We start from the raw sequence: 222,361 nt of genomic DNA on the forward strand, positions 1-222,361 counted from the left end.
TCACAGCTCACTCCGAGGCAAGCCCCCGATCAGCCGCCTGTGACCAACGTGGTGGCCGGGTACAGCTAGCGGCCGCCGCCGCCGTTGCCGCCACCGTTGCCGCCACCGGGCGGGACGCCGCCCTGGCCGGGCGGGGTCCCGCCGCCACCGGTGCCACCACCGCCGGTGTCTCCGCCGCCGTTGTTCTCCGGCGGCGGCTGGTAGACCACCCCGGTGGAGGGGTAGATCGTCACGATCGCGCCCGAGGACGACAGCGTCCCGGAGCTGGGGGAGGTGTAGGCGACCGTGCCGTAGCTGTAGCCCGAGTCGCGGTACTCGTCGCTGACCACCACGCTGAACCCGGCGTTCTCGAGCGCCTTGGTGGCAGCGGAGATGGTCATGCCGCCGACGTCCGGGACGGTGCCCGGGGCGCCCTCGATCGCGCTCAGGTCGGGCGACACGAAGGCCTCGTCGGGCAGCATGCCCTCGATCGCCTTCATGGCGTCACCCCAGATCGGGCCTGCCGTCGTCGAGCCGAAGGCCGAGGCGATCGTCGTCCCGCCGATGGTCTGCCCGTTGAGCGTGGTCTGGGTCCCGTCGAAGTTGGCCCCGGCGACCATCGCGGCCGCCGCGAGGTTCGGCGTGTAGCCGACGAACCACACCGCCATGTTGTTCTGGATGGTGCCGGTCTTGCCGGCGTCGGGCTGGTTCATCGAGATGCCGGCGTCGTAGCCGAAGCCGCCGGGGTCGAGCACGCCCTTGAGGATGTCGTTGATCGCGTCGGCCTGGGCCTCCTCGAGGAGCCGCGTGCACTGCGGCTGGTACTCCTTGAGGGTGTTCCCGTTGGAGTCCTCGATGGAGGTCACCGCGCGGGTGTCGCAGTGGACCCCGCGGGCCGCGAAGGTCGCGTAGGCCTCGGCCATCTCGAGCGGGTCGGTGTTCGCGACGCCGAGCGTGAACGACGGGACCATCTGGCTGTCCTCGGAGTTCGGCGGGGTCAGCGTGATGCCCATGGCGCGGGCCAGCTTGTAGGGCTCGCACAGGCCGGTCGCCCGCTCCAGCTGGGCGTAGAAGGTGTTCACCGAGTGCTGGGTGCCCGTGTAGAGGTTGAAGGTGCCGGCCCCGGTCGAGTTCTCGACGTTCCAGACCTGCGTCGAGGGGTAGTTGCCGTCGCAGGTGCGGAAGCTGCCCTGGTTGAGGGCGAGCGTCTGGGGCGAGTAGATCGAGGTGTTGAGCGGGATGCCCTTCTTGATCGCGGCCGCCAGGACGAAGGCCTTGAACGTCGAGCCCGCCTGGAAACCGCCGGAGTCGCCGTACTCCTTGGGCACGACGTAGTTGAGGTAGGTCTGGCCCGCCTCGCGGTCGCGTCCCATCGGCCGCGACTGGGCCAGGGCCCGGAGGTCGCCGGTGCCGGGCTCGACCATCGCCAGGCCGCCGATCGCGCGATCGGTCGGGTAGACGTGGCTGGAGACCGACTTGTCCGCGGCCGCCTGCATGTCGAGGTTGATCGTGGTGTTGATGGTGAGGCCACCGGTGCGCAGCAGCTGCTTGCGCTCCGCGACCGTCTTGCCCAGGGCGGGGTCGTCGGCGAGCACGTTGAGCACGTAGTCGCAGAAGAAGGGGGCCCGGGAGTAGACGCAGCCGTTCTTGGCGCGCTGGACGTGGAGCCCGAGCCCGGAGTCCTTGGTCTTGGCCGCCTGCTGGTCGGTGATCACGCTGAGCTCGGCCATCCGGTCGAGCACCACGTTGCGGCGCTTGAGCGCCTCGTCGGGGGAGTTGGTGGGGTCGTAGCCCGTCGGGTTTTTCACCAGCCCGGCGAGCATCGCGGACTGCCGGAGGTCGAGGTCCTTGGCGTTGACGTTGAAGTAGTGACGGGCCGCGGACTGGATGCCGAAGGCGCCGTCGCCGAAGTAGGCGATGTTGAGGTAGCGCTCGAGGATCCAGTCCTTGGAGTAGTTCTGCTCGAAGGCGATCGCGTAGCGCAGCTCGCGGATCTTGCGGGCGTAGCTCTCCTCGGTCGCGGCGAGCCGCTCCGCGCGTGTGTTGGCCTGCGAGACCAGGGTCAGCTTGACCATCTGCTGGGTGATCGAGGAGCCGCCCTGCACGGTCGAGTCGCTGGCCTGGTTGGTGATCAGCGCGCGCAGCGTGCCCTTGAGGTCGAGCGCGCCGTGCTCGTAGAAGCGGGAGTCCTCGATCGCCACGATCGCCTTGACCATGGTCCGCGAGATCTGGCTCAGCGGGACGTTGACGCGGTTCTCGTCGTAGAGGGTGGCGATCACGTCGCCGTTGACGTCGAGGATCCGCGTGCGCTGCGGGAGCGCCTCGGTCTTGAGCTCGGTCGGCAGGTTGTCCATGGCGCGCGAGACGTCGCGTGCGGCGAGCCCGGCCACGCCCGCGAACGGGATCGCGAGCCCGGCGACCAGCAGGCCCACCACGGCGGCGACCGCCGCCATCACGCCGAGGTGCGAGAGCACCCGGCTGGCGGGGAGTCGTTCGTCGGGAGGCACGGCCATGCGGCCGAGAATACGGGAGTCCCGGGTGACCCGACGATTCGTGGCCCCCGGGAACTAGTCACAACGGACTACGGGAATTGGGCAGTACGGACCTTCTGCGGGGACCCTTCCTTCTTTTAGTTTTTCGTCAAGAGGGGGACCCGTGGGTGATGTCAGTGGGGATGTCACCTTCTCGGACGGATGTGGGGAACGTCGACATGTGGATTGAAGACTGGGCTCCGTCGGCTGCGTGCCGACAGGCCTCGCCGGACGCGTTGTTCGTGCGTGGTGCGGAGCAGAACAAGGCAAAGCAGCTGTGCACCGGTTGCCCGGTGCGCACCGAGTGCCTGGCAGAGGCTCTGGACAACCAGATCGAGTGGGGTGTCTGGGGAGGGATGACGGAGCGCGAGCGTCGTGCGCTCCTGCGTCGCCGTCCGAACGCCTCCTGGCGAGCCGTCCTCGAGGCGGCCCGCGAGAGCGGCCAGAAGGTGTCTGCCAACGCGTGACACCTGTGTGATCCTGCTGCGCCGGCGGCGGTGCCCTGCCTCTTCCTAGGCGGGAACGTCGCCGGCCAGCAGGTCACCGACCCGGCGGAGGCCGTCGAGGTCGTGCACGTCCCCGGCGAGCGCCGGGACCACAGCGGTCGGCACCGTCGGGTGCGCCGTGGCGAAGCGGTCGCGCAGCGACTCCTCCCGGACGACCATCCGGGTGCGGTCGGCGTGCAGCCGCAGCAGCCCGCCGGCGAGCGAGCCGGGGTGCTCGCGCCACAGCCGCTCGGAGGCTGCCATCGCCTCGTCGGCCGACAGGTCGCCACGGGGCGCCGGGCTCGCCCGGTTGACGACCAGCCCGGCCAGCGGCATGTGGTCCTCGCCGAGCCGTTCGACGAAGTACGCCGCCTCGCGCAGCGCGTCGGGCTCCGGTGCCGCGACGACGAGGAACGCCGTCCCGTCGGCCTGGAGCAGCTCGAACGTCTTCTGCGCGCGCTGGCGGAAGCCGCCGAACAGCGTGTCGAAGGCGGCCACGAAGGTCTGCATGTCGCGCAGCACCTGCGCGCCGATGATCTTGGTCAGCGTGTTCGTGATCATGCTCAGCCCGGCCGTCATCATCTTCGCCGGGCCGCGCGCGGGCGCGAGGAGCAGCCGGATGAACCGGCCGTCGAGGAAGCTCGAGAGCCGCTCCGGGGCGTCGAGGAAGTCGAGGGCGGAGCGCGAGGGCGGGGTGTCCACGACGATCAGGTCGTAGGTGCGGTCGCGCTGGGCGTCGCGGTGGATCTGCCCCAGCTTCTCCATCGCCATGTACTCCTGCGTGCCGGCGAAGGAGCTCGAGAGCGCGATGTAGAAGGGGTTCTCCAGGATCTGCCTGGCCTTCTCCGGCGAGGCCTGGCTCTCGACCACCTCGTCGAAGGTGCGCTTCATGTCGAGCATCATCGCGTCGAGCGCGCCCCCGGCCGTGCCGTCGACGCCGACGACGGGGCGCGGGGTGTTGTCGAGCTGCTCGATGCCCATGGACTGCGCGAGGCGGCGGGCGGGGTCGATCGTCAGCACGACGACACGGCGTCCCCGCTCGGCCGCCCGCAGCGCGAGGGCCGCGGACGTGGTGGTCTTGCCGACACCGCCGGAGCCGCAGCACACGACGATGCCCGTGCCGGGGTCGTCGAGCAGCTCGTCGATGTCGAGGTCGGGCGCCTTGGCCGCCGTGCTGGCGAGCGGTCCGTAGCGGGCGCGGTGCTGGGTGGGTGCCACGTCTACCCCAGCCCCTGTGCCTTGAGCGCGGCGGCGAGCTCGTAGAGGCCGCCCATGTCGACGCCGTCCGCCAGGCGGGGCAGCTCGTACGTCGGCGCGTCGAGCTCCTCGACGAGAGCTCGCTGGGTGTCCTCGAGCTCGCGCCGCTCGGCGTGGTCGGCGGCCTCGGCGAGCAGTCCGGCGACCAGGTCGTCGTCGGCGTCGACGCCCGCCGACTTGAGCTCGGCGGCCAGGGCGGTGGGGTCGACCTGCTGCTCGCGGATCGCGGCGACCGTGGCGTCGTCGAGGTCGCGGGGCCGGACGAGGTTGACGATGACGCCGCCCACGGGGAGGCCCTCGCGGCGCAGCTCGGCGATGCCGTCGGCCGTCTCCTGCACCGGCATCTCCTCGAGCACCGTGACCAGGTGCACCGCCGTGCGCGGCGAGCGGAACAGCGTCATCACCGTGTCCGCCTGCGACTTGATCGGCCCCATCTTCGCCAGCCCGGCGAGCTCGCTGTTCACGCCGAGGAACTGCGCGATCCGCCCGGTGGGCGGCGCGTCGAGCACGACGGCGTCGTACTGGCGGACGTTCTTGCCGCGCCGGCCCTCCTTCGCCGCCTCGAAGACCTTGCCGGTCAGGAGCACGTCGCGCACGCCCGGCGCGATCGTCGTCGCGAACTCGACGACGCCGAACCGGTCGAGCGCCTTGCCGGCGCGACCGAGCCGGTAGTACATGGCGAGGTACTCCAGCAGCGCCGACTCCGGGTCGATGTGCAGCGCGTAGACCGTGCCGCGGCGGCCTGGGTGGTCGACGTGGGGGTCGGCGAGGCCGGCGGCGATCCGGCGCTCCTCGTACGGCAGCGGGTCGACGTCGAACATCCGGGCGATGCCCTGGCGCCCCTCGACCTCGCACAGCAGCACGTTGCGCCCGTGCGAGGCGAGCGAGAGGGCGAGCGCGGCCGCGACGGTGGACTTCCCGGTGCCGCCCTTGCCGGTGACGATGTGCAGCTTCACGCGCGGCCAGTCGCCGGCCGGCGGTGCAGGTGCGGGGGTCACGCGGCAAGCCTAGGGGGCGCCCCTGCGCGGCCCGAGGGGCGAGAAGTGCGTGTGGCTAGGATCACGAGCGGTTGCCGACGGCGAGGAGGGTGTGGTGGACAAGGTCGTGGCCAGCGCTGCTGAGGCGGTGGCGGACATCCCGAGCGGGGCTCGGCTGGCAGTGGGTGGGTTCGGCCTGTGCGGGATCCCGTCGGTGCTGATCGAGGCGCTGCTCGAGACCGGCGCGGACGACCTCGAGGCGGTGTCGAACAACTGCGGCGTGGACGAGTGGGGGCTGGGACGGCTGCTGTTCGCCAAGCGGCTGCGGCGGATGATCTCCTCCTACGTCGGGGAGAACAAGGAGTTCGCGCGGCAGTACCTGCACGGCGAGCTCGAGGTCGAGCTGACGCCGCAGGGCACGCTGGCCGAGCGGATGCGGGCCGGTGGCTCGGGCATCCCGGCGTTCTACACCGCGACCGGTGGCGGCACCCAGGTCGCCGAGGGCGGCCTGCCGTGGAAGTACGACACCGAGGGCAACGTGGTCGTGTCGTCCCCGCCGAAGGACACCCGGGTCTTCGAGACCCACGAGGGGCCGAAGGAGTTCGTGCTCGAGGAGGCGATCGTGGCCGACTTCGGGCTGGTGCGGGCCTGGAAGGGCGACCGCCACGGCAACCTCGTCTACCGCGACTCCGCGCGCAACTTCAACCCGCTCGCCGCGATGTGCGGCCGGGTGACCATCGCGGAGGTCGAGGAGCTCGTCGAGCCCGGCGAGCTCGACCCCAACAACGTGCACACGCCCGGGGTCTACGTGCAGCGCGTGGTCGCGCTGACCCCCGAGCAGGCCGCGGACAAGCGGATCGAGCGGGTCACCACGCGCCCGCGGCCCTCTGTCGCCAGCGGGACCGATGAGCAGGGGAGGAGCTGACATGGCCTGGTCGCGTGAGGAGATGGCCGCGCGGGCGGCCTCGGAGCTGACCGACGGGTCCTACGTGAACCTCGGCATCGGCCTGCCGACGCTGGTGCCCAACTACGTCGACGACGACGTCGAGCTGGTGCTGCAGTCGGAGAACGGGATCCTGGGCGTGGGCGCCTACCCGTTCGAGGGCGAGGAGGACCCCGACCTGATCAACGCGGGCAAGGAGACGGTCACCATCCGCCGCGGGGCGTCGTTCTTCGACTCCGCCACGTCGTTCGGGATGATCCGCGGCGGCAAGATCGACGCCGCGATCCTCGGCGCGATGCAGGTCTCGGCCTCCGGCGACATCGCGAACTGGATGATCCCCGGGAAGATGGTCAAGGGCATGGGCGGCGCCATGGACCTCGTCCACGGCGCCAAGCGGGTGATCGTGCTGATGGAGCACGTCGCCAAGGACGGCTCCTACAAGATCGTCGAGGAGTGCTCGCTGCCCTACACCGGCCGCGGGGTCGTGCAGCGGATCATCACCGACCTGTGCGTCCTCGACGTGACCCCCGCCGGGCTCAGCCTGGTCGAGCTCGCCCCCGGCGTCACCGAGGACGAGGTGCGGGAGAAGACCGAGCCCGAGGTGCTGACTTGAGCATCGCGCGCTGGCAGGACCTGTGCGTCGACGCGGTGGACCCGCGCCGGCTGGGAGGGTTCTGGGCCGGCGTGCTCGGCCTCGAGCTGCACGAGCGCGAGGACGGGCTGGTCCACCTCGACGGCCCGACCCCGCAGCACCGGGTGTGGGTCAACCGCGTGCCAGAGCCGGTCACCGTCAAGCAGCGCGTGCACCTCGACGTGCACACCCGGTCGGTGGACGACGTGCTCGCGCTCGGGGCGACGCCGCTCGACACCACGTCGTTCCGCTGGCAGGTGCTGCGCGACCCCGAGGGCGGTGAGCTGTGCACGTTCGAGCGGCCGGAGGTCGCGTCGTACCGGCTCTACGAGGTGGTGGTCGACTGCGCCGACCCCGAGCCGGTCGCCCGGTGGTGGGCCGAGGTGCTCGGCGGGCGGCTGGGCCACGAGCACGACGTGGCCTGGTGGTGGGTCGAGGAGGTCCCCGGCATGCCGTTCGACGGCCTGGTGTTCGTGCCGGTCGAGGAGCCGAAGACCGTCAAGAACCGCATCCACTGGGACGTGCAGACCGACGACCTCGACGCCCTCGTCGCTCACGGCGCGCGGGTGCTGCGGCCGCGTGACGACGACATCTCGTGGACGGTGATGGCCGACCCTGACGGCAACGAGTTCTGCGCCTTCGGGGTCGGCTGACCGGTCCGGCGATGAGTCACCGGCCGGTACCCGGTCGGTCCTGCAGGACCCGACGCAGGAGGGCAGCACCATGGCCAAGGTCATCGCCGGCATCACCATGTCGCTCGACGGCTACGTCACCGGGCCGGACGACGGACCGGGCAACGGTCTCGGGACCGGCGGCGAGCGCCTGCACCACTGGGTGTTCGGCGGCCCCTGGACCTACGCCACCGAGCGGTCGGCCGGCTCGATGGGCGGGGCCGACAAGGAGTTCTTCGACAGCCTGGTCGCGACGGTCGGCGGCGGGCTGGTCGGCCGCGGGATGTACGACGCGGCCGGCGGCTGGGGCGGCCGCAACCCGTTCCCCGGGACGCTCGTCGTGCTCACCCACCGGGTCGAGGACCAGCCGGCACCCGGGGCGGGCTTCGAGTTCGTCTCCGGCTGGGACGCCGCGCTGGCCCGGGCCCGCGAGCACGCGGGCGACCGCGACGTCTCGCTCGGCGGGGGTGCGGACGTGATCCGCCAGGGCCTGGCCGCGGCCGTGGTCGACGAGCTGGCGGTCTCCGTGGCGCCCGTGGTGCTCGGGGCCGGCAAGCGGCTCTTCGAGGGCTTCACCCGCGACCTCGACCTCGAGATCCTCTCCGTGCACCACTCGCCGTACGCCGTGCACACGCGCTACCGCGTGCTCCGATGACCGCGGCTACCCCATCCTGATGACGGCGCGCGCCTGACCGACGTGTGACACTCCCGGCGTGGCACGACCGGTCCCGCGTCGGCGGGCAGCACCGAGCTCGGGTGGTCCCGGCTGGGGGAACGTCCTCCTCGACGCGCTCCTGCTGCTGGTCGTCGTCGGGGTCGGGGTGGGGATCGCGGAGGCCCTCGACTGGCGCAGCCGCTCGTTCCGCGTCCTCTTCTTCGGGGTGGTCCTGCTCGGGCTGGTCGTCGGCTACGCCGTGATGATCGCCTGGAACGCCGCCCACGAGGGTGACCGGTCGCGGCGGTCCGCCCGCCACGCCCGTGGCCGGCGGGCCGCCCGTCACCAGCACTGACGGGTCAGTGGCGTTCCTCGAGGCCGGTCGCCCCGCGCAACCGGCGTACGGCGTCGCCGTGGTCCGGCTCGTCGTTCGCGCGCGAGGCCATCAGGTCGGCCACGATCACCGCGAAGAACGGCGCCCGGCTGACCACCTGGTTGACCGCCTCGACGGACTTCTCCAAGGCGCCGCGGCCGTCGCTCGGGTGCCGGTCCCGGGCTGCGTCGCTCCTGTCCACCGCCTCACCCTCGGGCCCTCCTCCCGCCGGAGTAGGGTCCCGGCATGACCAAGTGGGAGTACCTGACCGCGCCGATCCTCACGCACGCGGCCAAGCAGATCCTGGACAACTTCGGGGCCGAGGGGTGGGAGCTCGTGCAGATCGCGCCGGGCATGAGCCCCGAGAACCTCGTCGGCTACTTCAAGCGCCCGGTGGAGGGCTGAGCCATGACGCACCCCGAGGAGCAGCTCGCCGCCCTGGGCCTGGCGGTCCCCGAGGTCGCCACGCCGGTGGCCGTCTACGTCCCGGCCGTGCGGTCGGGCAACCACGTCTACACCTCCGGCCAGCTGCCGATGCGTGACGGCGCGCTGATCACCACCGGCAAGGTCGGCGGCGCGGTCACGCCCGAGCAGGCCGTCGAGTGCGCGCAGCAGTGCGCCCTCAACGCGCTGGCCGCGATCAAGCAGGTCGTCGGCGACCTCGCCGAGGTCAAGCGCGTGGTCAAGGTGGTCGCGTTCGTGGCCTCCACGCCCGAGTTCACCGGCCAGCCTCAGGTCGCCAACGGCGTCTCCGAGCTGCTCGGCCAGGTCTTCGGCGACGCGGGCGTGCACGCCCGCTCGGCCGTCGGCGTCCCGGTGCTGCCGCTGGACGCGCCGGTCGAGGTCGAGCTCCTCGTCGAGGTCTGATGCACCGCCTGGCCCTGCCGCCCGAGCTGGTCGCGCAGGCGGCGTCGTACGCCGACGGGTCGGCCACGCCGGCTGAGCCACGCAACGCCGCGACCGTGGTGCTGCTGCGCGAGCCGGGCGAGGCGGCGGCCGGGCCCGAGGTCTACCTGCTGCGCCGCCAGGCGTCGATGGCCTTCGCGGCCGGGATGTGCGTCTTCCCGGGCGGTGGCGTCGACCCCCGCGACTTCGACCACACGGTGGCCTGGGCGGGCCCCACCCCCGCGGAGTGGGCGGCGCGGCTCGGCGTCGACGAGGCCCTGGCCCGGGCGCTGGTCTGCGCCGCGGTGCGCGAGACCTTCGAGGAGTCGGGGGTGCTGCTCGCAGGGCCTTCGGACGATGAGGTCGTCGCCGACACCACCGGTGACGACTGGGAGGCCGACCGGGTGGCGCTGGAGGGGCGCGACCTCGCGTTCACCGAGTTCCTCGACCAGCGCGGTCTGGTGCTGCGCAGCGACCTCCTCGGCGTCTGGTCGGGGTGGCTGACGCCGGTCTTCGAGCCGCGGCGCTACCGCACGTGGTTCTTCGTCGCGGTGCTGCCCGAGGGCCAGCACACCCGCGACGTCTCGACGGAGTCGTCGTCGGTGACCTGGCTGCCGGCGATCCGCGCGGTCGAGCAGGTCGAGGCCGGCGAGATGTTCATGCTCCCGCCGACCTACCTCACCTGCCTCGACGTCGCCGAGCACGCCCACCCCGACGCGGTGCTGGCCGAGGCCGCCGGTCGCGACGTCGAGATGTTCACCCCCGAGGTCGTCGAGGACGGCGAGGAGTTCGTGCTCTCCGTGCCGCCGCGGTACGCCGACCTGCTGGCGCGGCGGTGAACCGGTGAGCGCGGTGCCGCCGGGGGCCTGGCACGGCGGCACCTTCGGCGCACGCGGCACCTGCGTGCTCGCGCCCAACCCCGACATCATGACGCTCGACGGGACCAACACCTGGGTGCTGCGCGAGCCCGGCGCCCGCCGCTCGGTCGTGGTCGACCCGGGGCCCGAGATCGTGGCCCACCTCGACGCGGTGGCCGCGGTGGCGGGCGACGTCGGCGTCGTGCTGCTCACCCACCACCACCTCGACCACTCCGAGGCCGCCCGCACCTTCGCCGAGCGGGTCCGGTGCGGCGTGCGCGCGCTCGACCCGGCGTACCGGCTGGGCGACGAGGGCCTCGGCGCCGGCGACGTCGTCGAGGTCGACGGCCTCGAGGTGCACGTGGTCGCGACCCCCGGCCACACCGCCGACTCGCTCTCGTTCCTGCTGCCGGCCGAGCACGCCCTGCTCACCGGCGACACCGTGCTCGGGCGCGGCACCACCGTGGTGGCCCACCCCGACGGCCAGCTCGGCGCCTACCTGGACTCCCTCGACCGGCTGCACGCGCTCGCCGAGGCACGCGAGGCCACCACGATCTGGCCCGGGCACGGCCCGGTGATCGACGACGCCCTGGCCGCGCTCACCTACTACCGCGACCACCGCGCCGAGCGGCTCGCGCAGGTCGAGGCCGCGGTCGCGCAGCTACGCGACGCCCCGCACCCCGAGGGCCTTGCGGTCGACGAGCTGCCACGCCGGGTGGTCGAGATCGTCTACCAGGACGTCGACCCGGTGCTCTGGGGCGCGGCCGAGCTCTCGGTCCGCGCCCAGCTGGCCTACCTCGCCGAGCGGAGCTGACGACGGGCTTGCGTCATGCGCTCTGCCGGTCAGGACCGGCGGGGCGTATGACGTCCTAGCGGGCGCGGCGCTGGAGCCGCTCGACGTCCATGATCACGACCGACCGCGGCTCGAGACGCAGCCAGCCGCGCGAGGCGAAGTCGGCGAGCGCCTTGTTCACGGTCTCGCGGGAGGCGCCGACCAGCTGGGCGAGCTCCTCCTGGGTGAGGTCGTGGTGGACGTGGATGCCGTCGTCGGCGGTGCGGCCGAAGCGGTCGGCGAGGTCGAGCAGCGCCTTGGCCACGCGGCCGGGCACGTCGGAGAAGACGAGGTCGGCGTTGACGTCGTTGGCCTTGCGCAGCCGGCTGGCGATCTGGGCGAGCAGCCCGCGCGCCACCATCGGCCGGCCCTCGAGCCAGCGCAGCAGGTCGTCGTGGGAGAGCGAGGCGAAGGTCGCGTCGGTGACCGCGGTGACGGTAGCCGAGCGCGGGCCCGGGTCGAAGAGCGACAGCTCGCCGAACATCTGGCCGGGGCCGAGGATCGCGAGGAGGTTCTCGCGGCCGTCGGAGGAGGTGCGGCCGAGCTTCACCTTGCCGTCGAGCACGATGTAGAGGCGGTCGCCGGAGTCGCCCTCGTGGAAGAGCACGTCGCCACGCTGGAGCCGGCTCTCGCTCATCGAGGCCCGCAGCGCGGTCGCGGCCTCGTCGTCCAGCGCGCTGAACAGCGGTGCCTGACGCAGTACGTCGTTGTCCACGACGGATCCTCCTCGGGTCCTCGGGGCGAGCCGCTCCCGGCGCCGGGGCGCGGTGGCTCAAGTCACAGTGCGATGCATTCTTGCACCAAACGGTCGGGGTGCGGACCACGGTGCGCCACGGCGGCCCCGACGCCGCCCACCGGCGACGCGAGGAGGAGGGTCACCCGAGCGCACCGAGGGCGTAGCCGCACACCGCGGCGGCCGTGCCCACGAGCAGGCTGACGGCGACGTTGACGACCGCGTGGCGGACAGCGCCCTCCTCCACGAGGCGCACCGTCTCGTAGCCGAACGTGCTCCAGGTCGTCAGGGCGCCGCAGAGCCCGGTGCCGACGACGAGCAGGACGGTGTCGGGGACGTCGTGGGTCGAGGCGAGGCCGAGCAGCACCCCGAGGACGAACGATCCGACGACGTTGACCACGACGGTCCCCCAGGGGAGGACGCTGTCGTGGCGGGCCTGCACGGCACGGTCGACCAGGTAGCGCCCCGGTGCGCCCACGGCAGCGCCCAGGCACACCCAGAGCACGCCGGTCACGGTGTCTCCCCGTCGCGGACCGGCAGCACGGCCCGGGCCAGGACGACCCCGGCGACCACACCGGCGAGCGCGAGGACGAGGGTGCCGAGCCAGTAGGCCAGTGCCAGGCCGGGGTGCCCCGTGCGCAGCAGCCCGGCGGTCTCGGCGGTGTAGGTCGAGAACGTGGTGAAGCCGCCGAGCACGCCCACGCCGGCGAAGGGGCGCAGCAGCGGGTGGGCGCCCTGGATCTCGACGACGACGACCATGAGCACGCCGATCAGCAGGCACCCCGACACGTTGACCACCAGCGTCGACCACGGGACGGCGCCCTGCGGCGGCGGCCAGGCCTCGCCGGCGGCGTAGCGGGCGGTGGCGCCGACCATGCCCCCGACCGCGATCACGGGGAGCACGAGGCGGTGCCGGGTCAACTCGGTGCGCTGGTCGCTGTCGTGGAGGTCGACGTCCGGGTCGACCGGCCCGTGGTGGTCGTGGGGCTGCATCGCGTGCGCAGCGTACCCAACGCACCGCTGCCCGACAGGCACTCAGAGGTAGCGCAGCCAGAGGTACGGAACGCACAGGCCGACGGTGACGGCGGTGACCACCACGCCGTACCGGGTGAACTCCCAGAAGCCGATCCGGTGGCCCTCGCGCTCGGCGAGGCCGAGCATCACGACGTTCGCCGACGCGCCGATCGCGGTCGCGTTGCCGCCGAGGTCGGCGCCCAGCGCCAGCGCCCACCAGAGCACCTGGCCGTCGGGCCCGGCCTGGTCGACCAGCTGGGCGACGACGGGGCTCATCGTCGCGACGTAGGGAATGTTGTCGATGAGGGCCGACAGCAGCGCGGAGCCGCCGAGGAGGAGCATCGTGGCCAGGCCGAGGCGCCCGTCGGTCACCTCGGCCAGCCGGTCCGCGATGCCGCCGACGACTCCGGAGTCGACGAGAGCCCCGACCATGATGAAGAGACCGGCGAAGAAGGCGAGCGTGGGCCACTCGACCTCCCGCATCGCCTCGCCGACGGGGACGCGGGTCACGAGCAGCAGCAGTCCCGCACCGAGCAGCGCGACCACCGACGGCTCGTAGTGGAGCACCGGGTGCAGGACGAAGGCGATGACGACGAGGGCGAGCACGCCGAGCGAGATGGCGAGCATGCGGGGGTCCTCGATCGCCTGGCGCTCGTCGAGGTGCATCACCGCCTCCGCACGCTCGGGGTCACCCACGAGCTGGCGGCGGAAGAGCCAGCGGCACAGCAGCAGGAAGACGCCCATCAGCACGACCACGATCGGCGTCATGTGCACGAGGAAGTCGTTGAACGTCAGGTCGCCGCGGCTGGCGATGATGATGTTGGGCGGGTCGCCGACGAGGGTGGCGGCGCCGCCGATGTTGGAGGCGAAGACCTCCGCGATGAGGAACGGCACCGGTCGCAGCCCGAGCTGGTCGCAGACCAGGAACGTCACCGGCGCCACCAGCAGCACGGTGGTGACGTTGTCGAGCACGGCGGAAGCGACCGCCGTGAGCACGCAGAGCAGCACCATCAGCCGGTAGGGGCGTCCCCGTGACCGCTTGGCGGCCAGGATCGCGAGGTACTCGAAGACGCCGGTACGCCGCAGCACCGCGACGATCACCATCATCCCCAGCAGCAGGAAGATGACGTTCCAGTCGACCCCGGTCGACTCCTCGAAGAACGCGCGGCGGGCGTCGCTCAGGTGGAGGAGCAGCATCAGCGCGGCGCCGGTGAGGGCGACCGTCGTGCGGTGCACCCACTCGGTGGCGAGCAGGACGTAGGCCCCGGCGAAGATCAGGACCGACAGGACGGCGACGGTGGTCACGGCGGCTCCGGGGTCGGGGACAGGACGCCGACCAGACTTCCCGGCACACCGGTCACCACCCTAGCCCTCGCGCGCGGAGGTAGCCTCGCGGCGTGCAGGCACACGAGCTCGCCACGCCGTACCCGACGGTCACCCTCGAGACGCCCGCCGACGAGGCGGCCCGCGTGCTCACCGAGCACCGCCGTCCGGGCCTGATCGTCGTCGACCGCCGCGGCCAGCCGCTCGCGGTGCTAGGCGCCTCGCAGTTCCTCAAGCTGCTGGTGCCCGGCTACGTGCAGGACGACCCGGCGCTGGCCCGGGTGCTGGACGAGAAGTTCGCCGACCAGTTCTGCGCCCGGCTCGCGGAGAAGTCCGTGAAGGACCTGATGCCGAAGGAACCCGCGCCGCTGCCCGTGGTGAACCCCGACGACACCGTGCTCGAGGTCGCCGCGATCATGGCCGCCCGCCGGAGCCCGCTGGTGGCGGTGGTGGCGCGCGACGACGACGGACCGCGTCTGCTCGGGGCGATCAGCGTGGCGGCGCTGCTCGAGCACGTGCTGCCTCCGCAGGTGTCCTAGGGCCCTTCTAGGCTGGTGGCCATGACGACCGCGGCGGACGACCCCGCGCCCTCGCGCACCAGCCTGGTCCGCCGCGCCCGCAAGATCGACCGGGTCCTCGCGGAGACCTACCCCGATGCGCGGTGCGAGCTCGACTTCGACGACCCCTTCCAGCTGCTCGTGGTCACGGTGCTCTCGGCCCAGACCACCGACAAGCGCGTGAACGCCGTCCGGCCGGTGCTCTTCGGCGCCTACCCGACGCCGGCGGCCATGGCTGCTGCCCCGCGGGACGACCTCGAGCGCATCATCGGCCCGCTCGGCTTCTTCCGCGCCAAGACCGAGTCGCTGCTCAAGCTCAGCGCCGCGCTGGTCGAGCGGTACGACGGTCAGGTCCCGCCGCGGCTCGACGACCTGGTCACGCTGCCCGGCGTGGGCCGCAAGACGGCGAACGTCGTGCTCGGCAACGCCTTCGACGTCCCCGGCATCACCGTCGACACGCACTTCGGCCGGCTCGCCCGGCGCTTCGGGTGGACCGAGGAGACCGACCCGGTCAAGGTCGAGCACGCGATCGGCGCACTCTTCCCCAGGCGCGACTGGACGATGCTCAGCCACCACCTGATCTGGCACGGCCGCCGCCGCTGCCACGCCCGCAACCCCGCGTGCGGCGCCTGCCCGGTCGCGCGCTGGTGCCCGGCGTACGGCGAGGGGCCGACCGACCCGGTCGCCGCGGCCAAGCTGGTGCGCACCGAGGGTCGCGCATGAGGCGAGCGCGCCGCGCGGCGGGTGCCGCCGCGGTCGGGCTCGTCCTGGTGGCGGGGCTGGCCTCCTGCGGCGACGGCGGCGTCCCGGTGCCCGGCGCGGCCAAGGTCGACGTCGACACCCCCGAGCTGCGCGCGGCGAAGAAGGCGGCCGGCGTCGAGGACTGCGTGCCCGGCACGGGTGAGCCGGTCGAGGGCGGCCTGCCCGAGGTGACGCTGCCGTGCCTCGGCGGCGGCCCCGACGTCGACCTGGCGGCGCTGCGCGGCCCGCTCGTGGTCAACCTCTGGGCGTCCTGGTGCGGGCCCTGCCGCAAGGAGATGCCCGAGATCCAGGCGTTCTTCGAGGCGCACGGCGACCGGGTGCCGGTGCTCGGGATCGACTGGGAGGATCCCCAGGTGGACGCCGCGATGGAGCTCGTGACCGACACGGGGGTGACCTACCCGCTCGTGGCCGACCCGGGCGGCGACGTCGCGGTCGTCGACGACATGGTCGTCAAGGGGCTGCCCGGCATCGTGCTGGTCGACGAGGACGGCGAGGTCGTCTACCGGGCGCTGGAGGTCGTCGAGTCGCCGCAGCAGCTCGAGGACCTCGTCACCGAGCACCTCGGGGTCGACCTGTGACCCGCGATCCCCGCGCGGTGCCCGACTGGCTGCGACCCGTGGCCGACGCGGCCCGGTCGATCACCGCGGGTGACCTGACGAAGTTCCTGCCGCCGCCGGGCAGCGACGCGCGGCGCGGGGCGGTGCTGATGCTGTTCGGCGAGGGCGACTCGGGTGGCGAGCTGCTGCTGACCGAGCGCGCCCACCACATGCGCTCCCACCCCGGCCAGGTCTCCTTCCCCGGCGGCTCGGTCGACCCGGGCGAGACCGCCGAGCAGGCGGCCCTGCGCGAGGCCGAGGAGGAGGTCGGGCTCGACCCGACCGGCGTCGTCGTCTTCGGCGAGCTGCCCGAGCTGTGGCTGCCGCCGAGCAACTTCGCGGTCACGCCCGTGCTCGGCTGGTGGGCCGAGCCGCACCTGGTCGAGGTGGTCAGCCCCGACGAGGTCCACGAGATCCACCACGTCGCGATCGCCGACCTGCTCGACCCCGACAACCGCATCTCGGTGCGTCACCCCCGCGGCTGGGTCGGCCCGGGCTTCCTGATCGGCCCCGAGCGCGACGTGATCCTCTGGGGCTTCACCGCGGGCATCATCGCCCGCCTCTTCGACTTCCTCGGCTGGTCCACGGCCTGGGACGAGACGCGCGCGCGCGACCTCCCGTCGTACATGCTCACGGGCGACCCGGGACGGGCCGACTTGCCGCCGTCGCACCGGGCCTCCCACGAGGACGGGGACGGAGACCCGCGGTGAACCTGCTCGACTGGCTGCTGGTGGTGCTGGTCCTCACCTACGCCCTCTCGGGCTACTGGCAGGGCTTCGTCACGGGCGCCTTCGCCACCGCGGGGCTGCTGCTCGGCGGCCTGTTCGGCGTCTGGCTGGCGCCGCTCCTGCTCGGCGACACCTCGCCGTCGCTGCTGGTCTCGCTCGCAGCGCTCTTCATCGTGATCCTCACCGCCTCGCTCGGGCAGGCGGTGCTGCAGTACACCGGCGCCCGGATCCGCGACAAGATCACCTGGCAGCCTGCCCGCGCGCTCGACGCCGTCGGCGGGGCTGCGCTGAGCGCGGCCGCGGTGCTGATCGTGGCCTGGGCGCTCGGGGTGGCGGTGGCGGGCTCGGGCATCAGCGGGATCACCGGCATGGTCCGCAACTCCGCGATCCTGGCGCAGGTCGACGAGGTGCTGCCCGACGCGGCCGGCAACACGCTCGCGGCGTTCAACGACGTCGTCGGCACCTCCTTCTTCCCGCGCTACCTCGAGCCCTTCGCCCCCGAGCGGATCGTCGAGGTCGGGCCGGGGCCGAAGCGGATGCTCACCGACCCCGACGTCGAGGCCGCGCAGGCCAGCGTGCTGAAGATCCGCGGCTCCAACTCCTGCGGCCGTGGCGTCGAGGGCTCCGGCTTCGTCTACGCCGAAGGTCGGCTGATGACCAACGCCCACGTGGTCGCCGGCGTCGACGACCCGGAGGTGACGATCGGCGACAGCGTCGTGGACGCCGACGTCGTCTACTACGACGAGGACATCGACGTCGCGGTGCTCGCGCTCGACACCTCCGGCATCACCCCGCTCCGCTTCGACCAGTCGGCGCAGGCCGAGGACGGCGTCGCGATCCTCGGCTACCCCCAGGACGGTCCGTACGACGTGCAGCCCGGCCGCATCCGGGCCGAGCAGCGCCTGCGCTCGCCCGACATCTACGGCGACGGCACGGTGATCCGCGAGGTCTTCTCGCTGCGCGGCCTGATCCGCCCCGGCAACTCCGGCGGCCCGATCGTCACCTCGGCGGGCGACGTCGCGGGCGTGGTCTTCGCCGCCTCGGTGACCGACCAGGACACCGGCTACGCGCTCACCGCCGAGCAGGTCGCCCGCAGCGCCGCCCTCGGCGTCTCCAACACGAGCCAGGTCGACACCGGCGACTGCGCCCGCTGAGGGGGGGTCTGTGAGTTTCAGCGCCTGGGCGGAGAAACTCACGAGGGGCCGAAACCGCTCAGTGCTCGCCCTTGAGGGCGCGGGGGATCTCCTGCGCCTGGGCGATCGCCTTCTCGGGTGCGCGCACCTTCTGCACCTTCTTCACGCCGATCCAGCCCAGCAGGGCGGCGATCAGCACGTAGACGGCGAAGACGATGAGGAAGGCCCACTGGAGCGCGAGGCCGTCGCCGTTCCAGTTGATGAGGTAGGCCAGGGCCATCGAGAACATCACGATCGCGAGCAGCACCAGGAACGCTGCACCGGCGAACAGGCCGATCCCGGTGCCACCGGCCCTGACGCTGACCTTGAGCTCGGACTTCGCCAGCTCGATCTCCTTGGAGATCAGCGTCGAGATGTCGCGGGTGGCGTCGGTGACCAGCCGACCGATCGTCGGGTCGTCCGGCGAGGGCCGGACGACGTCGCTGGAGCTGCGAACAGGTTCACTCGCCATGCGGCCGACCCTACAGGGAGGCGAGGGCTGCTCCGGCCGGTAGCATCCCCCGTGGTGAGCCGGGAAGCCTGGTCGGCGCGTCCGTGGGCATGCGCGGGCGGGTTCCCTACGCCGGAAGGTGCTGTGCATGGACGCCCCTCGTCGCGCGATCTTCCCGACACCGGGCTCGGAGGAGTCCTCGTTCCTCGGTGACCTGTTCCGCCAGGAGACCGTCGGCGGGATGCTCGCGCTGCTGGCTGCGGCCGTCGCCGTGGTCTGGGCCAACTCGCCGTGGAGCGCGTCGTACACCGAGCTGCTGCACCTGCAGGTCGGCCCGCTCGACATGGAGCACTGGGCCGCCGACGGCGCGCTGACCATCTTCTTCTTCGTCGCCGGCCTCGAGCTCAAGCGCGAGCTGGTCGTCGGCTCGCTGCGCCGGCCGGCCGACGCAGCGGTGCCGGTGGTCGCCGCGATGTGCGGCGTCGCGGTGCCGGCGCTCATCTACGTCGTCGTGAACCTCGTCGCGAACGACGGCCGCCCCGGCGGCTGGGCGATCCCCGCGGCGACCGACATCGCCTTCGCGCTCGCGGTGCTGGCCGTGGTCGGCTCCAACCTCCCGACCGCGCTGCGCGCCTTCCTGCTGACGCTCGCGGTCGTCGACGACCTCATCGTGATCATCATCATCGCGGTCTTCTTCACCGAGCAGCTGCACTGGCTCCCGCTGCTGCTCGCGTTCGTCGCGTTCGCGGCCTTCGCCCTGCTGCAGCGGTTCCGGGTGACCTCGCCCCTGCTCTACGTGCCGATCGCCGTCGCCGCCTGGTGGCTGGTGCACGAGAGCGGCATCCACGCGACCATCGCCGGCGTCGTGCTCGGCCTGCTGGTCCGCGTACGACGCGACCCCGGCGAGGAGCAGGCTCCCTGCGAGCGACTCGAGCACCGGCTCCAACCGCTCTCGACGGCCGTGGCCGTCCCGTTCTTCGCGCTGCTCTCGGCCGGGGTCGCGCTCGACCTCGGCTCGGGGCTGCTGGGCAACCCGATCGTGGTCGGCATCGTGCTCGGCCTGGTGCTCGGCAAGCCGATCGGCGTCTTCGGCGGGGCCTGGCTGGTCGCCCACCTCACCCGTGCCGAGCTCAACGAGGACCTCTCCTGGCGCGACGTCGGCGGCGTCGCCGTCCTCGCCGGCATCGGCTTCACGGTCTCGCTGCTCGTCGCCGAGCTCTCCTTCGAGGGCGACGACCGCAACCTGGCCAAGGTCGCCGTCCTCGGCGGCTCGGTGATCGCCGCCGTCCTCGGCGCGCTCGCCCTCGGCCACCGCGACCGCTTCCACGCCACCCCGTGAATCCACGCTGACCCGCCGTTGGTCAACGGCGGGTCAGCGTGGATTTGCCGGGCTCAGGCGTCGGCGGCCGGGCCCTGCCCCGAGGTCAGCCTGTTGGAGATCAGGTCCATCACCGTGGAGTCGGCGAGGGTGGTCACGTCGCCCACGTCGCGGTGCTCGGCGACGTCCTTGAGCAGGCGCCGCATGATCTTGCCGGACCGGGTCTTGGGCAGCTCGGGGACGATCATGATCTGGCGCGGCTTGGCGATCGCGCCGATCTCCTTGGCCACGTGGTTGCGCAGCTCCTGGACGAGGTCCTCGGACACCGCGCCGGTGTCGTCGGTCGCGGACTCGCGCAGGATCACGAACGCGCACACCGCCTGGCCCGTGGTCTCGTCGGCGGCGCCGACGACGGCGGCTTCAGCCACCCGGGGGTGCGAGACCAGCGCCGACTCGATCTCGGTCGTGGAGAGCCGGTGGCCCGAGACGTTCATGACGTCGTCGACGCGCCCGAGCATCCAGAGGTCGCCGTCCTCGTCCTTCTTCGCGCCGTCCCCGGCGAAGTAGAAGCCCTTGGCCTGGTAGCGCGCCCAGTAGGTGTCGCGGAACCGCTGGTCGTCACCCCACAGGGTGCGCAGCATCGCCGGCCACGGCTCGGTGAGCACGAGGTAGCCACCGGAGCCGTTGGGCACCGCGTTGCCGTCGTCGTCCACCACGTCGGCCCCGACGCCGGGCAGCGCCTTCATCGCCGATCCCGGCTTGCCGTGGGTGACGCCGGGCAGCGGGCTGATCATGATCTGCCCGGTCTCGGTCTGCCACCACGTGTCGACGACCGGTGCCTGCGAGGCGCCGATGGTCTCGCGGTACCAGATGTAGGCCTCGGGGTTGATCGGCTCGCCCACCGAGCCGAGCAGCCGGACCGAGGAGAGGTCGAACTTCGCCGGGATGTCCGAGCCCCACTTCATGAAGGTCCGGATCGCGGTGGGTGCGGTGTAGAAGATCGTCACGCCGTACTTCTCGATGATCTCCCACCAGCGGCCCTTGTGCGGGCTGTCGGGGGTGCCCTCGTACACGACCTGCGTGACGCCGTTCGCCAGCGGCCCGTAGACCATGTAGGAGTGGCCGGTCACCCAGCCGACGTCCGCGGTGCACCAGTAGACGTCGGTCTCGGGCTTGAGGTCGAAGACCGACCAGTGCGTGTACGACGTGCCGACGAGGTAGCCGCCCGTCGTGTGCAGGATGCCCTTGGGCTTGCCGGTGGTGCCCGAGGTGTACATGACGTAGAGCGGGTGCTCGCTGTCGTGCGGCTCGGCGGTGTGCTCGGCCGACTGGCCGTCGACGACGTCGTGCCACCACACGTCGCGGGTGTCGTCCCACGCGACCTCCTGGCCGGTACGGCGCACCACGAGGACCTTCTCCACCCGCTGGCCCTGGCTCGCGGCCTTGCCGACGGCCTCGTCGACCGCGGGCTTGAGCGCCGACGGGGCACCGCGGCGGTAGCCGCCGTCCGCGGTGATGATCACGCGGGCCTCGCAGTCCGCGACCCGGTTGGCGAGCGCGTCGGCGGAGAAGCCGCCGAAGACGACCGTGTGGGGGGCGCCGATCCGCGCGCAGGCGAGCATCGCGACCACGGTCTCGGGGATCATCGGCAGGTAGATCGCGACCCGGTCGCCCTTGCTGACGCCGAGCTCGAGCAGCGCGTTGGCGGCCCGGCAGACGTCGTCCTGCAGCTGGGCGTAGGTGATGTCGCGGGTGTCGCCCTCCGGCTCGCCGACCCAGTGGAGGGCGACCTTGTCGCCGCGCCCGGCCTCGACGTGCCGGTCGACGCAGTTGTACGCCGCGTTGATGGTGCCGCCGACGAACCACTTCGCGAACGGCGGGTCGTCCCAGTCGAGGACGCGGTCCCACTTCTGGCCCCAGTCGAGGCGCTCGGCCTGCTCGGCCCAGAACGCCTCGCGGTCGGAGGCGGCGCGGTCGTAGGCCTCCTCCTTCACGTTCGCGTTCGCGGCGAGCTCGGCCGGCGGCTCGAAGCGGCGCTCCTCGTGGAGGAGGTTCGACAAGGTCTGGTCGGTCATCTGCTGCTCCTGGCTCCTGCTCACTCTGGGTGGACGGCGCGTGGTCTCGAACCTAGCGCCGAAAGCGGGCCCGGACGACCCTCCCCCGGGGGAGGGCCGCCCGGGTGCGTCGGCGGTCCGTCAGTGGATGACGGCCTGCTCGGCCCCGGCGCCGGTGAGGGCGCGGACCTCGAGCTCGGTGTAGCGGTCGAGCGCCTCGGGCTCCTTCGACGTGACGCTGCCGAGCCAGCCGAAGAAGAAGCCGAGCGGGATCGAGACCAGGCCCGGGTTCTCCAGCGGGAACCACGAGATGTCGATGCTGGCGGGCAGCAACGACAGGTTCGCCCCGGTGACCGGGTCGAGACCCTTGCCCGACATGACCGGCGAGAAGAACACCAGGATCAGCGACGACGCGAGGCCGCCGTAGATGCTCCACACCGCACCGCGGGTGTTGAAGCCCCGCCAGAACATGTTGTAGACGATCGCCGGCAGGTTGGCCGACGCCGCGACCGCGAACGCCAACGCCACCAGGAAGGCGATGTTGAGGTTCTGCGCGGGGATCGCGAGCACGATCGCGATCAGGCCGATCACCCCGGCCGCGATCCGGGTCATCCGGATCTCGTCCTTCTCCGAGGCCTGACCGTGCTTGATCACGCTGTTGTAGATGTCGTGCGCGACCGACGCCGACGAGGTGAGGGTCAGCCCCGCCACCACCGCCAGGATCGTCGCGAACGCCACCGCCGAGATCAGCGCCAGCAGCACGGCGCCACCGGTCGACCCGGCCCCGCCGCCCACGGCCTCGGCTAGCAGGGGCGAGGCCAGGTTGCCCTTGCTGGTGGCCACCTGCTCGGCCTCGTCACCGGACAGCAGGGCCGCGGCACCGAAGCCGAGGACCAGGGTGAACAGGTAGAAGGTGCCGATCAGCCCGATCGCCCACAGCACCGACTTCCGCGCGTCGCGCGAGGTCGGCACCGTGTAGAAGCGGATCAGGATGTGCGGCAGCCCGGCCGTGCCGAGCACCAGGGCGATGCCGAGGCTGAGGAAGTCGAGCTTCGACGTCGTGGTCACGCCGTACTTGAGACCGGGCTCGAGGAACGCCTGGCCCTTGCCGGAGTTGCTGGCCGCCGTGCCGAGCAGGTCGGAGACGTTGAAGTCGAACTTCGCGAGCACCAGCACGACGATGAGCGCCGAACCGGCCATCAGCAGCACGGCCTTCACGATCTGCACCCAGGTGGTGCCCTTCATGCCGCCGACCGTGACGTAGAAGATCATCAGGGCGCCGACACCGAAGATCACGAAGTTCTTCACGGCCTGGTTCTCGACGCCGAGCAGCAGGGCGACCAGCGTGCCGGCGCCGACCATCTGCGCCAGCAGGTAGAAGATCGACACCACGACGGTCGAGGTGGCCGCGGCCGTGCGCACCGGCCGCTGCCGCATGCGGAACGCCAGCTGGTCGGCCATCGTGTAGCGCCCGGAGTTGCGCAGCATCTCGGCCACGAGCAGCAGGGCCACCAGCCAGGCGACGAGGAAGCCGATCGAGTAGAGGAAGCCGTCGTACCCGGCGAGCGCGATCGCGCCGGAGATGCCGAGGAACGACGCGGCGCTCATGTAGTCGCCGGAGATCGCCAGCCCGTTCTGGAAGCCGGAGAACGAGCGACCGCCGGCGTAGAAGTCGGCGGTACCCGACGTCTGCCGGCTCGCCCAGAACGTGATCCCGATCGTCAGCGCGACGACGGAGAGGAAGAGCAGCGTGGTGAGGGCCTGGGTGTTCATCGCCCGACCTCCCGGCGCTCGCGGTTGTACTCCTCGTCGAGCTCGCGGGCGAGCGGGTCGAGGCGGGCGTTGGAGAAGCGGCTGTAGAGCCACGCGAGGAAGAACGTCGTGACGAACTGCAGCAGCCCGAAGACCAGGCCGACGTTGATGTTGCCGATGACGTCCTGGCTCATGAAGTCGTGGGCCCACATCGACATCACGACGTACAGCAGGTACCAGGACAGGAAGGCGACCGTCGCGGGGAACACGAAGCCGCGGTAGCGACGGCGCAGCTCGACGAAGGTCGGCGTGGTGTGGAGGTGGTCGTAGACCGGGTCGTGCCGGCTGGCGTGGTCGTGGGCTCGTACTGTCACCGCTGACCCCTTTCGTGGGTGGTGGTCCTGCAGCGTTGGCTGGGTACCCGCGCGGGCGGGTGTGACGCGCTTCACGCTAGGAACGGCACCGCGCGCGGCGGCAGGGGTGCGTGCGGACCACGCGACCAGCGGGTGCGGCCGGTCGGCCAGCGGTCGGTCCCGTACGACGAACGGTCGGCGTGCAGCCGGGCCAACGGACCGCCCGGGACGGCGCGGGACGGCGGCGAGGGACGGCGGCGCGGGGTCGTGCGCCCGCTCGGCGTCGGGGAAGAGCCCGACGGGCAGGAAGCGCAGCAGGGAGCCCTCGCCGCGCACGACCACGACGTGGCGCCCAGCGCGGCGTGTGTGGCACGTCGCCTCCGGAAGGAGAGGGGCGCCCAGATCACGGTGAACGCAGCCAGGAAGACCACCAGCGGTGTCCACGTCGGCAGGCCCACGGCGGCCCGGCAGAGGTCGTCGAGGTGGTGGGGCTCGGCGACGAGCCGGCAGTGCCGCGCGTCCGGCGACCCGCCCGGGATCGAGGTCATGGCGCGGATCCTCGGGCCGCGCCCGGGTGGCCTCCTCAGCCGCGGTCGAGCACGACCGACTCGGGGGTGTGCAGCCGCACCATGAACCGCATCGTGTGAGCGGGCACCCGGTCGCGGGTGGCGAGGCTGACCAGCACCATCGTGAGCACCGCAGCGGGCACGCTCCAGGCCGCGGGCTGGCCGAGGAGCACGGCGTCCCAGCCGGAGGCGTCGGGGTACATCAGCGTCCAGCCGACGGCCAGGCCGGAGCCCGCGCCGCCCATGAGCAGGCCCGCCACGGCGCCGGCGGCGGTCAGCCGGCGCCACCAGATGCCGAGCAGCAGCAGGGGGCAGAAGGTCGACGCGGCGACGGCAAAGGCCAATCCCACGGTGCGGGCCACGCTGACGTCGCTGGCGGCCAGCGCGGTGACGCACGGCACCAGGATCGCGAGCACGGCGCCCAGCCGGAACGCCGCGACGCCCGACAGCCGCCGCTCGCCCCAGCGACGGCCGGTGACGTCCTGGCTGAGCACGCCGGCGACCGCGATCGCGAGCCCGGAGGAGGTCGAGAGGAACGCCGCGAACGCGCCCGCGGTGACCAGGCCCGTGAGCACGTCGCCGGCGGGCCCCTCGATCATCAGCCGCGGCAGCTCGAGCACGAGCACGTCGCTGCGGCCCTCGTCGACCAGCTGGTCGGCGTACACCCGGCCGAGCGCGGCGTACACGGGCGGGATGACGTAGAAGAGACCGAGCAGACCGAGCACCACCAACGTCGTACGACGGGCTGCGCGGCCGTCGGGGTTGGTGTAGAAGCGCACCACGACGTGGGGCAGGCCCATGGTGCCGAGGAAGGTCGCCACCATCAGCGAGTAGGTGACGTAGAGCCCCGCTCCGCCGCCGTCGCCCACGGGCAGCGACCACAGGTCGCCGCCCGGCGGGCCGCTCTCGGCGGGCAGGGGGCGACCGTCGTTCGCCCACACCGCCAGCAGCACGGCCGCCGGGACGAGCAGGGCGGTGAGCTTGAGCCAGTACTGGAAGGCCTGCACGAAGGTGATGCTGCGCATCCCGCCCGACGACACGTTGGCGAGCACCACCACCGCCACCACGACCGCGCCGAGCCACGGCGGGGCGCCGGTGGTGGCTGTCAGGGTGACGCTCGCGCCCTGGAACTGCGGCAGGAGGTAGAGCCAGCCGATCACCACGACGAGCACCGAGCAGACCGCGCGCACGCGGCCCGAGCCGAGGCGGGCCTCGGCGAAGTCGGGGAGGGTGTACGCCCCCGAGCGGCGCAGCGGGGCGGCCACCAGCACCAGCAGGACGAGGTAGCCGGCGGTCCAGCCGACGGGGTACCAGAGCATGTCCGCGCCGAAGGCGAGCAGCAGGCCGGCGACGCCGAGGAAGGAGGCGGCCGAGAGGTACTCGCCGCCGATCGCCGACGCGTTGAGCGCCGGGCGCACCGACCGCGAGGCGACGAAGAAGTCGCTCGTGGTGCGCGAGAACCGGAGCCCCCACGTGCCGATGACCAGCGTCGCCAGGGTGACCAGCGTGACAGCGACGACGCTGGGGGCGGCGTTCACGGCGTGCTGCCGGCGCCGGGGTCGCCGACGAGGTCGGAGAAGTCGCGCTCGTTGGCCTCCGCGCTGCGGATGTAGCGCCAGCCGAGGAAGCAGAACAGCGGGTAGACGAGGAAGCCGAGCACCAGCCAGGTCACGGAGACCCCGAGCAGCTCGTGCTCGGCGAGGCGCGGGGCGAGGTGGAAGACCAGCGGCAGCGAGCCGACCAGCACGAGGACGACCCCGACGGTGCGGAGCGCGAGCCGCAGCTGCTCGCCCACGAGGGAGGCGACGTAGAGCGAGCCCACCGGCGTCTCGGCGTCGATCTCGCGTGCCCGGGCGCGGGACCCCGGGACCTGCCTCCGCGGCGGACCGGTGACCCGGACCCGCTCCGGGCGGTCCTGGCTCACGAGCCGCCCCGGCGCAGCAGGAGGTCGCGCAGCTCGCGGGTGTGGCGGCGGCTGACGACGAGCTCCTCGCCGCCGACCACGACCGAGCAGCGGCCGGACTCCATGCGCACCTCGTCGACGTGGGCCAGCGAGACCAGCAGCGACCGGTGGATCCGCACGAAGCCGGCCGAGCGCCACTCCTGCTCGAGCGTCGAGAGGGGCGTGCGCAGCAGGTGCGAGCCCTCCGGTGTGTGCAGGCGCGCATAGTCCCCGTGCGCCTCGACGTGGGTGATCTCGGAGCGGCGCAGGAAGCGGGTCACGCCGCCGCGCTCGACCGGGACCTGCTCGTCGGGCGGCTCCGCCTGCCGCGCGGTGCCCTGCACCACGCGGCGTACGGCCTCGGCGAGACGCTCCTCGCGCACCGGCTTCAGCACGTAGTCGACGGCGTCGAGGTCGAAGGCGTCGACCGCGTGGCCCTCGTGGGCGGTCACGAACACCACCGCCGGCGGGGTGCGGAAGCGGGCGAGCACCTGCGCGAGCTCGAGCCCGGAGAGGCCGGGCATCTGGATGTCGAGGAAGACCGCGTCGACCTCGAGGTCCTGCAGCATCCGCAGCGCGTCGGTCGCGGAGTCGGTCGTCAGCACCTCGCCGACGCGCTCGTCGCGGCGCAGCAGGAAGGCGAGCTCGTCGAGCGCGGGACGCTCGTCGTCGATGACGAGCACGGTGAGGGGGACGCCGGGTGGGGTGCTCATGCATGGACTCCCGGGGCGAACTTGGGGACACGGACGATGACGCGGGTGCCCGCGCCCCGGGCCGTCTCCACGACCAGGCCGTAGTCGTCGCCGAAGGCGTTGCGCAGCCGCCCGTCGACGTTGCCGAGGCCCACGGAGTCGAGGCCGGAGTCCCCGGCGAGGGCACGTCGTACGCGCTCGGGGTCCTCGCCGACGCCGTCGTCCTCCACCTCGATCAGGCACTCCTGGTCGAGGTCGCGGGCCACGATCCGGATGTGTCCGGCGCGGTGGTCGCCCCCGGCGGTGCCCTCGAGCCCGTGGCGTACGGCGTTCTCGACGAGAGGCTGGATGCAGAGGAACGGCACCGCGACCGGCAGCACCTCGGGAGCGATCTGCAGGGTGACCTCGAGCCGGTCGCCGAAGCGGGCTTGCTCGAGGAGCAGGTAGCGCTCGACCGAGCGGAGCTCCTCGGCGAGTGTCGTGTACTCGCCGTGGCTCCGGAACGAGTAGCGGGTGAAGTCGGCGAACTCGAGCAGCAGCTCCCGGGCGCGGTCGGGGTCGGTGCGCACGAACGACGCGATCGCGCCGAGCGAGTTGTAGATGAAGTGGGGGCTGATCTGCGCACGCAGGGCCCGCACCTCGGCCTCCATCAGACGGGTGCGGGAGGCGTCGAGCTCGGCGAGCTCGAGCTGGCCCGAGACCCAGGTGGCGACCTCGTCGGCCGCGCGCACCAGGCCCGCGGTGGCCGTGGGCGCGAAGACCTGCAGGGTGCCGACGATCCGCTCGTCGACCACGAGTGGGCTGGCGACAGCGCTGCGGACGACGCAGCCCGGGGTGAGGCAGGGCAGCTGGCGGGCGTCGCTGATCCGGGTGGCGCCGTGCTCGACGACCTCGTGGGCGACGGCCCCGGCCTGCTCGCCGTGGTGGCTGCCGAGACCGTCCCACGCGAGCAGCGCGGAGGTGTCGGTGAGCGCGGCGGCGGGGGTGCCGAGGAGTGCGCGCAGGTGTCGCAGGCTGCGCTCGGCGCTGCTGGCGGTGAGGCCCTCGCGGAGCGCGGGGGAGGCGAGGCTCGCGGTGTGCAGGGTGCGGAAGGTCGCCCGGTCGGACTCGGTGCCCAGGTGGCCCCGCCCGAACCGCCTCATGGCGCGGACGCTAACCAGCGGTCCGGCGGGTTGTCGACCACGGACTAGCGGAAGTCGATGAGCAGCAGGTCGGAGTCGCCACCGTCGTCGCCGTCCGTCGGCGGTTCGGCGGGTGGCGAGCCCGGACCGCGGTCGGGCCCACCCGGCTCCGACTGGTCGCCGGTGCGACCCAGCAGCTGTGCGCGGTAGCAGTGCGCGACGTACGGCAGCTGCATGCCGTCGTAGCCGCGGCCGAAGTCGTCGTAGAACGCGACCACCTCGGCCAGACGGGCCGCCCGGTCGTGCTCGTCGAGGGTGGCGATGTTGGAGCGCGAGAGCACGAGGTCCTGCAGCGACTGGCGGTTGATCTGCTGCCAGTGGGTGAAGGACGCTTCCTCGACGTAGCCGAACTGCTCGGCCAGCACGAGGGGCTCGGCGGAGGCGCTGGCGACCTGGTCCTGGCTGCCGATGAGGCGGCCGAGGCGGCGCACCCACGGGATCCGCTCGTCGCGGGAGTTCCACACGAGGGCGACGTGGCCGCCCGGCCGCAGGACGCGCGCGAACTCGGCGAGCGCGCGCTCGTGGTCGAACCAGTGGAAGGACTGCGCGGCGACCACCACGTCGACCGAGCGGTCGGGGACGGGGAGCTCCTCGGCGGAGGCCCGGGTCGCCCGGGTGTCCGGGAGGTCGCGCTGGAGCACGGCGAGCATCTCGGGGTCGGGCTCGGTGGCGTGGACGTCGTGACCGAGGGCCACCAGCTGCTGGGTGAGCTTGCCGGTGCCGGCGCCGACCTCGAGCACGACCGCGGCGTCGCGACCGACCAGCCAGGCAGCGGCTTCCCGGGGGAACGACGGGCGCCCGCGGTCGTAGGCCTCGGCCACCGAGCCGAAGGAGCGCGCGTGGCGCAGGATCTCGTCGTCCATCGCTCGCAGGCTATCGGTCGGGTGGGGGTGGACGGGCCACCTGCCCGGGCGCTGCCCTAGCGTTGCGGCCTGTGAGTGACGACCCGCTGGCCGGACTGGCCGCCCTCGAGGGGGTCCCGTCGGCGTACGCCGCGGCCCGGGACGGCATCGACGCAGTGCTGCGCGACCGGGGGCTGCGGCGCACCGACCCCGCGACGACCGCCGAGTCGCTGCTGCGCGGGGCCCACGCGAGCGCGGTGCTCGAGGGCTCGGACTCCTCGCTGGAGGACCTCCGGGCCGGGTCGGGCGACGCAGTGGGACAGGCCGCGCTGCGCGTCTCGACCGAGCTGCTGGGCCAGGCGCCGGTGCTGGTGCGCTCGCCGCTCCAGGCGCTGGCGCGCCTGCACGCCCTCGCGACCCGCGGCGAGCTCGACGACGACCGGCTCGGGCGGCCGCGCGACGCCGAGGCCGCCCAGCGGCTGCGGCGGGTCGCGGACCTGGTGCTCGCTCCGACCACCGCGCCGGCGCTGCTGCAGGCGGCGGTGGTGCACGCGGAGCTCGCGACGGCGGCGCCGTTCGCGTCGCACAACGGGATCGTCGCGCGGGCCGCGGAGCGGCTGGTCCTGGTCGCCCGCGGGGTCGACGAGAAGTCGCTGGTCGTGCCAGAGGTCGGGCACCTGGCGCACCGCGCGGCGTACGAGTCCAACCTGCGCGGCTACCGCGACGGGGGGCCGGCCGGCGTGCACTCCTGGCTGCTGTACGCCGCGGAGGCCTACGCGGCCGCGGCCGAGGCCAGCCCGCTGCGCGACTGAGCCGCTGGCCCCGGCAGGGACCGGCGCCGCACGTGCGAACGGCACCCGAGCATGTCGGGTGCCGCCGCTGACACGTGGAGCCCGGCTACCAGGCGTGCATCACATAAGTTGCTGCCCCGGGAGCTTCCCGTTGACAGGCGCCCTGTAGGAAGGGTGGATCGCCGCGTGGGTACCCGGCTCACGTGCGGTGTTCATTTCTGATTCATGTCTACGCCCGCCCCGCAGCGACTTCAAGGCTTGACTTCCACCGGTGTGGACGGGCCGGGCGTGTCGCGGGCCGGTCAGGCCCCGGCCGCCCTCCGGCGGCGCGCGTTGGTCCACAGCACGCCGCCCACGGCGACGACGCCGCCGACCGCCAGCGCGGTCAGCGTCGGCCGGACCGGCGGCAGCGGGACCCGGCTGCGCAGCGCCACGGGCTTGGTGAAGACGAGCACCGGCCACCCCTTCGAGGCCGCCACCCGGCGCAGCTCCCGGTCGGGGTTGACGGCGTGCGGGTGGCCGATCGCCTCGAGCATCGGGACGTCGGTGACCGAGTCGCTGTAGGCGAAGCTGGCCTCGAGGTCGTAGCCGACCTCCCGCGCGAGCTCCTCGATGGCGCGGGCCTTCTCCTCGGCGTAGGCGTAGTACTCGATGTCGCCGGTGTACTTGCCGTCCTCGATCACCATCCGGGTGGCGATCACGCGGTCGGCGCCCAGCATCTCGCCGATCGGCCCCACGACCTCGGCGCCCGACGTCGACACGATCACGATGTCGCGGCCGTGGAGCCGGTGCTCCTCGATCAGCGAGACCGCCTCGTCGTACACGATCGGGTCGACGACGTGGTGCAGCGTGTCGGCGACGATGTCCTGCACGGTGGCGACGTCCCAGCCCGCGCAGAGCTGGGACATGAAGGCGCGCATCTTCTCCATCTGGTCGTGGTCCGCGCCGCCGACGAGGTAGACGAACTGCGCGTACGCCGAGCGCAGCACCGCGCGCCGCGAGATCAGGCCGCCGGCCTGGAAGGGCCGGCTGAAGGCGAGCGTGCTCGACTTGGCGATGATCGTCTTGTCGAGGTCGAAGAAGGCAGCGGTCCTGCCCCCCGACGTCGCACGCATGCCGTCATCGTAGGAGGGTGCGGCCCCTGGGCGCCGGGGTATCGCCGGGGAGTCGGCCCGCGAGACGTCCACAGGGCTGCTCCGTGACCGCCTCTCCACAGGTCGGCCCACGGCGTCAGCGGGGGCGGGCCGCCCGCGGGCAGGGTGACCGGCATGGACACCCCCAGCGTCTCGCCACCCGCGGTCATGCCCCTCGTCGTCACCGGCGACGACGGCCTCCTCGACGAGGTGCTGCGCCTCGCGGCGGCTGCCGGGTGCACGCCCGAGGTGGCGGGTGACGCGTCGGCGGCCCTGCGGGGCTGGTCGGGTGCGTCGGTCGTGCTGGTCGGTGCGGACCTCGCCGCCGACCTGGCCCGTGCGGTGCCCCCGCGACGTCCCGGGGTGCACGTGGTGACCGCGACGGACCCGCCGCCCCCCGACCTCTTCCCGGCCGCGCTCGGCCTCGGTGCCGAGAGCGTCGCGGCCCTCGACGCGGCCGGGGAGTGGGTCGTCGAGGTGCTCACCGACCTCGTCGACCCGGGCACCGCGCGGGGGCTGACGGTCGGGGTGATCGGCGGGTCGGGCGGGGCAGGGGCGAGCACGCTGGCGTGCGCACTCGGCCAGGTGGCGGCCCGGTCCGGCCCGGCGGTGGTCGTGGACCTCGACCCGCTCGGTCCGGGCCTCGACCGCGTGCTCGGCCTCGAGGACCGCGACGGCATCCGCTGGGACGACCTCGCCGTCACCACGGGTCGCCTGGGCGCCCGGGCCCTGCGCCACGCGCTGCCGGGGCGGGGCGACCTGCGCGTGCTGACCTGGCCGGCCGCGCCGGGGGTGCCCCCCTCGCCGGCCGTCGTGCGCGAGACGCTGACCGCAGCCCAGCGCGGCCACGAGGTGGTCGTCGTCGACCTCCCCCGGGTGGACGCGGACCTCGACGAGGTCGCGGCCCGCTGCGACCTGCTGCTCGTGGTGGCCGTCGGCTCGGTCCCCGGGGTCGCGTCGGCCGCCCGTCTGTGCACGACGCTGCCCGATCCGCGCCGGAGCTGGCTCGTGCTGCGGCGGGCGGCCGACCCCGCGGCCGTGGAGGCGGCCGTGGGGCTGCCGGTGCTGGTCGCCATGTCCGACCAGCGCGGTCTCGACGAGTCGATCGACCTCGGGCTCGGCCCCGTCCGCTCCCGGGGCGGTCCGCTCTCGCGCGCGAGCCGTGAGGTCCTCGCCGCGCTGGCGGCGGCGTGACTGCGCCCGCGCCTGCGCCGGAGGTCCTCGACGAGGTCCGCGACCGCCTGGCCACCACCCCCGGCCCGCTCACGCCCCAGCGCGTCGCGACGGCCCTGCGCGAGGCCGGACGTCCGGTGGGCGACGCGACCGTGCTCGCCGTCCACGAGGCGCTGCGCCGCGAGGTGGTCGGCGCGGGTCCGCTCGAGCCGCTCCTGCGCACCCCCGGCGTGACCGACGTGCTGGTCAACGGTCCCGACGCCGTCTACCTCGACCGTGGAGCCGGGCTCGAGCCGACGGGGGTGCGGTTCCCCGACGACGCCGCGGTGCGCCGCCTCGCGCAGCGGCTCGCCGCCACGGCCGGGCGCCGTCTCGACGAGGCGACGCCGTACGTCGACGTGCGGCTGGCCGACGGCACCCGCTGCCACGCGGTCCTGGCGCCCGTGGCCCGGCCGGGCACCCTCGTGTCGCTCCGGGTGCCGCGCCCCCGGGTGTTCACGCTCGAGGAGCTCGTGGCCTGCGGCACGGTCACGGCCGAGGGCGCCCGGCTGCTGGCGGCCGTGGTCGCCGGACGCCTGGCCTTCCTCGTGTCCGGCGGCACCGGCAGCGGCAAGACGACGGTGCTCGGCGCGCTGCTGTCGCTGGTGCCGGCCGAGGAGCGGCTGGTGCTGGTCGAGGACGCCTCCGAGCTGCGGCCCGACCACCCCCACGTGGTGGCGCTCGAGTCCCGCCCGCCCAACGTCGAGGGCGCCGGCGCGATCGGCCTGCGCGAGCTGGTGCGGCAGGGGCTGCGGATGCGTCCCGACCGGCTCGTCGTCGGTGAGGTGCGCGGTGCCGAGGTGGTCGAGCTGCTCGCCGCGCTCAACACCGGCCACGAAGGTGGGTGCGGCACCCTCCACGCCAACTCCGCCGCCGACGTCCCCGCCCGCCTCGAGGCGCTGGCGCTGGCCGCGGGTGTGGGGCGCGAGGCCTGCCACAGCCAGCTTGCCGCGGCCCTCGACGTGGTGCTGCACCTGCGTCGTGGCGCCGACGGGGTGCGCCGGCTGGCGGAGGTGGGGGTCCCGGTCCGGGGGCGCGACGGACTGGTGTCCGTCGAGGCGGCGGTGACGTTCCCGCCGGGCGGTCCACCGGAGCCCGGTCCGGGCGCAGACACACTCGCGCGGCGGCTGCCGCCGTGACGGGCGTGCGGGCGGCCGCGCTGGTCGCCGGCGCCGCGGCTGCGCTGGCGGTCCTGCTCCTGGCGCGTCCGGCGCCGTCGTGGGTCCGGCGCCGCGCGCGCCCCGCCGCCGGCGTGCCCACGGTCACGGGGGTGGTGGCCGTCGTCGTGGGCGCCGGGCTGGTGGCGCCGGGCTCGGCCGCGCTCGTCGCGGTCGTCGCCACCGCGGGGGTGGCCGGGCTCGGCCTGCTGCGGCGCCGGGCCCGACGACGACAGGCCGTGGCCGCCTCGGCGCGGGTGCTCGAGTCGTGCGAGCTCCTCGCGGCCGAGCTGGCCGCCGGACGGCCACCGGGGGCAGCCCTCGCCGACGCCGCCCGTCAGTGGCCGGTGCTCGAGCCGGCCGCCGAGACCCTGGGGCTCGGGGGCGACGTCGCCGGCGCGTTGCGGCGGTTGGCCGCCGAGCCGGGTGCGGGCGACCTCCGCCTGGTGGCCGCGGCCTGGGCGGTGGCCCACCGCACCGGCGCCGGGCTCGCCGACGCCCTCGGTGCCTGCGCCACGGGCCTGCGCCAGGCCCGGGCCACGCGGCGGGTGGTCGAGGGCGAGCTCGCCTCGGCCCGGGCCACGGCCCGGCTGATCGCCGGGCTCCCGCTCCTCGCGATGGCGATGGGTGCGGGCAGCGGGGGCGACCCCCTGGCCTTCCTGCTCGGGACGCCGCCCGGCCTGGTGTGCCTGGCCGGAGGCCTCGCGCTGGGCCTCGCGGGCCTGACCTGGATCGAGCGGATCGCGGCCGACGTCGAGGCGACGTGAGCCCGCCGACCGCGGCCTGGGTGGCCGCACTCGCCGGCGGCGGTGCCGTGCTCCTGCTGCTGCCGCCCCGACCACGCCCGGTCTCGGTGTCGGCGGTGGCCGTCGCGCGGGGGGACGCCGGGGCGGGTCGCACCTCCCTCCTGCCCTCCCTGCTGCCCTGGCTGCTGGCCGGGCTCGCCGGCGCCGCCACCGCCGCCGTGCTGCGGGGCCCCGTCGGTCTCTGCGCCGGAGGCGCCGTCGCCGTGCTGTGCTGGCGCCGCCTGGTCCGCCTCGAGGGTGCCGCGGCGCGCCGCGAGCGCGCGGCCGTCATCCGTGACCTGCCGCACCTGGTCGGTCTGCTCGCCTCCGTCCTCCGCACCGGCGCCGCGGCGGAGGAGGCGGTGCGCACCGTCGTGGGCGCGCTCCCGGGCCCGGCTGCCGACCGGCTGGGCGTGGTCCCCGAGCGGCTGGCGGTCGGCCTCGACCCGGTGCGGGTCTGGTCCGACCTCGCCGAGGATCCCGGGCTCGCCCCGCTCGGCCGCGCCCTGGCCCGCTCGGCGGCGACCGGAGCACCGGTGGCGGCCGTCGTGTCCCGGCTGGCCGACGACCTCCGCGACGACGCCCGGTCGCGGGTGGAGGAGCAGGCCCGTGCTGTCGGCGTCCGGGCCGCGGTCCCCCTCGGCCTCTGCCTGCTCCCGTCGTTCCTGCTCCTCGGCATCGTCCCGCTCGTCGCGGGACTCCTGGCGGGCCTCTCCTGGTGACGCGGGGGCGTATCACGCCCCTCACCCGGACGCTCCTCATGACGAGAGGGTCCGCCGGGCCCGGAGCAGAGGGGAAGCATGATGTGTCGTCAACCGTCACCGGGCGGCCACCTGCTCTGCGCCAACCCGACCTGCGAGGGCCGCTCGCACGTGTGGGTGCACGAGTCCTCCGCGCCCGACGGCAAGCGTGACCGCGACGGCCGCGATGACGACGGGTCCTGACCCGACCCGCACGCTGCCGGTGTAGGAGTGCTCAGCCCGCGTCGGCCGAGGTCAGCGCGGCACGGCCGCGGCTCACGACCGCGGACGGCCGGGGCAGCCACGGCACGAGCGGGGCGGTCGCGGAGCTGGATCCGTGGGCGAGCAGGGCCAGGAACACGTCGCACACGGGCAGTTGTCCAGATCAGCATGGCGACGCCGGAGTGGGGCAGGGAGCCCCGACCTGGCGGGGACGAACGTCCCGGCCGGAGGGCTGGTCGGCCCGCGGGACGTCCACCGGCCCGCCCCGGTGCACCGCTGTCCACAGCCCGCCCGTCGAACCGCCTGCGACACCCCCGCGGCGCCCGACGATGCAGGTGTGGGTCCGCACCGGGCGGGCCCGGGAACGGAGGAGCCATGCACGACAGCCGCCACACCACCCGCGCGCCGCGCCGCACGCGGCGCGACCAGCGCGGGATCACCACGGCGGAGTACGCCGTCGGGACCGCCGCGGGGGCGGGGCTCGCGGGCCTGCTCTACACGCTGCTGACCGGCGGCCTCGGCAACCGGCTGATCACCACGCTGTTCGACCACGTGCTGAGCCTGCTGGGGCTCGGGTGACCCGCGGCCCGGCGGCCGGGGAGCGGGGTGCCGTCACCGCCGAGCTCGCGATGGTGGTGCCACTGCTGGTCTCCCTGGCTGTCGGGCTGGTGTGGCTGCTCGCCGTCGGCGCCGACCAGGTGCGCACGGTCGACGCCGCGCGCGAGACCGCGCGGGCGCTGGCGCGCGGCGAGTCGGCGGGCGACGCCGTGGCGCTCGGGGAGCGCATCGCCCCGGCGGGCGCCCGCGTGTCGGTCTCCGAGGAGGGGGAGCAGGTCAGGGTCACGGTCACCGCCGACCTGACCGGTCCCGGCGGAGTGCTCCGGGCCCTGCCCGGTGTCGAGCTCAGCGCCGACGCGGTGACCGTCCGGGAGCCGTCATGACGCCCCCGCGGCGGGGGCGTGGCGGCCGGGGCGCTGCCACGGTCCTCGCCACCGCGGTGCTCGGGGTCCTGGTCGCCGTCGCGGCCGGGCTCGGGCTCGTCACGTCGGTGGTCGTGCACCACCGCGCCGCGCAGCCGGCGGCCGACCTCGCCGCGCTGGCCGCAGCGGGTGCCGCGGTGCGGGGCGAGGACGCGTGCGCGGCGGCCGAGCTGGTCGCCCGGGCCAACGACGCGTCGCTGGTCGACTGCCGCGCCGAGGCCTCCCGTGAGGTGTGGGTGCTGGTGCAGGTCACCGGGCCGCGCTGGCTCGGCCAGGGCGTCGACCCCACCGCCGAGGCGCGCGCCGGTCCTGCGTGAGCAGGCTCGACCGGCCGCTCAGCCGCGTTCGTCGTCGCGCGCGCCGTCCTCGGCCCGCTCCGCCTCGACGCGGTCGAGCTTCGCCGAGAGCTCCTCGAGCTGCTTTCGCTCGCGCCGCTGCCGCAGGGAGCGCGCGGTGCCGTACTTGAGGATCCAGAGCCCCCACATGATCGCGACACCGGCCCCGAGCCCGAGCAGGAAGATCGTGAGCGCGGTGAGGTCGTTGCCGAGCATCGCGGCCGTGCCCTCGGAGGAGAAGACCGCGGTCAGGATCACGAGCGCGCCGGCCGCGATCAGGAGCAGCCCCAGGATGAGCATGGTCGGAGGCTACCCGGCCGGCGTCTCCGGGGGCGGGGCCGCGGCGAGCAGCAGGTCGAGGAGCGCCCCGGCGGCCTCCTTGTCCAGCGGGTGGTTCTGGTTGCCGCACTTGGGCGACTGGATGCACGAGGGGCACCCGTCGACGCACTCGCAGTCCGCGATGGTCTGCCGGGTGGCGACGAGCCAGGCCCGAGCCGCCCGGTACCCGCGCTCGGCGAAGCCGGCGCCGCCGGGGTGCCCGTCGTACACGAAGACGGTGAGCTGGCCGGTGTCCGGGTGGAGCGCGGTCGAGACGCCGCCGATGTCCCAGCGGTCGCAGGTCGCGAACAGCGGCAGCAGGCCGATCGCGCAGTGTTCCGCGGCGTGCGCGGCGCCCGGGAGGTCGCGGGTGGTGATCCCCGACTCGTCGAGGACGTGGTCGGGGACGGTCCACCAGACGGCGCTGGTGCGCAGGGTGCGCGGCGGTAGGTCGAGCGGCTCCTCGCCGATCACCTCGCCGGAGGGCTGCCGTCGGCGGAGGAACGCGACCACCTGGTGGGTGACCTCGACCTCCCCGAAGGAGAGGCGGCACCCGCCCCAGGCCTGGTGCTCACGTTCGCCGACGATCCCGATCTCGGTCAGCTCGCGGGCGGTGGTCGAGTAGTCGACCTCGGTCGGGGCGATCACCGCCACGTGGTCCTCGAGGTCGAGCGACTCCACGAGCCACGTCTCTCCCCGGTGGACGTAGACCGCACCCCGGTGCGCGGTGCCGTGCGCACTGCTGGCGTCGACCGTGCCGATCACCCGCCCGGTCACCGCCTCGACCAGCTGCACGGGCGACCCGCCGGTGGAGCGGATGTCGGCGAGGTCGGAGGCGCGGGCGCGGTCGGTCCAGAACCACCCGCGGGGACGCCGCCGCAGCAGCCCGCGCTCGGTGAGCCCGTCGACGACCCCGCGCGCGGTCGGACCGAAGAGCGGCAGATCCGCCTCGGTCAGCGGCACCTCGTGGGCGGCCGCGCACAGGTGCGGCCCCAGCACGTAGGGGTTGGTCGGGTCGAAGACCGTCGCCTCGACCGGTTGCCCGACGAGGGCGTCGGGGTGGTGGACCAGGTAGGTGTCGAGGGGGTCGTCGCGGGCGACGAGGATCGCGAGCGCGTCCTGCGCTCCGCGACCCGCCCGGCCGACCTGCTGCCACAGCGCCGCCCGGGTGCCGGGGAAGCCGGCCAGCAGCACGGCGTCGAGCCCGTGCACGTCGATGCCGAGCTCGAGGGCGTTCGTGGCGGCCAGCCCGACCAGGTCGCCGCGGCGCAGCGCCTCCTCGAGCTCGCGGCGCTCCTCCGGGAGGTAGCCACCGCGGTACGCCGCCACCCGCCCGGCCAGTGCGTCGTCGACCTCGGCGAGGTGGCCCGCGGCGGTGATCGCGACCTGCTCGGCACCGCGGCGCGACCGCACGAAGGCGAGGGTCCGCACGCCCTCGACGACGAGGTCCGCCAGCAGGTCGGCGGTCTCCGAGGACGCGGCCCGGCGAACCGGTGCGCCGTTCTCCCCGGTGTACGACGTCAGTGGCGGCTCCCAGAGACCGAGCGCGAGCCGACCGCGGGGCGAGTCGTCCCGGGTCACCGGCAGCACGTCGAGCCCGGTGAGGCGCCCTGCGGTCACGCCCGGGTCCGCCATGGTCGCCGAGGCGAGCACGAAGGTCGGCTCCGCGCCGTAGCGCGCGCACACCCGGCGCAGCCGCCGCAGCACGTGCGAGACGTGCGCGCCGAAGACACCGCGGTAGTGGTGGGCCTCGTCCACGACGACGTAGCGCAGCGTCGACCAGAACGACGACCACCGCTCGTGCCCGGGCAACAAGGAGCGGTGGAGCATGTCGGGGTTGCTCAGCACGTACTCCGCGTGCTCGCGGGTCCAGTCCCGCTCCTCCCGCGAGCTGTCTCCGTCGTGGGTGGCCACGCGCACGTCGAGCCCCAGCCCGTCGATCCCGGCGAGCTGGTCGCGCGCCAGGGCCTTGGTCGGGGCGAGGTAGAGGACGGTCGCGCCGCGCTCGCCGCGCACACCCCGGGCGGCCATGATCGCCGCCAGCGTGGGCAGCTGGTAGGCGAGCGACTTGCCGGACGCCGTGCCGGTCGCGAGCACGACGTGCTGCCCCGCCCAGGCCGCGTCGGCGGCCACGACCTGGTGCCGCCACGGCGCGGTGACACCGCGGCGGCCGAACGCCGCGACCACGTCCCCGGGTGCCCAGTCGGGCCACGCGGCGGGCACGGCGGGTCGCGGGGGGAGCAGCTCGAGGTGCACCAGCCGGTCCTCCCGCCCGGCGGGGGCGACGAGCCGGTCGACGAGCGCCTCGACCCCACCCGCGCGCCCGTCCACCGGGTCAGTCTGGCAAAGTCGCCCGGCGACCCCGTCCGCGGCGCAGAGGACAACTTGACGCGCGATACGGGGGAGCGTGGTTTGATATTGGGCAGTACGAGCTTCTTGGCGTGCGGGGTCGAGGTGTATTGGGCACCTCAGCCGCGCTCGCCCCGATGGGGAGACACCGTGGATCTGACCTTGGCGACACGCGAGGCCGACGGGAAGACCGTCGTGACCGTCGGTGGCGAGATCGACGTCTACACCGCACCCAAGCTGCGCGACAAGATCACGGAGCTGGTGGCCGCCGGCGTCTACGACATCGTCATCGACATGGGGGGCGTGGAATTCCTCGACTCGACCGGTCTCGGCGTCCTCGTCGGCGGTCTGAAGAAGGTCCGGGCGCACGACGGCTCGCTCCAGCTCGTCTGCAGCCAGGACCGCCTGCTGAAGATCTTCCGGATCACGGGCCTGGCCAAGGTCTTCGTCATCCACGAGTCGGCCGACGAGGCGCTCGCCGCCCACTGAGCCAGACATCCGGCCGCTCCCCTGCGGCCGCCGTTCCACCTTTCCGTGTGGGACCCCTCACACCGGTGTGACCTCCCACCGGGTGCTGTGCGTAGACTCCGCGGCGTTCGTGAGACCCGAATCACTCTCCCAGGAGGACACACATGACCGGGATCACTCCGGCCGTCGTGGACGTCTCCGGAGGCAACCTCGTCCTGGTCGTCGTCGTCGCGCTGATCGCGCTCGGTGCCCTGGGCATGGCGTTCAAGTTCCGCCAAGAGGTCCTCGCCGCCGGTGAAGGCACCGACAACATGAAGAACATCGCCCAGGCGGTGCAGGAAGGCGCCAACGCCTACCTGACTCGGCAGTTCCGGACGCTCGCGGTCTTCGCCGCCATCGCGTTCTTCCTGCTGCTGGTCCTGCCCGCCGACGACGCCACGGTCCGGATCTTCCGGTCGGTGTTCTTCCTCGTCGGTGCCGGCTTCTCGGCCACGGTCGGGTACCTGGGCATGTCGCTGGCGGTGCGCGCGAACCTGCGCGTCGCCGCGGCCGCGCAGAACGAGGGCCGCGACGTGGCCATGAACATCGGCTTCCGCACCGGTGCCCACGTCGGCATGCTGACCGTCGGCCTCGGCCTGCTCGGCGCCAGCGTCGTCGTCCTCCTCTTCCAGGACGAGGCACCCAACGTCCTCGAGGGCTTCGGCTTCGGCGCCGCGCTGCTCGCGATGTTCATGCGAGTCGGCGGCGGCATCTTCACCAAGGCGGCCGACGTCGGTGCCGACCTGGTGGGCAAGGTCGAGCAGAACATCCCCGAGGACGACCCGCGCAACGCGGCGACCATCGCGGACAACGTCGGCGACAACGTCGGTGACTGCGCCGGCATGGCCGCCGACCTCTTCGAGTCGTACGCCGTGACCCTGGTCGCCGCGCTGATCCTCGGCTCGCAGGCGTTCGGCGACAAGGGCCTGGTCTTCCCGCTGCTGATCCCGGCCATCGGCGCGCTCACCGCGGTCGCGGGCGTCTACCTGTGCAAGCCGCGCGCCGGCGAGAACGGCCTGGTCACCATCAACCGGGCCTTCTACATCTCGGCCGCGATCGGCGCCGTGGCCAGCGTGGCCCTGTCGTTCATCTACCTCCCGACCAGCTTCCCCGAGCTCGACAACATCTCGATCGACGCGGACGGCAACCCGGCCCTCATCGCCTCGATCGCGGTGCTGATCGGCATCGTGCTCGCCTCGATCATCCTCAGCCTCACGGGCTACTTCACCGGCACCGACTACCGCCCGGTCAAGGACGTCGGGCGCACCTCGCTCACCGGTGCGGCGACCGTGATCCTGTCCGGCCTCGCGGTCGGCTTCGAGTCCGCGGTCTACACGACGCTGGTGATCGGCGCCGCGGTCTTCGGCGCGTTCCTGGTCGGCGGCGGCTCGATCCCCGTCGCGCTGTTCGCCGTCGCCCTGGCGGGTTGCGGCCTGCTGACCACCGTCGGCGTGATCGTGGCCATGGACACCTTCGGCCCGGTCTCCGACAACGCACAGGGCATCGCGGAGATGTCCGGCGACGTCGACGAGAAGGGCGCGCAGATCCTCACCGAGCTCGACGCGGTCGGCAACACGACCAAGGCGATCACCAAGGGCATCGCGATCGCCACCGCGGTCCTGGCGGCGAGCGCGCTGTTCGGCTCCTACACCAACGCCCTCGGAGAGTCGCTGCAGGACGTGAAGCTGACCGAGGCGCCCAGCGACCTCACCCAGCTCGCGTTCGCGTTCGACATCTCCTTCCCCAACGTCCTCGTCGGCGCGCTGCTCGGCGCCGCAGCGGTCTTCCTGTTCTCGGGTCTCGCCATCAACGCCGTCGGCCGCGCCGCCGGCGCGGTGGTCTACGAGGTCCGTCGCCAGTTCCGCGAGATCCCCGGGATCATGGAGGGCACCGGCCGTCCGGAGTACGGCAAGGTCGTCGACATCGTCACCAAGGACTCGCTGCGCGAGCTCGCCACGCCGGGCATCCTGGCGATCCTGGCGCCGATCGCGGTGGGCTTCGGCCTCGGCGTCGGGCCGCTCGCCGGCTTCCTGGCCGGCGCGATCGCCACCGGCACCCTGATGGCCGTCTTCCTGGCCAACTCCGGTGGCGCGTGGGACAACGCCAAGAAGCTCGTCGAGGACGGTCACCACGGCGGCAAGGGCTCGGAGGCCCACGCCGCGACCGTCATCGGTGACACCGTCGGTGACCCGTTCAAGGACACCGCCGGCCCGGCGATCAACCCGCTGCTCAAGGTGATGAACCTGGTCTCGCTGCTGATCGTCGGCGCGATCGTCAAGATCTCGGTGGGCGAGGACGAGAACACGCCGCTGCGGATCATCATCGCGCTGGCCGCCTTCGCGGGCATCGCCGCCGCGGTGATCATCGCCAAGCGCCGCTCCTCGGTGATCGGCGACGACGAGCCCGGTACGCCGGCCGAGCCCCCGGCCCCGCCGGCCCCGGCCGCCGACGAGCCGATCGGTCACGAGCCCGGCTCCACCCAGCAGTTCGAGCCGGCCTCGCCGCCCTCGAGCACCCAGCAGTAACGCCCCACCACGCTGACCCGCCGTTAACTAACGGCGGGTCAGCGTGCATGTGGGAGTGGGTTGTGGATGGGAGGATCGGCGGGTGGGGAACTCGGCACCGGAGCGGATCGCGCTCGTCTCGGACGTCCACGGCAACCTGACCGCGCTCGTGGCGGTGCTCGCCGACATCGAGGCGCGCGGGATCACGCGGATCTTCAACCTCGGGGACTACGTCGGCAAGGGACCGCGCGGCCGCGAGGTCGTGGAGCTCTGCCAGGAGCGGTGCGAGGTCAACATCCTGGGGAACTGGGACGACTTCCTCCCCGACCCCGACCGTGCGCACGATGACGACGCCCTGCGCTGGTGGCGCGACGAGGTCGGCGAGGCGCACGGGAAGTGGCTGCGCGACCTGCCGTTCTGCCACGACTTCCTGCTCAGCGGCCGCCGGGTCCGGCTGATGCACGCCTCGTCGGAAACCGTCCACCGTCGCGTCCGCTACGTGCACGACGGCGAGGAGTTCCTCGGCCAGTTCGCGAACACCCCGGCCACGATCGCGGCGGTCGGCGACGGTACGGAGCCCGACCTGGTCGGGTACGCCGACACCCACGACCCGGCGTACGAGACCCAGCTGCGCGGCCGCACGCTGTTCAACACCGGCAGCGTCGGCAACTGCATGGGTGACCCCACCCCGCTCTACTGCATTCTCGAGGGCGTCGTCGGCAGCGCCGAGCCCGCGCCGTGGGCGCTGTCGTTCGTCCGCGTGCCGTACGACGTCGACGCCGAGCTCGCCGTGGCCCGGCGCCTCGGCGTCCCGATGTACGACGGGTACGAGGCGGAGCTGCGGCACGGCGTCTACCGGGGCGCGATGCACCTGTTCGCGGCAGGGCGCAGCCTCGACGAGTACTACCACCTGCCCCGCGACTGAGCGCGCGGGTCAGCGCACCCGCAGCGACACCCGGCGCGCGGGGTAGCGGACCCCGGCGTCGAACCACCGGTGGAAGTGCCGGGTGAGCTGGCGCAGCGATGCCGGGTCCATCTTGATGCACCCGTGCGAGCGCCAGTCGTTGACCTTCGGCGCCTCCCAGCGGCAGATCTGGTCGCCGGGCCGGTTCGCGCACTGCCGGTTGCGGTCGCCGGTCTCGGTGTGGAGGAAGAGGTCGGTGCGCAGCGTCCCGTCGGGGCACTCCTTGGCGCCGAGGAAGAATGCCCGACCGTGGATCAGGCTCCCCTGGTAGTTGGCGTGCTGGGTGACGCGGTAGCGCCCGTCGGGCAGCCACCCCACGTTCCTCACGCACGGGTCGGTCGTCGACCCGCCGCCGAACCCCGAGCCGGCCCGCCACGACTTCCGGTCGCGCAGCACGACGTCGCCGTCCGCCTGCCGGCGGGTGACCCGCCAGACGACCTCGCTGCGCCACGGGTGGTCGTAGTCCTTCACGAAGACGATCCGCGCCTTCAGCCGGGGCCCGTCGCCGGCCGGTGCCGAGGTCGGTCCGCTGGTGGCGACCGGTGCACCCGCGTCGGCGGGCAGCGCGGGCGCGGCCACGACGAGCGCGGCGAGGAGGAGGGCGACCAGGGCCCGGACCCGTGCCATGCCGGCATTGAAGCACCGCTGGGAGGATCGGCACCATGACCGAGGACCGACTGCCCGGCCCCGACCTCGCCGCACCGCTGCGCGACGCGTTGCTCACCGCCGGCTACGCGTACGACGCGGTGGCCGCGCTGCTGGGCGAGCGCGCGCACGCCGCCCTCGGGCGCAACGAGACCACGCCGGGGCTGGCCGCGACGACCGACGGCTCGCCGCTCGCCACGCTGGTGCGGCTGTTCCTGCTCCAGGCCGTCGTCCCCGCCGACCGTGCCGAGCGGGCGCTCCCGGGCCTCGGTGACCGGCTCCTCGACGCGGGCGTGCTGGCCCGCGACGGCGACGAGGTGCGCGCGCTCCTCGACGTCCGCCCCTATGCGACCGGCGACCTCGACCTGCTCGTGGTCAGCGACCTCACCCCGGGTCTCGACGGCGGGCCGCAGGCCGTCGCAGGCGACCACGTGCTCGGCATCAGCCCGGCCGCCACCTCGCTCGCCCAGCTGACGATCCGCGAGCCGGTCGGCCGCGCGCTCGACCTCGGCACCGGCTGCGGCGTGCAGGCGCTGCACCTCGCCGAGCACGCCGGGGCCGTGATCGCCACCGACGTGAACGAGCGGGCGCTGGCACTGACCCGCTTCAACCTCGCGCTCAACGAGGTCGCCGGCGTCGAGGCGCGCGCGGGCTCGCTCTGGGAGCCGGTGGCCGGTGAGCAGTTCGACCTCGTCACCACGAACCCGCCCTTCGTGATCTCCCCGGCCACGGGCGAGCGGCTGGTCTACCGCGACTCCGGCCTGCCCGGCGACGAGGTCGTCGAGAGGGTCGTCCGGGGTGCCGCCGCCCACCTCACCTCCGGCGGCTGGGCGCAGGTGCTCGCGAACTGGGCCGTGCTCCGCGGCCGGCCGTGGCACGAGCGGCTCGCCTCCTGGGTCGACCCGGCCTGCGACGCCCTGGTGGTGCAGCGCGAGACGCTCGACCCCGCGGCGTACGTCGAGCTCTGGCTCAAGGACGCCGGCCTGCACGGGGCCCCCGACTACGTCCGACGGTACGACGCGTGGTTGCGGTGGCTCGACGAGCAGGAGGTCGAGGGCATCGGGTTCGGGTGGATCAACCTGCACCGGACCGACGCCGCCACGCCCCGCCGCGAGCTCCTCGACTGGCCGCACGCGGTCGAGCAGCCGGTCGCTCCGGCCGTCGCGGCCTGGGGCGCGGCGGTCCGTGCGCCGGTCGGCGTGGACGACCACCTCGTCCGGCGCGACGACCTCGTGCAGGAGACCCACGGCCAGCCGGGCGCGGCCGACCCCGAGACCGTCGTGCTGCGCCAGCAGCGCGGGCTGATGCGGGCCAGGCGGGCCGACACCGTCGAGGCCGCGCTCGTCGGCGCCTGCGACGGTGACCTCACGGTCGCGCAGGTGCTGGACGCGCTGGCCCTGCTGCTCGACCGCGACGCCGCCGAGCTCCGCGCGACCTACCTGCCCGTCGTCCGCGAGCTGGTCGACGAGGGCTTCCTGCTCGCGGACCCGCGGTAGGCGCCTCACGCGGCGGCGTCGCGGGCGGCGACTGCGCGGTCGCGCAGCCGCACCAGCCGTGCCCTGGTGGTCGACACGAGCAGGTCGGCGTGACCGAGGGCCTCGAGGTCCGGCACGCCCGGGACGCCCGGCACGCCGTAGCGCCACCCTGCCGCCGGCAGGTCGCGGAAGCCGCGCAGCGCGCTGCGCACCCGCTGGCCGGGGCCCGACGGCGAGGAGCCGAGCGCCAGCGCCTCCTGCACACGGCCCATCGCGAGGTCGCCCTGCGGCCGGAACCACCCGTTGGCCTTGCCGACCGCCCAGCACACCCCACCGGCGACGTGTCCGGCCGTCGTCGGCCGCAGCACCACCTCGGGCTCCTCGGCCCACACCCGCAGCAGCGCCCGCCGCAGCGCGCACCCGGCCTCCGCGTCGAGCAGCCGCCCGGCGACGGCGTCGAGCAGGTCGGCGGTCGCCTCGAGGCGGGCCAGCTGGTGGCGGTCGGGCACGTCCGGCAGCGCGACGTCGTCGTCGTCGAGCGGGTCGGCGTCGAGGGCGGCCACCGCCGCGCAGCCGCCGCAGACGTCGGCCAGCCAGTCGAGCACCCGCTGCCAGGGCGGCGGGGGAGGCCCGGGGACGGGGCCCCGCTCGCGGTCGAAGCGGGCGGCGTGGTGCTGCCAGCGGGTCTCCTCCACCGGCTCCGACCAGACGTCGACAAGGCGGCCGTCGACGAGCACGAGGTGGGTCAGGCGCAGGGCGACGTCGACGCCGGGCGCGTGGTCTTGGCAGGGAGGGTCCCACGGCTGGTGGCTGCGGTCGACGTCGTACATCGGCTGTCTCCTGGTGTGTCGGGGCGAGGTCGGGGCGGCGTCCCTGCGCACTCGCGGGCCCCCACCGTGGCACCGCGCGCGGCTCGACGTCGGCGGTCATCCACAGGTCCACGGGGAGGGGCTGCCGCGGAGACCGATTGACAGGTCGCGCTACCGTGATCGGCCGTAGAGCGCCCGACCCCCGGGCGGGACCAGGAGACGCGAACCCCAGTGGCACACAAGTTGGTCATCGTCGAGTCACCGGCGAAGGCCCGCACGATCGGCGGGTACCTCGGCGAGGGCTATGTCGTCGAGTCCTCCATCGGCCACATCCGCGACCTCCCGAACTCGGCCGCCGACACCCCCGCGAAGATCAAGGACAAGCCGTGGGGGCGGCTCGCGGTCGACGTCGAGAACGGCTTCGTGCCCTACTACGTGGTGCCGCGCGACAAGAAGTCGCACATCGCCAAGCTGAAGACCCTGCTCAAGGACGCCGACGAGCTCTACCTCGCCACCGACGAGGACCGCGAGGGCGAGGCCATCGCCTGGCACCTGCTCGACGAGCTCAAGCCGAAGGTGCCCGTGCACCGCATGGTCTTCCACGAGATCACCAAGCCCGCGATCCTGGCCGCGGTCGAGAACCCCCGCCAGATCAACGACGACCTCGTCGAGGCCCAGGAGGCGCGGCGGATCCTCGACCGGCTCTACGGCTACGAGGTCTCGCCCGTGCTGTGGAAGAAGGTCATGTCCGGCCTCTCGGCCGGCCGTGTCCAGTCGGTCGCCACCCGGTTGGTCGTCGACCGCGAGCGCGACCGGATGAAGTTCCGTGTCGCCTCCTACTGGGACCTCGAGGGCACCTTCGACGCCGGCAGCGACCACGACCCGCGCATGTTCCCGGCCAAGCTGCACTCGGTCGACGGCGCCCGGGTCGCCCGCGGCTCCGACTTCGGCTCCGACGGCGCCCTGAAGTCCAGCGCCCAGGGCAAGGTCGTGCACGTCGACCGCACCCGCGCCGAGGCGCTCGTCGAGGCGCTGCGCGACACGTCGTACGACGTGCGGTCGGTCGAGTCCAAGCCCTACCGCCGCTCGCCCTACGCGCCGTTCCGCACCACCACGCTGCAGCAGGAGGCCTCCCGCAAGCTCGGGATGAGCGCCTCGGTGACGATGTCGGTGGCCCAGCGGCTCTACGAGAACGGCTTCATCACCTACATGCGCACCGACTCGACGACGCTGTCGGGCTCCGCTGTCAACGCCGCGCGGTCGCAGGTGCGCGAGCTGTACGGCGCGGAGTACCTCCCCGACTCCCCGCGGGTCTACGCCTCGAAGGTGAAGAACGCCCAGGAGGCGCACGAGGCGATCCGTCCTGCCGGCGACAGCTTCCGCACCCCCGCCCAGACCGGGCTGACCGGCGAGCAGTTCCGCCTCTACGAGCTGATCTGGATGCGCACGGTCGCCTCGCAGATGAAGGACGCCGTCGGCCAGTCGGTCTCGATCCGCCTCGGTGGTGCGTCTGCGACCGGCGAGGACGTCGTCTTCTCGGCGACCGGCCGGGTGATCACGTTCCACGGGTTCCTCAAGGCCTACGTCGAGGGCACCGACGACGCGTCGGCGGCCAAGGACGACGCCGAGACCCGGCTCCCCGCGCTCACCGAGGGCGACGCCGTCTCCGCCGCGTCGGTGTCCGCGTCGGGGCACGAGACCAAGCCGCCGGCCCGCTACACCGAGGCCACGCTGATCAAGGAGCTCGAGGACCGCGAGATCGGCCGCCCCTCGACGTACGCCTCGATCATCAAGACGATCGTCGACCGCGGCTACGTCTACAAGAAGGGCACGGCGCTGGTGCCGGCCTGGCTGGCGTTCTCGGTGACCCGGCTGCTCGAGGACCACTTCCCGCGCCAGGTGAGCTACGAGTTCACCGCGGGCATGGAGGACGTGCTCGACGAGATCGCCGCCGGGCACAAGGACCGCGCCACCGAGCTCGGCGAGTTCTACTACGGCTCCGAGCGCGTGCAGGGCCTGCACACGCTGGTCACCGAGCTCGGCGAGATCGACGCCCGCGAGCTCGCGACCTTCCCCATCGGCGGGCCCGACTCGGGCATCCACCTGCGGGTGGGTCGCTACGGGCCCTACCTCGAGGGTCCCGACGAGGAGGGCAACCCCACCGGCAAGCGGGCCAACGTGCCAGACGACCTCCCGCCCGACGAGCTGACGCTGGAGAAGGCCGCGGAGCTCTTCGCCAACCCGGCCGGCGAGGAGATCGACCTCGGCCAGCACCCCGACACCGGGCTGCGCATCGTCGCGAAGAACGGACGCTTCGGGCCCTACGTCACCGAGGTCCTGCCCGACGACGCGCCGAAGTCGGCCAGGCCGCGCACCGGGTCGCTCCTGAAGTCGATGAGCCTCGAGACGGTCACGCTCGAGGACGCCCTCAAGCTGCTCTCCCTGCCGCGCGTCGTCGGTGTCGACCCCGAGAACGGCGAGGAGATCACCGCCCAGAACGGTCGCTACGGGCCGTACCTGAAGAAGGGCAGCGACTCGCGGTCCCTGGCGACCGAGGAGCAGCTCTTCACGGTGACGCTCGAGGAGGCGCTCGCGCTGTACGCCCAGCCCAAGCAGCGCGGGCGCGCGGCGGCGGCCCCGCCGCTCAAGGAGCTGGGCAACGACCCAGTCTCCGGGCAGCCGGTCGTGGTCAAGAGCGGCCGGTTCGGCGAGTACGTCACCGACGGTGAGTACAACGCCACGCTGCGCAAGGACGACACCGTCGAGTCCATCACGATCGAGCGGGCCGCCGAGCTGCTCGCCGAGCGACGGGCCCGCGGCCCGGCGAAGAAGACGGCCAAGCGGGGCGCCAAGAAGGCTGCCAAGAAGACCACCAAGAAGACCACGGGCACGAAGTCGACGACCCGGAAGTCGGCGGCCAAGAAGGCCACGACGAAGAAGGCCGCCGCCAAGAAGTCCTGAGAGCCGGTCCGCGCCATCGCCGCGAGGTTGCCCGAAGTCCCGCGCGGCGGGCCGGACAGCCCCCATACTCAGCGACATGGACCGGAGCATCGGGAGCCGGATCGCCCTGGTGGTGCTGACCGCCGCGACGATGGTGGGCGCCTACTACCTGCACTTCTTCTTCCTCGTCCAGAACTGCTACCTGGGCGATGCGGGGCCGGTGCCTGCCCTGGCCTCGACCCAGGGACGGTTCTGCGGCGACCCCGACTCACCGCTCAACTTCATCCTGCTCGGCTTCGAGGCGGGCGCCGTCCTGGCGCTGATCCTGTTCGTCTCGGCCTACCGCAGCGCCAAGGGCTGGATGGGCAAGGTGGCCTCGTTCCTGGTCCCGGTGCTGGTCATGGGCTTCACGTGGGGGCTGCTCGCCCTGCCCCGCGACACCTGCTCGCGGGCCGCCGAGAAGTCGGAGCCGGCGTACCGCTGCGCGACCTCGATGAAGTAGCGCGGGGCCCTCGGTCCGTGACTGGACCGGACCCGCGCTGGTCCCTGGGGGTGGCACCACGTAGGTTCGCCGCAGACGTCGGCACCACGTGGAGGAGATCCCGCTGAGCGAGCACCCGGGGCGGTACGCCGATCGCGGCGTCTTCGTCTGCTTCGAGGGCGGCGAGGGCGCGGGCAAGTCCACCCAGGCCGCGGCGCTCGAGGCCTGGCTGACCAGCGAGGGGTACGCCGTGCGGCACACCTTCGAGCCCGGCGACACCGAGGTGGGGCGACGGGTCCGGCAGATCGTGCTCGACCCGGCGACCGGGTCGCTGGCCGACCGCACCGAGGCGCTGCTCTACGCCGCCGACAAGGCCGAGCACGTCGAGACCGTCGTCCTGCCCGCGCTCGCGCGGGGTGAGGTGGTGGTCACCGACCGCTACGTCGACTCGACGCTCGCCTACCAGGGCGCCGGCCGCACCCTCGACGTCGCCGAGGTGGAGCGGGTCGCGCGCTGGGCGACCGGCGACCTGCGCCCGCACCTGACGGTGCTGCTCGACCTCGAGCCGAGCGCCGGTCTCGAGCGCTTCGAGGGGCGTGACCGCATCGAGCAGGAGTCGCTGGGGTTCCACCAGCGGGTGCGGGCCTCGTTCCTCGCGCTGGCGGCCGCCGACCCCCAGCACTACCTCGTGCTCGACGCGCGGTGCCCGGTCGAGGAGCTCACCGCCGCGGTGCGTGCGCGGGTCGAGCCGCTGCTCGGGCAGGCGACGCGATGACCGCCCCCACCACCACGCCCCCGATCTGGCACACCCTCGTCGGCCAGCGCCGCGCGATCGCAGCCTTGAGCGCGGCGGCCGGGGGCCACGGCATGAACCAGACGTGGCTGTTCACGGGGCCGCCGGGCTCGGGCCGCTCCAACGCGGCGATCGCCTTCGCCGCCGCGCTGCAGTGCGAGCAGCAGGGGTGCGGGCAGTGCCACGCGTGCCGCACGGTGCTGGCCGGCTCCCACGGCGACGTCACCGTGATGCGCACCGAGCTCCTCTCGATCGGGGTCGGGCAGGTGCGCGACCTGGTGCGCCGGGCCGCGCTCGCGCCCAACGGCGAGCGCTGGCAGGTCCTGATCATCGAGGATGCCGACCGGCTGACCGACCAGGCGTGCAACGCGCTGCTCAAGGCGATCGAGGAGCCCAACGCCCGCACCATCTGGCTGCTCTGCGCACCGACGGCCGACGACATGCTGCCCACGATCCGCTCGCGCTGCCGCCTGGTCGCGCTCACCACCCCCGTGCCCGAGGAGGTCGCGGAGTTCCTCGTCCGCACCGAGGGCGTCGGCGACGCCCTCGCGTCCTACGCCGCCCGGGCGAGCCAGGGCCACATCGGTCGCGCCCGGGCCCTGGCCCGCGACGAGGGCACGCGCAACCGCCGGCGCGAGGTCGTCTCGATCCCGGCCACCCTCGGCACCCTCGGCGCCTGCATGACCGCGGCCGCGAACTTGGTGGACGTGACCAAGGAGGAGGCCGACCTGATCACCAGCGACCTCGACCAGCGCGAGAAGGCCGAGCTCGACGCGGCGTACGGCGTGGTGGAGCGCGGTCGGCGGCCGCGCGAGTACGGACCGGCCCTCGCGGCCCTCGAGAAGGCGCAGAAGACCCGGGCCAAGCGCCGCCACCTCGACGTGGTCGACCGCGGGCTGATGGACCTCGTGTCGGTCTACCGCGACGCGATCGCCCTGGCCACCGGCGCCGCCGGCGCCCTGGTCAACGAGGAGATCCGCCCGGACGTCGAGAAGGTCGCCCGCGAGTCCACGCCCGAGCTCAACCTGCGCCGGATCGGCTGGATCTTCGAGGCGCGCGAGCAGATGCTCGAGTACAACGTGAAGCCCGAGCTGGCCCTGGAGTCGATGATGGTCGCGCTCAAGGTCCCGGAGGGGCGCGCGTGAACGACTCCACCAAGCGGGTCACCGTGGCGGTCGTGGTCGTGGCGATGGTGCTCGCCGCCGCGGGCTTCGGCATCGCCGTCGTGGTCTCCGCGCTGCGCTCCGGGTCCGACGGCTCCTCGTCGAGCCCCCCGTCCCCGTCGATGCCTCCCCCGGTCGCAGCTCCCGAGCCGGGCTCGACGATCGCGCCCGCGCCCGACCTGAGCCGGTTCTACGGCCAGCGCCTGCGCTGGGAGCCGTGCCGCGGCGGCTTCTGGTGCAGCACCCTCACCGTGCCGCTCGACTACGCGAAGCCGCGGGGCCCGACCATCGACCTCGCGCTGCTCAAGGTGCCCGCAGGCGACCCCGGCCGCCGCCTGGGCAGCCTGGTCGTCAACCCCGGTGGCCCCGGCGCACCCGGCACCGACTACGCCGCCTCGGCCGGCCTGGCGTTCGGCGCGCCGCTGCGCGAGCGCTACGACATCGTCGGCTTCGACCCGCGCGGCACCGGCAGCAGCGACCCCGTCGACTGCCTGTCCGACAGCCAGCTCGACCAGTACATCGCCAGCGACCCCGCGCCCGACACCGCCGCGGAGCGGCAGGAGTACGCCGGCTGGGTGCAGGCGATCGGGCGCGGCTGCCCCGCCCGCTCCGGCGCCCTGGCCTCGCACGTGAGCACGGTCGAGGCCGCCCGCGACATGGACGTGCTGCGCTCGGCGCTGGGGGAGCGCAGGCTCGACTACTTCGGGGCGTCCTACGGCACCAAGCTGGGCGCGACCTACGCCGAGCTCTTCCCGCGCCGGGTGGGGCGCTTCGTGCTCGACGGCGCCGTCGACCTCTCGATCGGGACCCGGCAGGCCGGGCTCGAGCAGGCCGAGGGCTTCGAGACCGCCCTGCGCGCCTACGTCACCGACTGCGTCGAGAACCAGGACCCCTGCTTCCTCGGCGACTCCGTCGACGAGGGGCTGGCCACGATCTCCGACCTGCTCGACCAGATCGACCAGGACCCGCTCCCGACCTCGCTCGGCCGCGACCTCGAGGTCGGCAACGCCTTCTACGGCGTGGTGACCCCGCTCTACGTCCGCGACTACTGGTACCTGCTCAGCCAGGCGCTCCAGCAGGCGATGGACGGCGACGGCACCACGCTGCTGCGGCTCTCCGACCTCTACTCCTCGCGCGGCGCCGACGGCTACACCGACAACTCCGCCGAGGCGATCTACGCGATCAACTGCCTCGACGATCCGTGGGCGATCCCCCCGGGCCAGGTGCCGGCGCAGTACGCCGACTTCGAGCGGGCCTCGCCCACCTTCGGCCGGGTCTTCGCCTGGAGCCTCACCGGCTGCGACGGCACCCGCGTGCGGGCCGAGGAGCCCTTCCCCGAGGTCGACGCGAAGGGTGCCGCGCCGATCGTCGTCGTGGGCACCACCCGCGACCCCGCCACGCCGTACCAGTGGGCCCAGCACCTCGCCGCCCAGCTCGACTCCGGTGTCCTGGTCACCCGTGACGGCGACGGCCACACCGGCTACAACGCCGGCAACGAGTGCGTCGACGATGCCGTGGAGGGCTACCTGCTGCGCGGCGAAGTCCCCCGCGACGGCCTGCGCTGCTGACCAGGCGACCGGCGTCCCGCTCCCGTGGGGACGCCGGTTTCGTCCGCCGGACCGGTGCTCCGTATACTTCCGCGGGCGCCCGGCCACCACCGGGTGCAGGCCGCCTTAGCTCAGTCGGTAGAGCGATTCACTCGTAATGAATAGGTCGTCGGTTCGATTCCGACAGGCGGCTCACAGCGTCCCCGTGCGTGGCTCCGGCCGGCGCCGGACCCCCACGGTCAGCGGGCCGAGCACCCACCCGAGGGCGGCGATGGCCAGGCCGGCCGGCACGTCCACCGCGAAGTGCCAGCCGAGGTACACCGTGGCAACCATCGTGCCCGCCAGGAAGACCGTGAGCACGATCGTCGTACGACGCAGGCGGTGCCACCACGCCAGCCCGACGATCGCGGCCGCGATGCCGACGTGGAGGCTGGCGAAGGCCGACACCTGCGCGAAGGCGTCCCCGGCGAGCGGGTGCGCGAGGAAGTCCCCACGCTGGGCCATGTAGCGCGCCTGCGTCTCCTGGATCGACATCGGCGGCAGCCCCGCGAAGTCGCCCGGGCTCTCGTTGAACGGGCCGAGCGACGGGATGGCGTAGTAGCTGGCCGTGCCCAGGATCCACGTCCACATGAGCGCGGCGATCCCGGCGTAGGCGTCCTTGATGCGCGTCGCGAGCACGACGGCGGCCGGGAACGCGACGAGCACCAGGTAGGGGAACGTCTCGTACCAGATCGCGAGGACCCGCGCGGCGACGTCCTGGCCGAGCAGGTCGTGCAGCAGCACGGCCGGGCTGTGGCCCAGGAAGAGCCAGGAGTCCCACCGGGTGAGCATCGCGTCGCGGGGGGTGTTGAAGGCGTCCCAGCTCTTGAGGTTGCGGTAGACGGCGTAGGTGACGTGGTAGGCCAGCAGCGCGCACCACACGAGCGCCAGGCGGGTCGGCGTCCACCGGGCGCGGATCGTGGCCGCGAGGGCGCGCCACGACCGTCGGCTCGGGCTGCGCAGGAGGACGTCGACCACGACGAGGCCGAGGAAGATGCCGGCAGTCAGCTCCACGCGGCTGAGCAGCCAGGCCCCCTCCGGGTCGCGGAACGGCACGCCGACCTGGATCGACCTCGCGATCCCGACAACGGCGAAGCAGGCCACGACCGCCCAGAGACGTGCCGCCCGCCGCCACTCCGTGCGCAGCTCCTCGGCACTCTCGGCGGCGGGGTCGGGACCTGACGGCGCGCCCGAGCGCTCCCGGGTCTGGTGGGTCTGCTGCGTCTGCTCGGGCATGCCCTCCATCATGCTGGACGCGGGCCGGCAGGGCGACGAGGGGGCGTGCGTGCCGTCACCAGGGGACGTGCGGGTGTGCCCGCGAGAGCGGTCACGGCACGGTGCACCAGCGGGCGTGCCACGGCGTAGGTCGCGAGGGCGACGGCTGCGCCCACCAGGAGACCCGCCGCCACGTCCAGGGGCCAGTGGGCCCCGACGTACACCCGGGTGAAGGCCATGAGCACGGCCAGGGCGGCCGTGACCAGCCCGAGCGTCCGGTCGACCAGCAGCACCCCGGCGGCGACCGCTCCCGCCATCACGGCGTGGTCGCTGGGGAACGAGTAGTCGGTGCTGCGCGCGACCAGCACCAGCGCGTCGGGCAGCACCGCGTACGGCCGCGGCTCGGCGAACACCGTGCCCAGGAGCTGGTTGACCCCGACCGCGACGAGGACACCGACCGGCGCGCACAGCGCCGCGGTCACGCGCTCCGGCCCGTCGTCGCGCCGCGCCACCCACCACGCGAGCAGCAGCGCCGCCGCGAACAGCACGACGCCGTACACCGCGAACAGGCGGGCGGGCGTGTGCAGCCAGGGCGTCGCCCCTGCGACGCGCTCGAACGCCCCGAACCAGCTCTCCTGGACAGGGGCCCACAGCACGCCGGCGTCACTCGTCGCCACGATCCTCCCGTCGGTCGTCCCGGCTGCGGCCGGGAGGCGACCGTACGCAGGGCGACATGAAGGGGGGATGAAAGGCAGCCGTCCGGCTGGCAGGATGGAGGGCGTCGGACCCACTCCCGGACGGAGGTCACCGTGCTGCCAGTCGTGGTGCTGCTCGTCTTCGTGGCGGTGGTGCTGGCCCTCGCCGTCCGGTTCGCGCCCGAGACCCGGGGGCGCTCGTGCTGCGCGCCGGTCGACCCCGACCTCGACCTCCGGATGCGCGGCGCCTGAGCCTCAGGCTCCCAGCCACACGACCGCCGCCAGGACCACCAGGCCGACGGCGAGCGTCGACGTCGACGCCACCAGTCCCTGGCGGAACGCCGACTGCCGCGCGAAGGGCGTCGATCCCGCCCGCCGCCAGAGGAGCAGCGCTGCGGAGGCCACGCACCCTGCGACCCACCACGGCACCGCCGGACCGAGGACGAATCCCGGATCGGCGAGCACGGACGCCCAGAAGCCGGGGGGCTCGGGCCAGGGGCCGAAGAGCGGAGGGACGAAGGGGAGCAGGAGGGTGATGAAGGCGTACATCACCCAGGCGCAGACGAGCGCGACGGCCAGGGTGCCGATCGTGGTGAGTACCAGGGTCCAGGCGAGGGCGCGGCGGGTGCTCATGCGCCCAGCGTCGACGTCGGCGCCGGCCCGCGCCTGAGTGCACGTGCTCAACCCGCACCACCCACTCGTTGCCCGTGTCCCGGCCGCTGAGGACTTTGGACCGTGCCGCGGGCTGCGAGTCGGACCTACCGTCGAAGGACGGACCCCGACCAGCGGGGATCCCGACCGAGACGAGGTGAGGTCATGGGCGCTGTCGTGGTGATCGTGCTGGTCGTCCTGGTGCTGCTGGTCGGGGGCGCCATCGCGGTGCGCAGCATCAGCAAGGACGAGGCCGTGCACGAGGAGCACGTGAAGTCCGGTGGCGAGTACCTGCGCTACCGGATCCCCGAGGGTGCCGATCCGGCCGCGATCGTCGTCGCGCTCCGGCACGGCGGGTACGACGTGGTGAACGACCACGAGCTCCACGGGGAGGAGCTGCTGATCAGCTGCCCGGGCGGCCCCGACCAGCACCGGTCTGCGGTGCGCGAGCTGCTCCGCGACGTCCCGGACCTCCAGGGCCAGTCGCACGGCGCGGTGAACGTGCAGTTCGCCGACGAGTGAGGCGGCGCTCGGCGACGACTAGAACACGTTACAGTTCGGACGCGTGAGCCCCGACGTCCTCGCTCCGGCCACCCTCGGCCCGGTCGCGCTGCGCAACCGGACGGTCAAGGCCGCGACCTTCGAGGGTTGCACCCCCGAGGGCCAGGTCACCGACGCGCTGGTCGACCACCACCTCGCGGTGGCCCGGGGCGGGGTCGGGCTGACCACGGTGGCCTACCTCGCGGTCGCCCCCGAGGGGCGCACCCACGCGGAGCAGATCGTGGTCGGGTCGCGCTCCCGGGCTGGGCTCGAGCGGCTGGCGGCGGAGGTGCACGGCGCCGGCGCGGCGATCGCCGGCCAGGTCGGCCATGCCGGCCCGGTCGCCAACGGACGCTCCAACGGCGTGCACGCGATCAGCGCCTCCCGGATGCCGAGCCCGCTGTCGATGCAGATGGTGCGGGCTGCCACCGAGGCCGACCTGACGCGGGTCACCCGGGCGTACGTCGACACCGCGCGGGTGCTCGTGGCTGCGGGCTTCGACGTGCTCGAGCTGCACATGGCGCACAGCTATCTCGTCTCGTCGTTCCTCGCGCCGGGGCTCAACCGCCGTCACGACCGGTGGGGCGGGTCGCTGGCCAACCGGGCGCGGCTCGCCCGGCAGGTGGCCCGCGCGGTGCGCGACGAGGTGGGCGACGCCGCCGCCGTGACGGCGAAGGTCAGCGTCGGCGACGGGTTCCGCGGTGGTCTCGGCGGCCAGGAGGCCGTCGACCTCGCCGTGCTGCTCGAGCAGGACGGCTGCCTCGACGCCCTCCAGCTCAGCGGCGGCAGCTCGCTGATGAACCCGATGTACCTGTTCCGCGGCGACGCCCCGCGGCGGGAGTTCACGGCCGCGATGCCGGTGCCCGTGCGCTGGGGGATGCGCCTCGGCGGCGCGCGCTTCCTCAAGGAGTACCCCTTCGAGGAGGCCTACTTCCGCGAGAAGGCGCTGGTCTTCCGGCAGGCCCTGACGATGCCGCTGATGCTGCTCGGCGGGATCAACCGGCTCGAGACCATGCAGCGGGCGATGGCCGACGGCTTCGAGTTCGTGGCGATGGCGCGGGCCCTGCTGCGTGAGCCCGACCTGGTCGCCCGGCTCGCGTCGGGCGAGGCGGAGTCGGGCGTGTGCACCCACTGCAACCGCTGCATGCCGACGATCTACTCGGGCACCCGCTGCCCGGTCGCGGCGGGCGAGTGATCCGGATCGGTCTTCCGCCACACTAGAACCTGTTCTAGATTGTCGCCATGAGTGCCCCTGCTGAGGTCCGCAAGCCCCTGCGCGTCGTCGCCTGGTCGACCGGGACGGTGGGCCGGCACGCGATCGCCGGCATCGACGCCCACCCCGACCTCGAGCTGGTCGGCGTGTGGGTCTCCAGTGCCGAGAAGGAGGGGCGCGACGCCGGGCGCCTGGCCGGTCTCGACCGCGACCTCGGCGTGCTGGCGACCCGCGACCGCGACGCCCTGATGGCCCTGGCCCCCGACTGCATCGTGCACACCGCGATGGCCGACGACCGGGTCTTCGAGTGCATCGAGGACCTCTTCGGCTTCGTCGAGGCCGGCGTCAACGTCGTCTCCAGCGGACCCGTGCTGCTGCAGTGGCCGGAGAAGATCCTGCCCGAGGAGATGCTCGACCGCCTCGCGAGTGCCGGCGCCCGCACGGGCGCCAGCCTGCACGTCAACGGCATCGACCCGGGCTTCGCCAACGACGTGCTGCCGCTCAGCCTGACCAGCCTGTCGCAGCGGATCGACGAGGTGCGGGTCCAGGAGCTCGCGGACTACTCGACCTACTACCAGCCCGTCGTGATGCGCGAGATCTTCGGCTTCGGCAAGCCGCTGACCGAGAGGCCGATGCTCTGGGAGCCGGGCATCCTCAGCATGGCGTGGGGGTCGGTGGTGCGCCAGCTCGCCGCGGGGCTCGGCATCACCCTCGACGAGCCGCTCACCGAGGTCGTCGACCGCCGGCCCGCCGACCGTGACATCTCGACGGTCTCCGTCGACATCCCCGAGGGGACGATGGCGGCGGTGCGCTTCCAGCTGATCGGCACGGTCGACGGCGTGCCGCGGGTGGTCCTCGAGCACTGCACCCGCACCTCGCCGGAGCAGGAGCCGGACTGGCCCCGGCCGAGCAGGGCCGACGGCTGCTACAGGGTCGTCATCACCGGTGAGCCGATGATGGAGCTGGAGCTCACCCACCGCGGCGAGCACGGCGACCACAACGTCTCCGGCATGATCGTGACCGCCCAGCGCCTCGTGAACGCCGTGCCGGCGGTCGTCGCCGCCCCCGGCGGGCTGGTCACCGCGCTGGACCTGCCGCTCGTCACCGGGCGCGGGCTGGTCACCTCGTGAGCATCCTCGACCGCTTCACCCTCACCGACCACGTCGCCGTCGTCACCGGGGCCGGGCGCGGCATCGGCGCCGCCACCGCCGTCGCGCTCGCCGAGGCGGGCGCCGACGTCGTGGTCTCCTCGCGCACCGAGTCCCAGCTCGAGCAGGTCGCCGAGCAGGTCCGCGCCAGGGGCCGCCGGGCGCACGTCGTCGCGGCCGACCTGAGCGACCTCGACGCGGTCGCCGGCCTCGCCGCGGCGGCGTACGACGTCTTCGGCCGGCTCGACACCGTCGTCAACAACGTGGGCGGCACGATCCCGAACGCCTTCCTCGACACCGACGTGGCCTACCTCGAGGAGGCCTTCCACTTCAACGTCAGCACGGCGCACGCGCTGTCGGTCGCGGCGGTGCCGCTGATGCTGAAGGGGCCCGACGACGCGCAGCGCTCGATCGTCAACATCAGCTCGATGATGGGACGTGCGTCGGGCCGCGGCTACCTCGCCTACGGCACGGCGAAGGCGGCGCTGGCGCACTGGGCACGGCTCGCCGCCCGCGACCTCGCGCCCCTGATCCGGGTCAACGGCATCTACGTCGGCTCGGTGATGACCAGTGCGCTCGAGTTCGTCGCCGGGGTGCCGGAGATGAAGGAGCAGATGGAGCGCAAGACGCCGCTGGGCCGGATCGGCGAGGCCGAGGACGTCGCCGCGGCGGTCGTGTACCTGTCGTCGCGGGCCGGGCAGTTCGTCACCGGCAAGATGCTCGAGGTCGACGGCGGCATCCAGGAGCCGAACCTCGACCTCAACCTCCCCGACCTCACGTCCTAGGGTCGGCGCGTGGCCCCGACCCCTCCGGACACCGCCCACGCGGTGTCGCCCGACTCCGGTGAGCACTGGACCGAGCCGGGCGCGTGGCCCGTGGCCGATGGCATCCACCGGATCCCGCTGCCGCTGCCGATGGACGGCCTGCGCGCCGTCAACGTCTACGCCATCGAGGCCGGGGACGGGCTGACACTGGTCGACGGCGGGTGGGCGATCGCGGAGAGCCGGTCGTTGCTGGAGTCGTCGCTGGCCTCGGTGGGGTACGACGTCCGCGACATCACGGCGTTCCTGGTCACCCACGTGCACCGCGACCACTACACGCAGGCGGCGGTGCTGGGGCAGGAGGTGGGCGCGCACGTCAGCCTCGGGCTCGGGGACAAGCCCACGCTCGACCTGATGCACCACGTGGAGTCGGTCGAGGAGGACCCCACGCTCGTCGTGCTGCGGACGGCCGGCGCGCTGGCGATCGCGGAGGAGTGGCGGCGCTTCACCGACGGGCGGGTGCCCGACGTGTCGACGTGGGGCTACCCCGACGCCTGGCTCGACGGCGACCAGGTGGTCGCGGTCGGCCCACGGTCGCTCGACGCCGTGCACACCCCCGGCCACACCCAGGGGCACTTCGTCTTCGCCGAGCGCGCGGCCGGGCTGCTCTTCGCCGGCGACCACGTGCTGCCGACCATCACGCCCTCGATCGGCTTCGAGCCCGTGCCGGTCGAGCAGCCGCTGCGCGACTTCCTCGGCTCGCTGGCCAAGGTCCGGGCGATGCCCGACCTGCGCCTGCTGCCCGCCCACGGCCCGGTCGCACCGTCGTCCCACACCCGGGTCGACGAGCTGCTCGCGCACCACGAGCACCGGCTCGCGCTCTGCCTCGAGGCGATCACCCACCGCCCCGGCACGGCGTACGACGTCGCGGGCGAGCTGCCCTGGACCCGCCACGAGCGCACGCTCGCCGAGCTCGACGTCTTCAACGCCGCGCTCGCCTCGATGGAGACCAAGGCCCACCTCGAGCTCCTCGTTGCCCGCGGTCAGGCGACCCGCGAGGTCACCGGTGGCGGCGTGGTCTTCGCGGCGGTGGCGGGGCCGGTGCAATTCACGGGTTAACTCGCGATTTGTGCACTGTCGGACCGTAATAGCCGTCTGAGAGTGACCAATTCACGGGTTCACCCGTGAATTGTGTGGCTACCGGGACGACCCCACCCGCCGCATCGGCACGTGCGGGATGCCGTCCTCGAGGAACTCGGGGCCGCTGGCGGTGAAGCCGAAGGTCGCGTACCAGCCGGCCAGCGGCGACTGGGCGTCGAGCACGATGTCGCGCTCGGGGTCGGCCTCGGCGCAGCAGGTGAGTGCGGCGTCCATGAGCCAGTCGGCCAGGCCGCGGCCGCGGGCGGCCGGCACGAGCACCACGCGCCCGATCCGCCACACGTCGCCGTCGTCGAGCACCCGGGCGTAGCCCAGCAGCCGGTGCTGCCGGTCGTGCAGCCGCACGTGCCGGGTGCCGGGCTCGTCGTCGCGGCCGTCGAGGTCGGGGTAGGGGCACTGCTGCTCCACGACGAAGACCTGCTGCCGCAGCCGCCACACGTCGTACGCCGCGCGGGCGTCGAGCTCGTCGAAGGAGACGTCGGACATCGAGAAGCCGGTGATGCGCTCGTTCACCCCAGGAACTCCAGCACCTGCTGCCACGCCTCGCGCGCCTCGGGGATGAACGGCAGCAGCGGGTAGACGTGCAGCAGCCCGTCCCGCTCGACGTAGGTCAGCGGCCAGCCGGCCTCCTGCGCCCGCCGCACCAGCAGCCGGCACCCCGGGTTCAGCGCGTCGCGGGTGCCGCAGAGCACCAGGGCCGGCGGGAGCCCGGTCAGGTCGCCGAGCGCGGGCGACACCTCGGGCCGCTCGAGGTCGGCCTCCGAGCCCGCCCACCAGCGGGCGTAGAGCCGGATCTTGCCGATGAACAGCCACGGGTCGGTCAGCGAGACCGCCTCGGTCTCAGGCGTCGTCTCGGCCAGGTCGACCCACGGCGCGTGCAGCACCAGGTGGGTCGGCTGGGGCCCGCCCCGGTCGCGCAGCGCGAGCGCGAGGGCGAGCGCGTAGCCGCCTCCGGCCGAGTCGCCCGCCAGCACCAGCCCGCCGGGGTCGCTCGCCCCGCGCACGGCCAGGTCGAGCATCGCCGGGAAGGAGTCCTTCCACGTGTGCTCCGGCGCCAGCGGGTAGTCGGGCACCAGCACCCGCGCCCCCAGCGCGTCGGCCAGCCGCGCGACGTACCGCACCTGCCACGGGTCGATCGGCGCCATGTAGCCGCCGCCGTGGACGTAGAGCACCGTGCGCGTGGGCGCCACGCCCCGCGGCGTCACGGCGTACGTCGGGAAGCCGCCGCTCTCCTCGCGCACCAGCGCGAACCGCCGCTCGAAGCGCGGCACCAGCCGGGTCGGGAAGCCGCGGTCGAGGCCGCGGTGCCACTCCTCGATCCGCGCCCGCTCGGCGACGGGGTCGTCGAGCTCGCGCGACTTGCGCAGGCGCGGCACCACCCTGGCCAGCAGCTCGTGACGACGACTCGGCATGCGCACACAGTAGGTCGGCCCCGGACCTGTCACAGACGCGGTCCGGCCGGTGTCCCATGCGCGACAGGACGCACACCGCCACCGACCCGCACAGGAGGACACCGTGCCCAGCACGTTCCGCATCCCGAAGGCACCCGTCGCCGGCCTCTACGGCCGCGCCCTGGTCGCCTACGCCCGCCGCACCTTCGGCCAGGTCCCCGACGGCGCGTGGGTCTACTTCCACCACCTGCCGCTGCTCAAGGCGGTCTACGGCTTCGAGCGCAAGGTCGCCCGGTGGGACCGGCTCGACCCCACCCTCAAGGCCTACGCCGAGCTCGCCAGCGCCGCGACCATCGGCTGCTCGTGGTGCATGGACTTCGGCTACTACGTCTCGCACACCAAGGGGCTCGACCTCGCCCGGCTGCGCGAGGTGCCCCGCTGGCGCGAGTCGGACGTCTTCAGCGACACCGAGCGGGCCGTGATCGCCTACGCCGAGGCGATGTCGCAGACGCCGCTGACCGTCACCGACGGCATGGTCGCCGACCTCCTCGAGCGCCTCGGGGCCCCGGCGGTCGTGGAGCTCACCCAGATGGTCGCGCTCGAGAACATGCGCTCGCGCTTCAACTCCGCCGCGGGCCTGCAGAGCCAGGGCTTCTCCGACGTGTGCGACCTGCCCCTCACTACGCTCGGGGGTGCCGCCACCGGGACCAGCCCGACGGCGGCGCCGTGACTCCCATGACCCAGCCGACGCCCACCGACACCTTCGTGCGCCACCGGAACCTCCTGTTCACGGTGGCCTACGAGATGCTCGGCTCCGCCGCCGACGCCGAGGACGTCCTCCAGGACACCTGGCTGCGCTGGGCCGACCTCGGCGCCGAGGCCCACGCGCAGGTCCGTGACCAGCGGGCGTACCTCGTCCGCATCACCACCCGCCTCGCCCTCAACCGGATGCGGACCAACGCGCGCCGGCGCGAGTCCTACGTCGGGCCGTGGCTGCCCGAGCCGCTGCTCACCACGCCCGACGTGGCCGAGGACGTCGAGCTCGCCGACAGCGTGTCCACCGCGATGCTGGTCGTCCTCGACACCCTGCCCCCCACCGAGCGGGCGGTCTTCGTGCTGCGCGAGGTCTTCGACGTCGGGTACGACGAGATCGCGGCCGCCGTGGACAAGTCGCCGGCGGCCGTGCGCCAGATCGCCCACCGGGCCCGCGAGCACGTCGACGAGCGCCGCCCCCACGGACGGCAGGCGACGCCGAGCCAGCGCGAGGAGGTGGTCGCCCGCTTCCTCGGCGCCACCGCCACCGGCGACCTCCAGTCGCTGATGGACGTGCTCGCCCCGGACGTCGTGCTCCTCACCGACGGCGGAGGGGTGAAGAAGGCGGCCCTGCGCCCGATCCTGGGCCGCGACAAGGTGCTGCGGTTCCTCGACGCGGTGGCGCCCGAGCAGGGGCTCGACGCCGCGGTGGTCGAGGTCAACGGCGCTCCGGCCTTCCGGATCACCGTCGACGGCGAGCTCGACGCCGTGGGCTCGCTGCTGGTCGAGGACGGGCTGGTCACCGGCATCTACTTCGTGCGCAACCCGGCCAAGCTGGCGCGGCTCGACGAGGCGGTGGCGCTGACGCGGTGACGGCGCGCCGCGGGCGGCCAGCGATGCTGGGCTACGCTGGCGCCACAAGACAGGGGAGCACCACCCGCCGACGGCGGAGGCGTGCTGAGAGTGCGGAGCTGCCGCAGACCCTCCGAACCTGATCCGGTCAGCACCGGCGTAGGGAGTCATCCTCGTGCGTCCCAGCCTCCTCCGCACCGCCCGCCGGGCGCTCGTCGCCGCCGTCGCGGTCTCCGGCCTCACCGCCTGCAGCCTCGTCGGCACCGGCGACGGCGACGACAGCAGCAACGCCGGACCGTCGGGCAGCACCGGCAGCCCGGGCAGCACTCCGGCCGGCGGCGGCGAGGTCGTGCTGGTCACCCACGACTCCTTCGCGCTGCCCACGTCGCTGGTGCAGCAGTTCGAGGCGGAGTCGGGCTACGACCTCGTCGTCCGGCGCTCGGGGGACGCCGGGGAGCTGACCACCAAGCTCGCGCTCACCGCCGACGACCCCACCGGCGACGTGGCCTTCGGGGTCGACAACACCTTCGCCCAGCGCGCCCTCGCCGAGCACGTCTTCGCGCGCACCGACGTGGCCCTGCCGCCGGGGGCGGGCGACTACACCGTGCCCGGCGCGGAGGACATGCTGCTCCCCATCGACCACGGCGACGTCTGCGTCAACGTCGACACCACCTGGTTCCGCGACCACGACCTCGCGCCGCCGGCCGACCTCGCCGACCTGACCGACCCGGCGTACCGCGGCCTGTTCGTCACGCCCTCGGCCCTCACCAGCTCGCCCGGCCTGGCCTTCCTGCTCGGCACCATCGCCGAGTACGGCGACGAGTGGCAGGGCTACTGGGAGGACCTGATGGCCAACGACGCGCTCGTCGTGGACGGCTGGACCGACGCCTACTACGGCGAGTTCACCCAGGGCGGCGAGCAGGGCGAGCGGCCGGTCGTGCTGTCCTACGACTCATCGCCCGCGTACACGGTGCCGAAGGGCTCCGAGGAGTCGACCACCCGCGCGCTGCTCGACACCTGCGTCGAGCAGGTCGAGTACGCCGGGCTGCTCGCGGGCGCCGCGAACCCCGAGGGTGGCCGCGCCCTGCTGGAGTTCCTGCTCTCCGACGACGTGCAGGCCGCGCTGCCGACCTCGATGTACGTGTTCCCGGTCGTCGACGGCACCCCCCTGCCCCGCACGTGGGCGCAGTTCGCCGTGCAGCCGGACTCGCCGTACCGGGTGGACCCGGTGGAGATCGGCGCGAACCGCGACCAGTGGCTCGAGCAGTGGCGGGAGATCGTCACCCGGTGAACCGGCGCGTGCTCGGACTCCTCGGGCTGGCCCTGGTGCCGGTCGCGGCGTTCGGCGTCTTCTTCGTGCTGCCGGTCTCCGGGATGATCGCCGTGGGGCTCTTTCCCGACGGCACCTTCGACCCGGGCGGCGTCGCCGAGGTGCTGGCCCGTCCGCGCACCCACCGCGTGCTGTGGTTCACGGTCTGGTCGTCCGCCCTCGGCACCGCGCTGTCGCTGCTCCTCGGTCTCCCGGCGGCGTACGCCCTGCACCGCCTGCGGCTGCCCGCCCGCCGGGTGCTGCTCGCCCTGCTGCTGGTGCCCTTCGTGCTGCCGACCGTGGTCGTCGGCGTCGCCTTCCGGCAGCTGCTGCGCGGCTCCGGGGCGCTGGGCTTCCTGGGGATCGACCAGACGGCGATCGCCGTGGTCGCCGGCCTGGTCTTCTTCAACGTGGCCGTCGTGGTGCGCACGGTCGGCGTCTCCTGGGAGTCGCTCGACCCGCGACCCGCCGAGGCGGCGGCCACCCTCGGCGCGCGCCCGTGGCAGGTGCTGTGGACGGTCACGCTGCCCGCGCTGCGCCCGGCGATCGTCTCGGCCGCCAGCATCGTCTTCCTCTTCTGCGCGACGGCCTTCGGCATCGTGCTCACCCTGGGCGGGGTGCGGGTGGCGACCGTCGAGACCGAGATCTACCTCCTCACCACGACGCTCTACGACCTGCAGGCCGCCGCCGCGCTGTCGATCCTCCAGATCGTGGTCGTCGTGACCCTGCTGCTGGTGGGACGCCGGGTGCGTGCCGTCCCCGACCCGACGGTGAGCCGCACCACCCCGCGCCTGCGCCGGCCGGGACGTCGTGACCTGCCGGCAGTCGCCCTCACCGGCCTCCTGCTCGTCTACCTCGCGGTCCCGATCGCGGCACTGGTGGTCGGCTCGCTGCGGGTGGGTGACGGGTGGTCGCTGGAGAACTACCGCGCGCTGACCACCCGCGGCCAGCACCAGGCGCTGCTGGTGCCGGTCACCGAGGCGTTGCAGGTCTCGCTGCAGACCGCGGTCGACGCCACCTGGATGGCGGTCGGCGCCGGCCTGTTCATCGCGCTGCTGGTCACCCGGCGGTCCCGCACCCGCACGGAGCGCCGGCTGCGCGGTCTGCTCGACGGGCTCTTCCTGCTGCCCCTCGGGGTCTCCGCGGTGACGCTGGGGTTCGGCTTCCTGATCACCCTCGACCAGCCGCCCCTCGACCTCCGCGACTCCCGGCTGCTGGTGCCGGTCGCGCAGGCCCTGGTGGCGCTGCCCCTCGTCGTACGCACGCTGGTGCCGGTGCTCGCCGGCATCGACGACCGTCAGCGACAGGCCGCGGCCTCGCTCGGCGCGCCGCCGTGGCGCACGCTGCTGGTCGTCGACCTGCCCGTCGTCTGGAAGCCGCTGCTCGCCGCCGCCGGCTTCGCCTTCGCCGTCTCGCTGGGGGAGTTCGGCGCGACGTCGTTCCTCGCCCGGCCCGAGTCGCCGACGCTGCCGGTCGTCATCGTCACGCTGCTGGGCCGCCCCGGTGACCTCAATTACGGGATGGCGCTCGCCGCGTCGGTGGTCCTCGCCGCCGTCGTGGCGGCCGTGGTGCTCCTGGTCGAGCGGTTGCGGGTGCGCTCCGTGGGAGCCTTCTGACGATGCTCGAGCTCGACCTGGCCTCCGTGGCGTACGACGGCAAGCCCGCCGTCGTGCGCGCCTCCCTGCACGTCCCCGACGGGCAGGTGCTCGCGGTGCTCGGACCGTCGGGCTCGGGCAAGTCCACGTTGCTGCGTGCCGTGGCCGGCCTCGAGCCGCTGACGTCGGGCCGGGTGCTCTGGGACGGCGCCGACCAGGCGCGGGTCCCGACCCACAAGCGCGGCTTCGCGCTGATGTTCCAGGACGGCCAGCTCTTCAACCACCTCACCGTCGCGCGCAACGTGGCCTACCCGCTGCGCCTGCGCCGCGCCCGCGACACCGACGAGCGCGTGGCCGCGCTGCTCGACCTGGTCGGCCTCGCCGGGTACGACGAGCGGCTGCCGTCGACCCTCTCGGGCGGGGAGCGGCAGCGCGTCGCGCTGGCCCGCTCGCTGGCCGTGCAGCCGCGGCTGCTGCTGCTCGACGAGCCGCTCTCGGCGCTCGACGCCGGCCTGCGCGAGCGGCTTGCCGGAGAGCTGCGGGGCATCCTGCGCAGGGCGGGCACGACCGCGCTGATGGTCACCCACGACCACGACGAGGCCTTCGTCATCGCCGACCGGCTCGCGGTCATGCGGGCTGGACGCGTGGTGCAGGAGGGCGCCATCGACGACGTCTGGCGGCGCCCGGCCGACGTCGACACGGCGCTGTTCCTCGGCTACGCCCGCGTGCTCGACGGGGCTGCGGCCGCCACGCTGCTGCGCTCGATCGGTCGACGTACGGGCCCTGCCGTCGCCCTGCGGCGCTCCGCGCTCGCCGTCCACCACGACGGCACGATCTGGGCGCGGGTGCGCTCCTCCCGGGTGACGCCGGAGCAGGTGCGGCTCGAGGTCGACGCCGACGGCCTCGGCGTCGTGGACGCGGTCGCGCCGCTCGACGTGCACCCCGGACCGGGTGACGTGGTCCGGCTCACCGTCGACCGCACCCGGCTGGCGCTGGTCCCGCGCCAGTAGCCCCGTCTCCTAGACTCACCCGGGTGTACCGCCGTGCCCACGTCCTGCTGATCAGCCTCGCTGCGATCATGGGCGTGCTGGCGGTGATCGCGGCGGTCTCGCTCGACAAGTCGCTGGCCGACCCCGAGGGCTTCCTGGGCCCGAGCTGGCTGCGGCTGCCCCTGCTCCTGCTCGGCGCCTTCCTGCTCGACATGCTGCCGCGGGCGCTGTGGCTCTCCCGCCTCGACCCCAGGAAGATGCCCGGGATCGTGCGCGACCGGGTGCGCGACCACTGGACCCGCGAGCGGCTGACCCTGGTCGTCATCGGCCTGGTGAGCTTCTACATCACCTACGTCAGCTACCGGAACCTCAAGTCGCTGCTGCCCTTCGTCATGGGCGACAAGAAGTACGACTACGAGCTGCACCTGCTCGACGAGGCCCTGTTCTGGGGCCACGACCCGGCGATCGTGCTGCACTCCGTGCTGGGCACCGACGTCGCCGCGCACTTCCTCTCGCTCATCTACCTGTGGTTCCTGCCGCTGGTGCCGCTCGCGGTCACCGGGTGGTTGATCTGGTCGCGCGAGATCTCCTACGGCTACTGGTTCGTCAGCTCGCAGGTGGTCTGCTGGACGCTCGGCACGGCGTCCTACTACGCCCTGCCGACCCTCGGCCCGGGCTTCGAGTACCCCGCGCCCTACTTCAGCCTCGCCCACACCCCGACCGCCGACCTGATGAAGTCGCTGGCCTACTCCCGCCAGGGCGTCCTGCTCGGCGGCGTGGAGGGCGCGGTGCAGTCGGTGGCCGGGTTCGCCAGCCTCCACTGCGGGGTGACGCTGCTGGTCGCGCTGATGGTGCAGCACACGATCCGCAACCGGGTGGTGCACTGGATCTTCTGGGCCAACTTCGGCGTCACCATCGTGGCGACGCTCTACTTCGGCTGGCACTACGTCGCCGACGACGTCGCGGGCATCCTGATCGCCCTGCTGTCCTTCTACGTCGGGGGCGTCGTGAGCGGCCAGAAGTTCATCAAGCACCACGTGGTGACCACCGAGGACGCCGAGCGCGCCCGGCTGGCCGCCGCCGCCGCCGGCGAGCCCACACCCTCGGGCAGCACGACCGCCTGACTGCGGGGACCTTCTCCTCTTGCGGGTCGCAGGCCCCTCACGGTGCGCTGGTGCCAGGTGCGCAGCCACCTGGAGGAACCATGTCCCGCACCCGTTCGAGCGCCCTGGTCCCGACACTGCGGCCCCTGTCGGTCGCGGTCCTCGTCGTGGTGGTCCTGGCCCTCGCGCAGGCCGCCGCCGTCTCCCGGCCGGCCAGGACGACCGCCCCGGGCCTGGGTGACTTCGTGCTGGTCGACACCGGCCTTCCCGACGACGTGGAGGGGGTGCAGCTGGCTGGCATGACGCCCGACGGGCGGTACGTCGTCCTCGCGTGGGAGACCGCCCACCTCACCGGCATCTCCGTCCTCGACCGCGGGCAGGACGAGCTGCTGCCCGTGACGGTCGAGCCGGACGGCGACTGGTCGTCCGAGCCCTCGGAGTTCGACGACATCACGCCCGACGGTCGCCACGTCCTGTTCACGTCGTACGGACCTCTCGTGGCCGGCGACACCAATGACCATGACGACGTGTTCGTCCGCGACCTCGTCAGCGGCACCACGGCCCGCGTGTCGGTCACGTCGCGCGGCGCCCAGGTGCCGGGATACAAGTACGGCGGCGGCATCAGCGACGACGGCAGCGTGACGTCGTTCATGGCCTACTCGGGACGGTTCACGCCCCGTGACCCTCACCGCGGCATGGTCTACGTGCACGACGCCGTGACCGGGCGCACGGAGCGTGTCTCCACCAGCAGACGCGGCCACCCGGCCGACCGGTCGTGCAGCATCACCACCGACATCTCGGCGGACGGCCGCTTCGTGGGCTTCGACTCGGGCGCCGCCAATCTCGGCGGCGACCGCGACCACGGCAAGTCGGACGTGTTCGTCAAGGACCGCCGGACCGGTCGCGTCCACGCACCCAGCGTGGGCAGGTCGGACGTCTACGACCACCGGGCCAGCTTCGCCTCGCTCTCGGCCGACGGGCGCCGCGCCGGCTTCGACATGGGCGCCACCACGCCCCACTCCATCATCTGGCGACCGTACGTCCGCGACCTGGCCACGGGCCGGCTGTTCCCCCTGGCCGTCGACACCGCTGGCAACAACCGGGACGGTGAGGTCGCCGCGCTGGTCGGTGGCGCGGCCCGCTGGGCCCTGTCCACGTCGCGCCGCGACCTCACCGGCGAGGAGGGCCCCCGGGCGCGCAGCGACGTCGACACCTACCTGGTGCGCCTGGCCACGGGCGAGACCTACCGGCTGACCGGTCCTGCGGTGCCCGTCGTGCCGCCGGCCTCGGAGCAGGGCACCGCCCACCTGTGGCAGTCCGCCATCACGAGCGACCGGACCCTGTTCCTGGTGAGCACCTTCGACCCGCTGGTGGCCGGGGACGACGACGGCTTCGACGACCTCTACCAGCGCCCGCTGGCGTGGTGACGAGCCGGGCCTGCGGACGCGGCGCGGGGACGAAGGTCGGGAACTACAACGGTGTAGTTCGCAAGTCGACACGCCGTGCGAAAGTGAAAAAGTTGGGCAAAATGTTCCTTGTGTGACGAAATCGCACTAGCGTGCCTCGAGTGCCGGGGGTGAATTGCCCGCTCCCGGTGCCCGACCGCAGTTGCTGAGTCCACGAGGAGAGCACGCCGTGCGCGCACTGGTCCTGGCCCCCAAGGTGGCCCTGGTGGTGGCCCTCGTGCTGTCCGCGGGCGTCGCCTCCGCCGACGAGGACACCCCCTCGCGCCACGACGTCCGGGCCGCCCGTGACGCCGCCGCCGCCAAGGAGCGCGACGTCGCCTCCGTGCAGGCCGACCTCGCGCTGGCCAACCAGCGGTTGCAGGAGTCGGCGATCCGCGCCCAGCAGGCCACCGAGGCCTGGAACGGCGCGCGCTACGAGTTCCTGCAGGCCCGTGCCGCCGCCGCCGCCGCCGACCGTGCGGCCGGCATCGCGTCGGCCGACGTCGACCGCCAGCGCCAGGCGTACGGCGACGCGATCGCCACGTCCTACCAGATGGCGCCGGGTGTCACCGCGCTGGCCGCCATCGTGCACTCCGACGGCATCAGCACCGTGGCCGAGCGGACCACGACCATGCAGGAGGCCGAGGAGGCGCTCGACGGCAACTACGACGCCTTCCGCGCGTCGTCGACCCTGGCGCAGGTCGCCGCGCAGCAGGCCGCCGACGCCCGCGCCGAGGCGCAGGCCGCGCAGGACAAGGCGCGGGCCGCCCGCGACGCGGCGCAGGTCGCCGAGGCCGCCGCCGCCGCCGACGCCCAGTCGATCGCGCAGCAGAAGGACGCGCTCATCGGCGAGCTCGCCCGCCTCCAGCACATCAGCAAGTCACTGGCCGCACAGCGCCAGGCCGACCTCGAGGCCGCCGCCCAGGCGGCCGCCGCGCAGGCCGCGCAGGAGGCGGCCCAGCAGGCGGCCCAGCAGGCGGCCCAGCAGGAGCAGCAGCAGTCGCAGCAGCACGGTTCCGGCGGATCTGGTGGGTCCGGCGGATCTGGTGGCTCGGGCGGTTCCGGTGGCTCGGGCGGTTCCGGCGGCGGTGGTGGTCCGTCGACCCCGCCGTCCCCGCCCCCGACGCCCAACCCTCCTGCTCCGGGCGGTGGCGCCTCGGCCGCGGTGGCCTTCGCCCGCGCCCAGATCGGCGAGCCCTACGTCTGGGGCGCGGCCGGACCGGACTCGTGGGACTGCTCCGGCCTGACCATGGGCGCATGGGCCGCGGGCGGCAAGTCGCTGCCGCACTACTCGGTCGCGCAGTACGAGCAGTCGACGCCGATCTCGGCCTCGTCGCTGCAGCCGGGCGACCTGGTGTTCTGGGGCTCCTCGAGCTCGCCCTCGTCGATCTACCACGTCGCCATGTACGTCGGCGGCGGGATGATCGTGCACGCTCCGCGCACCGGCGAGAACGTCGGCGAGGTGTCGATGTACTACTGGATCACCCCCAACTTCTACGCCCGGCCCTGACCTCGCGGTCGGCGGCGTAGCGTCCGGCGGGTGAGGAACCCCTTCGGCCACTGGAGCCAGGACCCGCTCTGGGCGCCGGTCTACGGCTGGACCGTCGACCACCCGGGCGTCGGCGGTGCGCTGTGGCGGCTCGGCATGGGCTCGGACCTGCGGCTGCTGTACGCCGCGGCGGACGAGATCGGGCGGCAGCCGGCCGGCGCCACGGTGCTCGACGTGCCGTGCGGCAGCGGCGTCGCGCTGCGGGGGCTCCGGCCCGGCCAGGGCGTGCGCTTCCTCGCCCTCGACATCTCCGACGCCATGCTCGTCCGGACCCGTGCGGCCGCGCGCCGGCTCGGCGTCGCCGACCAGGTCGAGACCGTGCACGGTGACGTCGCCGACCTGCCGCTCACCGACGGCGAGGTCGACCTCGTGGTCACCTTCACCGGCCTGCACTGCTTCCCCGACCCCCGGGCCGCGGTCGCCGAGCTGGCCCGCGTGCTGCGTCCGGGAGGCGTGCTCACCGGCAGCGCCCTCCTCGAGGACACCGGCCTGCGCTACGAACCGGTCCGCCGGGCCGGCCGCCTCGCCCACCTGCTCGGCCCCGGCTGCACGTCGTACGACGTGCGGACCTGGCTCGCCGAGGACGGTCTCACCGACGTCACCCTCAAGACCAGCGGCGCGATCGGCTACTTCCGCGCGGTGCGTCCGCCGGCCTGAAGTCGGGGACTGTCTCCCCAGGAGCTCGTCAGTGCGGCTGCTGGCGGGCCCGCTCGAAGGACGCGCGGACCTCTTCCTCGGCCTCGACGCGGCCGACCCAGTTGGCACCCTCGACGGACTTGCCGGGCTCGAGGTCCTTGTAGACCTCGAAGAAGTGCGCGATCTCGAGGCGGTCGTACTTGGAGACGTGGTTGATGTCGCGCAGGTGCTCGAGGCGCGGGTCGTGCGTGGGGACGCAGAGCACCTTGTCGTCGCCGCCGGCCTCGTCGGTCATGCGGAACATGCCGATCGCGCGGCAGGCGATCAGGCAGCCGGGGAAGGTCGGCTGCTGGAGGATCACCAGGGCGTCGAGCGGGTCGCCGTCCTGGCCGAGGGTGTTCTCGATGTAGCCGTAGTCGGCCGGGTAGGCCGTCGCGGTGAAGAGCATGCGGTCGAGCCGGATCCTCCCGGTGGCGTGGTCGACCTCGTACTTGTTGCGCTCGCCCTTGGGGATCTCCACGAGCACGTCGAACTCCAGCACCGCTGCTTCCTCCACGTCGTCGACTCTCCGGTTCGGGTCTCGTCTCCGGTGGCCCGGATCGGCCCTGCGGGTCAGTCTCCCGCAGAATGGCCGCGAACGCCGAGTCGGAAGGGGTCGTCAGTGCGCAGACGTGACGGACGTCATGGGAACGGTGCCGCCTGGCGCTGGGTCCCCGTCGTCCTCGTGCTCGCGGTGCTCGCGGCTGCCGTCGCCGGCTGGCGCTACGACCTCGGGCCGCGCTGGTTCGGCACCGGCGAGCCCCCCGAGCCCAGCTCGCCGGCCGCCGTGCCCCCGCCGCCGGGTCTCGAGCTGCCCGCGCCCGAGCCGCCCGAGCCGGTCGCCGAACCAGCCCCGGCGACCCCGACGGCCGACCCGGCCAAGGTCCAGCGCGTCGTCGACCGCTACGTCGACAAGAAGAAGCTCGGCCGGTCCGTCCACGTCGTCGTCGGGGACCTCTCCGGCGGCCGCCCGCTCGTCTCGTACGGCGCCGACCCCGCCATGCCCGCCTCGACCACCAAGCTGCTGACCTCGACCGCGGCGCTCGAGGTGCTCGGCCCCGACCGCACCTTCGCCACGACCGTCGTCCGCGAGGGCCGCGAGCGGATCACGCTCGTGGGCGGCGGCGACCCGCTGCTGGCCCTCCGCCCCGACCCCGACGTCCGGCCCGTCCGCGCCGACGTCGTGACCCTGGCCCGCCGCACGGCTGCCGCGCTCGAGGCCGACGGGGTGCGCAAGGTCCGCCTCGGGTACGACGCGAGCCTGTTCACCGGCCCCGCCTACAGCCCCACCTGGCCGCCGACCTACCGGCTCGACGTCGTCTCCCCGATCTCCGCGCTCTGGGTGGACGAGGGTCGCGCGCCGGTCTACCCGGGGCGCACCGACGACCCTCCGGCGTACGCCGCGACGGTGTTCTCCGCGGCCCTGGCCAAGGCCGGGGTCAAGGTGCAGGGCGCCCCGCAGGAGACGAAGGCCGACCCGGACGCCGAGGAGCTCGCCCGGGTCACGTCCCCGACCGTCGCCGACATCGTCGAGCACGTGCTCGCGGTCAGCGACAACGAGGGCGCCGAGGTGCTCGCGCGCCAGACCGCGCTCGCCTCCGGGGAGCCGGGGTCGTTCACCGGCGGGGCCGCGGCCGTCACCGCGGCCCTCCAGGGGCTGGGCATCCGCACGCCCGGCCTCGAGCTCCACGACGGCAGCGGCCTGTCCCGCGACGACCGCATCGATCCCGACACCCTCGTCGACGTCCTGCGCACGGCGTCGGCCGACGACCGGCCCGAGCTGCGTGCGGTCGTCTCCGGCCTGCCCGTCGCCGGCTACACAGGCTCGCTGGCCTACCGCTTCGCCGACGCCCGGCACCCGGGCCGGGTGCGCGCCAAGACCGGCACCCTGATGCACGTCAGCGGGCTCGCCGGGCTGGCCACGGACCTCGACGGCGTCCCGATGGTCTTCGCGCTGATCGCCGACAAGGTGCGCTCGGTCGACGAGTGGGAGGCGCGCGTGATCCTCGACGACCTCGCCGCCGCCCTCGGCGCGTGCCACTGCAGCAGGTGAGCCGGTAGGTCGCGCACCGTAGGGTCGGCGCATGACGAACTCGATGGTCGACTGGGGCCTCGCGGTGTCGCTCGGGTCGCGGGTCGCCGGCGAGGGGCCGACGGTCAGCCGCGCCGAGGCCGACGCGGTCGTCGCCGAGCTCCGCGCGGACGCCGACCGGTCGACCGGGCTGGTGCGTGACTTCACCGGGCTCGAGGCCGGTGAGCGCACGGCTCCGGTGCTCGTGGTCGACCGCCGCGGCTGGGTGCAGGCCAACGCCGACGGCTTCGCCACCGTGCTCGCGCCGGTCGTCGAGAAGCTGACCGAGAAGAAGGGCCGGCCGACCGGCGCCGCGCTCGCCGTGGGCTCGCGGGTCACCGGCGCCGAGGTCGGGCTGCTGCTCGGCTTCCTCGCCGGCAAGGTGCTCGGCCAGTTCGACCCGTTCTTCGCCCCCGCCGGCCGGCTCCTGCTGGTGGCGCCGAACATCGTCCACGTCGAGCGCGAGCTCGACTGCGACCCGACCGACTTCCGCCTGTGGGTCTGCCTGCACGAGGAGACCCACCGCGTGCAGTTCACGGCGGTGCCGTGGATGCGCGACCACCTCTTCTCCGAGATCGAGGCGCTCTCCGACACGATGGACGCCAGCGGCCTGCTCGAGGGTGGCCTGCAGCGCATCGCCGAGGCGGCCCGCGGCGACGGCAACCTCGCGGAGGCGCTGAGCACGCCCGAGCAGCGCGAGATCCTCGACCGGATCACCGGGGTGATGTCGCTGCTCGAGGGCCACGCCGACGTGGTGATGGACGGCGTGGGCCCGCGGGTGATCCCGAGCGTGGCCTCGATCCGCCGCAAGTTCGACCAGCGGCGCAAGGGGATCGGCACGCTCGACCGGCTGCTGCGGCGGCTGATCGGGCTCGACGCCAAGATGGCGCAGTACCGCGACGGCGCCATCTTCGTCCGCGCGGTCGTCGACAAGGTCGGCATGACGGAGTTCAACGCAGTGTGGCAGGAGCCCGCGCACCTGCCCACCAAGGCCGAGATCACCGACCCCGATGCGTGGGTCACCCGCGTCCTGTGAACCGCCGGTGACCCTCGACCCCGCCGTCGCCGCCACCCGTCTGGCCGTCCGCACCACGCTCGCCGACCTCGAGCCCGGGTCGGTCGTGCTCGTCGCCTGCTCGGGCGGGGCCGACTCCCTGGCCCTGCTCGCCGCCACCGTCTTCGAGGGCTCGTCCGCCGCCTGGTACGTCATCGGGGCCACCGTCGACCACGGGTTGCAGGAGGGCTCGGCGGCGCACGCCGACCAGGTCGTCGCGCAGATGTCCGCGATCGGGGCCGCGGAGACCGTCACCGCCACGGTGCACGTCGAGGCCGGGGGGCTCGGCCCCGAGGCCGCCGCGCGCCGCGCCCGGCACGCCGTGCTCGAGGAGATGGCCGGGCGCTTCGGCGCGGCCGCGGTGCTGCTGGGCCACACCCGCGACGACCAGGCGGAGACCGTGCTCCTGGGTCTGGCCCGCGGCTCCGGCGGCCGCTCGATCACCGGCATGCGCCCGGCGTACGACGCCGTCCGCCGGCCGTTCCTCGGCGTCACCCGTGCGCAGACCCTGCAGGCGTGCGCAGCGCAGGGCATCGAGCCCTGGGACGACCCGCACAACCACGACGACCGCTTCGCCCGTGTCCGGGTGCGCGAGCGGGTGCTCCCGGTGCTCGAGCGCGAGCTCGGCCCCGGCGTCGCCGCGGCACTGGCCCGCACCGGAGACCTGCTGCGCCGCGACCTCGACACCCTCGACGACCTCGCCGACGCGCTCGCCGGCGCGGCCACCACCGCCGACGGGATCGACCTCGGCGTGCTGGCCGACCAGCCCGACGCCCTCGTCAGCCGCGTCCTGCGCGGGGCCGCGCTGGCGGCGGGCGCGCCGGCCGCCGAGCTGTTCGCCGTCCACGTCGACGCCCTCCTCGAGCTGGCACGCGGTCGCCTCCGCGGCGCGGGCGGCGGGCAGGTGCAGCTCCCCGGGGGGGTGACGGCGCACCGCGCCGCGGACCGGCTGCTCTTCACGGCCACCCCTGTGGCACCCTGACGCCATGGACGCGTCCCACGTGGAGAACGACCTCGTCAACGTGCTCTTCACCGAGGCGCAGATCCAGGAGCGGGTCGCCGAGCTCGCCCACGAGATCGAGCGCGACTACGAGGGCCAGGACCTCCTCATCGTCGGCGTCCTCCGCGGCGCCGTGATGGTCATGGCCGACCTGGCGCGCAGCCTCACCCGCCACGTGGAGATGGACTGGATGGCGGTCAGCTCCTACGGCTCGGGCACCAAGTCCAGCGGCGTGGTGCGCATCCTCAAGGACCTCGACACCGACATCTCGGGCCGTCACGTCGTGATCGTCGACGAGATCATCGACTCCGGGCTCACCCTCTCCTGGCTGACCTCCAACCTCACCTCGCGCGAGCCCGCGAGCGTCGAGATCTGCACGCTGCTGCGCAAGCCGGAGGCGCTGCAGATGCCGGTCGAGGTCAAGTACGTCGGCTGGGACATCCCCAACGAGTTCGTGGTCGGCTACGGCCTCGACTACCGCGAGCGCTACCGCAACCTGCGCGACATCGGCACCCTCGCGCCCCACGTCTACTCCTGACGCCGCCCCCGGGCGACCGCTGAGGCGGTCGTCACGGGCCGTCCGGGAACCCCGGCGACCCGTCCCCACGTTGAGATGACGTGTAACGTCGTCACACCAGTCGCCCGTCGTGGCGTCGCGCTGTCGCCTGCGTGAGTCGGGCGGCTCCGTGTCGCTGCCCGTCGAGAGTTGTCCGTGAAGCGCTTGTTCAAGGGTCCCTGGCTGTGGACCGTGCTCGCCGTCGTCGGCGTGCTCATCGCCCTGCAGTACTTCGTCTCCACCGACGAGTACGACGAGATCCCGACCTCCCAGATGAACTCCTACATCTCCAAGGGCGAGGTCGAGGAGATCAAGTTCATCGACGGCGACCAGCGGATCGAGGCCACGCTGCACGACGGCGTGCGCAGCGACGGCAGCAAGGTCACGACCTACTGGCTGACCGACACCCAGGACGAGATCGAGAAGGCCGTCGCCACGCAGGTCTCCGAGGGCAAGACCAAGGAGTACACGACCGAGGTCGCGCGGCCGAGCGTGCTCGGCTCGATCCTCAGCTTCCTGGTCCCGATCGTGATCATCGTCCTGGTCTTCCTCTTCCTGATGAACAGCGTGCAGGGCGGCGGCGGCCGCGGCGTCATGCAGTTCGCCAAGTCCAAGGCCAAGCTGATCACCAAGGACATGCCGAAGACGACGTTCTCCGACGTCGCCGGCTGCGAGGAGGCGATCGAGGAGCTCGGCGAGATCAAGGAGTTCCTGCAGGAGCCGGCGAAGTTCCAGGCCGTCGGCGCCAAGATCCCCAAGGGCGTGCTGCTCTACGGTCCTCCCGGCACCGGCAAGACGCTGCTGGCCCGCGCCGTGGCGGGCGAGGCCGGGGTGCCGTTCTACTCGATCTCCGGCTCCGACTTCGTCGAGATGTTCGTCGGCGTCGGTGCCTCCCGCGTCCGAGACCTGTTCGAGCAGGCCAAGGAGAACGCCCCGGCGATCGTGTTCATCGACGAGATCGACGCCGTCGGCCGCCACCGCGGCGCCGGCATGGGCGGCGGCCACGACGAGCGCGAGCAGACCCTCAACCAGCTGCTCGTGGAGATGGACGGCTTCGACGTCCGCGGCGGCGTGATCCTCATCGCCGCGACCAACCGCCCCGACGTGCTCGACCCCGCGCTGCTGCGGCCCGGGCGCTTCGACCGCCAGATCCAGGTCGACGCCCCCGACCTCAACGGCCGCCACATGATCCTCAAGGTCCACTCGCGCGGCAAGCCGATGGCGCCCGACACCGACCTCAAGAGCGTCGCGCGCCGTACGCCGGGCTTCACCGGCGCCGACCTCGCCAACGTGCTCAACGAGGCGGCGCTGCTCACGGCCCGCACCGGGCAGAAGCTGATCAGCAACGAGTCGCTCGACGAGGCCATCGACCGCGTGATCGCCGGCCCGCAGCGCCGGACCCGCCTGATGAGCGAGAAGGAGAAGCTGATCACGGCCTACCACGAGGGCGGCCACGCCCTCGTCGCCGCGGCGCTCCCCGGCACCGACCCCGTGCACAAGGTCACGATCCTCCCGCGCGGCCGGGCGCTGGGCTACACGATGGTGCTGCCCGACGAGGACAAGTACTCCCAGACCCGCGGGGAGCTGCTCGACAAGCTCGCCTACATGATGGGCGGCCGCGCCGCGGAGGAGATGGTCTTCCACGACCCGACCACCGGCGCCGGCAACGACATCGAGAAGGCCACGAGCGTGGCACGCGCCATGGTCACGCAGTACGGCATGACCGAGCGGCTCGGGGCGATCAAGCTCGGCGAGTCCAACTCCGAGCCGTTCCTCGGCCGCGACCTCGGCCACTCGCGCAACTACTCCGAGGAGGTCGCCGCGATCGTCGACGAGGAGACCAAGAAGCTCCTCGCCACCGCGCACCAGGAGGCCTTCGACATCCTCGAGGAGAACCGCGACGTCCTCGACGCCCTGGTGCTGGCTCTCCTCGACCGGGAGACGCTCGACAAGGCGGAGGTCGCGGAGGTCTTCGAGCCGCTGCGCCGCCGTGGGGCCCGCCCGGCGTGGACCGGCTCGCCCGACCGCACCCCCTCGTCGATCCCGCCGATCGAGATCCCGCAGGCGATCCGCGACCGCGCCAACGCCAACGGTGTCGCGACCCCGGAGGGGCAGGGCGGGATCATGGTGACCCCGCCCGGAGCCGGCGGCGACGTGCACGGCGACCCCGGCCTGGGCAGCCCGCCCCCCGAGCCCCCCACCCCGGCATGACCGACCCGATCAGCCTCCCGGAGGAACCCCGGGTCGTGCCCGCCTTCGACCACGCCCGCGCCGAGGCCGCCGTCCGCGAGCTGCTGGCCGCGATCGGTGAGGACCCCGAGCGCGAGGGCCTGCGGGACACGCCTGCGCGCGTCGCCCGGGCGTACGCCGAGCTGACCGCCGGGCTGCGGATGGAGCCGGAGGACGTGCTGACCACCACCTTCGACCTCGGGCACGACGAGATGGTGCTGGTCCGCGACATCGAGCTGTGGTCGATGTGCGAGCACCACCTGGTGCCCTTCACCGGCGTCGCGCACGTCGGCTACATCCCCGCCGCCACCGGCAAGATCACCGGGCTCTCCAAGCTGGCCCGGCTCGTCGACGTCTACGCCAAGCGGCCACAGGTGCAGGAGCGGCTGACCACCCAGGTCGCCGACGCCCTCATGCGGATCCTCGAGGCCCGCGGCGTGATCGTGGTGATCGAGGCCGAGCACCTGTGCATGACCATGCGCGGGGTGCGCAAGGCGGGGGCCCGCACCATCACCTCCGCGGTGCGCGGCTCGTTCCTCAAGGACCAGCGCACGCGCTCGGAGGCGATGGCGCTCATCCACCGCGGCGGCTGAGGTGATCACCCCCGCGACGACCGGCCGGCGCGCTCGTCCGCTGCTCATGGGGGTCGTCAACGTCACGCCCGACTCGTTCTCCGACGGCGGGCAGTGGGCCGACACCGCCTCCGCAGTGGCGCGCGGCGGCCGGCTGCTGGCCGACGGTGCGGACATCATCGACGTCGGGGGCGAGTCCACCCGGCCCGGTGCCACCCGCCCGCTGGCCGCCGAGGAGCTCGGTCGCGTCGTCCCGGTGATCGAGCAGCTCGCCGCCGGGGGTGCGGTGGTCTCCGTCGACACGATGCGTGCCGAGGTGGCGCGGGCGGCGCTCGCCGCCGGCGCCCGCATCGTCAACGACGTCTCCGGCGGCCTGGCCGACCCCGCGATCCTCGGCGTGGTCGCCGACTCCGACGCGACGTACGTCGCGATGCACTGGCGGGCGCACGGCGACCGCATGCAGCAGCACGCCGTCTACGACGGTCCGGGCGGCGTCGTGGCGGCGGTGCGTGACGAGCTGGCCGCCCGCGTGGAGGCGGCCGTCGCGGCCGGCATCGGGCGCGAGCGGCTGGTCCTCGACCCGGGGTTGGGGTTCGCCAAGACCGCGAGCCACAACTGGGCGCTGCTGCGCCACCTCGACGCCCTCGACGAGCTCGGGCTGCCGCTGCTGGTGGGGGCGAGCCGCAAGTCGTTCCTCGGCACGCTGCTGGCCGGTCCCGACGGCACGCCGCGGGCCGTCGACGACCGCGAGCACGCCGGCGTCGCGCTGTCGATGCTGCTGGCCCAGCACGGCGTGTGGGGGATCCGCGTCCACGACGTCCGCGCCACCGCGGACGCGCTGGCCGTGTGGGAGGCCATGGCCGAGCCCGACCGACCGGAGGAGCAGGGATGACCGACGAGCTGCGGATCGAGGGGCTGCGGTGCTTCGGGCACCACGGGGTGTTCGACTTCGAGCGGCGCGAGGGACAGGTCTTCGTGCTCGACCTCGTGCTGGGCATGGACACCCGTCCAGCCGCGGCCTCGGACGACTTGCACGACACGGTCGACTACGGAAGTCTCGTGGGCGCGGTGAAGAGTGCCGTGGAGAGCGACCCGGTCGACCTGATCGAGACCCTGGCGGGCAGGGTCGCCGACCTGTGCCTGACGGACGACCGTGTTGAATGGGCGCGGGTCACGGTGCACAAGCCGGAGGCCCCCATCGACGCGACGTTCGCCGACGTGGCCCTGACGATCACCCGGAAGCGTGAGGACGCCAGTGACTGAGACGCCCAACCCGCACATCATCGACGCCGACACGCTGACCGGCGAGATGCGTCCGATCCGGCGGGCGGTGCTGGCCCTCGGCTCCAACCTGGGCGAGCGGATGACGAGCCTCCAGGGCGCCGTGGACGCGATCGCCGACACCCCGGACGTCTGGGTCACCGCGGTCTCGCCGGTCTACGAGACCTCGCCGGTCGACTCCCCCGACGACGCGGGCAACTACCTCAACGCCGTCGTCCTCATCGACACCACGCTGGCCGCCTCGCGCCTGCTCGACCGCGCGCTGGCCATCGAGGACGCCTTCGGCCGCGAGCGCCCCGAGGGCGAGCACCACGCGCCGCGCACCCTCGACGTCGACCTCGTGGTCGTGGGCGACCGGCGCAGCGACGACGAGTCCCTCCGGCTGCCGCACCCGCGGGCGCACGAGCGGGCCTTCGTGCTGCAGCCCTGGTACGACATCGAGCCCGACGCCGTCCTGCCCGATGCCGGCCCGGTGGCCGAGCTGCTCGCCGCGACCGACACCTCGGGCGTCACGCGTCGTGACGACCTGGCCCTCGAGGTCCAGTGAGGGACGACCCCTCCACCGACCTCCCTCCCGACCCCGCGGACGAGCCGCCGGGGCCGCCCTCGCCCGGACACCTCGAGCCGGTCTCCGGGTCCGCGCTGACCCTGTGGGCCGTCGCCGGCCTGGTCTCCGGCTGGCTGCTGCACCCCGTGAGCGAGCGCTTCATGGACGCCGCGCCGGTCATCTCGTGGGTGCAGCCGGTCGCGCTCCTCGCCGTGCTGGTGGTCGTCGCCACGGCGGCGTGGTCGACCTGGCGCACCGTGCAGGTCCGGCACGAGCACCTCGAGCCGCACCGTGCGGTGAACCGTTTCGTCCTCGGCCGGGCGACCGCGCTCGTGGGCGCGCTGGTCGCGGGCGGCTACGTCGGGTACGCCGTGAGCTGGCTCGGCGTCGACGCCGCACTGGCCCACCAGCGCATCTGGCGCTCCCTGGCGTGCGCCCTGGTGGGGGTCGGGATCCTGGTCGCCGGCGTGCTCCTCGAGCGGGCCTGCCGGGTCCGGCAGGACGACGACGAGGCCTGACCCCGACCCCACGGACCCCATGCGTCACAAGCGTGTCTGCCGGGTTGAGGGGACGTTGACGCCTAGCCTTGGCGCCATGGCTTCCCCACAGGCTCGACGCAGACAGCGGAGCACGAGGTTGCTCGTCGCTGTCGTCCTCCTGGCCACGGCCGCCCTCGCGGTGGCCGTGGCCGTCCCGACCAGGTCCTGGGCACTCTCGGCTGTCGCCGCGGTGCTCGCGCTCGCCCTCGGGGCCGGCGCCACCAGGATCACCCACGCCGAGCTCCTCCAGTCCCGCCGCGACGCGGCGCGCGACCGGGCGGAGCAGGCCCAGGCCTACCGCACGCTGACCGAGGAGCGGGTGGCCGAGCACGCGGCGTACACCGACCACATGGAGCAGAAGGCCACGCGCCAGCTGCGGGCCCTCACCGAGCTCGAGGAGGCGCTGACGCAGGCGCAGACCCGGGCCGCCGGCGCGACCCGGCGCTACCAGGCCGCCGAGCGTCGTGCGGACGCCGCCGAGTCCGACCGCCGTGAGGTAGAGGGCGAGCTGGCCACCGCGCGCGACGCGCTGGCCGCAGCCGAGCTGCGGATCAGCGAGCTGACCCAGCAGATCGACGTGCTGCGCGCCGAGCTCGACGCCTGGCACGCCGCGGAGCCCGTGCGCAAGCACGCCTGAGGCGGGCGAGGCACTGACGATGCGTCAGCGGCCGGGCCGACCCGCCCGGCCGCTCGGCGCGCCGTACGGCATGATCGGGGCTCGTGGTGATTCCCGAGGACAGCCGGTTCGCGAGCGATCCCGAGGAGGTCCTCGGGCCGGTGGACGGGGAGGCCACCGGGCTCCCCGTCGGCTGGACGGTCGGCTCGCCCGACCCCGGTGACCGGTTCGACGTCGCGCGCCTGACCCACCTGCTGCGCGCCCACGAGCGGCACGGCCGCGGGTGGGCCGGGGCGTCGGTCGACGACGTGCTGGTCGAGGTCTCCGAGCGGGGCCTGCGGATGCGCGAGAACCTCGTGCTCCGCGACGCCGACGGCGAGATCCGCGCCTGGGGCAGCGTGCACGACCGTGCCGAGGGCCGGATGCTCTTCGTGCACGTGGTCGAGCGCGACCTGCCCGACGACCTGGCCGACACGTGCTCGCGGCTGCTGGTCGAGTGGTCGGTCGGCCAGGCCCGCGAGGTCGGCCGCGCCCGCGGCCTGGCGGTCCAGCAGATCGACACGGGTGCCTTCGCCGACGACGACCGGCAGCACCGGTTCCTCGCCGACGGCGGCTTCGAGCGGGTCCGCACCTGGTGGCAGATGAGCCGTCCCGTCGGCGACGACGACGCCGCGCTGGTGCCGTCGTCCGAGCGCTGGGAGGACCGTGGCGTCGTCTTCCGGCTGGTGCGCCGCTCCGGGGGCGAGGGCGCCATGCCCGACGTCGACGACCTGCGCGAGGTGCACGACGTGCTCGAGAGCGCCTTCGTCGACCACTTCAACTCCTACGAGGAGACCTTCGAGGAGTTCCTCCACCGGCTGCGCGAGGACCCCGGCCACCGCTGGGACCACTGGTGGCTCGCCGAGCTGGTCCCAGAGGCCGGCGTCACCGAGCCGGTCGGCGCCCTGGTGGGCACGGTCACGGAGAGCCCGACCGGCCCCGACGGCTCCTACGTCGCCTACCTCGGCGTGCTCGAGGCGGCCCGTGGCCGCGGCGTCGCCAAGGGCCTGCTCCGCACGATCATCTCCGACGCCGCCTCCCGCGGCCGCGACCGCGTCGGCCTCGAGGTCGACGCCGACTCGCCGACCGGCGCCGCCGGCCTCTACACCTCGATGGGCTGGGAGACGCGCTACGTCACCGAGTCGTGGCACCGCGACGTCCCGGTCGACTGACGCTCGTCACACGGGTCGCTCTGGTCCCACTGGCCTCCCAATTCGCGGGTCAACCCGTGAATTGCGCCTGGTCGGACGGAAATAATCATCCGGGAGCAGGGGAGACCGTCCGGTAGTCGTCGCGTCCGCGGAGATGCTCCGGGCGCTCCACCGGCCCTCCACTCTCGCCCGGCACGGCGGCTACGCCGGCTCCTCCGCGGGGTCCCGCAGCGACGCCCGCAGCGCCCGGTGCACGCCGTTGGGCGTGAGCACGCCGACGAACCTGGCACCGTCGCGTACGCCGACCACCGCGCGGTCGTCGCGCAGCATCGCGGCCAGCGCCTCCTCCAGCGAGGAGTCGAGGTCGACCGCAGCGGCCAGGTCGCCCGCGGCGACGCCGTCCATCGGCTCGAGCAGCGCGGGGTCGATCGGCGTGACCGCCAGCCGCCGCAGCCCCCGCGTCGAGCCGACGAAGTCGGCCACGAAGTCGTCGGCCGGGCGCCCCAGGAGCTCGGCCGGCGTGCCGAGCTGGGCCAGACGCCCGCCGGTCGCGAAGACGGCCACGCGGTCGCCCATGCGCACCGCCTCGTCGATGTCGTGGGTGACCATCACGACGGTCTTGCCGAGCTCGCGCTGCAGTCGCAGGAACTCGTCCTGCAGCCGCACCCGCACCACCGGGTCGACCGCGCCGAAGGGCTCGTCCATCAGCAGCACGGGCGGGTTCGCGGCGAGCGCGCGCGCCACGCCGACCCGCTGCCGCTGCCCGCCCGAGAGCTGGTGGGGGTAGCGCCGCGCGTAGGTCTCCACGTCGAGCCCGACGAGCTCCATCAGCTCGTGGGCCCTCTCGCGTGCCGTGGCCCGCGACTCCCCGAGCAGCAGCGGCACCGTCATCACGTTGGCCTCGACGCGCTGGTGCGGGAAGAGGCCGACCTGCTGGATGACGTACCCGATCTCGCGCCGCAGGGCGACCGGGTCCTGCGACATGACGTCGCGGCCGTCGATCTCGATCGTGCCCGTCGTGGGCTCGATCAGGCGGTTGATCATCTTCAGCGTCGTGGACTTGCCGCAGCCCGACGGCCCGACCAGCACCACGAGCTCGCCCGCCCCGACGGCGAGGTCGAGGTCGTGCACCGCCGTGGTCCCGTCCGGGTAGGTCTTGCCGACCCCGGTGAGCCGGATCATCGCGGGCCGCTCGCCCCCCTGCGCCGCCTCGGCCTGCGCGGTAACGTCCATGCGCGTGACCCTACTCGCGGCGTACGACTCGGCGGCCGCCGCGGAGCCGAGCTGCTACAGCCGGATCACCAACGAGTGGTTCTGCGCGCAGTACCTCCAGGACCGCCGGTCCGAGATCGTCGACGCCACGCTGCAGCACCTCGCGATCACCGTCGCCGCCGTGGTCGTCGGGGTGCTGATCGCCTTCCCGCTCGCGCTGCTCGCCCGGCGGGTGCCGCGCCTGCAGTCGACGGTCCTGGGCTCCAGCACTATCGTCTACACGATCCCGTCACTGGCCCTGCTGCCGCTGATGGTGCCCTTCACCGGCCTGAGCGCCACCACGGTCGTGCTCGCCCTCGCGCTCTACGCCCTCACCGTGCTGGTCCGCAGCATGCTCGAGGGGTTGGCCGCCGTGCCCGCCGAGGTGCGCGAGTCGGCCACGGGCCTCGGCTACTCGCGCACCCGCATGCTGCTGCGCGTCGAGCTCCCGCTCGCGACGCCGGTGATCATGGCCGGGCTGCGCGTCGCGACCGTCTCGACGGTGGCCCTCACGACGGTCGGCTCCCTCGTGGCGTACGGCGGGCTCGGCAACCTGATCAAGGACGGCGTCAACACGAACTTCCGCGCCGAGCTGCTGACCGCCGCGGTGCTGTGCGTCCTGCTCGCGGTGCTGCTCGACGCCCTCCTCGTGGTGGCCGAGCGGGTGCTGACGCCGTGGAACCGGGGCGGGCAGGTGACCTCGTGACGATCCTCAGCGACGCGTGGAACTACCTCACCGACCCCGCGAGCTGGTCGGGCTCCGACGGCATGCTCGTGCTGCTGCTGCAGTCGTTGCTGCTCACCGTCACCGCGCTCGCGGCCGCCCTGGTGATCGGGCTGCCGCTGGCCCTGTGGCTCGGCCACCTCGGGCGCGGCGGCGTGCTGGCGATCAACATCTCGAACGTCGGCCGGGCCGTGCCCACGTTCGCCCTCCTCGCGCTCCTGGTCGTCGCCGACTTTCCCGGCACCGCCGAGTTCGGGCCCTACGGCCGCGCCGGCCTGGCGACCCTGATCGCGCTCACGCTCTTCGCGCTGCCGCCGATCATCACCAACGCGTACGTCGCCGTGCGCGAGGTGCCCGCCGAGGTCAAGGAGTCCTCGCGCGGCATGGGCATGACCGGGCGCCAGCAGTTCTTCCGGGTGGAGCTGCCGCTGGCCCTGCCGCTGATCCTCTCCGGCGTGCGGCTGGCGCTCGTCCAGGTGTGGGCCACCGCGACCATCGCCGCCCTGGTGGCCGGCCCCGGACTGGGCAACGTGATCACCGACGGCTTCTACCGCACCAACTACGGCAAGGGCATCGCCGGCGCCGTCGTCGTGGCGCTCGTGGCCCTCGTCCTGGAGCTGCTCTCGGCCCTGGTGCAGCGCGCCGCGACACCGGCCGGCGTCGTCGCCGAACGCGACGGAGGCGGGTTGTCGGAGGGCGGCACTAGGGTGGGCGCAACCGCTGACTCCCTCAGCGACTAGCGGGGCCTCCCGCGTTACCGGACACGCGCGGGCGAGCGCCCGCGGGACACAGAAGGTGGAAGCCCTGATGACGCTACGACGTTCGCTGGCGGCGGTGCTCGCCGTCGGCCCGCTCCTCCTCGTCTCGGCCTGCGCCGGCGACGACCTCGACAACAACGGCACCGACGACGGCGACTCCGGTGCGCAGGGGCCGATCACCATCTCGGGGCAGAACTTCCCCGAGGCGCAGCTGGTGGGGGAGATGTACGACCAGCTCCTCTCCGCCGCGGGCTACGAGACCACGATGAAGCTCGTCGACACCCGCGACGCCTACATGCCGATCTTCCCGGGCGACGTCGACGTCGTACCGGAGTACGTCGGCGGCATCGTCAACTTCCTCAACGCCCAGGAGAACGGCGCCAAGGCCGAGCCGCTCGAGGCCGGCGACGGCCAGCAGCTCGCGGACGAGGGCAAGCAGCTGCTCGACCAGGCGGGCATCACCCTGCTCGACCTCTCCGCGGCCACCGACACGAACGCCTTCTTCGTGACCAAGGAGTTCTCCGAGTCCGAGGGCGTCACCAGGCTCTCCGACCTGAGCGGCCGCTCGGTCGTGCTCGCCGCCGCACCCGACTGCGAGGGCCGGCTCGACTGCGAGGGCGGCCTGACCGACGAGTACGACATCGACGTCACCAAGATCCTCCCGCTGGGCTACGCCACCGACCAGACCTACCAGGCCGTGCTCAACGGCGAGGCCGAGCTCGGCGAGACCAGCACCACCGACGGCACCCTCGAGCAGCAGGGCCTCGTCGTGCTCCAGGACGACCTGCTGATCCAGCCGGCACAGAACCTCGTGCCGGCCGTCAGCACCGACTTCCTCGACCAGCACCCCGACATCGCCGACATCCTCAACCCGCTCATGGCCGCGCTGACCACCGAGAAGCTCACCGAGCTCAACGGTCGGATCGCCGTGGACCGCCAGCAGCCCGAGGACGTCGCGAACGACTTCCTCACCGACGAGGGTCTGCTCGACTGACGCAGCCGATCGCCCGGCCGGCGGCTCAGCCCTTGCGGCGCCGCTCGGCCGGGCCGATCGTGGTCGACGGCACCACCTTGGCGGCGAACGTCGCGGCGAGCTCGGCGGGGTCGAGGGTGCCGTCGAGGATGCGCTGCACGGGCCAGTGGCCGACCTCGAGCCCGGTGCGCTCCCGGAACAGGGCGAGGTCGTCGCGGTAGCGCTCGGCCAGCCGCTCCAGGTCGGTGGCGACGGGCGCGGTCCCACGCACGCCGACCTTGCCCTTCATCCCGTGCGGGAGCTCGGGGTGCTCGGCGAACCGCTCGAGGCCGAGGTGGTCGGTGAGCGCGTCGAGGGTGCCGACGTGGTCGGCCAGGAACGCGCGGAACTCGACCCAGTGCACCCGCTCGCGGCCGAAGATCTGCTCGGCGCGCTCCACCTGGGCGCCGTAGAAGCCCCGGCCGACGCCGGAGAGCATCTTGTAGCCCTTGCGCTTCCACACCGGCGGCACCCGCTCCTCGAGCCCGTCGGGGGCGTGTCGGGTGATGAACTCCGGCCAGTCCAGCGCCTGGCCGGGCCACTTGTTCACGACCATCATCCACTGCGAGAACAGCCGCTCGAGCGGGTCGCGGAAGATCCCGATGATGAGCATCTCGGGGTTGTAGGTGTGCATGCGCTCGAGGGCGCCCGGCCACCAGAGGTAGATCGGCGTCGCGTCGCCGACCGTCGTGTGCCGACCGCGGGTCGGCACCCGGTAGCTGCTGTAGTCCTCGCGGCCCCACCGGCGGCGCTCGTCGTCGAAGAAGTGCATCTCCTTCTTCGGCGCGCGCTTGACCTGCGGGTGCTCGTCGAGGAGCGCCGAGAGCGAGCTGGTGCCGGACTTCTGGGTGCCGGCGATCGAGAAGCCGAACTGCAGCCAGCGGACGTCGTCACCAGCGGTGTCGGCCGCGTCGGCGGACCGGGGGGACAAGCGGGGAACCTCCTGCGCACGAGCGGTACGGCGCGCGCCGGCGCCGCCGGCCGACGCTAGCACGCGGGGCACCGGCGTCAGGTTCGTCACACCGGGCACTTCTTACGCCGGACGGGACTCCCGCGTACCTTGGTCGTTGTTCACCACACGTTCACGAAACGCCGTCTGGTACCCGCACCGGCCCTCACCCGAGGGCGTCGGAGGGACTGGAACGAAAGGTTCGCGAAGATGACGAGCACCCCTGCCCGCCGGTTCACGGTGGGCGTGATCGGCGCCGGCCGCGTCGGCGCCGTGCTGGCCGCCCGCCTCCGGGCCGCCGGGCACGAGGTCGTGGCAGCCGCCGGCGAGTCCGACGCCACCCGCGAGCGCATCGCCGCCCTGCTCCCCGACGTCCCCCGGCGCAAGCCGACCGACGTCGCCCGCGCCTGCGACCTGCTGCTGCTCACCGTGCCCGACGACATGCTGCCCAACGTCGTCTCCGTGCTCAGCGCCAGCGGCGCCATTCGTGCCGGCCAGCTCGTGGTCCACACGTCCGGGCGCCACGGCCTCGCCGTGCTCGCCCCCGCGGTGGCCGTGGGTGCCGAGCCGCTCGCCCTGCACCCCGCGATGACCTTCACGGGCACCGCCGTCGACCTCGAGCGCCTCGACGGCTGCGTCTTCGGCGTCACCGCCGGCGCCGCGCAGCGCGCGCTGGCCGAGCAGCTGGTCGCCGATCTGGGTGGCCGCACCACCTGGGTGCCCGAGGAGTGCCGCACGCTCTACCACGCGGCCCTCGCCCACGGCGCGAACCACCTGGTCACCCTGGTCGCCGAGGCCTCCGAGCTGCTGGCCGCCGCCGGCGTCGACGACCCGGCCCGCACCCTGCGCCCGCTCCTCACCGCCGCGCTCGACAACGCGCTGGCCAACGGGGACGCCGCGCTGACCGGCCCCATCGTCCGCGGCGACGTCGAGACCGTCCGCGGCCACCTCGCCGAGGTCACCCGCCACGCCCCGCACGTGCTCGCGTCGTACGTCGCGCTGGCCCGGGCCACCCTCGGCCGGGTCGTCACCGACGGCCGCCTCCTGCCCATCCGCGGCGCCAAGCTGCGCTCCGTGCTCGACGCGGCCGAGGACGTCGCACCGACCGCCGGGGACGCGGTGGTGGTCCGCTCCGAATCCCCCGGACCCCGGCAGCCCGGGCAGTGAGCGGGGGATCCCGGCTCGTCGGCACCCGCGAGGAGCTGGCGAGTCTCCTGGCGACCGCGCGCGCCGCCGGCGGACCGGTCGTGCTGGTCCCGACCATGGGAGCGCTGCACGAGGGCCATGCCAGCCTGATGCGGCTGGCGCGCGAGCGCGCCGGACACGGTGTCGTCGTGGCGTCGGTGTTCGTCAACCCGCTGCAGTTCGGGCCGGGCGAGGACCTCGACCGCTACCCCCGCAGTCTCGACGCCGACCGCGATCTGTGCGCCCGTGAGGGCGTGGACATCGTGTTCGCGCCGGGCGTCGACGAGGTCTACCCCGGCGGCGAGCCGCAGGTGACGGTCCGGCCCGGCCCGCTCGGGAAGGTGCTCGAGGGCAAGATCCGGCCCGGGCACTTCCGCGGCGTGCTCACCGTGGTGGCGAAGCTCTTCGGTCTCGTGCGCCCCGACGTCGCCGTCTTCGGCGAGAAGGACTACCAGCAGCTGGTGCTGATCCGGCGGATGGTGCTCGACCTCAACATGGGCGTCGAGGTCGTCGGCGCCCCGACGGTGCGGGAGGCCGACGGCCTGGCCCTCTCGAGCCGCAACCGCTACCTCGACGCCGAGCAGCGGCTCGCTGCCACCGCACTGGGCCGCGCCCTGCACGCCGCGGAGCGCAACGCGGCGTACGGCGTGCAGGTCGCGCTCGACGAGGCGCGCACCGAGCTGCGCGAGCACCTCGTCGACCTCGACTACCTCGTCGTCACCGATCCCGGGCTCGGCGAGCTGCCGCCCGTCGTGCCGCCCGGCACCGAGGCGCGGATGCTGGTGGCCGCCCGCGTCGGGACGACCCGGCTCATCGACAACGTGCCGCTCGTGCTAGGCCGCGCATCCTGACAGTAGGAGGCCGCCGTGCTGCGCACGATGATGACCGGCAAGATCCACCGGGCCACGGTCACGCAGGCCGACCTGCACTACGTCGGGTCGGTGACCGTCGACGAGGACCTCCTCGACGCCGCCGGTCTCCTGCCCGGCGAGCTCGTGCACGTCGTGGACGTCACCAACGGCGCGCGTCTCGAGACCTACACGATCGCCGGCGAGCGCGGCAGCGGCGTGCTCGGCATCAACGGCGCAGCGGCGCACCTGGTGCGCCCCGGTGACCTCGTGATCCTCATCGGCTACGGACAGATGACGACCGAGGAGGCCGGTGCACACAGGCCCCGCGTGGTCTTCGTCGACGCCGACAACCGGGTCGTGGGCACCGGCGACGACCCGGCGGAGACCTTCGGCGACGAGCGGCTGCTCCGCGGCGATGTGAGGGCGGGCGCTAGCCTGCGCGGGTGAGGACCGACCCGAGCGACGCCTCCGACGCCTCGCCGTACCCGCCCCCGGCACGGCTCGCCGCCCCGGCGCCCGGCTGGACGACGCGCGCCGACGTCGTGGTCATCGGGTCGGGCATCGCCGGGCTGACGGCGGCGCTGCGCCTCAAGGACGCGGTCGACAAGGTCCTCGTCGTCACCAAGGACGTGCTCAACGCCGGGTCGACCCAGTGGGCCCAGGGCGGCATCGCCGCGGCGCTCGGGCCCGAGGACACCCCCGCGCAGCACGAGCACGACACGCTCGTCGCGGGCGCCGGGGTGTGCGACCCCGACGCGGTGCGGGTGCTGGTGACCGAGGGCCCCGAGGCCGTGCGCGAGCTGATCGCGCTGGGCACCCAGTTCGACCACGACCCCGACGGAGAGCTCTCGCTCACCCGGGAGGGCGGTCACCACCGCGACCGGATCGCGCACGCAGGCGGCGACGCCACCGGGGCCGAGATCCAGCGGGCCCTGATCGCGGCGGTGGAGCAGGCGCCCGAGATCGAGGTGATCCAGCACGCGCTGGCCATCGACCTGCTCGGGGCCGCCGACGGCGGTGTCGCCGGGGTGACCCTGCACGTGATGGGCGAGGGCCAGCGCGACGGCGTGGGTGCCGTGCTCTGCCGGGCCGTGGTGCTCGCCAGCGGCGGCCTCGGCCAGGTGTTCTCGCAGACCACCAACCCCTCGGTCGCGACCGGCGACGGCATGGCGATCGCCTTCCGGGCCGGCGCGGTGCTCCGCGACCTCGAGTTCGTGCAGTTCCACCCGACCGTGATGTACCTCGGTCCCGACTCGCGCGGCCAGCAGCCGCTGATCTCGGAGGCGGTCCGCGGCGAGGGCGCCTTCCTCGTCGACTTCGAGGGCCGTCGCTTCATGCAGGGTGTGCACGAGCTCGCCGACCTCGCCCCCCGCGACGTGGTCGCCAAGGCGATCACCCGGCGGATGCACGAGACCGGCCAGCCGCACATGTGGCTCGACGCGCGACACCTCGGGGCGGAGTTCTGGGAGCGGCGGTTCCCGACGATCCTGGCCACCGCGCGCTCCCACGGCGTCGACCCGGTGACCGACCTGATCCCCGTCGCCCCCGCCTGCCACTACGCCTCGGGCGGCGTGGCCACCGACCTGTGGGGCCGCACCAGCCTCCCCGGCCTCTACGCCACCGGCGAGGTCGCCTGCTCGGGCGTGCACGGCGCCAACCGCCTCGCCTCCAACTCGCTGCTCGAAGGGCTCGTCTTCTCGCGCCGGATCGCCGAGGCGCTGCCCGGCGAGCTGCGCACGTGGCAGGACCCGCTCGTCGACGACCGCCCGTCGGGCGTGGTCGACGAGGGCAGCCGGCGCCAGGTGCAGTCGATGATGACCGAGTACGTCGGCGTGCTCCGCGATGCGAAGGGGCTGGTCGAGGCCCGCGTCGGCCTGCCCGTCCTCGCCGGGGCCGGCGGCGAGCCCGGCACCGAGAGCTGGGAGACCACCAACCTGGTCACCCTGGCGATCGCGATGACCGAGGCGGCGCTGTTCCGCGAGGAGACGCGGGGCTCGCACTGGCGCGAGGACTTCCCCGACCGCGACGACGCGACCTTCGCCGGCAGCGTGGACCTGGTGCTCGACGCCGACGGCTGGCCCGAGGGCACGTTCCGCCCGATGCTCCCCAGCGACACCGCCGGGAGCGAGGTGCCGGCATGACGCCGTACGACGACCTGCCGGTCGACCTGCTCGGCGAGATCGCCGCGACGGGCCTCGACCCGCGTGCGGTGCACGACCTCGTGCTGCGCGCGCTCGAGGAGGACCTCCCCGGTGGCGCCGAGGACGCCACGAGCGCGGCCACGATCCCGGCCGGGGCGACCGGCACCGCCGACATCGGTGCCCGCCGCCCCGGGACGGTCGCGGGCCTGGGCATCGCCGCGCTCGTCTTCCACGTCGTCGCGGGCGACGCCGTGCAGGTCACCGGCCGGGTCCCCGACGGCACCCGGGTCGGCCCCGGCGACCCGGTGCTCACGGTGGTCGGCCCGCTGCGCGGGCTGCTCACCGCCGAGCGCACCGCCCTCAACCTCGCCTGCCACCTCTCCGGCGTCGCGACCGCGACCGCCGCGTGGGTCGACGCCCTCGACGGCACCTCCGCGCGGGTGCTCGACACCCGCAAGACGCTGCCCGGCCTCCGGGCCCTCCAGAAGTACGCCGTGCGGTGCGGCGGCGGGGTCAACCACCGCTTCGGCCTCGCCGACATGGCGATGGTCAAGGACAACCACGTGATCGCCGCCGGCGGCGTCGTGCCGGCGCTCGAGGCGGTGCGCGCGGCGTACCCCGGGCTGCCCGTCGAGGTCGAGGTCACCGACCTCGACCAGCTCCGCGCCCTCCTGGACGCGGGCTGCGAGCGCATCCTGCTCGACAACATGAGCACCGCGACCATGACCGAGGCGGTCGCGATCCGCAACCGGCACCCCCGCGGTGGCGCGGCCACCCTCGAGGCCTCCGGCGGCCTCACGATCGAGCGCGCCCGCGAGGTCGCGGAGACCGGCGTCGACTTCATCTCGGTCGGCGCGCTGACCCACTCGGTGGTGGTGCTCGACCTGGGGCTCGACCTGCGTGAGGACGCCGGGGGGTCGGGGTGAGCCTCCTCGCCGCCGACATCGGCAACGCCCACACGACCCTCGGCCTGCTCGACGGTGCCGCCGCGGGGGACGCGCCCGCCGAGGTGCTGGCCCACTGGCGGGTCGCCACCGACCCGCACCGCACGGCCGACGAGTGGTCGGTGCTGCTGCGCGGGTTGCTCGGTCCCGACGCCTCCGTCGACGGGATCGTGGTCTGCTCGACGGTCCCGGCGGTGCTGCACGAGTGGCGCGAGATGCTCGAGCGGCACTTCGCGGGCGTGCCCCACGTCGTGGTCGAGCCGGGCGTGCGGACCGGTGTCCCGGTGCTCACCGACAACCCGCGCGAGGTCGGTTCGGACCGGATCGTCAACGCCCTCGCGGCCGCGCGCTTCTACGGCGGCCCGGCGATCGTGGTCGACTTCGGCGGCACCGCGACGACGTTCGACGTGGTCAACGCCGCCGGCCAGTACGTCGGCGGAGCGATCGTGCCCGGTATCGAGATCTCGCTCGAGGCGCTCGGACGCCGCGGCGCGCAGTTGCGCAAGGTCGAGCTCGCCCGCCCGCGCACCGTGATCGCGCGCAACACCGTCGAGGCGCTGCAGTCCGGGATGCTCTTCGGGGTCGCCAGCCAGGTCGAGGGCATGGTCGCGCGGATGACCGCCGAGCTCGGGGCCGACCCCGACGCCGTACGCGTGATCGCGACCGGCCACCTCGCGCCGCTGGTGGTGGGGGAGTGCGCGTGCTTCACCGACGAGGAGCCGTGGCTGACCCTGCGCGGATTGCACCTCGTCTTCGAACGCAATTCCTGACCTTTTTGCATTACCGCCCTAATCCCGGCAGGGGCGGTGGCAAATATGGGTGTGGAATACACCGGCAGTGGAATACACCACAATTGCGTCGCGAATCGCCGACGTGCCATGATTCCTCGCAGTATTCCGTTGATATCACCCCTGCGGTCGCTCGAAAAGCGGGTGGCCTCCCGTGAAAGGCACCCACCCCCATGGCGCAGAAGGTCCACATCGTCCTCGTCGACGACCTCGACGGCTCCGACGGCACCCAGACCGTCTCCTTCGGGCTCGACGGCACCTCCTACGAGATCGACCTGAGCGACGACAACGCCGCCAAGCTGCGCGACGCGCTCGCGCCGTACGTCGCGCACGGCCGCAAGGTCACCGGCAGCCGGGGCGGCCGTCGCCGCAGCGGTGGCGCCGGGGGCGCGGCGAAGGCCGCCGGCGGCGCGGCGACGCCGGCCGAGATCCGCGAGTGGGCGCGTGGCCAGGGCATGGACGTGCCCGAGCGCGGTCGCGTCTCCGCCGACGTGCGCGCGGCGTACGAGGCCGCCCACTGAGCTGCCCCTCCCCGCTGGACCACCCGTCCACGCCCCGGCCCGGACCACTCCGGCCGGGGCGTGTTCGCTCTCAGCGGACCCCGGTTGCCTCTGGGCGGGAACGCGTAGGCTGTCCGCGGGGTTGTACGACCTGACCCCTCCCACCGACCCAGCGGCGGGAGGCCCACGACCGGTAGGAGCGACAAGCATGTTCGAGCGGTTCACCGACCGAGCCCGTCGGGTGGTCGTGCTGGCCCAGGAAGAGGCCCGCATGCTCTCCCACAACTACATCGGGACCGAGCACATCCTTCTCGGCCTGATCCACGAGGGCGAGGGCGTGGCGGCCAAGGCACTGGAGAGCCTCGACATCTCCCTCGAGGCCGTGCGCGCGCAGGTCGAGGAGATCATCGGGCAGGGCCAGCAGGCGCCGTCCGGCCACATCCCCTTCACCCCGCGCGCCAAGAAGGTGCTCGAGCTGTCCCTGCGTGAGGCGCTGCAGCTCGGCCACTCCTACATCGGCACCGAGCACATCCTGCTCGGCCTGATCCGCGAGGGCGAGGGCGTGGCCGCCCAGGTGCTGCAGAAGCTCGGCGCCGACCTCAACCGCGTCCGCCAGCAGGTCATCCAGCTCCTCTCCGGCTTCCAGGGCAAGGAGTCGGCCGCGTCCGGCGCCTCCTCGAGCACCGCCGGTGGCGACACCCCGAGCTCCTCGCTGGTGCTCGACCAGTTCGGCCGCAACCTGACCCAGGACGCCCGCGAGGGCAAGCTCGACCCGGTCATCGGCCGGGAGCAGGAGATCGAGCGGGTCATGCAGATCCTCTCGCGCCGCACGAAGAACAACCCGGTGCTGATCGGTGAGCCCGGCGTCGGCAAGACCACGATCGTCGAGGGCCTCGCCCAGGACATCGTGAAGGGCAACGTCCCCGAGACGCTCAAGGACAAGCAGATCTACACCCTCGACCTCGGCGCGCTCGTCGCCGGGTCGCGCTACCGCGGTGACTTCGAGGAGCGCCTGAAGAAGGTGCTCAAGGAGATCCGCACCCGCGGCGACATCGTGCTGTTCATCGACGAGATCCACACGCTCGTCGGCGCCGGCGCCGCCGAGGGCGCGATCGACGCCGCCAGCATCCTCAAGCCGATGCTGGCCCGCGGTGAGCTGCAGACCATCGGCGCGACCACCCTCGACGAGTACCGCAAGTACCTCGAGAAGGACGCCGCGCTCGAGCGCCGCTTCCAGCCGATCCAGGTCGCCGAGCCGTCGATCGCGCACACGATCGAGATGCTCAAGGGCCTGCGCGACCGCTACGAGGCGCACCACCGCGTGACCATCACCGACGAGGCGCTGGTCTCGGCCGCGACCCTGGCCGACCGCTACATCTCCGACCGGTTCCTGCCCGACAAGGCCATCGACCTCATCGACGAGGCCGGCTCGCGGCTGCGGATCCGGCGGATGACCGCGCCGGCCGACCTGCGCGAGTACGACGACAAGATCGCCGACGTGCGCCAGCGCAAGGAGGCCGCGATCGACGGGCAGGACTTCGAGGCCGCGGCCCGCCTGCGCGACGAGGAGAAGCAGCTGATCGCCCGCAAGGCCGAGCGCGAGAAGCAGTGGCGTGCCGGCGACATGGACGAGGTCGCGGAGGTCGACGAGGAGCTGATCGCCGAGGTGCTGGCGGTCGCGACCGGCATCCCGATCGTCAAGCTGTCCGAGGAGGAGTCGACCCGGCTGCTCAAGATGGAGGACGAGCTGCACAAGCGGGTCATCGGCCAGGAGGAGGCCGTCAAGGCGCTCAGCCGGGCGATCCGTCGTACGCGGGCGGGCCTGAAGGACCCCAAGCGTCCCGGTGGCTCGTTCATCTTCGCCGGCCCGTCCGGCGTCGGCAAGACCTGGCTGTCCAAGACGCTGGCGGAGTTCCTCTTCGGCGACGAGGACGCGCTGATCCAGCTCGACATGAGCGAGTTCGGCGAGAAGCACACGGTCTCGCGGCTCTTCGGCTCGCCTCCGGGCTACGTCGGCTACGAGGAGGGCGGCCAGCTCACCGAGAAGGTGCGCCGCAAGCCGTTCTCGGTCGTGCTCTTCGACGAGGTCGAGAAGGCCCACCCCGACATCTTCAACAGCCTGCTGCAGATCCTGGAGGAGGGTCGCCTGACCGACTCCCAGGGCCGGGTCGTGGACTTCAAGAACACCGTCATCATCATGACCACCAACCTCGGCACCCGCGACATCTCCAAGGGCATCAACCTCGGGTTCCAGCAGGAGAGCGACGTCCAGGGCTCCTACGACCGGATGAAGGCCAAGGTGTCGGAGGAGCTCAAGCAGCACTTCCGTCCCGAGTTCCTCAACCGTGTCGACGAGATCGTGGTCTTCCCGCCGCTGTCGCGTGCGCAGATCGTCTCGATGGTCGACAACATGATCGCCTCGGTCGAGCTGCGGATGCGCGACCGCGACATGCGGATCGAGCTGACCCAGGCCGCCAAGGACCTGCTCGCGGTGCGGGGCTTCGACCCGGTGCTCGGCGCGCGTCCGCTGCGGCGCACGGTGCAGCGCGAGATCGAGGACACCCTCGCCGAGAAGATGCTCTACGGCGAGGTCGGCCCCGGCCAGATCGTGCTCGTCGACGTGGAGGGCGAGGGCCCGACCGCGACGTTCACCTTCCACGGCCAGAAGATCGGCGAGCTGCCCGACCTGCCGCCGTTCGAGACCGCCGAGGTCGCCTCGGGCGAGGCCGCTCCGATCGAGGGTCCCGACGACTCCGACAGCGCGAGCGACGTCCCCAAGGCCGCCGACTGACGCACCACCCACGCTGACCCGCCGTTGGTTGACGGCGGGTCAGCGTGATTTCGGGTCTCAGGGCTCGTCGAGCACGAGGCGCTGGCCGCCGTCGACGAGCTCGCGGCAGATGTCGAGGTGGCCGGCGTGGGTCGCGGTCTCGACGAGCACGTGCAGCAGCACCTCGCGCAGGGTGGTGTACGGCGCGTGGCCGGCGCCCTCGAACCACCACACCGGGGGCGCGTCGAGGCTCAGGTCCGCGATCGCCGCGTTGGCCTGCTCGCACTCGTTGCCGTACAGCTCGAGCAGCTCCTCGTCGCTGACGTCGTCGGGCGCGGTCCAGCCGGCGTACCCCTCGGGCAGCTCGACCTGCTCGCCGGCCATGACCGCCCGGAACCAGACCCGCTCCACGTCGAGCGCCAGGTGCCGGACCAGGCCCCGGGCCGTCCAGCCCGACGGCACCTGCGAGTGCCGCCTGGCCTCGGCGGGCATGGCCTGGAACTGCTCGGCGACCTGCCGGCGCCGGGCGCCCAGCCACGCGAGGAGCTCGGTCTTGGTGATCTGGTCTGCGTCGGTGTCCACCGTGCCAGTCAACCCGACCGGTGCGAGGCTTGACCCATGGCCACCGGACACCCCTCGACGAACGACAAGGCGGCAGCGCTGCTCGCCCTGCACGACGGCCCCGGCTTCGTGCTCCCCAACGCCTGGGACGCGGGCTCCGCCCGCATCCTCGAGCAGGTCGGCTTCCCGGCCGTGGCCACGACGAGCGCGGGCATCGCCTGGGCCTGCGGCGTCCCCGACGGGGGCGCGATCGACCGCGACACGATGCTCGAGCACGTCGGCCGGATCGTGGCCGCCGTCGGCGTGCCGGTCACCGCGGACCTCGAGGCCGGGTACGGCGACACCGCGGACGAGGTCGCCCGCACCGTCGCCGGGGCGGTCGAGCTCGGTGCCGTGGGCGGCAACCTCGAGGACGCCGCGCAGGGCCGGCTGTTCGAGCTGGACGAGGCCGTGGAGCGGGTGGTGGCCGCCCGGGCCGCCGCGCCGCGCGGCACGTTCGTGCTGAACGCCCGCACCGACACCTACTTCACGGGCACGGCCGGGGACCCCTTCGACGAGGCGGTCGAGCGGGCGACCCGCTACGTCGAGGCAGGCGCCGACTGCGTGTTCGTGCCCGGCGTGGTCGAGGCCGAGGCGATCCGCCGGCTCGCCGAGGCCGTGCCCGGACCGCTCAACATCGTGGCCGGCCTGGCGAACACCATCGACGCCCCCACGCTGTTCTCGCTCGGGGTGACACGGGTCAGCCTCGGCGGGAGCCTGGCCCGCGCCGCCCTGAGCGGCCTCGAGCGGGCCGGTCGCGAGCTGCTCGAGACCGGCACGCTCGGGTTCCTCGACGGGGTGATCCCGTACGCCGACCTCCAGCGCCGCTTCGGCTCGTGACCGTCAGTGCGCGCCCTGGATGTTGAGCACGACGACGCCACCGATGATCATCAGCAGGGCCGAGGCCTTGAGCACGTCGAGCTGCTCGCCGAGCAGCGCGACGCCGATGATCGCGATGCCGGCGGTGCCGAGCCCCGACCACACGGCGTACGTCGTGGAGACGGGGATCTCGCGGATGACGAGGGTGAGCACCCAGATCGACAGCGCGTACCCCGCCACGACCAGGGCGGTCCAGCCAGGGTTGCGGAAGCCCTCCGTCCTCGGCAGGGCGGCCGTCGCGGCCACCTCCACACCGATGGCCGACAGCAGCAGGCCCCACGCGACGAACATGATGGTTCACTCCTCGTTGTTGTAGCAGTTGCTACAAATGTAGCACTTGCTACATGGTGGACCCAAGCGGAGGTGACATGACGCGCGACACGGGGCGACGCCAGGCGTTGGCGGACGCGGCCACCGACTACGTGCTCGAGCACGGCCTGATCGGTCTCAGCCTGCGACCGCTGGCGGCCGAGATCGGCACCAGCGACCGGATGCTGCTCTACCACTTCGACAGCAAGGACGACCTGATCGCGGCGGTGATCAGCCAGTCGTCCGACCGATCCGTCGACCTGCTGCGCGCCCGCCCCGTGCGGCGGGGCGTGCGCGCCACCGTGCTCGACGTGTGGCAGGCGATGAAGTCGGCGCCCCTCGACCAGTGCTCGCGGGTGTACGCCGAGGCAGCGGCCCTCGGTCTCCTCGGCCGCGAGCCCTACGTGACCGTCGTGCAGGAGGCCAACGAGCGGTGGACCGGCGCGCTCGCCGACCACCTGGTCGACGCCGGGGCCGAACGCCGGGCCGCGCGCCGCGCCGCGAACCTGATCGACGCCACCTTCATGGGCCTGCTCCTCGACCTCCCGCTTGCTCCCGACGACCCCGACGGGGAGCGGGTGGTCCGCGACGTTGCCGACGCCGCCGCCGCGATCACCGGCCGTGCGGGCGCTCAGGGCAGGGCGTAGGCCGACTCCCCGGCGCGCACCAGCAGGCCGTCGGCCACGAGCGCGGCCAGGCAGCGCTCGCGCTGCGCCGCCTCCGGCCACGCCGCCTCGAGGCGGCTGACGTGCACGGGGCCGTCAGTGTCGCGCACCGCGCCGAGGAGGCGCCCGCGGCACTGCCGGTCGGTGCCGGCCCAGGCCTGCACCTTGCGGGGCGGCCCGTCGTACGCGGGGTGGCCGGCGGCGCGCCACGTGCACAGGTCGGCGACGGGGCAGGCGTCGCAGCGCGGCGAGGTGGCCGTGCAGACGAGGGCGCCGAGCTCCATGACCGCGACCGACCACGTGGCCGCGAGCGGCTCGTCGGGCAGCACCGCCTCCGCCCGGTCGCGCTCGGCGCGCGTGACCGAGGCGGCCGGGAACTCGACGCCGCCGACCGCCCGGCCCAGCACCCGGCGCACGTTGGTGTCGAGCACCACCTGGCGCTGGCCGAAGGCGAAGGCCGCGATCGCGGCGGCGGTGTAGTCGCCGACGCCCGGCAGCGCCAGCAGGTCGTCGTACGACGCGGGGACCTCGCCGTCGTGCCGCTCCACGATGGCGCCCGCGGCCGCGTGCAGCCGCAGGGCGCGGCGCGGGTAGCCCAGGCGCCCCCACGCCCGCACCGCCTCGCCCGCGGGCTCGGCGGCCAGGTCGGCCGGCGTCGGCCAGGTGGCCAGCCACCGCTCGTGCACGGGCAGCACGCGCACGACCGGCGTCTGCTGGAGCATGAACTCCGAGACCATCACCGACCACGGGCTCGCCTCGGGCCGCCGCCACGGCAGGTCGCGCGCGTGCTCGTCGTACCAGGCGAGCAGGGGCGCGTGCAGGTCGCTCATCGCCGCCGATCCTAGGCAGCGCCACTCCGCGAGCTGGGCGGGTGTCCGCGGTCGGCGCCCGGTCAGGGGCGTGGCGCGTCCTCGCCGACCAGCCCGTCGACCGACTCGCGGATCAGGTCGGCATGCCCCGTGTGGCGGGCGTACTCCTCGACGAGGTCCACCAGCTGCCGGCGCAGGCTCTGCCGCTCGGACCAGCGGGTCTGGACGACCAGCCGCCCGAGCCCGCCGTCGGCCAGCGCCTCCGCGACCGCCGCCCGCGACCGGGCCACGGCCGCCTCCCACAGCGCGAGCACCTCGGCCGGGTCGTCCTGCGCGCCGGTGCGCCACTCCCAGTCGGGGTCGGCCTCGAAGTCGACCCCGGTCCACGGCTCCGGCATCGGGCGGCCGAGCAGCGCGTGGGTGAACATGTCGTCCTCCACCAGCGCGAGGTGCTTGAGCAGCCCGCCGAGGGTCATCGAGGAGGGCGCGAGCCGCGCGCCGGTGCCGGCGGCGTCGAGCCCGCCGCACTTCCAGGCGAAGGTGCGGCGGTTGCGTTCGAGGGCTCCGAGCAGGGTGTCCACCTCGGAGCCCGCGACGGGCGGTCCGGTCAGGGGCGCGTCGTTGGCCATGGCAGGACCGTAGGACCGATTCCGGACGAACGGCTTCCGCAAGTCGTGACAGGATCGCCGACGTGCTGCCGCCGACCGCTCCGACCAGCCCCACGGCCCGCGCGCTCGTCGTGCTCGAGCTGGTGCAGGACCACCCCGGCATCACCGCCGAGCGCCTGGCGTCCCGGCTCGAGGTCTCCGACCGCGCGATCCGGCGCTACGTCGGCATCCTGCGCGACGCGGGCGTGCCGATCACCTCCGAGCGCGGCCGCTACGGCGGGTACCGCATCGGACGCGGCCACCGCGTGCCGCCGCTGATGTTCACCACGCCGGAGGCGCTGGCGCTGGTGATGGCGGTGCTCGAGGGCAACCACGGCGCCGGTGACGCCGACGACCCCGTCGGCAGCGCGCTGGGCAAGATCATCCGCGTGCTTCCCGAGCCGGTCGCCGACCCCGTCACCGCGGTCCGCGCCGTGAGCAGTCGCAGCCCCGACCGGGGCGCGGTGACGCCGTCGACGGCGACCACCGCGCAGCTGGTGCAGTCGTGCGCCGCGCACCGGCGCCTGCGGCTGCTCTACCGCCTCGGCCGCAGCCGCGACCGGACGATGGACGTCGACCCGTGGGCGGTGGTCGTCCGCCACGCGAAGTGGTACCTGCTCTGCTGGTCGCACACCGCGGACGCGCGGCGGGTGCTCCGGATCGACCGGATCGGCGAGGTCGAGGTGCTCGCCGAGGACTTCACCCCGCCCGACGGCCTCGACCCGGTGCGGGCGCTCGAGGAGCACCTCGCGCAGGGCTGGCGCCACCGGATCGAGGTGGAGGTCGACGCTCCGGTCGCGGACGTCGAGCGCTGCCTCTCGCGCAGCCTGGGCCGGGTCGAGCCGCGCGGGGACGGTCTCAGCCGGGTGGTCGCCTCGACCGAGGAGCCCGTCTGGTACGCCGCGCAGCTGGTCACCTCGCTGGGCGCGCTCGACGCGCCGTTCCGGGTGGTGGAGCCGCCGGAGCTGCGGGCGGCGGTGCGGACGCTGGGGCGGCGGCTGGTCGACGCTGCGGGTGACGACTGACCCTCGTCGTCCCGCCCCCGCCCGGTGTGGCAACCCGGCTCACCGCCGGCGTCTCACTAGCGTTGGCGCATGACGTCGCAGACCAGGGGGAGGTTGCCCGCGCGCGTCTACTGGCGTCGCCGGGTGATGGTGCTCGGGACGGCGATGCTGCTGGTCTTCGCCGTCGGCCGCCTGGTCGTGGGCGGCGACGACCCCGCCCCCTCCTCCGACGGTGCCGTGGCCCCCGCCGCGGCCGACCCGACCTCCGAGGTCAGCGGCGACACCCGCCCGCAGCGCGAGCGGGGCGAGCGGGCGGGTGACCGGTCCGACCGCAAGCAGAAGGACAAGCCCGAGCCGCTCCCCACCCCCAGCGGGCCGTGCACCGACGAGGACGTCGCGGTGACGCCGGTCGTCGATGACGCCGTGGGCGGCGCCGACGTGACGATCGGCCTCGAGCTGCGCACCATCGAGGCCGACGCCTGCACGTGGACGGCCTCGCGGCGCACGCTCACCCTCAAGATCACCTCCGGCCGCGACGACATCTGGTCGAGCCGTGAGTGTCCGCGCGCCGTCCCCACCGAGGACGTCGTGCTCTACCGCGAGCACCCGACCGTGGTCGACGTCACCTGGTCGGGCCGCAGGTCCGACGACGACGCGTGCGACCGCGGCACGGTGTGGGCGGAGCCTGGTTGGTACCACGTCATCGCCGCCGCGCTCGCCGGCGAGCCCGCGGACGTGCAGTTCGAGCTGACAGCGCCCGAGAGCGAGCACATCACCAAGACCGTGCCGCCCTCCAAGCACGGCAAGGGCGACGGTCAGACGTAGCGCTCGAGGATCGTCGACTCGGCCAGGCGCGAGAGCCCCTCACGCACCGAGCGGGCGCGGAGCTCGCCGATGCCGTCGACGGCCTGGAGGTCGTCGATGCCGGCGGAGAGCAGCTTCTGCAGGGTGCCGAAGTGCTCGACGAGCCGGTCCACGACGGCCGGTGGCAGCCGGGGCACCTTGGCGAGCAGCCGGTAGCCGCGCGGCGCGACCGCGCCGTCGAGGTGCTCGCTGCTGCCGAGGCCCAGCGCCTTGGCGGCGGCCGCCGGGTCGACCAGCTCGGTCGGCGAGAGCGCCTCGAGCTGGGCGAGCAGCACCTCCGGGGTCTTGGTACGGCGACCGGGTGGCAGGTAGTCGCGGATCACGAGCTCGCGCTCCGCGTCGACGCCGGTCACCAGCTCCTCGAGCTGGAGCGAGAGCAGACGGCCGTCGCTGCCGAGCTCGAGCACGTAGTCCTCGATCTCGCGGGCGATGCGGGTCACCATCTCGAGCCGCTGCGCCACCACGGCGACGTCGCGCACGGTGACGAGGTCCTCGATCTCGAGGGCCGACAGCGTCGAGGCGACCTCGTCGAGGCGGAGCTTGTAGCGCTCCAGCGTCGCGAGGGCCTGGTTGGCGCGGGAGAGGATCTGGGCGGAGTCCTCGAGCACGTGCCGGGTCTCGCCGACGTACGCCGCGATGATCTGCATCGACTGCGACACCGAGATCACCGGGAAGCCGGTCTGGCGGGCCACGCGGTCGGCGGTGCGGTGCCGGGTGCCGGTCTCGTCCGACGGGATCCGCGGGTCGGGCATGAGGTGCACGGCCGCCCGCATGATCCGCGTGGCGTCCTTGTCGAGGATGATCGCGCCGTCCATCTTGGCGAGCTCGCGCAGGCCGGTCGCCGTGAACGGCACCTCGAGCGCGAAGCCGCCGGTGGAGATCGACTCGACGGTCTTGTCGTTGCCGAGCACGAGCAGCGCACCCGTGCGCCCGCGCAGGATCCGCTCGAGCCCGTCGCGCAGCGCCGTTCCGGGCGCGATCGACGCGAGGGTCGCCCGCAGGCGGAGCACCTCGTCGGACCGGTCCACTGCCACCGGCGCCTCCTCCCGTCACTGCACGTCGGTGTAGGGGCACAGTCTAGGGACACCCGGCCCGGGAGAGGCGGGCGCGCCACCGCACGGTGGACGGCCGGTTCAGTCAGCCTCGGCGCTGCGCAGGCGTCGCGCCCCGGCCCCGAGGCCGAGCAGGCGCAGCGCGGTGCCCACGTCGGGCGCCTCGACCACCTGCAGGCCGTCGACGGTGCGCGGCCGCCGCGGGCCGTCGGGGCGGCCGGGCACGACCGCGGTGCGGAAGCCCAGCCGCGCCGCCTCGGCCACCCGCTGCGGCAGGTCGCGGACCCGGCGCAACTCGCCGGCCAGGCCGATCTCGCCGATCGCCGCCACCCCGGCCGGCGCCGCGACCCCGGTGGTCGCCGAGGCCAGGGCCACGGCGACCGCGAGGTCGGAGGCCGGCTCGGTGAGCCGGGCCCCGCCGATGGTCGAGGCGAAGACGTCGTGGGCGTGCAGCCGGATGCCGCAGTGCTGCTGCAGCACGGCGAGCACCATCGCGATCCGCGACCCGTCGAGCCCCGACGTCGTACGACGGGGGCGCTCGGCGGCCGTGGGCGTGACCAGCGCCTGCACCTCGGCCAGCAGCGGACGGCGGCCCTCGAGCGTGACGGCCACGCAGGTGCCGGGCACCTGGTGGTGGTGGTTCTCCACGAACAGCCCGGTGGGGTCGGCGACCGCGGTGATGCCGTCGCTCGCGAGGTCGAAGCAACCGACCTCGTCGACGGGGCCGAAGCGGTTCTTCATCGCCCGCAGCATCCGGAACCGCGACGTGCGCTCGCCCTCGAATTGGAGCACGACGTCGACGACGTGCTCGAGCACCCGGGGGCCGGCGATCGAGCCGTCCTTGGTGACGTGACCGACCAGGATCGTGGTGATGTTGCGGGTCTTGGCGACCCGCACCAGCGCCGCCGCGACCTCGCGCACCTGGGTCACGCCGCCGGGCACGCCCTCGACGCCGGCGGCGCCGATCGTCTGCACGGAGTCGACGACCAGCAACGTCGGCCCGACCTCCTCGACGTGGGCGAGCACGGCCCCGAGGTCGGTCTCGGCGGCGAGGTAGAGCTGGTCGTGCACCCCGCCGGTGCGGTCGGCGCGCAGCCGCACCTGCGAGGCCGACTCCTCGCCCGTGACGTAGAGCGTGCGCTCGCCCGAGGCCGCCGTCTGGGCCGCGGCCTCGAGCAGCAGGGTGCTCTTCCCGACGCCGGGCTCGCCCGCCAGCAGGATCGCGGCGCCGGGCACCAGGCCGCCGCCGAGCACCCGGTCGAGCTCGGGGACCCCCGAGGAGCGGAAGCGCGAGGCCTCCACCGGCACCTGGCCGATCGGCACCGCGGGTGAGGTCACCGCGGTCGCCTGGGCGCGCGGGGTGACCGCCGCGGCCGCCTGCACCACCGACCCCCAGGCCTGGCACTCACCGCACCGACCGACCCACTTCGCGGTCTCCCACCCGCACTCGGCGCAGCGGAAGGAGGGACGGGGAGTTCTAGCCATGTCCGCACGCTAGGACACGGCGCCGACAGCACACCGAACCGCGCCGCTATGCTGCCATTGGATCGATCCAGCCCGGGACGACCGGGACTACGGGGAGGGCGACATGGCCTGGAGCAACGGGCGCGCACCTGCGACGCCGCCGACGCTGGCGGACGTCGCGGAGCTGGCCGGCGTCTCCCGGCAGACGGTCTCCAACGCGGTGAACAACCCCGACCTGCTGCGCCCCGACACCCTGGCCCGCGTGCAGGACGCCATCGACCAGCTCGGCTACCTGCCCAACCGGGCGGCCCGCAACCTCCGCACGCGCCTCTCCCACCTGATCGGGCTGCGCCTCGCCCCGGTGCAGGAGGGCACGGCCAACGCACTGATGGACCGTTTCGTGCACTCGCTCGTGGAGACCTCGAGCGCCGCGGGCTACCACGTGCTGCTCTTCCCGGGCGACCCCACCGACCCGGTATCCGGCTACGAGGACCTCCTGCGGTCCACGGCCGTCGACGCCTTCGTCGCCACCGACACCTACCTCGGCAACCCGCAGGCCGCCTGGCTCGAGGCGCGGCGCGCGCCGTTCGTCGCCTTCGGCCGGCCCTGGGACGGCGTGCACGCCGCCCACCCCTGGGTCGACGTCGACAACGCCGCCGGCACCGCGCTGGCCACGACCCACCTGCTCGACCAGGGCCACGAGCGCATCGCCTGGATCGGCTGGCGCAAGGACTCGATCATCGGCGAGGACCGGCGCTCCGGCTGGTCGAGCACCCTGCGCGAGCGCGGCCTGTCGACCACCGGCCTCGCCTCCCGGGTCGAGGACACCGTGGCCAGTGGCCGCGAGGCCGCCTCGGTGCTGCTCGACGAGGCGCACCCCTCGGCGTTCGTCTGCGCCTCCGACACCCTCGCCATGGGCGTGCTGCACACGCTCGCCGACCGCGGGCTCGCCGCCGGGCGTGACGTGGCCGTCGTCGGCTTCGACGACTCCCAGGTCGCCCAGGTCGTGCCGCCCGGACTCACCTCGGTGCGCCAGCCGCTCGAGGAGGTCGCGGTCGAGATCGTGCGCGCGCTCGAGGGCCTGCTCAGCCACCCGCCCGCCGAGAGCCGCGGGGTGCTGCTCACCCCCGAGCTCGTCGTGCGCGGCTCGAGCCGCTGCTGAGCGTCCCTGCGGGGACGTCATACGGTTCGCGCGTCCTGACCGGCAGGTCGTATGACGTACGCGGGTGACCGAGCCGTGTGCGTGACGCGGCAGCGTGGGGGCTCTAGAAGTCCCGCGACCAGAGGTTGACCGCGTAGTCGACGTCGGTGCCGGCGTGCCCGGCCAGCACCTCCTCGGCCAACGCGTGCGCGAACTCGATCCGCACCACGGCCTCGAGGTCGGCCCGCGACCCGAACGACCACCGGATCGTCAGCGGCGTGCGCGTCCACCCGCGCGTCGACCAGAACCGCTCCACCGCGACCGGGTCGACCTCGGGGTAGCCGCGGCGGAACCACGCGCCGAACGTCGAGCGTGTCGGGTCGTTGTCGATGACGAACGCCGCGCCCCCGCGACGTACGACGCGGTCGAGCTCGGCGAGCCCGGGCTCGCAGCCGGGGCCGAAGAAGTAGGCCCACCGGGCGTGCACGACGTCGACCGACGCGTCGGGCAGCGGCAACGACTGCGCGGTGCCGTGGAGCACCCGCACCGACGGCAGGCGGCGGCACCGGCGCCGGGCGAGCGCCACCAGGTCGGCGTGCGGCTCGACGCCCACCACCGCGGCGGCGTCAGCCGCGAAGCGCGGCAGGTGGAAGCCCGTGCCGCAGCCGACGTCGAGCACGGTGCGGCCCGTCCAGTCGGCGCGCTCGCGCATTGCCGCCTCGAGCAGGCCGTCGGGGTCGACGGCGCGGTTCTCGATCTCGTACGTCGCGGGGTGGAGCCAGATGTTCGGGCTCGGCGTCGCCCCGGGGAGGTGGGTCAAATACGGACGAGCCCGCGGGGCGTCTGCACCTGCGCGGCGATGATCCCGGGCGTGCCGTGCGGGGCGACCCAGTCGACCTTGACGTCCTCGAGCGGGGCCTCGACGGTCTGGCCGAGCCACTCGCTGACGCGCTGCGGGTCGCCGGCGATCTCGAGGCAGGCCAGCGACCACGCCGGGTCGGCGCCGTTGCTGGGGTGCAGCTCGGGCGGGCTGACCCACTCGATGAAGAACGGCAGCTGCGGGTCGGCGATCAGGCCGTGGATGCCGATCTGCTTCCACAGCAGCTCGGTGCCGTCGGGCCGGTGCCGGTTGCCGGCGACGGCGTCGCGGCCGAGCCGCTTCTCGACGACGGTGATGTCGTCGACCGCCACCACCCAGCCGAGCCAGCCGCCGCCGAGCGCCGAGCGCGCGCGGACCGCCTGGCCGAAGGGCGCCTTGTCGGACGCCGGGTGGTCGAGCACCTCGACGACCTCGAGGTAGGTGTTGTCAGCCAACGGCAGGATCATGTTCCGGGTGCCGAACCGCGGGTGGACCCCGCCGTCGGTGAATTCCCGGCCGAGCAGCCCCCCGAGGCGCTTCGCGGTCCCAGCCAGGCCATCGGGCCCGGCGGCGTAGGAGAGGTGGTCCAAGCGCATGTGCAGATTGTGCGCCACCGGCGAGTGGTGCACGGACACCGGGTCCCCCTTTCTCGATGTCGAGAGAACCGTGTGAGTCCGCTCAGTGAGGGTCGGCGGGGTGCAGCGCCAGCGCCGAGCGGGAGCGCACGTGCGCCTCGCAGTGCCGCGCCAGCTCGGCGTACGCCTGCTCGCCGATCAGCTCGGTCAGCTCCGGAGCGTTGCTGACGTAGACGGGCTCCGGGGCGACGTGCGCCTCGGTGTTGCCCGAGCAGTACCAGTCGAGGTCGTGCCCGCCCGGTCCCCAGCCGCGGCGGTCGTACTCGCCGATGGAGATCTCGGTGTACGACGTGCCGTCGGGCCGCTCGACGTCGCGGAAGGTGCGGCGGATCGGCAGCTGCCAGCACACGTCCGGCTTGCTCTCCAGCGGGTGCCGGCCCTGCTCGAGCGCCAGCCCGTGCAGCGCGCAGCCCGCGCCCGCCGCGAAGCCCGGACGGTTCTGGAACACGCACGCCTGCTGCCCGTCGACCTCGACGGTGCGCGTCTTGGGCTCGCCGTCGTCGTCCTTCTCCACCCAGTCCGACGACTTCACCGTGCGGCCGGGGTGCTGCTGCCAGTGGCGCGGTTCGAGCTGGCCGACGAACGTCGCGACCCGCTTGCGGTCGTCCTTGTCGGAGAAGTGGGCGCCAAGAGTGCAGCAGCCGACGTCGGGTGCGTCGGCGTAGATGCCCGGGCACCCTCCGCCGAAGATGCAGGTCCAGCTCGACGTGAGCCAGGTCAGGTCGGCCCGGATCACCTGCTCGCCGTCGGAGGGGTCGACGAACTCGACCCAGGCGCGGGGGAAGACGAGGTCGACTTCGGGCACGGCGCACACCCTACGCACCGGGGCAACGCGGCCGTCCCGACGTGCTCGGGCGGGTCGACGGGTAGTTTGGAGCCATGCGGCTGGGCGTCCTCGACATCGGCTCCAACACGGGCCACCTGCTCGTCGTCGACGCCCACGACGGCGCCGCGCCGCTCCCGGCGTACTCCTACAAGGAGCCGCTGCGCCTCGCCGAGCACCTCGACGACGAGGGCGCGGTCGCGCCCGACGGGGTCGAGGCCCTCGCCGCCTTCACCGCCCAGGCGCTGGTCGTGGCCGAGGACAAGGGCTGCGAGGAGATGCTCGCGTTCGCGACCTCGGCGGTGCGCGACGCCACCAACTCCGAGGCCGTGCTCGACGAGGTCGGCAGACGGTCCGGCGTCCGCATCCAGGTGCTGTCGGGCGAGGACGAGGCGCGCCTGACCTTCCTCGCCGTACGCCGCTGGTTCGGCTGGTCGTCCGGCCGGCTGGCGGTCTTCGACATCGGCGGCGGCTCGCTCGAGATCGCGGCCGGCAAGGACGAGGCGCCCGACGTGGCCTGGTCGCTGCCGCTCGGTGCCGCGAGGCTGGCGGCGGAGTGGTTCGGTGGTGGCGCCCCCGACGACGACACGGTGCGCAAGCTGCGCAAGCAGATCCGCGCCGACATCGCCCGCGACGCGGGCAACCTGCTGCGCTCCGGCCGCCCCGACCACGCGGTCGCGACGTCGAAGACGTTCCGCTCCCTGGCCCGCATCTGCGGTGCTGCGCCCTCGGACGACGGCCCGCTCGTCTCGCGGGTGCTGCCGGCCGACGAGCTGCGCGGGTGGATCCCCCGGCTGGTCGCGATGGACGACGCCGCGCTCGCCGAGCTGCCGGGCGTCTCGCCCAACCGCACCCACCAGATCGTCTCCGGGGCGCTCGTCGCCGAGGCCGTGCTCGACATCTTCGACCTCGAGGCGCTGGAGATCTGTCCGTGGGCGCTGCGCGAGGGCGTGATCCTCGAGCGCATCGACCGGTTCGTGCACGCGGGGGACCAGCGGGGGACCACAGCAGGGAGCACCTCGCCATGACCCGGATCGGCCTCTCCACGGCTTCGGTCTACCCCGAGTCCTCCGCGCACGCCTTCGGGTACGCCGCCAGCCTCGGCTACGACGCCGTCGAGGTCATGGTCGGCATCGACGCGCTGAGCCAGCAGACCTCGGCGGTCAAGCAGCTCGCCGAGCACCACGACATCGCGATCTCCGCGATCCACGCGCCCTGCCTGCTGTTCACCCAGCGGGTGTGGGGCACCGAGCCGTGGGGCAAGCTCGAGCGCTCGGCGGAGATGGCGGAGGCCGTCGGCGCCGAGACGGTCGTCGTGCACCCGCCGTTCCGCTGGCAGAAGGAGTACGCCGCCGGGTTCGTCGAGGGGATCGCGGCGCTCGAGGCGTCGACCGGCATCGCCTTCGCGGTCGAGAACATGTACCCGTGGCGGGCCTCGTCGCGGCGCGGCATGGAGATGTACCTCCCGGGCTGGGACCCCTCCGACGAGCCCTACGCCAACACCACGATCGACCTCTCGCACGCCTCGATCGCCCGCTCCGACCCAGTCGCGATGGCCGAGCGCCTCGGCGACCGGCTGCGCCACATCCACCTGACCGACGGGTCGGGCTCGGCCAAGGACGAGCACCTGGTGCCCGGGCGCGGCACCATCGGCGCCGAGACGTTCCTCGCGCACCTGGCGCGGATCGGCTTCGCGGGCGACATCGTGCTCGAGATCAACACCCGCAAGTGCACCGACCGCGACGAGCGCGTCCGCGACCTGCGCGAGTCGCTGGAGTTCGCCCGTACGCACTTCGCGGTCGTCACACCGTGAGCCGCTGATGCCCGGGACCGCCCGGCGAGGGCGCCGGCCCGGGGCTCCGGACACCCGCGCCGACATCCTCGAGGCCGCGAGGGCGCTCTTCGCCGAGCAGGGCTTCCGTCGTACGACGATCCGGGCGGTGGCGGGTGCCGCCGGGGTAGATCCGGCGCTTGTGCACCACTACTTCGGCTCGAAGGAAGACCTGTTCGTGGCGGCGCTGGCGCTGCCCGTCGACCCCCGCCAGGTGATCGGCGCGGCGCTGGCGGGCGGGGCCGACGGCGCGGGGGAGCGCCTGGTGCGGGCCTTCCTGTCGGTGTGGGACGACCCGGCGTACCGACCGCACCTGCTCGGGCTGGTCCGCGGCGTGCTCGAGCCCGAGGGGCACCGGCTGCTGAGCGAGGGCTTCCTGCCGGCCGTGGTGCTGCCGGCCGTCGACGCGCTCGGTGTCGACCAGCCCGAGCGGCGCATGGCGCTGGTCGCCAGCCAGGTCGCCGGGCTGATCCTCCTGCGCTACGTGCTGGAGGCGGAGCCGCTGGCGTCGATGGAGCCGGACGCGGTGGCGGCGGTCATCGGCCCGACGATCCAGGGCTACCTCGAGCGCCCGCTGCCGTGACCGGGCAGACCTTGCGGTGGGCGCGGGAGCAGGGGCATAATTCAACACATGATGAATAACGCGGTCGTCGTCGACGACCTCGTCGTCCACCGCGGCGGCCACGAGGTGCTGCGTCACCTCTCCTTCTCGATCGCGGCCGGTCAGGTGACCGGTCTGCTCGGCCCGTCGGGCTGCGGCAAGTCGACGCTGATGCGGGCCATCGTCGGCGTCCAGCGGCTCACGTCGGGCTCGGTGCAGGTGCTCGGCGCCGAGGCCGGCAGCGCGCCGCTGCGCGACCGTTTCGGCTACGTGACGCAGGACGTCAGCGTCTACGACGACCTCACCGTCGGCGAGAACCTCGCGTTCTTCGCCAGCGTGCTCGGCGCCGGCAGGGACGACGTCGCCCGCGCGGTCGCGGCCGTCGACCTCGGGCCGCAGGTCGACCAGGTCGTCGGCAACCTCAGCGGCGGGCAGCGCTCGCGCGCCAGCCTGGCCGTGGCGCTGCTCGGGGAGCCCGAGCTGCTGGTGCTCGACGAGCCGACCGTCGGCCTCGACCCGGTGCTGCGCCGCGACCTGTGGGGCCTCTTCCACCGGATCGCCGACGGCGGCGCCGCCGTGCTGGTCTCGAGCCACGTGATGGACGAGGCCGAGCGCTGCGACCGGCTGCTGCTGATGCGCGACGGCGTCTTCATCGCCGACGACACCCCCGACGCGATCCGGGCCCGCACCGGCGTCGACGACATCGAGCAGGCCTTCCTGGCCCTCGTCGACGAGGCAGGTGCGGCATGAGGCCGCGGGTGACCTGGGCGGTCGCGGCGCGGGTGCTGCGCCAGCTGCGCCGCGACCGGCGCACGCTGGCGATGCTGATGCTGGTGCCCTGCCTGCTGATGACTCTCTTCTGGTGGATGTTCCAGGACCTCGACCCGGCGGTCTTCGACCGGATCGGCCCCGCGCTGCTCGCGCTGTTCCCGTTCACCGTGATGTTCCTCGTGACCTCGGTGACCACGCTCCGCGAGCGCGCGAGCGGCACCCTCGAGCGGCTGCTCGCGATGCCCATGGGCAAGCTCGACTTCCTGCTCGGCTACGCGATCGCCTTCGGCGTGATGGCGGCCCTGCAGTCGGTCCTGGCCGTGGCGCTGAGCGCCGGTCTGCTCAGCCTCGAGCTGGCCGGGCCCCTGTGGCTGCTGACGGTGGTGGCGGTCGCCGACGCCGTGCTCGGCACGGCGCTCGGGCTCTTCGTCTCGGCCTTCGCGCGCACGGAGTTCCAGGCCGTGCAGTTCATGCCGGCGCTGGTGATCCCCCAGATCCTGCTGTGCGGGCTGATCGTGCCGCGCGAGGCGCTGCCGCCGGCGCTCGAGGCGATCAGCAACGTGCTGCCGCTGAGCTACGCCGTCGACGCGATGAACACGCTCACGACCAGCACCGACACCGCCGACGTGTGGGGCGACGTGCTCGTCGTGATGGCCTTCGCGGTCGCCGGCCTGGCGTTCGGGGCGGCGACGCTGCGGCGTCGTACCCCCTGAGCGGGCTAGGCCGGAGGGTCGGCCAGGGCGGAGCGGAGCAGGCGGCCGACGACGTCGACCGAGCCGTGCGCCTCCTCGAGCGCGGTGGCGTCGACCAGCACGGTGAAGGACCCGTCGGCGCGCTCGCCGAGCAGCACGGGCAGGCCGGCCGCGTGTGCGGCGTCGGCCTCGGCTGCGCCGAGCTCGTTGCGGTGGGCGACCCGCACCGGCACGCCCAGCGTGGTCACGAGGGCGTCCCACCCGCGCCGCCGGCGCACCGGGGAGTGGGTGACGTCGCACAGGGAGCAGTGCCGTCGCCCGAGCACCTTGCCGACGACGTAGGCGAGCTCGCCGCGCACGCCGCCGTCGGCGTCGTACACGCCGAGCACGCGGATGACGGAGGGAGGCACGGCGCCATGCTGGCATGCGCTGGCGAATGGGGCCGGAGCGGCGCTGGGAAGTAACCTCTGGGCATGTCGTTGCTCCGCCAGCCCATCTTGCTGCTGGCCCGCAGTGAGCGGGTCAAGCAGCTCGTCAGCATCCTCCCGGTGAGCTCCGGGATCGTGACCAGCTACGTGCCCGGCGAGACCACGCAGTCTGCCGTCGACGCGACCGCCGGCCTGGCCGACGCGGGACTGCACGCGACGCTCGACTTCCTGGGCGAGGACACGCTCGACGCCGAGCAGGCCGACGCCACCGTCGCGGCCTACACCGACCTCCTCTCGTCGCTGGCCGCCCGCGGCCTGACCCGCGGCGCCGAGGTGTCGGTGAAGCTCTCCGCGATCGGCCAGGCGCTGCCCGACAACGGCCACAAGATCGCGCTCGAGAACGCCCGCACCATCTGCCGCGCGGCCCGCAACGCCGGCACCTCGGTGACCCTCGACATGGAGGACCACACCACCACCGACTCGACGCTGGCGATCCTGCGCGAGCTGCGCAAGGACTTCCCCGAGACCGGCGCCGTGCTGCAGGCCTACCTGCACCGCACCGAGGCCGACTGCCGGGCGCTGGCCTACGAGGGCTCGCGGGTGCGGCTGTGCAAGGGCGCCTACAACGAGCCCGAGTCGGTCGCCTGGCAGGACAAGCTCGACGTCGACCTGTCCTACGTGCGCTGCCTCAAGGTGCTGATGGCCGGGCACGGCTACCCGATGATCGCCACCCACGACCCGCGGATGGTCGAGATCGCCTCGAGCCTGGCCAGCCGCTACGGCCGGGTGCAGGGCAGCTACGAGTTCCAGATGCTCTACGGCATCCGGCCCGAGGAGCAGCGTCGCCTCGCGGCCGCCGGCGAGTCGGTGCGGGTCTACGTGCCCTACGGTCACGAGTGGTACGGCTACCTCATGAGACGTCTCGCCGAGCGTCCGCAGAACCTGACATTCTTCGCGCGATCCCTGATCTCGAAGTCCTGACCGGAGGCTGCGATGGCCCAGACCGCGATCCTCGGCGCCGGCGTGATGGGGGAGACCCTCCTGTCCGGGCTGCTGCGGGCGGGCCGTCCGGTCGCCGACCTGCTGGTCGGTGAGAAGCGGGGCGAGCGCGCGCGCGAGCTCACCGAGCGGTACGGCGTCGCGGTGGTCTCCAACCTCGAGGCGGCCCGGCAGGCCGACACCGTTGCCATCGTGGTCAAGCCGCAGGACATGGCCGACCTGCTCGCGGAGATCAGCCCCGAGCTGCGCCCCGGGCAGCTCGTGGTCTCGCTGGCGGCGGGCATCACCACGGCGTACATCGAGGCCCGGGTGCCCGCGGGCGTCGCGGTCGTGCGGGCCATGCCGAACACACCGGCCCTCGTCGACGAGGGCATGGCCGCGATCGCGCCGGGCTCGCACTGCGACGACGTGCACCTCGCCGAGGCCGAGTCGCTGATGGCCTCGACCGGCCGCGTGCTCCGGGTGCCGGAGAAGCAGATGGACGCCGTCACCGCGATCTCCGGCTCCGGCCCGGCGTACATCTTCTTCGTCGTCGAGTCGATGATCGAGGCCGGCGTCCACCTCGGCCTCCCGCGTGCCACCTCGACCGATCTCGTCGTCCAGACCGTCGTCGGCTCGGCCAAGATGCTCCGCGAGACCGGCACCCACCCCGTGGTCCTGCGCGAGCAGGTCACCTCACCCGGCGGCACCACCGCCGCCGCCCTCCGCGAGCTCGAGATCCACAAGGTCCGCGCCGCCTTCCTCGCGGCCATGGAGGCCGCCCGCGACCGCTCCCAGGCCCTCTCCGGCGAGTAGCCGAGGTGGGAGAAATGGCGACGCGAGGTGGGAGAAATGGTCGCGCGAGGTGGCGGAGATGGCCGCTGACCGGCGCGCCGGTCTGGTCCTGCGAGACTGATCGACGTGGAGACCTACCGCACCCCTGAGAGCCGTTTCGCCGACGTCCCGGACTTCCCGTGGGAGCCGCAGTACGCCGAGGTCTCGGACGCCGAGGGCGGGTCGCTGCGGATGTCGTGGGTCGAGGTCGGCCCGCCCGATGGCCCCGTGGTGCTGCTGCTGCACGGCGAGCCGACCTGGTCGTTCCTCTACCGCACGGTGCTCCGGGTGCTCGAGGACGCCGGCCTCCGCGGGGTGGCGGTCGACCTGGTCGGCTTCGGCCGCTCCGACAAGCCCACCGAGCTGACCGACCACACCTTCGCCCGCCACGTCGAGTGGGTGCGCGAGCTCGTCTTCGACCGCCTCGACCTGCGCGACGTCACGCTCGTCGGCCAGGACTGGGGCGGCCTGATCGGGCTGCGCCTCGTGGCCGAGCACCCCGACCGCTTCGCGCGGGTCGTGGCCGCCAACACCGGCCTGCCGACCGGCGACCACCCGATGCCCGAGCTGTGGTGGATGTTCCGCCGCGCGGTCGAGTCGGCCGAGGTGCTCGACATCGGTCGCTTCGTCGAGGCCGGCTGCGTCGACGGGCTCGCCGACGACGTCCGCGCGGCGTACGACGCACCGTTCCCCGACGAGGCCGCCAAGGTCGCGGCGCGCGTCATGCCGACCCTCGTGCCCACCAAGCCCGACGACCCTGCCTCGGCCGCCAATCGGGCGGCATGGGACGTGCTCTGCCGCTGGGACAAGCCGTTCCTCACCGCCTTCGGCGACAGCGACCCGATCACCCGCGACATGGCACCGATCCTGCAGGGCCTGGTGCCCGGTGCCGCCGGTCTCGACCACCCGACGCTCGTCGGCGCCGGCCACTTCCTGCAGGAGGACGACGGCGAGCGCCTCGGTCGGATCGTGGCCGACTTCGTCCGCTCCTGAACGACCATCTCTGCCACCTCGGGTGACCATTTCTCCCACCTCGGCGGGTCAGGCGAGGCCGAGGGCGGCCCGGGCGGAAGCGAGGACGGGGGCGGTGACCTGGCGGCAGTGGGCCGCGCCGGACTCGAGCACGCCGGTGACGTACGCCGGGTCGGCGGCGAGGTCGGCGTACCGCGCCTGGACGGGCCCGAGCAGGGACACGACCGCGTCGGTGACCTCGCGCTTGAGGGCGCCGTAGGTCGTCACGCCGTCCGCCGACCCGCCGCAGGCAGCGAGGATCTCGAGCAGGTTGGTGACGCCCGGTTTCGCGTCGGGGTCGGCCCGCACCGCCGCGGGTCCGGTGTCGGAGTCGGTGACCGCGCGCGCCACCTTCTTCCGTACGACGTCCGGCGGGTCGAGCAGGTAGATCGTGCCGGCCGAGTCTGCCGACTTCGACATCTTCCGTTGCGGGTGCAGCAGGTCGCGCACGCGCGCACTGCCCCCGGACGAGGTGACCACCTCCGGCACCGTGAAGACCTCCCCGTAGCGCCGGTTGAACCGCAGCGCGAGGTCACGGGTGAGCTCGACGTGCTGCTTCTGGTCCGCGCCCACGGGCACCTGCCGAGGCCGGTAGAGCAGGATGTCGGCGGCCATCAGCGCCGGGTAGGTGAACAGCGAGACCCGCGTCGACTCCACCCCCCGCCCTTTCTCCTTGAACTGGATCATCCGGTTGAGCTCGCCGGTGGTCGCGACGCACTCGAGCAGGTAGGCGAGCTCGGCGTGCGCCGGCACCTGGCTCTGCCGGAAGAGCGTCGCCCGGTCGAGGCCGACCGCGAGGAAGAGCGTGGCCATCTCCGCGGAGAGCGCGCGCAGCTGCCGCGGGTCGTGCTCGGTGGTCATCGCGTGCAGGTCCGCGACGCCGTAGAAGGCGTCGTCCTGCCGCTGGGCCATCGGCGCGAGGGCGCCGAGGTAGCTGCCGAGCGTGAGCCGCCCGGACGGGGTGAGGAGGGAGAGGGTGCGTGACACGGGGTGCGCTCCTGGTGGTGAGAGGTGGTCGGCCCCCCGGGCGCACGTACGACGAACGGCCGCCCGGAGGGCGGCCGTGGACGAGGTGAAGGTGCTCGGGTCCGGGTGGTCCGCCGTCAGGCGGGCCACCACGCGGAGAGACGAGTCGTGAGCACCTGCCCAGTCTGCCACGTCGCGCGAGTAGCGTGCGCAGCATGGTGCAGTGCTCCGGCCCCTCGAGCGTGGTCTTCGACGGCCGCCTCACGGAGTACAGCTTCGGCCCCGCTCACCCGATGTCGCCGATCCGCGTCGACCTCACCATGCGCCTCGCCGAGGAGCTCGGCGTGCTCGACCGCCTCGCCGTGGTCCCCGCCCCCATCGCCGACGACGAGACCATCGCGACCGTCCACGACGCCGGGCTGATCGAGGCGGTCACCAAGGCCGGGCGCGACCCGAACGTCGTCGACCCGGTCCACGGCCTCGGCTCCGACGACAACCCGGTCTTCCCCGACATGCACCACGCCGCCGCGCACGTGGTCGGTGCCAGCGTCGAGGCCTTCCGCCAGGTCTGGACGCGTACGTCGCTGCACAGCGCCAACATCACCGGCGGCCTCCACCACGCGATGCGCGACCGCGCCTCGGGCTTCTGCATCTACAACGACGTCGCGGTCGGCATCCAGTACCTGCTCGACCAGGGCGCCGAGCGGGTCGCCTACGTCGACGTCGACGTCCACCACGGCGACGGCGTCGAGGCGATCTTCTACGACGACCCGCGCGTGCTCACGATCTCCCTGCACGAGACCGGCCAGATGCTCTTCCCGGGCACCGGCTTCCCCAACGACGCCGGCGGCCCCGGCGCCGAGGGCTCGGCGGTCAACGTCGCGCTGCCCCCGGGCACCTCCGACGCCGGCTGGCTGCGCGCCTTCCACGCGGTCGTGCCGCCGCTGCTGCGCGAGTTCGCCCCGCAGGTGCTGGTCTCGCAGCACGGCTGCGACTCCCACATCGAGGACCCCCTCGCCCACCTGATGCTCACCGTCGACGGCCACCGCGCGTCGTACCTCGCGCTCCACGACCTCGCGCACGAGGTCGCCGGGGGCCGCTGGGTGGCCCTGGGCGGTGGCGGCTACGAGACCGTGGGGGTCGTCCCGCGCTCGTGGACCCACCTGCTGGCGATCGTCGGCGGGCAGCCGCTCGACCCGATGGTGAACACCCCGCAGAACTGGCGCGAGTACGTCGAGTACGGCGTCGGCCGGCACGCGCCGCACCGGATGACCGACGGCCGGACCCCCGCGTTCCGCGACTGGTCGGAGGGTTTCGACCCCGGTACCTGGCTCGACCGGGCGATCAACGCGACCCGGACGGAGATCTTCCCGTGGCACGGCCTCGACCCGATGCCGTGAGGGCTTCCGAAGCGCCCGCCAAAGTAAAACCTACGACCCTGACAAGCGGACACGCCGGATCCACATCAACGACTTGAGTCATTCCCTTCCCCACGTGTCACATCAGGCCCTATTCTCGCAGGACCTGCGGACGTGGATCCACCGGTGGGGAAGCCGGTGGCGTGCCGCACAGGAAAGAACGGTGCCCTCATGGCTGACCACACGTCCGGAGATCTCTCCGACTCGACGTTCCTGACCGTTGCCGAGGTGGCCGCGACCATGCGCGTCTCCAAGATGACCGTCTACCGACTCGTGCACAACGGCGACCTGCCGGCCGTACGTGTCGGACGCTCCTTCCGGGTCCTCGAGGACGACGTCAACGATTACCTCCGGAAGAGCTTCTACAACGCGGGCTGACCGCAACCGCACGTCCCGCACCACCGACGATCCGCACCCCCCGGTCCATCCGGGCGGTGCGGATTCTTCGGCTTGTCCCCCGCTGGGTAGGCTGAGGCCTTGCCCGGGCGTCGCCGCGACGACCGGGCCCGTGAAGTCGGAAGGGTTTCCTGTGGGTTCTGTCATCAAGAAGCGCCGCAAGCGCATGGCGAAGAAGAAGCACCGCAAGCTGCTGAAGAAGACGCGCGTGCAGCGTCGCAAGCTCGGCAAGTAAGCGACGGGCTCTCACCCCGCCATGACCACGAGCGGCCGCGTCGTCCTGGTGACCGGGGTCTCGCGTGACCTCGGGCGCCGGTTCGCGGTCGCGGCCGCCGCCGACCCGGGCGTCAGCAAGGTGGTCGGCGTCGACGTCATCCCTCCGCGGGGCGACCTCGCCGACGTCTCCTTCGTCCGCGCGGACATCCGCAACCCGGTCATCGCCAAGATCATCGCCAAGGAGGACGTCGACACCGTCGTCCACATGAGCGTGATCGCAAGCCCCGGCACCGCCGGCGGGCGGGGGACGATGAAGGAGCTCAACGTCATCGGCACCATGCAGCTGCTCGCTGCGTGCCAGCGGGCCGCGGGCCTGCGCCACCTGGTGCTCAAGTCGACGACCACGGTCTACGGCGCGAGCAACCGCGACCCGGCGATGTTCCGAGAGGACATGGAGCCGCGGCGGGCGCCGCGCTCGGGCTACGCCAAGGACGTCGCCGAGATCGAGGGGTACGTGCGCGGCTTCGCCCGCCGCCGCCCCGACGTCCGCGTCACCCAGCTCCGCGCCGCCAACGTGATCGGCCCGCACATCTCGAGCCCGATCACCTCCTACTTCCGGCTGCCGGTCATCCCGACCGTGCTCGGCTTCGACCCGCGGCTGCAGTTCCTCCACGAGGACGACATGATCGGTGTGCTGCGCCACGCGGTGACCACCGACGTCGCCGGCACCTTCAACGTCGCCGGCGACGGCATCCTGATGCTCAGCCAGGCCGTACGCCGCCTCCAGCGCGCCACCGTCGCGCTCCCCGGGTTCATGGTCGGCAGCCTCGGCTCCGTCCTCCGCTCGGCGCGGGTGGCCGACTTCTCGCCCGAGCAGATCGGCTTCCTCACCTACGGCCGCGGCGTCGACACCACCCGGATGCGCACCATGCTCGGCTTCGAGCCGACCATGACCACCGCCGAGGCGTTCGACGACTTCGGCGCGACGCTGGCCCCGACCGGGGGAGCCGCCACGCGGGTCATCGACGGCCTCGCCCGGGTGACCGGCGCCGAGCTGCCGCCCCGCCCCCCGGAGCTGGTGGGAGCCCCCCGTGGGTGACGCCGAGATCATCCCGATCGGGACCCGCGGGCGTCCGGGCCGCGGCACCGGGCGCGCCAAGCCGTCCGCCTCCTCGCGCAACCTCGCGCCGCGGGCGGCCGCCCCGCCGAAGCGCCACCCGGCTCCGGCCGCGCCCTCCGACGACCGGGTCGAGCCCGACCACCACGGCGAGCACACCGCCGACGCCCCCAGCGCCGCCCCCGCGCCGCGCAAGGCCCCGCCGCCCCGCAAGGCGGCGCCCCCGCGCAAGGCGGCGCCCCCGCGTCGTACGACGGGGTCCGGGCAGCACGTCCCCGAGGCCCCGGAGCTGCACGAGGCGGCCGCCGAGCGCGAGCCGACCACCACGCGTGAGCGCGGGCCGCTCGCCGGGATCCCGGCCGGCGACTGGCTGGCCGCCTTCCAGGTCGGTGCCCGCGAGGTCTGGGGCGAGCAGTGGGAGCCCCAGCTCGCGCGCTTCCTGGCCTTCCTGCGGCGCCGCGTCACCGGCGACTACGACGTCGACGAGTACGGCTTCGACGTCGAGGTCACCGAACGCTTCCTGATGGCCGCATTGCGTCCCATCGCCCAGAAGTGGTTCCGCGTCGAGGTGCGGGGCGCGGAGAACATTCCCGCCTCGGGCGGCGCCCTCGTGGTCTCCAACCACTCCGGCACCATCCCCGTCGACGGTCTGATGACCCTGGTCACCATCCACGACACGGTCGGGCGCCACCTGCGTCCGCTCGGTGCCGACCTCGTGTTCCGCATGCCCGTGGTCAGCGTGCTGGCGCGTCGCAGCGGCGCCACCCTGGCCTGCACCGAGGACGCCGAGCGCATGCTCGCCGGCGGCGAGCTCGTCGGCGTCTGGCCGGAGGGCTTCAAGGGCATCGGCAAGCCCTACGCCCAGCGCTACAAGCTCCAGCGCTTCGGGCGGGGCGGCTTCGTCTCCGCCGCGCTGCGCACCGGGGTCCCGATCGTGCCGCTGTCGGTGGTGGGGGCCGAGGAGATCTACCCGCTCGTCGGCAACATGCCGTCCCTGGCCCGCCTGCTCGGGGTGCCCTACATCCCGATCACGCCCTTCTTCCCGTGGCTCGGACCGCTCGGGCTGGTGCCGCTGCCCTCGAAGTGGCTGCTGGAGTTCGGCGAGCCGATCCGCACCGACGAGTACGACGCCGGCGCGGCCGACGACCCGATGCTCGTCTTCAACGTCACCGACCAGGTGCGCGAGACGATCCAGCAGACGCTCTACACGCTCCTGATGGACCGCGAGTCCGTCTTCCGCTGACGCCGGGGCCGCTCAGGGGTTGAGCAGACCGCCGGTGGTGTCGTCGACGGTGCCCTCGAGCTGACCGAGCAGGCCGCCGTCGGTGTCGCCGTCGGCGTCGTTGCCGGACGACGTGTCGCCGTCGCCGAGCAGGGCCTCGGTCAGGTCGTCGACGGTGTCGGTGAGCGTGTTGCCGCCGCCGTCGCCGCCGGAGGTCTGGCCGTCGCCGTCGGGGCTGAGCACCGGGTCGAGCGGGTCGAGGAGCTCGGGGTCCTGGCTGCCCGCGCCGCCACCCGACCCGCCGCCGGCCTGCTGGGTGCCGTCCTTGACGCCGCCCTGGGTGTCGAGGCCGTTGCCGTCGAGGCTGATGGGTGGGTCGAAGCCGCTCAGGTCGGTGCCGAAGGCCACCTGGTTGGGGATCTCGCTGATCGACGGCACGCAGCCGGGGCACACCCGCTGCAGCTGTGCGTCGATCTGGCTCAGCACCTGCGCCGCGTGCATCAGCTCGTCGCGGGCGTCGATCGGCACCACCGGCTCGAGCTCGGTGAGCTGGGTCAGGCTGTCGGCGGTGAAGGCGTGGAGCTGGTCGAGCGTGGCCTGGTCGCCGTTCGCGGCGTAGTCGGCGAACAGCAGGTCGGAGGCCTCCGTCGACTGCGCGGAGAAGTCGTTGAGGGTCTCGGCCACGGCGGCGGAGTCGTCGAGGTGGCCCGCGCGGCTGAGCTCGGCAGCCTCGCGCAGCCGCCCGGAGGCGCTGGCGAGCATCGTGGCGCCCTTGTCGGCCTCGTCGAGGCTGAGACCGGCGTGCGCGTTCTCGATGGCCCGCTTGAGCGGGTAGAGCGCGTCGCCGGGCAGCGCGGACTGGGCGGCGACGGCCATCGACGTCGTGGCGCCGACGAGCGCGATGCTGCCGACGGCGACCACCAGGCGGCGCTGGCGACCGGGCCGGGTGCCGGGCATCCGCAGGCGGGCCTCGTCGGTGGTGCGGTCGGCCGGGACCAGCTCGGTCTCGGCGGCGGCCATCAGCCGGTCGCGGAGCGAGGCGGTGAACTCGGGGCGCGGCTCGACGGCCGGCACGTCGCGCAGGGCCGCGACGATCTCGAGGAACTCCGGGTAGCGCGTGCCGCCGGCCTCGGTCGGGGATCCCTCGACCAAGGTGTTGAACTCCTCGGCACGTCGTGCCGGGAACGCCGGAGTCATCGGCCGTGTCCTGTCTCGTGCTGCGCCCGGGGGTGGTGGGCGCGGTGGGCGGTGCTGCGGGTGGCGCAGTCAGTCGCCGTGCTCAACGACGCCCTGACCTGCGAGGTTACGCCTGCTCGCACGGGCAGGACCCGGGTCGTGGTGCGGGGGGTCATCGGTCCCTCAACCCCTCCGGCATGAGCTTGGCGAGGTTGCGCACCCCGCGCAGCTGCAGCTGCTTGATGGCGCCGTCGCTCCGGCCCAGCACGGCGGCTGTCTCGGCGATGCTCATCCCCTGCAGGAAGCGCATGATCAGGCAGTCGCGCTGCTCGTCGGGGAGCTGCTTGAGCGCGGTCAGCAGGATCTCGTTGGTGAGGCCGGCGAGCACCGCGGACTCCGGACCCTCGGTCGCGTCGTCGTGCTGGCCCATGTCCTCGGTGGTCATCTCGAGGCGGGTGCGACCGGCCTTGAAGTGGTCGGTGCACAGGTTGCGGGCGATCGTCATCAGCCATGCGCCGAAGTCCTTGCCCTGCCAGCGGAAGCTGCTCATGCTGCGCAGCGCGCGGAAGAACGTCTCGGACGTGAGGTCCTCGGCGAGCGGGACCGAGCGGGTCCGGTAGAAGAGGAAGCGGTAGACCGCGCCCTGGTAGTGGTCGTAGAGCAGACCGAACGCCTCGGTGTCGCCGCCGCGGGCGAGCTCCACCAGGGCGATCAGGCGGGTGCGCTCGGCCTCGTCCTCCTCCGAGGAGGCTGCGAGGTCCCCGTCGCCGTAGGACGCGGAGGAGCCGGTGCTCTCGGGAGCGGCGGCCTCGCTGAGCAGCCACGCCGACGGGGCGTGAACCATTGCGCCGGCTCCGCGACGAGCGTGCGGGGTGACCGGGGCAGGAACGGGGCCCGGTGGCACGAGGCTGCCGAGGAGGGACTCGGCGACGGCCTGACGCAGGGCGTCGAGACCGCGCGCGAGATCGCGCACCCTGTCCGGCATCGTCGGTGACCCCTCCCGATGGCTTCCCCCGAAGCTCTCGTCATGGTAGGCGCGGAGCCCACCCCTGTGAACCTTTCTTACCCATCTGTGGCGTGCGCCACGCCGGCAGTGGGCACTTTCCCCGGCGCCGTCCCGACAGACGGGCCGCGGCACCGGAAAATGCCTCGGATCAGGCGCTGCCCGACCGGTGCCCGCGCACCGCTGCCCCGGCGGCGACCGCCCCGCTGACGGCGCCGGCGGCGACCGCGACCACGAGGCCGGCACGGGCCGCCTTGCGACCGGTGCGGTAGTCGCGCACGCGCCAGCCGCGCTGGTGGGCGGCGGCCCGCAGCTTGGCGTCGGGGTTGATGGCGCACGGGTCGCCGACGAGCGAGAGCATCGGCAGGTCGTTGACGGAGTCGGAGTACGCCGAGCAGCGCGCGAGGTTGAGCTCCTCGCGCTCGGCGAGGGCCCGGACCGCCTCGGCCTTCGCCTCGCCGTGCAGCATCTCGCCGACGAGGCGGCCGGTGTAGACGCCGTCGACGTGCTCGGCCACCGTGCCCATGGCGCCGGTGAGCCCGAGCCGGCGGGCGATGATCTGCGCGATCTCGATCGGGGCGGCGGTCACCAGCCACACCCGCTGGCCCTGGTCGAGGTGGAGCTGGGCGAGGGCGCGGGTACCCGGCCAGATCCGGTGCGCCATCGCCTCGTCGAAGATCTCCTCGGTGATCTCCTCGAGCTCGGCCACGGTGTGGCCCTCGATGAAGGAGAGCGCGGAGGCGCGGGTCTGCGCGACGTGCTCGGGGTCCTCGACCCCGACCACGCGGAAGTACGCCTGCTTCCACGCCGCGGACAGGATGTCGCGCGTCGTGAAGAACTTGCGGCGGTGCAGCCCCCGCGCCAGGTGGAAGATGCTCGCGCCCTGCATCAGCGTGTTGTCGACGTCGAAGAACGCCGCCGCGGTCGGGTCGGCCGGCACCGCCAGCGCGCTCTCGACCTCGGCAGCGGCCGCGGCGGCCTCACCGGCGAGCGTGGAGCGCGCCTGCAGGTCGAGCCGGCGACGCTTCGGGTCGGCGGGCGGGGTCACGCCTCGCACCCTATCGATCCGACGCCTGCGGGGGCGGCGGCGCTGTGGAAGGATCGCGCGCATGCCCGAGCGCCCCGCTCTCGCCGACGTCTCCGACCTCGTCGCGGACGCGGCGCGCGCGCACCCCGACGCCCCCGCGGTCGTCGAGGTGGGGGGCCGCCGCACCTCGTGGGCGGAGCTGGAGGACGCCGTCGCGAGGCTCGCCACCGGGCTCGGGGCCGCCGGCGTGCTGGCGGGCCAGCGGGTGATGATCGCGACCGGCAACCGCCTCGAGCTCGTCACGGCGTACCTCGGCGTGCTGCGGGCGCAGGCCGTCGCCGTCCCGGTCAACCCGGGCTCGGCCGTCCCGGAGCTGGCCCGGATGCTGGCCGACTCCGGCGCGCGGTTGGTCGTCGCCGACGGGTCGGCGCTGCCGCACGTCCGCGACGCCGTCGCGATGGTCCGCGCGGCGCTGGCCGGCGAGGGCACCGTCGACGGCGTCGACGCCGACCTGCTGTCGCGGGCGGTGGCGCCGGTGGTGGTGACCGTGGGCGAGGAGCCCGCCGCGGGCGAGGTGGCGTGGGAGCGGCTGCCTGCTCCCGAGGCGCGACCGGTCCTCCCGCTCCAGGACCCCGAGAAGCTCGCGGTGCTGCTCTACACCAGCGGTACGTCGGGCCGCCCGCGCGCGGCGATGCTCACCCACCGCGCGCTGCTGGCGAACCTCGACCAGGTCGCGCGCGTCGAGCCGGCGATGCTCCGCGAGGACGACGTCGTGCTCGGCGTGCTGCCGCTCTTCCACGTCTACGGCCTCAACGCCGTGCTCGGGCCGGTCCTGCGCCACGGCGCGACGCTGGTGCTCGTCGAGCGGTTCGACCCGGAGCAGACGCTCGCCGTGATCGAGGAGCACCGCTGCACCGTCGTCCCGGTCGCGCCGCCGGTCTACGCCTACTGGGTCGACCGCGACGACCTCGCGCAGCGGCTCGCCAGCGTCAGGCTGATGCTGTCGGGCTCGGCGCCGCTCTCGACCGAGCTCATCGCGCGGTTCGAGCAGGCCGCGCAGGTCGAGGTGCACCAGGGCTACGGCCTCACCGAGGCGGCGCCCGTGGTGACCAGCACCCTGGTCAGCGAGCGGCTCCAGGCCGGCTCGGTCGGCGCCGCGCTGCCCGGCATCGAGATCCGGCTGCTCGACGACGCGGGCCGGGCGCCGGAGGGCGAGGACCCCGGCGAGATCTCGATCCGCGGCGCCAACCTGTTCAGCGGCTACTGGCCCGACGGGCGCGACGGCCCCGACGCCGACGGCTGGTGGAGCACCGGAGACGTCGGCTTCCTCGACGCCAGCGGTGACCTCTTCCTCGTCGACCGGGTCAAGGAGCTCGTGATCGTCTCCGGCTTCAACGTCTACCCGCGCGAGGTCGAGGACGTCGTCCGCGAGGTCCCGGGCGTGACCGAGGTCGGCGTGATCGGCGTCGCCGACGCGACCACCGGCGAGGCCGTCGTCGTGTACGTCGTGGCTCCCGGCCTGCCGGCGGCCGACGTCGAGCAGGCCGTCCGCGCCGAGTGCGCCGCCCGGCTGGCGCGGTTCAAGCAGCCGCAGCGGGTCGAGGTCGTCGACGAGCTGCCCCTGACCGTGACCGGCAAGGTGCAGAAGGGCCGGCTCCGCGCCGCCGAGCGCCGCCGGGCCCTGGGGCTGCTGGAGATGCCGTGAGCGAGCGCCCGTCCCTGCCGCCCGTCGACCCGGGCACCCGGGTGGTGGTGCTGGTGCGCGTCGGCTGCCACCTGTGCGAGGACGCCCGCGGCGTCGTCGCCGCGGTGTGCGAGGAGGTCGGTGAGCGCTTCGTCGAGGTCGACGTCGACGCCGACGCCGACCTGCAGGCGTCGTACGGCGACGAGGTGCCGGTGACCTTCGTCGACGGCCGCCAGCACGACTTCTGGCGGGTCGACGCGGCACGACTGCGAGCCGCACTGGCCCCGGACGCGCCCGGCTGACCCCGACCCGTCCCGGCGGGGCGCCACCCCCGGGACACCCCGCACCGAGTGACCCTGGTCACCTGTGCTACAAGCCCTCGTTCTCGTTTTGTTCTCCCGTTCACAAACTCCTACAGTGATCGGGCCGCGCGGCCACCGCCGGGTCCCCCCAGGCCCGGGCCGCGGCGGCTGGAGAGAAGAACGGTGAGCGCACGGACTTCTGCCGATCCTCGTGATCCGGCCCGGGACATCCCCGAGGCCACGGTGGCCCGTCTCCCCGTCTACCTCCGCGCCCTCACCACGCTCGCCGACGGCGGCACCCGCACCTGCTCGAGCGAGGAGCTCGCGACCGCGGCCGGCGTGAACAGCGCGAAGCTGCGCAAGGACCTCTCCTACCTCGGCAGCTACGGCACCCGCGGCGTCGGGTACGACGTCGACTACCTGCGCTACCAGATCGCCCGCGAGATCGGGGTCACCCAGGACTGGCCGGTCGTCATCGTCGGGATCGGCAACCTCGGGCACGCGCTCGCCAACTACTCCGGCTTCCGCAGCCGCGGGTTCCGCGTCGTGGCCCTCCTCGACGCCGACCCGAGCCGCCACCAGGAGGTCGTGGCCGGCGTCGACGTCCGCCCCTTCGACGACCTCGAGCGGATCGTGCGCGACCACGGCGTCGCGATCGGCGTGATCGCCACCCCGGCGGTCGCCGCCCAGGACGTCGCGGACCGGATGGTCGCCAACGGCATCCGCTCGATCCTCAACTTCGCGCCGGTCGTGCTCTCGGTGCCCGACGACGTCGACGTGCGCAAGGTCGACCTGTCGATCGAGCTGCAGATCCTCGCCTACCACGAGCAGCGCAAGGGGGCCACCGCATGACCTCCACCCCCTTCGAGTGCTCACTCCGTTCCGCTCCGAACGGGGGCCCCCGATGAGCGTCCTCGTCGTCGGCATCTCCCACCGCTCCGCCCCCGTCGCCGTGCTCGAGCAGGTGGCGCTCGGCGCCGACGGCCTGACCAAGCTGCTCGGCGACGTCGTGGCCAGCGAGCACGTCACCGAGGCGACCGTGATCGCGACGTGCAACCGGCTCGAGATCTACGCTGAGGTCGACCGCTTCCACGGCAGCGTCGAGGAGGTCTCGCGGCTGCTCGTGGACCGCGCGGGCGACGAGGCCGGCCAGATCGTGCGCAACCTCTACGTCCACTACGACGACGGCGCCGTCTCCCACCTCTTCCACGTGGCCGCGGGCCTCGACTCGATGGCGGTCGGCGAGGGCCAGATCCTCGGCCAGACCCGCGAGGCGTTGCGCCGCGGGCAGGAGCAGGGCACCGTCGGGCCCGCCCTCAACGCGCTGTTCCAGCAGGCCCTGCGGGTCGGCAAGCGCTCGCGCGCCGAGACCGACATCGACACCGCCGCCCCGTCGCTGGTCAGCGCCGGGCTCGACCGGGTCGAGGGCACGGTCGGCGGGGTCGCCGGCGCGCGCGTCGTCGTCCTCGGCGCCGGCTCGATGGCGGCCCTCGCCGTCGCCACCGCGACCCGTCGGGGCGCCGCCGACGTCGCGGTGGTCAACCGCAGCCCCGAGCGCGCCGCCCGACTCGCCACCGAGCACGGTGCCCGGGCCGTCGACCTCGCCGACCTCGCCGCCGAGCTCGCCGGGGCCGACCTGCTCGTCACCTGCACCGGGGCCACCGGCGTGCTGGTCAGCGCCGAGGCGCTGCGGGCCGCGCGGCCCACGGGCCGCCCGCTCGGCATCCTCGACCTCGCGCTCCCGCACGACGTCGAGCCCGCCGCGGTCGCGGTCGACGGCGTGCGGCTGGTCGGGCTCGCCGACCTCGCCGAGGAGCTCCACGGCACCGACGCCGGCCGCGAGGTCGACGCCGTCCGGCGGATCGTCGGGCAGGAGGTCGCGGCCTTCCTCTCCGCGCGGCGCCAGGCCAGCGTCACCCCGACCGTCGTCGCCCTGCGCTCGATGGCCACCGCCGTCGTGGAGTCCGAGATCGAGCGGCTCTCGGGCCGGCTCCCCGACCTCGACGACCAGACCCGCGCCGAGGTGCTCCACGCCGTACGACGCGTGGCCGACAAGCTGCTCCACCAGCCGACCGTGCGGGTCAAGGAGCTGGCCAACGAGACCGGTGCGGTGTCCTACGCCGCCGCGCTGGCCGAGCTGTTCGCGCTCGACCCCGACGCGGTCGACGCCGTCACGCGTCCGGAGGTGCCCTCGTGAGCGCCCCGACCCTGCGCCTCGGCACCCGCGCCTCGCAGCTCGCGACCACCCAGTCGGGTCACGTGGCGGCGCTGGTGCGTGAGCGGCTCGGCCGCGAGGTCGAGCTGGTCGAGGTGACCACCGACGGCGACGTGACCGCGGCCCCGCTGGCGAGCCTCGGCGGCGCCGGCGTCTTCGTGGGCGCGCTGCGCGAGGCGCTGCTCGACGGCCGCGTCGACCTCGCCGTCCACTCGCTCAAGGACCTGCCCACCGCTCCGCACGACGGCATCGCGCTGGCCGCCGTGCCCGCCCGCGAGGACCCGCGCGACGTCGTCGTCGCCCGCGACGGCCTCAGCCTGGGCGAGCTGCCCGTGGGCAGCCGGGTCGGGACGGGCTCCCCGCGCCGCGCCGCACAGCTGCACGCCCTCGGCCTCGGCTTGGTCGTGGACGACATCCGTGGGAACGTCGACACCCGGATCGGGAAGGTCCGGTCCGGCGAGTACGACGCCGTGGTGCTGGCCCGCGCGGGCCTGGCCCGGCTGGGCCGGCTCGACGAGGCCACCGAGGTGCTCGACCCGCTGCAGGTGCTCCCCGCCCCCGGGCAGGGTGCGCTGGCCGTGGAGTGCCGCGCCGAGGAGGCCGAGCTGGTCGCCGCGTTGGGTGCGCTCGACGACGCGGGTGCCCGCGCCGCGGTCACCGCGGAGCGGGCGGTGCTCGCCCGCCTCGAGGGCGGGTGCGCAGCGCCGATCGGCGCCCTCGCCGAGGTGGTCGAGGGAGACGAGGGGGACGAGCTGTGGATCAGGGCGGTGGCCCTGTCCCACGACGGGGGACTGGCGGTCCGGATGTCCGCATCCGGTCGCCCCGACGACGCCGAGGGCGTCGGGCTCCGGCTGGCGGACGAGATGCTCGCCGACGGAGCTGCACAACTGACCGAGCCTGGGCCGGACCCGGCTGCGATCGATGATCCGATGAAGAGGCAGGACGCATGACGCGAGGCAAGACCACCAGCACCGAGATCCCCCGTCCCCGCGGGTGGGTGTCGTTCGTGGGCAGCGGCCCGGGTGACCCCGACCTGCTCACGGTCCGCGCCGTGGACCTGATCGGCAAGGCCGACGTCGTGGTCACGGAGGTCCCGGAGCACGAGCACCTGGTGCGCACCCTGCTCGGGCTCCCCGAGCCCGCGCCGGAGGGCGAGGAGCCGGCCGAGCCCGGCCCGGGCCCGCTGTTCGTCGACGGCGGCTTCGGTGAGGACGGCCAGCCGCTGACCCACGCCTCGCGCGCCAAGGTCGTCGTCCGGCACGCGAAGAAGGGCCTCCGCGTCGTCCGCCTGATGGCCGGCGACCCGTTCCTCTACGCCTCCGGGCCCGAGGAGGCGCAGGCCTGCGTCAAGGCCGGTCTCGGCTTCGAGATCGTCCCCGGGGTCTCGTCGGTCGGCGCGGTCCCGGCGTACGCCGGCGTGCCGCTGACCACCAAGGACCACCGCGAGATCGCCGTCGTCACCTGCGGCGAGAAGGTCGACTGGAGCCGCTACGCCGACGGCCGCACCCTGGTGCTGCTCTCGGCCGTGGGCCAGATCGGCGAGATCGCCGCCGCGCTCGTCGAGGCGGGCCGCCCCGCGACCACCCCGGTCGCGATGACCCGGGTCGGCACCACCACCGCGCAGGAGACCGTCACCTCGACGCTCGAGCACGTCGCCGCCGACGCCCGCGCCGCCAAGATGGCCCCGCCGGCCGTCACGGTGATCGGCGACGTCGTCGACCTGCGCCAGACGCTGTCGTGGTTCGAGACCAAGCCGCTGTTCGGCTGGCGCGTGCTGGTGCCCCGCACCAAGGAGCAGGCCGGCTCGCTGACCGCGCGGCTGCGCGAGTTCGGCGCCGTGCCCGACGAGGTGCCGACCATCTCGGTCGAGCCCCCGCGCAACCCGCTGCAGATGGACAAGGCCGTGCGCGGCCTGGTCGAGGGCCGCTACGAGTGGATCGCCTTCACCTCGGTGAACGCCGTCAAGGCGGTGCGCGAGAAGTTCGAGGAGTACGGCCTCGACGCCCGTGCCTTCTCCGGCCTGAAGATCGCCGCGGTCGGCGACAAGACCGCGCAGGCGATCGCCGCGTGGGGCCTGCGGGCCGACCTGGTGCCGTCGGGCGAGCAGTCCGCGGCCGGGCTGCTGGCCGACTGGCCGCCGTACGACGAGGTGCTCGACCCGATCAACCGGGTCTTCCTGCCGCGCGCCGACATCGCGACCGAGAACCTCGTCGCGGGCCTGGTCGACCTCGGCTGGGAGTGCGACGACGTGACGGCCTACCGCACCGTGCGGGCCGCCCCGCCGCCGGCGCCGACCCGCGACGCGATCAAGACCGGCAAGTTCGACGCGGTGGTGTTCACGTCGTCCTCGACGGTGCGCAACCTGGTCGGCATCGCGGGCAAGCCGCACCCCTCCACCGTGATCGCGGTGATCGGTCCGGCCACGGCGAAGACCGCCGAGGAGCACGGCCTGCGGGTCGACGTGATGGCGCCCAAGCCCGACGTCGAGCTGCTCGTCGACGCGCTGGCCGACTTCGGCGCGTCGCGGCGGGCCGCGATGATCGACGCCGGCCAGCCCGTCACCAAGCCGTCGGAGCGCAAGCCGTCGGCCCGTCGCAAGGCGACCTCGTCGCGGTGAGCACGCGATGAGCCAGTCGGGCAGCACGGACGGACCCGAGGTCGTCGGGCCGCTGGTCCGTCCCCGCCGCCTGCGCACCACGCCGGCCATGCGCCGGATGGTGGCCGAGACCGCCGTGGCGCCGCACCAGCTGGTGCTGCCGGTCTTCGTGCGCGAGGGGCTCGCTGAGCCGCGGCCGATCTCGTCGATGCCGGGCGTCGTCCAGCACTCGCGCGACTCGCTGCTCCGGGCGGTCGCGGAGGCGGCGGAGCTCGGCCTCGGCGGGGTGATGCTCTTCGGCGTGCCGACCGACGAGCACAAGGACGCCACCGGCACCCAGGCGCTCGACCCCACGGGGATCCTCAACCGGGCGATCAACGACGTGGTCGCCGAGGTCGGTGACGCCCTGGTGGTGATGAGCGACCTGTGCCTCGACGAGTTCACCGACCACGGCCACTGCGGGGTGCTCACTCCCGACGGCCGGGTCGACAACGACCGCACCCTCGAGCTGTACGCCGCGATGGCGCTCGCCCAGGCCGACGCCGGCGTCGACATGGTCGGGCCGAGCGGGATGATGGACGGCCAGGTCCGCGTCGTGCGCGACGCGCTCGACCACGCCGGCCACACCGACGTCTCGGTGCTCGCCTACTCGGCCAAGTACGCCTCGGCCTTCTTCGGGCCCTTCCGCGAGGCGGTCGGCTCGTCGCTCGAGGGCGACCGGCGGACCTACCAGCAGGACCCCGCCAACGCCCGCGAGGGCGTCCGCGAGGCGCTGCTCGACGTCGAGCAGGGCGCCGACGTGGTCATGGTGAAGCCCGCGCTGGCCTACCTCGACGTCGTCCGCCGCGTCCGCGACGCGGTCGACGTGCCGGTCGCGGCGTACAACATCTCCGGCGAGTACGCCATGGTCGAGGCCGCTGCGGCCCACGGCTGGATCGACCGCGAGGCCGCGATCCTCGAGACGCTCACCTCGATCCACCGCGCCGGCGCCGACGTGATCCTCACGTACTGGGCCGCCGAGGCCGCCCGCCTGCGCCGCTGATCTGTGCCGTGAGATTCACCGCCCAGGCGGTGAATCTCACGGTTGTGTCGCGAAGCTTCGGCCCACAACCGTGAGTTTGGTACGCCGCGGGTGACGCCTGCGCCGTGGTCAGGGGTTGAGCAGGTCGTTGACGCACTGCGTGAGCTCGTTGACCGACGTCAGCGGGTTGTCGACGACCCCGTCGGCGAGGCACTGGGCGAGGGCCTCGGAGGAGGTGAGCACGTCGTCGACGGGCGGGACCGAGGTGTCGGGGAGGGGCGGGAGGGTCACGGCACCGCCGTCACCGCCGCCGTTGCCGCCGTTCCCGCCGTTCCCGCCGGTGTCACCGCCACCGCCGCCACCGCCGGTGCTGCCGCCCGAGCCGCCGCCGCTGCCCGAGCCGCCACCGCCGGTGCTCGACGACGCGCCGTCGCCCTGACCGCCGTGGTGGCCGCCCTGGGCGCCGTGGTGCCGGCCACCGTGGGCCTGCTGGGCCGGCTCGGGGACGAAGACGCCGGTGGAGGTGGTCACGCCGTTGGGCACCGAGGTGTAGTCGCCGGCGAGGTAGGCCTCGGCGATCGAGATCACCAGGTCGACGTAGGAGTGGCTGTGGTTGTAGCGGTAGACCGCGGCCCGGCTGCCGGCGTCGGTGCCGAGGTCGTCGCTGCCCGAGCAGAGGTAGACCGCCGTGGCCAGCGCCGCGTCGTCGATGTCCTGCGGGTCGCGCTTGCCGTCCTGGTCGGCGTCCACGCCGACGACCCGCCAGGTCGAGGGGATGAACTGCATCGGGCCGACCGCGCGGTCGAAGCGGGTGTCACCGTCGAGCAGGCCGTCGTCGGAGTCGACGATCCGCGAGGTGCCGTGGCTGCCGTCGAGCGCGATGCCGAAGATGCCCGGCCGAGCGACGCCGTCGGCGTCCAGCGCGTTGCCGCCGTAGCGGCCGTGGTCGGACTCGACCCGACCGATGGCCGCGATCAGCTGCCACGGCAGGTGGCAGGACCTGTCGGCGGCGTTGATCACCGTCTCGGCCCGTTGGTACGCCGCGAGCGCGGCAGCGGGGATGCCGCTGGGGGAGGCGGTGGAGACGACCTCCCGGGTGCTGCTGCCCTCGACGCCCGGGGCGACGACACCGGGCGCGGAGACGCTGGCGGGGTTCTCGATGGCCTGGGCCGGCACCTGGCTGCCGTCGGGCAGGGCCGCGACCTGCTCCTGGCTCGCGGCGGCCGGGGTGGTGGCCCCCGCACCCGCGAGGCTCACCGTCCAGGCCGCGGACAGTGCGGCCAGCGGCACCAGCGCGGTGGCCTTCTGCCAGCGTCCCGATCGAGGTGCGGACATTGCTCTCTCCCAGCTCCGACACGACCGCCGAACTCCCCTCCGGGTCCGGCGTGTCCTGTCCAACGAATCGTCTCACGAGCCGTTATGCTCCGGCCCCCTTGTTGTCACCCGGGTGGATCTGCGGCGTGCTCCGGCGGGACCTGTGACGACCGTTCCCCCCGGCCGTGACGGGAAAACCTCGAGCGTGGCGGCCGACCCGTGGTCACCCTCCGGGAGTGGTCCGTACCACCACGGTCGTGCGGGCACGTGCACCGGTTCGTCGGACGGTTGGTCGGTCAGGGAGAATGGGCCGGTGCCCGCCCCCACCGACGCCTCCGCCGCGCTCTTCGCGCGTGCCCGCGCCGTGACCCCGGGCGGGGTGAACTCCCCGGTGCGCGCCTTCGACGCGGTGGGCGGCACCCCGCGCTTCATCCGCTCGGCCCGCGGGGCCTGGCTCACCGACGTCGACGGCAACGACTACGTCGACCTGATCTGCTCGTGGGGCCCGATGCTGCTCGGGCACGCCCACCCCGAGGTGCAGGCGGCCGTGCAGGCCGCGGTGGCCTGCGGCTCGTCGTACGGCACCCCCACCGAGCCGGAGGTCGAGCTCGCCGAGGAGATCGTGGCCCGGACCCCGGTCGAGCGCGTCCGCTTCGTCTCCTCGGGCACCGAGGCCACCATGTCGGCGATCCGGCTGGCGCGCGGGGCCACCGGCCGCGACGTCGTGGTGAAGTTCGCCGGCTGCTACCACGGCCACGTCGACTCGCTGCTGGCCTCCGCGGGCTCGGGCCTGGCCACGTTCGCCGTCCCGGGCACGCCCGGCGTCCCGGAGTCGTCCACGGCGCTGACCCTGGTGCTGCCCTACAACGACCGGGCGGCGGTGGAGAAGGCATTCGCCGACCACGGCGACCGGATCGCCTGCCTGGTCACCGAGGCCGCCCCCGGCAACATGGGCATGGTGCCGCCCGAGCCGGGCTTCAACGCGTTCCTCGCCGAGACCTGCCGCGCGCACGGCGCCCTCTTCGTCAGCGACGAGGTCATGACCGGCTTCCGGGCCTCCCGCACGGGGCAGTGGGGCCTCGACGGCGCGGTCGAGGGCTGGGTGCCCGACCTGGTCACCTTCGGCAAGGTGATGGGCGGAGGGTTCCCGGCCGCGGCCTTCGGCGGCCGCGCCGACCTGATGGCCCACCTCGCGCCCGAGGGCCGCGTCTACCAGGCCGGCACGCTGTCGGGGAACCCGGTCGCGACGACCGCCGGCCTGACCACCCTGCGGCTGGCCACCGACGAGGTCTACGACCACCTGACCCGCGCCGGCGACACGGTCAAGGCCGCGGTCGGCGAGGCGCTGAACGCCGCCGGCGTGCCGCACACCGTGCAGTCGAGCGGCACGATGTTCTCGGTCTTCTTCACCGAGGGCCCGGTCCGCGACTTCGAGGACGCCTCGCGCCAGGACGTCGCGGCGTACGCCGCCTTCTTCCACGCGATGCTCGACGGCGGCGTGCACCTGCCGCCCTCGGCGTACGAGGGCTGGTTCCTCTCCGCCGCCCACGACGACCGCGCCATCGGCACCGTGCTCGACGCCCTGCCCGCCGCCGCCCGCGCCGCTGCCGCCGCCTCCGAGGACGCCCGATGAGCCAGACGCCCGAGACCACGCCCGAGACCACCGTCGTCCACCTGCTGCGCCACGGCGAGGTCTACAACCCCGAGGGCGTGCTCTACGGGCGCCGTACGGGCTTCGTGCTCTCCGAGCTCGGCCGCACCATGGCCGAGCGCGTGGCCGAGGTCATCGGCGACCGCGACATCACCCACCTGCGCTCCTCGCCGCTCGAGCGGGCGCAGGAGACGGCGGCGCCGCTGGCGCGCGTGCGCGGGCTCGAGGTCGAGCTCGACGAGCGGGTCATCGAGTCGACCAACAAGTTCGAGGGCACCAACTTCGCGGGCGGGGTGCGGCCGCTGCTCAACCCCAAGCACTGGCGGCACCTCTGGAACCCCTTCACGCCGTCCTGGGGCGAGCCGTACGCCCAGGTCGCGGCCCGGATGACCGCCGCCGTCCACGACGCGCGGGAGGCCGCGCGCGGGCACGAGGCGGTCGTCGTCTCCCACCAGCTGCCGATCTGGGTGGCCCGGCTGCACGCCGAGGGCCGGCGCTACCTCCACGACCCGCGGCACCGCCAGTGCACGCTGTGCTCGCTGACCTCCTTCCACTTCGTCGGCGACACGCTGACGAAGGTGACCTACTCCGAGCCGGCCGGTGACCTGATCCCGGCCCGGGACAAGGCGGCGCCGTTCTCGGCCGGGGGCGCCCCGGAGGAGAAGAGGCCCTAGCCGCGTGAGACGTGTGACCTCCGCCGTCGTGGTGGTGCTGGTGGTGCCTGTCGTCCTCGCGACGGCGGGCTGCTCCGGCCTCCAGGGCACCGGCGACAAGGGCTACATCGCCGGCAACGGCCAGATCGCGGTCATCGAACCCGCCGACCGCGGCGAGCCGGTCGAGCTCACGGGTGAGTCGCTCGAGGGCGACCCGGTCGACCTCGCCGACAGCCGGGGCGAGGTCACGGTGGTCAACACCTGGTGGTCGGGCTGCGCGCCGTGCCGCACCGAGATGCCGATGCTGGCCCAGGCCGCGAAGGAGACCGCCGACCGCGCGACCTTCGTCGGCATCAACATCCGCGACAACAGCCAGGCCCAGGGCCTGGCCTTCCAGCGCGAGGCCGGGGTCGACTACCCCTCGATCTACGCGCCCGACGGGCGGGCGCTGCTCGCCTTCACCGGCAGGATCAACCTGGCCTCGGTGCCGAGCACCGTGGTGCTCGACGACGAGGGCCGCGTCGCCGCGGTGATCTCCGGGCCGGTCCCCGGCCGCACCACGCTGGTCGACGTGATCGACGAGGTCGTCGACAGCGACGACGGCACCTCCGACAGCGGCTCGGGCGGGGGGAGCGCCGGTGGGTGACTGGTTCTCCGACCAGGCGGCCTCCGGGTCGCTGGTGCTCGCCATCCCGGTCGCGCTGGTGGCCGGGCTGGTCTCGTTCTTCTCGCCGTGCGTGATCCCGCTGCTGCCGGGCTACCTCTCCTACGCCACCGGGTTGTCGGGTGCCGACCTCCAGAACGCCCAGGTCGGCGTGCGCGGCCGCAGCCGGATGCTGGTCGGGTCGCTGCTCTTCGTCGCCGGCTTCACGGTGGTCTTCGTGCTGTTCGGGGCGCTCTTCGGCGCGATGGGCGGCTGGCTGGTCGAGTGGCGGCGCGAGCTGACCGTGGTGATGGGCTCGCTGACGATCCTGCTCGGCCTGGTGTTCATGGGCGTGGTCCCGTGGTTCCAGCGCGACTACCGGGTGCACACCGTGCCCGCCGTCGGCCTCGCGGCCGCGCCGCTGCTCGGGTTCCTCTTCGGCCTCGGCTGGACCCCCTGCATCGGCCCCACCCTCGGCGCGATCTACACGCTCTCGGTGGCCGACGCCACCGCCGCCCGCGGCGCCCTGCTGTCGGCGGTCTACGCGATCGGCCTGGGCCTGCCGTTCGTGGTCGCCGGGCTCGCCTACCGTCGGGCGCTCGGCGCGTTCGCGTTCGTGCGCCGCCACCAGCTCTTCGTGGTCCGCGCCGGCGGGCTGATGCTGGTGCTGGTCGGGCTCGCGCTGGTCACCGGCTGGTGGGACCACGCCGTGACCTGGCTGCAGGTGCACCTCGTGCAGTCCTCGGAGACACCGCTGTGAGCGGCGTGGACGAGCTCGAGCGCCCGGCGGAGACCGAGGAGCGGCGCCCCGGCGAGCTGACCTTCCGCGAGCTGCTGCGCTTCGCCTGGCGCCAGCTCACCTCGATGCGCACCGCGCTCGTGCTGCTCCTGCTGCTGGCCCTGGCGGCGATCCCCGGCTCGGTGATCCCGCAGTCCGACGTCGACTCGCTCGAGGCCTCCCGCTGGCAGGCCGCCCACCCGACGCTGACGCCGATCTACGAGAAGCTGGGGCTCTTCTCGGTCTACGACTCGGTGTGGTTCTCGGCGATCTACATCTTGTTGGTGATCTCGCTGGTCGGCTGCATCGTGCCGCGGACCTTCGTCTACGCCCGGGCCCTGCGCTCGAAGCCGCCGGCGGTGCCGCGCCACCTCTCCCGCCTGCCCGACCATGCGTCGTACCGCAGCGAGGAGGGGGCCGACGCTGCCGCCGAGCGCGCCGTCGCCGAGCTCCGCAGGCGCCGCTACCGGGTCGTGAGCCATGCGCCCGGCGAGGTCTCGGCCGAGCGCGGCTACCTCCGCGAGGTCGGCAACCTGGTCTTCCACCTCGCGGTGCTGGTGGTGCTGGCCGGCTTCGCCATCGGCAGCCTGTTCGGCTACCGCGGCGGCGTGATCCTCGTGGTCGGGAACGGCTTCTCCAACAACCTCACGCAGTACGACGACTTCGTGCCCGGCAGCCTCTTCGACCCCGACGCGATGGAGCCGTTCTCCTTCGACATCAACTCCTTCGACGTCGACTGGCTGACCGACGGGCCGTCGCAGGGGCAGGCCCGCGGCTTCGTCTCCCACCTCGACTACCGCGAGTCGCCGACCGCTCCGGAGCAGCAGTACGACCTCAAGGTCAACCACCCGCTGACGATCGGCGGCACCCAGGTCTTCCTGATCGGGCACGGCTACGCGCCGGTGATCACCGTGCGCGACGGCAACGGAGACGTCGCCTACAGCGGGCCGACGATCTTCCTGCCGACCGACCAGACCTTCCGCTCCTTCGGCGTGATCAAGGCCCCCGACGCCCGCCCGACCCAGATCGGGCTGGAGGGCGAGTTCTACCCGACGTACGCCTTCACCGACGCGACCGGGCCGTTCTCGGTGATGGGCGACGACCTCAACCCCGCGATCTCCATGCTGGTCTACGTCGGTGACCTCGGCCTCGACTCCGGTGCGCCGCAGTCGGTCTACGAGCTCGACAAGTCCGGCGTGGAGCGGGTCGACAAGCCCGACGGGTCGATGTTCCGCGTCGACCTCCAGCCCGGCCAGCAGGTGAAGCTGCCCGACGGCCTCGGCACGGTCTCCTTCGACGGGGTCGAGCGCTGGAACAAGATCCAGATCAGCCGGACGCCGGGCAAGATGATCGCCCTCGGCGGCGTGGTGCTGGCCCTGCTCGGGCTGATGGGCTCGCTGTTCATCCGTCCACGAAGGGTCTGGGTTCGTGCCCGTGAGGACGAGGACGGCACACTGGTGGAGGTCGCGGTGCTCGACCGCTCGGGCGGGGGCGACACCGCCTCCGTGCTGGAGGGGATCGTGACCGCGCTCCGTGGGAAGACCGAAGGGAAGTCGTCGTGACCGATGCTGCGTGGGAGTCGCTGAGCAACCAGGCCGTCGCGGCCTGCGGGGTGGTCTACTTCCTCGCCCTGCTCGCCACCCTCGTCGAGTGGAGCGCGCTGCGGCGGGTCCCGGTCGCCGCGGCCGCCGCGACGTCCGCGACCACCACCTCCGCCGCGACCGCGGGCGGGGTCGCGGTGGCGACCGGGCCCTCCGACCCGGAGTCGACTGCCGGGCTCGACGAGCCGACCGCCCGTCGTACGGCGATGCTCGGCCGGCTCGGGCTGATCCTCACCGCCGTCGCGGTCGTGCTGCACTTCGTCGCGCTGCTGGGCCGGGGCATGGCCGCGGACCCCAACCGCGTGCCCTGGGGCAACATGTACGAGTTCACGCTCGCCGGCACGTTCGTGGTGGCCGCGCTCTACCTCGCCCTGCGCCAGAAGCTGCGGCTCGCCTGGATGGCGCCGATCGTGCTCACCTTCGTCCTCGCCACGCTGATGGTCGCGGTGGTCTGGCTCTACCAGCCCGTCGAGCCCCTCACCGAGGCCCTCTACTCGCCGTGGCTGGTGATCCATGTGGTGTCCGCGATCGTCGCGACCGGCGCCTTCACCCTCGGCGGCATCTGCTCGGCGCTCTTCCTCGTGAAGTCGCGCCGGTCCGCGCGGCCCGCCGGCTACCTCGCGCGGGTGCCCGCACCCGACGTGCTCGACCGGCTGGCCTACCGGCTGCACTCCTTCGCCTTCCCGGTGTGGACCTTCGCCGTGCTGATCACCGGCCCGATCTGGGCCCACCAGGCCTGGAGCAGCTACTGGAACTGGGACCCCAAGGAGGTGTGGGCGTTCATCACCTGGGTCGTGTACGCCGCGTACCTCCACGCCCGCTCCACCGCCGGGTGGAAGGGCCGCAACGCCGCGATCCTGGCGCTGGTGGGGCTGGCGACGCTGTGGTTCAACTTCATCGGGATCAACTACTTCTCGACCAGCAGCCAGCACTCCTACGCCGCGCCTGCGGTCGCGCCGGTCACCCCCGGTCGCTGACCCGGCCCCGGGCTGGACCAGCCGGGCGCGCCCGTCAGACGGCGGGCGACTCGGGATCCTCGGGGTGCTTGCGCTTGCGCTTGCGGTCGAGGTCACGCAGGAAGTCGGGGTCGTCGTCCGGACCGATGACCCGCGGGGGATCGGGCCGGGGACGCCGCGGTGCCGGTCGCAGGCTGCCCCGCTGCACGACCCGGACGACGAGATAGATCGCCGCCGCCAGGAGGGCGATCAGGATCACGAACTTGAGCACCCCTCCAATGTAGAGGCACAGCGGTGACCGCATACCCTGAGTCCGTGAAGGAGTTCGTCGTCTACACGGGTCTGCGGGTCGTGCTCTTCCTGGCGTCGCTGGGCGTCGTGGCCGGGGCCTGGGTGCTCATCGCCGGCGACGTACCGATCCTGTGGGCGCTGGTGATCGCGTTCGTGGTCTCGGGCATCGGGTCCTACTTCCTGCTCGACCGCCAGCGCGAGGCGTTCGCCCGCCGCGTCGACGAGCGTGCCCGGCGTGCGTCGTCGAAGTTCGAGGAGCTGCGCTCCAAGGAGGACGCCGACTGACCCGGCCCGTCGGGGTCTCCCGTCAGGGCCGCTGGCTCCACAGCACGCCGAAGAAGATCCCGGCGCCCATGAGCAGCTCGCCCAGCCCGGTCTGCTGCAGCACCTTCACGAGGTCGGGGCCGCGGGCACCCTCGAGCACCGAGCGGGCCGCCGGCGCGACGGGCGCGGCGTAGAACACCCCGAGCAGCGCCCACCACGTCGTGCTCCAGGCGAGCAGCACCATGGCCAGCGCGGCGACCTGCACGAGGACGGCGTACAGCGTGCGGGTGCGGGCGTCGCCGAGCCGCACCGCCAGCGTGTGCTTGCCGACCTCGGCGTCGGTCGGGATGTCGCGCAGGTTGTTGGCCACCAGGATCGCGCAGGCCAGCACGCCGATCGCCACCGCGGCGTACACCGACTCGGGCAGCAGCCACGCCTCGGCCTGGACGTACGACGTGCCCACGACCGCGACGAGCCCGAAGAAGCAGAAGACCATCACCTCGCCGAGCCCTGCGTAGCCGTAGGGGCGGCGGCCGCCCGTGTAGAACCACGCGGCCACGATGCTCACCGCGCCGACCGCGACCAGCCACCACGCCGTGGTGGCGGCGAGCACCAGGCCGGCGACCGCGGCGAGACCGAAGCACAGGAACGCGGCGGCCTTCACGTGACCGGGCTCCGCCCGGCCCGACCCGACCAGCCGCAGCGGACCGACCCGGTCGGCATCGGTGCCGCGGACGCCGTCGGAGTAGTCGTTGGCGTAGTTGACCCCGACCTGCAGCGCGAGCGCGACGACCAGCGCCAGCGTGGCCTTCCAGGGCACGGCGGCGTCGTGGTACGCCGCGACGCCGGTGCCGGCGAGGACCGGTGCGACCGCGGCGGGCAGGGTGCGCGGGCGGGCGCCGGCGATCCAGTCAGCGGAGGTGGCCACCGGAGGATTCAAGCAGGCCGGGCCGCCCGGTCCGACACGGAGTCCTGATGCAGGTAGCGCTCGGCCGCGCTGGCGAAGGGTCGCATCAGCAGGGTGGCGACCACCACGATCGCGCCGATGGTGATCCAGCCGGCGCTGCCCCAGTTCATGGCGAGGTAGGTGTAGGCGGCCGGCGCCCACACCCCGCCGAGCGTGCCCCCGAGGTGGGCGGCGCCCTGGTACTCGCCGCGGCGGTCGGGGTCGGAGAGGTCGGACATGAAGCCCCAGTGGGACGCGGACTGGTAGAGCTCGGCACCGGTCACGGTGACGTGGCCGAGCCACACCAGCGCGATCGTGACCCAGCCGAGGGTGTCGTGGGTGACCAGGACGATCAGGCACGACAGCACGAAGAAGCCGGCGGAGAGCCGGGCCGCGCGCAGCGACCGGTCGACGGAGTCGACGCCGCGGGCGGCCGCGACCTGCAGCAGGACCGCCATCACCGTGTTGGTGCCGAAGAGCCAGGCCAGCAGGACCCGCGGGGCGTCGGTCTCCTCGACCAGCCAGAGCGGGATCACGATGTTGAGCAGCACCTGGTTGGTGGCGAGCACGCCGTCGCACGCCATCAGGCCGAGGAAGCCGCGGTTGCGCAGCGCGCTGGGGTTGACCAGCTGGTCGGGCGCGGCCGGGGCGGTGTCGTGCTGGGCGTCGGGCAGCCGGGTGATGAAGACCGAGTTGGCGAGCAGGATGGCCGACGTGAGCAGCGGCACGGCCCGGACGACCGCGTCGCTGTCAGTGGCCAGGGCGAGGCCGCCGATCGCGGCGCCGACGGCGAAGCCGATGTTGAGGGCGGCGCGCATGAACGCCTGCGACTGCACCCGCTCCTCACGCGGGAACACGTCGATCGTGTAGGCGCCGCGGCCCGACCAGCCGAGCACGCCGATGCACTCGAGCACGATCATCATCGCCACGTACTGCGTCATGCCGTCGATGAACGGCCACAGCACGTAGAGCCCGGCCTGGCCGAAGGAGCCGATCGCCCAGGTGCGCTTGGGGCCGACCCGGTCGGCGATCTTGCCGAGCGGCACCGCGACGAAGAACGACACGACGCCGGCGATGGTCAGGCCGAGGCCGACCTGCGCCGCGGTGAGTCCGACGATCTGGGTGAAGAACACCGCCGAGCCCGTGAGGAAGGTGCCCTCGCCGACCGCGAAGAGGATCGACTGCACGGAGAGCCTGCGGGCCAGCGGCGTCGGTGGCAGCTGCCGGCGCCACCAGCTCGGTCGCTGTGCCGTGTCCGTGCTGCTCGTGTCCCCCGCCACCGGGTGATCCTTTCAAGGACCGCTAGCGTGCGTCACGTGGATTACGTGGCCGCGGTCGCCGAGTGGCTGGCGGCACCCGGCGAGCCCGAGCCGTGGGTCGTCGAGACGTCCGGGTCGACGGGGACTCCCAAGCGGGTACGGCTCCCGCGCCGCGCGGTGCTGGCCTCGGTCGAGGCGACGGCGCGGCGGCTCGGCGGCTCCGGCCGCTGGTCGCTGAGGCTGCCGCCCGAGCACGTCGCAGGCTTCCAGGTCGTGGTGCGCTCGCTGGTCGCGGGGGCCGCGCCGGTCCGCGACGGCTGGGGGGACGCGTCGTACACCTCGTTGGTGCCGACCCAGCTGGTGCGCCTGCTCGACGACCCGGCCGAGGCCGACGCCCTGCGCCGGATGGACGCCGTGCTGCTCGGCGGCGGGCCGGTCGACCCCGCCCTGCGCGCTCGCGCCGAGGCCGCGGGGATCCGGGTGGTCGCGACCTACGGGTCCGCGGAGACCTGCGGAGGCTGCGTGTACGACGGGCTCCCGCTCGACGGCGTCGCGGTGGCCATCGGCGAGGCGGGGCGGGTCCGGATCGGCGGACCCACGCTCTTCGAGGGGTACGACGGCGACCCGGCGCTGACCGCCGAGGTGCTGGTCGACGGGTGGTTCCTCACCTCCGACTCCGGGCGCCTCGACGAGGACGGGCGACTGCAGGTGCTGGGCCGCCTCGACGACGTGGTGGTCAGCGGCGGCGTCAACGTTCCGGGCGGCGTCGTGGCCGCGCGGCTGCGCGCGCACCCGGGGGTGCGCGGGGCGGAGGTGGTCGGGGTGCCCGACGACGAGTGGGGCCAGCGGGTGGTGGCCTTCGTGGTCACGGGCGGCGGCACCGGCCTCTCCCTCGGCGAGGCGCGCGCCTGGGTGGCCGCCGAGCACCCCCGGTCCTGGGCGCCGCGCGAGCTCGTCGTGCTCGACGCGCTGCCGCTGCTGGCCAACGGCAAGGTCGACCGGATGGCGCTGCGCGAGCGGGCGGTGCGGGCGTGAGCGACGTGCGCGTGTGGTCGGTGCCGATGCGGACACGGTTCCGCGGGATCACGGTGCGCGAGGGCGTGCTGCTGCGCGGGCGCGCGGGCTGGGGTGAGTGGAGCCCGTTCCCGGAGTACCCGCCCGAGGTCGCCGAGCCCTGGCTGCGCTGCGCGGAGGAGGCGGCCGCGGGTGACTGGCCCGCGCCGGTGCGCACCGAGGTGCCGGTCAACGTGACCGTGCCGGCCACCAACCCCCGGCGCGCGCACGCGATCGTGCTCGCCGGCGGCTGCACCACCGCCAAGGTCAAGGTGGCCGAGCCGGGGCAGAGCCTCGGCGACGACGAGGCCCGGCTCGAGGCGGTCCGCGACGCGCTGGGGCCGACCGGCCGGGTACGCGTCGACGCCAACGGCGGCTGGGACGTCGACGAGGCGGTGGCCGCGATCCGCCTGCTCGACCGCGCGGCCGGGGGTCTGGAGTACGTCGAGCAGCCCTGCGCGACCGTCGAGGAGCTGGCCGCCGTGCGCCGCGCGATCGACGTGCCGGTCGCGGCCGACGAGTCGATCCGGCGCGCCGCCGACCCCTACCGCGTGCGCGACCTGCACGCGGCCGACGTCGCGGTGCTCAAGGTGCAGCCGCTGGGCGGCGTGCGCGCGTGCCTGAGGATCGCCGAGGACATCCGGCTCCCGGTCGTGGTCTCCTCGGCCCTCGAGAGCTCCGTCGGGATCGCGGCCGGGGTCGCGCTGGCCGCCGCGCTGCCCGAGCTGCCCTACGCCTGCGGACTGGCCACGGTGCAGCTGCTCGTCGACGACGTGGTCGTCGACCCGCTGCTGCCCGTCGGCGGCATGATGCCGGTGCGGGTGCCGCAGGTCGACGACGAGGCGCTGGAGCGGCTGGCCGCGGCGCCCGACCGGGTCGACGCGTGGGAGGCGCGCCTCGCCGCCGTGCGCGCCGTACGGCAGGATCGGTCGTCGTGACCGCCCCCGCCACCGCCCTCGCGCGTCACGTGGTGACGGCGATGGTCGAGGCGGGGGTCACCGAGGTCGTCGTCGCGCCGGGGTCGCGCAACGCGCCGCTGGCCTTCGCGGCGTACGACGCGGCGGCCGCCGGGCTGGTGCGCCTGCACGCGCGGCTCGACGAGCGCACCGCCGGCTTCCTCGCCCTGGGCCTGGCGAAGACCGGCAGCCGCGCCGCCGTGCTCTGCACCTCCGGCACGGCCGTCGCCAACCTCCACCCGGCGGTGCTCGAGGCGGTGCACGCCGACGTCCCGCTGGTCGCGGTGACCGCCGACCGGCCGGGGCGGCTGCGCGGCACCGGCGCCAACCAGACCACCGACCAGGTCGGGGTGTTCGGGCCGCTGCTGCCCACCGTCGACGTCGCAGCTCCCGACGACGTCGGCGACGCGCTGCTGACCCGCACCGTGCACCTCAACGTGCAGCTCGACGACCCGCTCGTGCCCGAGGACACGTGGCGGCCCGACGTCACGCCCGGGCCCACCCCCCGGTGGGTGCGGCCCGCGGTGGTGGTGACGCTCGACCCCGGCCCCCGCACGGTCGTCGTCGCGGGCGACGACGCCGGCCCCCCGGCGCGGGTCCTCGCCCAGGACGGCGGGTGGCCGCTGCTCGCCGAGCCCTCCAGCGGTTCGCGCACCGGCGACCACGCGATCCGCACCTACCGACTGCTGCTCGACGGCGAGCTCGGGCAGCGCGTCGAGCGCGCCGTGGTCTGCGGGCACCCGACGCTGTCGCGGCCGGTGAGCCGGTTGCTCGCGCGCGACGACGTGCACGTCGTCGACACCCCCACCCGGGGTGCCTGGACCACGCGGCCCTTCCCGGTCGACGACCGCCTGGTGGTGGTGCCGTCGGCGTCCGGGCGCGACGAGACGTCGTGGTTCGAGGACTGGAAGGCCGCGGACCGCTCGCTGTCGCACCGGCTCGACGCGCTGCTGGCCGCCGAGCCCGACCTCACGCCGTACGAGGTCGCGGGCGCGGTCAGCCGGGCGCTCTCGCCGGGTGGGCTGCTCGTGGTCGGCGCGTCCAACCCGGTCCGCGACCTCGACCTGATGGTGCCGCGGTACGACGTCGGCGCGCGCCGCAAGGTGGTCGCGAACCGCGGCCTCTCCGGGATCGACGGCACGGTGTCGACCGCGATCGGCGCCGCACTCGGACGCCCGCGCTCGACCCGCGCGCTGGCGCTGGTCGGCGACGTGACCTTCCTGCACGACATGACCGGACTGGTGCGCGGGCCCGGCCAGCCCGAGCCCGACCTCACCATCGTGGTCGTGAACGACGACGGCGGCTCGATCTTCGCCACCCTCGAGCAGGGCGCTCCCGAGCACGCCGATCGCTACGACGCCCTCTTCGGCACGCCCCACGGCACCGACCTCGCCAGCCTCTGCGCCGCCACGCGCACCCCGCACCTGCGGGTCTCCTCGCTGCCGGAGCTCGAGCAGGCGCTCGCCTCGCCCAACGGCGGGGTCGAGGTCGTCGAGGTGACCTGCCGCCGCGACAACCGGCGCGACCTCGACGCCCGGATCCGGGCGCTCAGGCCGTGACGCCGGCGGCATCGCGCCCGCCCGGGGTGGCCCGGTGACGTGGTGGGAGGTGCTGGTCGGCGTGGCCGCCGGGTTGCTGCTCCTCTGGCTCTCGCTCGTCGTCGCGCTGTGGGTCGTCGCCCGGCGCGAGGGCGACTCCACGACGATGACCGCGGTCCTGCGCCTGCTGCCCGACGTCGTGCGTCTCGTGCGCCGCCTGGCCGCCGACTCCTCGCTGCCGCGCGGCGTCCGCGTCCGGCTGGGGCTGCTGCTGGGCTACCTCGTCCTCCCGCTCGACCTCGTGCCCGACTTCGTCCCCGTGGTCGGGTACGCCGACGACGCGGTCGTCGTGGCGCTCGTGCTGCGGTCGGTGGTGCGGGCCGCTGGCGAGGAGGCGCTCGACCGGCACTGGCCCGGGACGCCGGAGGGCCTCGCCGCCGTGAAGCGCCTGTGCCGGGTGGGCTGACGTCCGCGCGCCGGGCGCAGCCCGGAAAACCGCTGGGGGCCTCGGCAGCACCGGGCGAGGATGGCCCCGTGGACGAGGTCGAGGTCGTCGTGGCCCACGACGAGCGTGCGACCGTGAGGGTCGGCGAGGTCTTCCTCAAGATCGACGCCGACCAGGCGGCCACCGACCGCGAGGTCGAGGCGATGGCCGCGGCGCCGGTCCCGACGCCGGAGGTGCTGTGGCGGCGGCCGCCGGTGCTCGCCCTCGCTGCCCTCCCCGGGTCCGCGATCGCCCGCCTCGGCGTGCCGTCGACCGCCTCGTCCGAGGCCTGGGCCGCCGCGGGTGCCGCCGTACGACGGCTGCACGACGCGCCGCCGCCCCCGTGGACCGGGCGTGACCTCGACGCCGACGCAGCTCGACTCGACGAGGAGTGTGGGTGGCTGCTGGCCCACGACGTCCTGCCCGCCGACCTGGTCACCCGCAACCGCGAGGTCGCCTCGGCGGCGCTCCGACCGGTGGAGCCGGTCTTCATGCACGGCGACCTGCACGTCGCCCACGTCTTCGTCGAGGGCGGCGAGGTCACCGGCATCCTCGACTGGACGGAGGCGGGCCGCGGCGACGGCCTCTACGACCTCGCCTGCCTGACCCTCGGGCACCCGGACCACCTCGGTGACGTCGTCGCCGGCTACGGCAAGGACGTCGACCTCGACGTGGTGCGCGGGTGGTGGTCACTGCGGTGCCTCACGTCGATCCGCTGGCTGTTCGAGCACGGCTTCGACGCCTCGGCGCCCGGGTGCGAGGTCGACGTGCTGAGGGCCCAGCGCTGACGCGTGACCACCTGGTGACGATTTCAACCGCCGGCGCCGTCGTTGCTAGGGTCGACGGCGAAAGGGAGTAGTCCCCAACAGCCGCGTCGACACACTGACCTGCGGGTCCGGCGCGGCAGGCCACCTCTGGTGGCGGACGAGACTTTCGACCGGAACCTGACCCTGACGACGGGCGCCCGGTCGAGAGCGTCTCGCCGGATGCGGGCTCCTCGACCGGGGGCCGAGAGGACCACCTCGCACCATGACCGACACGCTCTACGCCTTCCTGCTGTCGACCGGTGTCATCTTCGTCGCCGAGCTCGGCGACAAGAGCCAGCTGATGGCGATGACCTTCGCCGCCCGCTACCGCGCCCGCGACGTGCTGATCGGCATCACCGTCGCCACCGCGGTCGTGCACCTCGTCTCGGTCGGCATCGGCGCCTTCGTCGGCGACGCGTTCGCCGACTACCAGGGCACGATCTCGGTCCTCGCCGGCGTGGCCTTCCTCTTCTTCGCGCTGTGGACGCTGCGCGGCGACGAGCTCACCGACGAGGAGGCCGCCAAGGCGCGCAGCAGCCAGGGCGCGGCGATCTGGGCGGTCGGCGTCGCGTTCTTCCTGGCCGAGCTCGGCGACAAGACGATGCTCGCGACGATCACGCTGGCCACGCAGGAGGGGTGGTTCGGCACCTGGATCGGTTCGACCGTCGGCATGGTGCTCGCCGACGCGCTCGCCATCGGCGTCGGCGCGCTGCTCGGGCGGCAGCTGCCGGAGAAGGCGGTGCGCTACGGCGCGGCCGTGCTGTTCGCGATCTTCGGCCTCGCGCTGATCGCCCAGGGCGCCGGCTGGTTCTGACGCCCGCGGGTCGCGTCGAGCAACCCGGATCAAGACGAGGACGCCGCACCGGCAGCAGGATGGGCGCATGACCGTCACTGCCGTCGACGCCTTCGCGGACTTCGTCGACCACCTCGCCGAGGCGCTCGACGACCACGACCTGACGGCGGAGGAGCGCGCCGCGCGGCTGCACTTCTCCCGCTTCCACTTCGACCGGATGATCCGGTCGGTCGCGGGTGAGCCGCCGGCCTCGCTGCGCCGGCGCATCCTGCTGGAGCGCGCGGCGTACCGGATGATCACGACGAGCGCGCCGCTGATCGACATCGCCGTCGAGGCGGGCTACGGCTCGCACGAGGCGTTCACCCGTGCCTTCACCCGGGCGTACGGCGCCGGGCCGGCCGCGTGGCGCCGCCGGCCGGGGCACATCCAGATCGAGGCGCCGAGCGGCGTCCACTTCCAACCACCCGGCAGCCTGCGGCTGCCGGCGAGAGACCAGGTGACCCCGATGGACCTCCTGACCCGCATGGTCGAGCACCACGTCTGGCTGACCGGCGAGATGGTCCGGCTGGCCGAGCGGCTCACTGACGAGCAGCTCGACCAGCCGATCGTGCTCGACGTCGACGAGGACCGCCAGACCATCCGCAGCCTCCTCTCGCGCCTCGTCGGGCAGATGGGGATGTGGAACGCCGCCGTCGCGACCCGCGACTACGACTGGTCGGTCGAGGAGCACGAGTCGCTCTCCTCGTTGCGCGAGCGGCTCGCCGTCGAGGGGCCGACCTTCCTCGGGCACGTGCGCGACGTCGTCGCCGCCGGGCGGCTCGACGACACGTTCGTCGACGCGTTGTGCGAGCCCGCGCACGTGTTCACCTACGGCGGGATGGTCGCGCACGTGCTCACCTTCGCCGCCCACCGCCGTACCCTCGTCGCCCTGGCCTTCGCCAGCCACGGGCTCGACGAGCTCGGGTGGGGTGACCCCATGACGTGGGTCGCCGAGCCCGCCTGACCTGCGCCGACGTCGCGACACGCCGGTCGCCGCTCGGGCTGTGGAGCACGGTGGTTCGGTGCTCGTGCCCCTAGCGTGGGTCGGGTGCGACGCTCCTTCGCCGTGGGCCTGTTCGTAGCCCTGGCCATCCTGTGCGCGACGGCGGCCGTCTGGCTGGCCCTCGACAACCCGGAGATCCACGGCGCGGACAACGCGCTCTACACCTGCGCGGCACCCTGGGACACGGCGGTGAACGACGCCGACAACGTCAGCGGCGGCGAGCCGGTGCCCGGCGGGGCGGACCTCGCCGTCCGCTGCGTGGTCGTCGGCGAGCAGCGCTTCGACCTCGCCGTCGTCGCCGGCACCTGCGCGGTCCTGCTCGGGCTGGTCGCGCTCGCCCTGGCGTTCGGCACCCGCAGCCGACCGGTCGCCGCCCACGCCCGCCACACGAGTCGCTGGGACGACCGCGACCGGGACGGCTGGGACGACGAGGACGACGAGAAGCCCGAGCTGCTGCGCCTCTGACCGGTCAGCCGCGCTCGAGCGCCCCGGGACGGAACGGTGCGCCGTGGCCCGGCACGATCAGCGCCGGCTCGAGCTCGAGGAGTGCCATCCGCGAACGGTCGAGCGCGACCTGGTCCTCGGCCCGCGGGTCGATCGCGGGCCCCTGCTCCGACCACCACAGGTGGGTGCACGCGACCAGGCCGTCGGCGGTGTCGACGAGCGTCGTGATGTCCTGCGCCGAGTGACCGGGCGTGGCCATCAGCCGCACCGACGGTGAGACCTGGAAGCCGTCGGCCGGGCGGTCGGTCCACGTGTCGTCCTCGTAGATCGCCCAGAAGTCGTGGAAGCGCGCCCGCTCGAAGAGCGCCGCGTTGAGCGTGTGGTCGGGGTGGTGGTGGCTGAAGACCACGTCACCGACCTCGGACGTCGCCACCCCGAGCGCGGCCAGCGGGTCGAGGATCTTGCCGCGGTGGGCGACCATCCCGGGGTCCACGACGATGGCCCGCCCCTCGTCGCGGACCAGCACCACGGTGCTGGCCACCCGGCCGGCGGCGTACCCCGCCGTCAGGACGTGCAGCTCGGCTGTCATGGGGTCATCGTGGCACCGATCGCCCCACCGGGTCAGGCCCCTCGGCGCCCGGCTCTCGGGTGGGTCGCGTGCCACTGCCGACGGCTGACCTCGTAGGTGAGCACGCCGGGGAAGGGCTCGTCGACCGACGTGAGTCCGACCGCCGCCAGGGTTCTGCGGGACGCGGTGTTGGCGACTGTCGTACCGGCCCAGACCCGCGTGACCGTCAGCTCCGTGAAGGCATGGGCGACGAGCGTTGCGGCGCCCTCGGTGCCCCAGCCCTGCCGCCAGCGCTCGCGGCGGACCCGGAAGCCGAGCTCGCCCGACCCGGGGTCCGAGCCCGTGGCACCGAGCCCCCACCAGCCGACGGGTTGGTCGTCGTCGAGGCCGATCCAGTAGCCCAGGCCGCGGTCGGTGTCGGAACGGGGGCCCAGCCGCCGCGCCCACTCCTGCCCGGTCTCGGCTCGCGTCGCCGGCCTGCCGGTGACGTGCTCCATCACCGCGGCATCGGCATTGAGGCGCGCCAGGAAGTCGAGGTCGCTCTCCTCGACCGGCCGCATCGTCAGCCGCGGACCACGCAGTGTCGGCAGGGCCACGTCCTGACTCTGGCACGGCGCCACGAGCGGGACCGAACACGGACCCCGGACATGCCGACGGCCCCGCTGTGGGGCGGGGTGTGGGGCGGGGTGGTCAGGTGCGGCCGGGGCCGGGGAGGAGTCGGGTGCCGGTGTGGTCGCGGAGCAGGTGGAGGCCGTGGGGTGAGCGCCACAGGCAGGTGCCGGGGGAGGGCATGGTGAGGTGCCAGCCGGCGTGGGTCTTGGCGCGGTGGTGTCGTCGGCACAGGGGTGCGAGGTTGGCCGTGGAGGTCTCGCCCGCCGGTGTCCCAGGGGTGGACGTGGTCGGTGTCGCAGGTCTCGGCGGGTCGGGTGCACCAGGGGAAGACGCAGGTGTGGTCGCGCAGGGTGAGGTGTTCCTTGATGCGGTCGGGGACCTCGTAGGCGGTGACGTGGATCCGCTGGTGGAGGTCGATGACGGGCTTGATGACGAGGTGGTCGGCGGTGCCGCACCAGTCGCGGATGGTGTCGGCGGTGACGGGGGTGTGGGTGGTGCCGACCCGGCCCAGCGGCTCGGCGCGGGGGTCCCGAGGTCCGTCGTGTGGCTCCCGGGCCGTGGACCCCTCGCCGACCCGTCGCCAGCCGCCCTCCTCCGCTTCGCTCCCCCGGTACGTTGCCGACGGGTCGGCTCCGAGCCCGTCGCCGGGAGGGGACGCTCCGCGCCCCCTCGCCACCGACGTGCCGCGGCGGGCGTCGAGGGACTCGGTGGACCCGAGGGTGGCGAGGCCGGCGGCGCCGTGGGCGAGGGCTTCGTCGAGGGTGAGGGCGTCGGGGAGGTCGAGCTCGCCGTGCAGTGGCACGGTCCCGGCCAACGAGGTGCGGCTGGTGTCGAGGTGGACCCCGCGGCGGTCGGTGGCCGCCTGGGTGCGGCGGGCGAGCTGGTCGGGGTCGTGGCGGGTGGCGGCTTCCTCGACGAGTCGGTCGAGGGCGGTGGGGCGGATCTGGTGGGCGACGGGGGCGACGTGCCGGTCCACGTGCGCGGCAGCGGCGGGGGAGAGCCACACGGTGGCCTCGGCGATCCGGCGGGCGCGCCAGGCCTGCAGGTCCCCGGCCATGACCCTGGCCCAGACCTTCGGGAGGCGGTGGCGCAGCTCGATCGCGGCACCGAGGTAGGCGGCACCCCAGCCGGTCGACATGCCGAGGGCGGCGGCGAACTCCATCACCGAGAACTCCAGGATCCCGGGTGCACCGGGGCCGGCCAGCGAGGCGACCTTGTCACCGAAGACCGGCTCGGCGGGGTCGAGGGCCGCTTCGGAGTGCATGGCCGCCCACTGGGCGGCGGCCTTGAGGATGTCGGCTTCCGCGGCGTCCGCGGCGGCACGCCGGTCGCGCAGGAAGCCGAGGACCTCGACCGGGGAGTCGGTCGCCAACGTGGACCCGCTGCCACGGTCACGTCCGTGGTCGAGAGTGGTGTCCCGAGAGAGGTCCTGCATGGGTCCACTCAAGCAGCGACCACCGACAGGAACCCCAGCAAATCAGGGGGGTTTCCACAGCCTTGACCCTCAAGATTCGATCAGACTTCCGGGCCGTGTGTCGGGCCGCAACCAGGGTCGAGTGGCACCCAGCGAGAGCCGACGACGGCGAAGAAGTGGTGCCTGGACCACAGCGGCGAGCGACCACGTGGGATCGACGTCGCGGTGACCACCGACGAGCCGGCGGCCGGCGACGGCGCCATGGTGGAGACAAGCTCGACCGACGGTGCCACGTCTGTTGTCGCCCCCTCGCCACCGACCCTGCAGGATGTACGCGTGGAGCTCGCGTTGTTCATCGTGGCGCTCGCGGTCGGAGTCCTGGTGGGATCGGCGGTCGCTGCGCGCCTCGACGTGCCCGCGCCGCTGCTGCTGATCGCGGCCGGCATCGTGGCGTCGTACGCGCCCGGCGTGCCGGAGGTGCACCTCGAGCCGGAGGTCGTGCTGCTCGGGCTCCTGCCACCGCTGCTGTACGCCGCGTCGATCAGCACGTCGCTCATCGACTTCAACGCCAACCGGCGCGCGATCCTCCTGCTGTCGGTCGGGCTGGTCGCGTTCACGACGCTGGGCGTCGGCGTGGTCGTGCACGCGGTGCTGCCGGAGATCTCGTGGCCGATCGCCTTCGCGATCGGTGCCGTCGTCGCGCCTCCGGACGCGGTGGCCGCGACGGCGATCGGCCGCCGCATCGGTCTGCCCCGACGGCTGGTCACGATCCTCGAGGGCGAGTCGTTGCTCAACGACGCCACCGCCCTGGTCGCCCTGCGCACGGCCCTCGCCGCCACGGTCGGGGTCACCGCGCTCGAAGTCGGCCTCGACTTCCTGCTCGCCGCGGGCGGAGGGGTGCTGGCCGGGCTGCTGACCTTCGTGGTCGTGGCCAAGGCCCGGCACCGGATCCAGGACCCGGTCTTCGACACCGCGGTGTCGTTCGTGGTCCCCTTCGCGGCGTACCTGCTGGCCGAGGAGTTCCACGCCTCCGGGGTGGTCGCGGTCGTCGTGGCGGGGCTGCTGCTCGGTCACAAGGCGCCGATCATCCAGACCGCGCAGTCGCGCCTCGCCGAGCGCACGATCTGGCGCACGATCTCGTGGGTCCTGGAGAACACCGTCTTCCTGCTGATCGGCCTGCAGGCCCAGTGGCTCTTCGCCGACGTCGCCGAGAGCGACGTCCCGGCCGCCACGATCGCCTTGACGTGCGTGGCCACGCTGGTCGCCGTCGTGGTGCTGCGGATGGTCTGGGTCTTCTTCGCCCGCTACCTGCTGGTGCGGCCGGGGCCCGACCCGGAGACCGGTCACCACCCCAGCTGGCGCTACACCTTCCTGCTCGGCTGGGCCGGGATGCGCGGTGTGGTGACGCTGGCGGCGGCGTTCGTGATCCCCGTCGACGTGCCGGACCGCGAGATCCTCCTGCTCGTCGCCTTCACGGTGGTGGCCGGGACGCTCTTCCTGCAGGGCCTGACCCTGCCGTGGGTGGCCCGACGGCTGCAGGTGCCGCCGCCCGACCCGGCGGCCGACGCGCTGGCCCGCGCCACGCTCCTGCACCAGGCGACCGAGGCCGGCCTGGCGGTGCTCGACGAGCGCCTCGAGGAGGCCGGCGCCGACGGGGACCCGCACGACGTCGGCGGCACCATCAGGCGTCGCATCGAGCAGCGCAACTTCGCTGTCTGGGAGCAGCTCGGCGACCCCGACGGCGACCACGAGACGCCCACGCAGACCTACGCCCGTTTGCGGCTGGAGATGCTCGAGGCCGAACGCGGGAAGGTGCTCGACGTGCGCAGCGAGGGCAACGTCCCGCACGAGGTCGTGAGCGAGGTCCTGGCCATGCTCGACGTGGAGGAGAGCATGCTGGACGTCGTGACGAGCAACGAGGACGGCCGGGTGGGTGCCGGTCGCCGGGCAGCGCGCAACGTGGGCGGCCTGTGCGACGACCTCACCGACGACACTCCGGCGGCGGAGCCGCGGACGCCGGGCGAGTGCGAGGACTGCGTCGCGGAGGGCACCCAGTGGGTGCACCTGCGCGTCTGCATCGCCTGCGGGAAGGTCGGGTGCTGCGACTCCTCGCCGGAGCGGCACGCCACCCGCCACTTCCACCGCGAGGGGCACCCCGTCATCCAGTCCGGTGAGCAGGGCGAGGACTGGCGGTGGTGCTTCGTGCACCACCTCACCGGCTGACCGCTCGGCGAGGCGCCGCCAGGAGACGCCGCTAGGAGGGACGGACGGTGCGACCGTCCGCGGTGACCCCTGCCCGCACCAGCCGGATCTCCTCCACGTCGAGACCGGCGTAGCGGTGGTGGGCGCCGTCGGGGTGGAAGCCGTGCCGGGCGTAGAAGCGCCGGGCCCGCTCGTTCGTCGACAGCACCCACAGGCTCGCCGCGCGCTCGCGCGGGAGCACCGCCCGCAGCAGGCGGTCGCCGAGACCACTGCCCCACCAGGCCTCGCGGGTGTAGAGCGCGTAGAGCTCCTCGGGCACCGGGGCGTCCTTGTCGCGGGTCGGGCCGGCCACCGCGAAGCCGATCAGGACGCCGTCCTCCTCGGCGACCACCCGGGGTGGGCCGGACGCCAGCTGGGTCCGCCAGGCCTCGACCCAGCGGTCGCGGTCGGCGAGGCGGGCCGCCAGGATCTTCGGGTCGGTGTGACCGGTGTAGGCCTCGTGCCAGCAGATGCGCTGCAGGTCCGCACCGGCCTCGGCGTCTTTCGCCGTGGCGGCGCGGAGCACGACCTCGCCCCGATGCTTCGGCGCGCGCTCAGGAGTCACCCCAGCATCGTAGGGACGGCCAGCGCCGCGATCACCATGGCGGACACCACACCGGTGACCCGTCGCCCGCGCGGCCCCGTCACGGCGTGCCCGAGCGCCGCGCCGCCGCCCGCGAGCAGCAGCTGCCACGACGCCGAGGCGGCGAAGGCCGCCACCACGAAGACCACGCCCTCGGTCGCGGTCGAGACCAGGTGCTGGTTCCCGAGCACGATCGCCGCGAAGTAGACCACCGTCGTCGGGTTCACCGCCGTGATCCCCACGAAGAGCAGGTACGCCGCGCCCGGGTGCATGCGGCGCTGCTCCGCGGGGGTGGCCGGGTCGGGCTCGGCCCGCGGCCGCAGGGCGTGCACCAGGGTCAGGCCGGCGATCACCAGCAGCACCACGCCCGACGCGACCTGCAGCGCGGTGGCGACGGGTGCCAGGGCGGCAGCCACCGCGGCACCCGCGACGACCGCGAGCGCGGCGTACGCGCCGTCCACCGTGGCGATGCCCAACGCCGCGGCGGAGCCGACCCGCCACGAGGTGCGCGCGGTCAGCGTCACGAGGAACGCGCCGACCGCCCCGATCGGGACCGCGATCGCCCACCCCGTGACCAGACCGGAGACCGCCACCTCGAGCACCGGGCGATTGTCGCGGTCCGGGCGCCCTGCCACCACCCGAATAGGCTGCCCGCATGAGGCTCATCAAGCTCGGCCACGCCTGCGTCCGCATCGAGCACGACGGTGCCGTGGTGGTCCTCGACCCCGGTGTCTTCACCGAGCCGGACGCGGTCGACGGGGCCACGGCGGTGCTGATCACCCACGAGCACCCCGACCACTACCTGCCCGACCACCTGCGCCGCACCGACGCCCCGATCTGGACCATCGCCGACGTCGCCGCCCGGATCCGCGAGGACGCTCCCGACCTCATGGATCGGGTCACGGTCGTGTCGCCGGACGAGCAGCTCGACGTCGGCCTGCCGGTGCGCGTGGTCGGCGAGCTGCACGCAGTGATCCACCCTGAATTCCCGCGCTTCCGCAACAGCGGGTACGTCGTCACCGCCGGCGACACCACGGTCTACCACCCCGGCGACGCGTTGACCGAGCCCGGCCAGCACGTCGACGTGCTCTGCCTGCCGGTCAGCGCGCCCTGGATGCGCGCCTCCGAGGCCGTCGAGTTCGCGCGCGCGGTGAAGGCGCCGCGCAACGTCGCGATCCACGACCGCGTCTACTCCGAGGCCGGCCTCGGCATCGTCGACGGCCACCTCAACGCGTTCCTGCCGAAGGAGGGGCTCGACTACCGCCGGCTCCCCGACGGCTCCGAGCTCTGACCCGGGGCTGCGTCAGCCCGCGGACAGCGCGTCGCGCACGGGCACGAACTTCGCCTGCGACTCGGCGAGCTCGGCCTCGGGGTCGGAGTCGGCGACGATGCCGCACCCCGCGAACAGCCGCACGGTCGCGCCCTCGAGCTGGGCGGACCGCAGGGCCAGGCCCCACTCGCCGTCGCCGCTGGCGTCCATCCAGCCGACCGGGCCGGCGTAGCGGCCGCGGTCCATGCCCTCGATCGCGGCGATCAGGTCGACCGCGACGTCGGTGGGCGTGCCGCCGACGGCGGCCGAGGGGTGCAGTGCCTCGGCGAGGCGCAGCGAGGAGACGGTGGCCGCGTCGTGCACGACGCCCGCGACGTCGGTCGCGAGGTGCATGACGTTGGGCAGGTGGAGCACGAACGGCGCCTCGGGCACGTTCATCGAGAAGCAGTGCGGGTCGAGGGCGTCGGCGACCGACCGCACGGCGTACTCGTGCTCCTCGAGGTCCTTCGACGAGCGGGCGAGGGTGGCGGCCAGCGCGAGGTCGCGCTCGTCGTCGCCGGTCCGGCGGATCGTGCCGGCCAGCACCCGCGAGGTGACCAGGCCGCGCTCGCGGCGCACCAGCATCTCCGGCGTCGCGCCGAAGAGGCCGTCGACGTGGAAGGTCCAGCACATCGGGTAGTCCTCGGCGAGCCGGCGCAGCGGCCAGCGGACGTCGATCGGCTCGTCGGCGGTCGCCACCAGGTCGCGGGCGAGCACGACCTTCTCCAGGTCGCCGTCACCGATCCGCGCCACGGCGTCCGCGACGACCGACATCCAGTGCTCGCCGTCGAGCGCACCGTCGGCGAAGCTCACACCCACCGGAGGGGCCGGCGCCTCAGCCGCGTGCGGTACGACGGGCGGCGGGGTCAGCGCGCCGCGCGAGACCGTGGTCAGCCAGGCGGTGCCGCCCCGGCGGCCGACGACGACCTGTGGCACGACCAGCACCGAGGCGGCCGGCCCGTCGGCGAACGTGAAGGAGCCGAAGCAGACCAGGCCGGTGCCGGGCTCGCCGACCTCGTCGCGGACCACGGCGTGGGTCGTGGTCTCGTCCCACCACTTGTCGGCGTCGGCGAAGCGGGTCGGGCCGGAGGTGCGGACCTCGGCGGCGACGCCCCAGCCGACGAGCCCGTCGCCGCGGCGCAGCCAGGTGACCGGCTGGTCGGTCGGGAGGAGGTCGAGCATCGAGTCGACCGCGGCGGGGTCGAGGGGGACCGTGCGGACGACGAGGGTGCCGGCCTGCTCACCCGGGGTCGCGCTCGTGGTCACGAGGGCCAAGAGTAGACCCGCGGCCCACGGGCCCCCGCATCGCCACACACGGGCCGAGCGCGGGGCGTGACGCAGTCGTCACGACCAGTAGACGACCACCTTGTCGCCGACCTGCACCGCGTCGAAGAGCCAGGCCACCGCGTCGTAGTCGCGCACGTTCACGCAGCCGTGCGACGCACCGGCGTACCCGACGGCGGCGAAGTCGGAGGAGTAGTGCACGGCCTGCCCGCCGGAGAAGAACATCGCGTAGGGCATCGAGGAGCCGTAGAGGCGCGACACGTGGTCGGCGTCCTTGTAGTAGACGTGGAAGAGGCCCTCGCGGGTCGGCGTGGTCGAGGCGCCGAAGCGGGCCTCGATCGTGAGCTGCACCTTGCCGTCGACGACCCAGCGCAGCGTGCTCGAGGTCTTGTCGACGCAGATCACGCGGCCGGTCCGGCAGCGGGCGTCGAGCGCGCCGGCCTGCGGGCCGAGGTTGAACATCGCCTCGCGGGTCGGGGTGGTGGTCATCGCGTGCAGCCGGTCGAGGGTGCGCTGGTCGACCTCGCCGGTCACGGGGATCTCACGCTTGGCCTGGAAGCCCCTGACCGCCTTGACCGTCTCGTCGTCGTACACGCCGGAGACGTCGCCGAAGAGCCACGCGATCTCGACCAGCCGGGCCTGCAGGTCGCGGACGTCCTGGCCCCTGTCGCCGTGCTCGAGGATCGCCGGACCGGGCTCGAAGACGTTGAAGAGCTGGTCGTGCGTGGGCTCCTTCGTCATCCGCACGAGCCGCTGCCAGGTGCGCTCGTCGACGATGCCGGTGGCCCGCAGGTGGCGCTTGGCCTGGAAGCCGCGCACGGCGGTGACGGTCGCGTCGTCGACGACGCCCGTGGTGGTCTCGGGGAGCCAGGAGAGCTGGAAGAGGCGCTGCTGGAGCTCGCGCACCCGGACACCACGGTCGCCGCGGACGAGGGTGTCGAACGTCGGCTCGGGGTCGACCGTGGTGTCCGGTGCGGTCGGGGTCGGGTCGCCCGCGGTGCTGGTCGACGTCGGGCCCGACGAGGTCGGCTCGACCGGCACGGCGCCGGTGTCGGAGGCGCTCGCGCGCTCGCCGCGGTCGCGGAGCACGCGCCCGGCGCCGAACGCCGAAGCCGCGAGCAGGCCGACGACCAGCACGGTCAGCAGCAACGTGCGCAGGACTCTCATCACGATCTCCCCGGTCAGGCGGAAGCACCAGTGTGTCGACCAGAGGACGCGGCACCCCGTCATTTGGTTGCTGCCCGGTCGTGTCGTGACCGGCCCGTGACCTGCGGCGACTCCCGCGTCCGAGGCCGGTGGCGGTGCCGCCTACCCTTCTCCCGTGGCCCGCGCCGACCTCGACAAGCAGCCGACCGACGTCCGACGGATGTTCGACGCCGTGGCCCGCCGCTACGACGTCACCAACGACGTCCTCTCCCTCGGCCAGGACCGGCGCTGGCGCCGCGACGTGCTGCGTGCGGTCGACCCGCGACCGGGGGACTTCGTGCTCGACCTCGCGGCCGGCACCGGGACGTCGAGCCAGCCCTTCGCCGACCTCGGCGCCCGCGTCGTGCCCTGCGACTTCTCGCTCGGCATGCTCCGGGTCGGCAAGCAGGCCCGCCCGCACCTGCCGTTCACCGCCGGCGACGGCACCCGGCTGCCCTTCGCCGACGACACCTTCGACGCGGTGACGATCTCTTTCGGGCTGCGCAACATCGTCGACCCCCGCGCCGGCCTCGCCGAGCTGCACCGGGTGACCCGCTCCGGCGGACGCCTGGTCGTCTGCGAGTTCAGCCACCCGACGTTCCCGGCGTTCCGCACGGTCTACCTCGAGTACCTGATGAAGGCCCTGCCCACGATCGCCCGGGCGGTCTCGTCCTCGCCGGACGCCTACGTCTACCTCGCCGAGTCGATCCGCGCGTGGCCCGACCAGCAGGGGCTGGCCACGATGGTCGGCGAGGCCGGGTGGCAGAACGCCGAGTGGCGCAACCTCTCGGGGGGCATCGTCGCCCTGCACCGGGCGACCGCCTGACCCGTCGCGGCGGCCTCATTTTCGCAACGTGACCGTCGGCTAAATGTGCAGGTCAGGAGGCGGAACGTTCGGCCCGCCCCCCGGGTTCCGTCACCTTCTGCGGACCCCTAGACTGTGCCCTGCGCCACTTATGTGAAGGCATTCACAAGGTCACAACCGGTCCAGACGAGGGCTCCGGTGCGCGCGCTGCACAACGAAGGGAACAGTCGATGGAGCTGTACACGCCGGTCCTGGCGTTGGCCCTCCTCGCCGCAGGCTTCGCGATCTTCTCCGTCGTGATGAGCGCGCTGGTCGGGCCCAAGCGCTACAACCGCGCCAAGCTCGACAGCTACGAGTGCGGGATCGAACCCACGCCGCAGCCCGTCGGTGGCGGCCGCTTCCCGGTGAAGTACTACATCACCGCGATGCTGTTCATCGTCTTCGACATCGAGATCATCTTCCTCTACCCGTGGGCCGTGCAGTTCGACGAGCTGCGCATGTACGGGCTGGTCGAGATGGTCCTGTTCATCGCCACCGTCTTCGTCGCCTACGCCTACGTCTGGCGCCGCGGCGGCCTCGACTGGGACTGAGAGGCACTACGTGGGTATCGAAGAGAAGCTCCCCAGCGGCGTCCTGCTGACCACGGTCGAGGGCGTCGCGGGCTACATGCGCAAGGCCAGCTTCTGGCCCGCCACGTTCGGGCTCGCCTGCTGCGCCATCGAGATGATGACGACGGGCGGGCCCAAGTACGACCTGGCCCGCTTCGGCATGGAGGTCTTCCGCGCCTCCCCGCGCCAGGCCGACCTGATGATCGTCGCCGGCCGCGTCAGCCAGAAGATGGCGCCCGTGCTGCGCCAGATCTACGACCAGATGCCCGACCCCAAGTGGGTGCTGGCGATGGGCGTGTGCGCGAGCAGTGGCGGCATGTTCAACAACTACGCGATCGTCCAGGGCGTCGACCACGTCGTCCCGGTCGACATGTACCTGCCCGGCTGCCCGCCGCGGCCCGAGATGCTGATCGACGCGATCCTCAAGCTGCACGACCAGGTGCAGCACACCAAGCTCGGCAGCAACCGCCGCGCCGAGATCGAGACCCAGGAGACCGAGGCGCTCGCCGCCCTGCCGACCTCCGAGATGCGGGGCCTGCTTCGATGAGCGACCAGGACCAGAAGACGACGGGGGCCACCGAGCCCGGCAGCGAGGTCCTCCCCGAGGGCGCGCAGTCCGAGCAGGCCATCGGCGTCCGGCGCGGCATGTTCGGGGCCCACGGCTCCGGCGACACCAGCGGGTACGGCGGCCTGATCGCCCCCGTGGTCATGCCCGGCGCCGCGCAGCGCCCCTACGGCGGGTGGTTCGACGAGGTCGCCGACGCGCTCGAGGCGCGGCTCACCGAGGGCGGCGTCGCCAACGCCGTCGAGCGCGTGGTCATCCACCGCGGCGAGATCACCTTCCACGTCCGTCGCGAGGACCTGCCGGTCGTGGCGCAGACCCTGCGCGACGAACCGGCCCTGCGCTTCGAGCTGTGCTCGGGCGTCGGCGGGGTCCACTACCCCGAGGAGACCGGGCGCGAGCTGCACGCGGTCTACCACCTGCTCTCGATGACCCACAACCGCCGGATCCGGCTCGAGGTCACCGCGCCCGACACCGACCCCCACATCCCCAGCATCGTCAGCGTCTACCCGACCAACGACTGGCACGAGCGCGAGACCTTCGACATGTTCGGCATCGTCTTCGACGGTCACCCCTCGCTCACCCGGATCCTCATGCCCGACGACTGGCCGGGCCACCCGCAGCGCAAGGACTACCCCCTCGGCGGCATCCCCGTCGAGTACAAGGGCGGCACCATCCCGCCGCCCGACGAGCGGAGGTCGTACTCATGACCACTGACCAGGACATCTACGCCCCGTCCTCCGACACCTCCGGTGGACGGGTCTTCACCGTCACCGGCCAGGACTGGGACTCCATCACCGACGGCCTCGGCGAGGCCGTCGAGGAGCGCGTGGTCGTCAACATGGGGCCGCAGCACCCGTCGACCCACGGCGTGCTCCGGCTGATCCTCGAGCTCGAGGGCGAGACGGTGACCGAGGCCCGCTGCGGCATCGGCTACCTCCACACGGGCATCGAGAAGAACATGGAGTACCGCACCTGGACGCAGGGCGTGACGTTCTGCACCCGGATGGACTACCTCTCCCCGTTCCACAACGAGCTCACCTACTGCCTCGGCGTGGAGCGGCTGCTCGACATCGAGGACGACGTCCCGGAGAAGGCCCAGGTCATGCGGGTCCTGCTCTCCGAGCTCAACCGGATCTCCTCCCACCTGGTCTGCATCGCGACCGGCGGCATGGAGATCGGCGCGCTGACCGTGATGACGATCGGCTTCCGCGAGCGCGAGCTCGTGCTCGACCTCTTCGAGCTGATCACCGGCCTGCGCATGAACCACGCCTTCATCCGCCCGGGCGGTGTCGCCCAGGACCTCCCGCCGGGTGCGCTCGACGAGATCCGCGACTTCGTGACGCTGATGAAGAAGCGCCTGCCCGAGTACGCCGCGCTCTGCAACGCGAACCCGATCTTCAAGGCCCGCCTCGAGGGCATCGGCCACCTCGACCTGTCCGGCTGCCTGGCGCTCGGCCTCACCGGCCCCGTGCTGCGCAGCACCGGCTACCCGTGGGACCTCCGCAAGACCCAGCCCTACTGCGGCTACGAGGACTACGACTTCGACGTCCAGACCTGGGACACCGCCGACTCCTACGGTCGCTTCCGCATCCGCCTCGCCGAGATGTGGGAGTCGCTGAAGATCATCGAGCAGGCCGCGGACCGTCTCGCCGGCCTCGAGGGCGCGCCGGTCATGGTCGGCGACAAGAAGATCGCCTGGCCGAGCCAGCTGGCCATCGGCAGCGACGGCATGGGCAACTCCCTCGACCACATCCGCCACATCATGGGCGAGTCGATGGAGGCGCTGATCCACCACTTCAAGCTGGTCACCGAGGGCTTCCGCGTCCCGGCGGGCCAGGCGTACGTCCCGATCGAGTCGCCCCGCGGCGAGCTCGGTGCCCACGTCGTCTCCGACGGCGGCACCCGCCCGTTCCGCGCGCACTTCCGCGACCCCTCGTTCACCAACCTGCAGGCGACCAGCGTGATGAGCGAGGGCGGCATGGTCGCCGACGTCATCGTCGCGATCGCCTCGATCGACCCCGTGATGGGAGGCGTCGACCGATGAGCCAGGAGCTCACCGAGGAGACCTGGGCGGAGCTGCGCGAGATCGCGGCCCGCTACCCGGAGCCCCGCTCCGGCCTGCTGCCGATGCTGCACCTCGTGCAGTCGGTGCAGGGTCGGGTCACCGCCGAGGCGATCGAGGCCTGTGCCGACGTCCTCGGCATCACCGCCGCCGAGGTCAGCGGCGTCGCGACGTTCTACACGATGTACAAGCGCCGCCCGGTCGGCGACTACCACGTCGGCGTCTGCACCAACACGCTGTGCGCGGTCATGGGCGGCGACCTGATCTTCGAGCGGCTCAAGGACCACCTCGACGTCGGCAACGACGAGACCACCGCCGACGGCAAGATCACCCTCGAGCACGTCGAGTGCAACGCGGCCTGCGACTACGCGCCGGTGATGATGGTCAACTGGGAGTTCATGGACAACCAGACGCCGGAGTCCGCGGTCGAGGTCGTCGACGACCTCCGCGCCGGTCGTCCGGTGCGCTCCACGCGTGGCCCCGAGATCACCACCTGGCGGCAGGCCGAGCGCGTGCTCGCCGGCTTCCCCGACGACCTCGCCGACGAGGGCCCCTCGGCCGGCGCGCCCAGCCTGGTCGGCCTGGGCATCGCGCGCGAGCGCGGCTGGACCGCCCCCGGCGCCGCCGGCGGGTCGGCCCCCCGGAGCGTGAGCGCCGGGTCGCCGTCGCAGGGGGCGGCCGAGGCCGACACCTCGCGGGCGGAGTCCGAGACCGTGGAGCAGGAGGACACGCGTGACTGACACCTTGACCCCGGTCCTCACCGACAACTGGGACCAGGAGCGCTCCTGGACCCTCGAGGCCTACGAGAGCCGCGGCGGGTACGGCGCGCTGCGCAAGGCCCTCGGCATGGCGCCCGACGCGATCATCGAGGAGGTCAAGGAGTCCGGCCTCCGCGGACGCGGCGGTGCGGGCTTCCCGACCGGCATGAAGTGGGGCTTCATCCCGCAGGACAACCCCCGGCCGAAGTACCTCGTCGTCAACGCCGACGAGTCCGAGCCGGGCACCTGCAAGGACATCCCGCTGATGATGGCCACGCCGCACACCCTCCTCGAGGGCGTGATCATCAGCTCCTACGCGATCCGCGCGAACAAGGCGTTCATCTACATCCGCGGCGAGGTGCTCCACGTGATCCGCCGGGTGCAGAAGGCCGTGCAGGAGGCCTACCTCGCCGGCCACCTCGGCAAGGACATCCACGGCTCGGGCTACGACCTCGACGTCGTCGTCCACGCCGGCGCGGGTGCGTACATCTGCGGCGAGGAGACCGCCCTGCTCGAGGGCCTCGAGGGCCGTCGCGGCCAGCCGCGCCTGCGCCCGCCGTTCCCGGCGGTGGCCGGCCTGTACGCCAGCCCGACGGTGATCAACAACGTCGAGTCGATCGCGTCCGTGCCGAGCATCATCGAGCACGGCCACGGCTGGTTCGCCGGGCTCGGCACCGAGAAGTCCAAGGGCTACGGCATCTTCTCGCTGTCGGGCCACGTCACCAACCCCGGCCAGTTCGAGGCGCCGCTCGGCATCACGCTGCGCGAGCTGCTCGAGCTCGCCGGGGGCGTGCGCGAGGGCCACGAGCTCAAGTTCTGGACCCCCGGCGGTTCCAGCACCCCGCTGCTCACCGCCGAGCACCTCGACGTCCCGCTCGACTTCGAGGCGATCGGCGCCGCCGGCTCCATGCTCGGCACCCGGGCGCTGCAGATCTTCGACGACACCACCTGCGTGGTGCGGGCGGTGCTGCGCTGGACGGAGTTCTACAAGCACGAGTCGTGCGGCAAGTGCACGCCGTGCCGCGAGGGCACCTGGTGGCTGGTGCAGACGCTGGCCGCGCTCGAGCGCGGCGAGGGCTCCGAGGCCGACCTCGAGCTGCTGCTCGACCAGTGCGACAACATCCTCGGCCGGGCGTTCTGCGCGCTCGGCGACGGCGCCACCTCGCCGATCACGAGCTCGATCCAGTACTTCCGCCAGGAGTACCTCGACCACCTGTCCCACGGGGGCTGCCCGTTCGACCCGGCCGCCTCCACCGTCTTCTCCAGCGCGACCGCGGGGGCCAAGTAGATGACGACCACTCCCGAGAAGGCCGCGGCCACCGACCTGGTCACGCTGACCGTCGACGGCGTCCAGGTCAGCGTCCCGAAGGACACCCTGGTGATCCGCGCCGCCGAGCAGGTCGGCGTGCAGATCCCCCGGTTCTGCGACCACCCGCTGCTCCAGCCCGTCGGCGCCTGCCGGCAGTGCCTCGTCGACATCCCCGACGCCGGCAACGGCCGGGGCTTCCCCAAGCCGCAGGCCTCGTGCACGCTGCCGGTGGCCGAGGGCATGGTCGTCGAGACCCAGGCCACCAGCAAGGTCGCCGACAAGGCGCAGCAGGGGATCATGGAGTTCCTGCTGATCAACCACCCCCTCGACTGCCCCGTCTGCGACAAGGGCGGCGAGTGCCCCTTGCAGAACCAGGCGATGTCCAACGGCCGCGGGGAGAGCCGGTTCGAGGGCGTCAAGCGCACCTTCCCCAAGCCGATCAACATCTCCGCGCAGGTGCTGCTCGACCGCGAGCGCTGCGTGCTGTGCGCGCGGTGCACCCGCTTCTCCGAGCAGATCGCCGGTGACCCGTTCATCGAGCTGCTCGAGCGCGGCGCCCTCCAGCAGGTCGGCATCTACGAGCACGAGCCCTTCGAGTCCTACTTCTCGGGCAACACGATCCAGATCTGCCCGGTGGGCGCGCTCACCAGCGCGGCGTACCGCTTCCGCTCGCGGCCCTTCGACCTGGTCTCGACGCCGTCGGTCGCCGAGCACGACGCGTGCGGCTCCGCCATCCGCGTCGACCACCGCCGCGGCAAGGTGATGCGCCGCCTCGCGGGCAACGACCCCGAGGTCAACGAGGAGTGGATCACCGACAAGGACCGCTTCGCGTTCACCTACGCCACCGCCCCCGACCGCCTGCGCTACCCGCAGGTCCGTGACGAGGACGGCTCGCTGCGACCCGCCTCGTGGGTCGAGGCGTTCGCCGTCGCCGCGCGCGGCCTGCGTGCCGCCGGCGACGCCGCCGTGCTGACCGGCGGACGCCTCACCGCCGAGGACGCCTACGGCTACAGCAAGTTCGCCCGCACCGTGCTCGGCACCAACGACGTCGACTTCCGGGCCCGCCCGCTGTCGGCCGAGGAGACCGCGTTCCTCGCGGCCGAGGTCGTGCTGCGCGGCCCCGGTGGCGGCGGGGTCACCTACGCCGATCTCGAGGCCGCCCCGGTCGTCGTCCTCGCGGGCCTCGAGCCCGAGGACGAGGCGGGGGCGATCTTCCTGCGCCTGCGCAAGGCCTCGCGCCGGGGCACCCGCGTCGTGTCGATCGCCCCCTTCGCCTCGCGCGGCCTGCAGAAGATGTCGGGCCACCTCGTGCCGACCCGCCCGGGCGACGAGGCCGCGGCGCTCGACGCCCTGGTGGAGCAGGGCGAGCACGGCGTCGACAAGCACGCGGTGATCCTGGTCGGCGAGCGGCTGGCGACGTCGCCGGGAGCGCTCACCGCCGCCGCCCGGCTCGCCGCCCGCACCGGCGCCCGGCTGGCGTGGGTGCCGCGCCGGGCCGGTGACCGCGGCGCGATCGAGACCGGCTGCCTGCCCAACCTGCTGCCCGGCGGTCGGCCCGTCGCCGACGCCGCTGCGCGCGTCGACGTCGCCACCGCGTGGGGCGTCGACTCGCTGCCCGAGGCGGTCGGCCGCGACGCCGACGCCGTTGTCGCCGCGCTGGTGGCCGGCGAGCTCGGCGGCCTCGTGGTCGCCGGCGTCGACCCCGACGACACCGCCGACCCCGCCGCGTTCCGCGCCGCCCTCGACGCCGCGTCGTTCGTGGTGTCGCTCGAGCTGCGTGAGACCGACGTGACCCGGGCCGCCGACGTCGTGTTCCCGGTCGCCCCGGTCACCGACAAGGCCGGCACGTTCGTGAACTGGGAGGGCCGCCCGCGGCCGTTCCCCGAGATCTTCGGCAACGCGGCCTCGCTGCCCGACCTGCGGGTGCTCGCCGGCATCGCCGGGGAGATGGGCACCACGCTCGGCTTCCGCACCGTGGCGGAGGCGCGCGCCGAGATGGAGCAGCTCGGCGGCTGGGACGGCGAGCGTGCCTCGCTCGAGGCCGCGCCGGTCGCGGCCCCGGTGCCCGGCGACGGCGTCGTGCTGGCGACCTGGAAGCAGATGCTCGACAACGGCACCATGCAGCACGGCGACGACGCCCTGCGCGCCACCGCCCGCATGACCGTGGCCCGGATGTCGCCCGCGATGGCCGATGCGCTCGGGCCCGCGGTGACCATCACCGGCGACCGCGGCGAGCACACGCTGCCGGTCGAGGTCGACGACGTCGTCGACGGCGTCGTCTGGGTGCCGGCCAACAGCGCCGGTCGCGGTGTGCTGGCCGACCTCGCCTCACCCGGCAGCCGGGTCGGCCTGAAGGGAGCGAACCTGTGATCTCGCAGATCCTGCCGCTGGCGACGGAGACCGACACCCTGTCGGAGTTCGGCAACGACCCGGGCTGGCTGATCGCCCTCAAGGCCGTGCTGATCTTCCTGGTGCTGGTCCTGCTGACGCTCTTCAACATCTGGTGGGAGCGCCGTGTCGTGGCCCGGATGCAGCACCGGATCGGCCCCAACGTGAACGGGCCCTTCGGCCTGCTGCAGTCGCTGGCCGACGGCGTGAAGCTGGCGCTGAAGGAGGACATCGTCCCCAAGGCCGCGGACAAGGCGGTCTTCCTGCTGGCACCGGTGATCGCGGTGATCCCGGCGTTCGTGACCTTCTCGGTGATCCCGTTCGGGCCCGTCGTCACGGTGCCCTTCACCGACATCGAGACGCCGCTCCAGCTGACCGACATGCCGGTGGCGGTGCTGTTCGTGATGGCGATCGCCTCGGTCGGCATCTACGGCATCGTGCTCGGCGGCTGGTCGAGCGGCTCGACGTACTCGCTGCTCGGCGGTCTGCGCTCGAGCGCGCAGATGATCTCCTACGAGGTGGCGATGGGCCTCGCGCTCGTCGCGGTCTTCCTCTACGCCGGCTCGATGTCGACCTCCGAGATCGTCGCGGCCCAGGACCGGCTCTGGTTCGGCCTGATCCTCGCCCCGTCGTTCGTGATCTACGTGATCGCGATGGTGGGCGAGACCAACCGCGCGCCGTTCGACCTCCCCGAGGCCGAGGGCGAGCTGGTCGGCGGCTTCCACACCGAGTACTCCAGCCTGAAGTTCGCGCTGTTCTTCCTGGCCGAGTACGTCAACATGGCCACCGTCTCCGCCCTGGCGACCACGCTGTTCCTCGGCGGTTGGCAGGCGCCGTTCTGGATCGACCACATCTGGTCAGGCGCCAACGAGGGCTACTGGCCGCTGCTGTGGTTCTTCGGCAAGGTCCTGTTCTTCATCTTCTTCTTCATCTGGCTGCGCGGGTCGCTGCCGCGGCTGCGCTACGACCAGTTCATGCACTTCGGCTGGAAGCGCCTGATCCCGATCGCGCTCCTCTGGATCGTGGCCGTGGCCACCATCCGCGCGGTCTCGCTCGACGGCGGGATCGACCGCAAGTACCTGCTGATCGGCATCGGCATCGCGGCCGCGCTGCTGCTGGTCCTGTTCTTCTTCGGCGAGCAGGAGGAGGAGGCCGCCGGCCCGGCCTCGGCGCCCGAGGACCTGGCACCGGGTTCGTTCCCGGTGCCGCCCATGCCGGCCGGCGGAGCGGTGCGCGGCCCCGCCGCCACCCTCACCTTCGAGAAGACGAGCCGCCCGGTGACCGCCGAGGCGCAGGGAGGCGAAGCCTGATGGCGACCCTGAAGGAACAGTTCTGGGACCCGATCGCGGGCTTCGGAGTCACCTTCCGCACCATGTTCAGGAAGGTGGTCACCGAGCAGTACCCCTTCGAGAAGCTGCCGACGGCTCCGCGCTTCCACGGCCGGCACCAGCTCAACCGCTGGCCCGACGGCCTCGAGAAGTGCATCGGCTGCGAGCTGTGCGCCTGGGCGTGCCCGGCCGACGCGATCTACGTCGAGGGTGCGTCGAACACCGACGAGCCCGACGGCTCGGGGCGGTTCTCGCCCGGTGAGCGCTACGGCCGCGTCTACCAGATCAACTACCTGCGCTGCATCCTGTGCGGGCTCTGCATCGAGGCCTGCCCGACCCGCGCGCTCACGATGACCAACGAGTACGAGCTCGCGGACAACAACCGCGCGGACCTCATCTACGAGAAGTCCGACCTGCTCGCCCCGCTGCTGCCCGGCATGGAGCAGCCACCCCACCCGATGCGGCTCGGTGACGACGAGGGCGACTACTACCGCGGCGCGTACGCCGCGCCCTCCAAGGAGGCCCAGCCGTGACCGTCTTCTGGGTCCTGGCGCCGATCATGGTGGCCGCCGCGCTCGGCATCCTGTTCGTCCGCAAGGCCGTGCACGCCGCGATGCTGCTCGCCGTGGTGATGCTCAGCCTGTCGGTGCTCTACCTCGAGCTGGACGCGCCGTTCCTCTTCGCGGTGCAGATCATCGTCTACACCGGCGCGATCCTGATGCTCTTCCTCTTCGTGCTGATGCTCGTGGGCGTCGACGCCTCCGACTCGGTGGTCGAGACGATCAGGGGCCAGCGGGTGGCCGCGTGGTTCGCCGGCCTGCTGCTCGGCGTGGTGCTGGTCCTCGGCCTCGGGCAGATCTCGCTGGGCACCGAGGTCGGCCTCGACGCGGCGAACGCCGGCGGGAACATCCAGGCGCTCGCGAACATCATCTTCTCCCAGTACGTCTACGCCTTCGAGGTGACCAGCGCGCTGCTGATCACCGCGGCCCTGGGCGCGATGGTGCTCGCCCACCGCGAGCGCCTGACGCCGAAGGAGACGCAGGCCAGCATCGCCGCGCAGCGGATGAAGGACTACGCCGAGTCCGGCAAGCACCCGGGTCCGCTGCCTCCCCCCGGCGTTTTCGCCCGCCACAACGCGGTCGACACCCCGGCGCTGCTCCCCGACGGGACCGCCGCCGAGGCGTCGGTCTCCCGCGTGCTCGCGGCCCGCGGCACGGTGCGATCGGCGCCGAAGCTGGCTGACGACATCGAGGTCGTCCAGCAGCAGCTGGGCGGTGTCTCGACCGACGAGGGCCGTCGCTCCGGCAAGGCCGGTACCTCCAGCGCCACCGAGGAGGACGCGACGTGACCGAGTACCTCGTCCTCTCGGCGATCCTCTTCACGATCGGCTGCATCGGCGTGCTCACGCGCCGCAACGCGATCGTGGTGTTCATGTGCGTGGAGCTGATGCTGAACGCGTCGAACCTCGCGCTGGTGACCTTCGCGTTCCAGAACGGCAACCTCGAGGGGCAGGTCGCGGCGTTCTTCGTCATGGTCGTCGCCGCCGCCGAGGTCGTCGTCGGCCTCGCGATCATCATGACCATCTTCCGGACCCGTCGCTCGGCCTCGGTCGACGACGCGAGCCTGCTGAAGTACTGAGAGGCGCCGACCCTTGACTGCTCAGATCCTCTCGCTCGAGACGGGACACGGCATCCCGGTCATCGACCCGTCCGCGGCGGACGGCGTCTTCTCGCTGCTCTGGCTGGTGATCGCGCTGCCGCTGCTCGGCGCCGTCGTCCTCCTGCTCGGTGGTGCGATCGCGCCGAAGGCCGTGGAGAAGTGGGGCCACTGGCTCGGCGTCCTGCTGCCGTCGCTGTCGTTCGTGCTCAGCCTGGTCATGTTCGTCGAGCTGCTCGGCCGGCCCGACGACGACCGCGCGGTGCAGCAGAACCTCTGGACCTGGTTCGAGACCGGCGGCCTCGTCGTGCACATGAACCTCCTCTACGACCCGCTCAGCGCGCTGTTCCTGCTGCTGATCACCGGCGTCGGCTCCCTCATCCACCTCTACTCGGTGGGCTACATGGAGCACGACGAGCGCCGGCGGCGGTTCTTCGGCTACCTCAACCTGTTCGTGGCCGCGATGCTGATGCTGGTGCTGGCCGCCAACTACGTGGGTCTGTTCCTCGGCTGGGAGGGCGTCGGCCTCGCGTCGTACCTGCTGATCGGCTTCTGGCAGCACAAGAACTCCGCAGCCGCCGCGGCGAAGAAGGCCTTCATCATCAACCGCGTCGGTGACATCGGCCTGTCGCTGGGGATCGCGCTGCTGTTCGTGACCTTCGGGACCACCGACTTCGCGGCGATCAGCCACGTCGCGGGCGATGCCTCGGAGTCGACGATGACGGCGCTCGGCCTGCTCCTGCTGCTCGCGGCCTGCGGCAAGTCCGCCCAGGTCCCGCTGCAGGCCTGGCTGCTCGACGCGATGGAGGGCCCGACCCCGGTGTCGGCGCTGATCCACGCCGCGACGATGGTCACCGCGGGCGTCTACCTCATCGTCCGCTCCAACTTCATCTTCGAGCGCGCTCCCGATGCCCAGACGGTCGTCGTGGTCGTCGCCGTGGTCACGCTCCTGTGGGGTGCGATCATCGGTTGCGCCAAGGACGACATCAAGAAGGTGCTCGCCGGGTCGACCATGAGCCAGATCGGCTACATGATGCTCGGCGCCGGCCTGGGTGTCGCCGGCTACGCGTTCGCGATCTTCCACCTGCTGACCCACGGCTTCTTCAAGGCCAACATGTTCCTCGGGGCCGGCTCGGTGATGCACGCGATGGACGACGACGTCGACATGCGCCACTACGGGACGCTGCGCAAGATGCTCCCGGTCACCTTCCTGACCTTCACCATGGGCTACCTCGCGATCATCGGCTTCCCGGGCTTCTCCGGCTTCTGGTCCAAGGACTCGATCATCGAGACCGCGCTGGCGCAGAGCTGGGTGGCGGGCGTGTTCGCCGTTCTCGGCGCGGGCATCACCGGCTTCTACATGACCCGGCTGATGCTGATGACCTTCTTCACCGACGAACGCTGGGAGAAGGACGTGCACCCGCACGAGTCGCCCAAGGTGATGACGATCCCGCTGATCGTGCTCGCGGCGCTGTCGGTGCTCGGCGGCGTGCTGCTGCTCAACGACTGGATCGTCGACTTCCTCGCCCCGGTCGTCGGCGGCCCGGTCCACGAGGAGCCACCCATCGGGGCGCTGTGGGTCTCGGTGATCGTCGTGCTGGTCGTCGGTGTCGGCGTGGCCATCGCCTGGTTCCTGATCGGGCGCAACCCGGTGCCACGGGTCGCTCCACAGGAGGTCTCCTTCGTCACCCGCGCGGCCCGGCAGGACCTCTACGGCGACGCGATCAACGACACGCTGGTCGTCGACCCGGGTGCCCACGTCGTCCACGGCCTCGCGACCATGGACCGCAAGGGCGTCGACGGCGTGGTCGAGGGCGGTGCCCTCGGGGTCGGCGGCGTCTCCTCGATCATGCGGCGCGTGCAGAACGGCTTCGTCCGCTCCTACGCCCTGTCCCTGCTCGGCGGGGTCCTCCTCGTCCTCCTCGCTCTCCTGGCGGTGAACCTCGCATGAACGACTTCCCCTGGCTCACCGCCCTGATCCTGGTGCCGCTCGTCGGCGCCGTGGTCACGGCATTCCTGCCGACCGGCGTGGACAAGATGGTCGGCCTCGGCGTCTCCCTGCTGACCCTGGTCGGCGTGGTGGTGATGGCCACCGGCTACGACACCTCCGGCGGCATGCAGTTCACCGAGCAGCACGAGTGGATCACCGTCTTCGGCGCCTACTACGCCGTCGGCGTCGACGGCCTCGGCCTGGTGATGGTGGCGCTGACCGCGCTGCTGGTGCCGATCGTGCTGATCGCGTCGTGGCACGAGGCCGGCGAGGAGACCGGGCGCGACCCGGGCTCGTTCTTCGCCTGGACCCTCGCCCTCGAGGCCTTCTCGATCGCGGTCTTCGCCGCCACCGACGTCTTCCTCTTCTACGTGCTCTTCGAGGCCACGCTGATCCCGGCGTACTTCCTGATCGGTGGCTGGGGCCGCTCCGGCCGCGGCCGGGCCGCGGTGAAGTTCCTGATCTACCAGCTCGGCGGCGGTCTGGTGATGCTCGGGTCGGTGATCGGCCTCTACGTCGTCTCCGCCGACGCCGGCCACCCGACGTACCTGATGTCGGAGCTGGGAGACCTCGACATCAGCCAGAGCGCGCAGCAGTGGCTCTTCGTGGGCTTCTTCATCGCGTTCGCGGCGAAGGCACCGCTCTTCCCGCTGCACACCTGGCTGGCCGACACGACCGAGAAGGCCACGCCGCCGACGAGCGTGCTGCTGGTCTGCATCCTCGACAAGATCGGCGCCTACGGGATGCTGCGGATCTGCCTGGGCATCCTGCCGGGCGCCTCGGAGTGGGCCACGCCGGTCGTCGTCGTGCTCGCGCTGATCTCGATCGTGTACGGCGCGCTGGTCGCGCTCGGCCAGGACGACATCCTGCGCCTGGTCGGTCTGACCTCGCTGTCGCACTTCGGCCTGATCGTGCTCGGCATCTTCGTGTTCACCCCCGAGGGCGGCAGCGGCGCGATCCTCTACATGGTCAACCACGGCATCGCGACCGCCCTGCTGTTCCTGGTCGTGGGCTACCTCGTCAAGCGCAGCGGCACCACGCTGATCAGCGAGATGGGCGGCTACGAGAAGTCGGCGCCGGTGCTGGCGGGCGTGCTGCTGATCGCCGGCCTGGCGGCCTGCGGCCTCCCCGGCCTCTCGCCGTTCGTCTCCGAGCTGCTCGTGCTGATCGCCGCCTTCGACCACGCGCCGTGGGTCGGCGCGGTCGCGGTGACCGTGATCGTGCTGGCGGCGTTCTACGCGCTGTGGATGTACCAGCGGACCGTCACCGGTCCCGAGCGCCCCGACCGCGGCCGGCTGCCCGACCTGGACCGTCGTGAGGTCGGGACCGTCGCGCCGCTGGTGCTGGCGCTCGTGCTGTTCGGCTTCTTCCCGATGCCGCTGCTCGACGCGATCAACCCGGCGGTGGACTCCATCCTCCAGCAGGTCGACTACCAGGACGACGGGCCGGACGTCCCCGCGGCCGAGCCCGAGATGGTTGAGGAAGGCCAGCAGTGAACGACTTCGTCAAGCCCTCCATCGAGTACGCCCAGCTGTGGCCGATGCTCGTCGTCTTCGGCGTCGCCTGCGCGGGCGTGCTCGTCGAGGCGTTCCTGCCGCGTGAGCGCCGCTACGTCGTCCAGACGCTGCTGACCCTCGTCGGTCTCGTGGTGGCGCTCGTCGGCACCTGCCTGGTCGCCGCCGACCTGCCGTCGGTCGCCGACGGCCTCGCCCACGGCACGATCGCCGCCGAGGGCACCATCGCCGTCGACGGACCGGCCGTGTTCCTGTGGGGCCTGATCCTGCTCTTCGGCATCGCCGGCGTGCTGCTCTTCGCGGAGCGTCGTCTCGAGGGCGGCGTCACGGCGTTCGCCGGCCAGGCTGCCGCGCTGCCCGGCACCGAGGCCGAGCGCCAGGCGTCGACGTCGGGCCTCGAGCACACCGAGGTCTACCCGCTGATGATGTTCGCGGTGGGCGGCATGATGCTGTTCCCCGCGGCCAACGACCTGCTGACGCTGTTCGTGGCGCTCGAGGTCTTCTCGCTTCCGCTCTACCTGCTCTGCGGCCTGGCGCGCCGGCGCCGCCTGCTGAGCCAGGAGGCCGCGCTGAAGTACTTCCTGCTGGGCGCCTTCTCCTCCGGTTTCTTCCTCTACGGCATCGCGCTGGTCTACGGCTTCGCCGGCTCGATGGAGTTCGCGGCCATCAACGAGGCGGTCCGCAACGAGATCGGCAACCAGACCCTGCTGCTGATCGGCATGGGCATGATGGCCGTCGGCCTGTTCTTCAAGGTCGGCGCGGCGCCGTTCCAGAGCTGGACGCCCGACGCCTACCAGGGGGCGCCCACCCCGGTCACCGCCTGGATGGCTGCGGCCACCAAGGTCGCGGCGTTCGGCGCCGTGCTCCGGCTCTTCCACGTCGCCTTCGGCGCCGACCGGTGGAGCTGGCAGCCGATGATGTGGGTCGTCGCGATCCTGACCATGGTCGTCGGCGCGGTCGTGGCGATCAGCCAGACCGACGTGAAGCGGATGCTCGCCTACTCCTCGATCGCGCACACGGGCTTCCTGCTCACCGGCGTGCTCGGGGTGCAGAGCGCGACCGAGCTCGCGGACGGCGAGCTCACCTCGCTGCAGGCGGTGCTCTTCTACCTCGTCACCTACGGCTTCGCCACGCTGGGTGCCTTCGCCGTCGTGACGCTGGTGCGTGACTCGGGCGGCGAGCAGACCCAGCTGGCGCGGTGGTCGGGCCTGGGCAAGGAGTCGCCGCTGGTGGCGGGCGTCTTCGCCTTCTTCCTGCTCGCGATGGCCGGGATCCCGCTGACCTCGGGCTTCGTCGGCAAGTGGGCGGTCTTCGAGGTCGCCCTCTCCGCCGGGGCCTGGCCGGTCGTGGTCACCGCGATCCTGACCAGCATCATCGCGGCGTTCTTCTACGTGCGGGTCATCCTGATCATGTACTTCCGCGAGCCGGCGGCCGAGGGGCCGAGCGTCGCGACGCCGTCCGTGCTCACCGCCGCCACCATCGCGGTGGGAGCCGCTGCGACGCTGGCCATCGGCATCCTGCCGGGGCCGGTGCTCGACCTCGCGGGCCGTGCGGGAGACTTCATCAGGTGAGCACCGCACCGGGGTCGACGTCGACGGGGCTGGCCCTGCCCGTCACCGACCCCGCCCTCGCCGAGCGGCTGGGGCGGCGCATGGACGTCGTCGAGCAGGCGCTGGCAGAGCACGTCCGGAGCCGCGCCGGCTTCGTGACCGAGGCGGCCTCGCACCTGATGGAGGCCGGCGGCAAGCGCTTCCGGCCGCTGCTGGTGCTGCTCGCGGCCGAGGCGGGCTCGCACCCCGACTCCGACGAGGTGGTCACCGCCGCCTGCGTCGTGGAGCTCACGCACCTCGCGTCGCTCTACCACGACGACGTCATGGACGAGGCCCAGCTGCGGCGGGGTGCGGTCTCCGCGAACGCCCGCTGGGACAACCACGTCGCGATCCTCACCGGTGACTTCCTGTTCTCGAAGTCCTCGGAGCTCACCGCCGAGCTCGGGGCGGACGCCGTACGCATCCAGGCGCAGACGTTCACCAAGCTCGTCGAGGGCCAGATCCTGGAGACCGTGCAGCCCGGCCCCGACGAGGACCCGCTCGCGCACTACCTCGACGTCGTCGCCGGCAAGACCGGCTCGCTGATCGCCACCTCCGCCCGCTACGGCGCCCGCTTCGGCGGCGCGGCGCCCGAGGTCGAGGAGGCCCTCACGGCGTACGGCGAGATCGTGGGCTCGGCCTTCCAGCTCTCCGACGACATCCTCGACATCGCCTCCGACCACGACGTCTCCGGCAAGACCCCCGGCACCGACCTCCGCGAGGGCGTGCCCACGCTGCCGGTGCTGATGGCCCGCGCCTCGGCCGACCCCGCCGACGCGCGCCTGCTGGAGCTCCTCGACGGCGACCTCACCGACGACGCCCGCCACGCCGAGGCCCTCGCCCTCCTCCGCCGGCACCCGGCGCTCGAGCAGGCCCGCGCCTACGTCGTCGCGCAGGCCGCCGAGGCCAAGGACCGCCTCAGCGTGGTCCCCGACGGCCCCGTCCGCCAGGCCCTCGAGGCTTTCGCCGACGTCGTCGCCACTCGCTCCTCCTGACGTCGAACGTTCGGCGGTCAGACGGCGGCGGCCTGGACGGCGAGCTGGAGCTGGCGGCGGTGGTGGCGGGCGGCCTCGACGGTGAACAGGGCGAGCGCCACCCAGACCAGGGCGAAGCCGAGCCAGCGGCCGGGTGGCATGGCCTCGTGGTACCAGAAGACGCCGAGGGCGAACTGCAGGGTCGGGGCGAGGTACTGGAGCAGGCCGAGGGTCACCATCGAGACGCGGATCGCGGCGCCGCCGAAGGCGATCAGCGGGACGGCGGTGACGATGCCGGTGCTGGCCAGGAGCAGCGCGTGGCCGGTGCCGTCGGAGGCGAACGTCGACTCACCCGCGACCGCCAGCCAGCCGAGGTAGACCAGCGCGAACGGCGCGATCACGGCCGTCTCGAGCGCCAGGCTCTCGACGGCGCCGGCGCCCGCGGTCTTCTTGGCCAGCCCGTAGGTGCCGAACGAGAAGGCCAGGACGATCGCGACCCACGGCAGGTGGCCGTAGTCGACGCTGAGCACCAGCACGGCGACCGACGCGACCCCGAGCGCCACCCACTGCAGCCGGCGCAGCCGTTCGCCCAGGAGAAGGACGCCCATCAGCACGGTGACGAGCGGGTTGATGAAGTAGCCGAGCGAGGTCTCCACGACCCGGCCGTTGTTGACGCCCCAGATGTAGGTGAGCCAGTTGACCGTGATCACCGCCGCGGCACCGGTCAGCACCAGCAGCTTCCGGCGGTCGGCCACGACCGCGCGGAACGCCGCCCGGCGACGCAGCAGCACGACGAGCGCACCCATGGTGAGCATCGACCAGAAGATCCGGTGCGCGAGGATCTCTCCGGCCCCGGCGGGCTCGAGGAGCGGCCAGTAGAGCGGGAAGATCCCCCAGATGCCGTACGCGACGACGCCGAGCAGCAGGCCACGACGCGCTTCCGACACCGGTCCAGTCTAGGAAGCGCCATACTGGGCGCCGTGCCGCCCCACCTCTACCGCACTCCGCTCGTGCTGGTCGTCGCCGCACTCGCCACGGGACTGACGGCGAGCCCGGCGCCGGCCGGCGAGCTGCCGACCCGCACCGTCGAGACGACCGTCGTGCTCAACGCCAGGAACCAGCTGGTGATGCGGGGGGACGTGACCCCCGGCCTGGCCGGGCTGGAGGTCGTGGTCCAGCGCAAGGACTGCCGCAAGGCGACGTGCGCGTGGAAGGTCTGGGAGCGCCTCGACGCCCGGTCGCAGGGCAGGTTCCGCTCGCGCATCGAGGCGCCGCGGCACGGCTCCGACTACTACCGCGCACGCGTGCCGCAGCACCACGGCTACGCCACGTCCTACTCCCGCGTCTGGCGCACCTGGACGGACTGACCCGCGAGGGGCGTCGCCGGTCGGGTCAGACGACGGTCCAGGTGTCGCCGCCGGAGATGAGCGACGCCAGCCGCGCGGACGGGTCGATCTCCTCGCCGCCGCGCGCGGTCACCAGCTGCTCGCGCGCGAGGTCGTCGTACGACGCGCGGTCGACCTGGCGGAAGATCCCGATCGGCGCCTGGTGCAGGTAGCCCGCGTCGGTGAGCCGCGAGATGGCGAAGGCCGTCGTCGGGTCGGCCAGGTGCGCGTCGTGGACGAGCACCGCGGCCTCGCCGACCTCGGACACCTCGGCGACCTTCACGCCGCCGGTCGCCGGGTCGCGGATCAGGCCCTTGCTGCCGAGCCCGGACGCGTCGGGCGCGCCGAACCGGATCGGCTCGCCGTGCACCAGCGGGATGATCGCGTCGGCCTTGGTGTCGGGGCTCTTGATCGCGTCGAACGCGCCGTCGTTGAAGATCGGGCAGTTCTGGTAGATCTCCACGAACGACGTGCCGCGGTGCGCGGCGGCCGCCGACAGCACCGAGGTCAGGTGCTTGCGGTCGGAGTCGATGGTGCGGGCCACGAAGGAGCCCTCGGCCCCGAGCGCCAGTGACACCGGGTTGAAGGGATGGTCGACCGAACCCATCGGGGTCGACTTGGTGACCTTGCCGGGCTCGGACGTCGGGGAGTACTGCCCCTTGGTCAGGCCGTAGATCCGGTTGTTGAACAGCAGGATCGTCATGTTCACGTTGCGTCGCAGCGCGTGGATCAGGTGGTTGCCGCCGATCGACAGCGCGTCGCCGTCGCCGGTCACGACCCAGACCGAGAGGTCCTCGCGCGCGGTGGCGATGCCGGTCGCGATCGAGGGCGCGCGCCCGTGGATCGAGTGCATCCCGTAGGTGTCGAGGTAGTAGGGGAACCGCGACGAGCAGCCGATGCCCGAGACGAAGACGATGTTCTCGCGGCGCAGGCCGAGATCGGGCAGGAACGACTGCACGGCCTTGAGCACGGCGTAGTCGCCACACCCGGGGCACCAGCGCACCTCCTGGTCCGAGGTGTACTCCTTGCCGGTCTGCGGCTGGTCGTGGCCCGGCACCAGCTCGATGCCGGAGCGGTGGGTCGGGAAGGGGAGCCCGGTGGTGGTCACGTCAGACCTCCGTCACGTCGGTGGTGTGGGCTGCGGTGAGCGCGGCGAGGTCGACCTCGATGCCCTCCGCCTGGGCGACCAGCTCGCCGATCGCCTCGGCGAGCTCGGCCGCCTTGAGCGGCAGGCCGCGCACGCGGTTGTAGCCGATGGCGTCGACGAGGTAGCGCGCGCGCAGCAGCAGGCTGAGCTGGCCGAGGTTCATCTCCGGCACCAGCACCTTGTCGTAGCGCGCCAGCACGTCGCCGAGGTCGTGGGGGAACGGGTTGAGGTGGCGCAGGTGGGCCTGGGCGACCCGGTAGCCCGCGCGGCGGACGCGCCGTACGCCCGCACCGATCGGGCCGTACGTCGAGCCCCACCCGAGCACCAGTACCTTGGCGCCCTCGCCGTCCTCCGCGCCCGGGTCGTCGACCTCGAGCGGGGGCAGCGTGTCGGCGATCCGGTCGACCTTGGCCTGCCGGGTGCGCACCATGAAGTCGTGGTTGGCGGGGTCGTAGGAGATGTTGCCCTGGCCGTCGCCCTTCTCGAGGCCGCCGATGCGGTGCTCGAGCCCGGGGGTGCCGGGCACTGCCCACGGGCGGGCCAGCGTCGCCTCGTCGCGCAGGTAGGGCCAGTACTCCGCGTCGTCGCCCTCGCCGTGGTTCGTGCCGGTGGCGAACGCCGGGTCGATGGTCGGCAGGTCGGCGATCTCGGGGATCCGCCACGGCTCGGACCCGTTGGCGAGGTAGCCGTCGGACAGCAGCATCACCGGGGTGCGGTACGTGATCGCGATCCGCGCCGCCTCGAGGGCGGCGTCGAAGCAGTCGCCGGGGGAGCGCGGCGCCACGATCGGCACCGGCGCCTCGCCGTTGCGGCCGAACATCGCCTGCAGCAGGTCGGCCTGCTCGGTCTTGGTCGGCAGTCCGGTCGAGGGTCCGCCGCGCTGCACGTCGATGACCAGCAGCGGCAGCTCGGTCATCACCGCGAGACCGATCGTCTCCGACTTCAGCGCGATGCCCGGCCCGGAGGTCGTGGTGACACCGAGCCTGCCGGCGAACGACGCGCCCAGGGCGGCGCCGATGCCGGCGATCTCGTCCTCGGCCTGGAACGTGGTGACGCCGAAGGCCTTGTGCTTGCTGAGCTCGTGGAGGATGTCCGAGGCCGGGGTGATCGGGTAGGAGCCGAGGAAGACCGGCAGGCCCGACTGCACGCCGGCGGCCACGAGCCCGTACGAGAGCGCGAGGTTGCCGGTGATGTTGCGGTAGGTGCCCGCTGACATGGGCGCCGGCTTGATCTCGTAGGAGACCGCGAACGACTCGGTGGTCTCGCCGAAGTTCCAGCCCATCTTGAACGCCGTGACGTTGGCGTCGCGGATGTCGGGCAGCCGCGCGAAGCGCCGCTCGAGGAACGCGACGGTCGAGTCGGTCGGGCGGCCGTACATCCACGAGAGCAGGCCGAGGGCGAACATGTTCTTCGCGCGGGCGGCGTCCTTGCGCGAGAGCCCGAACTCCTTGACCGCCTCGACGGTCATGCCGGTGAGGTCGACAGGGTGCACGGCGTACTCGTCGAGCGAGCCGTCCTCGAGCGGGTTCGCGGTGTACCCGGCCTTGGTCAGGTTGCGCGCGGTGAAGTCGTGGGTGTCGACGATGACAGTGGCCCCGCGGGCGAGGTCGCCGAGGTTGGCGCGCAGGGCGGCCGGGTTCATCGCGACCAGCACGTCGGGGGCGTCCCCGGGCGTGAGGATGTCGTGGTCGGCGAAGTGGACCTGGAACGACGAGACGCCCGGCAGCGTGCCCTGCGGCGCCCGGATCTCGGCCGGGAAGTTGGGGAGCGTCGAGAGGTCGTTGCCGAAGGCGGCCGACTCCTGGGTGAACCGGTCACCGGTGAGCTGCATGCCGTCGCCGGAGTCGCCGGCGAAGCGGATGATGACGCGGTCGAGCTGCTTGACCTGCTTGCCCACTCGGTCCTTCTCCCTGCTGGTGCGCCATGCCCGGCATGGCGCGTCGTACGTCGCGTCCGGGGCACCCGTACCGACGGCGCGCCCACTTTCTGGAACACGTTTCAGTCTGCCGCCACGCTCTTCCTCCCGGACCGGTTCGCGCGACCTCCCCACGATAGTCGGCGAGTGGTCCGGACCGGAGCGGAGTCCACCCGACCGAGCGTGAGACACGCCACGGCGGGGCGACTTGCCAACAAGACACTTAAGTCGAGTAGTCTGAACGAGTTAGGTGGGACAACCGCCTTTCTCGGGTTGAGACGAGCGTCCGTCCGGGCGCCGGAGCACGTAGGGAAGACACATCATGACTTCGAAGACCAGGGCCGCCATCGCGGCCTCGATCACCGCACTGCTGGCGCTGGGGGCCAGCGCCTGCTCGAGCGCGTCGGGCGGCGACAGCGCCGACTCCGAGCAGCTGAGCTTCGTGGGCTTCTCGGTCCTCGAGACCGCCAACGAGCCCGTCTTCCAGGGCTTCGAGGGGACCAGCGAGGGCAAGGACGTCACGTTCAAGACCTCCTACGGCGCCTCCGGCGACCAGAGCCGGGCCGTCGAGGGTGGCCTCGACGCCGACGTCGTGCACTTCTCGCTGGAGCCCGACATGCAGCGTCTCGTCGACGCGGGCATCGTCGCCGACGACTGGAAGGACACCCCGACCAACGGCATCGCGACCTCGTCGGTGGTGACCCTGGTGGTCCGCGAGGGCAACCCGAAGGACATCCAGGGCTGGGACGACCTGGTGGAGCCGGGCGTCGAGATCATCACGCCCAATCCGGCCTCCTCCGGCTCGGCGAAGTGGAACATCCTCGCTGCGTGGGCCCACGTCACGGGCAACGGCGGCTCGGAGCAGGAGGCCGAGGCCTTCGTGAAGCAGATGCTCGAGAACACGATCGCGCTGCCCTCGTCGGGCCGTGAGGCCACCACCGCCTTCTCCGAGGGCAACGGCGACGTGCTGCTCTCCTACGAGAACGAGGCGATCCTCGCGCGGGCGAACGGCGAGCCGTTCGACTACATCGTGCCCGACGACACGCTGCTCATCGAGAACCCGGCCGCGGTCACCGTCGACGCTCCGGAGTCGGCGACCGCCTTCCGCGACTACCAGATCACCCCCGAGGCCCAGGCGGCGTACGCCCTCTCCGGCTTCCGTCCGGTGATCGACGGCGTCGACCTCCCCGAGGTCGAGGGCGCCAACGACCCGGCCGACCCGTTCCCGACGCCCGCGAAGCTGTTCACGATCGACGACGACTTCAACGGCTGGGCCGAGGCCAACACGAAGTTCTTCGACGAGAACGACGGCATCATCACGCAGCTGCAGGCTGAGACCGGAACGTCCGAGTGACGGTCAGCGCCACGCTCGACACGGCTCGCCCGGCGCCTCAGCGCCGGGCGAGCCGGCCCGTGTCCACCCTGACTCCCGGCGCCACGCTGGGGCTCGGGGTGGCGCTGACGTGGTTCAGCCTGCTCGTGCTCATCCCGCTGGCGGCGATCGTGGTGACCGCCTCCGAGCTGGGGTGGCAGGGCTACGTCGACGTGCTCACCAACCCGCAGACGTGGGCCGCCATCCAGCTGACCGTCGTGGCGTCGGCTGCGGTGACCCTGGTGAACGTCGTCATCGGCACCACCATCGCCTGGGTGCTCGTCCGTGACCACTTCTGGGGCAAGCGGCTGCTCGACGTCATCATCGACGTCCCGTTCGCGCTGCCCACGATCGTGGCCGGGCTGGTCCTGCTGTCGCTCTACGGGCCCAACAGCCCGATCGGCCTCAACTGGGCCAACACCGAGAAGGCCGTCTTCCTGGCCCTCGCCTTCGTGACCCTGCCCTTCGTGGTCCGGACCGTGCAGCCGGTCCTCGAGGAGCTCGAGCACGACGTGGAGGAGGCCGCCTCGTCGCTGGGCGCCAACCGGCTCACCGTGTTCCGGCGGATCATCCTGCCCAGCCTGGTCCCGGCCATCGCGGCGGGTGCCGCGCTGGCGTTCGCGCGTGCGATCGCGGAGTACGGCTCGCTGGTGCTGCTGAGCGGCAACCTGCCGTTCCGGACCGAGGTCGTCTCGGTGCGCGTGGTCGGCTTCATCGAGGGCGGCAACCCCGCCGCGGCGGCCGCGGTCGCCTCGCTGATGCTGGTGATCGCGCTGCTCGTGATCGTCGTGCTGGACATCGTGCAGAGGCGGGTGGCGCGTCGTGGTTGAGGTCTCCACCCCCCTGAAGTGGCTGCTGCGGCTGGTCGCGGTCGGCTACGTGTTCTTCCTGGTCGCCTGGCCGGTGTCGCTGATCGTGAAGGTGACCTTCGCGGACGGCCTCACCACGCTGGTCGACACCCTGAGCGACCCCTACGTGCAGAACGCGCTGAAGCTGACGGCGTACGTCGCGTTCTGGGCGGTCGTGATCAACACCATCTTCGGTGTCGGGATCTCGTTGCTCCTCGTGCGCTACGAGTTCCCGGGGAAGCGGGCTCTCTCGGCGATGATCGACGTCCCGTTGTCGGTCTCGCCGGTCGTCGTGGGTCTGTCGCTGCTGCTCGTCTACAACGGGCGCACCGGCTGGTTCGGACCCACGCTCGAGTCCTGGGGCTACCAGATCATCTTCGCCGCCCCCGGCATGATCATGGCGACGTGCTTCGTGGCGCTCCCGCTCGTGATCCGCGAGGTGGTCCCGGTCCTCACCGAGATCGGTGACGACCAGGAGCAGGCTGCCCGCAGCCTCGGCTCCAACGCCCGCCAGACCTTCCTGCGGATCACCCTCCCCAGCATCAAGTGGGCGGTCGTCTACGGCGTCGTCCTCTCCCTGGCCCGCTCCCTCGGCGAGTTCGGCGCCGTCAAGATCGTGTCCGGCAACTTCACCGGCGAGACCCAGACCGCGACCCTCGTGGTCGAGCAGAAGTACCAGAACTTCGAGCAGGGGGCGGCGTACGCCACCTCCTTCGTGCTCGCGTTCGTGTCCGTTCTCTGCATCGTCGTCGTCTCGCTCCTGCGACCCAAGGAAAGTGCCCAGTGAGCATCGACATCTCTCACGTCACCAAGAAGTTCGGTGACTTCGTCGCGATCGACGACGTCACCCTGACCATCCCGACCGGCCAGCTGACGGCACTGCTCGGCCCCTCCGGTGGCGGCAAGTCGACCCTGCTGCGGATCATCGCCGGTCTCGACAAGGCCGACTCGGGCACGATCTCGATCGAGGGCGTCGACGCCACCAGGCTGCCGCCGCAGAAGCGCAACGTCGGCTTCGTGTTCCAGCACTACGCGGTGTTCAAGCACATGACGGTGGCCAAGAACGTCGCCTTCGGCCTCGAGATCCGCAAGAAGCCCAAGGCCGAGGTGGCCGAGCGCGTCGACGAGCTGCTCAAGCTCGTGCACCTCTCGCAGTTCGCCCACCGGCTGCCGGCGCAGCTCTCCGGTGGCCAGCGGCAGCGCATGGCGCTCGCCCGGGCGCTCGCGGTCGAGCCGACCGTGCTGTTGCTCGACGAGCCGTTCGGCGCGCTGGACGCGAAGGTCCGCAAGGAGCTGCGCGACTGGCTGCGGCGGCTGCACGACGAGGTGCACGTGACCACGGTCTTCGTGACCCACGACCAGGAGGAGGCCCTCGAGGTCGCCGACGAGATCGTGGTCATCAACGAGGGCCGGGTCGAGCAGATCGGGTCGCCCGAGGAGCTCTACGACGAGCCGGCCAGCGACTTCGTGATGGGCTTCCTCGGCGAGGTGACGCGGCTCAACGGCGTCAACATCCGCCCGCACGACATCGAGATCGCCACCGTCCCGACCGGGGCGGCCGGTGCCTCGGCGGGGTACGTCACCCGCCTGCTCCGGATCGGCTTCGAGGTGCGGGTCACCGTGCTGACCGAGGACGGCGACGAGGTCACCGTCGTGATGACGCGCACGCACGCCCGCGCGATCGGGCTCGACACCGACGTCAAGGTCTGGCTCACGCCGGCCAGCGGCGCCACCGTCGTGCCCGCGATGCGGGCCCTCTGAACCGGGTCCGCGGCCGGCGCACCGGCCGCGGGCCCACCACCGGCGCGCGGCGACCGGCGGGACGCCGGGGGTGTCCCGCCGGTCGCTGCGTGGCCGGCGCGGGTCAGGAAGCGCGACGAGCGGCTGACCGGAAGTCCCGCGGCGCCACGGCGTACCGCTTCTTGAACGCCGTCGAGAAGGCGAACGCGCTGAGGTACCCGACCTCCCGGGCCACCTGCTCGACGGTGGCGGAGGTGTCCTGCAGCAGGTCGGCCGCCCGGGCGAGGCGCCAGTCGCCGAGGTAGGCCATCGGGGACTGCCCGACGAGAGCCGCGAACCGTCGTGCCAGGGTCGCGCGCGAGACCGCGACGCGTGCGGCGAGCCCGTCCAGCGTCCACGGGTACGCGGGGTCGTCGTGCATGAGTGCGAGGACCCGGCCCACGACCGGGTCGGACGCCGCAGCCCACCACCGCGGGGCGGTGCCGGGCGTGGTGTCGAACCGGTGGCGGACGGCGGCGACCAGCAGCAGGTCGACCAGGCGGTCGAGCACGACGTCCTGCCCCGGCAGGTCCCGCGAGAGCTCGGCGGTCAGCAGCCCGACGAGCGGGTCGTCCCAGGACTCGGCAGGGACGACGGCGACGTCGGGCAGGGTGTCGAGGAGCCGGCTGGTGACGTGGCTGGTGAGCTCCCACGAGGCCGTGACGAAGCTGGTGTCGCCGGTGAGGGCGTTGCCCCAGGTGCGGGTGCCGAGCCCCATGGTCATCGACAGGTCCTCGCCGGTGAGGTTGCGGCACTCCCCGCCGGGCTCGATCACGATGCCTGCCGGCGTCTCCGCCCGGTCGGCGAAGACGTAGGGCTGCACCCCGGTGACCACCGCGACGTCGCCCGGCCCCAGCACGACCGGGTCGACGCTGCCGCGGGTGAGGACGGCCTCGCCCCGCACCATCACGATCAGCGCGACGGGCGCCTCGTCGCGGACCGCGATCGCGAACGGCGACGTCATCTCGCAACGCAGCACGAACGCCCCGCGCGCGCGGTGGGCGTCGAGCACCGTGCTGAGCGTGTCCACCGGCTCATGCTAGACGATCGCGAAGGTATGTGATCACTTCCATCATGGAAGATCTCACTGGACCGGGATGAACTGGTGGCATGACCACGACAGAGACAACACGTTCCCACTCCTCCCTTCCGCCCGGCCCGTCCGCGCGCGGGCCGGTCGTCCTCGTCGGCGGTGCGGGCAAGACCGGTGCCCGCGTCGCCGCGGGCCTTGCCTCCCTGGGCGTCCCCACCCGGGTGGCCTCCCGCAGCGGCGCCGTCCGGTTCGACTGGGACGACCGCTCGACGTGGGACGCCGCCCTCGACGGGGCCGGCGCGGCGTACGTCGCCTTCGCTCCCGACCTCGCTCTCCCCGGGGCCGATGCCTCGGTGCACGAGCTCGCCACCCGCGCTGCTCGCCACGGTGTCCACCGGGTCGTGCTCCTGTCGGGCCGCGGCGAGGAGGGCGCCCGGCGTGCGGAGGAGGCCCTGCTGTCGGTCCTGCCGTCGGCGACGGTGGTCCGCTGCGCCTGGTTCGCCCAGAACTTCAGCGAGGGGATGCTCCGTCCTGCCGTCCTCGACGGTGTCATCGCGCTGCCCGCGCCGCCCTCGCTGGCCGAGCCCTTCGTGGACGCCGACGACATCGCGGCCGTGGCAGTCCGAGCCCTCTCCACCCCCGGCCTCGAGGGCCGCGTGCTGGAGCTGACCGGCCCCCGGGCGGTGCCGCTCGCGGAGGCCGCCGCCGTGCTCGCGCGGGCCTCGGGCCGCGCCGTGGAGTACGCCGAGGTGTCGCCGGCCGCGTTCTCCGCCGGGGCCGTGGCAGCAGGGATGTTGCCGGGGGAGGCCGATGCCCTGGCGGAGCTCTTCGCCGAGGTGCTCGACGGACGCAACGAGCAGACCACCGGCACCGTCCGCGAGGTCCTGGGGCGCGAGGCCCGCAGCCTGGAGCAGTTCGCCGCGGACGCGGCCGCCGCAGGAGCGTGGCGGTGAACGGCGTGATGCCGCCGGTGGCGGCGTTGACGGCGCTCAGCTCCGGCGTCCTCGGCGGGGTGTTCTTCGGCTTCTCGACCCTCGTGATGCCGGCCCTGCACCGGCTGCCGACCCCCCAGGCCGTGACCACGATGCAGCAGATCAACGCGGCGGCACCCGGCAGCCTGCTGATGGTGCCCCTGACGACCTCGGCGGCCGGCTCCCTGGCGGTGGCCGCGTGGGCGCTCACCGGGCCGGGCGTCCACGGTCGGGCGTGGCTCCTCGTGGGCGCCGGCGCGGGTCTGGCCTGCTTCGCCGTGACCGCGGCGTACCACGTCCCGCGCAACGACGCGCTGGCCACCTGGAACCCCACGGCCACGCACACGGGCGACCTGTGGGCGACCTACCTGCGTGGGTGGACGGCGATGAACCACGTGCGCGGTGCCCTCGGTGTCGCGGCCGCTGTCGCCACGACGGTCGGTCTGGCGCGGGGGTGGCGGGGGTGAACCTCAGCGGTAGTTCGTGAACTGCACCGCGAAGTCGTAGTCCTGGGCCTTGACCAGCGCGATCACGGCCTGCAGGTCGTCGCGCTTCTTCGACGACACCCGCAGCTCGTCGCCCTGGACCTGCGCCTTGACGCCCTTGGGTCCCTCGTCGCGGATCAGCTTGGAGATCTTCTTGGCGTCCTCGGAGCTGATGCCCTCCTTGAGCGTGATCGAGATCTTGCTCTGCTGGCCCGACTGGCGCGGCTCCGAGGCGTCGAGGATCTTCAGGCTCTGGTTGCGCTTGACCAGCTTGCCCTTGAAGACGTCGAGCACCGCGTTGGCGCGGTCGTCGGCCGACGCGGAGATCTCGATCGCCTGCTCGCCCTGCCACTCGATGCTCGCGCCGGTGCCCTTGAAGTCGAACCGCGTGGCGATCTCGCGGGCCGTCTGACCCAGCGCGTTGTCGACCTCCTGACGATCGATCTTGCTCACGATGTCGAAGCTCGAGTCGGCCATGGGGATCCTCCTGCGGCGGTTTCGGGTCGTCGGCGTGCCTGCGCTATTGTTCCGCCGTGCTGCCGACCGGCCAACACCGGCCCGGTGACACGTCCGGCAGGTTGCCCGAGCGGCCAATGGGAGCGGACTGTAAATCCGTCGGCTTACGCCTACGCAGGTTCGAATCCTGCACCTGCCACGTGGTGGAGACAACCACCGGCCGCCAGACCCCCACTTCGTGTGGGGGTCTCGTGCTTTACGAGGGGACGAGCCGTTCGCCGGTCGGTGGGCAGGTCGACCCCCGTCAGGTGGTGCGGTCCGTCATCTCGAGCCGGGCGGCCCGGGGAACGTCCACCGCTCCGGCGGCCGGCCCGTCCGTCGCGCGGCGGGGAGCGAGACGCAGTGCGGCCAGGCCCGCTGCCAGCGCGAAGACGGCCGCGACGAGCAGCGAGTGCGACAACGCGTCGCCGAGGGGGGCCCCGTCGTGCTGGGCGCGGGCGGGGATCGCTGCCAGGACCGCGAGACCGACGGCTCCCCCCACCTGCTGCGCCGTCGTGTAGATCCCGGATGCGACGCCTGACCTCTCCGGCGGAACGTCCTGGGTGGCGGCGACGGTGCCCGCGATGAAGGCGATGCCGAAGCCGATGCCGATCAGGAGCTGGGGGGCCAGCATGTCGGCCGCGTACGGCGCTCCCGCCGGGCCGAGGTCGGCGACCCAGGCGAGCCCGGCGGCGGCCATGAGCAGGCCGCCGGCGAGAGGCGTCCGGAGGCCGGTGCGCGCGATGATCCGGTGGGCGAGGGAGTTGAAGAGCACGAGCATGGCGATGACCGGCAGCACGGCGGCGCCCGCCTCGACCGGGCCGTACCCCCGGACCTGCTGGAAGTAGACGGTGAGCAGGAACCACATCGGCATCATCGCCATCGCGCTGAGACCTGCCGCCAGGTTCGCGCGGCGCAGGGAGCCGATCCGGGCCAGGGACGGTGGGACCAGCGACTGCTCGCCGCGCGCCTCGACCAGGGCGAACACCGCGAGGAGTCCGGCCGCCGTGCCCAACGCGGCCAGGGCCTGGCCGGAGGTCCAGCCCCGCTGCGAGGCCAGGACGAGTCCGTAGACGAGGGTCACGAGGCCGGTGGTCACGGTGGCTGCTCCCGCCACGTCGAGGCGGCCGCGGGCACCGGTGAGCCGGCCGGCGGGCAACGCGACCACGGCGCCGGCCACCACCAGGGCGCCGACGGGCACGTTGATCCACAGGATCGCCTGCCAGCCCCACGTCTCGGTGAGGATGCCGCCGAGCAGGGAGCCGGACGCCCCGCCGAGCCCGGCCGCGGCGCCCATCAGTCCGAGGGCGCGGTGACGTCCCGCGCCGGCCGGGAAGAGGATCAGTGCCAGGGCCATCGCGGACGGCGCAGCCAGGGCGGCCCCGGCGCCCTGGGCCCCACGGGCCGCCACCAGGCCGCCGGGCGTGGCGGCCAGCGCCCCTGCGACCGACGCGGCGGTGAAGAGCGTGAGGCCGCCGACGAACACCCGCCGCGCTCCCAGCAGGTCGGCCAGGCGGCCGCCGAGCAGCAGCAGTCCCGCGAAGAGGAGCCCGTAGGCGTTCACCACCCAGGTGATCTGCTCGCCGTCGAAGCCGAGGTCGTGCTGGACGGAGGGCAGGGCGACGTTGACGATCGCCGAGTCGAGCACCAGCAGGAACTGGGTCGCGGCGAGGAGGGTGAGGGCCAGGCCGGCGCGCGGCCGCCCGGGAGACGGGGTGGTGGTCATGGTTCCTCCTGAGAAGTACATTGCCTGTGTAGTTCCCAAGGAACAGCACACAGTGTGTAGTTCATTCCCGAGGAGGGATGCTCGCGTGGAGCCGCAGAACGCCCGGAGCCGTCGCACCCGCGAGGCCGTGCTGGAGGCGGCGCACCGGCTGGTCGAGGAGGGCGGCTTCGCCGCGCTGACCATGGCCGCCGTCGCCGAGGGCGCCGGTGTCACCCGACGCTCGCTGTACCTGCACTTCGAGTCGCGTACGGCGCTGGTGGTCGCGCTGTTCGACCACGTCAACGACGAGGTGGGGGTCGCCGCCTCCGGCGCGCAGGTGTGGGCGGTCACCGACGCGCGCGACCTGCTCGCGGAGTGGTTCGCCCACCTCGCCCGCTGCCAACCACGCCTGCTCCGCGTGGCCCGGGCCGTCCAGCGCGTCAAGGACGACGACCCGGACGCCGCGGCGCACTGGGACCTCGTCCAGCAGGACTGGCGGGCCTCGTCCCTCAGGGTCGCCCGGCGCCTCGCGCAGGGCGAGGTGCTGGATCCCGGCTGGACCGTCCGGGAGGCCGCCGACCTCCTCCTGGCGCTCATGGGCTTCGACGTCCTCGAGACCCTCCTGGGGGAGCGGGGCTGGTCGGAGAGTGCGTACCGAACCCGGCTCACCCGGGCGGCGGAGCGGATGCTGCTGGCGCCGGCGCCCTCGGTAGCGTCCGGCCCATGACCGCGAGCGAGGGGCGTCCGGCGGCGCCCCGGGACGGCGTACCGGGCCGCGAGGTGGACGCCGTCGGCGCACTCGCCCCGGAGTCCTGGGACGCCACGGCCGTCCTCGTGCTGCGCTGCCTGCGCACGGCCTCGATCCTGCTCGTCGTGGCGGGCGTCGCCGTGGCCGTGGCGACCGGCAGCGAGGACCGGATGGACGAGGTCACCTCGCCGGACACGGTGCTGCCCGCGCTGGCCACACCGCTGGCCGTGCTGGCCGTCGGCGTGGTGCTGCGCGTGCTCATCGCCCCTCTCGCCTACGCGCTCGCCGCGGCGTTCGTGCTGCACGACCGCCGGCACCTGACGCGCCGGCACGACGCCCGGTCGACCTGGAGCCGGCTCTCCGACCGGGCGCGGCTGGCCGGTGCCTACCGGGCCCTGCGCTGGACGAACGCCGTGCGTGACGAGGCCGTCGACCGGCTGGGCCGGCGAGGGCAGCACCTTGACGTGGCGGCGACGGCGCTCCGGTGGCTCACCGCCCTGGCCGTCGTGGGCGTCGTCGTCGCCGTCGCGCGCCGCTGACCGGACGCGGGACCTGCCCCGGGTCCCGCGGGGACCTTCGGCCCTGTCGGAGGGCAGGCGGATGTCGTCGGCTGGAGCCCACCCCCGTCCGCCGAACCGGAGGAGACCCGTGACGTCGACCGCGAGCCGGCTGCGCCCGCTGCTGGCCGTCGTCGCCGCCGTGGTCGGAGCCGTGCTGGCGCTGCCGGCGACCGCGCACGCCGACACCTCCGGCGAGCAGCGGCTCGCCGAGACGTACGCGCCGCTGATCCGGCTGGTCGCACAGCCCCAGCAGTGCGGGGCGGGCGAGCCGTACCACCCGAGCGACGTCGACCTGCTGCTCGGTGATCCCTCGGTCGCGCTCCGTGGCCCGTGGACGCAGGACGACCTGGTCACGATCGGCCCGGACGCGAAGACCCTGTCGACGGGGCTGCCCGGCTACGCGCTCGACTTCCCCGGTGACCCCCTGCGCCCCGGGTGCGACTACGAGCAGTGGGCCGACCGCGTGTGGGCGCGCTCCCCGACGACCGTCTACGCCCACGTCGCCACCGAGCCGGCGTACCCGGGGCGCCTGGCGTTGCAGTACTGGTTCTACTACCCCTTCAACGACTTCAACAACAAGCACGAGAGCGACTGGGAGGGCATCCAGGTCGAGTTCGACGCGGACTCCGTGGCCCAGGCGCTGGAGAGCACGCCCACCCGGGTCGTCTACGGGCAGCACGAGAGCGCCGAGAGCTCGGCCTGGGACGACCCGAAGCTCGACGTGCAGGACGGCACGCACCCGGTCGTGTACGTCTCGGCGGGGTCCCACTCGAGTCACTTCGAGCCCGGCCTGTTCCTGCTCCGCTCACGCACCCAGGGCCTGGGCTGCGACACCACGCTCGGCACCGACCCGGGCGTGACGCCGGTGGTGCGGACCATCCCCGCCGACCCCGCCGCGGCGAGGACGGCGTACCCGTGGCTCGGCTACCAGGGGCTGTGGGGCCAGCACGAGCCCCGGTCGATCTACGAGGGCCCGACCGGTCCGAGCACCAAGGAGCGGTGGACGGCTCCCTTCACCTGGTCGTCCGACACGATGGACCGCAGCTACGCCGTGCCGGGCGGCTCCCTCTACGGCGGCCAGACGACCGCCTTCTTCTGCGGGGCCGTGGGGGAGGTGTCGGTCACGTTGCTGCAGTTCACCTCCAACCCCGTCCCCGTCGTCCTCGGACTGGCACTCGTCCTGGCGGTCGTGGTGTGGCTGGTGCGCCGTACGTCGTGGCGCCGCTCGGAGCCCTTCCCGCTGCAGCAGCAGCGCACTTTCGGCCAGACCGTCTCGGTGGCGTGGCTGGTGTACCGCACGCGGTGGCGGCTCTTCCTCGGCATCGGGCTGGTGGTGGCGCTCGCCTCCCTGGTCAACGGCGTGGTGCAGCAGCTCGTCGTCGAGCCGCTCGGCCAGTCGGTCGACCAGCAGCTCTCGGGGGCGAGCGCCGCCGTCACCCTGTGCCTCGGGCTGGCCACCGCGTTCGTCGCGCTGTTGGCCCAGATGGCGACCATGCGGGCCGTGGCCGAGCTCGACGCCGGGCGGCCGGTGGGGGTGCTCGCCGCCTACCGGTCCGCGCTCCGGCGCACCGGCCCGGTGCTCGGTACCCAGGTCATGGTGATCCTCCTGGCCGGCCTGCTCCTGGTCACCGTGTTCCTCGCTCCCCTCGCCTTCGTGCTGGTCCTGGCCGGGGCGCTGATCCTGCCGGTCACGGTGCTGGAGCCCACCTGGGGCTACCGGGCGCTGCGGCGCAGCGCGCACCTGGTGCGGGGGCAGGTTCCCAAGCTGGTGGGGCTGGTGGTCTTCATGCTCCTCGTCAGCGGCGTGCTCGGCGGCCTCCTGGGGTCGTTGGTGCTCCTGGTCGTGCAGGCGCCCTTCCTGCTCGTGAACCTGTTGCCCGGGGTGGTCACCGCCCTCGTCGGGCCCTTCCTGACGCTGCTCCTCACCTACGCCTACTTCCACGGCCTCGCCTACCACGAGCACGACGCTGCTCCCACCGACCCGTCCGCGGGCGACGAGGCGGAGTCGGTGCCCGTTCCCGGCTGACAGCCCATCCGTGCCGGACGATGCCGCCGGGGAGAGGCAGTGCTTGCGTGGGTGGCACCGCACCTGTCCGACTACGAGAGGGACCAGCCATGGCCGACCCTGATGGCGTCTTCCTGTACATCGCCACCTACCCCGACGAGGCCGCCGCGCAGGCGGACTACGACGTCGTCAAGGCGCTCCACGCCGTCGACGCCGTCGGGCACTTCGACGCTGCCGTCGTCACCAAGGACGACAAGGGCAAGATCCACGTCAACAAGGACGAGACCTCGACCCGCAAGGGTGCCTGGTGGGGCGTCGCCGCCGGTGCCGCGCTCGGCGTGCTCTTCCCGCCGTCGATCATCGGCTCGGCCGCCGTCCTCGGCGCGGCCGGCGGCATCGCCGGTCACCTGTGGGGCGGCCTGTCGCGCTCCGACGTCAAGGAGCTCGGCGAGCTGATCGACGAGGGCGAGGCCGCCCTGCTCGTCATCGGCGACCTCACCATCAGCGAGGCCGTCGAGAAGGCGGAGCTGCACGCGATCAAGCAGCTGCGCAAGGAGGTCAAGGTCCAGGCCAAGGAGATCGACAAGGAGCTCGCGGCTCTCGAGCCGTGACCCGACGACCCTGACCGGCGCGACCGCCCACCCCGGGCGGTAGCGTCGGCGGGCGATGAGCGCGCCGGAGCAGGTCCACGACATCGGCCGCCGCCGGGCGTGGGTGATCTGGCTGGTCGCGCTGTCGGTCTACGCGCTCGCCGTCTTCCACCGCAGCTCGCTCGGTGTGGCCGGGCTGCTGGCCGCCGACCGCTTCCACATCGGGGCCACCCAGCTGGCGCTCTTCACGGTGCTCCAGCTGGTGGTGTACGCCTCGATGCAGGTCCCGGTCGGCGTGCTGCTCGACCGGTACGGCTCCCAGCGCGTGCTGCTGGTCGGGCTGGTCCTGATGACGGCCGGCCAGCTGGCGTTCGCCTTCGCCACGTCGTTCCCGGTCGCGGTGCTCGCGCGCGCGGTGCTCGGCGGCGGCGACGCGATGGTGTTCGTCAGCGTGATCCGGCTGGTGTCCGTGTGGTTCCTCGTGCGCCAGGCGCCGGTGGTCACCCAGCTCACCGGCCAGGTCGGGCAGGTGGGTGCGATCGTGGCCGCTGCGCCCCTCGCCCTCGCCCTCGACACCCTCGGCTGGACCCGCGCCTTCGCGCTCGCGTCGTCGGTCGGGCTGGTGCTGATGGTGGCGGTCGCGCTGCTGGTCAAGGACTCGCCGTACCGCCGTCACGGCGTGGAGCGCCTCAAGCTGCGCGCGCTGGCCGGGTCGCTGCGCACGGTCTGGGGCAACCCCGGCACGCGCCTGGGGATGTGGTCGCACTTCGTCTCGCAGTTCTCGATGACCGTCTTCGCGCTGCTGTGGGGCTACCCGTTCCTGGTCAGCGGCCAGGGCCTCTCCTCCGGTACGGCGGGCGGGCTGTTGATGCTGATGACCGTCTGGGTGGTGCTCAGCGGCATCGTGCTGGGCTGGCTCGTGGGCCGGCTGCCCTACTACCGCTCGTGGCTGGTCCTCGGCGTCGTCGCCATCATGGTCGTGGTGTGGACGGTCGTGCTGCTGCGCACCGAGCCCGCGCCGCTCTGGCTGCTCGTGGTGCTGGTGTGCGTCACGGCCAGCGGCGGCCCGGCGTCGATGGTGGGCTTCGACCTGGCCCGCACCTTCACGCCCGTCGAGGCGGTCGGCCGGGCCAACGGCATGGTCAACGTCGGTGGCTTCCTGGCCTCGCTGCTGACGATCGGGCTGGTCGGGGTCGTGCTGCAGGTGCGGGCGCCCGGCGGCGTCGACGCCTACGACCTCGACGACTTCCGTGCGGCGTTCTGCGTGCAGTACGCCTTCTGGGCGCTCGGCGCCGTCCAGGTGCTCCGCTACCGCCGCCGTGCCCTGGCGCACCTGCGCCGCGTGCACCCCGGTGCCGTCGAGCAGATGCGGGCCGGCGTCCCGTTCGTGCATCCCGGCATCGGCAACCACGAGGGCGTCTGAGCCGGGCCCCGGGTCAGATCCCGGGGTCGGAGGCGTAGAACGCCGAGTCCTTGCGCGACAGGATGTCGCGGCGCTCGGCCGCGCTCAGCGCCTCGACCTGGGCCCGCACGTCGGAGGGGAACCCGGTCACCTCCGGGGCGTCGGCCAGCGGCACGACCGTGTGCACCACCTGGTCGTCGTACAGGTGCAGCATGGTGAACGCCTGGTGGCCGTCGACGCCGGAGATGAACCGGTCGAGCGGCGCCGGGTCGCTGGTGTAGCAGCTGGCCGAGGCCACCGACACCGGGATGCCCGCGAACGTCGACCACGACGTGAAGTGGAAGTGCCCGCCGATGATCGCCCGCACGTCGGTGCCGCGCACCACCTCGGCCAGCGCGTCCTGGCCGTCGAGCTCGATGATCTCGGCCGGCCGCATCATCGGCACCGGGATCGGCGGGTGGTGCATCGCCAGCACCGTGCCGCGCGGGGCCGGTGTGGCGAGCAGGTCCGCGAGCCAGGCCAGCTGCGCGTCGGTCAGGTCGCCGTGGTGGTAGCCGGGCACGCTGGTGTCGAGCGCCACGATCCGCAGGCCGTCGACGTCGTGCACGCGGTCCTGCGGGCGGTCGCCCTCCTCGCCGAACAGCGCCTTCGCGTAGGGCTCGCGCTCGTCGTGGTTGCCCATCACCCAGACGACCACGGCCCCGATCTCGGCCGCGGCCGGCTCGACCATGGCGCGCAGCCGGTCGTACGCCGCGGGCTCGGCCTTGTCGGCCAGGTCGCCGGTGAACACGAGCGCCCTGGGGGCCGGGTCGAGGCGTCGCAGCCGCTCGAGGGCGAGGGCCAGTCCGGCCTCGGTGTCGATCACGCCGTACTGCTTCGAGTCGGCGAGCAGGTGGGGGTCGCTGAGGTGGGCGATGGTCAGCGAGGGGTCGGGGTACTGGCCGTACTGCACGCCTGCAGGGTAGCCAGCCGCCCGCGCTCCCGACCGGTGCGGACCAGCAACCGGAGGTCCTGTGCGGAGACGCGTGCGTTGCGTCCACACGCGAACCGCGGCACGAACGGATGTCGGTCGACCGTCATCCGAGGCGGTCCGTCCAGGCGGGAAGCCACAACGCCACGACAAGGAGGGCCACGTCGATCGCGGCGCCCCAGAGGAGCCGACGGTCCCAGAACAGCACCAGCGCGGCGAGGGACGCAACGGCGGCCCCGATCGCCAGGACCGACCAGAGCGACGTGAGGCCGGGGACTCCCCACACGGCGAGGCCCAGCAGCGCGAACGCCGCGACCACGAGGGCGATCAGCCCCACCGCGACGGGTGTGCGGGTCGCTGTTGGCAGCAGCCGTGACCGGTCGAGCCGGAACGGCCACGCCGGGTCGTCGCTGGGTGCGAACCACAACAGGTGGACCAGGCCGTGCGCGACGAGGAGCAAGCCCAGGATCATGCGGACAAGGACCTCCACGGGGGTCACCCCTTTCGTCCGACCACCCTCAGCGTCCGATGCGATGCTCGGCTCGACCAGAGGCGTCGGTCAGGACCTTGACGTGCTCCCTATCCACGCACCCGGCCCCGGGTTCAGGCCGGGGTGAGGCGGAAGACCGGGATCACCCGGTCGGTGCGCTCCTCGTACACCGCGAAGTTCGGCCAGGTCCGGAGCAGCACCTGCCAGGCCTCCGCCCGCTCGGCTCCCTCGAGCTCCTCGCCGGTGACGCGACTGCGCCGTCCGTCGACCGAGACCTCGGCGAACTCGGCGGCGCGCAGGTTGCCCACCCACAGGGGCATGTCGGGGCCGCCGAAGTAGGACCCGGCCACGAGCCAGGTGCCCCGGTCGGGCACGCCGAGCAGGGGTGTGGTGCGGAGGATCCCGGTCCGGCGACCCGGCACCGTCAGCGCGAGGTTGGGCAGGCCCGCGAGGTCGAGAACGCTCACCTTCCCGCGCGTCACGCGCTGGAGCGTGGTGTCCACGGCGACGATCTGCGGCAGCAGCCGCGGCATCCATCCGATCGCGCCGATCCGGACGGCCAGCGGGGTCATCAGGCCCATGGCGCGACCGTACCGACACGACTAGAACGTGTTCCAGTCTGCCGTCGTACGACGTGCCTCACGTCCGGGCGGGCGCGATCCTGCCGGACACCTCGCCGAGCGCGATCCGGCCGCCGCGGGTGCCCGGCGCGGTGTAGCGCAGCACGACCTCGTCGCCGTCCTCGAGGAAGGTCCGCCCGTCGCCGAAGGGCTCCTGGCCGCCCCACGACAGCTCGAGGAAGGAGCCCCGCTGCTCGCGCTCGGCGCCGCTGATCGTGCCGGAGGCGAAGAGGTCGCCCGGGCGCACCGAGGCGCCGTTCACCGTCAGGTGGGCGAGCATCTGGGCGGGCGACCAGTACATCGACGCGTACGGCGGGCGGCTGACGACCTCGCCGTTGAGCACCACCTCGACGTCGATGTCGAGCCCGCGGGCGCGGTCGGGTGCGAGGTAGGGGAGCGGCTCGGGGTCCTGGCCGGGGAGGTCGGTCCACGCGGCGTCGAGCGCCTCGAGCGGCGTCACCCAGTGGGACACCGACGTGCCGAACGACTTGCCGAGGAAGGGGCCGAGGGGCACGTACTCCCAGGCCTGGATGTCGCGCGCCGACCAGTCGTTGAGCCCGACCACGCCGAACACGTGGTCGGCGAAGTCGTCGACGCCGACCCGGTCGCCGAGCGCCGTGCCGGTGCCGACCACGAACCCGAGCTCGGCCTCGATGTCGAGACGCGTGCTCGGGCCGTACGTCGGCGCGTCGTCGCCCGGGGCCTTCCGCTGGCCGCACGGCCGCACGATCTCGGTGCCGCTGGCCACGACCGTGCCGCCGCGGCCGTGGTAACCGACCGGCAGGTGACGCCAGTTCGGCAGCAGCGCCTCGGCGTCGGGGCGGAAGATCCGCCCGACGTTGGTCGCGTGCTCGAGCGAGGCGTAGAAGTCGACGTAGTCGCCGACGGCGACCGGCAGGTGCAGCTCGACGTCGGCCAGCGGCACGAGGTGCGGCTCGACGAGGTCGCGCTCGGTCTCGTCGGTCAGCAGGCCGGTGAGCCAGCTGCGCAGGCTCTGCCGCACCGCCCGGCCCTCGGCCATCAGCGCGTTCAGCGTGGGCTGCTGGAACGCCTGGTGGACGTCGAGCATCTCGGAGGCAGCGACGGGCGAGAGGTCGAGCACGTGGTCGCCGATCCGCACACCGACCCGCGGCTCCTCGCCGGGCAGCGAGAACACGCCGTACGGCAGGTTGTCGACGTCGAAGGGGGAGCCGGTGGCGCCCTCCACCCAGCTGTCGGTCGTGGGCTCGTTCACAGGTCCTCCAGCAGTCCGGTCGCGACGAGCGACTCGAGGGGTTCGGTCACCGAGCACGACCCGAACGACGTGAACCACCGTCGCCCGGCGGCGAGGTCGGTGTCGATGGCGCGGCCGATCGCGGAGCCGGGCTCCGCGTCGTCGAGGACCGCGACCACCTCGTCGCGCCCGGCACCGTCGAAGGCGCGGGCGGTCGCGGTCAGCAGGTTGACGAAGCCGTGGTGCTCGAAGCCGGTCTCCGGGTCGCGGTGCCGCAGCGCCTGGTGCAGGCCCGCCGTGCACTTGAACGGCGTCTCGCGGTCGAGCGCCGCGTCGACCCACGCGGCCAGCGTCGCGGCGGACGGGAAGGCCGCCGCCTCGAGCCCGCCGGTGCGCAGCTTCAGCCGCAGCCCGGCCGCGGCGACCTCGTCGGCCGCCGCGAGCCACGACGCCGAGGGCTCGGCCTGCGGCAGCTCCACGAAGACCGGCACGTCGTCGTCGAGCGTGCCCGCCGCCTGCGCGGCATCGACTGCGGCGACGACCCGGCGCGCGTTGCCGGCCAGGTCGTCGAGGTCGCGCAGCGCGACCTCGAGGCCGGCCAGTGCGAGGCCGAGGCGCGATGCCACGGCGGGTGGGCCGCCCACCTGCCCGGCGCCGCCGGTCACCACGACCGAGAGCCGGGCCGGGCTGCCGCGCAGCAGGGGCAGGTCGGTGTCGCGGACCACCAGCGGGCCGACCAGGTCGGCCCACCACTCCGACCTCCGCGCGACGTGGGCGCTGGCCGCGTCGTGCAGCGGTGCGTCGCCCGGCGGGAAGACGGCGGCGTCGTCCACGAGCCCGACCCAGGTGGGGACGAGGTCGTCGGCGGAGTAGGTCACCCGGGCGACTCTAGTCATGGCGAGACTCCGCCCGGAGGCCCCCGTCGGGGGCTAGCCTGCCCCGGGGGAGTGGAGAGCGCCGGTCGTCGGCCGGCACGGAAGGGCGGGGCCATGTGGTACGTCATCGTCTTCTTCGCCGTGGCGATCCTGGCCGTGGTCGTGTGGTTCGTCATGCGGTCGCGACCCAGGCAGAAGGGGCCACGGCCGCCCGTCCCGCACGGCGTCCACAACGCATCGCGCACCCCCCACGGCAGCCCCGAGCGGCGCGAGCGGGCGCGCCGCCGCAACCAGTCCAAGCGCGACCGCCGCAAGCGCCACTGACGCGGGCGCTCAGACCAGGGCGGCCCGGCCGCGCTTGGCGAGCTGGTCGGCGATGATCAGGCGCTGCACCTCGCTGGCGCCCTCCCAGATCCGCTCCACCCGCATCTCGCGGAAGAGGCGCTCCGCGACGTTCTCGCGCATGTAGCCCCGGCCGCCGAAGACCTGCACGGCGCGGTCGGCGACCCGACCCGCCGTCTCGGAGGCGAAGAGCTTCACCATCGAGCAGCGCGCGTGCAGCACCTTGCGGTCGACGCCCTCGTCGATCGAGCGTGCGGTCTCGTAGAGCATCGACCGCGCCGCGAACAGCTCGGTCAGGCTGTCGGCCAGCATCGCCTGCACGAGCTGGCGGTCGAGCAGCCGCTCGCCCCCGACGACCCGGGCGCGCGCGAACGACGTCGTCTCCTCGACCAGCCGCTCGGTCGCGCCGAGGCAGCGGGCGGCGACCATCAGCCGCTCGAAGCGGAACCACTCGTAGACGAAGGACATGCCGTCCTCCTCGGTGCCGACGAGGTGGCTGGCCGGCACCCGTACGCCCTCGAAGGCGACGATCGGGTGCCCGTGCGCCAGCGTGTGCGTGTACGCCGGCGTGCGGACCACGCGTACGCCCGGGGTGTCCTTGTCGACGACGAACAGCGCCTGGCCGCCGGCGTGCGGCCCGCTGGTGAGGGCGGCCTGGAAGAAGACGTAGCTGGACTCGTGGAACGACGTGACGTGCCACTTGACCCCGTCGAGGACGTACTCGTCGCCCTCGCGGCGCGCGGTGGCGACGATGTCGGAGACGTCGGAGCCCGCGCCCTCCTCGGTGATCGCGTAGCACTCCTCCATATCGCCGCGCACCGTCGGCAGCAGCCACCGCTCGCGCTGGTAGTCGCTGGCGACGTCGGCCCACCACGCCGGCGGCGTCGCCATGCACCACGCGATGCCGTTGGTGACACGGCCGGCCTGCTCCTGCACCAGCACCTGCTGCAGGGAGGTGCAGCCGCGGCCGCCGACCGAGGTCGGCATGTTGGTGGCGAAGAGCCCGAGGGCGATGGCCCGGTCGTGGTGCGCCCGGACGACGTCGTCGGGGAGGCGGCCGCCGTTCTCCTCGGCCGTCTCCTCGTGCTCGATGAGCTCGTCGGCGAAGGCGCGTGCGCGGCGCTGGAGGTCGAGGTCGTCGGAGCTCAGGCCGTACACGGCACCACCTCTTCGTCGGGTCCGGCGTCGTTGACTGACTGTTCAGTCTATGGCACGCTCGCCGGTGTGACCAGCGCCCTTCCGCGCACCGCCGACGCCGTCGTCGTGGGCGGCGGCACCATCGGCGCCTGGTGCGCGTGGTTCCTCCGCGAGGCCGGGCTGACCGACGTCGTCCTGCTCGAGCGCGACACCCTCGGCGCCGGGGCCAGCCCGCGCGCGGCCGGGATGGTGCGCGCCCAGGGCGGCACCGAGGTCGCCGTCCGGCTCGGTCTGTTCACCCGCGACTTCTACGTCTCCCAGCCCGACCGGGTGCCGCTCGACTCGGGCTTCGTCGCGCAGGGCTACTCGATGCCGTGCTTCTCCGACGACCAGGTGGCGCAGGCCCACGAGCGGATCGCGATGCAGCAGGCGCTGGGCCTCGACGTGCGCTGGGTCGACCCCGACGAGCTCGACGAGCTCAACCCCGCGATGGCCACGGGCCAGACGCAGGGCGGCTCCTACGCCCCCGGCGACGGCTACATCGACCCGCCGCGCAACGTGCTCGCCTACACCGCGGCGCTGGTCGCGGCCGGCGTGCACGTCGTGGAGCGTACGGCGTTCACCGGCCTCCACCGCGACGGCGACCGGGTCCTCGGCGTGCGCACCACCGCCGGCGAGATCGCGACCGAGCGGGTGGTGCTCACGGGCGGGCCGACGCTCGCCGAGGTGGGGCGGGCCGCCGGCGTCACCATCCCCTCGGGCGGCACGCGGCACCAGGTCGTCGTGACCGAGCCGCACCCCGGCCTCGCGCCCGACCGGCTGCCGATGGTCTTCGACGTCGCCTCCGGCATCTACTGGCGCCCGGAGGCGGGCGGGCTGATGTGGGGGATGAGCAACCCCGACGAGCCCCCGGGCGAGGCCCGCGACTTCGACTGGGCCTACTACGACACCATGCGCCGCCGGATCGCGACGCTGGTGCCGGTGACCGCCGAGCTCGGCCTGCGCCGGACCTGGGCGGCCACCATCGACTACACCCCCGACCACCTGCCGATCCTCGGTCCGTTGCTCACCGACGACGGGCCGGTGCCCGGCGCCGTGGTCGCCGCGGCCGGTGGCCACGGGATGATGTGGGGCCCGGGCGTCTCCAGCGTCGCCGCCGACCTGGTCACCACCGGCACCACGGACCTCGTCGACGTGACCGACCTCGGGCTCGACCGCTTCGACGCCCGGGGCCGCAGCCGGCTCGCCCCCGACCCGATCGCGCTGCCGTTCCCCGAGTCGGCTACCTGACGACTCCAGCCGCGCTCGCCCACGCCTGTCCAGGTCGGTCCGTGTGCGAGCATCGGGGCATGGGTGACCGCCGCGGTGGGGACACGGGGACGACCCACCCGGTCGCATGCTGGTCCTCTGGGCGACGCCACCTGACGATGCGTCGGCGGTCGACCGCTTCCGGTCCGTCTACGCCGATCCCTAGCGCGTGAACGGCGAGCCCGTTGCCGTCGAGGCGATCGTCGAGCGGGTACGGCGCGTCCATGCCGCGCTCACGGACTTCCGGCAGGTGACCGTGGACCGGATCGACGACGGCACGAGAACCGCACTGCTCCTGTCGCAGAGCGGGGTGCACGTCGGCCCGCTGCCGACGCCGCTCGGGACGTTGGCGCCGACGGGCAGGCTGTTGACCCGGCGTCTCGTCGAGTTCATCACCCATGACCACCTGCGGCTCGTCGAGGTGACGGGCGTGGCCGATGACCTCGACCGGCTCGGGCGGGCGGGCGTCGTGACGCCCTTCGCGTGACGTGGCCCGGGTGAGGGCGGCTGCGCGCTGGCCGGTTCGCCCGCAGGCGGTGATGAACCCGCGACGGCGGTGGCTCTACCTGACGACCAGGCCGTCGACCGCGATCGCGCCGTCGGGGCCGACGACGAGCGGGTTGAGGTCGAGGCCGGTGAGGTGGTCGCCGAGCTCGAGGGCGAGCTGGGCGACGCCGACCACGGCGCGGGTGAGCGCGTCGCGGGCCAGGGGCGGGCCGCCGCGGTGGCCGTCGAGGAGCGCGGACAGCGGCAGCGACACGACCAGCGCACCCGCCTCGTCGTGGGAGACCGGTGGCAGCGCCACGGCCCGCTGGCGCAGCAGCTCGACGAGGGTGCCACCGGACGCGACGACCAGCAACGGCCCGACCAGCGGGTCCTGGTGCACGCCGAGCGCGACCTCGACGCCGGCCGGCACCTGCCGCTGCACCTCGACGACCTCGCCGAGGCGTGCGGCCAGGTCGGCGTACGCCGCGGCGACGGCGTCCTCGTCGCGGAGGTCGAGGCGCACGCCGTCGACGTCGACCTTGTGCAGCACCTCGGCGGCGCCGGTCTTGAGCACCACGGGGTAGCCGAGCTCCCCGGCCGCCGCCACCGCGCCGTCGACGTCGGTGACCACGCGCGAGGAGACCACGTCGACGCCGTAGTCGGCCGCGAGCGCGAGCGGGTCGACCGGCGCCCCGGACGCGAGCCGCCGGGCCCACCGGGCCTGCCGGTCCTCGTCGACCTGCGGGTCTGCCCGCACCGGCGGCGCGGCCTGGTCGAGCAGGTGGCCCAGGGCGCGCAGCCCGGAGCGCGTGCCCTCGAGCACCGGGATCCCGCGCGAGCGCAGGTCGGCGGCGAGCTCCTGGTCGATCGCGGCCGACAGGTTCGACAGCACCACGACCGGCTTGCCCGTGTGCCCGGCCAGCCGGTGCAGAGCGCGCGGGAACGCCTCGTCCCCGTCGTACTCCTCGACCAGGTCCACCGCGAGCGCGACCACGTCGACCTGCTCGTCGTCGGCCAGCGCCAGCAGGCAGCCGGTCAGGATCGACTCGGCGCCCGAGCCCGTGCCCCAGACGTCGAGCGGGTTGGTGGCGGCGAGGCCGGGCTCGAGCAGCCGCCCGAGCTTCTCGACCGTGGGGGTGGTGAGCGGCGCGAACGGCACGCCGAGCCGCTCGGCGACGTCGGCGACCAGGACCCGCTCGGCCCCGGAGTCGTGGACGGTCGCGATGCCACCGTGGCGCCCGCGCACCCGCCGCCCGACCGCGAAGAGCTCGAGGCTGTCGGTGAGCTCGCCGAGGTCGTCGACGCGGTGCACGCCGTACGCCGCGAACAGCGCCTCCCACGCGGCGTCCGACCCGGCGAGGGCGCCGGAGTGGGCGCCGACCAGGTCCTGGCCGCGCGTCGAGGTGCCGACGGTGAGGGCCACGACCGGCACGTCGTGGTCGGCGGCCGTGGCGAGCGCGGCCCGCATCCCTTCCGCGTCGCGCAGGGTCTCGAGCACCAGCCCCACGACGCGGGTCTCGGGCAGCGACAGCGCGTAGTCGACGTACCTCGAGGCCTCGGTGACCAGCTCCTGCCCCGACGACACGGCCAGGGAGTAGTCGAGCCGACGGTGGGTGCGCAGCATCGCCGAGAACACCGAGCCGGAGTGGGTGACCAGCGCGACCGGCCCGGGTGTCAGGGGGTCGCGCTCGAGGTAGCCGATCGCGCGCACGCCCGCGCCGGGGTGCACGAACCCCATGCAGCCGCCGCCGCAGATCGCGAGCCCGTCGGCGGCCTCGGCCAGCGCGTCGCGCACGCCGTTCGCCGGGCCGAAGACCACCGCGCCGCCGTCACCGCGCGCCGAGGCGGTGCGGACCTGGTCGACGAGCGCGTGGTCGGGGACGCCGAGCAGCACGAGGTCCACCGGCTCGGGCACTGCGGCGAGCGAGGGCAGGCAGGGCCGGTCGGCGACCGTCGGGCGGGTCGGGTTCACGAGGTGGACGCGCTCGTAGCCGGGGCTGCGCAGCGCCTCGGTCGTCAGCCGCCACCCGAACGAGTCGGGCCGGTCACTCGCGCCCACGACGGCGACCGACCGCGCCTCCAGCATCCGGCGCAGGCGTGCATCCACCATGGGTACCGTCCGTTCCGGGCGCCATCCTGACTGACTGTTCAGTCTAGGTGCGTGATAGTTTCCCCGACAAGCGTCCGGGGCCGTCCGGGCGTCTCGCGCGGAAGGTTGTGGTGTGGCCGGGAAGCAGCAGGCCGAGCAGGGGGAGGCCGTCGCCGACGTACGGCGTGACCAGATGCTCGCTGCTGCCGCGCAGCTGATCGCCGAGCGCGGCTTCTCCGACACCCGCATCGCCGACGTCGCGGCGCGGGTCGGCGCCAGCCCGGCGCTCGTCATCTACTACTTCGGCACCAAGGACAGCCTGCTCACCGAGGCCCTGCGGTTCTCCGAGCGGGCGTTCTACGTCAACGTCGAGGCGCTGCTCGCCGAGACCACCTCGCTGAGCGCGCGGCTCGACACCCTGGCCACGTGGGTCCTGCCCGACAAGGGCGAGGTGCCGGAGGACTGGGGGCTCTGGTTCGACCTCTGGGCGCAGGCCTTCCGCCACCCGGAGGTGAAGAAGGACCGCGCCGCGCTCGACGAGCAGTGGCGCGACCTGATCACCCGCGTGGTGCAGGCCGGCGTCGACGAGGGCGAGATCGCCACGGTCGACGTCGCCCACTTCGCCCAGGTCTGGGCCGCGCTGCTCGACGGGCTCGTCGTGCAGGTGGCCCTCGACGACCCGGTCGTCGACGGCGAGCGGGCGCGCAGGCTGGCGCTCGACGTCGCCCACCGCGAGCTCGGCCTGTAGTCGAGCCGTCACTTCGACGGGTCAGCGGGTGAGGCGCTCGGCGAGGTGGGCGAAGTTCGCGACGAAGCGGTCGACGTCCTCGTCGGTGTGCTGCACCGACATCAGCCACTGCTCGACCTTGCCCCACGGCGGCAGGAAGGCGCCGCGGTTGTGCTGCACCAGCCAGTGCGCGTGGCCGTAGCGGCCGTCGAGGGTGAGGAAGTCGCGGAAGTCGTGCACCTCGTCGGGCAGGAACGAGACGCAGCCCTTGGCCCCGGCCGTGATCACCCGCCACGGCAGCGCGTGCTCGTCGATGACGCCCTGCAGCCCGGTCTCCATGCGGGTGCGGAGGTGCTCGAGGTGGGTGTACGCCGCGGGCGTGAGCACCTCGGTGAGCATCGCGCGCGCCGCGGCCATCGCGAGCGGGTTGCCGTTGAAGGTGCCGACCTGCTCGTAGCCGCCGTCCGCGATCAGCGACATCACCTCGTCGGTGCCGCCGATGGCGGCGGTCGACACACCGCCGCCGATCGCCTTGGCCAGGCAGACGAGGTCGGGGGTGACGCCCTGGATGCCGGTGACGCCGGAGGGGCCGACGGTCATGCCGGTCTTCACCTCGTCGAAGGCGAGCAGCGCGCCGTGCCGGTGCAGCAGCTCCTTGAGCCCGGCGAGGTAGCCGGGGAGCGGGTGGATGATGCCGGCGTTCATCATCACCGGCTCGACGATCATCCCGGCGACCTCGCCGGGGTGCTCGTCGAGCACCTGCGCGACGACCTCGAGGTCGTTGAAGGGGACGACGGTGACGAGGTCGGTGATCTCGGTCGGGATGCCGCTGTTGTCGAGCACGTTGTGCGGGCGCTCGCGCGGGCCGATGTCGTCATCGGCCTCGGGCAGCACGGAGACCTCCACCGAGTCGTGGTGCCCGTGGTAGCCGCCCTCGACCTTGAGGATCCGCGAGCGGCCGGTGGCGGCGCGCATCAGGTGGACGGCGTCCATGGTGGCCTCGGTGCCGGAGTTGCCGAAGCGCCACAGCGGCAGCCCGAACCGCTCGGCGAGGTTGTCCGCGACCGCGATGGCGTCCTCGGTCGGCTGGGCGAAGTGGGTGCCGCGGCCGACCCGCTCGGTCACCGCGGCGACGATCGCGGGGTGCGCGTGCCCGGCCAGGGCCACGCCGTACCCGCCGTGGAAGTCGGAGTACTCGCAGCCGTCGACGTCCCAGATCCGCGAGCCGCGGCCGTGGCTGATCCACACCGGCTGCGGGTCGGCGATCTGCCAGTTGGACGTCGCGCCGCCGGCGAGGTGGGTGGCCCGGTCGCGGAAGGCCCGGCTGGTGGGCTGCCGCGCCACGAACGCCTCGGTCTCCTCGGCGATGACGGTGTCGAGCAGGTCGCTCAGCACGCCTGCGGTGGTGGTCATCAGGGCTCCTCGGACTCGCGGTCGCATGGCTGACTGACTGTTCAGTCTATTCACGGCGCGGAGGCGGTGACAAGGCCGCCCGGCCGGGGCTAGCATGCTTGAACAGCCGTTCAGTCGCACCCGAAAGGCGGCGCCATGCTGGCCACCGGAACCATCCCGCCCGCTCCGCTCGACCCGGCCCAGGTGGCCCTCGCGCTCGCGCCGCTCGGCCAGAGCCGGTGCCTGCCACGCTCGGCGTACCTCGACGACGCGGTGCTGGCGTGGGAGCGCGAGCACCTCTTCGGCGGCTGGATCTGCGTCGGTCGCTCGACCGACATCGCGACCGGCGGCATGGCCGCGGAGAACGTCGGCGAGTACGGCGTGCTCCTGACCCGCGACAAGGAGGGCGTGCTGCGCGGCTTCGAGAACGCCTGCCGGCACCGCGGCCACGAGCTGCTGCCGTGCGGCAGCTCGACCACGACCCGCGCGATCGTGTGCCCCTACCACGCCTGGAGCTACCGGCTCGACGGCAGCCTGATCGGCGCGCCCGGCCACCAGGACGTCGACCTCGACAAGGCGGCCCTCGGCCTCAAGCCGGTCGCCGTGCAGGAGTGGCACGGCTGGGTCTTCGTCGACCGCGCCGGCCGCGGGGGCCCCTTCACCGAGCACGTCGGCGACCTCGAGGCCATCGTCGCGGACTACGACGCCGACCAGCTGGTGACTCCCGAGGTGCACGAGTACGACGTCGCCGCGAACTGGAAGGTCGTGGTGGAGAACTACCAGGAGTGCTACCACTGCTCGATGATCCACCCGGAGCTGTGCCGGGTCAGCCCGCCCGACAGCGGCGAGAACATCGAGACCGACGGCGACTGGGTCGGCGGCTGGATGGACCTGCGCACCGGCGCCGAGACGATGTCGCTCGACGGCCGCAGCGGCGGCACCGCGATCAAGCGCCTCGACGAGCACGAGCGGCGCACGGTCATGTACGTCGCGGTCCTGCCCAACCTGCTCATCAGCCTGCACCCCGACTACGTGATGAGCCACCTGCTCACGCCGCTCACCCCCGACCTCACCCGGATCCGCTGCTCGTGGGCGTTCCCGCGCGAGACCGCGGCGGCCGAGGGCTTCGACCCGTCGTACGCCGTGGACTTCTGGGACCTCACCAACCGGCAGGACTGGGCGGCCTGCGAATCGGTGCAGCGCGGCATGAAGGCGCCCGGCTACGAGCCCGGCCCGCTGGCGCCCGACGAGGACGGCGTGCACCACTTCGTCTCCTACCTCGCCCGCGCCTACCAGGGCAGCGCCGCGACGACCGCCTAGACGCAGCCTGCCGGTCGCCTATGCTGTGTCCCGGATAACGGCACGCAGCATCCGGATATCGGACGGACAGGCAGATGGCGTACTACCGGCAGGTCGGCGAGGTCCCGCAGAAGCGGCACACCCAGTTCCGCGACGGGGACGGCAACCTCTACCGCGAGGAGCTGATGGGGGAGGAGGGCTTCTCCTCGGACTCCTCGTTGCTCTACCACCGGGGCGTGCCGTCGGCGGTGGTCGACAGCCAGGTCTGGGAGCTGCCCGACCAGGTGCGGGTGCCCAACCACCCGCTCAAGCCGCGCCACCTGCGGCTCGGGGAGCTCGCGACCGGGACTTGCGCGGTGCGTGACCGCCGGCAGGTGCTCGGCAACAACGACGTGCGGATCGGCTACGTCGTGACCGGCACCGAGGCCTCGCCGTACTACCGCAACGCGATCGGCGACGAGTGCGTGTTCGTGTGGAAGGGGTCGGGCACCGTGGAGACCGTCTTCGGCGTGGTGTCCTACCGGGCCGGCGACTACGTCGTGGTGCCGCGCGCCACCACGCACCGGTGGGTGCCGGCCGAGCCGTCGTGGCTCTACGCGATCGAGGCGAACAGCCACATCGCCCCGCCCAAGCGCTACCTCTCGCGCTACGGGCAGCTGCTCGAGCACGCGCCGTACTGCGAGCGCGACCTGCACGGCCCGACCCAGCCGCTGGTCGAGCAGGGCGAGGACGTCGAGGTGCTGGTCAAGCACCGCACCTCGGCCGGCGTGGTCGGGACCCGTCTGGTCTACGCCACCCACCCGCTGGACGTCGTGGGCTGGGACGGCTGCCTGTACCCCTACACGTTCAACATCGACGACTACATGCCGATCACCGGCAAGGTCCACCAGCCGCCGCCGGTGCACCAGGTCTTCGAGGGCTGGAACTTCGTGATCTGCAACTTCCTGCCCCGCAAGGTCGACTACCACGAGCTCGCGATCCCGGTGCCCTACTACCACTCCAACGTCGACAGTGACGAGGTCATGTTCTACGTCGGGGGCGACTACGAGGCGCGCAAGGGCTCGGGCATCGGGCTCGGCTCGGTCTCGCTGCACCCGGGCGGGCACGCGCACGGCCCCCAGCCCTCGGCGATCGAGGCCTCGCTGGGCGTGGACTACTTCGAGGAGTCCGCGGTGATGGTCGACACCTTCGCCCCCCTCGAGCTCGGCGAGGGCGGTCTCGCGGCCGAGGACCCGGCGTACCCCTGGAGCTGGGCGGGCCGCGGCCCCGACGGCGGCGACTCCCCGGCGGTGTTCTCCAACAGCTGAGGGCGGAATGCCGCTGTCGCCGAATGGGTAACCGGTAGTCATGCGACGACAGGCACGGCAGCAGAGGCTCGCCCGGGAGATCGACGAGACCGGCATCAAGGTCGACGACCCCAAGAAGTCGGCGGCGGGGCCGGAGGCCGTGGCCATCGCCCTGCACCGTGCGATGGGCGCCATGGGCCCCGTGCGGGCGGCGCGGTCGCTGCTCAAGCTCAACCAGACCGACGGCTTCGACTGCCAGGGCTGCGCCTGGCCCGACCCCGACCCGGCGCACCGGCACACCGCCGAGTTCTGCGAGAACGGCGCGAAGGCCGTCGCCGACGAGGCCGTGCGCGACCACCTCGACGCGTCGTTCATGGCGGCGCACCCGGTCGAGGAGCTCGCCCAGCACACCGACTACTGGCTCAACCGCCAGGGCCGGATCGTCGAGCCCCTCGTGCTGCGGGAGGGCGCCACCCACTACGAGCCGATCGGGTGGGACGACGCGTTCGCGATGGTCGCCGGGCACCTGCGGGCGATCGACCCCGACCAGGCGATCTTCTACACCTCCGGCAAGGTCTCCAACGAGGCGGCGTACCTCTACCAGCTGTTCGCCCGGGCCTACGGCACCAACAACCTGCCCGACTGCTCGAACATGTGCCACGAGTCGACGTCGGTGGCCCTGCAGGAGGTGATCGGCATCGGCAAGGGCTCGGTGACGCTCGACGACGTCCACGAGGCCGAGCTGATCATGATCATGGGCCAGAACCCCGGCACCAACCACCCGCGCATGCTCAGCGCGCTCGAGATCGCCAAGAAGAACGGCGCGAAGATCATCGCGGTCAACCCGCTCAAGGAGACCGGGCTGCTGCGGTTCCGCAACCCGCAGACGGCCCGCGGCGTCGTGGGCCCGGGCACCGGCCTCGCCGACCTCTACCTCCAGATCCGCACCCGCGGCGACCTCGCGCTGCTCCAGGCGATCGCGTCGCTGCTGCTGGAGTGGGGCTGCGTCGACCGCGACTTCGTGGAGAAGCACACCGTTGACTTCGAGCCGTGGGCGCGGGCGCTCGAGGTGCTCGACTGGGACCAGGTGCTCGCCTCGACAGGTCTGTCGCGTGACGAGATCGAGCAGGCGGCGCGGATGTTCGCCGACTCCAGCCGCTCGATCACGTGCTGGGCGATGGGCATCACCCAGCACCGCAACGCGGTCGCCACCGTCAAGGAGATCGTCAACCTCCACCTGCTGCAGGGGAACATCGGCAAGCCGGGTGCCGGCCTGTGCCCGGTGCGCGGCCACTCCAACGTGCAGGGCGACCGCACCATGGGCATCTGGGAGCGGGTGCCTGACCACTTCCTCGACACGCTGCGTGACGAGTTCGGGTTCGAGCCGCCGCGCGAGCACGGCCTCGACAGCGTCGCCTCGATCAAGGCGCTGCGCGACGGCGATGCCAAGGTCTTCGTCGGCATGGGCGGCAACTTCGTCTCCGCGGCGCCGGACACCTCGGTCACCGAGGAGGCCATGCGCTCGGCCGCGCTGACCGTGCACGTGTCGACCAAGCTCAACCGCTCGCACGTCGTGCACGGGCGCGAGGCGCTGATCCTGCCGGCGCTCGGCCGCAGCGAGAAGGACATGACCGGCGGCAAGGTGCAGAAGGTCTCGGTCGAGGACTCCATGTCGTCGGTGCACACCTCGCAAGGGCCGCTCAAGCCGGCCTCGCCCCACCTCCGCTCGGAGGTCGACATCATCTGCTCGATCGCCGAGGCCACGCTCGAGGACGGCGGCCACATCCCCTGGAGCGCCTTCCGCGACGACTACACGACCATCCGCCACTCGATCGCGCGCGTCGTGCACGGCTGCGCGGCGTACCACGAGAAGGCGAGCCAGCCCGGCGGCTTCGTGCTGCCCCACCCGCCGCGCGACTCCCGGGAGTTCCCGACCGAGCGCGACCGGGCGATCTTCTCGGTCAGCCCGATCGAGGTGCTGCAGGTGCCGCCCGGCCACCTGCTGCTGCAGACGATCCGCTCGCACGACCAGTTCAACACCACGATCTACGGCCTCTCCGACCGCTACCGCGGCATCGCCGACGGCCGGCGGGTGGTGCTGATCCACCCCGACGACATCGCGGCCCTCGGCTTCGAGGAGGGCGACCTCGTCGACGTCGTCAGCGAGTGGGAGGACGGCAGCCAGCGCGAGGTCCCGTCGTTCCGCCTCGTCGCGTACGACGTGCCCCGCGGCTGCTGCGCGTCCTACTACCCCGAGGCCAACCCGCTGGTGCCCCTCGAGCACACCGCCGAGGGCAGCAACCAGCCGGCGTACAAGTCGGTCCTGGTGCGCCTCGAGCCCGCGAGCACCGAGAACACGGGGGTCCGCCTCGCCAGCGACGTGGGCGTCCTCACTCCAGGCAGCCGCGGCGACGAGACCAAGCGCGCGCCCCAGCCCCACCACCTGTCCTGACGGGGCGGTGGTGGACCGGGGCACACTGGCCCCATGACGAACCCGGAGCGAGACCCGCAGGAGGTCGTCTGCGAGGGCGGCCCCGCGCAGGTGCAGGTGGAGGTGCTCGAGCCGCGCGAGGTCCCGCTGGGGGGTCCGCGCGCGATGCGGGTGCGCCGCACCCTGCCGCAGCGGCACCGCTCGCTGATCGGGGGCTGGTGCTTCGCCGACCACTACGGCCCCGACCCGGTCGACGCGACCGGCGGCATGACCGTCGCCCCGCACCCGCACACGGGGCTGCAGACGGTGAGCTGGCTGTTCACCGGCGAGATCGAGCACCGCGACAGCGCCGGCCACCACGCGATGGTGCGGCCCGGCGAGGTGAACCTGATGACCGCCGGGCACGGCATCAGCCACTCCGAGGTCTCGACGGCGGACACCGCGACGCTGCACGGCGTCCAGCTCTGGGTCGCGCTGCCCGAGGCCGCCCGCGAGTGCGCCCCGTCGTTCGCCCACCACGCGCCCGACCTCCTCGAGGGCGACGGCTGGCGGGCGCGGGTCTTCCTGGGCTCCCTGCTGGGGCACACCTCGCCGGTCGCGACGGCGTCCCCGCTGGTCGGCGCCGAGCTGGTGCTCGACCCCGGCACCGCGCTCGACCTCGACGTCGACCCCGCGCACGAGCACGGGGTCCTCGTCGACACCGGCGTGGTCTCGGTGCAGGTCACGGAGGTCAAGGAGCACGCGCTCGGGTACGTCGCGCCCGGCACGGCGAGCCTGCGCCTCGAGGCCCACGCTGCCGGGGCGCGCGTGCTGGTGCTCGGCGGCGAGCCGCTCGGTGAGTCGATCGTGATGTGGTGGAACTTCGTGGGTCGCTCCCACGACGAGATCGTCGCCTTCCGCGCCGCCTGGCAGGCGCAGATCCCCGGCGACGGGTCGCTCGTGGACGGACGGTTCGGCATCCCGCTCGACGACCCGCTGCCGCCCATCCCGGCCCCGCCGCTGCCCAACGCCCGGCTCAAGGAGCGCCGTTAGCGCCCCGTGAGGCGGAGGCCTTGTGGCGCCGGTCGCGGAGGTCGAGAGTTCCTGCATGAGCACCGACACCCCGGCGCCGGACTTCTCGGGACTGCGCGCGACCTACGTGAACTGCACGCTCAAGAAGAGCCCCGAGCCCAGCCACACCCAGGGTCTCGTCGACGCCAGCGCCGCGATCATGCGCAAGCACGGCGTGGACGTCCACGAGATCCGGCTGGTCGACCACGACGTCGCGACCGGGGTCTACCCCGACATGCGTGAGCACGGGTGGGCGACCGACGCCTGGCCCGACCTCTACCCCGGCATCCTGGCCAGCGACATCCTCGTGGTCGCCGGCCCGATCTGGCTCGGTGACAACTCGAGCATCACCAAGCAGCTGATCGAGCGGATCTACGCGCTGAGCGGGATGCTCAACGACAAGGGCCAGTACCTCTTCTACGGGCGCGTCGCGGGCTGCCTGATCACCGGCAACGAGGACGGCATCAAGCACTGCGCGCAGAACGTGCTCTACAGCCTCCAGCACGTCGGCTACACGATCCCGCCCAACGCGGACGCCGGGTGGATCGGCGAGGCGGGCCCCGGCCCGTCGTACCTCGACCCGGGCAGCGGCGGGCCGGAGAACGACTTCACGAACCGCAACACGACCTTCATGACCTGGAACCTCCTGCACCTCGCGCAGATGCTCAAGGACGCTGGCGGCGTGCCCGGCTACGGCAACCAGCGCCACGAGTGGGACGCCGGCACCCGCTTCGACTGGGAGAACCCCGAGTACCGCTCCTGACCTCCCGGCGGCGCCGGTCGGCGGTGCTGTCGGTGGGGTCGGGCAGGATGCGGGCATGCCCGGACCCGTGACCGGTGACGACGGCGTCGCCCGCTGCCCGTGGGCGGTCGGCGACCCCCTCAACCGCGACTACCACGACACCGAGTGGGGGATGCCGATCAGCGGGGAGTCGGCCTACTTCGAGCGCCTCACCCTCGAGGCGTTCCAGTCGGGCCTCTCCTGGCGCACGATCCTGGCCAAGCGCCCGGCCTTCCGCGAGGTCTTCGCGGGCTTCGACGCCGAGGTCGTGGCCGGCTTCGGGCCCGAGGACGAGGCGCGGCTGATGGCGGACGCGCGGATCGTGCGCAACCGGCTCAAGGTCGCGGCCGCGATCTCCAACGCCCGGGCCTGCCTCGACCTGCGCGACGACGGCGGGCTCGCGGCGTTCGTCGAGAGGTTCCGCCCCGAGGAGCAGCCGGCGCCGGCGACGACCGAGGAGATGGTGACGACCTCGCCCGAGTCGGTGGCGCTCTCGAAGGCGCTGAAGAAGGCCGGCTTCGTCTTCGTCGGGCCGACCACCATGTACGCCCTGATGGAGGCGGTCGGGCTCGTCGACGACCACCTCGTGGGCTGCCACCGTCGCGGAGCGCGCGCGTCCTAGTCTCACGACATGACCCGCGTGCACGCGTTCACCGACGACGCGCTCGGCGACCTCGACGCCGTCGGCCTGGTCGAGGCGCTGCGCGCCGGCCGGGTCTCGGTCCCCGAGGTCGTCGACGCCGCCATCGCCCGGGCGGAGGCCGTCGAGCCGCGCCTCAACGGCATCGCCTACGCCGCCTTCGACCGCGCCCGCACCGAGGCCCGGGCGCCGCACGGCGGCTACTTCTCGGGCGTGCCGACGTTCGTCAAGGACAACTGCGACGTCGCGGGAATGCCGACCCAGCAGGGTGCCGACGCCTACCGGGCCCGACCCGCGCGGCAGGACGGCGACTTCGCCCGGATGTTCCTGGCCACCGGGGTGATCCCGCTCGGCAAGACGCAGCTGTCCGAGTTCGGGTTCAGCCCGTCGGCCGAGCACGCCCGGCTCGGTCCGGTCCGCTCCCCGTGGCAGGTCGAGCACACCGCCGGCGCCTCGTCGGCCGGCTCGGCGGCGATGGTCGCCTCGGGCGTCGTACCGCTGGCGCACGCCAACGACGGCGGCGGCTCGATCCGGATCCCCGCGTCGGTCAACGGGCTGGTCGGCCTCAAGCCGACCCGCGAGCGGCTGGCCCAGGACGTCACGATGCGCCAGATGCCGGTCAAGATCGTCAACGACGGTGTGCTGACCCGGTCGGTGCGCGACACCGCCGCCTTCCTGCGCGAGTCGGAGAAGGTGTGGCGCAACCTGCGCCTGCCGCCCGTCGGCGACCTCACCCGACCGGGCCGCGCCCGGCTGCGGGTCGCCGTGGTGACCGAGGGCGTGGGCGTCGCCGCCACGCCCGAGGTGACCGAGCTGACGCTCAAGACGGCGGGTGCCCTCGAGGAGCTCGGCCACCGGGTCGAGCCCGCGGTGCTCGACCTGCCGCCGTCGTTCAAGGACGACTTCCTCGTCTACTGGTCGCTGCTGAGCCTGGCGATCCTGCGCAGCGGGCGCCGCAGCTTCGGCGACTCGTGGGACCCCGGTCAGCTCGACGACCTCACCCTCGGCCTGGCGCGCCACGCGCGCCGCCACCTCCACCGGCTGCCGGTGGCGATCGCCCGGCTGCGCCGCTCGGCCCGCTGGTCGCGCCGCTTCTTCGAGCAGTACGACGTGCTCCTCTCGCCGACCCTGGCCGCGACGACGCCGCTGCTCGGCCACCTCGACCCGAGCCAGGGCTACGACGCGACCATGGAGCGGATGCTGGCCTGGGTGGCCTTCACCCCGCTGCAGAACGCGACCGGCGACCCGGCCATCAGCCTCCCCCTCGCGACGACGTCCGCCGGGCTGCCGCAGGGCATGATGTTCGCTGCCGGAGCGGGCCGCGAGGCCACGCTCCTCGAGCTCGCCTACGAGCTCGAGGAGGCGCTCCCGTTCCCCCGGATCCAGGACTGATCGGAGCCCCCGCGAGCCGAGCGGCAGCCGATTTCGTGCCGACCCCCGGGCCTGTGTATTCTCTTGCGGCGTTGCCCCTTTAGCTCAGTCGGCAGAGCGTCTCCATGGTAAGGAGAAGGTCTACGGTTCGATTCCGTAAAGGGGCTCTGGGTTGGGGTTCCGTCGCCTCAGGGCGGCGGGGCACTCCGTCCCGGTGGCGGGGTAGCTCAGGTGGTTAGAGCACACGGCTCATAATCGTGGTGTCGCGGGTTCGAGTCCCGCCCCCGCTACACATCAAGACGTCGCCCGACGTACAGCAACGCAAAGGACCTCCCGTGGCCAGCAAGACCTCCGACGTTCGCCCGAAGATCACGCTCGCGTGCACCGAGTGCAAGGAGCGCAACTACATCACCAAGAAGAACCGGCGCAACGACCCCGACCGCATGGAGCTGTCGAAGTTCTGCCCGCGCTGCCGCAAGCACACCCCGCACCGCGAGACCCGCTGAGCAGGTCGCCAGACGCGTCACGAGGGCGGTCACCCCGGTCGGGGTGACCGCCCTCGTCGTCGTCCGGGCCGGAAGGGTCTAACGGACCCCGACGGGCTCCGCGCGGACCACGTCCGGGGCCGCTTCCGGGCGCGGCGCCCGTCGGGGCAGCAGGGCCAGCGCGGCCCCGGCGAGCACCCAGCAGGCCAGCACCAGCAGCGGTGCGCCGGCGCCGTTGCCCTCGAAGAACGCCGTCGAGCGCAACGCGGTCCCGGTGGCACCCGGCGGTAGCAGCTGACCGAGGGTCGACCATCCGCCCGGGAGCAGCTCGGGGGCCGACGTCACCCCGGAGAGCGGGTTCCCGAGCAGCAGCACGAGCGCCGCGCCGACACCCAGGCCCGGCAGGCCGAGGACGCGGTGGAGCCCGACGAGCGCGAGCCCGGTGGCGGCCATGCCCAGCGCGACGACGCCGGCGTTGGCCCAGGTGCTTCCTTCCAGAGCGCCGAGCCAGCCCTGCAGCACCGCGACGACGGCGAGGCCGCCGGCGGCGGCGATGCCGAGCGCAGTGACGACCTGGGCGACGCCGCCGCGCACTCGCAGGGCGACGACGGCGCCGGTCAGCAGACCGCCCAGGACGATCGGCAGGGATCCGGCGTTGAAGACCAGCCCGCGCGGGTCGTCGGGCGGGAGCGGTACGACGTCCGTGGTCGTCGGGGCGGGACTGCCGGGGTCGGCTGCCGCGAGCCCGGCGGTGAGCTGTTGCAGTGCCTGGGCGACGGCCGGGCTCGCCGCGGAGGCGGTGAGCAGCTCGGTCCCCTCGGGCCCGGGCACGACGGCGGCGTACGCCTCACGGTCCTCGATCGCGGCGACGGCGGCGGCCCGGGACTCCACCGCGGTCACGTCGAGCGGGTCCGGCCCGGTGTGCGCCGTGGCCTGCTGGAGCGCGAATGCCGCGTCCAGGGGCCCGACCACGACGACGGGCAGGTGCCGGGGGGCAACCTGGCTCGCGGGCCAGGCGAAGGCGGCGACGACGAGGGCGAGCAGGGCGGTGACGCCGAGGACGAGGGCCGCCGTCTGCGCCCCGCGGGAGGCAGGGGCCTGGTCGATGGCGTGGCCGGTGGTGTGGCCGGTGGTGTGGCCGGTGGTGTGGGTGGTCGTGGACATGGTCCCTCCTCAAAAGGAATGTTCGTTCGGTTTGTCCGAGGGTGCCCCCGCTGACCCGAGTTGTCAAGAACGAATGTTCGTTTTAGGCTGAGGCCATGCCCAAGGTGACCGACGAGCACCGCGCCGCCCGGCGCGAGCAGATCCTCGACGCGGCGGTGCGCTGCGTGGCCCGCGAGGGCTTCCACCGCACGACGATGGCCCAGGTGATCGCAGAGGCCGACCTGTCGGCCGGTGCCGTCTACGGCTACTTCAAGGGCAAGCCCGACCTGATCAAGGCGATCGCGGGGCGGGCCCTCGGCGGCTTCTCCGACATCCTGCTCGCGGTCGCCGACGGGCCGGGACCGGTCTCGCCGGCCACCGGCCTGCGTGCGGTGGTGCGGGCGGTGGAGCGCGTCTCGGTGGAGACCGACGGGGCCTTCCCGAAGGTCGCGCTGCACGCCTGGTCGGAGGCCGCGCGCGACACCGAGGTGCGCGAGATCGTGGCAGTCAACCTCGCCGGGCTGCAGGAGGCCTGGCTGGCGGTGCTGCGACGCTCCGACGCCGACGGCACCCTGCCGGCGGGCGACCACGCCGCGATGGCGCGGGTGATGATCGGGCTGATGCCGGGCTTCCTCGTGCAGTCCTCGCTGTTCGGCGTGGTCGACGCCGACGCGTACGTCGGGGGGTTCGAGGCGCTCACCTCCACCCGCGCTGACTAGGGTGGAGCGCATGCCGGTCGACCAGTCGCTCGTGGGGCGGGAGTTCCCGCCGACGCCACCCCTGACCGTCACCGAGGAGCAGGTCCGCACGTTCGCGGCCGCCACGGGCACGCCGTACGACGGGGGGCCGGCGCCGGCGACCTTCCCGATCGTGCTCGCCTTCGACGCGATGAACGCCTTCCTCGAGGCCGAGGGTGTCGAGCTCGCGCGGATCGTGCACGGTGACCAGAAGTTCGCCTACGAGCGACCGGTCGTGCCCGGCGACGTGCTGAGCGCGCAGCTGACCGTCGCCAGCCTGCGCCAGATCGGCGGCAACGACATCATCGGCACCACGAGCCGGATCACCGACGAGCAGGGCGTCCTGGTCTGCGCGACGAGCGCGACCCTGGTGCACCGGGGGGCCGGCGCGTGAGCGACCTGGAGCCACAGCGCTACACCGTGACCCGCGCCGACCTGGTGGCCTACGCCGCGGCGAGCGGCGACCACAACCCCATCCACCAGGACGACGACGTCGCCCGCAGCGTCGGGCTCCCCGGGGTGATCGCGCACGGGATGTACACGATGGCGCTCGCGGCGCGCGCCGTCGCCACCTGGTTCCCCGGCGCCGAGGTGGTGAGCATCGGCTGCAAGTTCACGTCCCCGGTCGTCGTGCCCGCCGAGGGCGGGGTCGACGTCGAGGTCGCCGGCACCGCGACCGAGGCCGACGGCCTGACCACCGTGAAGCTCGCCGTCACCTCGGGCGGGCAGAAGGTGCTCGGCATGCCCCAGGCAGTCGTGCGTGGCTGAGCTGCTCCGCGACCACACCACCCTGCGTCTCGGCGGCCCGGCCGGCCGCTGGGTCGAGGCGACCACCGAGCAGGAGCTCGTCGACGCGGTCTCCGGCGCCGACGAGGCGGGCGAGCCGGTGCTGCTCGTCGCCGGCGGCAGCAACCTCGTCGTCGCCGACGAGGGCTTCGCCGGCACCGTCGTCCACGTCGCCACCACGGGTGTCGCCGCCGACCACGAGGGGGACGACCCGACCTGCGGGGGCGTGCTGGTCACCGTGGCCGCGGGGGAGTCGTGGGACGACCTCGTCGCCACCGCCGTGGCCCGCGGGTGGACCGGCCTCGAGGCGCTCTCCGGCATCCCCGGCTCGGTCGGCGCCACGCCGATCCAGAACGTCGGCGCCTACGGCCAGGAGGTCTCCCAGACCATCGCGAAGGTGCGGGTCTGGGACCGCACCCTGCGGGGCGTGCGCACCTTCGCCAACGCCGACTGCGGGTTCTCCTACCGGCACAGCCGGTTCAAGGCCGACCCCGGGCGTCACGTCGTCCTCGAGGTCACCTTCCAGCTCGCGCAGGGCTCCCTCGGCGCGCCGGTCCGCTACGCCGAGCTGGCCCGCCGCCTCGGCGTCGCCGAGGGACAGCGCGCCCCGCTCGCCGACGTGAGGAACGCTGTGCTCGACCTGCGCCGTGGCAAGGGGATGGTCCTCGACGCCGACGACCACGACACCTGGAGCGCCGGCTCGTTCTTCACCAACCCCGTCGTCGACCCCGCGGCCGTGCCCGAGGGCGCCCCGGCCTGGCCCCAGCCCGACGGCCGCGTGAAGACCAGCGCCGCCTGGCTCATCGACCACGCCGGCTTCGCCCGGGGGTACGGCGCCGGCCCGGCCCGCCTCTCGACCAAGCACACCCTCGCCCTCACCAACCGGGGTCTTGCCACGACCTCCGACCTGCTCGCCCTCGCCCGCGAGGTCCGCGACGGCGTCGAGCGGGCGTACGGCATCCGCCTGGTCAACGAGCCGGTGCTCGTCGGCTGCGAGCTCTGACGGACAGCTCGGAGCGAAGGGCCCCGGTCGTCAGCGGCAGGTGGGGCTGATCGCTCCGAAGTAGGCGCGAGAGGGCCGGGGCGGAGGCCCGCCAGCGCCCAGAGGGCGCCGGCGGGCTCGTGACCGAGTACCCCCGTTCTTCCTCGGTCACGATCGCCGCCGCGGGCCATTCCCTCACGACCAGTGGTCGTGCGGGGCCCAGGACCCGGCACTACGGCGTCGCCCGTCACGCTGACCCGGGCCTCCCCCCGTGAAGGCCCGGATCCAGCGAAGTGACTCCACTCTCGCCCACCCGGGCCACCCCCGGCATCGGTAGAGCTACGTAATCGGCTACCGAACCGACTACGGACCATCCCCCGCTCGCGCTACCCTGCGCTGGTGCTGACACCAGTGGTGGGGCGCGAGGGGGACCAGGCCCGGCTCGAGGACGCCCTGGAGGCTGCTCGCTGGGTCAGCGTCATCGGACCCCCGGGCAGCGGCAAGACCCTGCTCGTGCGACACGTCGCCGCCCGCCGCGACACCACCGCGTGGGTCAACGCCCGCGGCCTGCCCGACCCCGGCGACGTGCTCAACGCCTGCGTCGGCGCGCTCGGGGGCGAGGTCGCCCCCGGTGACACCGCCGAGGGAGCCCTGCGCCGGGCCCTCGACGGCACCGAGACCCTCCTCGTCGTCGACGGCGTCGACCCCGACACCGACGGCCTCGGCCTGGTCTTCCAGGACATCGTGGAGACCACCACGGGTGCCCAGCTGGCGGTCACCGCCCTGACCATGGCCGGCCTGCCCGGCGAGCGCGTGATCCGCGTCGGCCCGCTCCCGGTGCCCGCCACCCACGAGCCGCTGGCCGGGCCGGCGGTGGACCTGTTCCGCACCCGGGTCGAGGCCGCCGGGGGCTACCCCATCGACCTCGCCGAGCACGAGGACGACGTACGCCGCCTGCTCGCCGCCTCGGGCGGGCTCCCGCTCCTCATCGAGCAGATGGCCGTGCAGATCGCGCTGGTGGGCCTGCCCAACGTGGTGCCGACCGCGTCGCTGTCGGAGGCCGTGCACGCGTCCTACCAGCTGCTCGACGACGACCAGCAGCGCTGCTTCCGCCGGATGTCCACGCTGAGCGTGCCGATCAGCACCGAGGTGCTGGCCGCGGTGATGGACGTCGACCGCGCGCGGGCCGCCGGGCTCGCCGCCGGCCTGGCCCGCCGCAGCCTGGTGGAGGTGCTGCCCGACGGGCGGCTCGACCTGCTCTCGCCGATCCGGCGCCACGGCGCCTTCCTCGCCGCCTCGACCGACGACGACGAGCAGACGCGCCGCGGCCTGATCGCCTGGGCCGACCGGGTCGCCCCGACCGACACGAACGAGGGCGCGGCCGACGCCCCGTGGCTGGGCGACCTCGCAGCGATGCGCGCCGCGATCGCCGCGGCCTGCGCCGACCCGGCCACCCGCGACCGCGGCTACGAGCTGGCCAACCGCATCTTCTCCTCGCTCTACACCGCGATGCGGGCGCGGGAGGCCGTCGAGATCCTCGAGGGTGTGCTCGTCAGTGGCGACGGGCCCGCCGCGATCGGCGCGCAGGTGGCGCGTCGCGCCGGCATCGCGGCGTCCGAGGTCCGCGGCACCTACGAGGGCCTGTGGCTGCTCGACCGGGCCGAGCAGCACGCCCTCACCGCGCCCGACACCGACCTCGAGCTGGCCCGCACGGCCTCGATCCGGGCCGAGATGCACCTCGACGCCGGCGACCTGCGCCAGGCCGCGGCCGAGGCCCAGCGCGCCATCGACTGCGACACCACCGGCCGCCAGATCGTCCGGCAGGCCACCCGCACCCTCACCGACGTGCACGTCTCGCGCGGTGACTTCGTCGCCGCCGAGCGCGACGCGCGGGTGATCTTCTCGGTCTCCGACGAGAACGACGAGCGCTGGATCAGCCTCTCCGCCCGCACCCTGCTGGCGCGGGTCGCGCTCGAGCAGGGGCGCCTGGTCGAGGGGGCGTCCGCGGCCCGCAACGCCTGGCAGGAGGCCCGCGAGCTCGCCGAGGACCGCGTCGCCCTGCTCGCCGAGACGCTGCTGCGCCAGATCGACCCGACGACGCCCGCCTCCGACGTCGACCGCGACCTGCTGCCCTGGGCGGTGCGGATGCCGGTCCTGGCGCAGGACGCCCGCGACCTGCTGCTGACCGGCGATGTCCCGCGGGCCGCCGGCCTCGCGGCGGACGTCGTGGTGCTCGCCGA

At 73.2% G+C, this 222,361-nt stretch carries 231 protein-coding genes, 4 tRNA genes and 1 riboswitch (1 of these 236 cut by a window edge); of the genes, 163 read left to right on the forward strand and 72 right to left on the reverse strand.

Translation table 11 applies throughout. The annotated features are described in order from the left end of the window. Positions 1-65: 65 nt before the first annotated feature. On the reverse strand, positions 66-2,492 hold the full coding sequence (locus ACFPGP_RS07750; protein ID WP_378588988.1) for a penicillin-binding protein: 2,427 nt from the start codon (positions 2,490-2,492) through the stop codon (positions 66-68). Between the two features lie 197 nt (positions 2,493-2,689). Here ACFPGP_RS07750 and ACFPGP_RS07755 point away from each other — a divergent pair, with 197 nt between their 5' ends. Continuing rightward, positions 2,690-2,977: a WhiB family transcriptional regulator gene (locus ACFPGP_RS07755; protein WP_378588990.1), complete on the forward strand. Its 288-nt coding sequence runs from the start codon at positions 2,690-2,692 to the stop codon at positions 2,975-2,977. A gap of 45 nt (positions 2,978-3,022) precedes the next feature. Here ACFPGP_RS07755 and bagB read toward each other — a convergent pair whose 3' ends face one another. Then, the gene (gene bagB, locus ACFPGP_RS07760; RefSeq protein WP_378588991.1) at positions 3,023-4,213 is read right to left on the reverse strand and encodes an ArsA family ATPase; all 1,191 of its coding nucleotides are present in this window, start codon (positions 4,211-4,213) and stop codon (positions 3,023-3,025) included. A 2-nt stretch (positions 4,214-4,215) separates the two neighbouring features. Beyond that, positions 4,216-5,250, reverse strand: a complete 1,035-nt coding sequence (gene bagA / locus ACFPGP_RS07765) for an ATPase BagA (RefSeq protein WP_378588993.1) — start codon at positions 5,248-5,250, stop codon at positions 4,216-4,218. A 94-nt stretch (positions 5,251-5,344) separates the two neighbouring features. Here bagA and ACFPGP_RS07770 point away from each other — a divergent pair, with 94 nt between their 5' ends. From ACFPGP_RS07770 to ACFPGP_RS07790, 5 genes are all read left to right on the forward strand, one after another. Further along, positions 5,345-6,154, forward strand: a complete 810-nt coding sequence (locus ACFPGP_RS07770) for a CoA transferase subunit A (protein WP_378588995.1) — start codon at positions 5,345-5,347, stop codon at positions 6,152-6,154. A 1-nt stretch (position 6,155) separates the two neighbouring features. Continuing rightward, entirely contained in the window at positions 6,156-6,785 is a 630-nt protein-coding gene (locus tag ACFPGP_RS07775; protein ID WP_378588997.1) for a CoA transferase subunit B, read from the forward strand. Next, complete coding sequence (locus tag ACFPGP_RS07780) at positions 6,782-7,456, forward strand: VOC family protein (protein WP_378588998.1); 675 nt, start codon at positions 6,782-6,784, stop codon at positions 7,454-7,456. Before ACFPGP_RS07775 ends, ACFPGP_RS07780 begins: the two co-directional genes overlap by 4 nt. A 70-nt stretch (positions 7,457-7,526) precedes the next feature. Beyond that, positions 7,527-8,129, forward strand: a complete 603-nt coding sequence (locus tag ACFPGP_RS07785) for a dihydrofolate reductase family protein (protein ID WP_378589000.1) — start codon at positions 7,527-7,529, stop codon at positions 8,127-8,129. 58 nt (positions 8,130-8,187) lie between these two features. Further along, positions 8,188-8,484: a hypothetical protein gene (locus ACFPGP_RS07790; protein ID WP_378589002.1), complete on the forward strand. Its 297-nt coding sequence runs from the start codon at positions 8,188-8,190 to the stop codon at positions 8,482-8,484. Between the two features lie 4 nt (positions 8,485-8,488). Here ACFPGP_RS07790 and ACFPGP_RS07795 read toward each other — a convergent pair whose 3' ends face one another. Continuing rightward, positions 8,489-8,704 carry a hypothetical protein gene (locus ACFPGP_RS07795; protein ID WP_378589003.1) on the reverse strand — a complete coding sequence of 72 codons (216 nt, stop codon included), beginning with the start codon at positions 8,702-8,704 and terminating at the stop codon, positions 8,489-8,491. A gap of 44 nt (positions 8,705-8,748) precedes the next feature. Between ACFPGP_RS07795 and ACFPGP_RS07800 the strand changes: the two genes are divergently transcribed. From ACFPGP_RS07800 to ACFPGP_RS07815, 4 genes are read left to right on the forward strand one after another with little or no spacing between them, the layout of a single operon-like run. Beyond that, positions 8,749-8,907 (forward strand): DUF4177 domain-containing protein, encoded by a 159-nt coding sequence (locus tag ACFPGP_RS07800; protein WP_378589004.1) that lies wholly within the window; start codon positions 8,749-8,751, stop codon positions 8,905-8,907. A 3-nt stretch (positions 8,908-8,910) separates the two neighbouring features. Beyond that, positions 8,911-9,369 (forward strand): RidA family protein, encoded by a 459-nt coding sequence (locus ACFPGP_RS07805; RefSeq protein ID WP_378589005.1) that lies wholly within the window; start codon positions 8,911-8,913, stop codon positions 9,367-9,369. Further along, complete coding sequence (locus ACFPGP_RS07810) at positions 9,369-10,226, forward strand: NUDIX hydrolase (protein ID WP_378589007.1); 858 nt, start codon at positions 9,369-9,371, stop codon at positions 10,224-10,226. Before ACFPGP_RS07805 ends, ACFPGP_RS07810 begins: the two co-directional genes overlap by 1 nt. A 4-nt stretch (positions 10,227-10,230) precedes the next feature. Next, positions 10,231-11,058, forward strand: coding sequence for an MBL fold metallo-hydrolase (locus tag ACFPGP_RS07815; protein WP_378589008.1), 828 nt, complete (start codon positions 10,231-10,233; stop codon positions 11,056-11,058). A gap of 55 nt (positions 11,059-11,113) precedes the next feature. Here the strand turns inward: ACFPGP_RS07815 and ACFPGP_RS07820 are convergent, their stop codons facing one another. From ACFPGP_RS07820 to ACFPGP_RS07835, 4 genes are all read right to left on the reverse strand, one after another. Then, a complete protein-coding gene (locus ACFPGP_RS07820) occupies positions 11,114-11,791 on the reverse strand; it encodes a Crp/Fnr family transcriptional regulator (protein ID WP_378589010.1) in 678 nt (225 codons plus the stop codon). Between the two features lie 160 nt (positions 11,792-11,951). Next, positions 11,952-12,323 carry a fluoride efflux transporter CrcB gene (gene crcB / locus ACFPGP_RS07825; RefSeq protein ID WP_378589012.1) on the reverse strand — a complete coding sequence of 124 codons (372 nt, stop codon included), beginning with the start codon at positions 12,321-12,323 and terminating at the stop codon, positions 11,952-11,954. Beyond that, on the reverse strand, positions 12,320-12,802 hold the full coding sequence (gene crcB / locus ACFPGP_RS07830; protein ID WP_378589014.1) for a fluoride efflux transporter CrcB: 483 nt from the start codon (positions 12,800-12,802) through the stop codon (positions 12,320-12,322). Before crcB (ACFPGP_RS07830) ends, crcB (ACFPGP_RS07825) begins: the two co-directional genes overlap by 4 nt. Positions 12,803-12,844: 42 nt before the next feature. Then, positions 12,845-14,128, reverse strand: coding sequence for an ArsB/NhaD family transporter (locus ACFPGP_RS07835; RefSeq protein ID WP_378589015.1), 1,284 nt, complete (start codon positions 14,126-14,128; stop codon positions 12,845-12,847). 92 nt (positions 14,129-14,220) lie between these two features. Here ACFPGP_RS07835 and ACFPGP_RS07840 point away from each other — a divergent pair, with 92 nt between their 5' ends. From ACFPGP_RS07840 to ACFPGP_RS07860, 5 genes are read left to right on the forward strand one after another with little or no spacing between them, the layout of a single operon-like run. Continuing rightward, entirely contained in the window at positions 14,221-14,685 is a 465-nt protein-coding gene (locus tag ACFPGP_RS07840; protein ID WP_378589017.1) for a CBS domain-containing protein, read from the forward strand. A gap of 21 nt (positions 14,686-14,706) precedes the next feature. Further along, positions 14,707-15,426 carry an endonuclease III gene (nth, locus tag ACFPGP_RS07845; protein ID WP_378589019.1) on the forward strand — a complete coding sequence of 240 codons (720 nt, stop codon included), beginning with the start codon at positions 14,707-14,709 and terminating at the stop codon, positions 15,424-15,426. Beyond that, entirely contained in the window at positions 15,423-16,043 is a 621-nt protein-coding gene (locus ACFPGP_RS07850; protein ID WP_378589021.1) for a TlpA family protein disulfide reductase, read from the forward strand. The genes nth and ACFPGP_RS07850 overlap by 4 nt, the downstream gene beginning before the upstream one ends. Beyond that, the gene (locus ACFPGP_RS07855; protein WP_378589023.1) at positions 16,040-16,771 is read left to right on the forward strand and encodes an NUDIX hydrolase; all 732 of its coding nucleotides are present in this window, start codon (positions 16,040-16,042) and stop codon (positions 16,769-16,771) included. Before ACFPGP_RS07850 ends, ACFPGP_RS07855 begins: the two co-directional genes overlap by 4 nt. Next, complete coding sequence (locus ACFPGP_RS07860) at positions 16,768-17,943, forward strand: MarP family serine protease (protein WP_378589025.1); 1,176 nt, start codon at positions 16,768-16,770, stop codon at positions 17,941-17,943. Before ACFPGP_RS07855 ends, ACFPGP_RS07860 begins: the two co-directional genes overlap by 4 nt. Before the next feature lie 58 nt (positions 17,944-18,001). Here ACFPGP_RS07860 and ACFPGP_RS07865 read toward each other — a convergent pair whose 3' ends face one another. Beyond that, positions 18,002-18,433 carry a phage holin family protein gene (locus ACFPGP_RS07865; RefSeq protein ID WP_378589027.1) on the reverse strand — a complete coding sequence of 144 codons (432 nt, stop codon included), beginning with the start codon at positions 18,431-18,433 and terminating at the stop codon, positions 18,002-18,004. Positions 18,434-18,560: 127 nt separating this feature from the next. On the opposite strand from ACFPGP_RS07865, the gene nhaA reads away from it, so the two are divergent. Then, entirely contained in the window at positions 18,561-19,751 is a 1,191-nt protein-coding gene (nhaA, locus tag ACFPGP_RS07870; protein ID WP_378589029.1) for a Na+/H+ antiporter NhaA, read from the forward strand. Between the two features lie 53 nt (positions 19,752-19,804). On the opposite strand, the gene acs is transcribed toward nhaA, so the two are convergent. The 9 genes from acs to ACFPGP_RS07915 all read right to left on the reverse strand — a co-directional run bounded on the left by acs (position 19,805) and on the right by ACFPGP_RS07915 (position 29,133). Next, positions 19,805-21,805, reverse strand: a complete 2,001-nt coding sequence (acs, locus tag ACFPGP_RS07875; RefSeq protein ID WP_378589031.1) for an acetate--CoA ligase — start codon at positions 21,803-21,805, stop codon at positions 19,805-19,807. Between the two features lie 120 nt (positions 21,806-21,925). Continuing rightward, complete coding sequence (locus ACFPGP_RS07880) at positions 21,926-23,557, reverse strand: solute symporter family protein (protein ID WP_378589033.1); 1,632 nt, start codon at positions 23,555-23,557, stop codon at positions 21,926-21,928. Next, on the reverse strand, positions 23,554-23,910 hold the full coding sequence (locus ACFPGP_RS07885; protein WP_378589034.1) for a DUF485 domain-containing protein: 357 nt from the start codon (positions 23,908-23,910) through the stop codon (positions 23,554-23,556). Before ACFPGP_RS07885 ends, ACFPGP_RS07880 begins: the two co-directional genes overlap by 4 nt. A gap of 71 nt (positions 23,911-23,981) precedes the next feature. After that, the gene (locus tag ACFPGP_RS07890; RefSeq protein WP_378589035.1) at positions 23,982-24,437 is read right to left on the reverse strand and encodes a hypothetical protein; all 456 of its coding nucleotides are present in this window, start codon (positions 24,435-24,437) and stop codon (positions 23,982-23,984) included. A gap of 35 nt (positions 24,438-24,472) precedes the next feature. After that, the gene (locus ACFPGP_RS07895) at positions 24,473-25,993 is read right to left on the reverse strand and encodes a sodium/solute symporter (protein WP_378589037.1); all 1,521 of its coding nucleotides are present in this window, start codon (positions 25,991-25,993) and stop codon (positions 24,473-24,475) included. Further along, positions 25,990-26,379: a hypothetical protein gene (locus ACFPGP_RS07900; protein WP_378589038.1), complete on the reverse strand. Its 390-nt coding sequence runs from the start codon at positions 26,377-26,379 to the stop codon at positions 25,990-25,992. The genes ACFPGP_RS07895 and ACFPGP_RS07900 overlap by 4 nt, the downstream gene beginning before the upstream one ends. Beyond that, complete coding sequence (locus ACFPGP_RS07905) at positions 26,376-27,110, reverse strand: LytR/AlgR family response regulator transcription factor (protein ID WP_378589039.1); 735 nt, start codon at positions 27,108-27,110, stop codon at positions 26,376-26,378. The genes ACFPGP_RS07900 and ACFPGP_RS07905 overlap by 4 nt, the downstream gene beginning before the upstream one ends. Beyond that, positions 27,107-28,231, reverse strand: a complete 1,125-nt coding sequence (locus ACFPGP_RS07910) for a sensor histidine kinase (RefSeq protein ID WP_378589041.1) — start codon at positions 28,229-28,231, stop codon at positions 27,107-27,109. Before ACFPGP_RS07910 ends, ACFPGP_RS07905 begins: the two co-directional genes overlap by 4 nt. A gap of 44 nt (positions 28,232-28,275) precedes the next feature. After that, entirely contained in the window at positions 28,276-29,133 is an 858-nt protein-coding gene (locus tag ACFPGP_RS07915) for a class I SAM-dependent methyltransferase (RefSeq protein ID WP_378589043.1), read from the reverse strand. 71 nt (positions 29,134-29,204) lie between these two features. Here ACFPGP_RS07915 and ACFPGP_RS07920 point away from each other — a divergent pair, with 71 nt between their 5' ends. After that, entirely contained in the window at positions 29,205-29,924 is a 720-nt protein-coding gene (locus ACFPGP_RS07920; RefSeq protein ID WP_378589044.1) for a Fic family protein, read from the forward strand. Positions 29,925-30,205: 281 nt separating this feature from the next. Here ACFPGP_RS07920 and ACFPGP_RS07925 read toward each other — a convergent pair whose 3' ends face one another. Then, positions 30,206-31,018 (reverse strand): HAD family hydrolase, encoded by an 813-nt coding sequence (locus ACFPGP_RS07925; protein WP_378589046.1) that lies wholly within the window; start codon positions 31,016-31,018, stop codon positions 30,206-30,208. Between the two features lie 153 nt (positions 31,019-31,171). Between ACFPGP_RS07925 and ssd the strand changes: the two genes are divergently transcribed. The 5 genes from ssd (at position 31,172) to ACFPGP_RS07950 (ending at position 35,134) form a co-directional block, all read left to right on the forward strand. Further along, the gene (gene ssd / locus ACFPGP_RS07930; RefSeq protein WP_378589047.1) at positions 31,172-32,230 is read left to right on the forward strand and encodes a septum site-determining protein Ssd; all 1,059 of its coding nucleotides are present in this window, start codon (positions 31,172-31,174) and stop codon (positions 32,228-32,230) included. After that, the gene (locus tag ACFPGP_RS07935; protein WP_378589048.1) at positions 32,227-33,387 is read left to right on the forward strand and encodes a TadA family conjugal transfer-associated ATPase; all 1,161 of its coding nucleotides are present in this window, start codon (positions 32,227-32,229) and stop codon (positions 33,385-33,387) included. Before ssd ends, ACFPGP_RS07935 begins: the two co-directional genes overlap by 4 nt. Further along, positions 33,384-34,172 (forward strand): type II secretion system F family protein, encoded by a 789-nt coding sequence (locus ACFPGP_RS07940; protein WP_378589050.1) that lies wholly within the window; start codon positions 33,384-33,386, stop codon positions 34,170-34,172. Before ACFPGP_RS07935 ends, ACFPGP_RS07940 begins: the two co-directional genes overlap by 4 nt. Next, the gene (locus tag ACFPGP_RS07945) at positions 34,169-34,912 is read left to right on the forward strand and encodes a type II secretion system F family protein (RefSeq protein WP_378589052.1); all 744 of its coding nucleotides are present in this window, start codon (positions 34,169-34,171) and stop codon (positions 34,910-34,912) included. The genes ACFPGP_RS07940 and ACFPGP_RS07945 overlap by 4 nt, the downstream gene beginning before the upstream one ends. 78 nt (positions 34,913-34,990) lie before the next feature. After that, the gene (locus ACFPGP_RS07950; protein WP_378589054.1) at positions 34,991-35,134 is read left to right on the forward strand and encodes a hypothetical protein; all 144 of its coding nucleotides are present in this window, start codon (positions 34,991-34,993) and stop codon (positions 35,132-35,134) included. A 31-nt stretch (positions 35,135-35,165) separates the two neighbouring features. Here ACFPGP_RS07950 and ACFPGP_RS07955 read toward each other — a convergent pair whose 3' ends face one another. Further along, positions 35,166-35,300 (reverse strand): hypothetical protein, encoded by a 135-nt coding sequence (locus tag ACFPGP_RS07955; protein WP_378589055.1) that lies wholly within the window; start codon positions 35,298-35,300, stop codon positions 35,166-35,168. Positions 35,301-35,527: 227 nt separating this feature from the next. On the opposite strand from ACFPGP_RS07955, the gene ACFPGP_RS07960 reads away from it, so the two are divergent. From ACFPGP_RS07960 to ACFPGP_RS07970, 3 genes are read left to right on the forward strand one after another with little or no spacing between them, the layout of a single operon-like run. Next, positions 35,528-35,731, forward strand: a complete 204-nt coding sequence (locus ACFPGP_RS07960) for a DUF4244 domain-containing protein (RefSeq protein ID WP_378589056.1) — start codon at positions 35,528-35,530, stop codon at positions 35,729-35,731. After that, positions 35,728-36,093, forward strand: a complete 366-nt coding sequence (locus tag ACFPGP_RS07965) for a TadE family type IV pilus minor pilin (RefSeq protein ID WP_378589058.1) — start codon at positions 35,728-35,730, stop codon at positions 36,091-36,093. Before ACFPGP_RS07960 ends, ACFPGP_RS07965 begins: the two co-directional genes overlap by 4 nt. Then, a complete protein-coding gene (locus tag ACFPGP_RS07970) occupies positions 36,090-36,449 on the forward strand; it encodes an Rv3654c family TadE-like protein (protein WP_378589059.1) in 360 nt (119 codons plus the stop codon). The genes ACFPGP_RS07965 and ACFPGP_RS07970 overlap by 4 nt, the downstream gene beginning before the upstream one ends. 18 nt (positions 36,450-36,467) lie before the next feature. Here ACFPGP_RS07970 and ACFPGP_RS07975 read toward each other — a convergent pair whose 3' ends face one another. After that, the gene (locus ACFPGP_RS07975; protein WP_378589061.1) at positions 36,468-36,767 is read right to left on the reverse strand and encodes a hypothetical protein; all 300 of its coding nucleotides are present in this window, start codon (positions 36,765-36,767) and stop codon (positions 36,468-36,470) included. 9 nt (positions 36,768-36,776) lie between these two features. Then, positions 36,777-39,116 carry a DEAD/DEAH box helicase gene (locus ACFPGP_RS07980; protein ID WP_378589062.1) on the reverse strand — a complete coding sequence of 780 codons (2,340 nt, stop codon included), beginning with the start codon at positions 39,114-39,116 and terminating at the stop codon, positions 36,777-36,779. A gap of 180 nt (positions 39,117-39,296) precedes the next feature. Between ACFPGP_RS07980 and ACFPGP_RS07985 the strand changes: the two genes are divergently transcribed. The 3 genes from ACFPGP_RS07985 (at position 39,297) to ACFPGP_RS07995 (ending at position 43,070) form a co-directional block, all read left to right on the forward strand. Beyond that, positions 39,297-39,623, forward strand: coding sequence for an STAS domain-containing protein (locus ACFPGP_RS07985; protein WP_465263253.1), 327 nt, complete (start codon positions 39,297-39,299; stop codon positions 39,621-39,623). A gap of 143 nt (positions 39,624-39,766) precedes the next feature. After that, positions 39,767-42,166 (forward strand): sodium-translocating pyrophosphatase, encoded by a 2,400-nt coding sequence (locus ACFPGP_RS07990; RefSeq protein WP_378589065.1) that lies wholly within the window; start codon positions 39,767-39,769, stop codon positions 42,164-42,166. A gap of 82 nt (positions 42,167-42,248) precedes the next feature. Further along, positions 42,249-43,070, forward strand: a complete 822-nt coding sequence (locus ACFPGP_RS07995) for a metallophosphoesterase family protein (protein ID WP_378589066.1) — start codon at positions 42,249-42,251, stop codon at positions 43,068-43,070. 9 nt (positions 43,071-43,079) lie between these two features. Here the strand turns inward: ACFPGP_RS07995 and ACFPGP_RS08000 are convergent, their stop codons facing one another. Next, positions 43,080-43,736 (reverse strand): hypothetical protein, encoded by a 657-nt coding sequence (locus ACFPGP_RS08000; RefSeq protein ID WP_378589067.1) that lies wholly within the window; start codon positions 43,734-43,736, stop codon positions 43,080-43,082. Positions 43,737-43,771: 35 nt separating this feature from the next. On the opposite strand from ACFPGP_RS08000, the gene ACFPGP_RS08005 reads away from it, so the two are divergent. Continuing rightward, complete coding sequence (locus ACFPGP_RS08005; protein WP_378589068.1) at positions 43,772-45,250, forward strand: DUF7059 domain-containing protein; 1,479 nt, start codon at positions 43,772-43,774, stop codon at positions 45,248-45,250. A 5-nt stretch (positions 45,251-45,255) separates the two neighbouring features. Here ACFPGP_RS08005 and ACFPGP_RS08010 read toward each other — a convergent pair whose 3' ends face one another. Further along, complete coding sequence (locus ACFPGP_RS08010; RefSeq protein ID WP_378589070.1) at positions 45,256-46,059, reverse strand: hypothetical protein; 804 nt, start codon at positions 46,057-46,059, stop codon at positions 45,256-45,258. 210 nt (positions 46,060-46,269) lie between these two features. Here ACFPGP_RS08010 and topA point away from each other — a divergent pair, with 210 nt between their 5' ends. The 6 genes from topA (at position 46,270) to ACFPGP_RS08040 (ending at position 53,155) form a co-directional block, all read left to right on the forward strand. Then, the gene (gene topA, locus ACFPGP_RS08015; protein ID WP_378589072.1) at positions 46,270-48,999 is read left to right on the forward strand and encodes a type I DNA topoisomerase; all 2,730 of its coding nucleotides are present in this window, start codon (positions 46,270-46,272) and stop codon (positions 48,997-48,999) included. Positions 49,000-49,075: 76 nt separating this feature from the next. Then, a complete protein-coding gene (locus ACFPGP_RS08020) occupies positions 49,076-49,480 on the forward strand; it encodes a hypothetical protein (protein WP_378589073.1) in 405 nt (134 codons plus the stop codon). An 88-nt stretch (positions 49,481-49,568) separates the two neighbouring features. Beyond that, complete coding sequence (tmk, locus tag ACFPGP_RS08025) at positions 49,569-50,234, forward strand: dTMP kinase (RefSeq protein WP_378589074.1); 666 nt, start codon at positions 49,569-49,571, stop codon at positions 50,232-50,234. Next, positions 50,231-51,397, forward strand: coding sequence for a DNA polymerase III subunit delta' (locus ACFPGP_RS08030; RefSeq protein WP_378589076.1), 1,167 nt, complete (start codon positions 50,231-50,233; stop codon positions 51,395-51,397). Before tmk ends, ACFPGP_RS08030 begins: the two co-directional genes overlap by 4 nt. Further along, positions 51,394-52,983, forward strand: coding sequence for an alpha/beta hydrolase (locus ACFPGP_RS08035; RefSeq protein ID WP_378589078.1), 1,590 nt, complete (start codon positions 51,394-51,396; stop codon positions 52,981-52,983). Before ACFPGP_RS08030 ends, ACFPGP_RS08035 begins: the two co-directional genes overlap by 4 nt. 99 nt (positions 52,984-53,082) lie before the next feature. Continuing rightward, positions 53,083-53,155, forward strand: a tRNA-Thr gene (locus ACFPGP_RS08040). On the opposite strand, the gene ACFPGP_RS08045 is transcribed toward ACFPGP_RS08040, so the two are convergent. Next, positions 53,155-54,237: a phosphatase PAP2 family protein gene (locus tag ACFPGP_RS08045; protein WP_378589080.1), complete on the reverse strand. Its 1,083-nt coding sequence runs from the start codon at positions 54,235-54,237 to the stop codon at positions 53,155-53,157. The genes ACFPGP_RS08040 and ACFPGP_RS08045 overlap by 1 nt on opposite strands. 8 nt (positions 54,238-54,245) lie before the next feature. Continuing rightward, positions 54,246-54,893, reverse strand: a complete 648-nt coding sequence (locus ACFPGP_RS08050) for a phosphatase PAP2 family protein (RefSeq protein ID WP_378589081.1) — start codon at positions 54,891-54,893, stop codon at positions 54,246-54,248. Positions 54,894-55,025: 132 nt separating this feature from the next. Here ACFPGP_RS08050 and ACFPGP_RS08055 point away from each other — a divergent pair, with 132 nt between their 5' ends. Beyond that, positions 55,026-55,163 (forward strand): hypothetical protein, encoded by a 138-nt coding sequence (locus ACFPGP_RS08055; protein WP_378589082.1) that lies wholly within the window; start codon positions 55,026-55,028, stop codon positions 55,161-55,163. A 3-nt stretch (positions 55,164-55,166) separates the two neighbouring features. On the opposite strand, the gene ACFPGP_RS08060 is transcribed toward ACFPGP_RS08055, so the two are convergent. Continuing rightward, positions 55,167-55,544, reverse strand: a complete 378-nt coding sequence (locus ACFPGP_RS08060; RefSeq protein WP_378589083.1) for a hypothetical protein — start codon at positions 55,542-55,544, stop codon at positions 55,167-55,169. 183 nt (positions 55,545-55,727) lie between these two features. On the opposite strand from ACFPGP_RS08060, the gene ACFPGP_RS08065 reads away from it, so the two are divergent. From ACFPGP_RS08065 to ACFPGP_RS08085, 5 genes are read left to right on the forward strand one after another with little or no spacing between them, the layout of a single operon-like run. Next, the gene (locus ACFPGP_RS08065) at positions 55,728-56,084 is read left to right on the forward strand and encodes a hypothetical protein (RefSeq protein WP_378589084.1); all 357 of its coding nucleotides are present in this window, start codon (positions 55,728-55,730) and stop codon (positions 56,082-56,084) included. Positions 56,085-56,127: 43 nt separating this feature from the next. Next, complete coding sequence (locus ACFPGP_RS08070; protein ID WP_378589085.1) at positions 56,128-57,297, forward strand: oxidoreductase; 1,170 nt, start codon at positions 56,128-56,130, stop codon at positions 57,295-57,297. A gap of 47 nt (positions 57,298-57,344) precedes the next feature. Then, the gene (locus ACFPGP_RS08075; protein ID WP_378589086.1) at positions 57,345-58,445 is read left to right on the forward strand and encodes an NAD(P)H-dependent amine dehydrogenase family protein; all 1,101 of its coding nucleotides are present in this window, start codon (positions 57,345-57,347) and stop codon (positions 58,443-58,445) included. Further along, positions 58,442-59,248, forward strand: coding sequence for an SDR family oxidoreductase (locus ACFPGP_RS08080; protein ID WP_378589087.1), 807 nt, complete (start codon positions 58,442-58,444; stop codon positions 59,246-59,248). Before ACFPGP_RS08075 ends, ACFPGP_RS08080 begins: the two co-directional genes overlap by 4 nt. A 9-nt stretch (positions 59,249-59,257) precedes the next feature. Then, positions 59,258-60,343 (forward strand): MBL fold metallo-hydrolase, encoded by a 1,086-nt coding sequence (locus ACFPGP_RS08085; protein WP_378589088.1) that lies wholly within the window; start codon positions 59,258-59,260, stop codon positions 60,341-60,343. Between the two features lie 78 nt (positions 60,344-60,421). Here the strand turns inward: ACFPGP_RS08085 and ACFPGP_RS08090 are convergent, their stop codons facing one another. Both ACFPGP_RS08090 and ACFPGP_RS08095 read right to left on the reverse strand, forming a co-directional pair. After that, positions 60,422-60,895, reverse strand: a complete 474-nt coding sequence (locus ACFPGP_RS08090; protein WP_378589089.1) for a GNAT family N-acetyltransferase — start codon at positions 60,893-60,895, stop codon at positions 60,422-60,424. Continuing rightward, positions 60,892-61,794, reverse strand: a complete 903-nt coding sequence (locus tag ACFPGP_RS08095) for an alpha/beta hydrolase (RefSeq protein ID WP_378589091.1) — start codon at positions 61,792-61,794, stop codon at positions 60,892-60,894. The genes ACFPGP_RS08090 and ACFPGP_RS08095 overlap by 4 nt, the downstream gene beginning before the upstream one ends. A gap of 103 nt (positions 61,795-61,897) precedes the next feature. On the opposite strand from ACFPGP_RS08095, the gene ACFPGP_RS08100 reads away from it, so the two are divergent. The 9 genes from ACFPGP_RS08100 (at position 61,898) to ACFPGP_RS08140 (ending at position 72,025) form a co-directional block, all read left to right on the forward strand. Next, positions 61,898-62,503, forward strand: a complete 606-nt coding sequence (locus ACFPGP_RS08100; protein ID WP_378589092.1) for a carboxymuconolactone decarboxylase family protein — start codon at positions 61,898-61,900, stop codon at positions 62,501-62,503. A gap of 5 nt (positions 62,504-62,508) precedes the next feature. Continuing rightward, entirely contained in the window at positions 62,509-63,399 is an 891-nt protein-coding gene (locus ACFPGP_RS08105; RefSeq protein ID WP_378589094.1) for an RNA polymerase sigma-70 factor, read from the forward strand. A 41-nt stretch (positions 63,400-63,440) separates the two neighbouring features. Further along, a riboswitch (TPP riboswitch) is annotated at positions 63,441-63,561 on the forward strand. Then, on the forward strand, positions 63,554-64,669 hold the full coding sequence (locus ACFPGP_RS08110) for a thiamine ABC transporter substrate-binding protein (RefSeq protein ID WP_378589096.1): 1,116 nt from the start codon (positions 63,554-63,556) through the stop codon (positions 64,667-64,669). Its footprint overlaps the riboswitch before it by 8 nt. Next, entirely contained in the window at positions 64,666-66,303 is a 1,638-nt protein-coding gene (locus ACFPGP_RS08115; RefSeq protein WP_378589098.1) for an ABC transporter permease, read from the forward strand. Before ACFPGP_RS08110 ends, ACFPGP_RS08115 begins: the two co-directional genes overlap by 4 nt. Before the next feature lie 2 nt (positions 66,304-66,305). Next, complete coding sequence (locus ACFPGP_RS08120; protein ID WP_378589099.1) at positions 66,306-67,292, forward strand: ABC transporter ATP-binding protein; 987 nt, start codon at positions 66,306-66,308, stop codon at positions 67,290-67,292. 23 nt (positions 67,293-67,315) lie between these two features. Beyond that, positions 67,316-68,395: a phosphatase PAP2 family protein gene (locus ACFPGP_RS08125; RefSeq protein WP_378589101.1), complete on the forward strand. Its 1,080-nt coding sequence runs from the start codon at positions 67,316-67,318 to the stop codon at positions 68,393-68,395. An 80-nt stretch (positions 68,396-68,475) separates the two neighbouring features. After that, positions 68,476-69,801, forward strand: coding sequence for a TolB-like translocation protein (locus tag ACFPGP_RS08130; protein ID WP_378589103.1), 1,326 nt, complete (start codon positions 68,476-68,478; stop codon positions 69,799-69,801). 208 nt (positions 69,802-70,009) lie between these two features. Continuing rightward, positions 70,010-71,329 carry a C40 family peptidase gene (locus ACFPGP_RS08135; protein WP_378589105.1) on the forward strand — a complete coding sequence of 440 codons (1,320 nt, stop codon included), beginning with the start codon at positions 70,010-70,012 and terminating at the stop codon, positions 71,327-71,329. A gap of 30 nt (positions 71,330-71,359) precedes the next feature. Then, positions 71,360-72,025, forward strand: coding sequence for a class I SAM-dependent methyltransferase (locus ACFPGP_RS08140; RefSeq protein WP_378589106.1), 666 nt, complete (start codon positions 71,360-71,362; stop codon positions 72,023-72,025). Between the two features lie 28 nt (positions 72,026-72,053). On the opposite strand, the gene ACFPGP_RS08145 is transcribed toward ACFPGP_RS08140, so the two are convergent. After that, complete coding sequence (locus ACFPGP_RS08145; protein ID WP_465263254.1) at positions 72,054-72,560, reverse strand: inorganic diphosphatase; 507 nt, start codon at positions 72,558-72,560, stop codon at positions 72,054-72,056. 105 nt (positions 72,561-72,665) lie between these two features. Here ACFPGP_RS08145 and dacB point away from each other — a divergent pair, with 105 nt between their 5' ends. From dacB to ACFPGP_RS08205, 12 genes are all read left to right on the forward strand, one after another. Continuing rightward, positions 72,666-74,096, forward strand: coding sequence for a D-alanyl-D-alanine carboxypeptidase/D-alanyl-D-alanine endopeptidase (gene dacB, locus ACFPGP_RS08150; protein ID WP_378589107.1), 1,431 nt, complete (start codon positions 72,666-72,668; stop codon positions 74,094-74,096). 31 nt (positions 74,097-74,127) lie between these two features. Beyond that, complete coding sequence (locus tag ACFPGP_RS08155) at positions 74,128-75,150, forward strand: zinc-dependent metalloprotease (protein ID WP_378589109.1); 1,023 nt, start codon at positions 74,128-74,130, stop codon at positions 75,148-75,150. Between the two features lie 7 nt (positions 75,151-75,157). Continuing rightward, positions 75,158-76,150: a tRNA lysidine(34) synthetase TilS gene (tilS, locus tag ACFPGP_RS08160; protein ID WP_378589111.1), complete on the forward strand. Its 993-nt coding sequence runs from the start codon at positions 75,158-75,160 to the stop codon at positions 76,148-76,150. A 4-nt stretch (positions 76,151-76,154) separates the two neighbouring features. Then, positions 76,155-76,706 (forward strand): hypoxanthine phosphoribosyltransferase, encoded by a 552-nt coding sequence (hpt, locus tag ACFPGP_RS08165; protein ID WP_378589112.1) that lies wholly within the window; start codon positions 76,155-76,157, stop codon positions 76,704-76,706. A 174-nt stretch (positions 76,707-76,880) separates the two neighbouring features. Then, positions 76,881-78,935 carry an ATP-dependent zinc metalloprotease FtsH gene (gene ftsH, locus ACFPGP_RS08170; RefSeq protein ID WP_378589113.1) on the forward strand — a complete coding sequence of 685 codons (2,055 nt, stop codon included), beginning with the start codon at positions 76,881-76,883 and terminating at the stop codon, positions 78,933-78,935. Next, positions 78,932-79,546, forward strand: a complete 615-nt coding sequence (gene folE / locus ACFPGP_RS08175) for a GTP cyclohydrolase I FolE (protein ID WP_378589115.1) — start codon at positions 78,932-78,934, stop codon at positions 79,544-79,546. Before ftsH ends, folE begins: the two co-directional genes overlap by 4 nt. Positions 79,547-79,592: 46 nt before the next feature. Further along, the gene (folP, locus tag ACFPGP_RS08180; RefSeq protein WP_378589524.1) at positions 79,593-80,417 is read left to right on the forward strand and encodes a dihydropteroate synthase; all 825 of its coding nucleotides are present in this window, start codon (positions 79,593-79,595) and stop codon (positions 80,415-80,417) included. Beyond that, positions 80,414-80,788 carry a dihydroneopterin aldolase gene (gene folB / locus ACFPGP_RS08185; protein WP_378589116.1) on the forward strand — a complete coding sequence of 125 codons (375 nt, stop codon included), beginning with the start codon at positions 80,414-80,416 and terminating at the stop codon, positions 80,786-80,788. Before folP ends, folB begins: the two co-directional genes overlap by 4 nt. Then, the gene (folK, locus tag ACFPGP_RS08190; RefSeq protein ID WP_378589117.1) at positions 80,781-81,353 is read left to right on the forward strand and encodes a 2-amino-4-hydroxy-6-hydroxymethyldihydropteridine diphosphokinase; all 573 of its coding nucleotides are present in this window, start codon (positions 80,781-80,783) and stop codon (positions 81,351-81,353) included. The genes folB and folK overlap by 8 nt, the downstream gene beginning before the upstream one ends. After that, positions 81,350-81,871 (forward strand): DUF3180 domain-containing protein, encoded by a 522-nt coding sequence (locus ACFPGP_RS08195; protein WP_378589119.1) that lies wholly within the window; start codon positions 81,350-81,352, stop codon positions 81,869-81,871. Before folK ends, ACFPGP_RS08195 begins: the two co-directional genes overlap by 4 nt. 76 nt (positions 81,872-81,947) lie before the next feature. Continuing rightward, entirely contained in the window at positions 81,948-82,529 is a 582-nt protein-coding gene (locus tag ACFPGP_RS08200) for a hypothetical protein (protein ID WP_378589121.1), read from the forward strand. 83 nt (positions 82,530-82,612) lie between these two features. Then, positions 82,613-83,719, forward strand: a complete 1,107-nt coding sequence (locus ACFPGP_RS08205; protein ID WP_378589123.1) for a GNAT family N-acetyltransferase — start codon at positions 82,613-82,615, stop codon at positions 83,717-83,719. Positions 83,720-83,899: 180 nt separating this feature from the next. On the opposite strand, the gene ACFPGP_RS08210 is transcribed toward ACFPGP_RS08205, so the two are convergent. Continuing rightward, complete coding sequence (locus ACFPGP_RS08210; RefSeq protein ID WP_378589125.1) at positions 83,900-84,931, reverse strand: ABC transporter ATP-binding protein; 1,032 nt, start codon at positions 84,929-84,931, stop codon at positions 83,900-83,902. Between ACFPGP_RS08210 and ACFPGP_RS08215 the strand changes: the two genes are divergently transcribed. From ACFPGP_RS08215 to ACFPGP_RS08225, 3 genes are all read left to right on the forward strand, one after another. Further along, positions 84,930-85,655 (forward strand): ABC transporter permease, encoded by a 726-nt coding sequence (locus ACFPGP_RS08215; RefSeq protein WP_378589127.1) that lies wholly within the window; start codon positions 84,930-84,932, stop codon positions 85,653-85,655. The two genes, ACFPGP_RS08210 and ACFPGP_RS08215, sit on opposite strands and share 2 nt — an antisense overlap. Then, positions 85,652-86,413, forward strand: coding sequence for an ABC transporter permease (locus ACFPGP_RS08220; protein WP_378589129.1), 762 nt, complete (start codon positions 85,652-85,654; stop codon positions 86,411-86,413). Before ACFPGP_RS08215 ends, ACFPGP_RS08220 begins: the two co-directional genes overlap by 4 nt. A gap of 67 nt (positions 86,414-86,480) precedes the next feature. Next, on the forward strand, positions 86,481-87,425 hold the full coding sequence (locus ACFPGP_RS08225; protein ID WP_378589131.1) for an ABC transporter substrate-binding protein: 945 nt from the start codon (positions 86,481-86,483) through the stop codon (positions 87,423-87,425). A gap of 25 nt (positions 87,426-87,450) precedes the next feature. On the opposite strand, the gene ACFPGP_RS08230 is transcribed toward ACFPGP_RS08225, so the two are convergent. Beyond that, a complete protein-coding gene (locus ACFPGP_RS08230; RefSeq protein WP_378589133.1) occupies positions 87,451-88,374 on the reverse strand; it encodes a sulfotransferase family protein in 924 nt (307 codons plus the stop codon). Between the two features lie 129 nt (positions 88,375-88,503). On the opposite strand from ACFPGP_RS08230, the gene ACFPGP_RS08235 reads away from it, so the two are divergent. The 8 genes from ACFPGP_RS08235 to ACFPGP_RS08270 all read left to right on the forward strand — a co-directional run bounded on the left by ACFPGP_RS08235 (position 88,504) and on the right by ACFPGP_RS08270 (position 97,592). Next, complete coding sequence (locus ACFPGP_RS08235) at positions 88,504-89,559, forward strand: Rossmann-like and DUF2520 domain-containing protein (RefSeq protein WP_378589134.1); 1,056 nt, start codon at positions 88,504-88,506, stop codon at positions 89,557-89,559. Then, complete coding sequence (gene panC / locus ACFPGP_RS08240) at positions 89,556-90,428, forward strand: pantoate--beta-alanine ligase (protein WP_378589136.1); 873 nt, start codon at positions 89,556-89,558, stop codon at positions 90,426-90,428. Before ACFPGP_RS08235 ends, panC begins: the two co-directional genes overlap by 4 nt. A gap of 15 nt (positions 90,429-90,443) precedes the next feature. Continuing rightward, positions 90,444-90,875, forward strand: a complete 432-nt coding sequence (gene panD / locus ACFPGP_RS08245) for an aspartate 1-decarboxylase (RefSeq protein WP_465263255.1) — start codon at positions 90,444-90,446, stop codon at positions 90,873-90,875. Continuing rightward, positions 90,872-92,569: an L-aspartate oxidase gene (locus ACFPGP_RS08250; RefSeq protein ID WP_378589138.1), complete on the forward strand. Its 1,698-nt coding sequence runs from the start codon at positions 90,872-90,874 to the stop codon at positions 92,567-92,569. The genes panD and ACFPGP_RS08250 overlap by 4 nt, the downstream gene beginning before the upstream one ends. After that, positions 92,566-93,495 (forward strand): carboxylating nicotinate-nucleotide diphosphorylase, encoded by a 930-nt coding sequence (gene nadC / locus ACFPGP_RS08255; protein WP_378589140.1) that lies wholly within the window; start codon positions 92,566-92,568, stop codon positions 93,493-93,495. The genes ACFPGP_RS08250 and nadC overlap by 4 nt, the downstream gene beginning before the upstream one ends. After that, entirely contained in the window at positions 93,492-94,283 is a 792-nt protein-coding gene (locus ACFPGP_RS08260) for a type III pantothenate kinase (protein WP_378589141.1), read from the forward strand. Before nadC ends, ACFPGP_RS08260 begins: the two co-directional genes overlap by 4 nt. A gap of 191 nt (positions 94,284-94,474) precedes the next feature. After that, positions 94,475-94,822 (forward strand): histone-like nucleoid-structuring protein Lsr2, encoded by a 348-nt coding sequence (locus ACFPGP_RS08265; protein WP_378589142.1) that lies wholly within the window; start codon positions 94,475-94,477, stop codon positions 94,820-94,822. 187 nt (positions 94,823-95,009) lie between these two features. After that, entirely contained in the window at positions 95,010-97,592 is a 2,583-nt protein-coding gene (locus ACFPGP_RS08270) for an ATP-dependent Clp protease ATP-binding subunit (protein WP_378589143.1), read from the forward strand. Positions 97,593-97,649: 57 nt separating this feature from the next. Here ACFPGP_RS08270 and ACFPGP_RS08275 read toward each other — a convergent pair whose 3' ends face one another. Further along, entirely contained in the window at positions 97,650-98,153 is a 504-nt protein-coding gene (locus ACFPGP_RS08275; protein ID WP_378589145.1) for a DinB family protein, read from the reverse strand. A gap of 36 nt (positions 98,154-98,189) precedes the next feature. Between ACFPGP_RS08275 and ACFPGP_RS08280 the strand changes: the two genes are divergently transcribed. Further along, positions 98,190-99,011, forward strand: coding sequence for an isocitrate lyase/PEP mutase family protein (locus ACFPGP_RS08280; RefSeq protein ID WP_378589146.1), 822 nt, complete (start codon positions 98,190-98,192; stop codon positions 99,009-99,011). 3 nt (positions 99,012-99,014) lie between these two features. Here the strand turns inward: ACFPGP_RS08280 and ACFPGP_RS08285 are convergent, their stop codons facing one another. Beyond that, the gene (locus tag ACFPGP_RS08285) at positions 99,015-99,341 is read right to left on the reverse strand and encodes a DMT family transporter (protein WP_378589148.1); all 327 of its coding nucleotides are present in this window, start codon (positions 99,339-99,341) and stop codon (positions 99,015-99,017) included. 77 nt (positions 99,342-99,418) lie between these two features. Here ACFPGP_RS08285 and ACFPGP_RS08290 point away from each other — a divergent pair, with 77 nt between their 5' ends. Further along, positions 99,419-100,006: a TetR/AcrR family transcriptional regulator gene (locus tag ACFPGP_RS08290; RefSeq protein ID WP_378589149.1), complete on the forward strand. Its 588-nt coding sequence runs from the start codon at positions 99,419-99,421 to the stop codon at positions 100,004-100,006. Here the strand turns inward: ACFPGP_RS08290 and ACFPGP_RS08295 are convergent. Together ACFPGP_RS08295 and ACFPGP_RS08300 are read right to left on the reverse strand one after the other, a co-directional pair. Then, on the reverse strand, positions 99,991-100,854 hold the full coding sequence (locus ACFPGP_RS08295) for an HhH-GPD family protein (RefSeq protein WP_378589151.1): 864 nt from the start codon (positions 100,852-100,854) through the stop codon (positions 99,991-99,993). The two genes, ACFPGP_RS08290 and ACFPGP_RS08295, sit on opposite strands and share 16 nt — an antisense overlap. 62 nt (positions 100,855-100,916) lie before the next feature. Continuing rightward, positions 100,917-101,462 (reverse strand): mycothiol transferase, encoded by a 546-nt coding sequence (locus ACFPGP_RS08300; protein ID WP_378589152.1) that lies wholly within the window; start codon positions 101,460-101,462, stop codon positions 100,917-100,919. A 62-nt stretch (positions 101,463-101,524) separates the two neighbouring features. Here ACFPGP_RS08300 and ACFPGP_RS08305 point away from each other — a divergent pair, with 62 nt between their 5' ends. Together ACFPGP_RS08305 and ACFPGP_RS08310 are read left to right on the forward strand one after the other, a co-directional pair. Then, positions 101,525-102,505: a helix-turn-helix transcriptional regulator gene (locus ACFPGP_RS08305; protein ID WP_378589154.1), complete on the forward strand. Its 981-nt coding sequence runs from the start codon at positions 101,525-101,527 to the stop codon at positions 102,503-102,505. 69 nt (positions 102,506-102,574) lie between these two features. After that, entirely contained in the window at positions 102,575-103,309 is a 735-nt protein-coding gene (locus ACFPGP_RS08310; protein WP_378589156.1) for a hypothetical protein, read from the forward strand. Here the strand turns inward: ACFPGP_RS08310 and disA are convergent. Beyond that, positions 103,300-104,382 carry a DNA integrity scanning diadenylate cyclase DisA gene (gene disA / locus ACFPGP_RS08315; RefSeq protein ID WP_378589157.1) on the reverse strand — a complete coding sequence of 361 codons (1,083 nt, stop codon included), beginning with the start codon at positions 104,380-104,382 and terminating at the stop codon, positions 103,300-103,302. The two genes, ACFPGP_RS08310 and disA, sit on opposite strands and share 10 nt — an antisense overlap. Positions 104,383-104,481: 99 nt before the next feature. Further along, positions 104,482-105,885, reverse strand: coding sequence for a DNA repair protein RadA (gene radA / locus ACFPGP_RS08320; RefSeq protein ID WP_378589158.1), 1,404 nt, complete (start codon positions 105,883-105,885; stop codon positions 104,482-104,484). 103 nt (positions 105,886-105,988) lie between these two features. Between radA and ACFPGP_RS08325 the strand changes: the two genes are divergently transcribed. Further along, positions 105,989-107,026, forward strand: coding sequence for a LacI family DNA-binding transcriptional regulator (locus ACFPGP_RS08325; protein WP_378589160.1), 1,038 nt, complete (start codon positions 105,989-105,991; stop codon positions 107,024-107,026). Positions 107,027-107,129: 103 nt separating this feature from the next. Here the strand turns inward: ACFPGP_RS08325 and ACFPGP_RS08330 are convergent, their stop codons facing one another. From ACFPGP_RS08330 to ACFPGP_RS08340, 3 genes are all read right to left on the reverse strand, one after another. Beyond that, positions 107,130-107,825 (reverse strand): class I SAM-dependent methyltransferase, encoded by a 696-nt coding sequence (locus ACFPGP_RS08330; protein WP_378589161.1) that lies wholly within the window; start codon positions 107,823-107,825, stop codon positions 107,130-107,132. Beyond that, a complete protein-coding gene (locus tag ACFPGP_RS08335) occupies positions 107,822-108,460 on the reverse strand; it encodes a VOC family protein (protein ID WP_378589162.1) in 639 nt (212 codons plus the stop codon). Before ACFPGP_RS08335 ends, ACFPGP_RS08330 begins: the two co-directional genes overlap by 4 nt. 82 nt (positions 108,461-108,542) lie before the next feature. Next, on the reverse strand, positions 108,543-109,304 hold the full coding sequence (locus ACFPGP_RS08340) for a DUF3109 family protein (protein ID WP_378589163.1): 762 nt from the start codon (positions 109,302-109,304) through the stop codon (positions 108,543-108,545). Positions 109,305-109,378: 74 nt separating this feature from the next. On the opposite strand from ACFPGP_RS08340, the gene ACFPGP_RS08345 reads away from it, so the two are divergent. Genes ACFPGP_RS08345 through ACFPGP_RS08365 form a run of 5 tightly spaced genes read left to right on the forward strand, consistent with a single transcriptional unit; the run spans position 109,379 to position 113,238 of the window. Further along, positions 109,379-110,350, forward strand: a complete 972-nt coding sequence (locus tag ACFPGP_RS08345) for a Ppx/GppA family phosphatase (protein WP_378589165.1) — start codon at positions 109,379-109,381, stop codon at positions 110,348-110,350. Further along, positions 110,347-111,135, forward strand: a complete 789-nt coding sequence (locus ACFPGP_RS08350; protein ID WP_378589167.1) for a sugar phosphate isomerase/epimerase family protein — start codon at positions 110,347-110,349, stop codon at positions 111,133-111,135. The genes ACFPGP_RS08345 and ACFPGP_RS08350 overlap by 4 nt, the downstream gene beginning before the upstream one ends. Positions 111,136-111,142: 7 nt before the next feature. Beyond that, positions 111,143-111,736 (forward strand): TetR/AcrR family transcriptional regulator, encoded by a 594-nt coding sequence (locus ACFPGP_RS08355; protein ID WP_378589168.1) that lies wholly within the window; start codon positions 111,143-111,145, stop codon positions 111,734-111,736. 48 nt (positions 111,737-111,784) lie between these two features. Next, the gene (locus tag ACFPGP_RS08360) at positions 111,785-112,504 is read left to right on the forward strand and encodes an ABC transporter ATP-binding protein (protein ID WP_378589169.1); all 720 of its coding nucleotides are present in this window, start codon (positions 111,785-111,787) and stop codon (positions 112,502-112,504) included. Further along, positions 112,501-113,238, forward strand: coding sequence for an ABC transporter permease (locus tag ACFPGP_RS08365; RefSeq protein WP_378589171.1), 738 nt, complete (start codon positions 112,501-112,503; stop codon positions 113,236-113,238). The genes ACFPGP_RS08360 and ACFPGP_RS08365 overlap by 4 nt, the downstream gene beginning before the upstream one ends. 5 nt (positions 113,239-113,243) lie before the next feature. On the opposite strand, the gene ACFPGP_RS08370 is transcribed toward ACFPGP_RS08365, so the two are convergent. Next, a complete protein-coding gene (locus ACFPGP_RS08370; protein WP_378589172.1) occupies positions 113,244-113,627 on the reverse strand; it encodes a hypothetical protein in 384 nt (127 codons plus the stop codon). A 63-nt stretch (positions 113,628-113,690) separates the two neighbouring features. Here ACFPGP_RS08370 and ACFPGP_RS08375 point away from each other — a divergent pair, with 63 nt between their 5' ends. The 3 genes from ACFPGP_RS08375 (at position 113,691) to ACFPGP_RS08385 (ending at position 116,450) form a co-directional block, all read left to right on the forward strand. Further along, on the forward strand, positions 113,691-114,626 hold the full coding sequence (locus ACFPGP_RS08375) for a proline dehydrogenase family protein (RefSeq protein ID WP_465263256.1): 936 nt from the start codon (positions 113,691-113,693) through the stop codon (positions 114,624-114,626). Between the two features lie 12 nt (positions 114,627-114,638). Beyond that, complete coding sequence (proC, locus tag ACFPGP_RS08380; protein WP_378589174.1) at positions 114,639-115,439, forward strand: pyrroline-5-carboxylate reductase; 801 nt, start codon at positions 114,639-114,641, stop codon at positions 115,437-115,439. A 105-nt stretch (positions 115,440-115,544) separates the two neighbouring features. Beyond that, positions 115,545-116,450, forward strand: coding sequence for a haloalkane dehalogenase (locus ACFPGP_RS08385; RefSeq protein WP_378589176.1), 906 nt, complete (start codon positions 115,545-115,547; stop codon positions 116,448-116,450). 48 nt (positions 116,451-116,498) lie between these two features. Here the strand turns inward: ACFPGP_RS08385 and trpS are convergent, their stop codons facing one another. Next, positions 116,499-117,455: a tryptophan--tRNA ligase gene (gene trpS, locus ACFPGP_RS08390; protein ID WP_378589178.1), complete on the reverse strand. Its 957-nt coding sequence runs from the start codon at positions 117,453-117,455 to the stop codon at positions 116,499-116,501. A 194-nt stretch (positions 117,456-117,649) separates the two neighbouring features. Between trpS and ACFPGP_RS08395 the strand changes: the two genes are divergently transcribed. From ACFPGP_RS08395 to ACFPGP_RS08415, 5 genes are all read left to right on the forward strand, one after another. Further along, the gene (locus tag ACFPGP_RS08395; RefSeq protein ID WP_378589180.1) at positions 117,650-118,834 is read left to right on the forward strand and encodes an acetoin utilization protein AcuC; all 1,185 of its coding nucleotides are present in this window, start codon (positions 117,650-117,652) and stop codon (positions 118,832-118,834) included. Positions 118,835-119,023: 189 nt separating this feature from the next. Next, a complete protein-coding gene (locus tag ACFPGP_RS08400; protein ID WP_378589181.1) occupies positions 119,024-119,230 on the forward strand; it encodes a helix-turn-helix domain-containing protein in 207 nt (68 codons plus the stop codon). Positions 119,231-119,381: 151 nt separating this feature from the next. Next, positions 119,382-119,483 carry a 30S ribosomal protein bS22 gene (locus ACFPGP_RS08405; protein ID WP_008356322.1) on the forward strand — a complete coding sequence of 34 codons (102 nt, stop codon included), beginning with the start codon at positions 119,382-119,384 and terminating at the stop codon, positions 119,481-119,483. A 21-nt stretch (positions 119,484-119,504) separates the two neighbouring features. Next, positions 119,505-120,563: an NAD-dependent epimerase/dehydratase family protein gene (locus ACFPGP_RS08410; protein ID WP_378589183.1), complete on the forward strand. Its 1,059-nt coding sequence runs from the start codon at positions 119,505-119,507 to the stop codon at positions 120,561-120,563. Next, positions 120,556-121,824, forward strand: a complete 1,269-nt coding sequence (locus tag ACFPGP_RS08415) for a lysophospholipid acyltransferase family protein (RefSeq protein WP_378589184.1) — start codon at positions 120,556-120,558, stop codon at positions 121,822-121,824. Before ACFPGP_RS08410 ends, ACFPGP_RS08415 begins: the two co-directional genes overlap by 8 nt. A gap of 12 nt (positions 121,825-121,836) precedes the next feature. Here ACFPGP_RS08415 and ACFPGP_RS08420 read toward each other — a convergent pair whose 3' ends face one another. The 3 genes from ACFPGP_RS08420 to ACFPGP_RS08430 all read right to left on the reverse strand — a co-directional run bounded on the left by ACFPGP_RS08420 (position 121,837) and on the right by ACFPGP_RS08430 (position 125,030). Beyond that, the gene (locus ACFPGP_RS08420; RefSeq protein WP_378589185.1) at positions 121,837-123,000 is read right to left on the reverse strand and encodes a DUF5667 domain-containing protein; all 1,164 of its coding nucleotides are present in this window, start codon (positions 122,998-123,000) and stop codon (positions 121,837-121,839) included. A gap of 151 nt (positions 123,001-123,151) precedes the next feature. Continuing rightward, positions 123,152-123,823 carry a sigma-70 family RNA polymerase sigma factor gene (locus ACFPGP_RS08425; RefSeq protein ID WP_378589186.1) on the reverse strand — a complete coding sequence of 224 codons (672 nt, stop codon included), beginning with the start codon at positions 123,821-123,823 and terminating at the stop codon, positions 123,152-123,154. A 310-nt stretch (positions 123,824-124,133) separates the two neighbouring features. Continuing rightward, positions 124,134-125,030 carry an HAD family hydrolase gene (locus ACFPGP_RS08430; protein WP_378589188.1) on the reverse strand — a complete coding sequence of 299 codons (897 nt, stop codon included), beginning with the start codon at positions 125,028-125,030 and terminating at the stop codon, positions 124,134-124,136. A gap of 61 nt (positions 125,031-125,091) precedes the next feature. Here ACFPGP_RS08430 and ACFPGP_RS08435 point away from each other — a divergent pair, with 61 nt between their 5' ends. From ACFPGP_RS08435 to hemB, 7 genes are all read left to right on the forward strand, one after another. Then, positions 125,092-126,714 (forward strand): class I adenylate-forming enzyme family protein, encoded by a 1,623-nt coding sequence (locus ACFPGP_RS08435; RefSeq protein WP_378589190.1) that lies wholly within the window; start codon positions 125,092-125,094, stop codon positions 126,712-126,714. Beyond that, positions 126,711-126,995, forward strand: a complete 285-nt coding sequence (locus ACFPGP_RS08440) for a glutaredoxin family protein (RefSeq protein ID WP_378589192.1) — start codon at positions 126,711-126,713, stop codon at positions 126,993-126,995. The genes ACFPGP_RS08435 and ACFPGP_RS08440 overlap by 4 nt, the downstream gene beginning before the upstream one ends. A gap of 183 nt (positions 126,996-127,178) precedes the next feature. Then, positions 127,179-127,847 carry a redox-sensing transcriptional repressor Rex gene (locus tag ACFPGP_RS08445; protein ID WP_378589194.1) on the forward strand — a complete coding sequence of 223 codons (669 nt, stop codon included), beginning with the start codon at positions 127,179-127,181 and terminating at the stop codon, positions 127,845-127,847. 52 nt (positions 127,848-127,899) lie between these two features. Then, the gene (locus tag ACFPGP_RS08450; protein WP_378589195.1) at positions 127,900-129,192 is read left to right on the forward strand and encodes a glutamyl-tRNA reductase; all 1,293 of its coding nucleotides are present in this window, start codon (positions 127,900-127,902) and stop codon (positions 129,190-129,192) included. Beyond that, complete coding sequence (gene hemC, locus ACFPGP_RS08455) at positions 129,189-130,160, forward strand: hydroxymethylbilane synthase (RefSeq protein WP_378589197.1); 972 nt, start codon at positions 129,189-129,191, stop codon at positions 130,158-130,160. The genes ACFPGP_RS08450 and hemC overlap by 4 nt, the downstream gene beginning before the upstream one ends. Beyond that, positions 130,157-131,827, forward strand: a complete 1,671-nt coding sequence (locus tag ACFPGP_RS08460) for a bifunctional uroporphyrinogen-III C-methyltransferase/uroporphyrinogen-III synthase (RefSeq protein WP_378589199.1) — start codon at positions 130,157-130,159, stop codon at positions 131,825-131,827. The genes hemC and ACFPGP_RS08460 overlap by 4 nt, the downstream gene beginning before the upstream one ends. Before the next feature lie 7 nt (positions 131,828-131,834). Next, positions 131,835-132,848: a porphobilinogen synthase gene (gene hemB / locus ACFPGP_RS08465; RefSeq protein ID WP_378589201.1), complete on the forward strand. Its 1,014-nt coding sequence runs from the start codon at positions 131,835-131,837 to the stop codon at positions 132,846-132,848. A gap of 108 nt (positions 132,849-132,956) precedes the next feature. On the opposite strand, the gene ACFPGP_RS08470 is transcribed toward hemB, so the two are convergent. Then, on the reverse strand, positions 132,957-134,162 hold the full coding sequence (locus tag ACFPGP_RS08470; protein ID WP_378589203.1) for a lytic transglycosylase domain-containing protein: 1,206 nt from the start codon (positions 134,160-134,162) through the stop codon (positions 132,957-132,959). A 292-nt stretch (positions 134,163-134,454) separates the two neighbouring features. Between ACFPGP_RS08470 and hemL the strand changes: the two genes are divergently transcribed. Genes hemL through ccsB form a run of 6 tightly spaced genes read left to right on the forward strand, consistent with a single transcriptional unit; the run spans position 134,455 to position 140,444 of the window. Then, complete coding sequence (hemL, locus tag ACFPGP_RS08475; protein ID WP_378589205.1) at positions 134,455-135,774, forward strand: glutamate-1-semialdehyde 2,1-aminomutase; 1,320 nt, start codon at positions 134,455-134,457, stop codon at positions 135,772-135,774. After that, a complete protein-coding gene (locus ACFPGP_RS08480; RefSeq protein WP_378589206.1) occupies positions 135,771-136,466 on the forward strand; it encodes a histidine phosphatase family protein in 696 nt (231 codons plus the stop codon). Before hemL ends, ACFPGP_RS08480 begins: the two co-directional genes overlap by 4 nt. A gap of 4 nt (positions 136,467-136,470) precedes the next feature. Beyond that, positions 136,471-137,091, forward strand: coding sequence for a TlpA family protein disulfide reductase (locus ACFPGP_RS08485; RefSeq protein WP_378589208.1), 621 nt, complete (start codon positions 136,471-136,473; stop codon positions 137,089-137,091). Continuing rightward, positions 137,084-137,848 (forward strand): cytochrome c biogenesis CcdA family protein, encoded by a 765-nt coding sequence (locus tag ACFPGP_RS08490; RefSeq protein WP_378589210.1) that lies wholly within the window; start codon positions 137,084-137,086, stop codon positions 137,846-137,848. Before ACFPGP_RS08485 ends, ACFPGP_RS08490 begins: the two co-directional genes overlap by 8 nt. Further along, complete coding sequence (resB, locus tag ACFPGP_RS08495; RefSeq protein ID WP_378589212.1) at positions 137,845-139,428, forward strand: cytochrome c biogenesis protein ResB; 1,584 nt, start codon at positions 137,845-137,847, stop codon at positions 139,426-139,428. Before ACFPGP_RS08490 ends, resB begins: the two co-directional genes overlap by 4 nt. Next, positions 139,425-140,444: a c-type cytochrome biogenesis protein CcsB gene (gene ccsB, locus ACFPGP_RS08500; RefSeq protein ID WP_378589213.1), complete on the forward strand. Its 1,020-nt coding sequence runs from the start codon at positions 139,425-139,427 to the stop codon at positions 140,442-140,444. Before resB ends, ccsB begins: the two co-directional genes overlap by 4 nt. A gap of 34 nt (positions 140,445-140,478) precedes the next feature. On the opposite strand, the gene ACFPGP_RS08505 is transcribed toward ccsB, so the two are convergent. After that, on the reverse strand, positions 140,479-140,694 hold the full coding sequence (locus ACFPGP_RS08505; RefSeq protein ID WP_378589215.1) for a hypothetical protein: 216 nt from the start codon (positions 140,692-140,694) through the stop codon (positions 140,479-140,481). A gap of 44 nt (positions 140,695-140,738) precedes the next feature. Between ACFPGP_RS08505 and ACFPGP_RS08510 the strand changes: the two genes are divergently transcribed. Then, complete coding sequence (locus tag ACFPGP_RS08510) at positions 140,739-140,999, forward strand: DUF4229 domain-containing protein (RefSeq protein WP_378589217.1); 261 nt, start codon at positions 140,739-140,741, stop codon at positions 140,997-140,999. A 22-nt stretch (positions 141,000-141,021) separates the two neighbouring features. Here the strand turns inward: ACFPGP_RS08510 and ACFPGP_RS08515 are convergent, their stop codons facing one another. Further along, positions 141,022-141,906, reverse strand: coding sequence for a 1,4-dihydroxy-2-naphthoate polyprenyltransferase (locus ACFPGP_RS08515; RefSeq protein ID WP_378589219.1), 885 nt, complete (start codon positions 141,904-141,906; stop codon positions 141,022-141,024). A gap of 8 nt (positions 141,907-141,914) precedes the next feature. Beyond that, positions 141,915-143,204, reverse strand: a complete 1,290-nt coding sequence (locus tag ACFPGP_RS08520; protein WP_378589221.1) for an MFS transporter — start codon at positions 143,202-143,204, stop codon at positions 141,915-141,917. A 36-nt stretch (positions 143,205-143,240) separates the two neighbouring features. On the opposite strand from ACFPGP_RS08520, the gene ACFPGP_RS08525 reads away from it, so the two are divergent. From ACFPGP_RS08525 to ACFPGP_RS08560, 8 genes are all read left to right on the forward strand, one after another. Then, a complete protein-coding gene (locus ACFPGP_RS08525) occupies positions 143,241-144,218 on the forward strand; it encodes an AMP-binding protein (protein WP_378589223.1) in 978 nt (325 codons plus the stop codon). Positions 144,219-144,244: 26 nt separating this feature from the next. Then, positions 144,245-145,174: an o-succinylbenzoate synthase gene (locus tag ACFPGP_RS08530; protein WP_378589529.1), complete on the forward strand. Its 930-nt coding sequence runs from the start codon at positions 144,245-144,247 to the stop codon at positions 145,172-145,174. A gap of 41 nt (positions 145,175-145,215) precedes the next feature. Then, a complete protein-coding gene (gene menD / locus ACFPGP_RS08535) occupies positions 145,216-146,751 on the forward strand; it encodes a 2-succinyl-5-enolpyruvyl-6-hydroxy-3-cyclohexene-1-carboxylic-acid synthase (protein WP_378589531.1) in 1,536 nt (511 codons plus the stop codon). A 34-nt stretch (positions 146,752-146,785) separates the two neighbouring features. Then, complete coding sequence (locus ACFPGP_RS08540) at positions 146,786-147,196, forward strand: YkvA family protein (protein ID WP_378589224.1); 411 nt, start codon at positions 146,786-146,788, stop codon at positions 147,194-147,196. Positions 147,197-147,264: 68 nt separating this feature from the next. After that, positions 147,265-148,002 (forward strand): phosphotransferase family protein, encoded by a 738-nt coding sequence (locus tag ACFPGP_RS08545; RefSeq protein ID WP_378589226.1) that lies wholly within the window; start codon positions 147,265-147,267, stop codon positions 148,000-148,002. Between the two features lie 241 nt (positions 148,003-148,243). Beyond that, entirely contained in the window at positions 148,244-148,834 is a 591-nt protein-coding gene (locus ACFPGP_RS08550) for a TMEM165/GDT1 family protein (protein ID WP_378589227.1), read from the forward strand. Between the two features lie 67 nt (positions 148,835-148,901). Further along, complete coding sequence (locus tag ACFPGP_RS08555) at positions 148,902-149,816, forward strand: helix-turn-helix transcriptional regulator (RefSeq protein WP_378589229.1); 915 nt, start codon at positions 148,902-148,904, stop codon at positions 149,814-149,816. Between the two features lie 84 nt (positions 149,817-149,900). After that, entirely contained in the window at positions 149,901-150,320 is a 420-nt protein-coding gene (locus ACFPGP_RS08560) for a hypothetical protein (RefSeq protein WP_378589231.1), read from the forward strand. Positions 150,321-150,324: 4 nt separating this feature from the next. Here ACFPGP_RS08560 and ACFPGP_RS08565 read toward each other — a convergent pair whose 3' ends face one another. The 3 genes from ACFPGP_RS08565 to ACFPGP_RS08575 are packed head-to-tail and all read right to left on the reverse strand — an operon-like array spanning position 150,325 to position 152,914. Further along, positions 150,325-150,888 carry an MBL fold metallo-hydrolase gene (locus ACFPGP_RS08565; protein WP_378589233.1) on the reverse strand — a complete coding sequence of 188 codons (564 nt, stop codon included), beginning with the start codon at positions 150,886-150,888 and terminating at the stop codon, positions 150,325-150,327. Positions 150,889-150,920: 32 nt separating this feature from the next. Further along, a complete protein-coding gene (locus tag ACFPGP_RS08570) occupies positions 150,921-151,463 on the reverse strand; it encodes a GNAT family N-acetyltransferase (protein ID WP_378589234.1) in 543 nt (180 codons plus the stop codon). Further along, positions 151,430-152,914 (reverse strand): HNH endonuclease signature motif containing protein, encoded by a 1,485-nt coding sequence (locus ACFPGP_RS08575; protein WP_378589236.1) that lies wholly within the window; start codon positions 152,912-152,914, stop codon positions 151,430-151,432. The genes ACFPGP_RS08570 and ACFPGP_RS08575 overlap by 34 nt, the downstream gene beginning before the upstream one ends. Positions 152,915-153,229: 315 nt before the next feature. On the opposite strand from ACFPGP_RS08575, the gene ACFPGP_RS08580 reads away from it, so the two are divergent. Further along, positions 153,230-155,116, forward strand: coding sequence for a Na+/H+ antiporter (locus ACFPGP_RS08580; RefSeq protein WP_378589237.1), 1,887 nt, complete (start codon positions 153,230-153,232; stop codon positions 155,114-155,116). 31 nt (positions 155,117-155,147) lie between these two features. On the opposite strand, the gene ACFPGP_RS08585 is transcribed toward ACFPGP_RS08580, so the two are convergent. Then, positions 155,148-155,699 carry a GNAT family N-acetyltransferase gene (locus tag ACFPGP_RS08585; protein WP_378589239.1) on the reverse strand — a complete coding sequence of 184 codons (552 nt, stop codon included), beginning with the start codon at positions 155,697-155,699 and terminating at the stop codon, positions 155,148-155,150. Further along, on the reverse strand, positions 155,696-156,319 hold the full coding sequence (locus ACFPGP_RS08590) for a LysE family transporter (protein WP_378589241.1): 624 nt from the start codon (positions 156,317-156,319) through the stop codon (positions 155,696-155,698). Before ACFPGP_RS08590 ends, ACFPGP_RS08585 begins: the two co-directional genes overlap by 4 nt. A 53-nt stretch (positions 156,320-156,372) precedes the next feature. On the opposite strand from ACFPGP_RS08590, the gene ACFPGP_RS08595 reads away from it, so the two are divergent. After that, on the forward strand, positions 156,373-157,008 hold the full coding sequence (locus tag ACFPGP_RS08595) for an MBL fold metallo-hydrolase (protein ID WP_378589243.1): 636 nt from the start codon (positions 156,373-156,375) through the stop codon (positions 157,006-157,008). A 12-nt stretch (positions 157,009-157,020) separates the two neighbouring features. Here the strand turns inward: ACFPGP_RS08595 and ACFPGP_RS08600 are convergent, their stop codons facing one another. Together ACFPGP_RS08600 and ACFPGP_RS08605 are read right to left on the reverse strand one after the other, a co-directional pair. Continuing rightward, positions 157,021-158,301 (reverse strand): isochorismate synthase, encoded by a 1,281-nt coding sequence (locus tag ACFPGP_RS08600; RefSeq protein WP_378589245.1) that lies wholly within the window; start codon positions 158,299-158,301, stop codon positions 157,021-157,023. Positions 158,302-158,370: 69 nt separating this feature from the next. Continuing rightward, positions 158,371-159,477 (reverse strand): L,D-transpeptidase family protein, encoded by a 1,107-nt coding sequence (locus tag ACFPGP_RS08605; RefSeq protein WP_378589247.1) that lies wholly within the window; start codon positions 159,475-159,477, stop codon positions 158,371-158,373. 154 nt (positions 159,478-159,631) lie between these two features. Between ACFPGP_RS08605 and ACFPGP_RS08610 the strand changes: the two genes are divergently transcribed. The 16 genes from ACFPGP_RS08610 to ACFPGP_RS08685 all read left to right on the forward strand — a co-directional run bounded on the left by ACFPGP_RS08610 (position 159,632) and on the right by ACFPGP_RS08685 (position 177,062). After that, complete coding sequence (locus tag ACFPGP_RS08610; protein ID WP_378589249.1) at positions 159,632-160,321, forward strand: demethylmenaquinone methyltransferase; 690 nt, start codon at positions 159,632-159,634, stop codon at positions 160,319-160,321. 209 nt (positions 160,322-160,530) lie between these two features. Beyond that, positions 160,531-160,890, forward strand: coding sequence for an NADH-quinone oxidoreductase subunit A (locus ACFPGP_RS08615; RefSeq protein ID WP_378589251.1), 360 nt, complete (start codon positions 160,531-160,533; stop codon positions 160,888-160,890). A 10-nt stretch (positions 160,891-160,900) separates the two neighbouring features. Next, complete coding sequence (locus tag ACFPGP_RS08620) at positions 160,901-161,455, forward strand: NuoB/complex I 20 kDa subunit family protein (protein WP_378589253.1); 555 nt, start codon at positions 160,901-160,903, stop codon at positions 161,453-161,455. Continuing rightward, complete coding sequence (locus ACFPGP_RS08625) at positions 161,452-162,180, forward strand: NADH-quinone oxidoreductase subunit C (RefSeq protein ID WP_378589255.1); 729 nt, start codon at positions 161,452-161,454, stop codon at positions 162,178-162,180. The genes ACFPGP_RS08620 and ACFPGP_RS08625 overlap by 4 nt, the downstream gene beginning before the upstream one ends. Continuing rightward, on the forward strand, positions 162,177-163,517 hold the full coding sequence (locus ACFPGP_RS08630; RefSeq protein WP_378589257.1) for an NADH-quinone oxidoreductase subunit D: 1,341 nt from the start codon (positions 162,177-162,179) through the stop codon (positions 163,515-163,517). The genes ACFPGP_RS08625 and ACFPGP_RS08630 overlap by 4 nt, the downstream gene beginning before the upstream one ends. Continuing rightward, positions 163,514-164,275: an NADH-quinone oxidoreductase subunit NuoE gene (gene nuoE, locus ACFPGP_RS08635; RefSeq protein WP_378589259.1), complete on the forward strand. Its 762-nt coding sequence runs from the start codon at positions 163,514-163,516 to the stop codon at positions 164,273-164,275. The genes ACFPGP_RS08630 and nuoE overlap by 4 nt, the downstream gene beginning before the upstream one ends. Then, positions 164,268-165,581, forward strand: a complete 1,314-nt coding sequence (gene nuoF / locus ACFPGP_RS08640) for an NADH-quinone oxidoreductase subunit NuoF (RefSeq protein ID WP_378589261.1) — start codon at positions 164,268-164,270, stop codon at positions 165,579-165,581. The genes nuoE and nuoF overlap by 8 nt, the downstream gene beginning before the upstream one ends. Then, positions 165,582-167,972, forward strand: coding sequence for an NADH-quinone oxidoreductase subunit G (locus tag ACFPGP_RS08645; protein ID WP_378589263.1), 2,391 nt, complete (start codon positions 165,582-165,584; stop codon positions 167,970-167,972). Then, entirely contained in the window at positions 167,969-169,300 is a 1,332-nt protein-coding gene (nuoH, locus tag ACFPGP_RS08650; protein WP_378589265.1) for an NADH-quinone oxidoreductase subunit NuoH, read from the forward strand. The genes ACFPGP_RS08645 and nuoH overlap by 4 nt, the downstream gene beginning before the upstream one ends. After that, entirely contained in the window at positions 169,300-169,851 is a 552-nt protein-coding gene (gene nuoI, locus ACFPGP_RS08655; RefSeq protein ID WP_378589266.1) for an NADH-quinone oxidoreductase subunit NuoI, read from the forward strand. Before nuoH ends, nuoI begins: the two co-directional genes overlap by 1 nt. Further along, positions 169,848-170,666, forward strand: coding sequence for an NADH-quinone oxidoreductase subunit J (locus ACFPGP_RS08660; protein ID WP_378589268.1), 819 nt, complete (start codon positions 169,848-169,850; stop codon positions 170,664-170,666). The genes nuoI and ACFPGP_RS08660 overlap by 4 nt, the downstream gene beginning before the upstream one ends. Continuing rightward, complete coding sequence (gene nuoK / locus ACFPGP_RS08665) at positions 170,663-170,956, forward strand: NADH-quinone oxidoreductase subunit NuoK (RefSeq protein ID WP_378589270.1); 294 nt, start codon at positions 170,663-170,665, stop codon at positions 170,954-170,956. Before ACFPGP_RS08660 ends, nuoK begins: the two co-directional genes overlap by 4 nt. 13 nt (positions 170,957-170,969) lie before the next feature. Next, entirely contained in the window at positions 170,970-172,925 is a 1,956-nt protein-coding gene (gene nuoL / locus ACFPGP_RS08670) for an NADH-quinone oxidoreductase subunit L (RefSeq protein ID WP_378589271.1), read from the forward strand. Next, on the forward strand, positions 172,922-174,460 hold the full coding sequence (locus ACFPGP_RS08675) for an NADH-quinone oxidoreductase subunit M (protein ID WP_378589273.1): 1,539 nt from the start codon (positions 172,922-172,924) through the stop codon (positions 174,458-174,460). The genes nuoL and ACFPGP_RS08675 overlap by 4 nt, the downstream gene beginning before the upstream one ends. A gap of 44 nt (positions 174,461-174,504) precedes the next feature. Further along, on the forward strand, positions 174,505-176,049 hold the full coding sequence (gene nuoN / locus ACFPGP_RS08680) for an NADH-quinone oxidoreductase subunit NuoN (RefSeq protein WP_378589532.1): 1,545 nt from the start codon (positions 174,505-174,507) through the stop codon (positions 176,047-176,049). Between the two features lie 80 nt (positions 176,050-176,129). Next, a complete protein-coding gene (locus ACFPGP_RS08685) occupies positions 176,130-177,062 on the forward strand; it encodes a polyprenyl synthetase family protein (protein WP_378589533.1) in 933 nt (310 codons plus the stop codon). A 17-nt stretch (positions 177,063-177,079) separates the two neighbouring features. On the opposite strand, the gene rarD is transcribed toward ACFPGP_RS08685, so the two are convergent. Beyond that, on the reverse strand, positions 177,080-177,988 hold the full coding sequence (gene rarD / locus ACFPGP_RS08690; RefSeq protein ID WP_378589275.1) for an EamA family transporter RarD: 909 nt from the start codon (positions 177,986-177,988) through the stop codon (positions 177,080-177,082). Between the two features lie 33 nt (positions 177,989-178,021). Between rarD and ACFPGP_RS08695 the strand changes: the two genes are divergently transcribed. Then, entirely contained in the window at positions 178,022-178,408 is a 387-nt protein-coding gene (locus tag ACFPGP_RS08695) for a hypothetical protein (protein WP_378589277.1), read from the forward strand. Positions 178,409-178,433: 25 nt separating this feature from the next. Here ACFPGP_RS08695 and ACFPGP_RS08700 read toward each other — a convergent pair whose 3' ends face one another. Continuing rightward, the gene (locus tag ACFPGP_RS08700) at positions 178,434-179,534 is read right to left on the reverse strand and encodes a 2-oxoacid:ferredoxin oxidoreductase subunit beta (RefSeq protein ID WP_378589279.1); all 1,101 of its coding nucleotides are present in this window, start codon (positions 179,532-179,534) and stop codon (positions 178,434-178,436) included. A 1-nt stretch (position 179,535) separates the two neighbouring features. Beyond that, positions 179,536-181,470 (reverse strand): 2-oxoacid:acceptor oxidoreductase subunit alpha, encoded by a 1,935-nt coding sequence (locus ACFPGP_RS08705; RefSeq protein WP_378589281.1) that lies wholly within the window; start codon positions 181,468-181,470, stop codon positions 179,536-179,538. 340 nt (positions 181,471-181,810) lie between these two features. Between ACFPGP_RS08705 and ACFPGP_RS08710 the strand changes: the two genes are divergently transcribed. Genes ACFPGP_RS08710 through ACFPGP_RS08725 form a run of 4 tightly spaced genes read left to right on the forward strand, consistent with a single transcriptional unit; the run spans position 181,811 to position 185,469 of the window. After that, entirely contained in the window at positions 181,811-182,842 is a 1,032-nt protein-coding gene (locus tag ACFPGP_RS08710) for a sulfate ABC transporter substrate-binding protein (protein ID WP_378589283.1), read from the forward strand. A 59-nt stretch (positions 182,843-182,901) separates the two neighbouring features. After that, the gene (gene cysT / locus ACFPGP_RS08715) at positions 182,902-183,690 is read left to right on the forward strand and encodes a sulfate ABC transporter permease subunit CysT (protein ID WP_378589285.1); all 789 of its coding nucleotides are present in this window, start codon (positions 182,902-182,904) and stop codon (positions 183,688-183,690) included. Next, the gene (locus ACFPGP_RS08720) at positions 183,683-184,495 is read left to right on the forward strand and encodes a sulfate ABC transporter permease subunit (RefSeq protein ID WP_378589287.1); all 813 of its coding nucleotides are present in this window, start codon (positions 183,683-183,685) and stop codon (positions 184,493-184,495) included. Before cysT ends, ACFPGP_RS08720 begins: the two co-directional genes overlap by 8 nt. Next, complete coding sequence (locus ACFPGP_RS08725) at positions 184,492-185,469, forward strand: sulfate/molybdate ABC transporter ATP-binding protein (protein ID WP_378589289.1); 978 nt, start codon at positions 184,492-184,494, stop codon at positions 185,467-185,469. Before ACFPGP_RS08720 ends, ACFPGP_RS08725 begins: the two co-directional genes overlap by 4 nt. A gap of 103 nt (positions 185,470-185,572) precedes the next feature. Here ACFPGP_RS08725 and ACFPGP_RS08730 read toward each other — a convergent pair whose 3' ends face one another. After that, positions 185,573-186,517 (reverse strand): AraC family transcriptional regulator, encoded by a 945-nt coding sequence (locus ACFPGP_RS08730; RefSeq protein ID WP_378589291.1) that lies wholly within the window; start codon positions 186,515-186,517, stop codon positions 185,573-185,575. A gap of 80 nt (positions 186,518-186,597) precedes the next feature. Here ACFPGP_RS08730 and ACFPGP_RS08735 point away from each other — a divergent pair, with 80 nt between their 5' ends. Both ACFPGP_RS08735 and ACFPGP_RS08740 read left to right on the forward strand, forming a co-directional pair. Next, on the forward strand, positions 186,598-187,473 hold the full coding sequence (locus ACFPGP_RS08735; protein ID WP_378589293.1) for a Rossmann-fold NAD(P)-binding domain-containing protein: 876 nt from the start codon (positions 186,598-186,600) through the stop codon (positions 187,471-187,473). Then, positions 187,470-187,958 carry an anthrone oxygenase family protein gene (locus ACFPGP_RS08740; RefSeq protein ID WP_378589295.1) on the forward strand — a complete coding sequence of 163 codons (489 nt, stop codon included), beginning with the start codon at positions 187,470-187,472 and terminating at the stop codon, positions 187,956-187,958. The genes ACFPGP_RS08735 and ACFPGP_RS08740 overlap by 4 nt, the downstream gene beginning before the upstream one ends. A gap of 3 nt (positions 187,959-187,961) precedes the next feature. On the opposite strand, the gene ACFPGP_RS08745 is transcribed toward ACFPGP_RS08740, so the two are convergent. Then, positions 187,962-188,453 carry a YajQ family cyclic di-GMP-binding protein gene (locus tag ACFPGP_RS08745; RefSeq protein ID WP_378589297.1) on the reverse strand — a complete coding sequence of 164 codons (492 nt, stop codon included), beginning with the start codon at positions 188,451-188,453 and terminating at the stop codon, positions 187,962-187,964. A gap of 95 nt (positions 188,454-188,548) precedes the next feature. On the opposite strand from ACFPGP_RS08745, the gene ACFPGP_RS08750 reads away from it, so the two are divergent. Further along, positions 188,549-188,631, forward strand: a tRNA-Tyr gene (locus ACFPGP_RS08750). Between the two features lie 105 nt (positions 188,632-188,736). Here ACFPGP_RS08750 and ACFPGP_RS08755 read toward each other — a convergent pair. Further along, positions 188,737-190,197, reverse strand: coding sequence for an MFS transporter (locus tag ACFPGP_RS08755; RefSeq protein ID WP_378589299.1), 1,461 nt, complete (start codon positions 190,195-190,197; stop codon positions 188,737-188,739). A gap of 85 nt (positions 190,198-190,282) precedes the next feature. Here ACFPGP_RS08755 and ACFPGP_RS08760 point away from each other — a divergent pair, with 85 nt between their 5' ends. From ACFPGP_RS08760 to ACFPGP_RS08780, 5 genes are all read left to right on the forward strand, one after another. Then, complete coding sequence (locus ACFPGP_RS08760; protein ID WP_378589301.1) at positions 190,283-190,903, forward strand: TetR/AcrR family transcriptional regulator; 621 nt, start codon at positions 190,283-190,285, stop codon at positions 190,901-190,903. Then, complete coding sequence (locus ACFPGP_RS08765) at positions 190,900-191,463, forward strand: hypothetical protein (protein ID WP_378589303.1); 564 nt, start codon at positions 190,900-190,902, stop codon at positions 191,461-191,463. Before ACFPGP_RS08760 ends, ACFPGP_RS08765 begins: the two co-directional genes overlap by 4 nt. A 109-nt stretch (positions 191,464-191,572) precedes the next feature. Next, positions 191,573-193,510 (forward strand): hypothetical protein, encoded by a 1,938-nt coding sequence (locus ACFPGP_RS08770; RefSeq protein WP_378589305.1) that lies wholly within the window; start codon positions 191,573-191,575, stop codon positions 193,508-193,510. Positions 193,511-193,599: 89 nt separating this feature from the next. Continuing rightward, positions 193,600-194,100 (forward strand): DUF1269 domain-containing protein, encoded by a 501-nt coding sequence (locus tag ACFPGP_RS08775; protein WP_378589307.1) that lies wholly within the window; start codon positions 193,600-193,602, stop codon positions 194,098-194,100. 55 nt (positions 194,101-194,155) lie between these two features. Beyond that, positions 194,156-195,502, forward strand: a complete 1,347-nt coding sequence (locus ACFPGP_RS08780; RefSeq protein ID WP_378589308.1) for an MFS transporter — start codon at positions 194,156-194,158, stop codon at positions 195,500-195,502. 13 nt (positions 195,503-195,515) lie between these two features. Here ACFPGP_RS08780 and ACFPGP_RS08785 read toward each other — a convergent pair whose 3' ends face one another. From ACFPGP_RS08785 to ACFPGP_RS08805, 5 genes are all read right to left on the reverse strand, one after another. Beyond that, positions 195,516-196,433: a phosphodiesterase gene (locus ACFPGP_RS08785; protein ID WP_378589310.1), complete on the reverse strand. Its 918-nt coding sequence runs from the start codon at positions 196,431-196,433 to the stop codon at positions 195,516-195,518. Between the two features lie 124 nt (positions 196,434-196,557). After that, complete coding sequence (locus ACFPGP_RS08790) at positions 196,558-196,941, reverse strand: hypothetical protein (protein ID WP_378589312.1); 384 nt, start codon at positions 196,939-196,941, stop codon at positions 196,558-196,560. Positions 196,942-197,054: 113 nt separating this feature from the next. Next, a complete protein-coding gene (locus ACFPGP_RS08795) occupies positions 197,055-197,522 on the reverse strand; it encodes a nitroreductase family deazaflavin-dependent oxidoreductase (protein WP_378589314.1) in 468 nt (155 codons plus the stop codon). Positions 197,523-197,580: 58 nt separating this feature from the next. Next, on the reverse strand, positions 197,581-198,795 hold the full coding sequence (fahA, locus tag ACFPGP_RS08800; RefSeq protein WP_378589315.1) for a fumarylacetoacetase: 1,215 nt from the start codon (positions 198,793-198,795) through the stop codon (positions 197,581-197,583). Further along, positions 198,792-199,652, reverse strand: a complete 861-nt coding sequence (locus tag ACFPGP_RS08805; RefSeq protein WP_378589316.1) for a hypothetical protein — start codon at positions 199,650-199,652, stop codon at positions 198,792-198,794. The genes fahA and ACFPGP_RS08805 overlap by 4 nt, the downstream gene beginning before the upstream one ends. 111 nt (positions 199,653-199,763) lie before the next feature. Here ACFPGP_RS08805 and ACFPGP_RS08810 point away from each other — a divergent pair, with 111 nt between their 5' ends. After that, entirely contained in the window at positions 199,764-199,973 is a 210-nt protein-coding gene (locus tag ACFPGP_RS08810) for a hypothetical protein (protein ID WP_378589318.1), read from the forward strand. 9 nt (positions 199,974-199,982) lie between these two features. On the opposite strand, the gene ACFPGP_RS08815 is transcribed toward ACFPGP_RS08810, so the two are convergent. Beyond that, complete coding sequence (locus tag ACFPGP_RS08815; protein ID WP_378589320.1) at positions 199,983-201,149, reverse strand: acyl-CoA dehydrogenase family protein; 1,167 nt, start codon at positions 201,147-201,149, stop codon at positions 199,983-199,985. Positions 201,150-201,215: 66 nt separating this feature from the next. On the opposite strand from ACFPGP_RS08815, the gene ACFPGP_RS08820 reads away from it, so the two are divergent. Further along, the gene (locus tag ACFPGP_RS08820) at positions 201,216-202,418 is read left to right on the forward strand and encodes an NAD(P)/FAD-dependent oxidoreductase (protein WP_378589321.1); all 1,203 of its coding nucleotides are present in this window, start codon (positions 201,216-201,218) and stop codon (positions 202,416-202,418) included. A gap of 187 nt (positions 202,419-202,605) precedes the next feature. Further along, on the forward strand, positions 202,606-202,923 hold the full coding sequence (locus tag ACFPGP_RS08825; RefSeq protein ID WP_378589323.1) for a hypothetical protein: 318 nt from the start codon (positions 202,606-202,608) through the stop codon (positions 202,921-202,923). A 75-nt stretch (positions 202,924-202,998) separates the two neighbouring features. Here ACFPGP_RS08825 and ACFPGP_RS08830 read toward each other — a convergent pair whose 3' ends face one another. Beyond that, positions 202,999-205,032 (reverse strand): acetate--CoA ligase family protein, encoded by a 2,034-nt coding sequence (locus ACFPGP_RS08830; RefSeq protein ID WP_378589325.1) that lies wholly within the window; start codon positions 205,030-205,032, stop codon positions 202,999-203,001. A 112-nt stretch (positions 205,033-205,144) separates the two neighbouring features. Here ACFPGP_RS08830 and ACFPGP_RS08835 point away from each other — a divergent pair, with 112 nt between their 5' ends. After that, positions 205,145-205,759 (forward strand): TetR/AcrR family transcriptional regulator, encoded by a 615-nt coding sequence (locus tag ACFPGP_RS08835; protein WP_378589327.1) that lies wholly within the window; start codon positions 205,145-205,147, stop codon positions 205,757-205,759. Positions 205,760-205,780: 21 nt separating this feature from the next. On the opposite strand, the gene ACFPGP_RS08840 is transcribed toward ACFPGP_RS08835, so the two are convergent. Next, the gene (locus ACFPGP_RS08840; RefSeq protein WP_378589329.1) at positions 205,781-207,151 is read right to left on the reverse strand and encodes an aspartate aminotransferase family protein; all 1,371 of its coding nucleotides are present in this window, start codon (positions 207,149-207,151) and stop codon (positions 205,781-205,783) included. Between the two features lie 135 nt (positions 207,152-207,286). On the opposite strand from ACFPGP_RS08840, the gene ACFPGP_RS08845 reads away from it, so the two are divergent. The 10 genes from ACFPGP_RS08845 to rpmG all read left to right on the forward strand — a co-directional run bounded on the left by ACFPGP_RS08845 (position 207,287) and on the right by rpmG (position 216,494). Beyond that, positions 207,287-208,450: an aromatic ring-hydroxylating oxygenase subunit alpha gene (locus ACFPGP_RS08845; protein WP_378589331.1), complete on the forward strand. Its 1,164-nt coding sequence runs from the start codon at positions 207,287-207,289 to the stop codon at positions 208,448-208,450. A 74-nt stretch (positions 208,451-208,524) separates the two neighbouring features. Next, entirely contained in the window at positions 208,525-209,736 is a 1,212-nt protein-coding gene (locus tag ACFPGP_RS08850) for a homogentisate 1,2-dioxygenase (protein WP_378589333.1), read from the forward strand. A gap of 40 nt (positions 209,737-209,776) precedes the next feature. Continuing rightward, complete coding sequence (locus tag ACFPGP_RS08855) at positions 209,777-212,167, forward strand: FdhF/YdeP family oxidoreductase (protein WP_378589334.1); 2,391 nt, start codon at positions 209,777-209,779, stop codon at positions 212,165-212,167. Positions 212,168-212,200: 33 nt separating this feature from the next. Further along, the gene (locus tag ACFPGP_RS08860) at positions 212,201-213,178 is read left to right on the forward strand and encodes a pirin family protein (RefSeq protein ID WP_378589335.1); all 978 of its coding nucleotides are present in this window, start codon (positions 212,201-212,203) and stop codon (positions 213,176-213,178) included. Between the two features lie 55 nt (positions 213,179-213,233). After that, positions 213,234-213,959 (forward strand): flavodoxin family protein, encoded by a 726-nt coding sequence (locus ACFPGP_RS08865; protein WP_378589336.1) that lies wholly within the window; start codon positions 213,234-213,236, stop codon positions 213,957-213,959. Between the two features lie 55 nt (positions 213,960-214,014). After that, positions 214,015-214,599: a DNA-3-methyladenine glycosylase I gene (locus tag ACFPGP_RS08870; protein ID WP_378589338.1), complete on the forward strand. Its 585-nt coding sequence runs from the start codon at positions 214,015-214,017 to the stop codon at positions 214,597-214,599. A gap of 9 nt (positions 214,600-214,608) precedes the next feature. Continuing rightward, the gene (locus tag ACFPGP_RS08875) at positions 214,609-216,009 is read left to right on the forward strand and encodes an amidase (protein WP_378589340.1); all 1,401 of its coding nucleotides are present in this window, start codon (positions 214,609-214,611) and stop codon (positions 216,007-216,009) included. Positions 216,010-216,082: 73 nt separating this feature from the next. Then, positions 216,083-216,155, forward strand: a tRNA-Thr gene (locus ACFPGP_RS08880). 49 nt (positions 216,156-216,204) lie between these two features. Next, a tRNA-Met gene (locus tag ACFPGP_RS08885) sits at positions 216,205-216,278 on the forward strand. A gap of 45 nt (positions 216,279-216,323) precedes the next feature. Beyond that, a complete protein-coding gene (gene rpmG / locus ACFPGP_RS08890; RefSeq protein WP_324500696.1) occupies positions 216,324-216,494 on the forward strand; it encodes a 50S ribosomal protein L33 in 171 nt (56 codons plus the stop codon). Positions 216,495-216,572: 78 nt separating this feature from the next. Here rpmG and ACFPGP_RS08895 read toward each other — a convergent pair whose 3' ends face one another. Continuing rightward, entirely contained in the window at positions 216,573-217,637 is a 1,065-nt protein-coding gene (locus tag ACFPGP_RS08895; protein ID WP_378589341.1) for a RodZ family helix-turn-helix domain-containing protein, read from the reverse strand. Positions 217,638-217,732: 95 nt separating this feature from the next. Between ACFPGP_RS08895 and ACFPGP_RS08900 the strand changes: the two genes are divergently transcribed. The 5 genes from ACFPGP_RS08900 to ACFPGP_RS08920 all read left to right on the forward strand — a co-directional run. Next, the gene (locus ACFPGP_RS08900) at positions 217,733-218,335 is read left to right on the forward strand and encodes a TetR/AcrR family transcriptional regulator (protein ID WP_378589342.1); all 603 of its coding nucleotides are present in this window, start codon (positions 217,733-217,735) and stop codon (positions 218,333-218,335) included. A 10-nt stretch (positions 218,336-218,345) separates the two neighbouring features. Beyond that, positions 218,346-218,747 (forward strand): FAS1-like dehydratase domain-containing protein, encoded by a 402-nt coding sequence (locus tag ACFPGP_RS08905; RefSeq protein ID WP_378589344.1) that lies wholly within the window; start codon positions 218,346-218,348, stop codon positions 218,745-218,747. After that, entirely contained in the window at positions 218,744-219,121 is a 378-nt protein-coding gene (locus tag ACFPGP_RS08910) for a MaoC/PaaZ C-terminal domain-containing protein (RefSeq protein WP_378589346.1), read from the forward strand. The genes ACFPGP_RS08905 and ACFPGP_RS08910 overlap by 4 nt, the downstream gene beginning before the upstream one ends. Then, the gene (locus ACFPGP_RS08915; RefSeq protein WP_378589348.1) at positions 219,114-220,142 is read left to right on the forward strand and encodes a UDP-N-acetylmuramate dehydrogenase; all 1,029 of its coding nucleotides are present in this window, start codon (positions 219,114-219,116) and stop codon (positions 220,140-220,142) included. Before ACFPGP_RS08910 ends, ACFPGP_RS08915 begins: the two co-directional genes overlap by 8 nt. Before the next feature lie 378 nt (positions 220,143-220,520). Beyond that, on the forward strand, positions 220,521-222,361 hold the 5' portion of the coding sequence (locus ACFPGP_RS08920; RefSeq protein WP_378589349.1) for a LuxR C-terminal-related transcriptional regulator. The gene runs 592 nt beyond the window's last position; 1,841 of the gene's 2,433 nt are visible here — the first part of the coding sequence; the start codon lies at positions 220,521-220,523; its stop codon lies beyond the right edge, outside the window.

Source organism: Nocardioides taihuensis, assembly GCF_042657275.1.
Classification (GTDB): Bacteria; Actinomycetota; Actinomycetes; order Propionibacteriales; family Nocardioidaceae; genus Nocardioides; species Nocardioides taihuensis.

Bases quoted from the DNA above. Each gene is read 5' to 3' on its own strand.
- ACFPGP_RS07750 (WP_378588988.1), bottom strand. From the start codon at position 2,492: ATGGCCGTGCCTCCCGACGAACGACTCCCCGCCAGCCGGGTGCTCTCG.
- ACFPGP_RS07755 (WP_378588990.1), top strand. From the start codon at position 2,690: ATGTGGATTGAAGACTGGGCTCCGTCGGCTGCGTGCCGACAGGCCTCG.
- ACFPGP_RS07775 (WP_378588997.1), top strand. From the start codon at position 6,156: ATGGCCTGGTCGCGTGAGGAGATGGCCGCGCGGGCGGCCTCGGAGCTG.
- ACFPGP_RS07785 (WP_378589000.1), top strand. From the start codon at position 7,527: ATGGCCAAGGTCATCGCCGGCATCACCATGTCGCTCGACGGCTACGTC.
- ACFPGP_RS07800 (WP_378589004.1), top strand. From the start codon at position 8,749: ATGACCAAGTGGGAGTACCTGACCGCGCCGATCCTCACGCACGCGGCC.
- ACFPGP_RS07805 (WP_378589005.1), top strand. From the start codon at position 8,911: ATGACGCACCCCGAGGAGCAGCTCGCCGCCCTGGGCCTGGCGGTCCCC.
- ACFPGP_RS07810 (WP_378589007.1), top strand. From the start codon at position 9,369: ATGCACCGCCTGGCCCTGCCGCCCGAGCTGGTCGCGCAGGCGGCGTCG.
- crcB (WP_378589014.1), bottom strand. From the start codon at position 12,802: ATGCAGCCCCACGACCACCACGGGCCGGTCGACCCGGACGTCGACCTC.
- nth (WP_378589019.1), top strand. From the start codon at position 14,707: ATGACGACCGCGGCGGACGACCCCGCGCCCTCGCGCACCAGCCTGGTC.
- ACFPGP_RS07850 (WP_378589021.1), top strand. From the start codon at position 15,423: ATGAGGCGAGCGCGCCGCGCGGCGGGTGCCGCCGCGGTCGGGCTCGTC.
- ACFPGP_RS07865 (WP_378589027.1), bottom strand. From the start codon at position 18,433: ATGGCGAGTGAACCTGTTCGCAGCTCCAGCGACGTCGTCCGGCCCTCG.
- nhaA (WP_378589029.1), top strand. From the start codon at position 18,561: ATGGACGCCCCTCGTCGCGCGATCTTCCCGACACCGGGCTCGGAGGAG.
- acs (WP_378589031.1), bottom strand. From the start codon at position 21,805: ATGACCGACCAGACCTTGTCGAACCTCCTCCACGAGGAGCGCCGCTTC.
- ACFPGP_RS07880 (WP_378589033.1), bottom strand. From the start codon at position 23,557: ATGAACACCCAGGCCCTCACCACGCTGCTCTTCCTCTCCGTCGTCGCG.
- ACFPGP_RS07890 (WP_378589035.1), bottom strand. From the start codon at position 24,437: ATGACCTCGATCCCGGGCGGGTCGCCGGACGCGCGGCACTGCCGGCTC.
- ACFPGP_RS07905 (WP_378589039.1), bottom strand. From the start codon at position 27,110: ATGAGCACCCCACCCGGCGTCCCCCTCACCGTGCTCGTCATCGACGAC.
- ACFPGP_RS07910 (WP_378589041.1), bottom strand. From the start codon at position 28,231: ATGAGGCGGTTCGGGCGGGGCCACCTGGGCACCGAGTCCGACCGGGCG.
- ACFPGP_RS07915 (WP_378589043.1), bottom strand. From the start codon at position 29,133: ATGGACGACGAGATCCTGCGCCACGCGCGCTCCTTCGGCTCGGTGGCC.
- ACFPGP_RS07925 (WP_378589046.1), bottom strand. From the start codon at position 31,018: ATGCGTGCGACGTCGGGGGGCAGGACCGCTGCCTTCTTCGACCTCGAC.
- ssd (WP_378589047.1), top strand. From the start codon at position 31,172: ATGGACACCCCCAGCGTCTCGCCACCCGCGGTCATGCCCCTCGTCGTC.
- ACFPGP_RS07950 (WP_378589054.1), top strand. From the start codon at position 34,991: ATGATGTGTCGTCAACCGTCACCGGGCGGCCACCTGCTCTGCGCCAAC.
- ACFPGP_RS07960 (WP_378589056.1), top strand. From the start codon at position 35,528: ATGCACGACAGCCGCCACACCACCCGCGCGCCGCGCCGCACGCGGCGC.
- ACFPGP_RS07970 (WP_378589059.1), top strand. From the start codon at position 36,090: ATGACGCCCCCGCGGCGGGGGCGTGGCGGCCGGGGCGCTGCCACGGTC.
- ACFPGP_RS07975 (WP_378589061.1), bottom strand. From the start codon at position 36,767: ATGCTCATCCTGGGGCTGCTCCTGATCGCGGCCGGCGCGCTCGTGATC.
- ACFPGP_RS07990 (WP_378589065.1), top strand. From the start codon at position 39,767: ATGACCGGGATCACTCCGGCCGTCGTGGACGTCTCCGGAGGCAACCTC.
- ACFPGP_RS08000 (WP_378589067.1), bottom strand. From the start codon at position 43,736: ATGGCACGGGTCCGGGCCCTGGTCGCCCTCCTCCTCGCCGCGCTCGTC.
- ACFPGP_RS08005 (WP_378589068.1), top strand. From the start codon at position 43,772: ATGACCGAGGACCGACTGCCCGGCCCCGACCTCGCCGCACCGCTGCGC.
- ACFPGP_RS08010 (WP_378589070.1), bottom strand. From the start codon at position 46,059: ATGTACGACGTCGACCGCAGCCACCAGCCGTGGGACCCTCCCTGCCAA.
- ACFPGP_RS08020 (WP_378589073.1), top strand. From the start codon at position 49,076: ATGGACCGGAGCATCGGGAGCCGGATCGCCCTGGTGGTGCTGACCGCC.
- ACFPGP_RS08030 (WP_378589076.1), top strand. From the start codon at position 50,231: ATGACCGCCCCCACCACCACGCCCCCGATCTGGCACACCCTCGTCGGC.
- ACFPGP_RS08045 (WP_378589080.1), bottom strand. From the start codon at position 54,237: ATGCCCGAGCAGACGCAGCAGACCCACCAGACCCGGGAGCGCTCGGGC.
- ACFPGP_RS08060 (WP_378589083.1), bottom strand. From the start codon at position 55,544: ATGAGCACCCGCCGCGCCCTCGCCTGGACCCTGGTACTCACCACGATC.
- ACFPGP_RS08065 (WP_378589084.1), top strand. From the start codon at position 55,728: ATGGGCGCTGTCGTGGTGATCGTGCTGGTCGTCCTGGTGCTGCTGGTC.
- ACFPGP_RS08075 (WP_378589086.1), top strand. From the start codon at position 57,345: ATGAGTGCCCCTGCTGAGGTCCGCAAGCCCCTGCGCGTCGTCGCCTGG.
- ACFPGP_RS08095 (WP_378589091.1), bottom strand. From the start codon at position 61,794: ATGCCGAGTCGTCGTCACGAGCTGCTGGCCAGGGTGGTGCCGCGCCTG.
- ACFPGP_RS08105 (WP_378589094.1), top strand. From the start codon at position 62,509: ATGACCCAGCCGACGCCCACCGACACCTTCGTGCGCCACCGGAACCTC.
- ACFPGP_RS08120 (WP_378589099.1), top strand. From the start codon at position 66,306: ATGCTCGAGCTCGACCTGGCCTCCGTGGCGTACGACGGCAAGCCCGCC.
- ACFPGP_RS08130 (WP_378589103.1), top strand. From the start codon at position 68,476: ATGTCCCGCACCCGTTCGAGCGCCCTGGTCCCGACACTGCGGCCCCTG.
- ACFPGP_RS08155 (WP_378589109.1), top strand. From the start codon at position 74,128: ATGACGAACTCGATGGTCGACTGGGGCCTCGCGGTGTCGCTCGGGTCG.
- hpt (WP_378589112.1), top strand. From the start codon at position 76,155: ATGGACGCGTCCCACGTGGAGAACGACCTCGTCAACGTGCTCTTCACC.
- folE (WP_378589115.1), top strand. From the start codon at position 78,932: ATGACCGACCCGATCAGCCTCCCGGAGGAACCCCGGGTCGTGCCCGCC.
- folP (WP_378589524.1), top strand. From the start codon at position 79,593: ATGGGGGTCGTCAACGTCACGCCCGACTCGTTCTCCGACGGCGGGCAG.
- folB (WP_378589116.1), top strand. From the start codon at position 80,414: ATGACCGACGAGCTGCGGATCGAGGGGCTGCGGTGCTTCGGGCACCAC.
- ACFPGP_RS08200 (WP_378589121.1), top strand. From the start codon at position 81,948: ATGGCTTCCCCACAGGCTCGACGCAGACAGCGGAGCACGAGGTTGCTC.
- ACFPGP_RS08215 (WP_378589127.1), top strand. From the start codon at position 84,930: ATGCGCGTGACCCTACTCGCGGCGTACGACTCGGCGGCCGCCGCGGAG.
- ACFPGP_RS08210 (WP_378589125.1), bottom strand. From the start codon at position 84,931: ATGGACGTTACCGCGCAGGCCGAGGCGGCGCAGGGGGGCGAGCGGCCC.
- ACFPGP_RS08225 (WP_378589131.1), top strand. From the start codon at position 86,481: ATGACGCTACGACGTTCGCTGGCGGCGGTGCTCGCCGTCGGCCCGCTC.
- nadC (WP_378589140.1), top strand. From the start codon at position 92,566: ATGACGCCGTACGACGACCTGCCGGTCGACCTGCTCGGCGAGATCGCC.
- ACFPGP_RS08265 (WP_378589142.1), top strand. From the start codon at position 94,475: ATGGCGCAGAAGGTCCACATCGTCCTCGTCGACGACCTCGACGGCTCC.
- ACFPGP_RS08270 (WP_378589143.1), top strand. From the start codon at position 95,010: ATGTTCGAGCGGTTCACCGACCGAGCCCGTCGGGTGGTCGTGCTGGCC.
- ACFPGP_RS08280 (WP_378589146.1), top strand. From the start codon at position 98,190: ATGGCCACCGGACACCCCTCGACGAACGACAAGGCGGCAGCGCTGCTC.
- ACFPGP_RS08285 (WP_378589148.1), bottom strand. From the start codon at position 99,341: ATGTTCGTCGCGTGGGGCCTGCTGCTGTCGGCCATCGGTGTGGAGGTG.
- ACFPGP_RS08290 (WP_378589149.1), top strand. From the start codon at position 99,419: ATGACGCGCGACACGGGGCGACGCCAGGCGTTGGCGGACGCGGCCACC.
- ACFPGP_RS08295 (WP_378589151.1), bottom strand. From the start codon at position 100,854: ATGAGCGACCTGCACGCGCCCCTGCTCGCCTGGTACGACGAGCACGCG.
- ACFPGP_RS08300 (WP_378589152.1), bottom strand. From the start codon at position 101,462: ATGGCCAACGACGCGCCCCTGACCGGACCGCCCGTCGCGGGCTCCGAG.
- ACFPGP_RS08310 (WP_378589156.1), top strand. From the start codon at position 102,575: ATGACGTCGCAGACCAGGGGGAGGTTGCCCGCGCGCGTCTACTGGCGT.
- radA (WP_378589158.1), bottom strand. From the start codon at position 105,885: ATGGCTAGAACTCCCCGTCCCTCCTTCCGCTGCGCCGAGTGCGGGTGG.
- ACFPGP_RS08325 (WP_378589160.1), top strand. From the start codon at position 105,989: ATGGCCTGGAGCAACGGGCGCGCACCTGCGACGCCGCCGACGCTGGCG.
- ACFPGP_RS08335 (WP_378589162.1), bottom strand. From the start codon at position 108,460: ATGCGCTTGGACCACCTCTCCTACGCCGCCGGGCCCGATGGCCTGGCT.
- ACFPGP_RS08345 (WP_378589165.1), top strand. From the start codon at position 109,379: ATGCGGCTGGGCGTCCTCGACATCGGCTCCAACACGGGCCACCTGCTC.
- ACFPGP_RS08350 (WP_378589167.1), top strand. From the start codon at position 110,347: ATGACCCGGATCGGCCTCTCCACGGCTTCGGTCTACCCCGAGTCCTCC.
- ACFPGP_RS08355 (WP_378589168.1), top strand. From the start codon at position 111,143: ATGCCCGGGACCGCCCGGCGAGGGCGCCGGCCCGGGGCTCCGGACACC.
- ACFPGP_RS08360 (WP_378589169.1), top strand. From the start codon at position 111,785: ATGATGAATAACGCGGTCGTCGTCGACGACCTCGTCGTCCACCGCGGC.
- ACFPGP_RS08365 (WP_378589171.1), top strand. From the start codon at position 112,501: ATGAGGCCGCGGGTGACCTGGGCGGTCGCGGCGCGGGTGCTGCGCCAG.
- ACFPGP_RS08375 (WP_465263256.1), top strand. From the start codon at position 113,691: ATGTCGTTGCTCCGCCAGCCCATCTTGCTGCTGGCCCGCAGTGAGCGG.
- proC (WP_378589174.1), top strand. From the start codon at position 114,639: ATGGCCCAGACCGCGATCCTCGGCGCCGGCGTGATGGGGGAGACCCTC.
- ACFPGP_RS08395 (WP_378589180.1), top strand. From the start codon at position 117,650: ATGGTGCAGTGCTCCGGCCCCTCGAGCGTGGTCTTCGACGGCCGCCTC.
- ACFPGP_RS08400 (WP_378589181.1), top strand. From the start codon at position 119,024: ATGGCTGACCACACGTCCGGAGATCTCTCCGACTCGACGTTCCTGACC.
- ACFPGP_RS08410 (WP_378589183.1), top strand. From the start codon at position 119,505: ATGACCACGAGCGGCCGCGTCGTCCTGGTGACCGGGGTCTCGCGTGAC.
- ACFPGP_RS08420 (WP_378589185.1), bottom strand. From the start codon at position 123,000: ATGACTCCGGCGTTCCCGGCACGACGTGCCGAGGAGTTCAACACCTTG.
- ACFPGP_RS08425 (WP_378589186.1), bottom strand. From the start codon at position 123,823: ATGGTTCACGCCCCGTCGGCGTGGCTGCTCAGCGAGGCCGCCGCTCCC.
- ACFPGP_RS08435 (WP_378589190.1), top strand. From the start codon at position 125,092: ATGCCCGAGCGCCCCGCTCTCGCCGACGTCTCCGACCTCGTCGCGGAC.
- ACFPGP_RS08450 (WP_378589195.1), top strand. From the start codon at position 127,900: ATGAGCGTCCTCGTCGTCGGCATCTCCCACCGCTCCGCCCCCGTCGCC.
- ACFPGP_RS08460 (WP_378589199.1), top strand. From the start codon at position 130,157: ATGACGCGAGGCAAGACCACCAGCACCGAGATCCCCCGTCCCCGCGGG.
- hemB (WP_378589201.1), top strand. From the start codon at position 131,835: ATGAGCCAGTCGGGCAGCACGGACGGACCCGAGGTCGTCGGGCCGCTG.
- ACFPGP_RS08470 (WP_378589203.1), bottom strand. From the start codon at position 134,162: ATGTCCGCACCTCGATCGGGACGCTGGCAGAAGGCCACCGCGCTGGTG.
- ACFPGP_RS08480 (WP_378589206.1), top strand. From the start codon at position 135,771: ATGAGCCAGACGCCCGAGACCACGCCCGAGACCACCGTCGTCCACCTG.
- ACFPGP_RS08530 (WP_378589529.1), top strand. From the start codon at position 144,245: ATGCGGACACGGTTCCGCGGGATCACGGTGCGCGAGGGCGTGCTGCTG.
- menD (WP_378589531.1), top strand. From the start codon at position 145,216: ATGGTCGAGGCGGGGGTCACCGAGGTCGTCGTCGCGCCGGGGTCGCGC.
- ACFPGP_RS08550 (WP_378589227.1), top strand. From the start codon at position 148,244: ATGACCGACACGCTCTACGCCTTCCTGCTGTCGACCGGTGTCATCTTC.
- ACFPGP_RS08555 (WP_378589229.1), top strand. From the start codon at position 148,902: ATGACCGTCACTGCCGTCGACGCCTTCGCGGACTTCGTCGACCACCTC.
- ACFPGP_RS08565 (WP_378589233.1), bottom strand. From the start codon at position 150,888: ATGACAGCCGAGCTGCACGTCCTGACGGCGGGGTACGCCGCCGGCCGG.
- ACFPGP_RS08575 (WP_378589236.1), bottom strand. From the start codon at position 152,914: ATGCAGGACCTCTCTCGGGACACCACTCTCGACCACGGACGTGACCGT.
- ACFPGP_RS08595 (WP_378589243.1), top strand. From the start codon at position 156,373: ATGAGGCTCATCAAGCTCGGCCACGCCTGCGTCCGCATCGAGCACGAC.
- ACFPGP_RS08605 (WP_378589247.1), bottom strand. From the start codon at position 159,477: ATGAGAGTCCTGCGCACGTTGCTGCTGACCGTGCTGGTCGTCGGCCTG.
- ACFPGP_RS08615 (WP_378589251.1), top strand. From the start codon at position 160,531: ATGGAGCTGTACACGCCGGTCCTGGCGTTGGCCCTCCTCGCCGCAGGC.
- ACFPGP_RS08625 (WP_378589255.1), top strand. From the start codon at position 161,452: ATGAGCGACCAGGACCAGAAGACGACGGGGGCCACCGAGCCCGGCAGC.
- ACFPGP_RS08630 (WP_378589257.1), top strand. From the start codon at position 162,177: ATGACCACTGACCAGGACATCTACGCCCCGTCCTCCGACACCTCCGGT.
- nuoE (WP_378589259.1), top strand. From the start codon at position 163,514: ATGAGCCAGGAGCTCACCGAGGAGACCTGGGCGGAGCTGCGCGAGATC.
- ACFPGP_RS08645 (WP_378589263.1), top strand. From the start codon at position 165,582: ATGACGACCACTCCCGAGAAGGCCGCGGCCACCGACCTGGTCACGCTG.
- nuoI (WP_378589266.1), top strand. From the start codon at position 169,300: ATGGCGACCCTGAAGGAACAGTTCTGGGACCCGATCGCGGGCTTCGGA.
- ACFPGP_RS08675 (WP_378589273.1), top strand. From the start codon at position 172,922: ATGAACGACTTCCCCTGGCTCACCGCCCTGATCCTGGTGCCGCTCGTC.
- nuoN (WP_378589532.1), top strand. From the start codon at position 174,505: ATGCTCGTCGTCTTCGGCGTCGCCTGCGCGGGCGTGCTCGTCGAGGCG.
- ACFPGP_RS08685 (WP_378589533.1), top strand. From the start codon at position 176,130: ATGGACGTCGTCGAGCAGGCGCTGGCAGAGCACGTCCGGAGCCGCGCC.
- ACFPGP_RS08710 (WP_378589283.1), top strand. From the start codon at position 181,811: ATGACTTCGAAGACCAGGGCCGCCATCGCGGCCTCGATCACCGCACTG.
- ACFPGP_RS08735 (WP_378589293.1), top strand. From the start codon at position 186,598: ATGACCACGACAGAGACAACACGTTCCCACTCCTCCCTTCCGCCCGGC.
- ACFPGP_RS08745 (WP_378589297.1), bottom strand. From the start codon at position 188,453: ATGGCCGACTCGAGCTTCGACATCGTGAGCAAGATCGATCGTCAGGAG.
- ACFPGP_RS08755 (WP_378589299.1), bottom strand. From the start codon at position 190,197: ATGACCACCACCCCGTCTCCCGGGCGGCCGCGCGCCGGCCTGGCCCTC.
- ACFPGP_RS08765 (WP_378589303.1), top strand. From the start codon at position 190,900: ATGACCGCGAGCGAGGGGCGTCCGGCGGCGCCCCGGGACGGCGTACCG.
- ACFPGP_RS08775 (WP_378589307.1), top strand. From the start codon at position 193,600: ATGGCCGACCCTGATGGCGTCTTCCTGTACATCGCCACCTACCCCGAC.
- ACFPGP_RS08780 (WP_378589308.1), top strand. From the start codon at position 194,156: ATGAGCGCGCCGGAGCAGGTCCACGACATCGGCCGCCGCCGGGCGTGG.
- ACFPGP_RS08795 (WP_378589314.1), bottom strand. From the start codon at position 197,522: ATGGGCCTGATGACCCCGCTGGCCGTCCGGATCGGCGCGATCGGATGG.
- ACFPGP_RS08810 (WP_378589318.1), top strand. From the start codon at position 199,764: ATGTGGTACGTCATCGTCTTCTTCGCCGTGGCGATCCTGGCCGTGGTC.
- ACFPGP_RS08830 (WP_378589325.1), bottom strand. From the start codon at position 205,032: ATGGTGGATGCACGCCTGCGCCGGATGCTGGAGGCGCGGTCGGTCGCC.
- ACFPGP_RS08840 (WP_378589329.1), bottom strand. From the start codon at position 207,151: ATGACCACCACCGCAGGCGTGCTGAGCGACCTGCTCGACACCGTCATC.
- ACFPGP_RS08845 (WP_378589331.1), top strand. From the start codon at position 207,287: ATGCTGGCCACCGGAACCATCCCGCCCGCTCCGCTCGACCCGGCCCAG.
- ACFPGP_RS08850 (WP_378589333.1), top strand. From the start codon at position 208,525: ATGGCGTACTACCGGCAGGTCGGCGAGGTCCCGCAGAAGCGGCACACC.
- ACFPGP_RS08855 (WP_378589334.1), top strand. From the start codon at position 209,777: ATGCGACGACAGGCACGGCAGCAGAGGCTCGCCCGGGAGATCGACGAG.
- ACFPGP_RS08860 (WP_378589335.1), top strand. From the start codon at position 212,201: ATGACGAACCCGGAGCGAGACCCGCAGGAGGTCGTCTGCGAGGGCGGC.
- ACFPGP_RS08865 (WP_378589336.1), top strand. From the start codon at position 213,234: ATGAGCACCGACACCCCGGCGCCGGACTTCTCGGGACTGCGCGCGACC.
- ACFPGP_RS08870 (WP_378589338.1), top strand. From the start codon at position 214,015: ATGCCCGGACCCGTGACCGGTGACGACGGCGTCGCCCGCTGCCCGTGG.
- ACFPGP_RS08875 (WP_378589340.1), top strand. From the start codon at position 214,609: ATGACCCGCGTGCACGCGTTCACCGACGACGCGCTCGGCGACCTCGAC.
- ACFPGP_RS08895 (WP_378589341.1), bottom strand. From the start codon at position 217,637: ATGTCCACGACCACCCACACCACCGGCCACACCACCGGCCACACCACC.
- ACFPGP_RS08900 (WP_378589342.1), top strand. From the start codon at position 217,733: ATGCCCAAGGTGACCGACGAGCACCGCGCCGCCCGGCGCGAGCAGATC.
- ACFPGP_RS08905 (WP_378589344.1), top strand. From the start codon at position 218,346: ATGCCGGTCGACCAGTCGCTCGTGGGGCGGGAGTTCCCGCCGACGCCA.